A 230,686-nucleotide genomic window follows, 5' to 3' on the forward strand; every position below is an offset into this window, starting at 1 on the left:
ATTTGCCGTTTCGGTGAACGAAATAATATTTTAATGATAAATCTTCTGCTTTTACTTTTTTCGTCTTAACAGGAAATTCTGAGATTTTATTTAATGAAAAAGCCAGACAGTCTTCATGTAAAGGACATTCTCCGCAGAGAGGATTTTTCGGTTTGCAGATTTCGGAGCCCAAATCCATCATCGCCTGGTTGAAATCCCCAACATTATCGGGTAAAATCAAATGAGCCAGTTCAGAAAAATAATTGAAAGCCCTTGAATTTGAAATATCAAAATCATCTGCAAAAATTCTACTTAAAACACGGTAAAAATTACCGTCAACAGCCGGAATTTTTCCATCAAAACAAATACTTGAAACTGCCGCCGCTGTATATTTTCCGACACCTTTTAATTTTAAAATTTCTTCGTATTCGTGAGGAAAAGTGCCGTGATAATCGTTCATGATCTGCTGAGCCGCCCTATGAATATTAATCGCCCTGGAATAATATCCCAATCCTTTCCAATAGAGTAAAACTTCGTTTTCTTCGGCTTCGGCCAACGTTTTTACGTCCGGAAATCTTTTAATAAAATTATTGTAATGATTCAAACCCTGATTGATTCTCGTCTGCTGAAAAACAATCTCACAAATCCAAATCTTATAAGGATCTTTTGTCTGTCTGAAAGGCAGATCTCTAGCGTTTTTCTGATACCAGTTCAGGAGTTTGCTGCCGATATGTTTGAAGGTTGGGGTTGCTGTTTTTTCCAAAAAATGCTTTGCTTTAATTTTGAGAAATTATGTGTTCTCATTTTAAACCTTCAAGGTTTTAAAAACCTTGAAGGTTTAAATTTATGATAAATATCTGCAAAGATAAAATTTTATTTACCAGCTTTTACAGAATAAACCGGAGCTGCTTTCAGCCATTGGTATTTCAGATTCATTTCTTTGGCGATGAAACGATAGCCCTGTAATTTTTTAAGGTAAACATAAGATGTAGAATCTTTTTTAAACCTTAATTCCTGATTGGCAAGAAATTGAAACGGAAAACTCACCACAGAATCCCTGGTCGTTTTTAACACCTGCCCTGAATTAACCTTATAAATAAAAACCGATTTTCCGCGACCTAAGGACTTGTCAATCAATTTAATATTTGAAGTTGAAACCACCATATCGCTTTCGTCGAAACATTCCTGAGGTTTCATGATATAGGCCTTTCCTTCTTTCCTTTCGTTGGCAAAAAGGTCGATTTTATGATCGGTCTGTACTTTTTTGTCGTCGCAGCTTACAGCAAAGATCATGAGAAATATGGGCAAAAAGTGTTGTAACCCGCCTTTCATATTCATATTTTTAATGATTTGGTAGAAAAAAACCGATGAAAAAATTGCATCGGTTTTTATTATTAAAATTGATATTTTTTATTCCTGAGCGTATTCTGCATCCCATTCGTTACCGTCGTCTCCTTTATGTCCGTCTAGTTTAATAACGAAACTTTTTGTAGGGAAATAAGGCGTCAAACGAATATCCAGCCATACTCTGTCTTTGTTCACTCTATCCTGCTCGAAACGAACGATCTTGAACTTCTCGATCAATTTGTCCGGACCTTTGATGCTGTCTAAGAACTGAACAATCTGTCTTCTCAAATCATCCTCATTTTTTGCATTCCAGTTTTCGAAGGCTCTTCGGTTTAGGAAATCAAGCAAAACTTTTGTTACATAATCGAATACACGAACTACAGAATAGGTCTGAAGCCCGATATTGTCTCCCGTAAACAATGTTTTTGCAGAGAATGCCATGATTTTTCCGTATTCATTCACCATCGGAACCAATCCCATTTTTTCCAACTGAGAAATTTCACTTTTCTTCAATTCGAATTTTACGGCATCAACTTCGTTAATGTTACCATGCTTTTTACCGGCAGCAACCTGAGACATCAATGTTTTATGGATTTTTCCTGCCAATGAAGTGGAAGGCGGAAGTTCTACGTTTTCTTCTTCTCCTACTTCTTCAGCTTTTCCACGGCCAACTAGCCAGTTACACGTCATAATCACGTTACTTCTGTGTAATTCGCCACCCGTAAGATTCGCAGAATGGAATAAATCTACCACGTCGTCCGGCTTATCAAGATTAGCAAAATCCGTAACCATCATGACTTTGTTTTCGTTACAGATTTTAGCCCATTTTTCAATGACTTTGTTGGATCCAAGATATCCCGGAATCGCAAGAATCGAATAATTGTCCCTAAGATCTAAACGGTCGTAATAGTTTTTGAATTCTTCGGCAATTGCCTCGATAAAAATAGGATTGTCCAGGTCGGAAACCTGATCAATACTTGCATTCACAATACTTACATTGTCTACTTTATCGAGTTCGGTATTTTTGTAGAATTGAGCGACAGTTCTGTAGTTGGTTTCCATCTGGCGAACTGCGTCTAATGTATTTTTTAAGTTTTTCTTTAAATTTTCTTCAGCCTGCTGAGCTTTTGTTTTGCAGGTATCTGCCATTTTATCAGCAGATTCGTTTCCTTCCAGGAGATTCACCCAAAGGTTTATTTTCTGAAGAAGCTCTTTTCTTTCGTCGGTTTTATTGGCGTCGGTAAGGAAGATTTCCTTTCTGGCTTTTCTCGTTGGGTTCATGTTTGCGATACCGTCTACAACGGATTCTACAAAACCAAAACCACCAATTTTATTGAGTTCGGCAAGCGGATTCCCTTTCGGTTGCCCTGCATGTTGCTGTTGTCCCTGCTGTTGCTGGTTTTCAGCTGCCTGTAATTTACTATCCATGATTAATGTAAAGTCTTTAGATTATTTTTCAAGTTCTTGTGCCACTTCTTTCAATACTTCGATGAATGCAGCTCTCGTCTGATCATTCTCCAGCATATTACGCAGAATTTTATTCGTTTTCAGCTGACGGACAATTTTGTTGTATTGTTCCTGTTCCATACTAAGCTGCTGTAAATAATTTGATTTCTGAGTAAGACTTTTCGGAGTGAAGTCCGCAAGATTCTGAAAACGGAATTCCTCTTCTACTACGTTGCCATCTTCTGTTTCGTGCTGTACAGCTACAGAAGGCTGGAAATGTTTGAAGACGTCATCCACAGTCTTTAATCCTGTTACAATTTCAGGGACGTAAGATTCATCGGTTGTAAGCTGGCTCACAATCAGCGACTTATTTTCCTGTATGTCCTGAATAGCTTCATTAGCGTCTACTTTTACCTCGTTTCCGCCAACACCATAATTAAACATTGCCATATTATTGTTATTTTGAGATTTTCGATTTTGGTGTGAATTGTTTTTATCAGCATCAAATAACTGACCAATCCAATGTTTAAATTTAAAAAAAAACTGCAACATACAAAATTTTGTTAATGCTTTTATTGAAATATTTAATATAATTAAACCAAATATCAAATAAAACTTAAAATTTTTGATGTCACTAAACTATGAAAAATTAAATAAAAAAAACGCATCATTTCTGACGCGTTTTCTTTTCTAACAATTTTTGGCTGTTATTACCAAATCTTTATTCTGTCCTGAGGTGCTTTATACATTTTGTCTCCAGGCTTGATATCGAATGCTTTGATGAAAGAATCCTGATTCACCAAAGGACCAAATGCCCTGAAAACTCCCGGCGAGTGCGGATCTGTTTTCACCTGGTTCACCATATACTGATCTGTAGATTTCGTTCTCCAAACCGTAGCCCAGCTCATGAAAAATCTCTGATCCTGCGTGAAACCGCTGATTAATCCCGGGTTTCCATGATCTTTCAGGTACATTTGAAGGGCATCGTAAGCAACAGCTACTCCACCTAAGTCACCGATATTTTCACCGCTTGTGAATTTTCCGTTCACGAAACTTCCTTTTACAGGCTCATAACTGTTGTATTGAGCAGCCAACTGTCCCACTTTTGCGTCGAAATTTTTACGATCTGCATCTGTCCACCAGTTATTTAAGTTACCATCTCCGTCGAATCTTGAACCGCTGTCGTCGAATCCGTGAGAAATCTCATGACCGATAACCGCACCGATTCCCCCGAAATTCACCGCAGCATCCGCTTTAGGATTGTAGAAAGGAGGCTGAAGAATCGCAGCAGGGAACACGATCTCGTTGTTTGAACCGCTATAGTAAGCATTTACCGTCTGCGGAGTCATTCCCCATTCTGTTTTGTCAACAGGTTTCCCTACTTTGTCTAAGCTTCTCTGATATTGCCAAGCTGCAACGTTCTGAAGGTTAGAATATAATGTTGCACCCTGAGCCGGAGCATCCACTTTCAACTGGGTGTAGTCTTTCCATTTGTCGGGATATGCAATTTTCACCGTGAATTTTGATAATTTTTCCTGCGCTTTTACTTTCGTGGCAGGAGACATCCAATCCATATCGTTGATATGTTGTTTGAATGATTTTAATAAATAATCAATATAAGTTTCCATCTGCTGTTTTGCTTCCGGAGTGAAGTATTTTTCGACATACAATTTACCAAAAGCCTCACCCAGAACACCATTTACGAGAGAAAGACCTCTTTTATTCATCGGGCGCTGCTCTTTCTGACCCTGAAGATATTTAGAATAGAAATCAAATCTGATCTGTTCCAAGCCTTCATCCAGATTGCTTGCATTACCGTTGATTAAATGATATTTCAAATAATCTTTCAACAGCGGAAGGTTCTTTTGAGTAAGGAACGAATCCATATTCTGGTAATATTTAAGCTCTCCTACAATGACTCTGTCTGTATTTACGCCTGCATCTTTTAAGTATTTTGCAAGGTTTACATTTTTAACCAAACCAGATAATTCGGATACATTTTTTGGGTTGTATCGTAAATTAGCATCTCGGTTCTGCTCAAGAGTCAATAGATAATTGGCCAATTGTTTCTCGAAATCAACCACATTTTTTGCCGCCGCATCAGAATTTTTATAGCCTAAAACTCCGAATAACTTTCCAACATAAGTTTGGTATTCTGCCAATGTTTTGGTATTAGCTTCATTTACTTTTTGATAATAATCTCTTCCCAAACCAAGATCCGGACCGCCAAGATACACCGCATTCATGTTTGAGTTTTTCATATCTGCACCTACTCTCCATCCGTAGAAAGAGTTGTCTCCCAGTTTCGTTGCTTCCAACAAATAGTTTTGAAGATCATTAAGGTTTTTAATGGCATCTATTTTTGCTAAATCTCCTTTGATAGGCACTAAACCTTCTGCATTTCTTTTACTGGTATCCATAAAAGAGGCATACAGATTCTGGATTTTCTGTCCTTCCGAACCTGCAGGATATGTTTCAGATAAAATTTTGTTTAGAATATCCAAAGAAGCATCATCTACATTTTCTCTCAACGCATTGAAAGATCCCCAACTTGCTTTATCAGAAGGAATTTGAGTGATTTTCACCCAATTTCCGTTCACATAGCTAAAAAAATCATCCTGCGGACGAACACTTTTATCCATATAAGATAAATTGATCCCCTCTTCTTTCATTTCTTCTTTCGCTGGCTTTACCACAACGTCTTTCATTGTCTCGGGTTTTTGAGTATCAGCAGTTTTTGTTGTACCACATGAGTTTAAAAATACCAGCCCGGAAAAGGCAAGTATTCCGATATTTAGCTTTTTCATTAAAATAATTTTTGATTTTACACAAACTTATCAAATATACGAATTGTTTATAAATGATTGAGGGTTTAGGGATTAAAGTTTCGGGGTGCGGGTGTGAGTTTCGAGTTTTGAGTTTTGAGTTTTGAGTTTTGAGTTTAATGTTGATGGTTGCTAGTTGATGGTTGAAGTTTTAGTTTTGGTGAAGGTTTTGGTATTGATGTGGAATGGTTTATTTTAATTAAATGCTTTCTCTTTTTCTAAAGATATAATTTTTCTATTGCAAATCTAAAGGAGGTTCTCGAAGCATCTTTAATTATAATTTTAAAACAAAAAAACCGCTCATTACTGAACGGTTTTGCTATTTTTTGGTAATGATTACCAGATTTTAATTCTGTCTGCAGGAGCTTTGTATAATTTATCTCCCTGTTTCACGTCGAATGCTTTGTAGAAGGCATCAACATTGATGATAGGTCCAAAACTTCTGAAATATCCAGGAGAGTGCGGGTCTGTTTTCACTTGGTTTACCATGTATTTTTCACTTGATAAGGTTCTCCAAACTGTTGCCCAGCTTAGGAAGAATCTCTGATCCTGCGTGTAACCGCTGATAGATCCCGGGTTTCCTTTATCTTTCAAATACATTTGAAGGGCGTCGTAAGCGATGTTTACACCACCTAAGTCAGCAATATTTTCACCGTTTGTGAACGTTCCGTTTACGAAAGTTCCTTTTACTGGTTCGTACTTATCATACTGAGCAGCAAGAGCTTTTGTTGCTTTTTCGAAGTTTGCTTTATCTTCCGGAGTCCACCAGTCTACCAAGTTACCGTCTGCATCGAACTGTGCACCAGAATCATCAAATCCGTGGCTCATTTCGTGACCGATAACTGCACCGATTCCACCGAAATTCACCGCAGCATCAGCTTTAGGATTGAAGAAAGGCGGCTGAAGGATCGCAGCAGGGAAAACGATTTCGTTGTTTACCGGGTTGTAATAAGCATTTACCGTTTGTGGAGTCATTCCCCACTCCGTTTTATCCACCGGTTTTCCGATTTTAGCTAAATCTTTGTTGTACTGCCATTCTGTGATATTCTGAAGGTTTGAATATAGATTTCCACCTTTAGATTCTGGAACGATCGTTAATTTAGAATAATCTTTCCATTTGTCCGGATAGGCAACTTTTACAGTGAATTTGTTTAATTTCTGCATTGCTTTTTCCTTCGTTGTAGAAGACATCCACGCTAAATTGTTGATGTGAACTGCAAAGCTTTTCTTTAAATAATCAATTAACTCAACCATTTGAGCTTTAGCTTCTGCAGGGAAATATTTTTCAACATATAATTTTCCGAAAGCCTCACCCAAAGTCCCGTTGATCAACTCAAAACCTCTTTTGTTCAGGGCTCTTTGTTCTTGCTGACCTCTCAAGTATTTACCATAGAAAGCAAACTTCATGTCACCCAATTTTTCGCTTAGGTAAGAAGCACTTCCGTGGATCATGTGGAATTTTAGATAATCCTTGATTACAGGAAGATTCTGAGCACTGATGAATTTATCTAAATTTTTGTAATATCCGATTTCTCCGATGATTACTTTATCTGTATTTACTCCAACAGCTTTAAGATAAGCAGGAAGATTTACATTTTTCACTAAACCTGAAAGTTCAGTCATTGTTTTTGGGCTGTACTGAAGCGTATTGTCACGGCTCTGCTCGTTTGTAAGATACGTCTGAGCGATGCTTTTTTCGTAATCTACGATACCCTTTGCCGCTGCATCAGCGTTTTTGTACCCTAATTCTTTCAACATAGAAGCCACATATTTTGTATATTCTGCAAGAGCTTCCGTGTTTTTTTCGTTTACTTTCTGATAATAATCTCTTCCTAAACCAAGTGATGCATTACCCAGATAAACAGCGTTCATTTTAGAATCTTTCAAATCTGCATCTACACCCCATCCGTAGAACGTATTTTCACCTTCTTTCGTTACAGAAGTCAGATAATTCTGAAGATCCGTAAGGTTTTTAATAGCATCGATTTTACTGATATTTGCCTGAATAGGCTTGATTCCGTCAGCATCTCTCTTCTTCATATCCATGTACGTCGCGTACAGATCCTGAATTTTTTTCCCTTCCGTTCCGTCTGCAAATTTATCTTTCAAAAGAGAGTTCAGAATCGTCATTGAATTATTGTCTGTATCTTCAGCCAATTTGTTGAAACTTCCCCAAGTTGGTTTATCAGAAGGAATTTTGGCAGTTTTCATCCATGTTCCACTTACATAGTTATAAAAATCATCCTGCGGACGAACTGATTTATCCATCAGGCTAAGGTCTAAACCTTTATCTGTATTTGCTGCGGTTTTCACAGCACTAGCCTGGGCGTTCACTGTTTGCGAACAAATTCCTGCTAATAAAAATAGAGAAAGCGTTAATTTTTTCATTATAATTACAATTTATACAATAAGTATATTTTTTCTAAACTTTGTTACTTGAGTTTTAATTAATTTTTAAAAATAAGATTATTTCGGCTTATCAATAAAATTTTAAGATTAAATTAATGAATCGACATTTTAAACACTGGTTCTCTTTACTTTAATTTAATTTCAACCTAATTTTTGGGTCAATAAAATCCTGATTTTTAAACATAAAACTACTCCGAAATCAAGACTCCAACCAAGTCCTGAATGATTTTCTGCGAAACGAAATACATAAAATCCAGCCTGTCCAAATGTGGCATATACAGTTTTGAAGTGACCACCTTGTCATTGACTCTGATGGTATAAAAAACCGTTCCCACCTCTTTTCCATCCTCCCCTTTTTCGGGACCGGCAACGCCTGTTGTAGATAGTGAAATATGGGTATCAAATAATTTCTGACAACCTTCCGCCATTTCGGACGCCACCTGCTCACTTACCACTGTAAATTCATCTACGGTTTCTTTTTTTACCTTTAAAATTTCAATTTTCTTTTCGGTTGCATAGGCTATAATTCCGCCTACAAAATATTTTGAACTTCCGGAATTTGAGGTGATCATTTTTGCCAATTCTCCACCGGTACAGCTTTCTGCCGTGGAAATCGTCATATTTCTTTCCATTAAAAGTTCAGCAAGAATTTTTTCAATTTTGTCTTCAGAAGTTGCGATGACATTATCTTTAATTAAAGGCAATAATTTTTGGATTTCCTCTTCCAGTTGCTGCTGTAAAACGGCTTCATTTTCGCCGGTTGCCGTCAATCTCAACTTCACGCGGGTTCCAACCGGAAGATATGACAAAGCTAAATTTTGAGGCAAAGCCAATTCCCAGTTTTCAATGGTATCCGCCAGAATGCTTTCGGGAATTCCTACAACGGAAACTATTCTTGTTGAAATATAATTTAGATTAAATTTTTCCTGTAAATACGGAATAATCTGATCTTTTATCAATGGTTTCACTTCATAAGGAACACCAGGAAGACTGAACAGCAATTTTCCGTCCTGCTCCATCATCATACAGGGAGCCGTTCCGTAATGGTTTTGAAAAACGGTTGATTTCGTAGGCACAAAGGCCTGTTCGCGGTTTCTTTCAAGGATTTCCAGGCGGCCGCGTTTTTCCATATAGGCTTTCAGATGATTAAAAGTAACCTCATCCAAAGCAATTTCATCATTAAAGAATTCTGCGATGGCTTTTTTGGTTTTATCATCTCTAGTAGGGCCTAATCCACCTGTTGTGATGATTAAATCTCCGGTTTCAAATGCGGATGTTAAAGTATTTTTGATGGTTTCAATTTCGTCAGAAATCGTGAAGATCTGTGAAACTCTTATCCCAATATTTTTAAGTTCGGCAGCGATGAAATTCGAATTGGTATCTACGGTATTTCCGGAAAGTATTTCATCCCCAATAGTAATCAGAACAGCTTTTTCCATATATTTATTTTCGAAAAAATTCTCCTGCAAATGACGTGAAATTCTGCATCACGGGCAATATAAATTGATTTTTTCTATTCCTTACTCGGAAGAGTGGTTTTAAAAGTTTAAATTATTGATTATGCTTCACCCAGATCAGCTCATCTGTATTGTAGCCGATTTTTTTAGCTTTTTCAAGGAATCTTGTTCGTATACTTTCAGGGATTTCGGTGGTTCTGGACAGAATCCAAAGATATTTTAAACTACTTCCTGCAACCAAAGCGTACTGATAGTTATCGTCAATATCGATTACATTATAGCCCGCCCAAATAGGTTTGAAAAATGAAACTTTTAAACGCGCTTCCGTTTTTTCCTTAACAAATTTCGCTTCCCCTACCGATTGTTTCCACTCTTTTTTTACGTAATTATATCCTTTGTTATCTACACGAATTGTCCCGTCCGGATTTTGAGAATAAGTGGCCATCACATTATCCATATTTCTTTCGAATTTATAGTCGAAACGTGCGATTTCATACCATTTTCCGAGGTATTTCTGAGCATTAAAATTACGAACTGCCGCCGCACCATTCGGGATTCCGACCGAACATGAATTGAGAATAATTAATCCTAAAACACCCAGAGAAACGGGTATAACTATTTTTTGAAACGTCTTCATAATAATATTAGTTAAGTTTGTGGTTATGATGAAAAACTTCAAAAATAATGCCTGAATTACATTAAACCTTCAAGGTTTTTGAAACCTTGAAGGTTATTAATCCTTTATGAAAAAACTTTAAGAAAATTATCCTTAAAACTTCCTGAAACTTCAATTTCCGTATCATCAGAAAGGGTTGCGGTTCCGCTTTTATGATAAGACTTCACAAAATTGGTGTTGATAATATGTGAACGGTGAACCCTCACAAAAGGATTTTCCAACAGGTCATCGAAATGTTTTAAAAATCTGCAAACCATCTTCTTAGAACCATCCGTAAGATAAACCTGGGTGAAATTCCCATCCGCCTGAAGTCTGACGATATCTTCCGTTTTCACCACATCAAAACCTTGTAAAGTGGGAAGGATAAGCTGTTGTTTTTCAGGCTTTAATTTTAAATTTTCAAGGAGAATTTTATTCCTGTTAAGTTCTTCCTTTTTTTCAAGACTTTCCGCCACCTTGTTTACCGCCAAAATAAGCTCCTGAATATCAATTGGTTTTAAAATATAATAACTCGCAGATTTGTTCAAAGCCTGAAGAGAATATTGCGAAAATGCCGTAATGAAAATCGTTTCGTAAGAAAATTCCTTTGTGGCTTCCAATACGTCAAATGCGTTTCCAAAAGGCATTTCAACATCCAGAAAAACCAGTTGAGGCCGGTGTTCGGCGATCAATGGAACGGCTTCTTTAATATTTTCCGCTTCTCCAAGAATTTCAATTTGCGGACAATATTTTGTGAGATAATTCCTTAAAACATCTCTTGCAATAATTTCGTCGTCTACAATTACGGATTTTATTTTCATTTTGGGTGCGGGTTACGGGTTTCGGGGTTTGAGATTCGGGTTACGAGGTTCGGGGTTTGAGTTTGGGGTTTGGGGTTTGGGGTTAAAATTGACAATTCACTTATTCACTAACTTATAGCTGATTTCTACAAAAACGCCTTCACCATTTTTCTTGTCTGTGATTTTACATTGGATATCCTGACCGTACAAATCATTCAATAGCGTGATTCTTTCGAGGGTATTTTTCATTCCGCGGCCTTCACGGGTTTTTTGATGCTGCGTTTTTTGTTTTTTGCTTTCTTCAATTCCGATTCCGTTGTCTTCAATGGTGATTTTTAAATGCTGATTTTCTTTTTCAAAATTTAATTTTAAAAAACCTTTTGTTGACCTGTAACGAAGTCCATGCCAGACTGCATTTTCCAGAAACGGCTGTATAAGCATTCCGGGAACTTTCAGGCTTTGGGTATTCAGGCTTTCGTCTACTTCAATTTCGTAATCAAACTTATCTGCAAAACGTGTTTTTTCTAAAGCTAAATAATTTTGCAGCAAATCCAGTTCCTGCTGAAAAGGAATGAAATCTTCCGTAGAATTTTCCATGACGCCGCGCATGAGCTTTGAAAATTTGGTTAAATACTGATTGGCTTCCAGTTCGTTATTCGTCGCGATAAAATGATTGACACTGTTTAAACTGTTAAAAATAAAATGCGGATTCATCTCCCTGCGAAGCGATTGTAAGGCAATTTTTTTGTTTTTGGTCTGCACTTTTTTCAGGGTTCTGAAGATGAAAATAATTAGTGCCGTCAATACAATCAAAGCTCCGATCAAACCGTAATTGAAAACATTTTTTTTGCGAATCAACTCATCCTTCAATTCTTTTTCCTTTTCAAGCTGAGAAATTCTTTGTTCTGTATCTTCCAGAATTTTCTGATCTACCAAACTTTTATCTTTCGAAACCAAATCGGGCAATTTTCCCAGAAAATCCCTGTACAGCAGCACCGAAGCATCCGTATTTTGTGAAATAGCGTACAAACTGTCCAATTTTTTTACACTTTTCTGTGCTTCCAAGGTGTGTCCTTTTTCAAGCGAAATTTTATAGGCATTTTTTAATAAAGTAATGGCTTCTTCAGCATCGTTTTTTTTGATATAAATATCCGCGAGCTCCTGAATCTGATTGACTTTTTCCTGCGAATTGTCTTTCACAAAATTTTCTTTTAAAACTTTCTTTTTAGCTTCAATTGCTTTGTCAAAGTTTTTATTTTCGACGTAAAAATCGGTTAGTTTCTGGTTGATTTCCAGTGCCTGTTGCGGTGCCTGTTGTTTGGATAATTTATAGGCATTATTCAAGTTTTCTTCCGCTTTCGGAATATTATTTTGTTGAATATTCACATCTGCCATTTGGCTGTAACTTGCTGCCAGATTGCCTTTATCCTTACTTTTCTGACTGATTTCAATATTACTTTGAATCGCCTCAGCCTTCAGTTCGGGCGAAGCATTGGAAAGTCGTGCTGCATCATTAGAATTGACGGTTTTATTTTTTTCGGTGTAGCTCACCTCTGCAGCGCGGCTGTAATTGCTGATTGCAGGAGTAATTTTATTCTGTTTTTCCTGTGACTGTGCCAGCTTTCTTGTTACGGATTCAAGATTTTTTTTATCATTTAAATTCTGATAAATATTTCGTGCTTTTATAAAGTACTCTTCACTTTTAGCGTAATTGCCCTGGTTGTAATAATTATTTGCAAGACCTACATAGGTATCTGCGACGCCTTTCGGATCATTATTATCAACTGCTTTTTGAAGTTTTCTGGCAGATTTTAAAACATTGGAAACACGTGCGGAATCCTGGGCAAAAGAAAAATTTCCCTGTGCCAGAACGAATATCAGTATTATTTTAAAAAGTAATTTCACTTTGTTTCAAATCTATAATGCAAAGTAAGTAAAACTTTATATATAGTTTTTAATTCCTCACCAAGTCAAAACCCAATTTCACCAAGTCTGCAAATTTCCGGTTTAGAATCCGGGTAATTTTACTCTAGAATTTAAAATTAAAACAAGAAATTATGAAATTGAAACATTTTTTACTGATCGGATTATTAACAGCAGGAAGTCTGATCAATGCACAGGAAATTAAGAAAAATGCGATTGAAGTAACAGGTGTTGCCGAAATGGAAGTAGAACCGGATGAGATCATCTTCAACGTCGGAATAAAAGGTGACAACAAAAACCAACTCGCCGACAATGAAAAACTTTTGTTTGAAACCCTGAAAAATAACGGTGTAAAAAATGAAGACATCAAATTCAAATCGATGTATCAAAACATTTATGCTAAAACAAAAACTTTCACGAAAAATTTTCAGTTTAAAATCAACAAAAAAACAGAAATGGGAAATCTGTTTGAAAGCCTGAATCAAAAATGGGTAACGAACATCAACATCGCAGAAATCAAGAATACAAAAATTGCTGATTTCAGAAAAACCGTTAAGATCAATGCTTTAAAAGCTGCAAAAGAAAAAGCCGAATATCTGTTGGAAAGTCTCGGTAAAAAAATCGGAAACCCGATTGAAATCGTAGAAATTGAGGACTATACAAGTGATATGATCGTTCCTGCCGCTTATAAAAGCAGAGCCGCCAATGTTCAACTGGAAGCCGCGGATGCCGGGGTAGATTATTCTTTCGAAAATATCGAAAACATCAGGCTGAAATACAGCATTAAAACAAGATACGAAATCCTTTAAAGATAAAGATCATGACAACTATTAAAACTTTAACATTAGCCATGGGAGCTGCGGCTTTTTTAGGCGCACAGAATTCCCCGAAATTTGAGTGTAAAGAACCTACGGTTCAGAGAACAATCGTTCAGAATGATCATCAGCCAGCCGGAACTTTAGGTAAAGAAAATAAAATTCAGGTTGCTTTGCTTCTGGACACGTCCAACAGTATGGACGGTTTGATCGATCAGGCAAAATCCAGACTCTGGAATATCGTGAATACCCTGACAACTTTGAAATATGACGGACAAGCCCCACAAGTGGAAATTGCCCTTTACGAATACGGAAACGACGGGTTGAGAGATGAAAATTACATCCGGCAGGTGACTCCGCTTACCCAGGATCTGGATCTGGTTTCCGAGAAACTGTTTGCCTTAAGAACCAACGGAGGAAGCGAATATTGCGGCGCCGTAATCCGCGATGCATCGATGAATCTGAACTGGGACGGAAATGAGAAAAGCATGAAACTGATTTATATCGCAGGAAATGAACCTTTTGATCAGGGGAAAATCAATTATAAGGAGGTAATTTCGACTGCAAAGAGGAAAAATATTTATACCAATACTATTTTCTGTGGCAGCAGAGACGAGGGAATTCAAACATTCTGGCAAAACGGAGCAACCATCGGTGACGGAAAATATTTCAATATCGACAGTGACAGAAAGGTAATTTATATCGAAACGCCTTATGATGTGAGGATTTCACAATGCAACGCAAAACTGAATGACACCTATATCTATTATGGAAGCCACGGTTCGGAATACAAAACCAAACAAATTGCACAGGACAGAAACGCCGAAGTGCAGTCTGTTTCCAACGCCGTTGAAAGAACGGTAGCCAAAGCCAAGAAAAATGCCTACAAAAATGACCACTGGGATTTGGTAGATAAAGCCGAAAAAGATAAGGCCTATATTTCCAATCTTAAACAGGAAGAACTTCCTTCCGAATTAAAAGGGAAAAGCAGCACTGAAATTCAGAAAATTGTGGCTCAGAAGTCGTCTGAAAGGGATAAAATTCAAAAAGAAATTGAAGAATTATCTAAAAAACGTCAGGATTTCATCGATGCAGAAATGAAAAAGAAAGGAAGTGCAGATTCAGATGATCTTGGAAAAGCCATTGAAAAATCTATCCTTGAGCTGGCTAAGAAAAACGGATACAGTTCGTAACATTTGTTGACCGAGGTTTTCATAACCAATATTTTTAAATATCTAAAGTGATGACTATTAAAGATAATCAAAACCCTTTTTAATAGTTGCAGAACGGCAGTTTCGATTCTCGAGCTGCCGTTTTTGGTTGGGATTTTGAGGGCTCGTCTTCGACGAGCCCTCAAAATCCCAACCAAAAACCTATCTTCCGAATTTAAAATATCTAGAAAGAGGATGTTTTTTACCTTTCATAAATAATGAAGCCATCTCCATCCCCGTCACGGAAAAAGTGATTCCGTTTCCGCCGAAGCCTAGCACAAAATAAGAATTTTTAAAATTTTCATGTTCCCCGATATATGGCAGTCCGTCCTTCGTTTTCCCGAAAGTTCCGGCCCACACAAAATCTGTGTAGAAATGATAATCAGGTTTTATTTTTTGTAAATTTCTTAGAATTTCTTTCTCTTTTTTATCAAGAATAGCATCACGTTTTTTAGCATCATAAAAATCTTCATCACCTCCGCCGATCAATACCCTGCCGTCGTCGATTGTTCTCATGTAGATGTAGGGTTTATCGGTATTCCAAACCAATGTATTCGTGATATTTCTAAATTTTTTCTTATCAATTTCTGAAACGATGGCATAAGTACTTTTTAAATCAACAAACTTTTCTTTAATTAAATTTTTACTCTCGTATCCGATACAATAAATAATTTTTTTAGCTTTAATTTGATATCCGGAATCAACCGTTATTAAATTATAACCTTTAAAATATTCCACTTTTACCATTTCGGTTTTATCGAAAATTTTTAAGCCCTCTTTTATATTAAGTTTAAATAATTCATGGGCAAATTTAAAAGCATCGATACTCGCTCCCTGTTTTGATAAAATTGCGCCATACGTATTTTCAAATTCAAATCTTTTTGTGACCTCATCAGTTTCCAGCCATTTAACATCAAAACCTGCATTTTTCCTGGTTTTGAATTCTTTTTTTAACCAAGAAACATCTTTCTTTTTTGCAGCAAAATACAATGATTTTTTCCTTTTAAAACCCGAACTTGATTTAATTTCTTCAGAAAGCTTTTCAATCTTATCTATGGCGTCTGAGCAGGCCTTGTAACTCATGACTGCTCCTTTTTCACCAATTTTTTCAATAAGTTCAAAAAGAGGAACATCTATTTCGTATTGCAGCATCGATGTGGTGGCAGAAGTGCTTCCGTTACAGAGTTCGCGTTTATCAATAAGAATTGTTTTATAGCCTTCGGTAACCATTTGATGGGCAATTAAGCTTCCTGTAATTCCGCCGCCTATGATCAGTACATCACAATCTTCATCGGATTTCAGGGATGGATATGAAGCTATCAATCCGTTTTTTAAAAGCCAGAAAGGTTCATTCGATTTAAGATCCATAGTAATATTTTACTATAAACAAACAATAATTAAGCCTTTTCAACCAAAAAAAGTTAAATAATGGTTTAATTTTTGCAGTTTCCCTACAACTCAAACCACATTAAATATAAAAAATATGATAACGATTATTCCAGAAGCTCCGGAAAATGTTGCTGCTTTCAACGCAACGGGAGAAGTAACGAAAGAAGATTTTGAAAACCTTGTAATTCCCAGAGTAAAGGAAAAAATAGATCAGTTCAATGAGCTGAATTATCTGCTGTATCTCGATACCGATCTGGATCAATTTACGATGGGCGCATGGCTGGAGGATTTGCTTTTAGGATTAAAAAACTTAACAAAGTGGAACAGAACCGCTATTGTTACAGACAAAGAAGGGGTACAGAAATTTACTGATATTTTCAGTGTTCTGATGCCCGGAGAATTCAAATCATTTCCGAAAGAAAATCTTTATAATGCACTGTATTGGTGCGAAAACGGAAATGAAGTGGAAGCTTAATCAATTCACAACAATGTACTAAAGACTGTCTCTAAGGCAGTCTTTTTATTTTTACTTAATTAAATATCAACACATTACGTATAAACACCTAACAGAAAAATTGGTATTTTACACTGTATTTATTTCCCATAATGGTGATTACATTTGTATTGTTAACCAACTAAAAATTTAACACCATGTCAACATTCAAAATTAACATCATTGCGGGACCACTTTGGAGCAATGACGAGGCACAAAAATTAGGCGGACGTATCGCTGCCGCACACTTAGGAAAATTCACAGGACAATGGAGCACCATTGTAGAAGGAGAAATGAGCGTCATCGAAGTTGAGCTGAATACTCAGCCGACAGGAAGCTCAGAGTATACTTTAAACGTTTTGGCCGGTCCGATCTGGAGCGACGAAGACGCAAAAGCTGTTTGCCCTTCTATCTGTGCATCTTACGGAGGTACTTGGAACGGACAATGGACAACAGTAGTAGAAGGCAAAATGAGCGTTTGCGGCTGTGTCTTTAAATTTTAAATGAAAGAATTAAGAGTAGCGGCGGGTTCGAATGAACCCGCCGCTTTTTTATTGGTCACAAGAAACACATTCTGTTGCAATTTCTTCTTTATCAATCGTTTGCGAACCGTATAAATATTTATATCTCACGGCAATAACAAGACCTATGGAAGTCATTCCCACTCCTACAAGCGATGGATAATTAAATGAGAATCCGTGTTCCAAAGGAATTCCGCCTAAGAAAGCTCCCATCGCATTGGCAATATTAAAAGCCGCCTGCATAAACGCCGCTGCCATCATTTCACTTTTCGGTGCCGCTTTCATCATCATAATATTGATTGGTGCCGCCACAGACATCGATAATGCCCCGCAAATGAAGGTAAGAGCCAACGCAATATTTTGATATTCGGAAAGGAAAAATACTCCTGCCAAAGAAATCATCATTAAAAAAAGCAATAAAGCACACGTTTTTTCAGGGCTTAAACGATCTGATAAATATCCTCCGACCAGATTTCCCACCACCATTCCGCCTCCTGCAAGAATCATTACATAAGCCATCTGACTTTCTTTAATTCCTGAAATCACCGTCATTAAAGGGGTAATGTAACTGAACCATGTGAAAAGTCCACCGAAACCAATTGCCGTAATCATCAGAACCAGCCAGGCTTGTTTTCTCTTCAGAAATTTCAATTCTTCCATAAAATGGGTGTCCTGATTGGTTTCCAACACCGGAAGCCAGAGTTTTAAAAACAATAAAGCCAATAATCCGATCACCGCAACAATTACAAAATACCATCGCCAGTGAAAAGTATGCCCAATATATGTCACCAAAGGAACCATCGCCAGATTAGCGATTGTAAGTCCGGTGAACATCAGTGAAATATAAAATGCTTCCTTCCCTTTTCCGGCCATTCTCGCCGCTACTACAGTTCCTACTCCGAAAAAAGCTCCGTGAGGAAGCCCGGAAAGAAATCTGATAATCAGCATGGTTGTATAATCCGGTGCAACAGCTGATAATGCATTAAACAATGTAAAAATCATCATCAATGCCATCAAAACTTTTTTCGGTGGAAACTTCACAGAATATCCAATAAGAATTGGCGCTCCGATCACTACACCTAAAGCATACGCAGAAATCAAATGCCCCGCTTCGGGAATCGAAATCTGCAGAGATCTTGCCACATCCGGCAATAATCCCATCACTGTAAACTCTGTCGTCCCTATTCCCAAACCGCCTATCGCCAACGGTATAATTCGTTTATCTATCCCCATTTTAAAGTTCCGTTATTTGTTTCTTCTTTTAAAAGGCAAATTTCGATAGAAATTGTCATTTATACTTTAACTTTAATGATCTATTTTTGCTCTATATTAACCTTTTTAATTAATTTTGAACTAAATTTCAATCAAAACAGAACCTAATGAAAATCCAGAAAGAAATCATTGAATTTGAAGAAGACAAATCTTTCAAACTGTTTTCTCCTTCCCTGAAAAATTGTTTTTTCTGGCATTATCACCCTGAAATTGAACTCGTTTATGTAGAAGCGTCCAATGGAATCCGGCATGTTGGGAAGAATATATCCGATTTTAAGGAAAGTGATCTGTTGTTAATCGGTTCTAATGTTCCTCATCTTAATTTCGATTACAAAATTCAAACGGAATGCAGACAATTGGTTCTGCAAATGCGCGAAAACTTCCTGCAGGATCTTATCTTTCCTATTCCTGAATTTGAAAATATTAAAAAACTTCTGGACCGTTCTTATCTCGGACTGTCATTTTCGGGTGAAACGAAAAAACTTGTAGTTGAAAAACTTCATCATATAAAAGATGAAAATTCCTTCAAATCTTTTATCGGTTTAATTGAAATTTTACAGATTCTTGCCCATTCCACTGAAGTGAAAGAATTAAACAATGAAGACACCAGAATCAAATGGTTCCTGAATGATAAAATCCGGATGGGAACGATCTACGACTACATTCACGAAAATTATGATAAAAAAACAAACGTAAACGAAATTGCTGAAATGGTAAGTCTAAGCACTCCTGCTTTTTGCAGGTATTTCAAGAAACAAACCAATATGACCTTCACCGATTTTGTAAATACTTACAGAATTAATCAGGCAAAATTATTGCTTTTACAGAATTCCTGCGTGACGGAGGTTTGCTTTCAGGTGGGTTTTGACAGCCTTTCTTATTTTAATAAATTGTTTAAAAAATATATTGGAGAGACGCCTTCTGCATTTAAGAAAAAGCATTTGAGTAAGGTTAAATAGTTTATTTCTTTCGCAGAATTTCTCTCGCAGATGTTTGCGTTATCTTTTAAAAATAAATTAAAAATCTGCTAAATCTGCAAGAATACTTCGTTGCTTCACTCTTCCCAATGACAAAAAAAATCGCTTCAAAAATTGAAGCGATTTATATTTTAATGAATATGTTTTTCTGCGTGGTAAGAACTTCTCACCAAAGGCGAACTTTCAACATGTCTGAAGCCTAAGCTTCTTGCAAAATCCCCGAATTCATCGAACTCTTCCGGCGTGATGAATTTTTTCACAGGTAAATGCTTTTTGGTTGGCTGTAAATATTGACCTAAAGTGATCACATCTACATTCGCATTTCTGATGTCTTCAATCGTCTGGAAAACTTCATCTTTATTTTCACCCAAACCAAGCATTACTCCGGTTTTTGTTCTTCTTTGTCCGGCTTCTTTCAGGTATCTCAACACCTCAAGGCTTCTTTCGTATTTTGCCTGGATTCTCACTTCTCTTGTCAAGCGTTTTACCGTTTCCATATTGTGGGAAATCACTTCCGGAGCTACTTCTACCAATCTGTCAAGATGTTTTGTAATTCCCTGGAAATCCGGAATCAAAGTTTCCATGGTAGTTCCCGGAGAAATTCTTCTTACGGCATTTACCGTTTCGCCCCAAAGGATGGAACCCATGTCTTTCAAATCATCACGGTCTACCGATGTAAGAACCGCGTGTTTGATTTTCATTAATTTGATCGAGCGTGCCACTTTTTCAGGTTCATCCCAGTTGACATCAAGCGGCTTTCCGGTTTTTACCCCACAAAATCCACAGCTTCTTGTACAGATATTTCCTAAAATCATGAAAGTTGCTGTTCCCTCTCCCCAACATTCGCCCATATTCGGGCAGCTTCCGCTTTGGCAAATTGTATTTAATTTATATTTATCAACCAAAGATCTTAATTCTCTGTAATTCTTTCCGGTAGGAAGTTTTACACGAATCCATTTTGGTTTTTGAACGGTAGTATCTTGAACTAGATTTTCCATTTATTTCTCAAATTGAGGTTCAAAGTTAGTGATTTTTTTATCGAAACAATCAAAGACAGACATTGATGAAACATATAATTTTGTAATTTTAAACCACAATAATTTCTCATGAAGACGATATTCTGCTTTCTATCTATTATTTTCAGTACATTTTGTTTTGCACAAAAAGAATTTCAGCCGGCAGGTTCAACAATAATAGAATCTGTTGACGGTGATTTGGATGGCGATAAAATTCCTGAAAAAGTTATCATTTATAATACAAAAGATACGACCGATTTTGGAAACATCCGCGAAATTCAGATTCTGAAAAATTTTAATGGAAAATGGAAAATTTTAGAAAAATCCAGAAACACTATCCTTGAAAGCAACAGCGGCGGAATGATGGGCGATCCTTATGGTGATACGAAAATCGAAAAAGGAATTTTAATCATTTCACAATACGGCGGAAGCAGCTGGAAATGGGGATATACGGATAAATATAGGTTTCAGAACGGGCATTTTGAATTAATTGGTTATGATTCCACTTACGGAAAGCCAGAAGAATATTTTTCAAGTGTAGAATTTAATCTTTCAACAGGACAGCTTAATTTTGAAAAAGAAGTGGAAAATACCGCTGAATACGGGAAATCTAAAAAGGAAACTTACATTAAAAAAGGGCTGAAAATTGATCTTCAAAACAGAAATCAGAAGGAGCAAAGAAAAATTACGCTTCCGAAGACGAAGGAGGATGTTTATTTGTGACTTGAACAATTTGTTTTAAAATATATTGTTGAGATTCTTACGAAAAGACAAAATTTCGTTTATAAAATCTACATTTGGATGACATTCTTATGAAAGAAGAATGTAAACTAATAAGCTATTGAAACTCTGTTGACATCCTTTCAGGATGACAAACAGTGCATTTAAAATTGTTTGTAAAAGAAAAAATTAATTGTCCTCAAACTCATTATTTTTCAACAATTCAGCTAAGACTTTTTTGGCTCGCATTACCCGAACTTTGGTATTGGCAACGGAAATTCCGAGTTCTTCGGCGATTTCTTTGATGCTCTTTTCCTCAAAAAATCTTAATTTGATAATATCCTGATAATTAGCGTCTAAAGATTCGATGGTTTTGATGATTTTCTTTTGTTCTTCCGCGGAAATCATTAATTCTTCCGGAGATTTTGCAAACTGATTTTTTACTTCATCCAAGTTTTCTGTAGGATCCTGATTTTCACGGCTTTTTCTTCTCCAAAAATCGATAATGGTATTTTGGGCAATCGTTAAAACCCAGGTTTTAAATTGGAAATGAGGATCATACATATCCAGTTTCGACAAGACTTTTGAAAAAACATTCACTGTAATTTCATCTGCATCATTTTCATCCTTCACTTTTTTCATGACAAAAGAAAAAACATCAACCCAAAAGATGTTGATGAGCTTGGTCTGAGCTTTCTGGTCTTTTTCCTTTGCTTTGCCGATGAGCAGGAATAGTTGTTCGTCGTTCATGTATAACAAATATAGTTGATTTTGGGCGAAAAGACAAGATGTGGGTTTATTTTAACGCAAAGAGTACAAAGGTTTTTGTTACAATTGTTGTGCCTATTTTTCGTTCGCAAAGGCGGTTCACTCAGCAAAGAAATAGCAGTTCGTTTGTCATCCTGAAACCATTAGTCAAAGGATCTAAACTTCATTAAAATTTGGTAATTATACCGTCATCAATATAGACTAAGCTCAATCGGATTATAATTTTTTTCTGCTTTTATAGCATTTTGTTTCATATATTCACGATCTTCTGCATTTTCTATAAACTGCTCATTTAATCTTAATTTTCCAGCAAGTCTATTTTTAAAAATTTCTGCCACTTTTTCTTTTGTTAAATTTTTCACATTGGTTGCATTGTTAGCAGATTTGCAAGTATACTTTCTTTTTCTAAAGGCGTAAAGTGTGTAATGATAATCATCTTTAGTATCATACACTTCAGCAATTAAACCCGGCAAACCGTTGAATTTATATGGTCCAAATTGAAATGGAATCTCAGAAGCAAACCAAGCTATCCAAGTTCTTCCATATTTAGTGGCTTCTGCTCTTTGGCATTTATATCCTGCTATCGTTTTAAATTCATTTTTAATTTTCCAATTAATATTATTTGGTTCTTCATAACCAAAATAAGCATAATTAATTTCATCGGTTACATACAATTTTGCTGATGTAGTCCCAATATAACCACGAAAATCTGTGTTATATTTCATAGCTTCCTCAAGTGTATTAAGTTTTTTTTCAACCAAGAGAGAATCTGATATGTATCTATGTAAATCTTTAAAAAAAGAAGATTTTTCATTAATAAGTAGCGCGAAAGTTGTTTCTTTTTTATAGTTATTGGCATTAGAAAGTTTATAATTGAGCTTATAATCTGCTTCATACACCACATCAAATTTTTTCTGAGAAAAAATGATTGCTACGATTAATAAGTGAAATAAAATAATGATTTTTTTCATTTTAATATTTTATTGGTAAAATAAAAAAGACCGCCAATACTTGACGGTCAACATTTTTTAATGGTAGTAGATGTGAATAACAACCGCACCTGCATTAGGGCAATTTTCGCCATTAACATCAGCTAGAAAATTAGAAAGCTGATCCAAAGACATATTATCCGCAATTGTTTGACTTACCTGAACAACTTTTCCACAAGAAGTTCTGAATGGGAATGCACTAACAATACCAGCAACTAATAAAGCGCCGAGTAATAAACTTTTTTTCATAATTGTTTTTTTAATTTGTTTCTATTGCAAATATATACAATTAGGGATTGAATACTTCAATCAAAAGTGAATAAAATTCATTCAATTTTGAACAAATTTCAAAAGCATCAAACTTTTTAAATGAGATAAAAAACTATATTTGTAATAAAAAAATAATGAACCTTTCAGATAAATTATTTACGACCCGCACCGCAAAAAAACTTTCTAAGCAGGAAGTTGCCGATCTATTGGGAATGGATGTTACCACGTATGGAAGAGTGGAAGCCGGAAAAAGAAATCTTGAAATCGATAAGCTGAAACTTTTACCCGAAACTTTAGGCATTAAAGCGGAAGAAATATTAGACTTACTGGAAATTGATAAGGGAACAACTTTCAATATAACCAATAGTGAAAATGCAACCAGTAATGGAATTGGAAATATTGAAAACTTTTATAATGAAAATAAGGATGCATTGGCTGAAATAAAAAAACTTTATACCGAACTTCTACAACAGAAAGACAGTATGATCGACTATCTGAAAAAGGAAAACGAAGAGCTAAAAAATCTTCTTAAAAAATAAACAAAGCGGTTATTCTATACCGTATTCAAACCTTATAGGTTTTTGAAATCTATAAGGTTTAGACCATCAGTCTATATTCAGAAAGACAAACTTTAGCATTAAGAATTCCCTTTTGTGCTTTTCCACTCTTTATAACCCCGAATTTCTTATCTTTGCACATTAAATTTTAAAGCAGAAAATAATGAACTCTTTTATTGAAGAACTGAAATGGCGCGGGCTTTTTGCCGACATGATGCCCGGAACGGACGAACAACTGGATAAGGAAATGACGACTGCCTATATCGGTTTCGACCCAACTGCAGATTCTTTACATATCGGAAGTCTTATTCAGATAAAAATTTTGGCTCACTTTCAACAGCACGGTCATAAGCCAATCGCGTTGGTGGGCGGTGCTACAGGAATGATCGGTGATCCGTCGGGAAAATCTGCCGAGAGAAATCTTTTGGACGAAGAAACGCTTTTACATTATGTTGACTGTTTAAAAAACCAACTTTCAAGATTTTTGGATTTTTCCGGAAATGAGCCCAACAAGGCTGAATTGGTGAACAATTACGACTGGATGAAAAATATTTCTTTCCTTGATTTTGCTAAAAATGTAGGGAAAAATATTACTGTCAATTATATGATGGCGAAAGATTCTGTGAAGAAAAGACTTTCAGGTGAAGCGGGTGTTGACGGGATGAGCTTTACGGAATTTACCTATCAGTTAATCCAAGGGTACGATTTTTTACATCTATACCAAAATAATAATGTAAGGCTTCAGATGGGAGGTTCTGACCAGTGGGGAAATATCACGACCGGAACAGAACTGATCCGTAGAAAAGCTCAGGGAGAGGCATTTGCATTGACCGTTCCTTTGATCACAAAAGCTGACGGCTCGAAATTCGGGAAGTCTGAAAGTGGGGAAAATTACTGGCTCGACAAAAAGAAAACTTCACCTTATAAATTTTACCAATTCTGGCGAAACGCTAAAGATGAAGATGCTGAAAGATTTATTAAATTCTATACATTTTTAAGTAAAGAAGAAATCGAAACTTTAGTTGCTGAGCATAAAACAGCTGAACATGAATGGAAACTTCAAAAAAGACTGGCTGAAGAAATTACAGTTTGGGTTCATGGAAGAGAAGAATATGAAAAGGCATTAAAGGCTTCGGAAATTCTTTTCGGACGCTCTACAGCAGAGGATTTGGTAAGTCTTGATGAGGAAACTTTCCTGGATGTTTTTGACGGAGTTTCTCAAAAAGAAGTGGCAAAAGCAGAGGTTATAGGAGCCAATATTGTGGATCTTCTTGTTGAAAAATCCGGATTTTTAAAATCTAAAAGTGAGGCGCAAAGAGAACTGAAAGGAAATTCAATCTCTGTAAACAAAGAAAAGGTAAATGATACTTTTGTCGCTACTGAAAATGATTTGATTAATGATAAATTTTTGGTGCTTCAAAAAGGGAAAAAGAATTACTTTATTGTTAGAGTTGTTTAGTAAAACTTTAAACAAAAATTTTAAATAAATAAAAACCGTCCGGGAAATCCTGACGGTTTTTTTGATGAGATAAGATTTGTATCAACACTTGTTAAACATTCATTAAAAAAATATTTTTATATAAATATGGTTTCCTTACTTTGAACAATAGTATTAGTATTTTTTTTCATCATTGTTATAAGTCTGTCCGTTTCAGGAAACCTGATTGTAATACAGATGTTTGATTATTAATACTGCTTTATTAATACGTACCAACTCTTTCTAAAACTGCCGAGTATCCTCTGTTTACGTTTCCGTTATTAACAACATTGAGTTGGTAAGTCCCACCGCCGGAAGCCACAATATACATCGTAAAATCAAGATTCGCCGTATTTCCTCCATCTCCACAGCCAGGTACGCCAGACCAGCTTACTCCTGTAGATGTCTGCGTTTCTGAAAAAGTAGGGGGAGCTACACCATTTAAAGACATAAAACCGTCTCTGCCTTGTATGGCTGTTCCACCACTACTATTGGCGGCTACCCAAAATTCTGCAACTGCATGATGGGTACATGCATTAGCAACTGTAACGGTGAGCCTGTAGTAAGTGCCATCCGGAATATTACCGATAATAAGGGTGGATGCTCCCGGAGCTCCCGTAATAATTCCTGACATCACATTTCCGTGGCCAGGAGGTGCTGTTTTCACTACATTACCATTAGCATCATGATAGACAGGAATGGCTATACTTGCTCCGTTTCCGGCAGCCAGCATGGGTGTATTTCGAATTCTGGCCGTACCATTGACATCCATGTTTGCAGTAGGGTTTGTAGCGCCAATATTGATTCCCAACTGACCTGTGGAATGCAGTACCATATCAGGAGCAGTAGCAGAAGTTGGTGATGCGGTATGGAAATGCAATAATCCGCCGCTTAAACCAAAACCATAGAAATCTCCTCCTGCCGTATCATTATACACTGCGAGCTTTGTACTCGACACAAGAGGTCCCAGATCAAGATGAGAATTGGGAGTAGTTGTTCCTATTCCTACGTTTCCGGTAGGAGTAATACGCATCTGTTCTGCATTATTGGTACGGAGAGCTAATCCCTGATTATCTGTAGTTCCTAAGAAATTGGTTGTGGGGTTTGTCCCAGAATTTCCTAGTGTATTCCATGGGATGCTTGTAGCAGTAGCACCTGCCCCATTGTTGGTAGCCCTCCAGTTTCCGTTACTGTAAGCAAATTCCATTGCCTGTCCGTTGGTAATCGTAAAGCCGTTGAGACTGGCTCCGAAACCACCTCCGGTATTGTTGTAGATGATAAGTCTCTGTCCTGCATTAGGCGCGGCAGGCGCGGTGATGGCAATAGTAGCCGTAGCAGAACCTGTAAGCTGTATCTGAGTAACATTGGCAGGAATGGTCGCTGCATTACTTGCTACAGCCACTGCCGTTTCACGGTTGGTGATCGCACCGTTTACGTCCAAGGTTGTTCCGGGAGTAACGGTATTGATCCCTACTCCGGTCTGGGCCTGCATTGCTGTACTCATTACCAGCAATATCCCACTTAGTACTAATAGATCTTTTTTCATAATAATTTTTTTGTGAATTGTAAGGTTTATTTTAGTTCGACTGTTAGTTTTTATTAACTCACATAAATATGATTAATGTAAAATTCTTCCCTCCTGTATCTCTTATTCATATTTCTAAGAGTACATTTTCCTTCTTTTGAACTCAATCAACCTTGTTGTGTTTTATTTTATCCTTTATGCATTTTAGATTTCTTGGAATTAATAAAATCAATTATTTCCTAATTCCTACCTAAACATTTCTTATTAAAATTAATTATCATTAAAAATTTTTAAATCTAATTAAATCTAAGAATGAAATATGATAAAAGCTTTTGGCTAAAGACCGACATCTGTAAGGGTAAAGGTTGTATATCCATTATTTATTTTCATGATAAATATTGATATCAATCTTTGAATGATGTCTCAGCAATACAGTATCTAAGAAATACTGACATTGGATTTTTTTTCATAATCATAGGCATAAATTATTTTTATAATTGTTAAATAATTCCTGATCAATCAATCCCTAATTAATCAGAATAAAGTGTGTGCCTAAAATTGTGTTTTATGTTTACATGACAAATATAGTTTCAAAAAAATAAAAAATCAACTTTTTTATTAAAAATTTACAAATAAATTATCAATTCGATAATACAGCCCGCATGAATACGCGATTTTAATAATGAAAAATTGATGACAAATAATGTTCTTTTTACAAAAAGAATGAAAAAATTAAGTATAAAATATATCCCAACCTAATCTTTTTTCATTGAAAATTTTAATGAAAATAAAAAAACCATCCGGAAATCCGAACGGTTCTTAGATGAGATATTTCTTAAGATTTGTATCAACACTTGTTAAACATTTAAAAAATATTGTTTATTACATAATCCTTGTTTCCGTAGTATAGCTTTTTTTAATAAACTCTTTTTCATCTTTGAATAAATATTTTGTTGCTATTCTCAGGAAACCAGGATTATTGTAATGATTGAGGTTAAAAATTGATATAATTATTTATTATTAATAAGTTCCAATTCTTTCTAAGACTGCCGCATACGTTCTGGCTACGTTTCCGTTATTAACAACATTAAGCTGATAATTCCCACCACCGGAAGCTACAATAAACATAGTATAATTAAGGTTTGCTGTATTTCCTCCATCTGCACAGCCAGGTAAGCCAGACCAACTTACACCTGTAGAAGTTTGTGTTTCTGAAAAGGTAGGAGGGTTTACACCACTTAGAGATACAAAACCGTCTCTGCCTTGTATGGCTGTTCCACCCGTACTATTGGCGGCTACCCAAAATTCTGCAACCGCATGATGGGTACATCCATTAGCAACTGTAACGGTAAGCCTGTGGAAACTACCATCCGGAATATTACCGACAAGAAGCGTGGATGCTCCCGGAGCAGCAGTGATAGTCCCTGACATCACATTTCCGTGGCCAGCAGGTGCTGTTTTCACCACATTACCATTAGCATCATGATAGATAGGAATGGCAATTGATGCACCATTTCCAGCAGCCAGCATAGGTGTATTTCGAATTCTGGCAGTACCGTTGACATCCACATTAGCAGTAGGGTTTGTTGCCCCAATATTGATACCTAACTGACCTGTGGAATGCAACACCATATCCGGAGCCGTCGTAGGTGTCGCTGAAGCTGTATGGAAATGCAGCAATCCGCCACTTAAACCAAAACCATAGAAGTCGTTTCCTGCGGCTGCATTGTATACCGCCAGCTTAGCACTGGAAACATCGGTACCCAAATCGAGTTTAGAATTGGGAGCAGTAGTACCAATCCCAACATTACCGGTAGGCGTAACACGTACTTTTTCTGTATTGTTGGTACGCAATGCCAATCCCTGATTATCGGTAGTTCCTACAAAATTGTTTGCAGGGTCTGTTCCTGCATTTCCTAGTGTATTCCATGGGATGGTGTTGGGCAAAGCACCTGTTCCGTTATTCATTGCTCTCCAGCCACCGTTACTGTATGCAAATTCCATAGCCTGACCATTGTTGATGGTAAAACCATTAATGGTAGCTCCAAAACCACCGCCTGTATTATTATAGATTACAAGTCTTTGTCCTGCATTGGGAGCTGCAGGTGCTGTGATGGCAATAGTAGCTGTAGCAGAACCTGTAAGCTGTATCTGAGTGACATTAGCAGGAATCGTAGCTGCATTGGCTGCAACTGCTACTGCTGTTTCACGGTTGGTGATGGCACCGTTTACATCTAATGTTGTACCGGGAGTCGTCGTATTAATCCCTACGTTTCCCGCTTGTGCCTGCATTGCTGTACTTATGAACAGTAATACTCCACTTAATAGTAATAGATCTTTTTTCATAATTGTTGTAAGTTATCTTATCATATTTAGCTTTATTAATTCTTTTAGTGTGTGCTTAGATATTTGAATTAATAAACAGTTTTAATCATTTTTCGAATTGTACCAATTTCAACTTTTGCGTTTTGTAATATTGTATCAATTTTTTTATTTAATATTTTATTTATATTAATTAAAAGGATAACGTGTAAGTCTTATTGTATAAGGTTTTGCGGTATTCGCATTATTGGTAATACGAATATTATGAGGAGCAAGGTTATCTATAGCCACTGTAAAATTGAATGCAGTACTGTTACTGCCATCCGCACATCCCGGAACTCCAGAAAAAGTTACAGCAGAAGAGGTTTGCGTTTCCGTAAACGTTGGTGGGCTTACTCCATTATTACTTGTAGATCCTGAGATCCCCTGTATTGAGCTTTGATTATTAGTTGCAAGTGCAAAGACCCAAAATTCTGTAACAGCCGCATATGAACAGGCATTATAGGTAGTCACAACCATTTTATAAACACCTCCGTCAGGAATTTGTCCTACAACCCCTGTAGTTCCCGGGGAGAGTGTAGGAGTATGGGCATAATAATTTTCGTTGTTTCCATTCCCTTGTGATTTTCCTATATTTCCATTAGCATCCATGTATACAGGGATTTGACCTGTTGTTGCAATAACCGGTGTACTACGTACTCTTGCCGTACCGTTTACGTCTAGTTTTGCGGTAGGAGCAGCTGTAGGGTCTGTACCAATTCCCACATTTCCAGCGGCGTGAATTACCATTTCCGGTGCATCAGCATTAAGAGCAGATGAATAAAAAGCTAAATGTCCCGGTACAATACCCAAACCATAAAAATCAGTTCCGGAAGCATTGTTATAAACCGCCAGTTTTTTTCCCGCAACATCTGTAGGAGTAGTTCCAAAAGTAGTTCCCAAGTCAAGTTTACTATTAGGAGCAGTAGTACCAATCCCAACATTACCGGTAGGCGTAACACGTACTTTTTCTGTATTGTTGGTACGCAATGCCAATCCCTGATTATCGGTAGTTCCAAGAAAATTCGTAGTTGGGTTTGTTCCTGTATTTCCTAGTGTATTCCATGGGATGGTGTTGGGCAAAGCACCTGTTCCGTTATTCATTGCTCTCCAGTTTCCGTTACTGTATGCAAATTCCATAGCCTGACCGTTGTTGATGGTAAACCCATTAATGGTGGCTCCAAAACCGCCGCCTGTATTGTTGTAGATTACAAGTCTTTGTCCTGCATTGGGAGCTGCAGGTGCTGTGATGGCAATAGTAGCCGTAGCAGAGCCTGTAAGCTGTATCTGAGTGACATTAGCAGGAATCGTAGCTGCATTGGCTGTAACTGCTACTGCTGTTTCACGGTTGGTGATGGCACCGTTTACATCTAATGTTGTACCGGGAGTCGTCGTATTGATCCCTACGTTTCCCGCTTGACCTTGCATTGTTGCACATACCAACAGCAATGTTCCACTCAATAGTAATAATTTTTTTTTCATAATTGTTGTAAGTTATTTTATCATATTTAGCTTTATTAATTCTTTTGGTGTGTGATTAGATATTTGAATTAATAAACAGTTTTAATCATTTTTCAAATTGTACCAATTTCAACTTGCGTTTGTATTGTTTAGTTTCGTTCTTTCATACCAATCCCAACTTTTGCTTTTATATAAAATATGTTAGCATTGTGGCTGAAAATTTTTTCAGTAATTTCCCTTTACTGCTGCCATCGTTTGGTAACTTGGTTACTCATATCCTAAAGATTCATCAATCCCTACTTACTTATCTCTTGGTAATGGAAATATTCTGCTCAGGTTTTTTGATATTCAAAAGCTGTCTGAATCTACCAATACCTACTTACACAGCTGTTCTTTCAAGACGAAAGACAGGTTATGTATGTACGATGAATTTAATATTAATCAAAATGTGTGAAAAGCATTTAGCTATAGGGCTCCTTTGACATGTGAAATGTGAGAATTGATCTCAATCTCCGCTTGTGTCACTGCAATGTTGTATCTAAGAAATACTGAACATTCAATAAAGTTTTTTTTTCCATAATCATAGGCAATAAATTATTTTTTCTAATAGTTACAATCCCTAATTAAACAATTAAAGTTCGGGTGCCTGAAAAATTTGTGTTTTACGTTTTATATCGCAAATATACTTTCAAAAAATCAAATAATTATCATATTTTTTAGTTTTTTTTGAAAAAAAATCAACTATTCCTATCAAATTGATTAATAAAACCCCGACATAAGAATTATACTACTAATTAGAAATACTATGAATAAAGGCTTTATCGGAGCAAAATATTTCAACATTAAATGAATTTTTATGAACACTTTTTTCAAAAAAAATTTTAACTATAAGCCATTTTTAAATCCATTTGGTTGAAAAAAAGACAATTTTTATGTAGAATAATGTAGTATGTATTGGAAGATTTATTCCATCATAACCTTCACAAAATCACAGTCTAATCAGTGAGTAATAGAATCTTTTGTATAAAGAATTTAATATGATTATTTCGCTTGAATACTGCTGTGAACTTCCCTACTCTAGCGATGTTCAAAAAATACTTACAGATAGGGCACAAAAAAAACCGCTACGAAAGCGGTTTATGTATTGTAATATATTTTCTTCTTCTACAATTCTAAGAAACTGTGAGCTACAGCTGCACTTTTAGTTCCGGATCCTATCACCGTATCTGATTTTGCAACCTCACCGTCTACCCAGATATTCACGATTAATTTTGAGTCAGCGTTCGGAAGAACAGCGTTTGCTGCAAGATTCAACTGAGATTGGCTGGAGCTTACAAACTGCTCACCACTCGCCCAGTTAGTTCCTGTCGGATCAAAGATCGTGTTCTGGCTGGTTCCTACCTGAGTTACAATAGTTTTAAAAGTACCTGTACCACTACCTGTACCGTTTACTATTTTTGATTCAAACTGAATAATGTGATCTTCATATTCATCCTTGTCATCATCCTTACAAGAATTAACAACAGAAATTACTGAAAATAATACGGCGAATAAAAAAGAAAGTCTAAGTAAATTTGATTTGTAAAATTGCTTCATTTCTCCAAATAGATTTTTAATGTTTCAAATATAGGTTTTTTATCAATATAAAAATAACTTTTATGAAAAATTTCCAACAATGAATTCTAAATACTGTCAAATTAATAAAATATTTATGAGATGCGGGCTGCAGAGGTTCGGGTTTGAAAATAAGGGTTTTAGAGATGTTAAAAATTTTAATCAATTCATCATCAAGTTCATTTAAAATTCTCCTGTACCCAAATTAAAATACATCATTATTAATTATCTTTGCCTCATGAATTTAGATTACATCGTAAGAGAACCGGAAAATATAACTTCAGATACCACCATACTTTTTATGCTTCACGGCTACGGAAGCAACGAGCAAGACCTTTTCAGCTTCAGGGAAACCCTTCCGAAAGACTGGATTATCGTAAGCTTCAGAGCACCGAGAGCCACCCAGTTTGAAGGATTTTCATGGTATGATATAGACTTCAACAATCCCGAAAATTTTGTTGATGTACCGCAGGCCACAGAATCTCTGAACAGTGTTTTGGAAAGTATTTTAAAAATCGTAAATCATTACGGAATCACGGAGGGGAAAACTCACCTTTGCGGCTTCAGTCAGGGCGGAATTTTATGCTATGCGCTGGCTTTGAAATATCCTGAAATGTTCAATTATGTAGCTTGTCTGAGCAGTTATCCTGAAGAAAAACTATTGAAAGATATCGTAAAAGACAAAAAGAAACTGGAAAAACTTCGCTTCTTCATCTCCCACGGAACCGATGATGCAGTGATTCCTTTGGATTGGGGCAGAAAAGCGGCAGATTTGCTGTATGACCTGGGCTGTTATTTTACGTTCAGAGAGTACATGAACGGACATGGCGTGAACCAGAAGAATTATATGGATCTTATGGATTTCTTTGCGAAATAGTTTTTTTAATTAAAACTTCCTGAAAATTTTAGTTGAAATGAAATAATTAATAATAAATAGATCCTTCGGCTGCTTCGCGCTCAAGACGACACCGCTAATACTAGCTGCTAAAAATATGCAGTGTGATATCTCAGTGTCATCTTGAGCGCGCAGCAGTCGAAGGATTTTTCAATAAATTCCAGACTAATGAATTTATAAATATTTAAACATTATTTCAATTCATTACAAAATACACAAGCATTCTCAACTTTGAGGATGTTTTTTGTTTTTGATAAGAATAATTTCACTAAATTCAGTAAATGAAATTAAAATATTTTTTCTGGTTTGTTTTCTTAAGTATTTTCTTAAATGCTCAGGAACAAAATTCATTTGAATTACAAAACGAGAAAAAAACCGTTATTCCTTTTAAATTAATCAATAACTTAATATTCATTCCCGTAAATGTCAACGGTGCAGAACTTACCTTTCTGCTGGACACAGGCGTTGCGGAGACTTCCATTTTCAGCCTTGAAAATCAGGAATTAAAATTAGCCAGCCTTGAAAAAATAAAATTCTCCGGACTGGGCGGAAATGCCAGTATCGACGGCTTCCGGTCTGATAATAATATTGCCAGAATCGGAAAAGATTTTGTAAACTATACCCTTACCCTTTTCATCATTATCGATCAGGATTTTAATATTTCGTCCCACGTAGGAATCCCTGTGAACGGAATCATGGGCTATCATTTTTTTAAAAATCATCCTGTGCTCATCGATTATACTTCAAAAAAAATAACGATTTATAATGATAAAGAATTATTCAAAAAAAAGGTAAAAAAATTCGACGAACTGCCCATTTCCATTGAAAAAAATAAACCTTACATTTTCGCTGATGTAGAAATGACCCGCGAGAAGAAAAGTTCAAAACTACTCATCGATCTCGGAAACAGCGATCCTATCTGGCTCTTCCCTACCCTCATCAAAGACTTTGTCTACAACCGTCCCAATATCGATGATTTTCTGGGAAGAGGTTTCAACGGTGATGTCTATGGCAAACGAAGCAGAATTCATAATTTTTATCTGGGAAATTATAGATTTGAAAAACCGCTTACCGCCATGCCCGATGAATATTCTATCCAGCACGTGAATCTCGTGGAAAACAGGAAAGGCTCTATTGGTGGGGATATTATGAGACGTTTTACGGTGGGTTTCGATTATACCAATAAAAAATTATATTTAAGAAAAAACAGGAACTTCGACGACCCTTTTCATTTTAACATGAGCGGACTTGATTTCAGGCAAGACGGCATGGAATGGACGAAAGACATGGTAAACCTCCCCACAAAAAACAACAATAATGCCTCCAGCGGAATTGAAGTCATCAACAACAGCCTGCAATATAATTTTGTTTTAAAACCTATATTTTCCATTGCCGGAGTACGGAAAGATTCTCCCGCAGACAAGGCAGGATTGAAAAAAGATGATAAATTAATCAGTATCAACGGGAAAAAAACGACAGACATGACGATGGAAAAAATTATGGAAATGATGAAATCTGAGCAGGGAAAAACCATTAATATGGTGATTCAAAGAAAAAATCAGGAAATGACATTAAGCTTCACCCTGGAAGACCCGATCCCATACCAAGAACAAGAATAATATGAATACCGAAGAAACCACTCTAGACAAGATCAGAAGCCGGCCGAGGTTTAAAATGTTTACCCACCTTACCAAAGAAGAATATGCAGAAAACCTGAAAAAATACCTCAGCGAGCATAAAGATGAGTTTTCCGGAAACATTAATAAAGAAGTCGCCACCATCTGTGTAGAAACGGAATACGACAGCTACTGGAAACCCAGATTGTCATTAAGAATCGAAATAGAAGACGAAAAAACTGCGATACGAGGCGTTTTCGGTCCCAGTTCCGCAGTGTGGACGTTCTTTATGTTTCTTTATTTTTCCTTTTCTATTCTCTGGATGACCTTTTTCTCGATGTACTATGTAGAAAAACAGATCAAAAGCCAGGAATTTCCGTGGGCGCTCAATGCCTCATTTCTGATGTTGTTTTTCATTGCCCTTACCTATGCAGCCGCAAGATTCGGGCAACATAAAGGAAAAGCTGAAATGCTTAAGCTAAGAAGATTTGCCGAAGAATCTACATTGCAGTTTGAAAAAAAAGATGATTAAGGAGCTTGTGTTTTAGGATCTTCCGGCATTTGTTCCAAAATCGCTTTGGCCGCTTTTATAGAATCCACCACTTTTTCCCTGTTGTCCTGTTCTTTCAATATTTTTTCGATATTCGGTTCGATCATTTTGGTCATTTCTTCTACAGAAACGCTGTTGGCATTAGGATCGTTCAATAGTTTTCTCCAAGGTTTTCTTTTTCCCCAACCATAATCTCCATACACCAAAACTGCCGTTCCTTTGGCTTTTGTAGTGGCACCACCGGGATTCAGAACCCATGTATCTGCATAGCCGTACAGCCATTGCGCATCTTTCAACAGCAATCTCAAGCATGAGTGCGAAGCCGGATACCCCGGAAGGTCGTATTGATGCCATCCAATCCCGTCTGTATTGAAAATATTAAAATTATAGGGTAATTTCCATTCGCTGCTTACGGTGGATATGGCTAATTTCTTTTTCCAGTTGGCAAAAGTAAGACCCGTTTTTGTCTTGGCTGCTTTTTTACCCATACTTGTCGGTCCCCATTTTACCAAAGTTCCGTTTGAGTAGACTCCATATGCCTGAATCGGGTAGGAAAACACCACGAATTTCTTCACCGGGCTCAATACATCAAGCTGCATCGGGAATGGTGAGTATTCCATTAAAGTTGTATCGATTTTTGCAGGAACAACCAATGTATCTGCATTCCATTTGTTTTTGGCATCCAGCCTGTTGAGAGCGTAGATCGCGTAACGTTCTTTTTCTGTATATTTTTTATTGAAAATTCCGAATAAGGAATCTTTCAGTTTTTTATCTTTCGGAAAAATAAAAGCATTGTAGAAACCATCTTCCTGCATCGCGGGCGGCATAGACTCTTTCTGAATAACAGAATCCTTCTTCACCGAATCTTTTTCAGCTTCCTCTGTTTCTGTAATGGATGAAGTGGTATCTTTGATCGTATCGCTTATTTTTTCAATTTCTTTTTTACATGAAACCAGCATGAAAACGATGAAAATGGTATATAAGAATGACTTTTTCACAAATATGTTTTTCATAAATAAAATTGGCCTTTTTAGTTTTGCAATTCTATACAAATATCAGACCTAAAATTGAATAATAAAAGTGATTGATAAAAATACCGTAAAAAAACGGATAGTATTATTTTAAAAAGCAAATTAAGGGAATTGTAAACCAATAAAAAATAACCCAACAATGATATGTTATATTATCCTGCTTTGATGTTTTGTATCTGAGCAACCGAAAAGCTATGAACCAATTCAGTAAAGTTTGAATTATCAACACTATAATGACAAAAGGTCTTGTAAAACCTTCAGAAATCCCTGTCTGACTGAGAATGATGCTACTATAAAGTAAAGGTGATATGAAAAATAAGATAAGAGCTTGGTAAAGTCTTGCCTTTTTGTCCCCGTATAATAAAGGCAATGTCTTTCTTCCAATATTTTTATCTCCTTCCTGATCTCTGAAATCCTGAAGATTCATACTTAAAGCACACCAAGTAGAAAGTAATATATAGAAGACCCAAACCTTTGGTTCTAAAGGAGTAACGATTTCCCATGCACTAGCATGTAATACAATAGCTCCTAATGGCATAATAACAATATTCTTAGTAAACCAATGGTGATTAAAACTAAATCGTTCGTGTAAATAAACGAGTACTAACCAACCAATGCTAATGTACAGTATTCCCAAATAAAGTGATATCAACAAATAAATGATAGAATAAATAATCATTCTTTTGAAAACTTGTTTTTGGTTGAGCTGACCTGAAGGGATTAATCGATAAGGTTTATTAAGTTTATCTTCATCAATAGAATTGAGCTGATTAGCTGTTGTGAATGTAGTAATGTATAAAAAACTAAATATGACGCTCCAAAACAATGTTGGAATAAAGCTATCCCAGCTCGATTCGTTATAAAACCAAGCTGTTAAAGAAGTAGTTATTATTAATAATATCGCATCAAAAATATTGGTATTACTAAATTTCCAGATAATATACAGCTCACGGGATAGCAGTGAGCTAGATTTGTAATATAGAGCTTTCATTAAATTATTGTTTTTCACTAAGTTAAGAAGAATTTCAATTCCTATTTGAACTTTTTTACAAATAATCTACTACCCTTGAAGTATATTTTTTCTGAAATAATATAAAAACAAACGGGCAACCCATATGGATTACCCGTTTTCAATTACAGTTACCTAACTCTATTTTATTTTTGCAGCCAGGCTTTTGACCAAGGCTTCCAATTCTGCAATTTTTGTGTTTTGAGATTCGATTTTGGCATCCTGCTCCTGCACCGCTCTTACCAATAACGGGATAAAATCGTTATAACGGATGGCAAGATATCCATTGGTGTCTTTGGTTAAAAATCCCTGGTCTTTCCAACCGAATTTTTGGATAAGCTCTTCGACTTCCTGAGCGACAAACCCCATTTCTTTATTAGGATTTTCTTTATCATTAATTCTATGATAGGCTACAGGTTTCAGCTCTTTTACAAAATCTAAACCGTAGGGAATGCGGGTAATATTTTCCTTCCATCTTTTGTCTGAAGTGATCGTCCAGGCGACCTGAACTCTTGCGGAAGTAACATTGAAGTTACCCATTTGAATTTGATTAGAGCCATCCAGTACTCCTACCATTGAATCCGTTCCGAAGGAAATATTATTGCTACCGGCACCTATGTTTGTTCCTGCATTATCGCCTATTGTAATATTGAGAGTCCCTGAGGTTACCTTCATTGTAGTGTTACTTCCCTTACCAATAAAAATATTATTACCTCCTGTAAACGAACCACTTGTTTGTCCCGAGGTAATACCAATACCAATATTACCACTACCGGTTGTGTTATCTGTAAGTGCCGCTTCACCTATGGCAATGTTACGCAAACCTGTAGTATTGTTCTGGAGCGAGATACGTCCAATTGCTGTATTAAAACCTCCTGTGGTATTATTTAACATAGCCTGATGACCCAATACGGTATTACGTGCACCGGTTGTATTAGCAAGTAATGCATTGCCTCCTACAACAGTATTAAAACTACCTGTAGTATTACTGTTTAAAGCTGAATTTCCCACTACTGTATTAGTGGCTACCTGACCGCCTCCTAAACCTACCGTGATGGAATTAATGCTTGCATCCCCGTTTCCAACTGTAAGTTTTGCTAGCTTTTTCTCTGCAGTCGAGCCGCTCGTTGGTGAAGATACTGTAGCTGCAGTAGTGGTTCCCACCGCCAAATGGGTTGCATTATTGGCAGCATCCCAAATTACTCTTAATGCTTCGATTCCGTTGGCTTTGGTGACAAAATCTGTGGCGTCGGCAGTTCCTATAAAGTTGGTTCCTGCTGTGGTTCCTGTATTTCCTGCGAGAGACCAATTGGTTGCCGCAACGTTATTCCCCATGCTGATCTTTTGCCAGACGTTACCATCAAAATAATAATAGCCGACAGCCGTTATATTAACTCTTTGAGCTAAAACATCCCCTCCGGAAATATCCGTGATGTAGATCATAGCTCCCGTCTGATCGGCTCCGTACAGCGTATCCCCTTTATCCGTAAGCTGTGAACGGGTAAGGCGGGGCGCCTGCAACCCTGTAATGTCGGTGGATAGTAAATTTCCTAACGTATCAGTTTTACCGGATACATCCAGAGAACTTTTAGGAGTTGTGGTATGAATACCCACTTGTGCGTAGACAGAAGAACTCAATGCTACCAATACCAATAAGAAAATAGGTCTTTTTTTCATTTTTAATTTTAATTATTCAGTTATTATTTAAGTATATGATTATTGCTATAGGGCGGTTTTTTAAAAGAGTAACAATGAGAAATATCGACGTTGATAAAATATTACCTTACCTGAAGATTTACTAAAAAGGCAGAGGAGGGAACTCTGCCTTCGGTTTGTGTTTTTAGAACCTGATCACCTTTTGTATATATAATTATAATCTACTGATATTCAATTTTCTTGTATAAAATAATGTATAATCTGAACCACATCCGTAGCATGGTGTTGCTGAAATACTTATCACATCTCCTTTCATTAGATTTAATTTTTGGCTTCCTGTACCACTACCTGCTATATAATTTACGGTATATCCGGGGGTAAAAATTGCAATCAGCTTTTGTTGTATTGCTCCGTTTTTTACTAATATTAATGCAGTATGTGTACTGTAAACTGTTGATGATGTAACTTCTGCATACACTTCTAAGTTGTACCATCCTGATTGAGGACACGTCCATGAGCTTGTGGCAGGATCAAAATCTCCTCCTCCATTGGTGCTGTATTCTACATTGGAGAATGTAAGCTGGGTTGCTGATCCCTGAGCAACATATTGTGTAGCATCTCCATTAATAGTATACATATAAGGTTGCTGGGATTGTGCAAGAGACAACACCCGATAAGTAATTCCTGTAGCTGTATTGATGTTGGTTTTGGTAAGCAGAACAGATTCTCCGGGTTGGATGACGGTGTTTAAATCTTTATCAATAAGTTCAGATCCATTGCCTTCAATGGTAAGGTTGTAAGCCGTGGAAGCATTTTTAAAAAAATACAGCCTTCCCGTACGATCCGGAGAAGTGGGTGAGGCAGGAAGCGTAATCGTGCCATTGGCTGTACCGTCCCACATGATGGAAAAATCGTTTTCCCCGGCGTTATAGGTATTTGCTGTTACTGAGGTATACGCTGCGGCGAAAGATCCATTGACAGTAAGTTTGGAACCTGGATTGGCAGTACCAATTCCTACATTGCCTGTCTGGGCTTTTACAGAACAGGTTAAAATTGTAAATACAATAAATAAAATACATTTTTTTTTCATATGTGTAAGTTTTAAATGATTATTTTAAGAATACTGAATGTATAACATCAAATATCAGTTTGTTGTACAAAATTATATCCTTTCATCGATCATTTTAAAAAATGCTTGTGTGATTATGCCGAGACACTTGTAGAAATAATACTACGGGAATATCCAATTATTATGTTAATTTTGTTAAACTAATAACTGATGATTGATTTAAAATATATTGCATGAGCAGGTTTCTGATTACTATTTTTCTATTTGTAATCTTTCAGGCAGAAGGGCAGATTGCATCCTCATGGTATGATATGGATAGCGGCCTTCCCCAAAATAGCATTAAGGACATTATTAAAGACAAATACGGCTTTATCTGGCTTTCCACAGATGACGGTATTGTAAGGTATGACGGTTTATCCTTTACCCCATACAATAATTTAGCGGTAACCAATCTGCATTTTGAAGATTTTCACGGGAATATCTCTCACGATAGTATCATGATAGGCAATAACAATGAAGAGAACAAAATCCTGATCACCAAAAGAAATGTTTATAAAATCCCTCAAAAAAATCTGAACAAGGTTGAGAGTATTCTTCTAAAAGAAAAAAATGGGTTTAAAAAAAGGCTGGTAAAAAACATAGGTTTAGAATATTATCCCGGTTTGCAATATTTTATCAAAACTAAATCCGGAGATTATTTTTTCAGGAAAAACGAAATTTTATATCTCGAAAAAAAAAAGGTAAAGCAAAAGATTTCTATTCCTTTTTCTAATCCCGATTTATCTCATGTCTTCGTTTATAATGAAGTTCTTTATGTTACAGATCCCATAAAAAGGCACACATACCGCATCGATAAAGGGAAATTATCCATTCTAAAAGAACCTACCATTCTTAATGACCCCTCTACCAGAATATTCTGGCAGCAGATTTCCGATCAGACCTTTATCCTTAATAATGATGAAATTTCTCTGCTCCAACATGATAAAAATGGACTTCAACTAAAATTTCTGGTGAAGTATAAAGATTTCGGAAGACAGCGTTTTAATTGCATCTTTTATGATCAGCATTTTAACAAATTGTATTTAGGAAGCCTTACCAAAGGATTAAATATCATTTATTTAGGAAATTTTTTCACCGCTCAGAAAAAGATTCCATTTGTGGAAGAAGTGGCGCGTGCTTCATTACCGTTTACCAGGAATACGATTATTGATGTTTCAGGGTACGAATTAAATAAATATGGACTTGTAAAAAATCATTATTTTGATTCTGATAATAAATACTTTATGCAGTATGATGATTCAAAAAACATTTTGTTTACAAAAGATTCTGTCTTAGTGAGAATGCGAAAATCTTCTCAGTATAAAGTAAGAGATACCGTTTCTTTTATAAAAACATTTTGCGGAATTTATGAAAAAGATTCATTAAGAGCTGTTAGTATAACGTATGACTTAAAATACTCCTACTTATATATTTATAAAAACAAACATATAAAAAAAGCAGATTGTATTTTTAAATTCAAAGGATCGGTGAGTTCATTTTTAAAATACGGAAATGACTTATTGGTTGGGCATAATAATGGGCTGTATAGAATCTCGCTCAGCCACAATACAATTTCTCAGCTTGCCAGCGGAATCAGCGTAAAAAGTATTATCCAGACTCCGGATAAAATGGTTTGGGTAACAACCAATAAACATGGATTTTTTTTGTTGAAGGATAAGAAATTATTTAAAATTCCTTTGGATCAAAATGCCTATTTAAGTTCTGCCCATTATATTCTTGCGGATCCGTATGGTTATTACTGGATATCTTCCAACAACGGGTTATTTAAAGCCTCAAAAAACCTATTGCTACAGTCTGTCAAAAGCAAAAGTCCTGTATTTTATTACCGATTTTCTAAAAGTGAAGGATTATTGACCAATGAGTTTAATGGAGCAACACTACCCAATGCTTATTCTTTAGACAATGGAGAATTTGTATTTCCTTCAATGGACGGATTTGTTTTTTTTAATCCGAAATCGATTGCAACTTATTATCCCGACAAGAAAAATATATTTATTGAAAGAGCGAGAATTAACAATTCAAAAATCATTAATTTCAAAAATCATCTTGTCCTGGAAAACAACTATAAGCAAGCTGATATATTCATTGATATCCCGTATTATTCTAATTCATATAATTTAAGAATTGAGGCAAAAATAGAAGGTGAAGATAAAGACTGGCAGCAAATTCCCATCAAAGATGAACGGAAATACACGATAAAAAGTCTTGAAACGGGCACCTATACCTTGCTGCTTAGAATCTTGGTTTCACCAGACGGATCTTATGAATACAAAACCATATCTTTTGAAATAAAGCCTCTTTTTTATCAGACGACTGCTTTTAAAATAAGTCTGGGTCTTTTGTTATTATTGATTATCATCTACATAGGTCAAAAGCGTACAAAATTTTTACGTAAAAAAAATACGACCTTAAAAACGAAGGTGAATCACATGGCTAATGAATTAAAAGAAACTTCAAAACACCTGGAAACCGTAAAAAATGACATGCAGAAAGAATCTGAGTACAGGACACGGCTTGTAGAAGCCATCAGCCATGATATTGCTACGCCTGTAAAATACATCGCCCTGTTGTCTCAGAAACTGAATGAAGAAAAAGATACTGATATTCAGAAAGAATATTTTGATACCATTCATCAGTCGTCTGCACAGCTGTATTCTTTCACCCTTCAACTGAAGGAATACACTGATCTTTACAGGACGGAAAATATCTTTCAGACGGAAAAATATCCAATCAATGAGATATTAATCACGAAAAAAAGACTGTTTGACGATATCGCAAAATCTAAAAAAAATAGTATTATTATTGACGATAAAAACGAAGCTTATTCTTTCATTAATAAAAATATAATTGCGTGCATTATTCATAATCTTCTTGACAATGCAGTAAAATATACAGATGGAGGTACTATACATCTCAGCGCAGAAGAAGGTAGTGATTTTACCTCTATAAACATATCCGACACAGGCTACGGAATGTCGGATGAACAAATGATTTACTATAAACAAGTCTTTGAACATGCGAATGAAGATGATATAGTACAATTTAAAAATTACGGGCTTGGTCTTCACATGGTCATTCATTTAATTAAAAAAATTAATTCCGTAATAACATTTAATAAAAATATTCCACACGGAACGATTATAAAAATCATCCTAAAAAATACATATGAATAACCGAATTTTAATTGCTGATGATCATCTTGTAGTGTCGATTGGCATTGTTTCAATTTTAAGGTCTGCTTATCCAAACATGGTGATAGACATTGCTAAAAGTTACCCGGAAGCAAAAAATTGCTTACTGGCTCACAAATATGATGTCATCATGCTGGACATCCACATGCCCGGAACCCAGTATACACAAATGATCCCGGAAATTAAAGAGCTGCAGAATGACATAAAGATCCTGATTTTCTCATCTTTTGACCAGAATATTGCCTTACAATACATTCGCAAAGGTGCCGAAGGATATCTGAATAAGCAATGCAGCGAAGACGACGTTAAAAATGCCATAAATACCATTCTTGAAACGGGATTCTACTATCCCCCGGAGCTTATTCCTATTATAATGAAAGGCACTAAAGAAACCACCGAAGTAAAGAATCTCACCACCAGAGAATTTGAGGTTTTTGAATTGCTGGCTAAAGGAAACGGCAACCTTGAAATTTCTTCCTATCTTAATGTACAAGTATCGACTGTAAGTACTTTTAAGAAAAGAATTTTTGAGAAATTAAAGATTACTAATATTGCGGAACTTATAGAAATATATAAGTGTTTGCATTGAAAACATTTTGATATTTTCACATTTATAGATAGAAGATCCGTGTTAGCTATGCGGATTTTTAGTTTTTTTAAACAAAATTCTACTCATGTATAAGTTTCTCAATAGAAACCCTATTCAGCTTTTTCAACCTCTTTTCCTCTATTAAAGCTAAAGTTTTAGATTCAAAACTTTGGACATACACAATCTTCCAATCCTCCGTCCCTGAAGTATATTTTCCTTTCGAATTAATATGATAAGTTAAACGCTTTTCCACATCCTCGGAAAAACCTTTATAATAAACATCTCTACTCAGAGAATATAGAATATAAACGTAATACATTTTAAAAATAAAAAAATCCTACAACTATTTGTAGGATTCTATTTTGCGATCCGGACGGAACTCGAACCCGTCTCGTCTTAGGACGAGATGACAGGGCGGCATTCTACTGTTTTATGAGTTTCTCAATAGAAACCCTATTCAGCTTTTTCAACCTCTTTTCCTCTATTAAAGCTAAAGTTTTAGATTCAAAACTTTGGACATACACAATCTTCCAATCCTCCGTCCCTGAAGTATATTTTCCTTTTGAATTAATATGATAAGTTAAGCGCTTTTCCACATCCTCGGAAAAACCTTTATAATAAATATCTCTGCTCAGAGAATATAGAATATAAACGTAATACATTTTAAAAATAAAAAAATCCTACAACTATTTGTAGGATTCTATTTTGCGATCCGGACGGGACTCGAACCCGCGACCTCCGCCGTGACAGGGCGGCATTCTAACCAGCTGAACTACCGGATCAATTTTTTTTAAAGAAATTGAGAAAACTTCTGCGATCCGGACGGGACTCGAACCCGCGACCTCCGCCGTGACAGGGCGGCATTCTAACCAGCTGAACTACCGGATCAATTTTTTAAAGAAACTGATGAAAACTTCTGCGATCCGGACGGGACTCGAACCCGCGACCTCCGCCGTGACAGGGCGGCATTCTAACCAACTGAACTACCGGATCAATTTTTTAAAAGAAACTGATGAAAACTCTGCAATCCGACTGGAGACTCAACCCGTCTCGTTTACAACGAGATGACAGGGCGGCATTCTAACCAACTGAACTACCGGATCAATTTTTTTAAAAGAAACTGATGAAAACTCTGCAATCCGACTGGAGACTCAACCCGTCTCGTTTATAACGAGATGACAGGGCGGCATTCTAACCAACTGAACTACCGGATCAATTTTTTAAAGAAACTGATGAAAACTCTGCAATCCGATTGGAGACTCAACCCGTCTCGTCTTAGGACGAGATGACAGGGCGGCATTCTAACCAACTGAACTACCGGATCAATTTTTTAAAGAAACTGATGAAAACTCTGCAATCCGACTGGAGACTCAACCCGTCTCGTTTACAACGAGATGACAGGGCGGCATTCTAACCAATTGAACTTACAAATCAAATTTCTTAAAGAACTTCGTTTCTTTTTTGTGATTGCAAAACTACAACTTTTTTCCTTACCTGCAAATTATTTTTCAAAAAAAAGCCTTCCAAAAGCGGAAGGCATTCATTATCAAAGTTATTTTTTTACAAGTGTGCGCTTAGTTTTTCAGCGATCACCTCTTTCGGAGCTACACCAACTAATTTGTCAACCACTTCACCGTTCTTAAAAATTAGAACTGTAGGGATATTTCTGATACCATATTGCATAGAAATCTCCTGGTTGTTGTCTACATCTACTTTTCCTACTACTGCTTTTCCTTCAAAATCATGTGCAACCTCTTCAATGATTGGTCCCAACGTTCTACAAGGTCCACACCATACTGCCCAAAAGTCTACTAATACCGGCTTATCTGATTTTAAAACCGTGTCCTGAAATGAGCTATCTGTAATTTCTAAAGCCATTTTGTTTCTTTTATTTAAATTAATATTATATTCTTATTCTAATCCTTAATTAGATACCCAAAATTACGCCATTTGAGTAATATTGTTATCTATGCTCAACATTTGTATTTTCTATAACAAAGTCTTTTGAAATTTCTTTCAAAGCATTAACTAAAGCATCGATGTCTTCTTTAGTTGTCATGTGGCTAAATGAAATACGTAAAGGGGTACAATGATCCATCTCATCCTCAGATAAAACCATCATCATAACCATTGAAGGCTTTGAAGCTCCCGAAGAACATGCACTTCCCTGAGAAATTGCAATGCCTTTCATATCCAGCTGAAGCCCGATCAAAGGATTTTTATAAGGTAACAAAGCGCTTAAAACCGTGTAAAGACTATTTTCTTTCTCTGCACTTCTTCCATTGAATTTAATGCCTGGAATCTCTGCGGAAAGCCTTTCAATCGCATAGGTTTTGATATCCTGCATATGGTTTGTGTAGGCTTCCATATTTTTTAAAGATAATTCCAAAGCTTTTCCTAATCCTACAATTCCTGCAACATTTTCAGTTCCGGCTCTCAAACTTCTCTCCTGTGGTCCTCCTGTAATAATTCCTTTTAATCCGCTTGATTTTCTGATGAAAGCAAAACCAACACCTTTCGGCCCGTGGAATTTATGAGCACTGCAAGACGCAAAATCAACATGGATATCCGAGAAATCCAAATCCATATGAGCCATTGTCTGTACCGTATCAGAATGGAAAAGCGCATTATTTGCCTTGCACAATTCTGCTATTTTTTTAATATCATAAATATTTCCGATCTCATTATTGACATGCATTAAGCTTACCAATGTTTTCTTATCGGAAGCTTTTAATAATTCTTCCAGTTTATTAAGGTCGATATCTCCTTTTTCATTTGGACGGATGTAGCTTACTTCTACTCCTTTTCTGTTTTTCATGTCCAAAATACTCTCGGAAACACATTTGTGCTCCAAAGGAGAACTGATGATTCTTTCAACTCCAAGATGCTCTACACAAGATTTGATGATCATGTTGTTTGATTCTGTACCGCAAGACGTGAAGATAATCTCAGCGGGTGTCACGTGAAGATAATCTGCAATCTGCCTTCTTACATTTTCGATAAGAATTTTTGCTTCCTGCCCGAAGCTGTGCGTTGAAGAAGGATTTCCGAAATTCATCTTCATGGTTCCAACCATTGCATCAATTACTTCTTCTGAAAGAGGTGTTGTTGCAGCGTTATCTAAATATACTTTATTCATTTTAGTTTGAATATTTTAATTGTACGGAGGTGAACTGATACTCTGAAGGGACAGTAAAGATAAACCACGGATTTGACATCACGGAAATCTCCATTCCACCCGATTGATACTGGGGGACTTCAACATACAATACGTTATCTTTTACTGAAATATTTTTGATTTTAGTAATTTTATGATCCCCGGAAGTGAAGCTTCCCAAGTTGTATAAAATCACTTTTTTGTCTTTTGGAAATTGAGGGTAAACAGGTGCTTTATCAAGATCAATTACAGCTGTATTTCCTTTGATAGCTTTCTGAAGTTCCTGTTCATTTTTAATAATAACAAAATTAGCCTCATTGCCTCCACCATATGATTCCGAAACAAGAATTTCAGCATTTTTATTGGTGGCGGATGATTTCTGGGACGGTGTACTTGTACAACTCATAATGAATCCAAGACACAAAATAAGCATTTTCTTCATTCTTATATTTTATCACCCAAAATTAGTGAAAAAATTGGTAATGACCTTCATTTGCCCATTTCAGCATTGGCTTATCTCCGGAAGTATCACCGAATGCAATGATTTTGTCGTATTTCTGGCCGTCTATTTCAGTTTTTATTCTGGCTAATTTTTCCTTGCCGTTGCAGTTTTTACCGATGAAATTTCCTGTGAAAACACCGTTCCTGAACTCTGCTTTTGTCGAAACCAGCTGCATCTGAAAAGCATCAGCAAAAGGTTTAGCCCAGATATCCAGAGAAGCCGTTACCAATAGGCTTTGTGTATTTGAACGATCAATATTTTGAATAAAGTCTAAGGCATTTTCTCTGACAATTTTGGGATAATGCTCTTCAAAGAACTGTCGGGATTTTTTTTCAATTTTTTCCTGAGTCTGCCCTTTAAGAATAGCACCGATAAAGCTTTTCTTTACTTTTTCAGTTTCAGCCAATTTCAATTTTAAAAGGATAAAAAGCGGAACATGTTTCAAAAACTGCAATCTGAATTTTGTGGGATCGTAAAATTTAAGATACATAAACATCGTATCCTTGTAAGTCAGAGTTCCGTCAAAATCAAAACAATACAGTTTTTTCATTGGTGTTTTTTGTCTTATTTAAAATTTATTATAATGTATTTTAACGCTAAGATTGTCAGGATATTTTAAGTCCTTCTCATTTTTCATTTAAAAACTTAGCAACCTCCGCATTTAACTTTCTATTAAATTAAAGAAATTATTTTAAAGTTTTAATTTTTTAAAAATAAATTCAGGAATATTTCTGATAATCAACATAATAATTCCCCAAATCGGTAAAACATACGCTACATTTTTCTGCTTTTTGTAAGCTTTAAATATGCAATCTGCTGCCTGTTTCGGAGTTGCCGTCAGTTTCGGATTCAAAGGAAGTCCTTCTGTCATTTTGGTAGCCATAAATCCCGGTTTTACGGTCATTACATGAACTTTTTTATCAAACAGATAATTTCTGAGTCCGCTTAAATAGGCCGTAAAAGCTGCTTTTGCACTTCCATAAATAAAATTACTCTGTCTTCCGCGATCGCCTGCTACAGAGGACAAACCAATAATCGTCCCTGATCTTCTGCTTTCGAATTTCTGGGCAAAATAATTCATCACAGGAACTAATTTTGAGTAATTAATATCAATAATTTTCTCCGTATTCTTATTGTCGTACAAGCCTTCTTCGGTTCCTTCGCCCAAATAACCCGTTGCACAAAATAATAGATTTGAATTGATATTTTCAAATTGTGTAAAATCTATTTCTTTCGTTAAATCAAGCTCGATAACTTCCGCCTGCTGAAAAAATTTCACATCAATATGCCTTGCAAATCTTTCGGTAGTTTCTTTGCTGGAGGTAAAAAGATAGATTTTCTCAAATTTCTCACCTTCCTGCAAAGCCTTTTCCACAAAGGCCTGAGCAACTTCCGATGTACTTCCTAAAACGATCATTTGGTTTAATTATTATTTATGATTCTTTTGTGCTGCAAAGACACAAATTTTGAACTCTGCGTATTTTTAAGATAATTGGTAAGAGACGATCTGCTCATGCTGTCTTTCGTAAGATAAATTCTTCCGCCAAACTCCTGAACGATCTGATCCAGCTGATCTACAAGCTTTTTCAGTTTTGAATTTACTTTAAAATCAAGCGCTAAAGTATACCCTTCCACCGGAAAAGAATTGTACGCTTCAGGATTATTTTTCCCGAAAAGCTTCAATACAGCCAGGAATGAACCATTTCCGCTATTTGCGATGGTTTCAAGAATTCTTTTCATTCCTTCTTTACCCGTTTCCTTCGGGATTACCATCTGATACTGGATAAATCCTGATTTTCCGTAGATCCTGTTCCATTCATGAATTGCATCCAACGGATAGAAAAATGTTTCGTAATCGATGAAGTTTTTAATTTCTTTTGACCTTTGTTTATTAAAGTACAGCAGATTAAAAATTTTCACCGTTAAAGCATTTAAAACAAATCCGGGAAAGTAGAAAGGAACTGTAGGTTCAAATTTTTTCTTTAACCTTAAAGGTTTATCTTTTAAATTGGAAGGAAGCTCATGCTGAAAAGCGTGTTCACCTCTCATGAGAATACTTCTTCCTATGTTTTTTCCTTTTTGAAGACAGTCGATCCAAGCCACGGTGTAGGTCCAGCTTTCACTTTCCTCAAAAAGTCTGAAAATTTCATCAAGATTTTCCGCTTTGATGCTTTCCTGACGAATGTATGCCGATTCTATATTTTTAAGCTTAAATTTAGCTGTCAAAATAATTCCTGTCAACCCCATTCCGCCAATGGTAGCCCAGAATTTGTCTGCGTTTTCTTCTCTTGAACAGGTGATGATCTCCCCGTTTTCGATCATTAATTTAAATTCAATCACATATTCTGAGAAACAGCCTTCTGCGTGGTGATTTTTACCATGAACATCAGATGCAATCGCACCTCCGACGGAAACAAATTTCGTTCCTGGTGTTACATATAAAAAATATCCCTGCGGAACAGCAATTTCCAGCACATCTGAAAGTAAAACTCCCGATTCGCATTCAATAATCCCGTTCAGACGATCAAAACTGATGAATTTATTTAATTTTTTAGTTGAAAATATATGCTCGCCCAAAGAAGCATCACCATAGCATCTTCCATTGCCCCTTGCGATCACTTCATTATTACTAAGAATAAATTCTTTTATTTTTTTGAAGCTGTCATCAGACTTCATTTCTTTTTCCACTATGGGAAAATTACCCCAGTTTGTAACTTTTTGTATAAAATCCGGCTTCATTTTTTAAAGTAAATTTGAATTAAAAATGCAGCAACCCATAACAATAAGGTAACCTGTATGTATCTGTCTCTGTAAACGATCTTGGTAGGAGATTCTGTTCTGTTGTACACCAACGTCTGCTGCAGATACCTTAAAAAAGCAAATACAACAAAAATCACGGTATAAAACACCCTTTCGTGGAATCTTGCCTGCACTTCCGGTGACAAGGTAAACATTAAGTAACAAATAATCGCCAATGTTACGGAAATGGAAAGTGCAATGTCTGCAAACTGTACGTTGTAGCCGTCTAAAGCACGTCTTGTTTTCCCTGAAACCTGAGCATTGATCAATTCTCCTCTTCTTTTTCCGATCGCTAAAACTAGTGCTAAAACGAAGGTCAATAAGATTGCCCATTGAGAAATACTGATTCCCGTAATGTAACCACCTGCCAAAACTCTTAAAACAAATCCTACTGCAATGATGGAAATATCAATGATAGGAACGTGTTTTAGTTTAAATGTATACGCCAGATTCATCACAAAATAGAATCCTATAATGGTCGCAAACTTCCACAGGCTCTGGTGAAAATACGCTTCCGCAAATAAAACCAGCGCGATATCTGTTGCAATAAGACCGATAAAAATCCCAATCGCCTGAGATTTTGAAATAGCGCCACTCGCTAAAGGCCGTCTTCTTTTTTCGGGATGCTGTCTATCTGCCTCGATGTCGTTGTAATCGTTTAGAATATAAACTATACTCGCAGCCAATGAGAAGATAATAAAAGCAAAAATACTTTTGGTAAGCAAATCCAGGTTTTTGATATTACCTGAAAAAAATAGAGGAACAAATACAAAGAGGTTTTTCACCCATTGCTCTACACGGAGCAGCTTAAAATATTTTTTCATTTATGTCGTTTCGAATGCAAAAATAATAATTTCAAAATATCCACGATAAAAATACAAAAATAACCGCCAAAAGCGGTTATTTACGAAAATATTTATATGTTAATTAATTATTGCCCTTGCTGAGCATCGTTAATCATTTTTTCATTTGCAGTGATGGCAAATTCTACTCTTCTGTTTTTAGCTCTACCTTCTTCAGTATCGTTTGTAGCTACCGGCATGCTTTCTCCCTCACCCAGTGCAAATAGTCTGTTTGAAGAAATTCCCTTTCCGGCAAGATAAGCTTTTACAGAGTTGGCTCTTCTTTCAGAAAGCCCCATGTTGTATTCGTCTGTCCCTTTATTATCGGTATGTCCGTAGATATTGATGTTTGTATCAGGGTTGTTTGTTAGTACCTGAGCCAATTTATCCAAGTTTGTTTTTGCAGTACTTGTTAATGCAGAAGAATTAAAATCAAAGTTTACGATACTTTCGTTCAATGTAATTTTAATACCATCTCCTACTCTTTCCACTTGGGCACCAGGTAGAGTTTCTTTAATTTCTCTGGCCTGCTTATCCATTTTAGATCCGATCACGTTACCTGCAACCCCACCAATGATACCTCCTAATACTGCTCCTAACGCTGCATTTTTACCTTTTCCTACATTATTTCCCAAAATACCTCCCAATACTGCTCCTGATGCAACACCTACTGCGGTACCTCTTTGCTGATGGTTAGAATTTTGAACTGCTTCACAACTTGTAAGTAATAATGCAGATGATAAGAAAAGGGCTCCGATATATGTTTTTGTAAATTTCATTTTGTATGTATTTAAGTTAAATTATTTCATTCCTGCTCTTTCAAAGTTGTAAACAACTCTTACATTTTCTCCGTCGAAAGGAATGTTTTGTTCAAGCGAGAACTGGTCTGTAGTTTGGTTAGTCAGTGTTAAAGTATATCCTGCTGTATTTTGTTTGGCTTTTGTACCTGCCATTATTTTTTTGAAATTAAAGGTATTGCCGCTTACCACGTCAATTTTAATAGGTTGAGTATATCCTGCTCCACATGTTCCGCCTCCACTCAAAGTATAAGCTCCGGTCCAGTTATTTGGAATTAATCTCCAATGACTTCCCACAAAACACTGTGCATCTACTCCGTCATCGAAAGGTTTTACTTTGAATTGTTTGTCATAATCGATGCTTACGATCTGCCAATCACCTTTCATTTTCAGGAATTCTGATCTTTGATTTTGGGCTGTTTTTGCGTTATTAACGCTGGAACAAGACACTGCAAAAAGTGATGTTCCCAACATCCCTGCAAGTAGTAACTTTTTCATTTTGTTGTTTATTATTTTGTTATGATTAAAGTTACAAAAAACTATGCCAAATTGAAAAATATAAACAAAAAAAGTCCGAAAATTTCGGACTTTATATGTTTCAACCTTAAATACAGGAAGATATACTATTTTTTAACAGCCTTTTTTACGGATTTTTCAGCCTTTTTTACAGCACCTGATTTTCCGTTGTAAAAGTTGGCGTAAGCGTATTCCGCCGCTTTTTCCAAATCAATCACTCCGCCTGCTTGTGAGAAGTCACCAAACTGGTTGGTGGTACTTGCATTGCTTGATTTTACTAAAGATTCAATGATCTGAGCCGGAGTCAAATTAGGCATATACGCCAATAAAACCGCCGCAGCACCTGCTACAACCGGAGAAGCCATTGAAGTTCCCTGTAAATATTTATACTCATTATGAGGAACTGTAGAATAAATTTCTTCACCCGGAGCAAAAACATTTACCATTTTCTTATTGAAATTGGAGAAGCTTGCTCTTAATGCATCATTTTTATTTGTACTTGCTCCTACTACCAAAACATTGTTTACAAACGGTTTTTCATCGGTAACATTTTTGAAGTTGGTAGGATAAGCAATGTGTTCTGCAACATCTTCATTTTCGTTACCAGCCGCTTTTACCAAAAGAACTCCTTTATCCTGAGCATATTTGAAGGCATCCCAAACTACATTTTTACCAGGAGAAACAGGTTTACCAAAGCTCATATTCAATACTTTAGCCCCGTTGTCTACTGCATATCTGATCGCATTGGCAACGTCTTTATCTCTTTCGTCCCCATTTGGAACTGTTCTTACAGACATGATTTTTGCTACTCTAGAAGCTACACCATACTGAATTTCTTTACCTTGAGGAAGACCTGCGATGATTCCGGCAACGTGTGTACCATGCTCTGCATCAGGACCTTCGTAGTGATTGTTTCCATAATTTTTCTGAGAATAATCATCATAGTTGTCTCCTACGATTTCTTTTCTCGGATCATAATCCAGATTGTATTGCTTTTCCTGAGGTCCGAAATAATCCAAAGCTTCTTTCATCTGCTCTTTCATCGTTTTTTCGAATTCTGCAGCTGATTTACCTTTAAATTCCGGGCTTTGAGCAACCTGAGACAAAACCTGAACCGCCATTGCATCTTTTTGCTCTGTTGGCTTTATGGCTGCAACATTTTCAGGAGTAAGCGCTTTACCATTCAATAGTCTTACCATTGTAGGAATAGCATCATTAATCATTGTATATGTTTGAAAACCTTGTCTTGCTTCAACACTTTTCTTAGAGAAAATGTCTTTGGCTTTCATATACATGGCAAATTCTTCAGGCATTTTTGTCTGATTTGCCTTGTTTTTAGCAGAATCATCACCTTCGAAAACAGGCTTGTATTTAGCAACTACTCTTGTCACTTCCATGTTGTCGATATCGATGTCTCCGTTTTTTCCACCAATGAAATTCCATCCGTGGATATCATCGATATATCCGTTTCCATCATCATCTTTCCCGTTGTTTGGAACTTCATTTGGGTTTGACCAAACATTTTTAACCAATCCCGGGTGATCTACCTGAACTCCACTATCCAAAACTCCAACTACAACAGTTTTCGGCTTAAGACCTTTAGATTCTAAAAATTTATATGCGTTTTCCGTATTTACACCATATACTTTTGAAGTACCAAAATCTTTATGATACCAAGTCATAAGATCTTTATCTTCCTTCGGATCAACACCCGCTTTCGCTTCCTGAGCGTACGAGAAACCAAATCCCGCTAAAAAGACAGCAGCTAATAATACCTTTTTCATGTTAGTATGATTGTTTAATATTTTTAATATAAGTCAACGATTCCTGTCCTTTGTTACAAATTAAATCCAAAATCGATAAATCATTTAAAAATCCCAGCTTATCCGAGAATGTCTGATAATATTCCTCCATTTCAAATTCTGATGGAAGTTTTGCAGAAAATTTCTCCCTAAAATTGATTTCTTCAGGATTTTTGATATATTCTACATTCAAAGAGTGTGCCTTTTCCGTTTTAAGAATCTGCTGAATAATTTCAAGTCCTTTCAAATTAAAATCTAATAAATATTTTTCTTTTAAATCAAATATTTTTCTGAATTTATCCTCATAGAACTCGAAATACGGAGAGCTTTGATATGCTGTTTTTATAGACTTCCAATGTAGATTTCTCCAGTCTTCGCGGTGAGAAATTTCAATTTCTTTCAGTTCTCTTTTACCATTATGCTGGATCGGGATAATTAATGATAATTTTCCGTTTGCTCCATAGATGTTCGTTCGGTTTCTGTAGGTCTGTTTCGGGAAACTTTCAAACTGCTCGAAAACAATTTCATTCTCAGGGTTTAAAAACACTGAAAACCATGAAATTGGCGGTAAATAAAATACCGGTAATAATACATTATTCATATTCATTAATGCAAAATGAAGTATTTTTTCAAATACTTCATTCCTATTTATAATTTATTTTTTTGCTTTTGTCAACTGAATTTATTTTTAAACTTTGTCAAAGATGTAAACTTTAACAAAGTGGCTATATATCGTCTTCTGTCTTTTTCTTTCCGAATAACTTCATGAAATACTCCCATCCGAAGAACAAAATAAGAATCATGGCAGCGATCCACCAGTAAGAAGTCTTGTTAGCTTCACCTGTATTGGTTGCTTTAAACATTCTGTCCCAACGGATTCTCCAACCATCTGCTTGATAGGAAGATCCTGAATCTTTAAATGCTCCTTCAATACTCATCCAAGTAAACATCGGCTTTCCGACAATATTTTCTTCAGGAACAAAACCAAAAAATCTCGCGTCCAAAGAAGCATCTCTGTTGTCTCCGATCATCATATAATAGTCCTGTTTGATCGTGTATTGATTGGTTTCTTTTCCGTTGATGAAAATTTTCCCGTTTTTATTTTCTAAACTGTTATGCTCATATTCAGAAATAATCCACTGATATTCCGGTAAAGTTTCCTGATTGATGGTCACAACATCTCCTTTTTTAGGAATTTTAAGAGGGCCATACCAATCCTGGTTCCAAGGTTTGTTGATCGGGAAGATAGATTGAGTCGTGTCAATACTCTTCGTATAAGCTGTTTTATCAGCATTTAATTTATATGAAACCGTAGCAGAATCTTTAGGAAAAATATTTTCTTCCATATCGATTACATTCGGTAAAGCTTTAATCTCTTTTGCTGTTTTGTCTGTAAGCCCCTGGAACATATAGGTAAAACCACCTTTATCATTCTGCATTTCTCTTACAGGCAAGAATCCGTAAATATTGTATAAACCTGGAATATCAAGTTGAGCCCCTGTATTTACAGTATAAGCGTGCTGTATTTCCTGATCTCCCAAAATCGTTTCAGGTTTACCGTTTACAAAAAGTCTTCCGGCTCTCATTTCGAAAGTGTCACCAGCGACAGCCACACATCTTTTTACATAAGGATCTTTTCTGTCAATCGCTGTATGCACAGAATCCTGAGGATAATTGAAAACAACCACATCATGTTTCTGAGGTTTGTTGAATTGCAAAATTCTTTCATAAGGCAATTTTATACCATCAACATAAGATTTCGGGTCATCTTTCGGATTCCCTTTTTCACCGGAATCAAAAATAGTCCCCTGTAGGAAAGGTATTGCAAGAGGACGCATCGGAAGTCTGTATCCGTAGCTCCATTTGTTTACGAAAAGGAAATCACCCACCAACAACGTTCTTTCCATAGATCCTGTAGGAATCCCGAAAGGCTGTGTTACAAAAACGTGAATAATTGTTGCAAAAACTACCGCAAAAGTCACTGATCCCAAGAAAGAATCTTTCTTTTTTGCATTTTTTTCTTCATCAGTAAGGAATAATTCATTTTCATCTTCCAACTCAACATCTTTTCCATAATTCACTGTTGCCATGTAAATAAAAGGAAGAAGAACGGTAAGAAGCTGGTCTTTGAAAAGAGTTTTGCCGAATTTTTTCATTAAATACAAATGAAAAACAGACATCATAATCGGTCCCACGATCGGCAGATATGATAAAATTGCCCACCATTTAGGATGTTTTGTTTCTTTTAAAATAATGAAATAATTGTAGAAAGGGATAAAAGCAAAAAGCGGACTATACCCCAGTTTCTTGAACAGCTTCCACGTGGAAATTCCCATCAATACTGATAAAATGAGAACATAAACTGTATAAGTTAAAAAATAATTCATAAATTTTTTGTGCCTAATCTATAATATAATTGATGAATGATGACAAATTCACAATTGACGATTCACCATTCACTCTATTAGTTTGCAATGTAGGAATTTTGTTACAAATTAAAGTCCCAAAACGTCTTTCATTGCGAAATTTCCTTTTTTATCTTTGATCCATTCTGCAGCTACGACAGCACCCAGTGCAAAACCGTTTCTGTTGAATGCAGTGTGTTTGATTTCAATTTCATCCACTTCGCTTCTGTAAAAAACACTGTGCGTTCCCGGAACCTCATCTTCACGGATCGCAAAGATACCCAATTGATTATCCTGGGTTTCTTCTAATTTCCAAGCGTCAAATTTCGGATTGTGTTTAAAGATCCCTTCTGCAATGGAAATCGCCGTTCCACTCGGGGCATCTAGTTTATGGATGTGGTGAATTTCCTCTAATTGACAAGAATATTCATCGACATTTTTCATTAAATCGGCCAACTTTTCGTTTAAAGCAAAAAATAAATTAACGCCTAAACTAAAATTTGAACCATATAAGAACGCTGTCTCATTTTCAACAGCCAATTTTTCAATTTCAGGTTTCTTTTCCAGCCAGCCTGTTGTTCCGCAGATTACGGGAATTTTGTTTTCAAGACAGGCTTTGATGTTGTCAAAAGCTACTTCCGGCAAGGAAAATTCGATAACAACATCCGGATTATTAAGATTTTCAACAGTTGGGGTTTCTTTTAATCGGGCTACTACTTCATGACCTCTCTTCGTGGCAATTTCGTCGATGATTTTGCCCATTTTACCGTATCCAACTAATGCTATTCTCATGTACTTCTTTATTTAATTTTATAATTTAACGCAAAAAACTTCGCATTTTTATTTGACACATTAAGAACATTTAAGAAGTTAAGTTGTAAGAAAATCAAATTGATTTTTAAGGCTTAAAGCAACGCTAAACTTAATATTCTTAACTCCTTAACAAAAATCTTAATGGTTAAAAATAATATTATTTTAAAATCTATAACTTAAACTTAAACCCGTTTTTGGAGGGGTAAATCCATATTGATCCTGGATCACTGTAGGATTGAATGACAAATCCGGATCATGACGACTTTCATATAAATGCGCGTCTACAACTGCATCCACGATGTTTAAAATGTAAATTAATCCCGTGATGGCAATTGCGTAATCCCTTTGTCTTTTGGATCTGTCCTGTGCATTTCCCAATGCTACTTTATCCAGCCACGGATGGCTGTCTACAAATTCATTCGGGGTTCCGTTGAGCTTTGCGATATAGTATTCCCTATATTTTCTGTATTGTTTATCATTCCAGACCGCAATACCGACTCCGGTTCCTACCGCTCCCCAAACAATAGGGATTTTCCAGTATTTTTTGTTGTAAAACTGACCCAATCCCGGAAGAACAGCAGAATACAGTCCTGCTTTTGTAGGATTAAGTTTTAAGGTTTTCTTTGTCGGCCCGTTTGCTTTCTCAAGATCCGAAACAATTTTTGCTTCGGTCTTGGTGTTGTTTTTTTCCACCGATACGCTGTCTTTCGGGTGATGTTCTACCCGGATCGTATCATTAGGATTCACTTGCGAATAGGCAATCGCAAACAGACACAAGAAAAATGTGAAAAATATTTTCTTCATTTATTTAATATGAGATAAAATATATTCCAGCTCATCTTCATTCTTGAAGTCCAGAACAATTTTACCTTTTTTACCGTTTCCGGAGGTTTTGATCTCCACTTTTACATCTAATATATCGGCAATCGTTTTCTGAGCTCTCTTATAATTGTTGGAAAGTTCTGCTTTTGCTTTTTTTGCTGCCGGTGATTTTGGATTTTTCAATGCTGTAGCAGCTTGTTCTGCCTGACGGACATTCAGTTTTTCTTTAATGATTAAATCAAATAAAATCTGCTGATGTTCTTCATTTTCAAGGCTAATGATGGCTCTACCGTGTCCTGCAGAAATCTCGCCGCTTCTGATCGCATTCTGAATATCCGGATTCAGCCTCAACAATCTGATAGAGTTGGTGATCGTACTTCTGTCCTTTCCTACTCTCTGGCTGAGATTTTCCTGTGTAAGACCGATTTCTTCCATCAATCTCTGATACGTTAATGCAATCTCGATCGCATCAAGATCTTCCCTTTGGATGTTTTCCACAAGAGCCATCTCAAGAAGCTCCTGGTCATTTACCAAACGGATATACGCCGGAATAGACTCCAAACCTGCAATTTTACTCGCTCTGTAACGTCTTTCCCCGGATATGATTTCGAACTTTTCGCCATCTTTTCTTAAAGTAATCGGTTGGATTACGCCTAAGTTTTTGATGGATTGTGCAAGCTCGTTTAATGCTTTTTCGTCAAAATAAGTTCTTGGCTGGGTTGGATTGGGATAAATATCTTCTATCGCAATTTCCACGATATTCCCTACAAACTTGTCTGCTCCTTCATCAGTAGCAGAATTGATCGTTGCTTTGGATTCCGCACTTAGAATAGCGCCCAAACCACGTCCCATCGCTCTTTTTTTGTCCTTCATATTATGCTTTAAGCTTAAGTTTTGACTTTAAGCCTTTTAATTTTTTACTAAATTTTCGTTATTTAACAAAACTTCTTCCGCTAATTGAATGTATTGAATGGCTCCTTTACTTTCAGCATCGTAGTTTAAAATACTTTCTCCGAAACTTGGTGCTTCGCTCAATCTTACGTTTCTGCTGATAATAGTTTCAAAAACCATTTCCGGGAAGTGAGCATTCACCTCTTCCACTACCTGATTAGACAATCTCAATCTGCTGTCATACATCGTAAGCAATAATCCTTCGATATCCAGATCTTTGTTGTGGATTTTCTGAACATTTTTAATGGTATTCAACAATTTTCCAAGACCTTCCAATGCAAAATATTCGCACTGGATCGGAATAATCACAGAATCTGCGGCTGTAAGCGCGTTTACAGTGATCAAACCTAAACTCGGTGCACAGTCGATAATGATAAAATCATAGTCGTCTCTTACGGTCTGCAAGGCTTTTTTCAGCATGTATTCACGGTCTTCCTTGTCTACCAATTCGATCTCCGCCGCTACTAAGTCGATGTGAGAAGGAACGATATCCAGATTCGGTGTAGCCGTTTTCTTGATACAGCTTTTGGTGTCAATGCTGTGCTCCAGCAAATTGTATGTAGAATACTGTACGTCGTCAACTCCTAAACCTGAAGTCGCATTAGCCTGAGGATCAGCATCAATGATTAATATTTTTTTCTCCAATACCCCTAATGCTGCGGCTAAATTAACAGCTGTTGTAGTTTTTCCAACTCCTCCTTTTTGATTAGCGATACCTATGATTTTTGCCATTATTAGAACTTTAAGCCTCAAAAATACACATTTTTCCTTGCTCTAAGTGAATCGATAAAACGAAAATTGAGTTAAAATATTGTTAATAAGCCTTTTAACAATAAAAAAAATTATCCACAAAAAAAATTCTTTGTGGATAACTGTTCAAGATTTGTTATAAACATTAATTATCAAACTTCATGGATATTGGAAATTTGAAGTAACTTCTTACTATTTCACCTTGTTTATTTTTCGCAGGAGCCCATTTTCCTCTGATTGACTTAATCGTTCTGATGGCTTCATTATTAAAATCAGCATCATTACCGTTAGCTTTAATACCAGAAATAGTTCCGTCTTTTTCTACAATGAAAGTGATTGTAGTTTTCATAACATCCCCAGAATCAAATCCGGAGCCGTCAAAATTATTCATTACTTTATTTCTGAATGAATCAATTCCCCCATCGAAAATAGCTTCCTTTCCCAGATCTTTAGCATCAACAATTTTATTTGGGTCTTCTTTAGGTACAACTGTTGGAGGTGCAGTATTAATTACAGGACCTGTTCCAATAGTTGGAGTTGTCGGTACATAAGTTGGTGTAGTAATTTCTTTTCCAGCTGATGTTTGAGTACTTGCCACGGCATTTAACTTCTCTTCAGGAGTAACATTTTTTTCATTAGTTACGATCTTTCTAGGCTCCGGTAATCTGTCATCATAAGTTTTTACATCCGGAGCAGGCTGTGGTTTTACTTGTGCAGGCGGATCTTTTTCAGGTGTAGTAACATCCACAGGCGGCGGTAAAATAAATACAGTACCTGTTTCTGGTATTTCTGTAGATTTAAAAGCATTAATAATTACTGGTGTTACAGAAATTGCAGCCAATAAACTTACCCCTATAAAAAGTGCTTTGGTTAAAATTTTATCTGATTCGTTTCTTAAAACGTATGCGCCGTATTCTTTGTTACGGTGTTCGAAAAGGACTTCATTGAAGCGAAATTCTTGGTTTTGATGTATGTGCTTCATCACTATAAATATTTAAACTGTTAAAAATTGTGATTATTAGTTTTTATAGTTCTTATCGATAAGTATTGATTCAATATCAAAACATTTGCCAAAATTTTGTTAAAATCTCAACATTTTAAAAATTTTTATAACAATCTTAAAAATTAACTATGCTAAAAATAGTAAAAGCCTATTTATAAGCATGATACGGCTTATTTATTTTCAAAAATATTTTCATATGAATTTAAAATATTCAACAAAAATTAAAATATCGTAAAAACCACACCCCAAAATCGGAAAATCACTGAGGAATTTATTGTGAGACTGATAGATATTTGTACCATACAAAATCGGGGAACGCTGAAAACCGAAAAGAGTAAGCAAGAAAAAATTTTAAAAAACTTATATCATGCCAACAACAACATTAACTCAACAAGCAAGATCAAACTCATTAATGAGTATGCTTTTAAAACAAGTTTACGATTCTATCACAAACGGAGGTGATCCGGATTCTATCGGTCCTAATGACTTTATCGCATTCGACCCGATCGGACTTACATTAACGGAAGACACTTTCGATTATGCATTAAACGGACTTTTCGGAAACGCTCCGGCTCCAAAACCAATGCTGGACGGACAGGGAAAACCTATCCTTGACGCCAACGGAAATCCTAAAACCAATATGGAGGAATTTCAAAATGCGATGAAAGAAAGCAAATTCCGTAAATACCTTCAAATGGAGCAGTTTTCTGCCATGGTAGATGCCATTCCTTCTAATTTACCACCCCTTACAGACAATGGAAACGGAAGACAGATCACTATTTTTAATGATTCTTCAAAAAGAGTTTCTAAAGTATACGAAGATCTAATGCAATGGTCTGTGGTGGTAGACACACCTGTGGATCCGAAAGTTGAAAAAAATCTTGAGAAATTAAGAAACAAGCTTTTCAAAGTAAAAGTGGTGAAAAATCCAGATTTCGATGAAAATGCTCCGGTAGATGACCTAAACAAACCTGAACTTCATCAAACTTTCGTTGCCCCGATGTATTCTAAATATATCGAATATCAAATGAAATATTATGATATCGTGGATGCCAACAACTCCATCAGAACAGATGCAGACAACGGAGATCCGGATGCAATGGCAAAATTATCGATCGACGGTAAAAACATGAAAAAAAGAGAAGATGCAGCATTGAAAGCTTGGCAATCTTTAGGATACAAGGAAGCCGTTGAAAGAATTCAGAATTATTTGAGCGAAATTGAAGAAAAACATATGCTTGTCATTAAAAAACGTCTTCAGTCTGAGTTCAGAAACAGCCAGAGAACAAGAGTGGTAGATTATACCAATTATTCACCATCCATTCCGATTTCAGCCAATGCATTGAAAGAATCTAAAGGTTGGCCGACAATCTCTATGTACGAAGGTGAAGCCAACAGAGATTATTCTAAAACCATTCATAACTGGAGTGCAGGTGCAGGATTCAGCCTTGGAATATTCAGTATCGGAGCTACTAATAGCGGAAGTACGGAAAGACAATCATTGAATACAGATTTCAGCAACATCAGAATTTCATTCAAACTAGGAAAAGTAAGAGTAGAAAGAGGATGGTTCAGCGAAGAATTCGTAGAATCTAAATACTGGAAACTTCATGAAAATTCTCCTCAGACATTAAACGGAGACATCATCAGTGATGGTAAAGGAAAAGGATTAATGCCAATGATCATCACAGAATTAATCATTGCAAAAGATGTAATGCTGGATTTCAGTGAAAACAGCACAGCTTTCAAAGCGGCAAGCACAAAAGTGAATTCTGGAGCAGCCGTAGGAATCGGGCCATTCGTATTCGGAGGAAGCCACAGCTACCAAAACCAAAACTCACAGAGCAATGCAAAATGGAGTGGTAAAAAACTTCAGTCAGACGGAATTTACATCATCGGGTACAAATGCCACGTGATTCCAAAATCTCCAAATCCAAATCCGGAAATTAAAGTTTGGACACACGGAAAATCATAACATTCTTATCATAATCAGGGGTTAACCGGTGGATATTTTTTCCGCCGGTTATTTCCAAAAACTTTTGAGTTGATATTTTAGTTTCAAACACAAAGATCGCAAGGATTTTTTTTTGAAAACATTGCTGTTGATTTTTCGTTCGCAAAGGCGTTTCACTCAGCAAAAAACTTAATTGCTGGAACAAAAAGACTCAAAACCAGCAACCAGCAATAATCAACCAAAAACAATTAACCAAAAAAACGAATAGCCATGAAATATTTTGTTGCCGTTTACCAGAAATTGAGAAACATTTACATGTCTCAAAGTTCTATGGAAAATGATCTGCCGATGATATGCCCTTCTCTGAGAGTATATGAAAACGAGGAACTTGAATTATTAAAACCTCAAAGCCTTCTTAATGATGATCAGAAAAAAGCGCTTTCCATCATCAAAAAACAAAATGTGGCTTATGAACTCAACTCTGTTCCGATCTCGCCGAATTTTTGGGATCTTAATCCTAATAATGCATTATTTGATATCTACAGGGATATTCTTGAGAAGAACAGTTTAAAAAATTTAGAAGAAAATCTGGATAAAGCAGCCACCAGCCAAAGCACCATTTTATTTGATGCAAAAGGCGGTGACACCAAAGAATTGAAAGCCTATAAAAAATATCAGACCGCTTACGAAACAACCGCTAATAATATTGCAGCCCATCTGGAATTATTTGATGCGCTGGACACTGACGAAGAAAAAACCAACTGGAATGACAAGCTCATCACCCTCAACAACCTGAAAGCTCTGGCTTTTTCGGAGTGGAAAGTGAAAGGGAGCAAAGATATCATTGAAAAAGAACTTGCAAGAATTAATAAAAATTCTGACGCCGATCTGTATCTCGCCATGGCTCAAAATGCAAAAAACACTTTTGAAGCGGCCGAAAAAACAGATGTCATCAACAATTCTTCGATTCATGATATTAATTTTATTCCGTATGATTTTATGGAAAATGAATCGGGGTGGAACAGCATCAGACTTGAAAAATCTGAACTGGAAGCTTTACACACCGAAGCAAAAAACTCCAACGAAAACCTGCCTTCCGAGATTCTTTCCATTGATTATGATGAAAGCGTGATTCAGGCAGTGGAATTCGATTATTCATTTGTGCATCTGAAGAGAAATTGGTTTAATAAAAACTTTATGCTCTCCGAAATATTCGAATGGAAGGAACCTAAAAAAATATCCGACGGACAGACGATTTCGAGTGAGTTTAAATTACCTGCCATCACAAAAACCATGATGCTTGCCAAAAATTTAAAAATCATTTTAGACCCGTCCATTACCAATGATACGGTGAACAACCCGAATCAGCTGATTTATTTCGGTCCGTTGATTATGAAACAACAGCTTTTTGTGAATAAAAGCAACAACCAGAAATTCCTGAAAGCCGTAACGAACGTAAGAACGATAAAATCTGACCAATTGAATACCTTAACCAGAAAAACAATAACGGCAGAATCTGTAAAAATACCGACACCCGATGTTGCTCCAAAACCTGTTGCCCAACCCGTAACAGAAACTCCAAAGGTAAATCCTGTTTTTGCTAATAAAATCAATATGAGCGTTTTAGGAAGTGTGAGAAATTTGCGACCTGTAGCAACAGCTCCACACCCTGCAACACCGGTTCAGCCTCAACCAGCTCCCGTAAAACCAGTAACTCCCGTGGTGGGCACTCCGATACGGGTTCCCGGAATTTTTGTTCCGATCAGGGTTCCTGTCGTAGTACAGCCTACTGCAGCCAATGTAGAGTTTAAAGTTTTCGACAAAATAAATAACGATCCTATTTATAAATGTGCGATTTCCATCAAAGGAACAAACAACAACAGGATCTTCGAGATAGAAACCAACGAAATCGGAATGATCAGCCAGATGATTCCGGTCGGAGAATACAGCATCGAACTGCGAGTGGATGATTACGCAATATTAAACCAAAAATTCAGCGTTACCAATACCAATCCTCTGAATCTGGAGTATAAACTTCAAAGAGAGGAAGTGAAGTTCAAATCATTCTTTTTGATTGGAATGATTTGTGAGAGAATGCCGAAAATACCAATTAATTAATTTTTTTTAAACATAAGTTTTTAATGTAATAATTAAATCCTTCGACTCCGCTCAGGATGACGCTGGTAAATAAATTACCAGACATTATAAACGGTTAGTATTAGCGTTGTCATCCTGAGGCTCTCGAAGGATCCCACGCAAACCAAACAACTTTAAAAAATTATGATTTAAATAAGCCTAATTAAATTTAAAATATCTAAAAAACTAACAGCCATGAAACTTTTAAAATATTACACAAAATCACCGGAAGTCACTACCCTTTGTGAGCTTCTTTACAAACAAGGATACAACATCAAAATTTCAGATTCTTTTTCTCTGGAAGTGGATGCAGCCGTAAAAGATTTTCAACGAAAAAATTCTTTAGTCGTAGACGGAATCGTCGGAATGAAAACCTGGACTGTCTTATTACAGAAAAACTCTGCTCCGGCTCCAAGCAATACTGCCGATAAATTCCTGAAAGAAAGCGATCTTATCAGCTTTGCCGATCAGTACGGATTGGAACTTGCCGCCGTAAAAGCAGTCAACGAAATTGAAAGCAGTGGAAAAGGATTTTTATTAAACAATAAACCTAAAATTTTGTTTGAAGGACATATTTTCTGGAGCGAACTGAAGAAAAGAGGAATTGACCCAAATTCTTATTACAACGCCAATCACAAGGATGTTCTGTATCCAAAATGGACGAAAATCTATTATCAGGGTGGCGTGAAAGAATATGACAGACTGAATGAAGCCATGACTTTGGGAGCAGATCCGAAATTCAAAGATGCGGCATTGTCTTCTGCTTCGTGGGGAAGTTTCCAGATTATGGGATTTCATGCAAAACCACTTGGATATTCTGATGTGACAGATTTTGTATCCAAAATGGAGCTTAATGAAGGTGAACATCTGAAAGCTTTCGGAAGATTTTTGGAAGTGAATAGAATTTTGGTTCATTTAAAGAACAAAAACTGGGCAAGTTTTGCAAAAGCCTACAACGGAAGCGGCTACAAGCTCAATAAATATGATGAAAAATTAGCAAAAGCATATGCTAAGTATTCTAAAAACTGATTAACCAATTTATATTTTCAGCGCATTGATCTTTAAAGTTCCCTTTGCGTTGAAGCCAATCTTTAATCTCCTGCATTTTTTGTGGGAGATTTTTTTTGTTTAAACACAAAAGAGACCATCAATACGACAGCCTTTTTTAATTTATTTGAAATATTCTTAGAATAATTTTTTCTGGGGATTTTTTTTGCTTAAACACAAATAGCACGAATGCCTTCACAAATTACACAAATAATTTTACATTAAAATATTATAATTTATTGATCTGATTTTGTGTTCACTTGTGTAAAAATTTGTATGATTTGTGTTTAAAAAACAAAAGAGACCATCAATACGACAACCTTTTTTAATTTATTTGAAATATTCTTAGAATAATTTTTTCTGGGGATTTTTTTTGCTTAAACACAAATAGCACAAATGCCTTCACAAATTACACGAATAATTTCATATTAAATTAAAACATTATAATTCATTGATCTGATTTTGTGTTCACTTGTGTAAAAATTTGTGTGATTTGTGTTTAAAAAACAAAAGAGACCATCAAAACGACAGTCTCTTTTATTTATTTAAAAATATTCCTTAGAATAATTCTTTTCTGATGATGTTCTGGCTTCTTTCTGGCCCTACAGAAACCAAGTAAACGTTGATTCCTAAATACTTTTCGATAAACTCGATGTATTTCTGAGCGTTATCCGGAAGTTCGTCGTAGCTTCTTACTTTTGTAAGATCTTCGTTCCAACCCGGTAAATCCTGGTAGATTGGCTCATAGTTGTATAATTTTTCTGTTGAAGAAGTGAAATAATCGATGATTTTTCCGTCTTCAGTTTTGTAATGTGTAACGATTTTTAACGTTTCAATTCCTGTAAGAACATCTAACTTTGTAATTACTAAGTTATTAATACCGTTGATCATACAAGCATGCTTCAAAGAAACAAGGTCTAACCAACCTGTTCTTCTTGGTCTTCCTGTCGTAGCTCCGAATTCACCTCCGATCTGTCTGATGCTTTCTCCTAATTCGTTGTCTAATTCAGAAGGGAAAGGTCCGTTTCCTACTCTTGTGCAGTATGCTTTTGCAACACCAATAAGGTTTTGAAGCGATGTTGGCGGAACACCCGCTCCCGTACAAACACCTCCCGTTGACGGTGAAGATGAAGTTACGTATGGATACGTTCCGAAGTCGATATCAAGCATCAACGCCTGAGCTCCTTCGAATAAAACGTTTTTACCATCCTGGATCGCTTCGTTGAGTTCCAGTTCCGTATCAACGATTCTGTCCTGAAGCTGTTTTCCGATCTCTAAAAATTCGTTGTAAATTTCTTCAACATCCAATGTTGGTTTTCCGTAATATTTTTCAAAAAGAGAATTCTTAATTTTTAAGTTCTTCTCGATTTTGTCTCTTAAAATCTCAGGATTCAGAAGGTCGATCATTCTGATACCTACTCTTGCAATTTTGTCTTCATAGCAAGGTCCGATACCTTTTTTAGTTGTTCCGATCTGTGTTCCTCCGTGCTCTTCTTCACGGTATGTATCCAAAAGAATGTGGTAAGGCATGATCACATGTGCTCTTCTGCTGATAAAAATGTGGTCTGTTCTAAGGCCTTTGCTTTCAATTTGATTGACTTCTTTAATGAAAGATTTAGGATTTACCACTACCCCATTTGCAATGATACACTTCCCTTTGCACTGAAGAACTCCCGATGGAAGAAGGTGTAAAACAAATTTTTCATCGCCTACATAAACCGTGTGACCCGCGTTGTCTCCACCCTGGAAACGAACAACGTAATCCGATTTTGCCGATAAAACATCCGTGATTTTTCCTTTACCTTCATCTCCGTACTGAAGACCTACAACTACGTAAGTTGACATATTTTACTTTTGTTTTTAGATTCATGCAAAATTACTTTTAAAAAATTGGGTGAGCAAATTTGTAGTGGATTTTATTTTTTGGGTGGGTGGAAATTGTGTGGTTGAAAAATAATTGCATTACATTTTCATCTTAACTATATTTGGTTCTTTACTATTAAAACCTATGAACCAATCTCAAAAACATCACTCCTTACCAGTATTTTACCTTAAAGGATTTACAGAAAAGAATGGACAGTTTAAAATATTTAATGTTCAAAGAAAAGAGTTCAAGCAAAAAGGAAAATATTTTTCTCCTTCTACTCATTTTTATATTTTAAAGGACAACACTATTACAACTGATTTTGGAGAAGATGACTTTATGGAAAAATTATATGAAAAAATTGATAATAATTTTGCAAAAATTCTTCAGATAATCAATGCCAATAATTATGAAAATAAGTTTGGTGTTAATGAAAATGATATGCCTTATATTAATAATTTCGTTAGTCAAATTTATTGGAGGTCACCATTTAATAAAAATATAATTCAGGATTACATTAAAAAATACAAATTAAAAGAATTAGGTCTTAAAATCGTTGATAACCAAGGTAATCACAATGAAGAATTAAGTGAAAGGTTTAAAAATGAACCTGAATTTTATAAAACATACAAACTTTATAATTCTTTATTAGATTCAATTCGCGGATCTAATTGTAGGACACAGTATCATATATTTGGTAGACCAAAAGAGTTGCCTTCAATTTGCTCAGACTTTCCAATAATTTTTAATAAAAATAGTGCTATTAAAGTATATGAAGATGACTACATATTCCCTCTCTCTCAAAATAGAATTTTTGTGAAAAGAAATTTAACTCAAAAATTTAATCATCAATTACATTATCTTATAGATCTAATTTCACTAAAACAATCTATCAACTATGTAGCAACGAGTGATGAAAGTTATATAGACTTTTTAATAAAACTTGATAAGGAAAATAATTGTACAATAGAAGAGATCTATTTAACGAACTTATATAAAATACTAATTCAATTTTGAATAAATACCAAGAATTGGTATCTTTGATTAAAATTAAAGCGATGGCAAAAAACACATCCATATTATTAGGCGATTATTTTGATAATTTTATTAATCAACAAATTAAATCTGGCAAATATTCTTCTGCAAGTGAAGTTATAAGAACAGCTTTGAGAATGTTTGAACATGAAGAATCTAAAAAATCAGAATTAATTAATGAATTAAAAAAAGGGGAAAAATCTGGTTTTGCTGAAAATTTTGACCGTAAAGAATTCTTAAAAAATCTTCATCAAAAACATTCTGCTGAGTAAAATGAAATACAAAATCAGCAAAGAAGCATCAAATGATTTAGAAAAAATTTGGCTCTATACTTTTGAAATCTGGTCAAAAGAACAAGCAGACCATTATTTTGACTTACTTATGGATGAAATTGAATATTTATCTGAAAATCCTAAATCCGGAAAAGACTATAGTGAAATTAGAAAAGGATATTTCCGTTCAAGAGTAAAATCACATTTCATCTTTTACAAAATCAATATCAAAAATGAGGAAATTGAAATCATCAGAATTCTTCATCAGCAAATGGATATTTCATCGAGATTGGATGAATAAAATATAAACCTAACAGGTTTTTGAAACCTGTTAGGTTTATATTTTATTCTAACAAAAACTTCCTCTCCATCCCAATCTCCACCAAAAACACCCCATCATGCGAAATCACCACCAAAGTTCCATGATAATCCTTAATAGAATTCGTCAGAATTTCCACGTTTTGAAGGTCTAAATTATTCGTCGGTTCATTAAGTTTCAAGTAATTCATTTTGAAGAAATACCAAGAATTGATACATTTGATTTAAAATTAAATAATGGCAAAAAATACATCCATATTATTGTCCATTATTTCGATAACTTTATCAATCAACACATTAAATCAGGAAGACTTTTTACTGCAAGTAAAGTTGTAATATTTCATCGAGGTTAGATGAATAATAAAGCTCACAACACAATATGATTAACGAGGAAATAATTCAACGAATTGAAATAAACATACAAAATTTTAAAGATAACTTTAAAAATGATTATAAATTATTGTCTGTAGCCAGTCCAAAATCGATAGAAAATTTTGAAAGCAAATTTGCCGTTAAAATTCCTGATGATTTTAAATGGTTCCTGTTAAATATTTCCAATGGAATTGTGAATACTGAGCAATATGGCTTTAATTTAATTGATAGAATAGATTTTTCAGATTACTATTATTTGCCCGATGAATTCAACCCTTCATTACCTTTTAAATTAAATGATGATTTTGACTTTGAAACTGATGAATATGATGATTTTATCAATGGAACCATTCATTTAGCAGGATATGGCTGTGGTTGTTATTCATTTATAGTTGTAAATGGCGAGGAATATGGAAATGTCTGGATTGATAATTATGCTTCTAACTCTGAGGTGAGTCCTATAAAAAGTGAACTAAAAAACAGGCTCAATTTTCACGAATGGTTAGACGAAAAAATAAATTCCATGATTTCTCAAAAAAATGAAAAAGAAAATTTTAGACAGAAACAGCTTCAGGAAGAAAAAAAGCAAGTACATCAGCACTATGAAAAATTGAAATCAGACTTTAATGGTAAAGCTTCAAATGTTCGCTTATCCATTTTTGAAAAAATTAAACAAATTTTTAAATAACAAATACTACAGATTAATCTGAAAGATTTTTTCTTTTGAGATTACTCTGACAATTATTAAATAAATTATGAACAAACAATTAAAAACACTTATCCTCCTTTTATTACCATTTTTCTTTTTAAATGCTCAAAATAAAATAACAGAATATTTAAATATTCCGGGGCCTATTATGCTTGATTCCAAAACATATCAATTAGTGTGGAGCTCACATCCAAATGAAAATTATTTTAAACAGGAATATCTGAGTTCAAATGAAAATCTTCAAAAGTACAATACGATGGTTTTGATCGATTTTGTAAAGGGAAATTTTGAGATCAAAGATGCAATTAATCAAAAAGTGACCGAACTTGAGGAAATAAAAAAGACCAATCCTGTAGTAAACTATCAGGTATTTGAAAATAATGGAGAATACATTCTGGATTTTCTAATAACTGAAAATTCTAAAGACGGAAAAGAAATATTGATAGCAGAAAGAAATGTTTACCGTTACAAGCTTATTAATGAAAACAATAATAAAGGAGTTATGCTATTTGCAGTAAGTGAAAGGGGCTACAAAGAAAATATGGAGGCTTTTTTTAACAATCTCAAAGAGAATTCTACCAAGCTAGTAGAAATTGTAGGAAATTACAAACTCCCTGATATTAAAATAAAATAGTGAATTACCATTCTGCAAAAACCTTCAACTATCTTAGTTTTCTGCAGGCTGACAATAACATGAAACAAACCTAACAGGCTTTAAAAACCTGTTAGGTTTAGAGTTTGCAAAGACATATTTTTAATCCAAAGAGACTTCACCACTCACCCCAATCTCCTCCAAAAACACCCCATCATGCGAAATCACCACCAAAGTTCCATGATAATCCTTAATAGAATTCGTCAAAATTTCCACGTTTTGAAGGTCTAAATTATTCGTCGGTTCATCGAGAATAATCATATCGGGAGCTTTATTACTGATGGAAAGTCCGCACAGAAGGAGTCGCAGACGTTCTCCGCCGCTCAGAACACCGCATTTTTTGTCCCAGGTTTCCTTTCCGAATAAAAATCTTGACAGTAAGGTTTTCACTTCCGATTCCTGCATCGCATTGTCATTGAACTGTTGGGCAAAATCATACACCGTCGCATTTTTATCAATCAAAGAATACTCCTGATCAATATAAATCATCTGAAAATCCGACTTTGAAATCATCCCGACAGAAGGTTGTAAATCTCCCAACAAGAGCTTTATCAACGTCGTTTTCCCCGAACCGTTCGAACCTTTGATGGAAATCCTGTCACCGCTTCGGATTTCAAGATTGAGGTTTTCTTTCCAAAGATTTTTTTCATTATATTTAAAATTAATTTCCTCCGCTGAAATCAAAATTTTCCCCGAATGCAGATTCGAATCATTAAAATTAACCTTCATCTGATCCGAATTTCTCACCGACGAACGCAAGTCCCGCAAGTCACCCGAAATATCATTAATTTTCTCGGCATGAATGGATTTTAATTTTGAAGAATTTTTCTCTGCATTATTTCGCAGCGTATTCATCATAATTCTCGCCACACCCGATTTCTCCTGCTTTCCTTTTCCTCGTGCATCGAGTTTTTGCTTTCGTTCCAAGGTTTCGCGTTCCTTTTCTTTTGCCTTTTTCAATGCCCTTTCTTTGGAATGAATATCGTTTTGCAAGGCTTCATTTTCAATTTCTTTTTGTTCGGCATAAAAATCATAATTTCCGCCATAGATCGAAATTCCCTGATTGCTCAGTTCAAAAATGGTATCAACTAAATTCAGCAAAGTCCGGTCATGACTGACAATCACAACCGTTGAGCTTGTTTTTTCAATAAAATCATACAACAGATTCCGCCCTTCCAAATCTAGGTGATTCGTTGGCTCATCCAGCAAAATGATTTCAGGTTGGTTGATTTGAATTCCCGCAAGAAAGACCTTTGTTTTTTGTCCGCCACTCAGACTTTCCAGCTTTTGGTTTAATTTTAAGTTTTCTAATTTCCAGTATTGCAAAGCATTTTGGCAGCGTTCTTCGATATCCCAATCGTCATTCAGTGTTTCAAAATAGACTTCATCCACTTCCCCACTCGTAATTTTTTGAAGAGCTTCCAGTTTTTTATCGATTTTTAAACATTCCGCAACCGTCAAATCATTAAAATTCCCAAACATCTGCGGAACATAGAAAATGTCACCCTGAATATGGATGTTTCCTTCCAAAGGTTCAATTTCATTCGCAATGATTTTCAGCAGGGTAGATTTTCCCATGCCGTTGCTTCCGACCAAAGCCGATTTCGTATGCGTTTGTATCGTTAAGTTGATAGAATTAAATAGCAGATTTCCCGCCGGAAACCCAAAGGATATATTTTGTAGAAAAAGCATGATTTCTTTCTTAATTAAGGTTAAACTTCAATAACATTTTCGTTATTGTTCAATTAAATCTGAAAGAAATTATATCCTACATTATCGTTTTTGGGCTTTGTGAGTGGCAAAGATAATAATTTTTTAAATATTCTTCATTTTGAAACAAATCACATTACGTTTGTCATTCATCTCAACAGTTTTATTATTCATTATCTATTGCTTATTACTTATTTTTTTCAGGAGCTATTTCCCGCTTTCCGTTACAATCTTTTTTTTCAAAAAAGGATTTCCACTGCAATCGGGGCTAGGGTTTTTGTCGTTTCTTCAATGTATGACAATCAATTCAACATCCCTTTGTCATCCTGAAAGGATCTCAACAACGCAATTCAAAAACTTTGTATAGATCCTTTCAGGATAACAAACTGTGTGGAAATAAGATGTAAAATAGATTCTTTACTCCGCTTCCGCTCCGTTCTGAATGACACAACCCCACATTAAACCCATTTACCCTAAAACTCTAAAACACTCTTACCCTGAAACCTTAAAAAACTTTCATCAAAATTCCGTAACTTTGCCGCCTACTAAAAATTTTATGGAAAGTATTAAAGTTCACGACAAAACTTTCGTTCCTTATTTGCAGGATGCCGAAATTCAGGAGATCGTAAAGGAAACGGCTTTAAAAATTTATGAAGATTACAAGGATGAAGTTCCTGTTTTCATTGGGGTTTTGAATGGAGTGATCATGTTCTTCTCAGACCTTTTGAAACATTATCCGGGAAATTGCGAGATCGCTTTTATCCAGATGAGTTCTTATGCGGGAACTGAATCTACGGGGATTGTTTACCAGAAAATGGAACTTACGAAAGACGTAAAAGACCGTCACATCATCTTGGTAGAAGATATTGTGGATACGGGAAATACGGTTGAAAGTCTTTTCAAATATTTTAATGAAACGCAGCGTCCGAAGTCTGTAAAAATCGCTTCTTTTTTACTGAAACCGGAGGTGTATAAGAAAGATTTCAAGCTGGATTATATCGGAAAGGAAATTCCAAATAAATTTGTTCTTGGATACGGACTGGATTATGATGAATTGGGAAGAAATTTACCGAATCTGTATCAGCTAGCAGAAGGACAAATCAATCATTAAAAAATTGCTATGAGCTTTTAGCTTCTGGCTATTAGCTTTAAAAATAGATCTAAGTAAAAGTAAAATATTAACTAAAAAAGCTAAAAGGCCTAAAGCATATTGCCTACAGCCTAAGGCATCATCAACATTATGATAAACATTGTTCTGTTCGGCCCTCCAGGAAGTGGAAAAGGAACTCAGGCTCAAAATCTGATCGAGAAATTTAATTTAAAGCAAATCTCAACAGGTGACCTTTTCAGATTTAATATGAAAAATGATACCGAACTTGGGAGACTGGCAAAATCATACATCGATAAAGGAGAATTGGTTCCTGATCAGGTAACAACAGATATGCTGATTGATGAGATCAGAAAACCTACCGACGCGGCAGGATTTATTTTCGACGGATATCCAAGAACCGCTGTACAGACAGAAGCATTGGAAAAAATCGTAAAAGAAGAACTGAATGACGAGATCGACGTTTGTCTTTCTTTGGTAGTGGAAGATAAAATTTTGGTTGAAAGATTGCTGAAAAGAGGCGAAATAAGCGGAAGATCAGACGACAGCAATGTTGAGATCATTGAAAACAGAATAAAAGAATACTACGCAAAAACAGCTGAAGTAGCCGAACTGTACAAACAACAAGGTAAGTATGTAGAGATCAATGGTGTAGGAGATATCAACGAAATTTCCGAAAAACTTTTCGCTGAAGTAGAAAAAGTAAAATAATCGGGATTCGGGGGACGGGATTCGAGTTTCCTATCCCGTAACTCGCAACTCGCAACAAATAATATATGTCTAATTTTGTAGATTACGTAAAGATTCATTGTAAAAGCGGTCACGGAGGTGCAGGTTCTGCCCATCTTCGCCGTGAAAAGTATATCCCAAAAGGTGGTCCTGATGGTGGAGACGGAGGTCGTGGAGGTCACGTGATCATGAAAGGAAATGCCAATGAATGGACTTTACTTCCCCTTCGATACACCCGTCACGTAAAAGCTGAACGTGGTGAAAACGGAGGAAAAAACCAGTTAACCGGAGCTTATGGAGCAGATGTCTATATTGAAGTTCCGATCGGAACCATCGCTAAAAATGAAGAAGGTGAAATTATCGGTGAAATCCTTGAAGACGGCCAGGAAATCATCCTGATGGAAGGAGGAATGGGAGGAAAAGGAAATGAGCATTTCAAATCCTCTACCAATCAGACTCCCAGATTCGCCCAACCGGGAATGGATGGCCAGGAAGGTTATGTTGTTTTCGAGCTTAAAATTTTAGCTGATGTAGGTTTGGTAGGTTTCCCGAATGCGGGAAAATCTACTCTTTTAGCATCTGTTTCTGCTGCAAAACCTAAAATTGCAGATTATGCGTTCACAACATTAACACCGAATTTGGGTATCGTTGATTACAGAAATTATAAATCTTTTGTAATGGCCGATATTCCTGGAATTATTGAAGGAGCTGCAGAAGGTAAGGGGTTAGGACACAGATTCTTAAGACATATCGAAAGAAATTCAATCCTTTTGTTTTTGATTCCTGCTGATTCTGAAAATCATTTTCAGGAGTTTAAAATTCTGGAAAATGAATTGAAAGAATATAATCCGGAACTTCTGGATAAAGATTTCATCATTTCCATTTCAAAATCCGATTTGCTGGATGATGAACTGAAAAAAGAAATCGCTGCCGAATTCCCTGAAAATAAACAGCCTTTGTTTTTCTCAGGCGTTACAGGTGAAGGTCTTGTAGAATTGAAAGATGCGATCTGGAAACAGCTTCACGGATAAAAATTAAGTAATTTATAAAACATAATAAAGTACACTTTCGGGTGTACTTTTTTTATTTCATTTAATTTAATAAAATCGTTAAACCCTCCTATTTAAAAGTATTTTATAAACTTAACATTAATTTTCATTTAAAAATATCTTTTGGAACAATTATTGAAAGAACCCAATCCAAATTTAAACTATGAAATATTTACTTAGTCTTTGTGCATTTATATTATTTTTTTCATGCACTTCTCAAAAATCAACTTCAAAATATTCTAAAATCGAATATGAAGCAACGCCTTGTTTTGGATTTTGTCCTGTTTTTAAAATGACCATCAATCCGGACAGAACGGCAGTTTTTGAAGCAGAGCATTTTAATTTTAATGATAAACCATCAAAAGACGAATTTTCTAAACCTCGCGAAGGAACTTTTAAAGGAACCATCAAACAAGAAGATTATAACAAACTGGTTGCTTTATTGGACGGTTTAGATGTGAAAAATTTAAATGATAAATACGGAGAAAAAAACGTTACAGACCTTCCGTCTTCACATTTAAGAATTAATTTCGCCGACGGAACTTCAAAACATGTTGAAGATTATGGAAAGCACGGAAGTGAAAAACTATCCGAAGTGTATAAGTTTTTCGAAGATTTGAGAAAAAACCAACAATGGACAAAAGTGAAATAATTCACTTTAAAATAATTAAACTACCTTTGCAAAATATAATTCCTTCTTTTTGAAGGAATTTTTATTTTAATTAAAAACAATTCATTTGAATTTTACAGACCTACAATTAATAGAACCTATTGCAAAAGCAATTCATGAGCAGGGATATGTGAATCCTACTCCTATTCAGGAAAAATCGATTCCTGAGATCTTGAAAGGTAAAGATTTTTTAGGATGCGCACAGACAGGAACAGGAAAAACTGCTGCTTTTGCTATTCCCATTTTACAGAATCTTACAAAAAATAAAACTCCAAACAAAAATATTAAGGCTTTAATTTTAACGCCGACGAGAGAATTGGCGATACAAATTGAAGAAAATATTAAAGCTTACGGAAAATATTTACCTTTAAAACATCTTGTTATTTTCGGAGGAGTAAAACAAGGAAACCAGGAAGCTGCCCTGAAAAAAGGGGTTGATATTCTGGTGGCGACTCCCGGAAGATTGCTGGACTTTATTTCCCAAGGAATTATCAGTCTTAAAAACCTTGAAATTTTTGTCCTTGACGAAGCAGACAGAATGCTAGACATGGGTTTTGTACACGATGTAAAAAGAATTATTAAACTTTTACCTCAAAAAAGACAGACCCTGTTTTTCTCGGCTACAATGCCTGCAGAAATCCAAAAACTGGCAGATTCTATATTAAACAATCCCGTAAAAGTGGAGGTGACACCCGTTTCTTCAACGGCGGAAACCATTAAACAATCTGTTTATATGGTGGAAAGGGAAGATAAAATAAATCTGCTTGTTCATATTCTTAAAAATGATATTTCAGATTCTGTTTTGGTATTTTCGAGAACGAAGCATGGAGCCAATAAAATTGCGCAGAAACTTCAGAAAAGTAATATTTCGACAGAAGCCATTCATGGGGATAAATCGCAGAATGCGAGACAGAATGCCCTTAATAATTTTAAATCCGGGAAAACAAGGATTCTTGTTGCCACAGACATCGCAGCGAGGGGAATTGATATCGATGAGCTGAAATATGTGATCAATTTTGAGCTTTCTGATGTTTCTGAGACGTATGTTCACAGGATCGGAAGAACGGGAAGAGCTGGTGCAGAGGGAACTTCCATTTCATTCGTAGACGGACTTGATCTACTGAATCTGAAAAACACCGAAAAGCTGATCGGGATGAAAATTCCTGTGGTGAAAAATCACCCGTTTCACACTGACGATCTGGTTGCACAGAAAAGAGATTCGAATAACAAACCTACAGCTGCAGGCAGTGGAAGAACTCCATCATCAAATGCCCCAAGACCTCAGAAAAATAAGAAAAAACCTGGAGCATCAACTCCGGCGGTTGGTTTTAAAAAGCCGAAAAATAAGAATTTTACTAGAAAAAAATAAAATGAAAGCCTTCCGGATTGGGAGGCTTATTTTTTCTTTAATATCCAGATATCCTGTTCGGGTTTTCCATTATTATTGATAAAAGAATCTGTATGTTCCAGAATTTCGTAGTCGGAGAACAGCTTTTTCACAAAATTTTCAGGATGAAAAGCCGAATATGTTCTATGTCCTTCTTTTACATTTCCTCTGACAACCAAATTTCCATTTTCAAAATCCCTGATTTCATTGTCTGTAAGAATAGTTTTAAACAGATTTCCTTGCAACGACAAGAGAAGAATACCATCTTTTTTCAGCACTCTGGTCAATTCATTTTTCCATTCGTAGTGCAGCTGTTCGGAAAGATCGGTGAAAATTGAAATTCCGTAAATAAAATCAAAAAAACTGTCTTCATAAGGCAGATCTGCTTGTAAGCCATTTAAATTGAAATCAACATCTGCAATATTTTTTTTGTTCCATTCTATTGAATTTTGGTTGTAATCTGTCCCGTAAACAGATCCATTCGGTACGATTCCCGGAATATGTCTTACCACCCTTGCAGGCCCACATCCCCAATCCAAAACTTTAACATTTTCTGCCGAATTGTATTTTCTAAAGCTTTTAATAAACCTTTCTGCAGCAGCCTTACCACTTTTGTAATAGCTTTCGTAGCTGATGTTAAAAGACTCATACATCAAATAATCGGGAGGGAACACAAATTCTTTATGACTTGACTGAAAGGACTTGTTTTTAGCCTGATTCTTATATTTTTGAATATAAAATCTTAATTTATCCGCTAAAAATAATAGCCTGGTTTGTCTTAAAATTTTGGAAATTGTCGCTTTCATCATTTATTATTAAACATATTTTTGGCATTCTCAGTTGTAATCCTATCAATTTCCGAAAAATCTTTACCATAAATATTCACCAGCTTTCCGGCAACCAGATCAAGATACGAGCTTTCATTCCGCTTTCCGCGGTGTGGAACCGGAGCCAGATAAGGAGAATCAGTTTCCAGGACGATTTTTTCAAGAGGAATTTCATGCAGAAACTGATCGATTTTACCGTTTTTGAAGGTCACTACCCCACCAATTCCTAAGATAAAATTGAGATCAATCGCATGTTTTGCCTGTTCCAGATTTCCTGAAAAACAGTGGAAAATCCCGCGAAGCTTCGGATGTTTTTTCCTTTCCAATACTTCAAAAGTTTCATCAAAACTTTCCCTTGTATGAATAACGATCGGTAAATCTTTCTCAATCGCCCAATCAATCTGCTGTTCGAAAGCTTTTACCTGAATATCTAAAGTCGTTTTATCCCAATACAAATCAATTCCGATTTCTCCGATGGCCGGAAAAGCTCTTTGATCGAGGTAATCTTTTACGATTTCCAATTCTTTTTCCCATGTTTCAGGCTTTACATAACAAGGGTGAAGGCCCATCATCGAGAAAATCTGATTCGGATATTCGGCTTCCAGCTGCAGCATTTTTTCGTGCGATTCTGAGTCGATGGCAGGCAGATAAAATTCTGTAATTCCCTTATCTACCGCTCTTTGAATCATTTCTTTTCTGTCTTCATCAAATTCTTCTGCGTATAAATGTGTATGTGTATCGATCATTTCAGTTTCGAGTTTCGAGTTATGTATTTCGAGTTAAAAATTTATACTCATAATTCATAACTATTAAATATTTTATGTTTTACTTTTTGTCGCTGAGCTTCAATTCTTTGGTTTAATTTTTCCTTAAACTCAATATACTTAGGATCTTTTTCGTCGTCGGATCTGTGAGCCAAAGCTTTATTAATTTTAAAATTTTCTTTAATAAAATCTTTTGTTTCCTCAGAAAAGTAAGCATTTCCAAATGTATCAAAAATATAATTAACCGCCTGATTATTAGGATGAATCATATCTTCTTTATAAAAACGGTAATCCCGCAGATCATCCATCAAAATCTCATAAACCGGAAGGTAATGACAGTTTTCAAATTGTGAAATAATGTCATGAACCGCCGTGATTAATTTTGACTTACTTAATTGATTTTCAACCATTCCATCCTTTGTATGACGAACCGGTGAAACCGTAAACAAGATCTGTACATCGTCTTTACAGATATCTTTTAAGTTTAGAATCGTATCATAGATAGAATCCGTAAGTTCCTGTTGCGATAACAATCTCTTCTCAAAAAATTTCTGTGGAATTTTATGACAGTTAGCGACCAGCTTTTGTTTGGGAATAAATTCATAAATAAATGAAGTTCCGTACGTTACAATCACCCAGTTGGCATCCTGAAGAAAATGATTTCCCTCCACAATATTAGCATTAATTTTATTTAATGTCTGATGAATGTATCGTGTATCAAAACTTGTGTGGTGATCCAGCGAAATGTATTCATCACTAAAAGCAATCAGATCTTCTTCTTTATAAAACTCGGAATCATGAAGCTTTTTAATGGAATTATTAATCGAAAAAGGATTAAAAATTGTTCCAAAAGGATTATTCACCGTCTGCAGCTGCCCTTGTTGAAACAGATCCGACATCTCAGAGGCGAAGCACGAACCTATTGAAAATATTTTATCTTCAACTTCAATTTTCTTCTTCGATTCTTTAATCTCAACTTCCGTCCTGAATTTCACGTTTTTAGCTTTCTCTTCTCAATAAATAATTTGCCAGTTCTGCGAATGGTTTTTTCTTTTCTTCCGGAATATCAATTTTTTGAAGGTAGCTTTGGCCGATTTCGTTGTGTTTTTCAATTAATCTCAACGCTTTTTCGTCCACTTTTGTTCTTCTGAAAATCTTTTCTACGCCGTAAACCTTATCGATATTGTCTGTTTTTTTAGAATACCAGTAATCAAGCTCTTTTCTTTCCTCTTCCGTGGCGTGTTCTCTGGCCATAAGATAAAGAACCGTCTTTTTATTTTCGTAAATATCACCGGCATGTTTCTTCCCAAATTGTGCCTGATCTCCGAAGACATCAAGATAATCATCCATAATCTGGAAGGCAATTCCGATATGTTTTCCGAAGTTGAAAATGGCTTTTGCGTCCTTGAAATTCGCCTTTGCAATTAATGCTCCGATTTCGAATGAAGATGCACTTAAAACCCCTGTTTTATAGGTAATCATTCTGATATAATCATCAAAAGTTACATCTTCCTGAGTTTCAAAATTGATGTCATACTGCTGACCTTCACATAAAAGCAGACCTGTATGCGTGAAAATCCTGATACACGCCTTGAAAATTTCAGGCTCCAGATCTTCGAAAAATTTGTAGGCTTTCAACATCAGTCCGTCTCCTGAAAGAATTCCTACGTTGATTCCGTGTAAAGTGTGAATTGTAGGCTTATTTCTTCTCAAAGGAGCTTCATCCATAATATCGTCGTGGATGAGGGTGAAGTTATGGAAAAATTCGATTGCCAGAGCAGGTTTAATGGCCTCTTTCAAATCGCCGCCGAATAAATCGCAAGCCATCAAAACCATGATCGGACGAAGACGTTTTCCTCCATGAGAAATAATGTAGTTCATCGGCTCGTATAACTCTGCCGGCTTGTCTTTGAAAGTATATTTGCCAATGGCATCAGCAACAATCTGTTGGTATCTGTCTAAAAATTCCATAAGTTCTAATAGTTTGAACAAAAATACAATTTTTCAGGGCTTTATAAAACAAAAAACTTTGCCCAATTGAGCAAAGTTTATTTTCAAATTATTTTAGTCGAGATAATTATTTACGCGTTTGGCATTGCTGTTAATCCTGGCAATATCGACAGGTTTTAAAGTAATTCCAGTTTGATTGGAAAGCACACCTGCAGCATTATCTATACTATTTTGTCTTGCTTTATAAAACGTGGAGTATTTTGTCGCGAATACATCTTTCATTAAGGTCATTGGTTTTACAACTTTTTTAAAGCTTATCATGGTAAAATGAATATTATCATTCGGATCATAAACTTCAAGCACCAATCCAGGTAACCCTTTAAAAACATAAGGACCATCCGGAATAGGAATCGATTCTGTAAACCATGCAATATAATGTCTGCCTTTATATTTTCCTGTAGCTTTTTTGCAGAGATATGACTCGATCATTTTTGTTTCACTTCCTACTTTCCATTGTATAGGATCTTCCAAAGGAAATGAAAATTTGTTTCTCATCAATTCTTTGTAAATGGTTTGTTTTCCATTGTCAGAGAAAACTTCCGATTTGAAATAAGTTCTTGGAACATTTCTCATGTCCACCACAACTTTCCCATTTATTGCATTTTCAACACTTTTTTTTCCTATTGACATTGCAATAGAATCGCTGATTGCCTTTTGTGTACTTCTGAATAAGGATTTTTGATCTTTGATTAATAAAGACAAATTTTCTTCTACTGCATTATTTTTTGATAAAGTATCATCAAAACTTTTAATTCTATAGATGGCCTCATACTGTGATTTTAAAGTATTCGATTGAGAATAAAGAATATTGTTTACTACTAAAAAAAGCAGAGTTCCTAACTTAATTTTCATGGTTTAATAATCAATATTAACTAAGCATTAAACTTAATTTTCAACAATATAGTATCCTTAAAACAAAAAAAACTTTGCCCAATTGAGCAAAGTTTTATATACTATTTTAAATTTCTGTTTACGTTAAAAATGTTACCAAAAGATAAGTCACTCCTGCAACAATTGCTGAAATCGGAATCGTAAGAACCCAAGCCCAAAGTAAGCTTACGGTGATTCCCCATCTTACGGCAGAGATTCTTTTCGTCAAACCAACCCCGATGATAGAACCTGTAATCGTATGTGTTGTAGAAACAGGAATACCAAAGTGATCTGTAATGAATAGAGTAATTGCTCCTGCAGTTTCGGCGCTTACCCCTTCCAGTGAAGTTACTTTCGTGATTTTAGTACCCATTGTTTTGATGATTTTCCAACCACCACTCATGGTTCCCAAACCAATCGCTAAAAACGATACCAAAGGAACCCAAAGATAATGTTCTGCGAAATAATCGAAGCGTCCTGCAGCAGGAATATCCAGATAAATCGGGTCGTGAAGCATTTCAACGTGATAATAAATTAATGCTGCACCGATGATCCCCATTACTTTCTGAGCATCATTCAGACCGTGTCCTAAACTGAACAACGCTGAAGAAACCAGCTGCAATCTTTTGAAAGACTTGTCTGCTTTATGCGGGTTTGATTTTTTATATAGGTGAACAATAATTAATGTAATAATGATCGAAATAATCATCCCTATGATCGGAGCCAGGAAAATGAATAAGAAAATAGGAATTACTTTTTCAAATTTCACAACGCTCTGATGCGTCACCTGATTGAATGCTTCCTTGCAAGTATCCCAGAACCCTAAAGCTGGCTGAGCCGCAGCTACATCGTGATAATCCATCATGAAAGCATGCATAAGAGCCGCTCCCAAAAAACCTCCGATCAACGTGTGGGAAGACGAAGAAGGAATACCAAACCACCATGTTAAAAGATTCCATAAAATGGCAGCGACAAGCCCGGAGAATATTACTTCAAGGGTGATAAAATTTTCATTCACTGTCTTGGCAATCGTGTTACCAATTTTAAATTCTCCAATCACATAAGCCGCTAAAAAGAAAGCCGCGAAGTTCCAAAGTGCTGCCCAAAGTACAGCCTGGAATGGAGTTAAAACTTTTGTAGAAACTATAGTCGCAATTGAGTTGGCTGCATCATGAAAACCATTGATATAGTCGAAGATCAGCGCCAGTGCAATAATAACTATAAGTAAAACCGGAAATTCCATTGTTAATTATAATTATTAATTAAGCGTATTTAATCATGATGTTCTCAATCGTGTTGGCAACATCCTCTGCTTTGTCAGTTACTACTTCAAGATAATTAAGTACAGATGAAACTTTGATGATATTGATAGCGTCGTTGGTTTCGAATAATTCTACCATTGAGTTCGAAAGCAAATCGTCGGCAATATTTTCAATAGAATTTACTTTAATACAAGCTTCTTTTACCTGCTCCATGTTTTTGAAACCTTTCAGGTTTTTCATGGCATTCTGAATTTCAAGACATGCCTTGTGAATCAGTAATGAGAAATCCGAATAAGCCTTCATTTCAGGCGATTTGTATAAGAAAATGTATTTTGTAGAAGCGTAGATATAATCTGCGATATCGTCTAATCCTGTTGCTAACGTGTGGATATCTTCTCTGTCGAAAGGAGTAATGAAGTTTTTCCCCAGTTCTACGAAGATCTCGTGTGTTAATTCATCATTTTTGTGTTCGTAATCGCTCATCTTTTTCAACATAGAATCGTCGTTTAGATCGAAATCTTTGATTCCGTGGTTGAACTCCTCAGACATTGCTACAAGGTTTTCTGTTACTTTCTCGAACAGTACAAAGAAGATTTTATCTTTCGGTTGAAAAGCGTGGAAAATATTACCAATTCCCATTTTTAAGTTTTTATAATTCGTGTGCAAATTTCCTAAAAAAGGATCTTACCTGAAAACATACAACATTAATTTTTGTTAACATTGCCTTAACAGCTGATTATCAAACAAAAAAACCGACTTTTCAGCCGGTTGATTTTATAAGTATAAGAGTTTTAGTTTGCCACTTCGGCTCTCATTTCCTTTCCTTTGAATTTCATCGATCCAATATTACTTAAAACATTGTCTTTGAAAGATTTTTCAACTTCGAAGAAAGAGAATTTCTCTAAGATCTCGATATCTCCGATTTCGGCTCTTTTTTTGCCTTTTCCGGATGTTGCTTTATTGATAATATCTAAAACATCAAGCTTTTTCAATTGATCTTTTTTACCAAGGTTGAAGAAAAATCTTACCATGTTTTCGTTTCTTCTTCTCGGTTTTGCACTACGGTCTCTGTCTCCTCCTCTCTCACGGTCGCGATCTCTTCCTCTGTCACGATCTCTTCTGTCTCTTCTCGGGTCATCATCTCTCGTGCTCAGTTTCTGCTCGATAAGATCATGTCTGTCTTTGTAGTACAGCGCAAGATCTTTCAATTGGAACTGAAGAAGTTTGTGAACCAATTCTTCTTTTGAGAAAGCTGACAAATCAGGAATTAAAGAATCATCAAATTCAAAGAAATCTTCGTGTACTTCGAAAAGACTTTCAAAAACACCGCCAACTTGAGCTTTAATAATTTCTTCTCCCGAAGGAATAATATTTTCAACAATATCAATTTTCGTTGAAAACTTGATTTGCTTTAATTTTCTGCTTTCTTCAGGCTTTATCAATGCCATTGAAATACCGTCTTTTCCTGCTCTACCCGTTCTACCACTTCTGTGAACGAATACTTCAGGATCATCAGGTAAAGAATAATGGATAACGTGAGTCAGAGAGTTTACATCAAGACCTCTCGCTGCAACGTCTGTTGCGACAAGAATATCGATATTCTTCAATCTGAACTTCTTCATTACCGTGTCTCTCTGCGCCTGAGAAAGGTCACCATGAAGGGCATCAGCGGCGTAACCGTTCTGCATCAGATAATCTGCCACCTCCTGAGTTTCCATTCTGGTTCTGCAGAAAATAATCGAATACTGATTCGGGTTTGCGTCGATCAATCGCTTAAGAGCTTCTTTTTTCTGACGGTATCCTACTACGTAATATTCGTGCTTAATATTCTTTTTAACCTCGTTGATAGAACCTACAGAAATTCTGTGCGGTTTTGTCAGATAGTTTTTAGAAATTCTTTCCACCTCTTTATTCATCGTAGCCGAGAACAAGAAAGTCTGTTTTGTTTCAGGAGTTTCACTCAGAATTGTTTCCAATTCGTCTTTGAAGCCCATTGAAAGCATCTCATCAGCTTCGTCTAATACCAGCCAGTGAATCGCTGAAAAATCTAAAGCTTTTCTGTTGATTAAATCAATCACTCTACCCGGAGTTCCCACGATGATCTGTGGTTTATCCTTCAAAGATCTCATTTGTTCCATAATACTGCTTCCACCATAAACTGCAGTAGTTTTGATGTCTTTCATGTATTTAGAATAATTTTTTATGTCTTTAGCAATCTGAAGACATAATTCTCGTGTCGGACAAAGCACCAATAATTGGATTTTGCGACTCGTATCGTCAATCATATCCAAAATCGGAAGCGAAAACGCTGCAGTTTTGCCTGTCCCAGTCTGCGCAAGTGCGATCAAGTCGCGAATATCTGAAAGAATAAAAGGGATAGTCTGTTTTTGGATTTCTGTCGGGCTTTCGTAGCCCAGTTCGCCAATTGCCTTAAGAATGTCAGGACTTAAATTGGTTTCCGTAAATAAATTCATTAAATATTTTAAAATTTTTGCAAAGATACAATTAATATTTGAATTACATTTAAAGTATTATTACGGAAACAATAATTTAACATTCAAAACATGCAATCCTTTTGTAATTTCCGCAGAAAAAACATATTTTTTTTATTTTTAATTTAATAATTGTCCTCATTTTTAAACTTTACTAAGTTTTCATTTCTGATTATGAGATTGGATTGAGTAAAAATTGGGTTGCATGAAACTTTTAATTATTTTTGAATTAAAATAAAAAAATATGCAGGCAATACTTTCTCCAAAAGTTTTCGAGTTTTTAAAGAAATTAACTAAAAATAATAACCGCGAGTGGTTTACAGAAAATAAAAATCTTTATACGGAATCTCAGGAAAATATAGTTTCGTTCCTTGAAGACCTGATCAGAGAAATGTCTGAATTTGATGAAGAACTGGGAAAAATAGACGCTAAAAAATCACTGTTCAGAATCTATCGTGACACAAGATTCTCGAAGGATAAAATTCCTTATAAAACCAATTTTGGCGCGTCTTTGGGAATGGGAAAAGGCAGCCAGAAAGGCGGATATTACCTTCATCTGGAACCCGGAAAATCTTTCATCGCCGGAGGAATCTATATGCCGGAATCTTCCGTCTTAAAAGAAATAAGAAAGGAAATTTCGTTGTATGGAGAAGAATTTCTTGCTATTCTAAACAATAAAGATTTCAAAAAACATTTTCCCGAGCTGGATCAGGATGACAAACTGAAAAAAGTTCCGATGGGTTTTGAAAAAGAAGATCCGATGGGTGAATATCTTAAACTGAAGAATTTCATTGTGGTGTATTCGCTAAAAGACGAGGAAGTTTTAGACAAAAATGCCGTAAAAAACCTGGCAAAAGTTTTCAAGCTGATGAAGCCTTTGAATGATTTTTTGAATGCTCCTTTTTTGTAAGGGAAATCAATAATTAACTTTAAAAATATAATCCTGGAAAGATCTCGACATTCAAATTAAATTGAGTTTAGATCTTTTCAGGATGACAAACTTTGTGGATTCAAACCTAACAGGTTTTGATTCGCAGAACTTTATCCCTAGCCCCGATAGGAACGACATCCTTTTTGGTTCGGGCGGAGCGAAGCGGAGCCCGTAACCAAAAAGATACAGTGGATAGCGGGAAATAGCTCCTAAAAATAAAATGAGCGCAAAAGATTAAATTAATTTAACAACTGATAATCAATCGATTACAAATTAAAAATTTTAACATTAGTTTAACATTTTTGCTTATATTTGCTGTTCGTCAAAAAGCTAACAATGTCCTTATACCGAAGAATTGCAGAAACACTACAATATATCAGTCCGAGTTTTTATAAAAAGAGATATTTTAAGAAATTAAACAACCTTAATAAAGACAACTTTTCGGCTAAAAATGTAGAACCGGAATTGGTCTGGATCAAAGAATATCTGCCTAAAAATGCTGTGATTCTGGATATTGGCGCCAACGTGGGAACGTTTTTATACCAGTTGGAAAACAAGCTGAATCATGAGCACATCTACGGTTTTGAACCCAACCAAAAGCTTTACAGACGACTAAAAAGATTATTTCCAAAAATGAGAATTCTTCCGCTGGCGTTGTCTGACGAGAATACCACTGCGGAATTCAAAGTTCCCGTGATCAACGGAAAAATAATTGCATCGCGAGGAACGCTGAACACGTCCTACAAAGAAAAAGGCGAAGAAATGAGCCATACCGAAAAGGTAAAAGTAATAAAACTCGACGACTGGGCTGCGATAGAACATTTCAAAAGACTGGATTTCATTAAGATAGACGTCGAAGGCAACGAGATGAAAACGTTGTTCGGAGCCAGAAAAGTCATCGAACAATTTGCCCCGACTTTAATGGTCGAAATGGAACAGAGACACCACGAAACCCCGATCTGGAACGAAATTTCGGAAGTGGAATCCTGGGGTTATGAAGCAAAATACCTCAACAGAAACACTTTTGAACTAGAGAAAATAACGGAAGAAATTCTTCTAAAAAACATAAATGACGAAAAAAATAAGCAAGAATACATCAACAATATAATTTTTATCCCTAAAAACCATTAAAACGCCATGAGTGTAGTAGCAAGACAAGGATTCAAATACTCCATTATTGGTTATGTGGGTTTTTTGTTGGGTACCATTTCCGCGATTTTCATTTTCCCGAACGATTTTGAATTTTACGGAAAACTGCGCTACATCCTTCCCAGCGCGGAATTTTTGGTTCCGTTTGTGGTGATGGGAATTTCGTATTCTAATGTGAAATTTTTTCATACTGTGGAGAAAGACGGCAAAGAACAGAATATGCTTTCTTTATCATTGCTTGTGATTTTTGTTAACTTTCTCATTTTTTTGTTAATATTTTTTCTTCTCCCTTATTTTTATCCAAAATTCAGGTATTCAGAGGCATGGAAGGCCAAAGAAATCATTTTACCGATGGTTCTGATTCTTTCATTCTGTGCCATTTTCAATAAATATACTTCCAATTACAAAAGAATAGTTGTCTCTAATATTTTTGACAATCTTTTCCCTAAAATAGCTAATCTTGGGGCTTTTTGCCTGTTTTTCTATTTTGCTTTGTCTCAAAATATTGCCTTTGCATTTTTCTTCGGAATGTTTGCGTTGATGCTTTTCGGATACATTTATTATACCAATACCCTGAAAAAAATAAACCTGGATTTCAGTACAGATTACTTCAAGAAAGATGGCTTCTGGAAGGAGTTTTTTAATTACAGCTTTTTCGGTTTTTTAGGAACTTTTGGAAATTATCTGGCGATCAACAGTTTGATGATCGGGGAATTTATGGGAATGGAGGAAAATGGGATTTATGCTGTTTTATATGCTTTGATTTCTTTAATTTCTATCCCGCAGCTTGGTTTATTCAATGTTTCAGCTCCGATTATCAGTAAAAATCTTGCAGACGGAGACATGGAAGGACTTGATAAATTTCATAAAAAAACATCTTTAACTTTATATTTTCTAGGTGCCGTTTTGTTTTCGTGCATTATGGTAGGATTTCCTTTTTTGACGCAATTTATGCCTAAAAACGGCGTGATGCTGAGAGAATATGAGCCGGTGGTGTGGATTTGGGGATCGGCGGTTTTGGTAGATTTGGCAACGGGATTCAACGGGAATATTATTTCTCTGTCAAAATATTACAAGTTCAATATTGTGGTGATGCTTTTGCTGGCCGGATTAACCATCAGCCTGAATCTTTATTTCATCAAAAATACAGATCTGAAATTGATCGGAATCGCTTTGTCTACGGCGATTTCTTTAACAACTTATAACGTCATTAAAATCATTTTCAATTACGTTATGTTCAAAGTTTCGCCATTAACTATTGAGATGATTTTTGTATCTATTATCTGTACTCTGGCGATTACGGTGGCCATTGTTCTGCCTAATTTCACCAATAATTTCATCAATTTGATTTACAAGCCAGCCGTTGTATTGCTGTTGATTTTTATCGGGAATTATTTCACCAAAGTCTTTCCTATCGAGGATTATCTGAACAAGAATTTTATTAAAAGTATTCTTAAATTTAAATAGAAATCAGGCTGTTTAAAACCTTTTCTAAATTTTCACGAACTGTATTTTTATTGTATTTCAGCTGAAAATCAAAATCTTTGTTTTTAAGCTCTTGAAATTGCTTTAAAATATCTTGCTTTTCGGGAATAATGAAATCTAATTGACAGGGATAATTTTCAGGGAAAACGGCTAATTTTCCGTATTTGATAGCATCCCCTAAATTTCCGGTCATTTTTGATTTTCCATAAATTTCTTTTTGGCTAAAAAACTCAGTTTCAGGTTGGATCGGACACCACAAAACATTAGCTTTACGCATCCAGAAGTCAAAATCTTTTTGTGAAACTCTTTCGGAAAAATACGTAACATCCACATTTGAAGGTAATTGTATAGCTATTTTTTCAAGTTTTTTCAATTCATGATCTTTTGCCTTGCCTAAGAATATGAACTCATACTTTTCGTCGGTTTTAAGGTTTTGTATCATATTAAAAATATGATCATAATCCCTTCTTTTCTGAGAAACCCCACCCGGAATTACCACAACAAAATTCTGATTTTCAGATCTTTCAAAATTTTGAGTATAAAAAATCGGTAAAAATTTGAATCTTTCTGAAGATAATGCTTCATCCAAAACCAAAACATTTTTTGTTTCCTGATAAATCTTTGATGCGTTGAAAAGTCCTTCTTTCCACCATAATTTTAGCCGGTAAATGATATCTGCTTTAAAAATATTTTTAACCAACCTCAACCCTGATGTACGGGTAAAATTAAGATTATGAACAATAACTGCAGTATTGTATTTTTGTGTAATAACCTGAAAAGTATTGAAATAACGATGAAGAGTTCCGATAATCACCAAATCGTAAGCCTTATTTTTCAGCTGATCCAGAATCATCGAACTGTCCGACAGAAAAATATTCTCCCCGTCATTCACCTGATTTCTGATCTTTTCCGAAAGATAAAAATCAACAAAAAACTTCTGCGAATCCTGCATGATATCCATGAAAGACTGGGCAATCTCGGCGTGAGTGTCGATTTCTATGTAGGCTATTTTTTTCAAATTTTTAAGTTTTGGCTAAAGCCGAATTATTGATCTGTTTTTTTTAAACTAAAGCCTGTTCCTATTGAATATTTAAAGCAAAAATAAGTATTATCACATCTTCAACCATTTCTTTTTCAGCATATTCCAACGTTGGTTGTTTATTACTTCCTGCTCTTCTTTTGAGATTTTTAATTCTAATTTTTGAGATCGGCAGTTTTCGTACGATGTAATGATTGTAAAGAAAAACGAAACAGATTTGCTCTTCATGGCTTCTTTGGAAGCAGCGATGTAGGCCAGAAAACGGTTTAATCCCAAAAAATAAAAATATTTCCCATAATATTCTGCCGGTCTTATCGTATAATCTGCGCCTTTTACCTTGATTAATTTTACGTGCAATTCAGGGAGAACAACTTCCTTCCAACCCAGATTTTCAAGCAGAATAGAATCAATATTATCCCAGCCTAATGTTTCCCGTAACCCTCCCATTTGGAGAAAACTTTCCTTTCTATACGCTTTCATCGGGCCCCGGACATGGTGTTTATTAGAGTTTCCTTCGTATACCCAATCTCCATTTTTTTCAATATATAATAGTCCGCCAACCAAACCGTAATTTGAATTGCTTTTAAAAGACTTTTCAAGAATTTCAAGGTAATTTTCGGGTAGAATGATATCTGCATCAAATTTACAAATGATTTCAAACTCATCCATATTCTGCGTATTCAAGCCGTTTTTGAAAGCATTAACAACTTTTGAGCCCGGCTGATGTGCAGATTTTTCAAGATTAATGGTTTCAAAACGCGTATCGTTATCAATATATTTCTTAATAACTTCTGCTGTTTTGTCCGTAGACCCGTCGTTGACAACCACTATTTTAAAATCCTTAAAACTTTGCTGTTGTAAAGAATTGAGAGTAAACGGAAGATTATTTTCCTCGTTATGCGCAGGAATGATGATTAAAAACCTCAAGTTTGAATTATATTAATTAAAATAATCAAGCGATAAACAATAAATACAAAATTATCAATTATCGTTTACCGCTCATCATTTATCTTATTTGTTTGCGGTTTCAGCATGTTTTTAGGATCAAGGATTTCATCTAGTTTTTCCTGAGAAAGAATGCCTTTTTCCAATACCAGATTATACACGCTTTTCCCTGTTTCCAGCGCTTCTTTTGCAATCTGAGTCGATTGTTTGTAGCCGATGTATGGGTTGAGTGCCGTTACAATTCCGATGCTGTGTTTTACCATATTTAAACAAACATCTTTGTTCGCCGTGATTCCTTTAATACATTTTTCGCGAAGCGTATCCAAAGCATTTCCAAGGAAATGAATATTTTCCATGATAGCGTGGGAAAGTACCGGCTCCATTACATTTAACTGTAACTGCCCCGCTTCTGCTGCGAACGTCACCGTAAGATCGTTTCCGAAAACTTTAAAACAAACCTGATTAACCACTTCCGGAATTACAGGATTTACTTTTCCGGGCATAATAGATGATCCCGGCTGCATCGGAGGTAAATTGATTTCGGAAAGTCCCGCTCTCGGCCCTGAAGACAATAATCTTAAATCATTGCAAATTTTCGACAATTTCACGGCAAGGCGCTTCATTGCTGAAGAATAAATGACATAAGACCCTGTATCCGGCGTGGCTTCTACCAAATCCGGTGCGGAAATAACAGGAAAGCCTGTTAATTGTGCCAAATTTTTCGCACAAAGCGTCGCATAGCCCACCGGTGCGTTGATTCCGGTTCCGATTGCTGTTGCGCCCATGTTGACTTCCACAAAAAGATTAGCGTTGTTATTTAATTTAGAAATATCTTCTTCCAACGTTGCTGCAAAGGCTTCAAATTCCTGCCCCAACGTCATCGGAACAGCGTCCTGAAGCTGCGTTCTTCCCATTTTGATCACATCCTGAAACTCCTTCCCTTTCTCCCGGAAAGCATCAACAATTTTTTCCAATTTTTCAACCAATGAGGTATTCATCTGAAGAAGCCCCATTTTAATGGCCGTTGGATAAGCATCGTTTGTAGATTGTGAAAGATTAATATGATCATTTGGCGAACAAAATTCGTATTCCCCTTTATTTTTACCTAATTTTTCTAAAACTCTGTTGGCAATTACCTCATTCGCATTCATATTGATCGAAGTTCCTGCCCCTCCCTGAATCATGTCTACGGGAAACTGCTCGTGAAGCTGTCCGGCGATAATTTCGTCGCAAACTTCTGCAATTTTAAAATATAGATTTTCATCAAGCAGTCCCAGTTCATAATTTGTTTTTGCTGCTGCTTTTTTCACGAAAGCCAACCCTTTGATGAATTCAGGATAAGAAGATAAAAGCTGTCCGGAAATTTTAAAATTGTTGATCGCTCTTTGCGTCTGTACTCCATAATAAGCATTCATCGGAACATCCAATTCGCCCAATAAATCGCTCTCTTTTCTGAAATTTTCCATAATTTACGTTATAAATTAATGTAACAATTTAACCATGTACCAATTTAACAATAAAATTATATATTGCTACACTGCTAGATTTTTATATTGTTACATTCTACTTCACCGGATATTTTTGTATTAAAGCCTGTAATATTGAGAATGTCTCAGCATCCATAATTCCGTCGTAATTCTGCGGACGGAAGTGATACTGGAAGGCTTCTATCGTTTTCTTTGTAGAATCATCCCATTTCCCGCTCAGGTCCAGGGCATAACCGAATTTCTGCAGTTGAGTCTGGACATTGAAAATAAATGAAGGATCGTTGTATTTCAACTGAAAATCGGTAGAAGTTGCCAAATCATAAAAACTTTGTTTAACCGCTTCATCATACCACATCCCAATCTGGTATTCATCGTATAATTTCTTCCATGGAAACATTGGTCCAGGATCCTGTTTTCTTGTAGGAGCAATGTCTGAGTGCGCCAAAACATTCGTCGGCGGAATCTGATATCTTGTAATAATATCTTTTGCCAAAGCTGCTACTTTTTTCACCTGAGCATCATTGAAAGGAACAAAAACCCTTTTCCCTATGGAGTCTGCGGTATAGCCCATATTTACAATTTCAATTCCGATAGATGTGTCGTTAAGATTTTTATCGGCTCTCCAGGCGCTCACTCCGGCGTGGTAAGAACGTTTGTTTTCATCAACCAGCTGATAGATTTCATTATCCCCAGTGTTGTTTACCAGATAGTGCGCGCTTACCGCCTGCTGCGTAAGAACAGTGATGGATTTATCATCCGGAAGCGCCGTATAATGCAAAATCAGATATTTTTGTCTGAAATTCTGCGCAATAGCAGGAAAATACGTTTTCACTACCTTGTATCCGGCCGGTTTTGCAGAAACGATAGAACCATAACTTACCGTATTGTCATTTTTTGTAGGATCTGCAATATTGGTGGTAAAAAATTCTACGCCGTGATCGTTGGTAATTTGTGGTTTTGGCTTCTCTGTAGTTGTTGTTTTCACTGCAGTTTTTGGCTTCACCACAGGGGTTCTCGGGATATATTGTCTTTTTTTAGAATTTTGCTGTGATGTACACGAAAAAACCAAAGCACTTAATCCGATGATATATAATGTTTTACGCATTTGCCTATTTTTTTAATCATTTATTAGCTCAAAAATACACAAATTTTTCTTGAAAAATATTTGGTAAATAAAGAAATCTGTTCTATATTTGCACTCGCAATAAAGGAACAACGATCATTAAAAAACGAAGATAAACAGGAGGGTTGCCGGAGTGGTTAACGGAGCAGTTTGCTAAACTGTCGACGCGAAAGTGTCGCAAGGGTTCGAATCCCTTACCCTCCGCTTTCTTATATATCTTTTTCGGGGCGTAGCGTAGTCCGGTCATCGCGCCTGGTTTGGGACCAGGAGGTCGCAGGTTCGAATCCTGCCGCCCCGACTTTAAAGCTTTTTATTTTTATAATAACTAAGCGAGAATCAAAACTTTTTTAGGGTGCGTAGCTCAGCTGGATAGAGCATCTGCCTTCTAAGCAGACGGTCAAAGGTTCGAATCCTTTCGCGCTCACTTAATGACACCATTATGACAATTTAGGCCAAATGGTGTCATTTTATTTATAAATACTTGTAATTCAGCCTATTTAAAGTATTTTTCACTCTTTTACCTTGTTTTCTAAAGCAAAAATTTTTTCCTAAAAACCCAATATTTTATCTTTTTTAGACGATTTTTCGATTAAAGCTCCTTATTATTGCCACGAATTAAATAGTTCACAAACTCTTGCGATACATCCACATACCGTTCTTTTACATGATTAAACCTTCTTGCACCATTCCTTCTTCTGCGAATCGGAAATATTCTGTAACCAATATTCCATCTTTGAAGTGAGTAATAATACTTCGATGCCCTTCTCTCCCCCAGTGAATTCCCCAATCACGATTTTTCATATATGTATTGAGATAATCAGGTTTAACCAATAAACTATAAATACCTGACTTCACACTCTCACCTTCCCATTATGTCGTATACAACATAATGGGAATAATGTTGGCAATTTAGTTTATGTTGACTAATACCTGAAAATATTCTTGAAGGTCATTTAAATAATTTCATCACAACATTTTTATCCATTTGCATATTTTTTGCTTTTAGTATGTGAGGGTATCTGCAAAAAAGTTTAGGTCATGTTTAATTATATATAAGGATTCTTGCACCATAAAAATCCATCAGGAAGCACCTTTATATTGGGAAAGGATTAATTTTTTCAAACCTCTATTAGATAAGTAATACACAGCAAAGTCGTTGCAGACTGTGGAGAATCCATAAACATTCATGACATTAATCATCCGTATTATCCATTTATGGATTATAGTCTGAAACTCTAATAATATGCATATTCAGTAGTCCCGTATTTCCAATTGCTAATTCTTCTGTTGAGATCCAATAACCACTGGTATTTATTTCAGGTACAAATTCTACTACATTATCCTGTTTTACAATGATATTACCTACTGCAATTCCACTTAATCTGAACAGACCCGAACCTTGTCTAACCCCATTATAATCAACATTATGAGTGATATTGGTTGTATAAGCAGATGTAGGGGACGCTAAAAAATTCGGAATAAGCTGATAGGTAACCTGGCTTCCTAATCTATCCGTAAGCGCTGGATCGTTGGCTCCGTCTCCGGTAACATCTCTTTTATAAACAAAAGAGAACTGAAGGGTTACATTATAAATACCAGATTTCAGGAAACGGATCCCCCTGTTGTTGTCAGCTGTTCTCACAGCTATGTATGAAGTTGAATTAAATGGAATTTCAGTACCATTAACAAAACGAAGGCTTGATACTTGGCCGGAATTATAGTCGGTTGCACCACTTCCTCCGGAATAGGCAGAGATCGACATTGTCGAATTTCTATATGTTGTGGAAAATAAAGAGCTTGGGGAAATGACCTGATTTACATTGCGCCATTTGTCTTCAGCTGAATAATAATAGTACAGACCCGATTCTGTAATTAAGCTTGTTCTAGGTATGGGGGAGGTGGGAACAGATGTTGCAAATACAAACATCCCATTTTGTCCTGCTCCTACGGTCATTTGTTGTATTTCATCTCCGGTTAGTTTAGGAAATATTATTCCTTGGGCAGTAGTAGGTTTTGATGCTATATAGGCAACATCCAACGATCCTTGAGGAACTGCTGTGTTTATACCTATCTGTGCTGAAATTTCAGTTAAACCTATCACTAAAATTAACATGCTGATGACCTTTTTTTTCATATTCTAGTTATTATAATTGTTCTTAAAATTTGGTAAAAATGATACCAGTTACAGCAACGGCAAATGTTGCTGCGTGAGCAGTTGAAAGTCATTATTGAAAAATTAACAAGCTTCAAAAAAAATTATTCTTAAAAAAATAAATACCTTGCCCTCAATAAGATCAGACTCTTTTTAAGTTATATTACCATTATTGTTGCTCAGGCTTTGCATCTATTATATCTACGAGGAACAGTTCAATAAACACAAAACCTACAAGCAACAAGACAATAAATTTTTTTTCAACAAAGTTGTTTCAATCTATTCAAAAGTATTGATTAATAATTTTTTCTAAGAATTCAGCTTGTACGAAAATTACTACATATGCGTACTAAAACCACTACACACTTTGTCTAAAAAAATAAGACAAATTGTATTGGATCTTGACTCTAAGTTTTACAAATTTTAAAGAGATAACTCAAATTAATCTTGAAGAAGAAAATTTACAAGGGAATAATACCTATTATAATAAATAAAGAAATAGTAATAATTAGTTATGGCCTAACATTTAAATATTTTAATACACTGTTTTATTTATTGCTGAGATTATCACCATTCAACCATAAATATTATTACTATGATTATAAGTGAAGATCTATTAATAGCAAATGGAGCGATGCCCGAAAGCTATTTGGCTCATGAAGTAATTTTCAAGGAAGGAACTATGCCCGGTCTTACTTTCAGATTGTAAAAAGAACTGTTGCACTAAATAATTATTAGCGTCCAAATCTGGGAAAGGAGGTTTCTTCGGCTGTTGTGGGTGTAAATGAAATTTAACAGGTTCGTTTCATCAACTTCTATTTTTCTTTTGAGATATATAAATTTAAATTAGAGTAGATATTTTGCTTTGATTATTGTTTCAATCTGGTTCATTTTCTTTCATTTCAACATTATTGTAGAATATTAAGCACGATTTTTATTGTCCATTTTTTGTCTTATTCCATTTAAGAAAGTCATTACATTGCTTTCATTCAATCTATCAATTTACTGTTCGAATCAGGTTCACTAAGAGCTATAGCAGCGGTCTTTCTTTTAATCCTGATATTGGCTTGCTGAAGTAGCGCATCGGTCATTGTCAGATAGGCAGATGTAAAACGATGAAGAACCCATGGTTAGGGTTCTTCATCGTACACCAGCTTCTTCAAGTCGTGCAGAAAGTGATTCGAAAATTGTACCGACAGGGTCACAAAGAACTCATAACTTTTGTTGTGAGATTTTTGGTTTTATATTATTTCACTAATTGTTTTTAAAAATCTTTATTTAAATATATCTTCCTATTTATAGAATATATTTCCACTGGTTTTATATAAATAAATGATTAAAAGAGAAAAAATTTTATTCACTGTTAAGATAAGATAACTTAATGATTACTAACCTTGTAAAATTCAAGAAAAACAAACTTAAGAATTTTCAAAATAATTATTTGATGTTTTATTTTCATAATTAAAAAAAACTCTATATATTTGCACCCACAAAAAACAAGGTAATATACGTTGTTTAGATGACCTTAATCGGGGCGTAGCGTAGTCCGGTCATCGCGCCTGGTTTGGGACCAGGAGGTCGCAGGTTCGAATCCTGCCGCCCCGACTTATTAATCGAAAAAACTTTTAGGGTGCGTAGCTCAGCTGGATAGAGCATCTGCCTTCTAAGCAGACGGTCAAAGGTTCGAATCCTTTCGCGCTCACTTATTGAAAATCAAGTCTTTACAGTAATGTAGAGACTTTTTTATTTTGCTCAGGTCAGGTTTAGGGTCAGGTATTTTAGTTAACAGTAGTAAAAAGAATCTAAAATTATCTAATAAAAATTAAACTCTCCTACCCTTTCTACAAACACATCGAGCAAAATTTACTTTTATAAAAAATCTTTAAAATTCCAAAATTAGTTTTCTGCTACAAATCGTAGAAAAAGTCTGATTTGAAAAAGAGGGGTATTGCCCAAACTGAAACAAAGGGGAAGGGCTTGTTGCTCATATAGGTAGTTAAACTACATATAAAAAGCTGGTTCAATTGTTAAAATGAGTCTTCACATTCTGGATAAAACCAGAGTTCCAAACATATATTTTTAATAATAAATTTAAATCAAATTTTGATGTGACACGTTTTGTCGTTACCCTATCTTTGACTTAAAATGCAAGAATAGTAAAATAGTATTTAAACTTGTGGCATCATAAAATTTTTTGTTATTTTTGTGCAATAAATCACTATTAAATGAATCAAATAGATAAAAATTACTTTAAATTCATCCTGATAGCTTCAATACTATTACTTATTATTTCAATCATAATTGAATTAAATATTTTTGTAATAACATCACTTATTTTAACAACTATATTATCATCTATTTTAACTTTTAAAAAAAATTAAAAAATTTTATGAAAAATTTATTTAAACTACACGGAGGATTTTATTTACTTTTAATTGCATTATGTTTCACTGTTGTGCAGTCTTGTAGTACAGATGAAAATGAAAATAACAACTCAGGTAGTATTGGAAAAACTCAAACTACACAATCTAGTAAAATTGGAGGTAGAGTTTTTGATTTGACATTTAGCATAGTAGAAAAGGATAATGTTATAAATTATGCTAATAATATGTCTGAAGAAGAAAAATTAGAATTTATTAAAGAATCAGAAAACTCAGGCTATAAATTAACTGCTAATGATGAATTTGTAGTTAATAGATTTGCTGAATACTACGTTAAGGATGATTTTGATACAGCTATCAAAAAATTACAAGAAGATATTTTAACTCTTGACTTAGATGATGCTGAATTTGCAAGATATAATCAATTTGTTAATGTAATGATTATAATGGAGCAACATGAAGTTGAAAAATCCACAACTGGAAAAATAAATAAAAGAGCTATTGGCTGTGCTGTAGCAGTGGCTGCAAATGCTGTTTCCACATTAGGTCTTTATGCTTGTGCTGTCCCAACTCCTGCACTACCAGCGGGATGTGGTGTAGCAATTGCGGGTAAGCTATTAAGCTATGCAGGGATGTTACTTTGCTAAAAACATTAATAAAAAAAAATTAATTTAAATAAGTGAGTAACGGTTGTTTCTTTTGAAGCAACCGTTTTTTAATTATTGAAACGTTTATATCTCTAAAAAAACAGCTAAATCTGAATCTATTTTTCAATCTTAATAAATCACTGAAAACCAATATTTTAACATGTACAATAACATTAATTTCATGTGTTACTGCAATATTCTGTTGATGAATAATACTTTAATGTATTTTAAAATAAACCATCTGAAATCCACTTATTAATTTAAATTTTACATATAATGGATATTTCAAAAGAAAAAGCCGTCCTTAATTGAACGGCTGTAAAGTGTTTTTAGAATCGTAACCTATTTAATAAATCCAAAAAGGAAATTATAAGCTTGAATGAGGATTAATAGTTTATTATCGCTGTCCTGTATCAGGAACCCAGACTATGTCTCCGGATGGGAATAGTTTTAAAAGCCAGTAGTCACCTGATCCCGCTGCATGGTTCAGATCGGTGACATCGCCATTGTTAGATGATCCCGAATCACTTAATAAAAGGTAACTGTTTTCACTGGATAATGGTAAAAGATAGGCGCCTGTCGTACCTTCGTTACCGTTACCTCCGTAAAGTTTTTGCTGAACTAAGTTTAATGAAGAATCAAGGTTAAAAACCCAGCTGTCATTACCGCCGTGGGAAATTACGCCTGTCAATGTTCCTGTATTGGATGATGCAGATCCTCCTGAAACAATGTATCCTCCATCTGAAGTCTGGTAAATCGAAGAAGGTGTATCAGAGCCCGTTCCTCCAAATACTTTTTGTGTGATCAGATTTCCGGTTGCATCCACCTTCATGATCCAAAAATCATTACCTCCAAAACCTACTATTCCTGTTAAAGAGCCTGTGTTTGAGCCAGCAGTTCTGATGGCCAGAATATATCCGTCATCGGAAGTTTGACGAGTATCCAAAATATAAGGATTGGCAGCCGCAGAAACTCCGAAACGTTTTATCCAAATCCTGTTTCCTAAAGCATCTGTTTTCATGATAAACGGATTAGGTCCCGCAAAGACCGGCAATCCCGTAAAATCGCCAACGGCTCCTGAGCTGGTGGTACCTGTCACTAAGTAACCGCCGTCATTTGTAGCAATAATACCTCCAAAAGAATCTTCATCTGTTCCGCCATATCTTTTTTGCCAGTTTATGGTTCCGTCTGTATTTAGTTTTACCAGCCATGCATCAGTTCCGAAAGCTCCACCTGTATATTTTGGGATTCCTGTAAGATCACCGTCAACTGAATACGAAACACCAGCAATAATATATCCGCCATCTGAAGCTATCGCAACTTTACTGGGTTCATCATTTCCTGAGCCGCCAACTAACCTTTGCCATTGGATATTTCCGGAAGCGTCCAATTTAGCAGCTAACAAATCTGTCTGTCCTCCATGAAAGGTAGTCCCCGGAATATTGGTAGATCCGGATCTGGTTACAACGATGCATCCTCCGTCTGGTGTTGCGGTGATGCTGGTTCCTAATTCGATCCCATTTCCGCCGACAAGTCTCTGCCAAGCTATTTTTCCTGTTGTGTCCCATTTTATGACCCAGTTATCCCTGTTACCACCATTAACCCCTGTAACATCTCCTGAAGCGGATGATTGAGAATCTCCTACTCCAAAATATCCTCCGTCAGCAGCCAGAGACAGGGCATGAGTTCTCGGGCTATCTATGCTGGCTCCCCCGTACAGAAAGCTAAAAGGGATATCAATCATAGGAATATAAGGTGTGCCTGCAGCCTGACCTTTGGCGTGTGCTGCCATTGCTCCCAGTAAAAATACAGGAAGAATTTTTTTTATATAAGCATTCATTTTTTTAACTATTTAAATTAAAATTAAACAGCTGTTGCTATATAAACATAAATCACCGTGCCTATCACTACAAGAGTATACAGTGTGTGGGTATTGGCTACTGTTGTTCGGTTATTTATATATCTTACGGTAAATCCGGTTGCTGTAAAAGTAGAAGTTCCGGCTGTTGCACCCCGTACTGATAATGTGTAAGTACCGCCATCTTTTACGTTTTGAAGCGTAAATGCTCCAGGATTAGCCGTCGTGTAGGCTAAATTACTCCTGGAAAAATCGATCGTTGTTGCCGCTGCAGCATTATAAGATACAGCATTGGTAGAGCTTCCGTTGACTTCCAGTTTTGATACGGGAGCTGCCACAGATCCTATACCTACATTTCCGGTTCCGCTTACGATAAGATTATTTCCGGCGGTTGCAATATCAGTCGCCTGAGAAAGTGTACCGCCCAAGCGAACATCAGTTCCTACGGCATTTAGGCCATTACTCGCCGTTGTTAGCGGAAAGGCGCTAGATCTGAAGCCTGAAAGTTCCCATGCTGATACAGCTCCCGTTAAACCCGTACTGATCAATTCTACACTTTGACCTGCCGGTACCGTTATACCGGCACTTCCGTTGATGGTTTCCGGAGCCGCAGAGTTGATGGTAACGGTAAAGGCTGTGTTATTTTTAACCGTATACATTCTCCCTTTAAAATTTCCTACTCCTGCTATTGCTGTGGGTAAGGTAAAAACAGAATTTGTGGTTCCGGTATAGGCAATATAAAAGTCAGAACTTGTCATCGCATAGGTGGAAGCTGAAACTGTTTTGTACTGTGCTGCCAACGAACCGTTGATGTCTAATGTTGAACCCGGGTTGGCAGTATTAAGACCGATGTTACCAGATTGCGCGCTAACAATTCCGAAGAAGGGCAATGTAAGGGTGAGTAAGAATTTTCTCATAGTAAAATTTTTAAGAGTTTAGTTATTTAATTTAGATGTTGGTTATTAATTAATATTTCATATTTATTTTCTTAATTAAAATTAAATGTGAAATAGCGGGGTATAGTCTTATAAACCTTATTGTTATTGGAAATTTAAGATTAAGTACAAAACCATCCTGGGCGTAAGGAGAAACTCAGTGCATAAATAAGAAATAAATGTTCTTTTCATTATGAATTATCCGGGTTATTATTTATTAAGTGTATTGGTTAATTATAAAAAGATGAGCAAAACAATCTTGTTGATTTTTTTCTTCTTGAATCACCATATAAACTAAAAAATCTTTCAATCAAATATCTAATTTGAGAAAAAGAAATCTATAATAGCACGTGTGTAAAAGTATTGTTTAATTCCTTTTATATCGTAAAAATTTTGTACAAAAAAACGTACCACTTTGTAGAAAAAAAACTACAAAAATTTATCCGTAATTAAATATTTTAGATTAGGGAAGAAGCGAATATTTTGAAGATGTGTTGATGACAATTGGACAAAAAAATAAGCCTTCTAAAACAGAGGCTTAAATATTATACGTATAAGATTAATTGGATAATTAATATTTATAATTCAATTTAAATCAGAATATTACATCTTTTTATTCACTTAAAAGTTCCAACCATATTTTAATTAACAGCTTCTTTACCAAACTTTTTCAGGGTTATAAAATGCGAGCGCAAAGCAGATAAAAAGCTTTTATTTTCAATATAAGGCAAATTGAACTCCATCGCAGTCTTCTTAACGATGACGGAAATCTTCCCATAATGTATGTGACAGACTTTAGGAAACAGGTGATGCTCGATCTGCCTGTTCAACCCACCAAGGAAAAATGCTGCGAGCTTATTGTGCGTGGCAAAATTCGCTGTTGTATGCATCTGATGCTCTGCCCAGGCTTCTTCTATCTGCCCGGATTCGTTAGGCACCGGAAAATTAGTTCCTTCCACAACGTGAGCCAGCTGAAAGACCAGTCCCATCGTCAAACCTTCAGCAATATGTAAAAGCAGAAAGCCTATCAGAAACTGCCACCAGCTTACATCAAGGATTAATAAAGGCAATACAATAAACAGAAAATAATACAGTCCTTTATAGGCGAATAAATTGAAATACTCCAACTTAGGATGTTTGCTCTGATGTGCCCCAATTTTTTTCTGGAAAAACTTCACATAATCCTTACGAAACACCCATGACAGGGAAGCCAGGCTATAAAGCGGGAAAGCATACCAATGCTGGTATCGTTGAATACGATTTACATGGTCTTCTTCAGCAATTCGAATCAATCCCGGCGCTACCTCAATATCCTCATCATGTCCGGGGATATTGGTATAGGTATGGTGAACCACATTGTGGGTGATGCTCCAAACGTATGGATTGGCACCGATCAGATTAAAAACAAATCCGAACACTTTATTCACTTTTTTATTTCCAGAAAGCGAGCCGTGTATAGCATCGTGACAAACATTGAACCCTACAAAAGCACTAAACATGCCCAATAACGCCGCAAGTGGCAAAAGCATCCAGGTAGGCAACAGCCCTGAAATGATTATAAGATAAATTCCGGTGAACCCTGTAAGGAAAAATATGGTCTTGCCCCACATATGAGCATTGGCATGCTGACTTAACTGATGCTGACTGAAAAACTGATCTACTCTACTCCTGACGGTTGCATAAAAATGAGACCCGGAAACTGATGAAAATTTTACTTTTTGTGACATAATATCATGTTTGATCTACCTGACGCGAACAAACAGATATACTAAAATCGGTGTTGGAATAAGGGAGAATATTTAGGTTTCCGGCACATTACCGGAATGTATATCAATATAACGAATTAATTCTTAATTTATTACATTTTATATAATATGAAGCAAAAAATATGCCAGTGAACCAGTACACTGAAATATGAAAAATATAATAACAAGATTTTCAATGAATATTTCATGCTTTATATTTATTTCAAAATTACAACCGGAGAATAATTGGAGTTAAATTTTTCGGTTAATGAATGTAAGACTCTTTTTTTCGCAGGAACAACCTAGGCGAAGTTAACATTTTGTAGATCTTTTTATTAAAGGTAATTGCCCTCAAAATACATTTATCATTTTCATAGACAAAATAAAAACCACCATAAATATACAATGGTTTACAAATTTATCTTAAAAAAAATTATTTTAATTGGTAAGAATTTCCATTCCAAAGATAGGTCTTCGAGGCACTTTTTTTCTTTTCCTTATCATTTTCATCCTTTTCCATTTCTTCCATTTTAAAAATAAAAGCATTCGGAATTCCACCTTTGTCATTGGGGAAAATAAATTCTTCGGTATGATAATAGACGTCAGCATCACCGACATTCATCAATTGAGGAAGCGCGATCAGTTTTTTATCTTTAAACAAAACATATTGATCATACCCTGCAACACCACAAGCTTCTCCTGAAACCGCTGCTTTTAAAGTAAATTCAACATTTTTAAGCTTATGATTACTCTCGATTGTAAATGACCCGAAATTCAAACTTTCGCCTGAACCCGTATCAAAAGAAACCTCATCAATCAACTTATTCCCTTCAACAACTTTTATGCTTGCTACATTTTGCCTAACATTCTGGTTAAACTGTTTATCCTTTCGGTCAACCGTTTTTGTTAATCCGAAAAGAAAATCATAGCCGTTTTTATTCCTGTAGCCTATCGCAAGATTTCCGCCCCAAACATAACCTTCGGATGTTTTATCACCTTTTTGATAGGATATTTTGTACCAATTGGCACTTCTTTCACCCAATTGTAAAACTTTTTCCTCTTTTTTAAGAATAAGAATCTGCTGATTGGTCTGCAAAGAATCCTGAATCGTAGAATTGATGTTCGGTTCTTGTCTTACTCTCGTCCAATCTGTGAAAATTTTCTGAGCTTTATTTTCTTCAAAATTAAAAATGCCATTAGCATATACCTCTTCCTGAGCAGAAAAAATCTGAATTATTAATAAAAATACAATCGTGAATAAGGATTTCATAGTATTATTTCTCAAGCAATAAGCTTACCCATTCTTCGCGTTGAAGCTGTTTTTTCAGTTCAAGTCCGTTTTCTTTGCAAACTTCTAAAATATCGTCTACATCAAAGAAACACAATCCTGAAAGCAGTAATTTTCCGCCTTCATTCAACACAGAAACATAGGTTGGGATGTCTGAAATCAGGATATTTCGGTTGATATTCGCTAAAATAATATCGTAATTTTCTTTTCCTAAGTTTTCTGCAGTTCCCAATTCGATATCTAATTCAACACTATTCCTTGTAGCATTTTCTTTTGAATTTTCAACTGACCATTCGTCAATGTCGATCGCTTTTGTATCTCCGGCTCCGATTTGTTTTGCATAAATTGCCAAAACTGAAGTTCCGCAACCCATATCCAAAACTTTTTTACCGTTGAAATCGATATCCATCATCTGCTGGATCATCAAATGCGTCGTCGGGTGATGCCCCGTTCCGAATGACATTTTTGGCTGAATGATAATTTCATGCATTCCCGGAACAGATTCATGGAATTCTGCTCTGATCAAAACTTTATCATCGATATTGATGGGTTCAAAATTCTTTTCCCATTCTTCGTTCCAGTTGATATTCGGCATTTCCTGAAAAGTGTATTCAATTTTTACTTCTTCATTCTGAAAAAGCGGAAGCGCCTTTAATTCTTCTTCATTAAATAAATCTTTCTGAATATATCCTAAAATACCTTCCAACTCTTCCGTGAAGCTGTCAAAACCTATCTCTATAAGCTCTGCCATCAATATATCACTCCAAGGCTGAAGCGGAGAAATTTTGAAATCGAATTCTAAATAATTTTGCATGTGAATAATTTGTTGCAAAAATAACGAATTAACATCACAATCTTATTAGTTAGTATTAGAGATGTCACATTGAGCGAAGTCGAAATGTTTTTTAGACGCAAAGGACACAAAGATTTATTAAAATTGACATACATATTTTCGTCCGCAAAGGCGTTCACATAACAAAGATTATACACAAAGTTTGTCATTGCGAGCAAAGCGAAGCAATCTCAAAACAAGCGAAAAATCTGTTAAATATTGCTGTAAGACTTTGTTTAGATGCTTTTAACATGACAAACCTTGCGTTTAATTGTCTAATATGCGAGATTGCTTCGTCGCTCCGCTCTTCGCAATGACAAACTAAAAAAGCGGGCTAAAGCCCGCTCCTATTGATGTTTGATGTTCTTAATTATAATCTGTTTGTATTACTTTATTAACTACCCCGTCTTTTTGTTTCACAAAAATCCACCCCTTCAAAGAAGGGGAATTTTAACGGCTCTAATACTAACTTCTAATTTCTAACTTCTTCTTTTACGGATTTGTAGAGAAAATAGAACCATTGGCAATTAATGCTCTTCTGTTCATTTTCAGAATATCCCTTACCCATTCTGCGAAATCTTCCGGTTGGAGTACTGTTTCGGGATTTCCGTCCGTCAAACCGCCTTGAATAGACATATCGGAAGCGATAGTACTTGGTGTCAAAGTAATAACACGGATGTTTTGCTTTCTCCATTCTGCCATCATCGATTGTGATAACGAAACGACCGCTGCTTTTGATGCGGCATACGCAGACATATTCGGCCCCCCTTTCAAACCGGCTGTTGATGCTACGTTGACGATATCTCCCTCCCCTTTTGCTTTCATGAAAGGATGAACAGCTTTTGCTGCGTAATACACCCCGAAAAGATTGGTTTTAATGACCTGTTCCCAAGTTTCAGAAGGCATTTCTTCGATGCTTCCGAAGTCGCCGATTCCTGCGTTGTTGATCAGGATATCAATTCCTCCCAATTGTTCTGCCAACGATTCGATTCCTGCTTTTACATGAATTTCATTATCCATACTGAAAACGGCATAAAATGCATTTACGCCAAGATCTTTGATTTCCTCAACCGTCATTTTAAGGTTTTCCTCGTTTCTGCCGGTGATTCCAATATTTACTCCTTCATTTGCCAACGCTAGAGCTACTGCTTTACCAAGACCTCTTCCTCCACCTGTAATGATGGCGTTTTTTCCGTTTATGTTCATTTTAATAGTATTTTTTACTTTGAACAAATTTACGAAAGGGATTTTTGATTAAACACTAATGGACACAAATGTTTTCACGAATAAACACAATTTTTAGATCTATCTTGTTTTAAGTTTTGGCTAAAGCCCTAATTGTGTATTTTGAATGAAAAGCGGGCTAAAGCCCACTCCTATTGATGATTTTTAAAAATGTTACAGATGCTTCTACAGGCTCAGCATGACAGCGTTGAGAGTAACAGGTAGCATTAGGAATGTCACACTGAGCCTGTCGAAGTGTTTTGCGCCTTAAAAATTATTAAAATTAAAAGCCTTTGTGCCTTTGCGATTTCCAACAAATAATATTAAAAATAGAAAAAAGTTTATTTAAATTAAAAAAATGAGCAACAAAAAGTCACATTCGGAGAAGTCATCATGCAACTTTCAGCATGACAGCGCTAATACTACCTATTTCTAATTGGTTTAAAATTCATTAGTGTAATTCGTGAAAACATTTGTGTCCATTAGTGTTTAGAAAAAATTTAGAAAAAAATAAAACCGACTCCTAAAGGAATCGGTTTCTTTGAAAGTATAGTAAAAAATGAAAAACTAAGGAATAAGAACCGGGTTTTGAACCTCGAATTCTTCTGATGTTGAGAACTGATTTCCATACATATCCGTCGCTCTTACCTCAACCTTATGTTTTCCTAAAGAAATTTTTCTTGGGAACGCGCCTGTCCAGGTGTGTTTCGACATTTCCGGGTTTGAAGGTCTTCTTCCAGGGAAAAGGTTTGGAGTAACATCCCATTTGAATACTGACATTACAAAATTTGGATCCAACGTTTCGTCGTATTCCATTGCTTCCCACTGACCGCCGTCTATGCTGTATTCTACCTTATCTTTTTTGCTTCCCATGAAGAAATTAGCTAAGATTTTTGCAGAAGTTCTTCCCGGAATTGCTTTAGGAACAAATAAACCGATCTGATAATCTTCCGGTTTTCCGGCTGTTTTGTATTTAACTTTATATTGATTATCATTAAAACTGATGAAAGAATATCCTTTTGCCGTACCGTCTCTCATGGTAGAAGTCGGTAATCCCGCATCATCTGCTGTTCCAGACCACCAGTCACCGCAAGTTGTTCCTGCATTAAATTCGTGAAGATCTTTCGAACCGTTCCAACCTGCCTGTTTTCCGTAGAAAATCTGTTGTTGGATGTGGGTGTGAGCCGATAAAATCAAAGCATTCTGGAAAGGAGTTAAATAATCAAATAACTTCTGACGGTCTGCATTTCTGAAATTATCTTCATTTTTATGTTCCAAAGGAATATGGAAAGACACGACAACCAATTTGCTTTTATCAACCAATTTCAAGTCATTTTCCACGAATTTCAACTGATCTTCACGGAATCCACCCCAGTATCCTTTTCCATCTCTCGGATCCGGATACAAAATATCATCCAAAATAATGAAGTGAACATTTCCGTAATTAAAAGAATAGTTTGCAGGTCCGAAATTGGATTCAAACGTTTCGTCTGAGAACAAATCTTCCTTTGCATCATAGTTCATATCGTGGTTACCCATGACGTTGTACCAAGGTAAACCAACTTCTTTCATTACATCTATATAAGGCTTTTGTAAACTTAAATTGTCACCAACCAAATCTCCCAAACTGATTCCCAGTACTGCATTTTTCTTGGTATTTTTAACCTCATTTACGATAGATCTTTTGAAATAATCCAATTCCTTTTCTGTGTAAGGTTGCGGATCTCCGAAAACCAAAATATCGAAGTTTTTGCTTTCGTTTTGCTTATTTAAGGCAAAATTTAATTCTTTCGGAAGTTCACCCGTTGGTGCTGTTCCTTTGTATTTAAAATCTGCAGGCGAACCTTTTGGTTTGTATTGATAATAATATTGAGGAAGGTTATTTCCATTTACGGGAGTCATATAACCTGAAGGCTTGATGACAAAAACCGTCTGATTTTCCTGGATTGGCAGGCTGTATCTTCCGCTTTTATCCGTTAAAACTACCTGTACTCCATTGGAAACGGCTACTCCTTCGATTCCTTTTTCGCGGTTTTCTTTCTTCTGATTTTTGTTGCTGTCTTCATACACATACCCTGAAACAGAAGCCTGTGAAAATGCCATCGCCGAAATTAACAGACACGGCATTAAAAATTTTATATTCATTTTGATTTATTATTTATTAAAAAATTAAGAGATTTAGAAATTCAGAAATTAGCTGGTTTGAACCTGAAAACAATCAATTTACAGTTAGTCTGTCATCCTGAAAGGATCTGAACTTTTTTAAATCTTTTTAATTTTAATATTATTGTTAAGATCCTTTCAGGATGACAGACTTGCGTATTAATTTCGTTTAAATTTCAGCTAAAGCCTGCTTTCCTCTTCGATCCTATTGATGAATTTTATGGTTTATTCCACCAAACTTTTACATTGATATCATCCCCACCCATTTGCTGAACTACCGTCTGATAATTTGACGTATTTAAAACTCTTGGATTCGGTGGATACATTAATCTTGATGGTAGATTTCCGTTGTTCAGAAGACCTCCGTTATTGGGAAGTACCGGGAAACCTGTTCTTCTTTTTTCAAACCACTGCTGCTGATCTACAAAGAATAAAGCCACATATTTCTGAAGCATGATTCTCTCTAAAGTCCCGTTGTAAGCCACATTTGCATTTGAAAAATAATTGGCAGGCATTGTAGCTCCCCATTGTTCGATCGTAGCTTTTACTCCGTTTTCGTAGTAAGTCTGGGCGCTTCCGGAAATAATTCCTTTGAAGGCTAATTCTGATAGGGTGAACTGAAGCTCAGCATAAGGATAAATTAAAATATTTAAAGGAGCTTTTGCCAAATTCTGGTTCATGTTGGAAGGCTGATAAGTAAATACCATTCCCGGATTGTATCCTGACGGAGCGCCTTTGTAACCGATATTTGTATTGGTTGCCAAATCTTTTGCCTGGCTAAAGAACATCGACATTCTAGGATCATTATTCGATTTCATTGTTTCAACTAAAAACGATGAAGCTGCCCTACTTGTCGTGAAATCCTGCGGTCTTGCGATCGGTGGAAGAAGAGGTGAAACCCCGGTAATATTTATTTTTGTGGTTTCTGCATTACTCTGGAAAATAGGGAAAGTTGTAGGGTTATTTACGATCTCCTGGATTCTTTCATTTACATTAATCTCTCCGTTTTTGCTTAAAATCCTTGTTAATAACCTTAATGAAAGTGAATTACAGAATTTTTTCCAGTTGGTAATTCCATTGGTATCGGTACCTGCATTGTAGAAAAGATCGGTTCCTGTTAACGGTTTTGTGGTAACGAAAAGAGAATTTGCTCTTTTCAGATCGTCCAATAACTGTACATAAATATCTTTCTGCTTATCAAATTTTGGCTGAGAAATCCCTTCATCCAATCTTGAAGCTTCAGTAAGCGGAATATCTCCGAAAGTATCTGTAAGATTTGAAGCAATCCATGCATTCATTACCAATGCGATGGCTTCGTAGTTTTTATCATTGCTTTTTACGGCCGCTCTTTTTAGATCGTAGATCTGTTTCAGCCATTTGTAATTGTTATTCCAAAAACCTGCACCTGTATTTTCTGTGATGTAATAGCGGCTTAATGAATTTCCTTCATTCGGAAAATCCAGAGAAACCTGCATGATATCGAAGGTGAAGTCATTTGCTCTCATATAGTTTACAGAAGCCATATTGTACTGAGCCGGAGCCAGAAAGCTTGAAACCTCAGGATCAAGGATTCTGCTGTTGTCTACATTCACCTCATCCATTGTTCTGTCGCAAGAAACGGAAGCAATCCCTAAACCTGCCAGAAGAAAATATTTTACTATTGATTTTTTCATGTCTTAAATAATTAGAATTTTACATTAAGTTGGAATCCTACAGTTCTTGCTGTCGGCAATTGTCCCATTTCCACACCTGGAGTGATGGTAGCATTATCTAAAGTCGCAGCTTCCGGATCAAACAATGGGAATTTCGTCCACATCCAAAGATTTTTTCCGAAAATTGCCAGCGTAAGATCTGTGATTTTTAATGGCTGCGTAACTGATTTAGGGAAAGAATAAGCGATTCTTGCATCTCTAAGCTTGACGAAAGAAGTATCGAAAGTATTCGTTTCAACGTTTGCTCTTCTCCAGTAATCTGCGTAATACGTAGGTACTGCAACCCCTTTGGTATTTGTAGAATATGACCCGTCTGCGTTTTGAACAACCCCCTGACCAACGATTAAACCATCCGGATTATCTCTACCGACTAAAGTATGTTCTAATTTTCCTTGCTCCGTCATTTTGTGATGAGACTGGGAATACGCCATACCTTTGTACTGACCGTCGAAAGAGAAGCTTACTGTTACGTTTTTAATTTTAAATTCGTTCTGAATTCCCGCTCTCCATTTCGGGAATGCATTTCCTACTTTCTTCATTGTGGTAGGTTTTGCCGTTAATCCATCCGATCCGAAAACAACCTGTCCGTCCGGAGAATACATCAATCCGTATCCGTACATATCACCGATTGATCCTCCCACCACTGCATTATAATATACAACTCCACCTACACTTGCCATTGTATACGGCTCACCGTGGAATTCTTCAGGAAGAGAAAGAATTTTATTCCTGTTCATCGACCAATTGGCAGAGACATTCCATGAGAAGTTTTTGTTTTTGATAGGATAAGCGTTCATCATCAATTCAACTCCTCTGTTTCTTACCTCTCCTGAGTTGATAACCCTTAAAGAATATCCTGTTTCCCACAATACAGGTACATTTCGAATAATCTGATCTACCGAATTACTTTGATAAACGGTTGCATTGAAAGTCAATCTGTTTTTAAATAAACTGAAATCCATCCCTCCTTCAATATTGGTAATCATCTCAGGTCTCAGATTCGGGTTGGCATATAAACTTGGCAGTTCTACAGATCCAGGGAATGAACTTACACTGTAATAATTTTCCAACTGGTAAGGTGCCGTATCATTTCCAATTCTCGACCATGATGCTCTCAGCTTCCACATATTCAGCTTATTGCTTTTAAGTCCGAAAATATCAGAAAGGATAAAAGATGAAGCGACTGATGGATAGAAATAAGAACGGTTCGCCTTTGGAAGCGTACTGCTCCAGTCGTTACGTGCTGTAAAATCTAAGAATATTTTTTCTTTATAATTTAAAGTTAATAAAGCATACAAACTGTTTACATATCTGTCATAAGGTTTCGGAATTTTGAAATCCTGAGCGACAGCATTCGTAAGGCTGTATACTCCCGGATTTTTAAGCCCGATGGCAAAATAATCCTGGGTTTTCTGTTCTTCATACTGAGAACTCGCTCCTCCAGTCGCCGTAAGGTTAATGCTACCGATTGCAGTTTTATAATTGACCATTAAATCATTATTAAAATTAAATCCGTCAATATATTGCTCACGATAATATCCCTTTAAATAATTGGCAGAGCTCCAAGGTCTTTTCTGGGTACGCAATTCGTCATTCCAAACCATTCCTGATCTTAGTAAAACATCAAAATGTTTATCGATCTGGTAATTTAAGCTTACATTTCCCGTGATGTTTTTCTTGTTTAAACTATTGGTCATTTCATAGGCAATCAGATAAGGATTATCGATATACGAACTGAATGGGTGAATCTGATCCACCTGCTCCTGCCCCGGCTTCCAGATCGGTCTGTACCACTCCAAATCTACGTTCGGATTCTGGAAAATCATGAAATAGGAAATAGACTGGTTGTTGTATCCCGTTGCCGGAAGATTGTCACTTTTTGTCTGGCTGTATGATAATTTTACGTTTGCCTTTAATTTTGAACTCAATTTATGGTCTACCGATACTGCTGCGTTCCATCTTTCCAGTCCTGTATTTGGCATCATCCATTCGTTGTTCAGATAGGTAAGAGATGTTCTGTATGATGTTTTATCGTTAGAACCCTCGATAGAGATATTGTTGGAATAAGTCGATCCTGTCTGCCAGAAATCTTTAATATTGTTTTTGTAAGGTCTCCAAAGCTGTCTTTCTTTACTCTGTCCGTTTACCGTAGGATCGTATTGATAATAATACTGCCCGTCAAACTTCGGCCCGAAAGCACTACTCGTTCCTCCCGTACTTACACCGTCTACCGAAGCTCCGTAAGAATAGTAGTAATTCCCGTTTTTGTCTTTGGTCATTGTTCCCTGTCCGTATTGGTACTGCCAATCCGGCCATTTTAATACAGAATCGAAACTTGTGTAAGAATTGAGTGAAACCTGAAGCTTACCATCTTTATTCTTCCCGGATTTTGTAGTGATCATTACTGCTCCCTTAGCTCCTCTGGAACCGTATAAAGCCGCTGCAGTAGGTCCTTTAAGAACTGTGATGCTTTCAATATCATCCGGGTTGATGCTGTTCAGATCATTCCCGTAATCAATCGGAACGTCACCTCCGGAACCCGCTCCATAAGCCGGTGTTCCTGATCCTACGGTTCTTCCGTTCATCGGTACGCCGTCTACTACAATAAGAGCCTGGTCTTCGAAACCGTTCATTGATACATCTCCTCTCAGAGTAATTCTGGCACTGGCCAACGGTCCTGCTCCAGCAGTCTGAATTTTCAATCCCGCTACTTTACCTTCCAGAGCACCTGTCCAGTTATTGTTTTGGGTTCTGAGAAGCTGTTCAGAATCGATTGTTTCAGTAGAGTATCCCAACGCTTTATTTTGCCTTTTGATTCCTAGCGCCGTTACTACTACCTCGTCGATGTTTTTGATGGTGTCTTTTTTAGCTTTCTGCTGAGCCGTCAGATTGACACTGACTAATCCTAACAGTGACAAAACCAACAACTTTTGTGTCTCTTTACGCATATCCTTTTTTGTTTGCGCAAAATTAAAACTACATTATGGCTACGGCTTTAACAACGTTTTAACATTTATTAAATAATTATTAAACACTATATGAATTAAATTTTAACAAAAATGTATACAGTTTTGGTTAACAGCAGGTTAAAAAAATTAAGGATTATTAATATGTAAGCTTAAATTTATTTACCTAACTTTATTGTCTTTTCCTGATAAAATAAAAATATTCCGGCTTATAGAGCAGTTTTTCAATGGCTTAAAAATTTTAATTCTCTTTAAGCAATGGTTAAACAAAACAGTCCGCCTCAGAAAGAGACAGACTGTATGATAAGGTTAATATTGATGTAAAAATTACTTATTCTTAAGCTGATCCGGAATATTGGTTGTAATAAATCCGATCCCTTGATTTTTCAGCTCTTCATAGATGGCTACGTCATTTACCGTCCATGCATTTGTGATTAATCCCAAAGCTTTTGCATCGGCAATCCAGGTTGGATTTTTCTGGAAAATGCTGTAATGATAGTCGATACCGTCTAATCCTTCATCCTTGATCTGCTGAGGAGATAACTCCCCTTTCAAATACTGAACTTTGTAAGTAGGCTCCAGCTTTTTGATTTCCTTGCAGATATTTAAGCTGAAAGAAATGAATTCACATTGAGACTCCAGCTTCATGTCTTTAATCATTTTGATCGTTTTTGCCGTCAGCTCATCTTCTTTTTCTTTGGTTTTATCAGGCTTTATTTCAACAATCAGTTTTAATGATTTGTCTTTTTTTCCTTGTTTTAAATAATCTTTCAGTGTCGGAAAATCTTCACCGTTTGGTAATTTTACTTTTTTCAGCTCTTTAAAGTCTGTTTCAGCAATTTCCATTTTTGCGTGATGTTCATCGTGATTCACGACCAACACCCCGTCTTTTGTCATTCTGACATCAAATTCAGAACCGTAAATTTTCAAATTCTGAGCATTTTCCAATGATTTCAGAGAGTTTTCCGTAGTCGGAGGTTGAGACTGAAAATAGCCTCTGTGCGCGATAATCTGGGTTTGTGCCTTCATTAAAACTGTACTTAAAACTGCTAACCCTAAGATAAAATTTTTCATAATATGAATGTATTATTTATTAAAAGTAATTAAATTAATGTAAATGGTCAATTTTGCTTTGCAAGTCAATTGTCAATAAAATGCTTAACAGCAAAATAAATTCATCATTGACCATTCACATTTCATATTTTTTTAGAACGAATATTTTGCTCCGATTTGAATCTGGTAAGGATTTCCGGATAGTGGTTCCAGTCCGCTTGTATTTAAGCTATATTTAAGCTGTTTCGTCACCGGGTCGAATCCTGTGATTCTGTAAAGGGATGTATTTCCGTAAGATTTGTTGATTCCTTTTTCTTTGTTAAGCAAATTCGCTACGTTAAAAATATCAACCGAAAGTTCAAAAGCACCGATTTTTTCAAATTTGATTTTTTTCGCAACACGTACATCCCAAACTCCGTAGAATCCGTTTTTCCCGCCATTTCTTTCCGCAATTTGGTTGTTGTAGTCTGTAATATAGCTTTTTAATGCTTTTCCTACTTCAGGATTGTCAATTAAAGTTTGGGTAAGATTCGGGAAAATATACGCCAGATCGTTTGTATCGACGAAATCTCCGTTTACGTTTCCACCGGCAGTCACAGAGAAACGTGTTCCTCCGATTCCCGCATATCTGATCCCTAAAGTAAATCCGGCAATCGTCGGTGAGTTCCCATAGATAACCACTTTATTTCTAAATTGATTATCAGAATATGACATCCTCAAATCTCTCGGATCACTTGCCACCATCGTCGACAATGTCGCAGAATTGGCTACGTTTCCGTTGTATGACGTGTTATCTTTGATATCTGACCATGTATAACTCGCTGTGATCTCCCCATCTTTCCAGTAACGGTAACTTGTATCGACTACGAATGAGAACTGATTCACCTTTCCATCGCTCACCAGCTCTAAAACTCTTCCGAAATTCTGGTTAATTCTTCCGTCTTTCCAGTTCATGGTTCCGTTGGCTGTCACCGAAGTGATTGGAACGAAAACTCCTCTTCCTCCTTCATTATCCAATGTGAAATAAGGATTTGCGACCATGTTTCTGTCGTAATAGAAATAATTGTTTCTACCCAAAGCCATATATCCCGCAATTCCCGCTCTGAATCTCTCGTTGAAGAAATGAGTATAAGAAATATTCGCTTTATAAACGATAGGAATTTTAGCATCTTTTCCTGTATAATTGATGGTCGGAAGCTGATATTGAGGCAATGTAGGAACCGTTCCGTAATCGTTTCTATAACTGATAAAATCCGGAGTAAGACCGATTTGTGAAGGATTCACGTCTACGGTAGCCAAGTGTCTTCCGTCAAACACCAAATTATTGATAATCATATAATTGTTGATATCAGAAGAGAAAATACCCGCCCCGAATTTCAGGAAGTCTTTATTTCCTTCATTAATATTCCAATCAAACTGGAATCTCGGCTGGATGATAAACGATTTGATCTGATTATCTGTTCGGATTCCCATTTCATCAAATAATTTCTGATTAAACTCAGCTTTAGGATACCCTCCGTAGTCTAGCCTTAAACCAGCCATTAAATCAAGACCTTTGGCAATTTTTGTCTGGATCTGCCCGTAAACACCGATATTCCAGATATTGGATTTCACAGAAGGATCATCCATCAATGGAACTTCCCTGTAAAATCTGTACGCCGTCATATTATTAAAGTTATACAAATTATCCGGGTTTGAAGCCGCCTCTTTGAAATGGAATCTCCCGTTCACCTCACTTCCGTACACAGATCTCGCTTTTGTATACATCAAATCTGCCCCGAAAGTATATTTAATTTTATCTGTGTTGTAATATAAATTATCAACGATCTGGAAAACATTATTCCTGAAGTTTTCCTGCCCAAAACGGTGTCCTCCGATCTGGATGTTTGTAGCCTTATCCTTCCCGTCAATATTTGTTAAAACATTTTCAACAATCGCTCTTGGAACCGCGTGTCCCAACTCATCATTCTGGTAGCTATCCTGGAAAGTGTATAAATATTGAGCTTTCAGCTCGTTGGTCATATTAGGCTTTAAGTTGGATCTTAACGTTAATAGCAAACTGTTATCCAGGTTCTTATCATTTCCGAAAGATTCGTAGAAATTAATGGCCGTGTTGTCTGCTAATCCGTTTTTATTAAAATCATTCGTAAAGTTGTCTCTTAATGTCAATAAGTTTTTATCATTGATCTGCCAGTCTAAACGTAAAAATCCTGCATCAGAATTTCTCACTTTGTCGAAACTTCCGAACTGTGGCGTATTTCCGACTCCGTACTTTGCTCTTGCGATGTCTAAAAATTTGTTAAGCGTTGCGGTTGATGTATTCAGCCTCAACTCATCTTCATGCGATTTGATATCCGCGATCTGCAATGGTCTTGAATCCAGCTGATGATCCCAGGCTACGAAAAAGTGTAATTTATTTTTAATAATAGGCCCTCCCAATGAAAAACCGAACTGAGAAGTCGAGAAATCATTCTCTCTTTTATTTCCTCTGATGTCATACGGACTTGAAAGCCAATCTGTTCTCAGATATTCCCAAGCACTTCCTGAAAATTTGTTTGTTCCGGATTTTGTAACGGCACTTACCGTACCTCCACCGCTTCTTCCCAAAGTCACGTCATATTGGTTGGTCGTAATTTTAAACTCACGAACCGCTTCAATCGAGATAGAAAAAGGCGCACCGCTTCGGCTTGTTGTAGAACCTGCAGAAGTCGGGTTTTTCGCGGTCATCCCATCAATTGTAAAGTTTGTAGAAGAACCCAGCTGTCCCGACAAATTTCCTCCTTTTCCACTAAGAGGAGAAAGCTCTGTAAGGCTGGTAAAATTTCTTCCGTTTACCGGCAAAATTCCGATGTTTTTAGCTGTAATGGCTGTTGCAGCACCAAGATTTCCGATTTTATTTTTCAGATTTCCGGCGATTACAACTTCTTCGATGCTTTTTTCAGCACCGCTCATGTCGACGTTTACCGTTACCTGATCTCCGAAGTTTACATTATAACCTTCCTTTTTTTCATCATTTACGATCACGGTGTAAGGTCCGCCAAGAGGAATTTCCTTGAAAATATACTCCCCTTTTGAATTGGTTTCCGTTTCCGTTCTGAAACCTGTTGATTCATTAACGATGGTTACCTTCACTTTTTCCTGAGCCGCATTTCCTGCGCCGGTTACTTTTCCTACAATCGAAGCCTGTGTAGTCTGTGCATAAGCCAGTGTCCCAAAGCTTAAGAACAATAATCCCAATACAATCTTTACTTTTTTCATTTTGTCAAATTAGCTAGGCGCAAAGGTATCGCGACTTCCTCCCGCCTTTGTTTACGCCAGTTTTAACAATTTTTAAATTATATCAAAACATTATGTTAAATTAGTTTAAACACGAAATTTATTCCATAGACAACCAGTTTGTTGGAATATATTAAGTAATTTTAATTTTATCAGAATATTTGATTCCCTTATTTTCTAAATTGGAATTACTTTAATTATTTTTGCTAAAAAGATAGAAACCCAATGTCCGAAAACATTCAACAAAAAATAGAACAGCTCCGTAAAGAGCTTCATCAGCATAACGAAAATTATTATCTTCATGACACTCCTACGATATCGGATTTCGATTTTGATATGCTGCTCGAAGAACTTCGTGACCTGGAAGCAAAATATCCGGAATTTTATGACGAAAACTCACCTACTGTGCGTGTCGGAGGTGCAATTACAAAGGTTTTCCCGACAATTCAGCATAAATTCAGAATGTATTCTCTGGACAATTCTTATGATTTTGACGATCTTGAGGACTGGGAAAAAAGAATCATTAAAACCATTGATGATCCTGTAGAATTTGTCGCTGAATTAAAATACGACGGCGCATCCATTTCCATTCTGTACGAAAACGGAAAACTGGCTCAGGCAGTGACTCGTGGAGATGGTTTTCAGGGAGATGAAATTACCGGAAATGTACGGACAATTTCAGATATTCCTTTAAAACTGAAAGGGGATTTTCCGGAACATTTCTTTATGCGGGGTGAAATTTATTTAACAAGAAAAAATTTCGATAAAATTAATAAACTGCGTGAGGAAGAAGGTCTTGACCCGTTTATGAACCCCCGAAACACAGCCAGCGGAAGCCTTAAAATGCAGGACAGCGGTGAAGTAAGAAAACGCGGACTTTCATCTGTTCTGTATCAGTTTATTTCGGAAGAAATTCCTGCCAAAACCCATTGGGAACTGCTTGAAAATGCAAAATCATGGGGCTTCAAAACTTCTCAGCAGGCAAAATTGTGTACCACTTTAGATGAAGTAAAAGAATTCATTAATTTTTGGGATGTAGAACGACATAATTTACCTTTTGAGATTGATGGTATCGTTTTAAAAGTCAATTCTTTACAACAGCAAAGACAGCTTGGATATACGGCAAAATCTCCGCGTTGGGCGATGGCTTATAAATTTAAAGCAGAAAAAGTAGAAACCGAATTACAAAGCGTTTCTTACCAGGTTGGAAGAACCGGTGCGATCACTCCTGTTGCAAATCTGAAACCGGTTTTATTAGCAGGAACCATTGTAAAAAGGGCATCTCTGCATAATGAAGATATTATTAAAAAACTGGATCTGCATGAGCATGATTTCGTTTATGTAGAAAAAGGCGGTGAAATTATCCCGAAAATCGTCGGTGTAAATACTGAAAAAAGAACTGAGAAAAGCAAAGAAATCGAATACATCAAGTATTGCCCTGAATGTGGAACGGAGCTTGTAAAAATTGAAGATCAGGCGATCCATTTCTGCCCGAATGAACTGCATTGTCCGCCGCAGGTTGTAGGGAGAATGATTCATTATGTATCCAGAAAAGCTTTAAATATAGAAAATCTGGGAAGCGAAACCATCGAACAGCTTTACAGAGAAAAACTGATCGAAAATCCTGCTGATTTCTATACTTTAACGAAAGAACAGCTTCTTCCGCTGGAAAGAATGGCAGAAAAATCGGCACAAAATATCATTTCGGGAATTGAAAAATCGAAGGAAATTCCGTTTGAAAAAGTGTTGTACGGAATCGGTATAAAACACGTCGGAGAAACGGTTGCCAAGAAATTAGTGAAAAATTTCCCTACCATCGAAGAACTGAAAAATGCCACGGTGGAAGAACTTTGCCAGGTGGAAGATATCGGAACAAAAATCGCAGTGAGCATTGTTGATTTCTTTGCAAATCCTGAAAACGTTTTAATGCTGGAAAGATTGAAATCTTACGGTGTTCAGTTGGAAAAAGGTGAAAGTACAAACGAAGTTTTATCGAATGTTCTGGAAGGAAAAACGTTCCTTTTTACCGGAAAATTGTCTTTATTCACAAGAGAAGCTGCCGAAGAAATGGTAGAAAAACACGGCGGAAAAAATATTTCAGCGGTTTCAAAAAACCTTAATTACCTGGTAGTCGGCGAAAAAGCCGGAAGTAAGCTGAAAAAAGCCCAGGACATCGGAACGATCGGAATTCTGGATGAACAGCAGTTTTTGGATCTGATCGAGAATCAGTAAGTTCTAAAAAATATTAACATAATGAACCATTGAAATCCCCTTTCAATGGTTTATTTTTGCGTTTAAATTAAAAAATAATAAACTAAGTAATAACCATGAGAAAAATTTACTTAATCATCTTCTTGATTATGTTTGCTGTGTCTCAGGCACAGATTGTAAATATTCCCGATGCAAATTTTAAGGCAAAATTGCTTGCTGCAGACGTTACAAACAGCATTGCCTCTACAGGTTCCGGCAATTTTAATATGAAAATTGACACCAATAACAATGGCGAAATTGAAGTATCGGAAGCATTACAAGTCGGAACTCTAAGATTGTACGGAGGAGGAATATCCGACATCACAGGAATTGCTGCTTTTGCAAATTTAGGAGCACTGGAAATATCAGGAAACAGTGTAACTTCAGTAAACTTAAGCTCCAATACTAATCTGGGGCAAATCAGTTTCGATGCTGCACCTTCCATAAGCTCCCTTAATATTACCAATTGCAATAACTTGAACAGGGTTTACCTTAGCAACACATCTATTACTTCATTGGACTTGCAGAACAGGCCTAATTTAAAATACTTATATGTATTTAATACTCCTCTTACAAGCTTAAATGTTTCCGGATCTACTCAGATTATTGAACTGGATGTGGAAAATACTCAGCTTACATCATTTGATGCATCTAATCTGCAGAATGTTTTTGCTTTCTACCTTAGAAAAAACCCTCTATTGTCTAGTATTAATTTCACTAATGCCAATATCGAATTAATAGATATCAACAAGAATAATTTGTCAACTGTCAATATTCAGAACCAGAGCAAACTTCGTATGATAGACTGCGGGGAAAACCATCTGACAAGTCTGTATGCTCCGGGATGTCCGGATATGAGAATCATTTATTGTGATTATAATTTACTTACAAGCCTGAATACCTCGATATATCCTCTTTTAAACTCATTATATTGTAATAATAATTCTATTCAGTCTCTGGATCTTTCCCAAAATCCTGAATTTAATACAATAAATTGTACCACCAACGGAATGAGTTTTCTAAACCTGAAAAATGGAAAAAATCAACTCAACAATTCAACAGGCATTACTTATAACCCCAACCTTGTAATCTGCTGTGATGAAAGTGAATTGGCCATGATTCAGAATATGATCAATAGTGCTCCTGTCTTTTTCTCTACCTATCAGGCCACTACTTATTGTTCATTTACCCCGGGTGGAACCTTCTATACTGTTCTGGGAAATACAAAATATGATAGCAATAATAACGGCTGCGATGTTAATGATCTCAGCAAAGCATTCCAAAAATTCGATATTACCAGTGGAACGACTTCCGGGAGTGTGATAGCCAATAACTCAGGAAATTATTCCATTCCGTTGCAAGCTGGAAATCATACTATTACTCCATTTTTTGAAAACCCGGGATACTTTACTGCTTCACCGGCAAGTTTAGCTGTTAATTTTCCTTCGCAAGCAAGCCCTTTAACGCAAAACTTCTGTCTCACAGCAAACGGCACCCACAATGATCTGGAAGTGGCCATTATTCCAGTGACAAATGCAAGACCTGGTTTTGAAGCAAAATATAAAATCATTTACAAAAACAAAGGAACGGGAACACAATCCGGAACATTTTCATTTGATTACAACGATAATTTGATGAACTATGTTACCTCAACAACAGGTCCGGCTTCACAATCAACCGGTATTTTAAACTGGAATTTTACCCATCTTCTTCCATTTGAAACAAGAGAGATTACTGTAACGTTTATCTTAAATACACCAACACAAACTCCGGCATTAAACGGCGGCGACATTCTTCACTACACCGCACAAGTGAACGGAGCTACGGATGACACACCGTTGGATAATACATTTACTTTAAACCAAACTGTTGTCAACTCTTTCGATCCGAACGACAAAACCTGTCTGGAAGGAACAACAATTGCACAAGCAAAGGTTGGAGATTACGTTCATTATCTGATCAGATTTGAAAATACAGGGACGGCAAATGCCCAGAATATTGTTGTAAAAGATATTATTGACACCTCAAAATATGATGTATCAAGCTTAATAGCGATGAACGGAAGCCACAATTTTGTAACTCGGGTTACAGCGCCAAACGTTGTGGAATTCATTTTTGAAAATATTCAGCTTCCTTTTGATGATGCGAATAATGACGGATATGTTTCATTTAAAATTAAAACAAAATCTACATTAAATCTTGGGGACAGCTTCAGCAATACTGCAAAAATCTACTTCGATTATAACGCTCCGATCGTTACAAATACCTATACAACAACTGTTCAGAATCTGCTTGCAACCTCGGAAACTGGTAAAGAAAACGGTGATATCAGCATTTATCCTAATCCGGTAAAAGATGTTTTGAATATCCAGTCAAAAACGGAAATTTTAAAAGCGGAAATCTACGATGCAACAGGAAGAATTTTATATTCATCTTCTGTAAAAGGAAATTATATCAATGTTTCTGAACTTACAAAAGGAAATTATATCATCAGATTATTTACAAAAGATAAAATATTCACTCATAAATTTATCAAAAATTAATTTGAATTTAAAATCAGAATTAAAGGCTGTCTTTCGGGCAGTCTTTTTTATTTTAATATCACCTGAATCATCTTCTGCAATAAGATTTTATTCGTAATTTTATCTAAGAAGTTTAAAACTTTTTATTATGGAATTTTTAAAGGATCATTCTATTCAAAATGAACTGCTGCTGATTTTCATCTCCGTCATCCTGGGAATCCTGATCGGGGCAGAACGCGAGTACAGGAACAAGTCGGCGGGTTTGCGTACTTTTATTTTGATATGTTTCGGGTCCTGCCTGTTTACCATTCTTTCCATAAAAATAGGTGTTGCAGATCCCGACCGTATTGCCGCCAATATCATCACGGGAATCGGTTTTTTGGGTGCAGGTGTTATTTTCAAGGGCGATAATAAAATTGATGGAATCACCACTGCGACAACCATTTGGGCAACAGCTTCCATCGGAATGGCCGTCGGTTCCGGGTATGTTTATCTGGCTGCTTTGGGGACAGTTCTTGTTTTGTTGATTTTAAGTTCGCTCACTTCTTTTGAAAAAATTATCGACAAAGAACATAGAATCCGGGAATATAAAATTGCTGTTGTCAATTATCATGACATTGCTTATTGTGAAGAAATTTTTAAGAGACACCATTTAAAATTCACGATTTCGAAACAACAATACACTCAGGGAAATCTTGCCACTTCATGGATCATTACAGGCAAAAGTGTTAATCATGAAGCATTAATGAAAGCCCTCATGGAGGATGAAAAAATTCTTGCTTATCAGTTTTGAGGTTCGGGGTTCGGGATACGGGTTGCGGGTTTTGAGGTTTGAGTTGCGGGATTTGAGTTGTGGGTTTGTCTGTAAGGATCTTAATAATGATTGACAATAGTTTTAAAATGTCAACGATTAAAATTCTTTCAAAACACTAAAAATCCGGAAAAACTTTCAACGGTGACCTCAAAAACTCAAATCCCGCATCCCGCAACTTAAACCTCAAAACCCGGAACCCGAATCTCAAATCTCACATTTTCTTTGTAAATTAGGGCAAAATTTTGATTATGACAAAAAAGATACTTCTATCTGTATTTCTTTTGCCGGCTGTGATGACATTTGCACAGCAATACGGAGGAATGTGGATTCCCACAGAGCTGAATGAAAAGGAAATGAAAGATCTGGGCATGAAAATCTCTGCGAAAGAAATCTTCAATCCTCAAAAAGCAAGTATAAAAGATGCTGTAGTACAGTTCAACGGAGGATGTACTGCGGAAATCATTTCTCCAAAAGGCTTATTGTTGACCAATCACCACTGTGGATATGGACAGATTCAGGCGCACTCAACTGTTCAAAATGACCTTTTATCCAATGGTTTCTGGGCCAAAAATCCTGAAGGAGAACTTCCGAATCCGGGGGTAACGGTAGACTTTATTGTTGATATTAAAGACGTATCCAATCAAATTTTAGAAGGAACCGACAATCTTGCTGAGCCAGAACTTTCAAAACAGATTGCTAAAAATATTGAGATTTACAAAAACTCTCAGAAAACTGAACCATATCAGTCAATTTCCGTTAAATCAATGTATTACGGAAACAAATATTACGCTTACACCATCGAAACGTACAAAGACATTCGTTTGGTAGGCGCTCCGCCGCAAAGCATCGGAAAATTCGGTTCTGATACCGACAACTGGGTTTGGCCGAGACATACGGGAGACTTCTCAATGTTCAGAATTTATGCCGATAAAAACAACAAACCTGCGGAATATTCCAAAGACAATGTTCCGTATGTTCCGAAGCATTATCTTCCTGTTTCCATCAAGGATAAAAATGAAAATGACTTCACTTTCGTATTCGGATTCCCTGGAAGAACTACAGAATATCTTCCTGCCATCGCGGTTGAAAAGATCATGAAAGAGATTGATCCTGCGAGAATTGCAGTGAGAGATGTTGCCTTAAAAACTTTGGACGAAAAGATGCGTACCGACGATGCAACCCGTATCAAATATGCTTCAAAATACGCTTCCGTAGCCAATTATTGGAAAAAATGGATCGGTGAAGTAGAAGGTCTGAAAAAATCAAACGCGGTTGAGAAAAAAGTAATGTATGAAGGCTCTTTGGTGGCTAAAAATCATGAAATTAAATCAACTTTAGATCAATTAAACAAACTATATAACGACCAGGCTCCTTTTGCTTTAAATAATGCTTATTATTCTGAAACCATTAAAAATGCTGAAACATTAGCATTGGCCAATCTTTACTACACTTACATCACAGCGGTAGAAGCAGGAAGAATGGATGAAAAAGGAACGATCGCTTTAAAGAAGAAACTGACTGCATTCTATAAGGACTACAGCGCGGAACTGGACGCTAAAGTTACCGCAAAATTGCTGGCTCTTTATGCCAATAAAACTGCTCCTCAATTCTTACCGGCAGGATTTGAAAAGTATAAAAATGAAGCCCAAAACATCCAGTCTTTTGAAGAAATTTCTAAAAACTCGATCATCACAGGAAGATCTGAAGTCAACGGGGCTTCTTTAGCTCAGGATATTGACAAGGCATTTTCTAATCAGGATAAATTAATCAAAGCATTGAAAAAAGATCCTGTTTATCAGCCTTTCACATCCATAAGAGATACTTATATGACCAAAGCAGATCCTCAGTTTACATCGCTTCAGATGAAAATTGATGCATTGCAAAAAACATATATGGCTCAGCAAATGGCAACGGATAAAGACAGAAAATTCTTCCCGGATGCCAATTCTACGCTTCGTGTAACGTACGGAAAAGTGAAAGGTTCTTCACCAAGAGACGCGGTTTCATACAACTACCAGACGCATTTGGCGGGGGTGATGGAAAAATACGTTCCGGGAGATTATGAGTTTGATGTTCCTAAAAAGCTGATCGATCTTTACAACAAAAAAGATTTCGGAAATTATAAGGATAAAACCGGTGATGTTCCTGTAGGATTCACTGCTACCAACCATACAACGGGTGGAAATTCGGGAAGTCCGGCTTTGGATGCGAATGGAAATTTAGTTGGATTAAACTTCGACAGACAATGGGAAGGAACGATGAGCGACATCAATTATGACCCGCGTTTCAGCCGAAATATCATGGTTGATACCAAGTATATTCTTTTCATTATTGATAAATATGCCGATTCAAAATGGCTGATTGATGAAATGAAAATCGTAAAATAATTTACATTAAATCATATAAAACCCCGAAAGAAAAACTTTCGGGGTTTTTGTTTTTTTATTCTTTAGATGCTTCGAGAACCTCAGCATGACAGCGCGCTAATACTAACTGATTTATTAACAATAACTTGCAAATGACATTATGCTAATATTATACTTTTTTGAATATTCATTTCCAAACCTGCATGCTAAGAATGGTACTGCTTAATTGTCTTAAACCCAATGAATTAAACAGCTAGTATTAGCGCACTGTCATGCTGAGGCTCTCGAAGCATCTCAATATTATTTTAATTAAAATTTTAATGTCCAAAAATATCTTTTAAACTTACCTCTTTAAACGCTCCCATTTGGTTCACAGCTTCCATATTCAGGTTTTCTTTTTTCCCGATAATGGCTGTATTGAAGTGAATAGGCTTGATATCTGTCTGATAAAATTGCTTTAAATCATTCAATGTCAGACTTTCGATCTGCTTGTAAATATCTTTTCTAAAATCGTGGTATATGTTTAATTTTTTTAACCTTAATGTATTAAAGAAAATATTCGTTCTGGTAATTCTTGTGGATGCAATTTGTTTTAAAGCTGCATTTTTAGCATTTTCAAACTGAATCGGAACTTCCGGAAGTTCATCCATCAGTTCGGTCATGGTATCGACGGCGATCTGCAATTTGTCAGGCTGCGTCCCGATGTAAGTCGTGATATAATCCGGATGATTCAACTCTGAATTGGCCGCGTAAGAAACATACGCTGAATACGCCAGACTCTTACTCTCACGGATTTCCTGAAAAACAATAGATGACAATCCACGTCCGAAATATTCATTAAAAACATTGATCTTTCCGAAATTTTCAGGGTTTACATCGTGCCCTTTTCCAACTTTGCTCATTTCCATCTGCACCATGTCGTAGTCGGTAAAATAAACCTTTCCGCTGGTTTCCGGTTCAGGATATTTTTTAGGCTCAGGGATCTGGAAGCTTTCATTTTCAACGTAATTTCCAATATATCCTTTAAAATTTTCAAAATCCTTACCGTAGAAAAATATTTGATACGGAAATTTGAATAATTTTTTCATTCTGTCTGTGAAAACCTCAACTTTACTGCTCTCCAACTCTTCTTTCGAAATAATATCCGTAAAGCGGGAGAATTCACCTAATTTCGTATAGTTTGTCAAGGCCGTCATGATACGTCCTTTATCCTTCTTCACTGCGGCTCGGTTTTCTAAAACAGTATTTACAAACTGGTTGTAAATATCCTGATCGGGTTTTACGTCATACATCCAGTGCTGAAGCAGCTCGATACCTTTTTCGATGTTTTCTTCCAGACCGTTTAAAGATATAGTAAGCTGATCATTTGTCGTTTTAAAATCATTCGTAACGCCGATTTTAAAGAATTCTTTTTTGAGATCTTCCGGTGAAAATTTTTCCGTTCCCAAATATTGAAGAACCTGCGTAGAAATTCCCAAATCGCGGTCATTATCACTTCCAAACGGGAAAATGAAATGAACCTGTGCAATCTCGTTATATTTATTTTTAACGAAATTGAGCTTTTTATCTTTAACTAAATCTGTTTTAATTTCTTTCTGATAATCAATAAATTCCGGCTGAATATCTTCCGTTTTCTCTGCTAAAATTTCCTGCAAAAACTCCGATTGAGCTTCACGATTGATTTTTATGGGTGTGATCCCAGGATTTTCAACACGTATTAATTTATCATTGACTCCTTTTTCCTTGTAAACAATTACATAATTTTCTTTGAAAAACTCGTTGGCAAAAGCTACAACGTCTTCTTTGGTAAAGGCGGCATATTCATCCATTTCATTCAATTCCTCTTCCCAGGTTCTGCCTTTGATATAGGTGTCGTAAAGGTTGGTAGCCAATCCGTCTGCAGTTTCCAGCGTTTTCATTCTCTGCACTTTGAAATCGTTGATGATCGCAGGAAGCATCCAATCCGGGAATTCACCCTTTTTCATCAATTCTACCTGTTCCAATACCAGATTTTTCGCTTCATCCAACGTCTGTGTTTCTTTCGGAACGGCAACTATTGAGAAATATCCGTACTGTCTTAAACCCACCGAAAAAGCCTGTCCCCAAAGCAATTTCTGGGTTTGATTGATATTTAAATCCAACAATCCCGCTTCTCCTCTATTGCTTAAAATGTTCACCACAATATCTGCAAGCATGGCTTCCCTTGTTCCATAGCTTTCGGTTCTCCAGGCTAATTGAACTCTAGGTGTTGTCGGGCTTTTTACCGTTCTTTTTATAATTTCAGTGATCGGTTTTTCGATGATCGGTGTCTTTTTCGGCAATTCCCTGTAAGGAATCGCTCCAAAATACTGATCTATAAGTTGAATTGTTTCTTCAAAATCGAAATCTCCCACCAAAACCATCGCATAATTATTAGGAACATAATATTCATCAAAATATTTATGAATCGCCTTCATAGAAGGATTTTTCAAATGTTCTGCCTTACCTAAGGTCGTTTGCTGACCGTTCGGATGTGTTGGGAAAAGAGCATCCATCAGTTCATACTGTACCAATCGCGTGTCATTATCCTGCGCTCTGTTGAATTCCTCGTACACCGACTCCAATTCTGTGTGGAAAAGTCTTAAAACTAATTCTGAAAATCTTTCTTTTTCGACTTTCAGCCATTTTTCAAGCTCGTTGTTGGGGATATTATTTTTGTAAACCGTTTCGTCAAACCAAGTGTGGGCATTTGTTCCGGTTGCCCCTAACGAAGAAATGGCTTTGTCATATTCATTTGCAATCGCATACTGACTGGCTTCCTGAGAAACTTCGTCGATTTTTCTGTAAATTTCTTTCTTTTTATCAGGATCGTTTTCAGCTTTATGATTTTCATATAAATCTGAAATCTGGTTTAATAATTCACTTTCCTTCTCCCAGTTCTGACTTCCTAATTTTGAAGTTCCTTTGAACATCATATGCTCAAGATAATGCGCCAAACCGGTGTTATCAGCAGGATCATTATTGCTTCCCGTCCGTACCGGAATGTAAGTCTGAATTCTCGGAGCATCAAAATTCTGGGAAAGAAAAACTTTCAATCCATTTTTTAAAGTATAAATTCTTACTTTATTTTCGTCGTGAGAAATGGTGATGTATTCGTAATTATTTTTATCTGTATGTATCGTTTCCTGGTATCTTTTTTCCGTCATATATAAACTCATTTTCATCCTGAAAGATCAGAATGCATACAAATGTAAGGAATCAAAAAAGAACGGCTCAAAATTTTCTTACTAATAAATCTATAGCTCTAGTTGAAAGATTGAATTATTAATTCCAAAATAAAAAAAATACTGCAAAAATTGCAGTATTTAAAGTTAAAATTAATTATGTTTAGCTCTGTAAATAGTCCTGTCTAGCTGTCGGTCTTCCCTGGCAACAACTGCTCTTTCTCTCGGTGTTACTACTCCATCTGCTTTTGCAATTCTTTTAGCTTGTTTTACATCTTTAGCCTGGTTATGAATTACGGCAGCTTCTCTTCTGTTTATCTCACCGGATCTCACTCCCTGAACTACTCTTTTTCTTTCTCCTCTTAAATTAATATCTTCTCTCTGTTGAGCGAAACTTAAACCTGATGCTAGAATCATGATTCCTAAAAGTAAATTTTTCATTTTTTTTTCAATTTTAATATTCTATTGGTATGATTGCAATATTAACCGGAAGTTAAATTCAATAGTATTTTTTCTTTGGGAATCAGTTTTGGCAAGATTTAAAACCGTGACAAGACCTCCGAAAATCACCAATCTATCATTACCTTCTCAGTTTTCTTTGCTTTATCCAAAATAAATTCAATAAGTTTGCATTAGTTTTCCAAAAATAACCACCATGTCCGGAAACATTCTGATCATCGATGATGAGATCAAGCTCCTGAAATTATTAGGAATGATCCTTTCTCAAGAAAATTTTAACGTAAAAGAAGCCTCAACAGCGCGTTCGGCAATGACAATGCTTGAGCAGTACGATTTTGATGTTGTTTTAAGTGATGTCCGGCTTCCCGACGCTTTCGGGATCGATCTGGTGAAATCTATTAAGACAAAATATCCCCATCAGGAAATTATACTTATGACGGCTTTCGGAAATATTACGGATGCGGTTCAGGCGATGAAAAACGGAGCGTATGATTATCTGGTGAAAGGTGATGATAATGAGAAAATTATCCCATTGGTTTACAAAGCTTTAGAAAAAGTAAAAGATAATAAATCTAAAATTGTTCAGAAAAATACGGCTCAAAAAGGGTTTAGTCAGATTATCGGAAATTCACCTTTGATTCTTCAGGCAAAGAAGTTGGCTGAAAAAGTGGCCTTAACGGATGCAACTGTCCTGTTGACCGGCGAAACAGGAACCGGAAAAGAGGTTTTTGCGAACGCCATTCATGAAGGGAGTGACAGAAAGAAAAATAATTTTGTGGCGATCAACTGCTCCGCATTCAGTAAAGAAATCCTGGAAAGCGAACTTTTCGGGCACAAAGCAGGAGCTTTTACTGGAGCCATAAAAGACAAAAAAGGTCTTGTAGAAGAAGCTAACGCCGGTACTTTGTTCCTCGACGAAATCGGCGAAATGCCTATCGAACTTCAGGCAAAATTACTCCGCGTTCTGGAAACCAAAGAGTTTATCAAAATGGGGGAAACCAAAGTCTCAAGATCTGATTTCAGGCTGATAGCCGCAACCAACCGTGATTTGGAAGAAGAAATTAAGCAGGCACATTTTCGCGAAGATTTATATTTCAGGTTAAATGTTTTTGAAATTACCCTTCCTCCCCTTCGTGAAAGAAAAGAAGATCTAAAAGCTTTGGCTAAAAATTTTGTGAATGTTTTCTCTCAAAAGCTGCATATTTCCAATGTTCAGGTCACTCCGGAATATTACAAAACCTTAGAAAAAAACGATTGGAAAGGTAATATCCGCGAACTCCGGAATACCGTTGAGAGAAGTTTAATCTTAATGAATGACCATATTCTAGATGCAGAAAGTCTTCCTCATTATTCTGAAAAAATTTCTACAGAAAAAGATTCTCTAAGTATAAGATCTTTAGAAAAAGAACATATTTTAAAAGTTTTACAATATACCAAAGGCAACAAAGCGGAAGCGGCAAGATTGCTGGAAATCGGGATTGCAACGTTGTACCGTAAGCTAGAAGAATATAATTTGAGATAAATTTTAATTGAACCATTAAATTTTATTCAAGAAGTTTAGTTTTATTAAGTTTTGGCTAAAGCCAATTGAAATTTCACTTATAGAAAAACGGGCTAAAGCCCGTTCCTATTGATCTCTGCATAATAGTTCAGCTTAAAACGAAGCTCATCTTAAATATTCTAAACTCTTTAAATAAAACTTAATGGTTAAAAAATTATAAACCTATCATTTTAATAACGAGCCTATCATTTTGATAGGCTTTTTCATTTTCCGGCATCACCACAAAAACCCGCAACATACTACTAGCAAACGATTTACCTCGAATCTCAACAGATTGGACTTTCTTTTGGCATTATAGTTTAGAATAAAATATTTAAAAAATGACAATTTCAAGAAAAACGTTCAAAAAACGGGAGCACTCAAAACTGAGCTTGCTGATGGTATCGTATGTAGTTTTTACTTTATTAACCTTAATTGTAGCGATATGATGCTGTTGAGTTTAATTGTACTATGTGTTGTACTGTTTTGGATGTTGTACAAATCCGTTGAATTTTTTGATAAAATATAAAATTATGTGGAGTTTATTTTTCCTTTCGATACTCGCCTTTGTGTACATCTGTTATGTCTTAATGAAACCTGAAAAATTTTAACCAAAAATCATGAATACAGAAATTTTAGGCATTATCGCAATGTTCGCAATCACATTAGTTATCGGTATTTTCTTAGGAAAGTACATTGCTGATGTTTATGGATATAAAAAGACTTTTTTAGATAAAATTTTCCAGCCTTTTGAAAATTTAATTTATAAAATTTCAGGTATTAATCCGAATAAGCAAATGACCTGGAAACAGAATATGTTTGCCATGTTGACCATTAATCTGGTTTGGTTTATCATCGGATTTTTTATCTTATTAAATCAATCCTGGCTTCCTCTCAATCCTGATGGAAACCCGGATATGTCTCCTGATCTCGCCTTCAATACGGCAATTTCGTTCTTAGTGAATTGTAATCTACAGCATTATTCGGGAGAAACGGGAGTCAGTTATTTGAGTCAGCTTTATTTAATGTTTCTGCAGTTTGTAACGGCAGCGACAGGTATGGCTGCAATGGCAGTGCTTTTCAAAGCATTTAAAGATAAAACAACAACGGAATTGGGTAATTTCTACGATTTTTTCACCAAATCCATCATCAGAATATTGATCCCTATCAGCATTGTGGTTGCATTTATCCTTTCAGCCAATGGAACTCCGATGACTTTCGAAGGCAAAGATCATATTACCACATTGGAAGGTCAGAAAGTAGATGTTTCCAGAGGTCCTGCTGCCGCTTTTGTGGCGATCAAACATTTAGGAACGAATGGTGGTGGATTTTTCGGGGCAAACTCGGCACATCCGCTTGAAAATCCGAATTACCTGACCAATATGACCGAAATGGTAACACAGATGATTATCCCGTTTGCTTTGGTTTTTGCACTTGGATTTTATTTAAAAAAGAGAAAACTCTCATGGACGATTTTTACCGTTATGACGATTGGATTTCTGGCACTTACAGTTCCCAATATCATTAACGAAACCAATGGAAATCCATTAATTACCCAAATGGGAACCGATCCTCACCTCGGAGCGATGGAAGGCAAGGAAATCCGCTTCGGAAGTGCCGCTTCAGCGTATTGGAGTATTGCGACAACGGTAATTTCAACCGGTTCGGTAAATGCCATGCACGACAGCACAATGCCGCTTTCAGGAATGAATGAGCTTCTGGCCATGATGATCAACTGCTTCTACGGAGGTTGCGGCGTTGGGATTCTGAACTACTTCATTTTCATCATTCTGGCTGTATTCATCAGTGGTCTGATGGTTGGAAGGACGCCTGAATTTTTAGGTAAAAAAATTGAAGCCAAAGAAATGAAAATTGCAATGATCGTAGCTTTGTTTCACCCGTTTTTAATTTTGGTCGGAACAGCTTTAACGGCCTATTTACCGGAATTCGGAACAAAAACATTGAACAATCCCGGCTTTCACGGATTCAGTGAGATGTTGTACGAATTCACCTCTTCTTCCGCCAACAACGGTTCCGGATTTGAAGGATTGGGCGACAATACCCCTTGGTGGAATATCTCCACAGGAATTATTTTGCTGTTATCAAGATTTATCCCCATCATCGGTCCAATCGCGATTGCAGGATTATTGGCTCAGAAAAAATACATCCCTGAAAGTTCGGGAACTTTAAAGACGGATACTGCAACTTTCGGATTTATGACATTAGCCGTGATTCTTCTGATTGCCGCCTTGTCATTCTTCCCTGCCCTTACGCTGGGACCGATAGCAGAACAGCTTCAATATTTTTCAAAATAAAAATTAAATAATTAAACCATTAAGGAAATTTAAGAAGTTAAGAATATTAAGCGAATCAAATCATTAAGCTTAAAAATATTCAAAGAATATTTCTTAATTAAACTTAACTCCTTAAATAAATCTTAATGGTTTAAAAAAGAAAAATTTTCTCAATAATTAAAAATCAATAATAAACCATTAAGTATATCAAATCATTAAAGAAAACTAGTCTCACTTTTCATACACTCTGAAAAATATTATCCATTTTAATCTTTTTTATTGATTTGTCTTAATGGTTCATATTGGTTTACAATGATATAACTCTTTCAAAAAAAATGAAAAATCAATCACAAACATTGTTTCAAAAAGATTTGGTCAGCGAAGCAATCAGACAGTCTTTCGTAAAACTGAATCCGAAAATCATGTTTAAAAATCCTGTTATGTTTCTGGTGGAAATCGGAACAGTGGTCATGTTCATCGTAAGCTTATTTAGCTTAACGGGTGACAAATCACAAGGCAGTTTTAGCTATAATTTTTTAGTATTTATCATCTTATTTTTCACCGTTTTATTTGCCAATTTCGCCGAAGCCATCGCCGAAGCAAGAGGAAAAGCTCAGGCAGACACCTTAAGAAAAACCCGTGAAGAAACTCCTGCTAAAGTGGTGGTTGACAACAAACAGGGATTTCAGGTGGAAACCGTTTTAAAAAAATCTGCCGATATGAAACTCGGAGATATTTTCCTTTGCGAAGCAGGTGACCAAATTCCGATGGATGGAGAAATTATTGAAGGTTTGGCAACCATTGACGAATCTGCCATCACCGGAGAAAGCGCACCTGTAATCCGTGAAGCGGGAGGTGATAAAAGTTCCGTAACAGGCGGTACAAAAGTACTTTCTGACCGAATCAAAGTGAAAGTAACCACCAAACCGGGAGAATCTTTCCTTGATAAAATGATTGCCCTTGTAGAAGGTGCTTCAAGACAAAAAACACCCAACGAAATCGCATTAACGATACTCTTAGCAGGATTTACCCTGACATTCATAATTGTTACAGTGACTTTAAAACCTTTTGCAGACTATGCGCAGACACCAATCACCATTGCGGCATTTATTTCACTTTTCGTTTGTTTGATTCCCACAACGATTGGCGGTCTGCTTTCTGCAATCGGAATCGCGGGAATGGACAGAGCACTGAGAGCCAACGTCATCACAAAAAGCGGTAAAGCCGTTGAAACTGCAGGAGACATTGATGTTTTACTTTTGGATAAAACAGGAACAATTACGATTGGAAACCGTAAGGCGACACAATTTCATCCTTCTAATAATATTCAGCTTGATGAATTTATTAAAGCTTCAGCATTAAGTTCTGTTGCTGATGAGACACCTGAAGGAAAATCAATTATAGAATTAAGCCAGTTAAAATCGGAAGATTTACTTGTTCCAAATCCAACTTACATCGATTTTACGGCCGAAACCAGAACTTCAGGGATCGATTTTGAAAATACAAGAATCCGAAAAGGAGCATACGATACAATAAAAAAGCTAACAGAAAAAGCCGGGAATATTTTCCCGCAGGAAACTCAGGAAGCCGTGACTAAAATTGCTGAAAACGGAGGAACTCCTTTGGTGGTTTCCGTGAATGAAAAGGTTTGGGGCGTGATTGAACTTCAGGACATCATCAAAACCGGAATTCAGGAACGTTTCCAACGATTGAGAAAAATGGGAGTGAAAACCGTAATGGTAACGGGCGACAATCCTTTAACCGCTAAATTTATTGCTGAAAAAGCCGGAGTGGATGATTTTATCGCAGAAGCCAAACCTGAAGACAAGATGAATTACATCAAAAAAGAACAGCAGGAAGGAAAACTGGTAGCGATGATGGGAGATGGAACGAATGATGCTCCCGCTCTGGCTCAAGCCGATGTCGGCGTTGCAATGAACAGCGGAACTCAGGCTGCCAAAGAAGCCGGAAATATGGTGGATCTGGATAATGACCCGACAAAACTGATTGAAATCGTAGAAATCGGAAAACAATTATTAATGACCCGCGGAACGCTGACCACCTTCAGTATTGCGAATGATGTTGCTAAATATTTTGCCATTATTCCGGCATTGTTTATCACATTCATTCCGGCGCTTCAAAAGCTGAATATTATGCATCTTCACAGTCCGGAATCAGCGATTTTATCGGCGATCATTTTTAATGCGATCATTATTCCTTTCCTGATTCCATTGGCTTTGAAAGGGGTTGCCTACAAACCGATCGGTGCAAGTGCATTGCTGAGAAGAAACCTTTTAATCTATGGTTTGGGCGGAATTATCGTGCCGTTCATCGGGATAAAATTAATTGATTTAGTAGTTAGTTTATTCTTTTAATCATTGGGCTGGAAGCTGATGGAAGTGAAAAATATATCGTTTTAACTTCCCTCTCCCATCTTCCATTCATTAAACATAAAATTCAAACAAAATGAAAATTTATCTTATTTCAGCATTGAGACTATCTCTTGTGATGCTGGTTGTGGTAGCTCTATATCTAATCTTCGTTTTTGCAGGTTCTAAAATTTTACCGACACAGGGAAACGCAGAGATTATCAATTATAACGGTCAGAAGTTTTACGCCAATATTGGTCAGAACTTTACCTCTCCTGAATATTTTCACGGCCGTCCGTCCGCAGTTGATTACAATGCAGCAGGAAGCGCGGGAAGCAATAAAGGGCCAACCAACGAAGAATATCTGCAAACGGTTCAGAAAAGAATTGATACTCTGAAAATACAAAACCCGGAAATGGAAAACGTAAAAGTTCCTGTAGAACTGGTAACGGCAAGCGGAAGCGGTCTTGATCCTGATATCTCTCCGGAAGGAGCTCTTTATCAAGCCAAAAGAATTGCCAAAGAAAGAAATCTTTCTCTTGAAAAAATTGAAAACCTTATTAAAAATCAAACGGAAAAACCACTTTTCGGCCCAGCTAAAGTCAATGTTTTGAAGTTGAATATTGTTTTAAATCAAATTCATTAATCTTTCTTTTGTCTTAAAAACAAAGGAAACAAAAGTTCAAGACTGGGTTGGTCGTTTAAATTACTCTTTAAAATTAATTATACATAACACATTGTTATCAATATTTATATAATGAAATCAAAAACTATTCAAGCTGTTTTTTTATTAGGACTATTTGCTTTAAGTCCGATGAATGCACAGGAAATCAAACAGGACTCAATTTCGGTTCAGCCTAAAGATTCCTTAACTACAGAATCAAAAATCCCTTTTGACGGGTATGATTTGACATGGATTAACGGGCAAAACAGACAGACTGATTTTCCTTTAACCCTAAAAGACAAAAACGGCGAAACCATTTTAACGGGAGTTACCTACGTAGATGCTTATTATAACTACGATTTCCGTCGTCCAAAAGATAATACTCATACGATTTCCGCTGCTATCGGCCGTTCCAACGAATTTACCATCAACATGGCAAGTATCGGTCTGGAAACGAATTATAAAAATGTGATCGGCCGTTTATGGCTGCAGTTCGGACAGATGGGTTCTATTATTCAGGATCTTGACGGAACGGTAAATCATGGTAAAAACACCAGTATAGGAAATTTAAAATACATCAGAGAAGCCGCAGCAGGTTATCATTTTGATGTCATGCACGGTTTGAATGTTGAAGCAGGGATTTTCATGAGCTACATCGGTCTGGAAAGTTATGTTTTAAGTGAAAACTGGAACTATCAGAGAAGTTTGGTATGTGATTTTACGCCTTTCTATTTTCAGGGAGCGAGAGTTCAGGCCTATCCTTCCAAAAAATACAAAGTTGAACTTTGGGTACTGAACGGATGGCAGACCTACAACTCATGGAATACAGGTCTCGGATTGGGAGTTTCCAACTATTACCGCCCGAATGAAAATCTGCAATTGGTTGCTAATTTTTATTTAAACGGAAAAGACACCAGAAACAACCCAGGCGTTCGCCGTTTCCACCATGACCACAGTATCGTTGCGAGATATTATAAAAACAAGGAAAGCAAAGGACTTTCGCAGGCCGGTTTCAGCATCAACAACCATTACGGATTCCAGACAGGAGGCGGTTTGAAGGCAAAAGACAACTATATGATAGGAACTTCCATTGCCAACAGACTTTGGTTTTATAACAACAAAATCGGGCTGACTTTAAGAGCGGATGCTGTTTCCAATCCGGGAGCTTATCTGGCGTTCTCCCCTTCTCCGGTTACGAATAATGATTTTAATGATGCGATTGCCAACGGAGAAAAACTAAAAATGTTTCAGGGAACAGCAACGATTGATATTATGCCGAACCAATTTTTCACTTTCAGACTCGAATATGGATTCAGAAAAAGCAATATCCCGTATTTCGCAGGAAGAGATGGAACGACAAGCCCGGACGGATGGATCGACACGCCTGTTGAATCATGGAGACCGGATCTGAAAAAATCTGACAGCAGAATTACTTTAGGAGTAATTTTCAGATTATAAAAAATTTGATTAAATTTTGATACTTTAAATAAGCCCGGGATCATTGCAATGTTAATTATCTCGGGCTATCAAAACGACCAGCAGTCACAAAATAATTGTAAAATGAAAAAAGCTATTGTCATAGGAATCATGTTAGGGATAATTTTTCCGAAGGCTCAATCTTCGGACTCGTTGAAAAGTGGCAATAAACTTACTGTTTCTGCCTATGCAGAACTTTTTTACACTTATGATTTCAATCGACCGGAAGGCAGCCACCGTCAGGATTTTTTATATTCCTACAACCGTCACAACGAACTTAATCTGAATCTTGGTTTAATAAAAGGGTCCTATCAAAATGATAATTTCCGTGCAAATCTGGCTTTAATGGCGGGAGTTTATGCTGAGGACAACCTTTCTGCGGAAGAAGAAATTTTGCAGTATGTAAACGAAGCCAATGTCGGAATTAAAATTTCAAAAACAAAAAACTTATGGATCGATGCCGGAATCATGCCTTCTCATATCGGTTGGGAAAGTGCTATTGGAAAGGATAATATTAACCTTACAAGAAGTCTTGCAGCAGATAATTCGCCTTATTTTGAAACCGGTGCAAAAATTTCCTACACTTCCGACAACGGAAAATGGTTTGTAAGCGGATTGATTTTAAACGGATGGCAGAGAATCATACAGGCAGAAGGCAATCAAAGCCTTTCTTTCGGGCACCAGATTATCTACAAACCGAATGAAAAAATCACTTTAAACAGCAGTTCGTTCATTGGAAACGACAAAGCAAAAGAAGAGAAAAAAATGCGATATTTTCATGATTTATATGGAAATTTTCAACTGACCAAGCAGTTTTCAGCGACACTTGGTTTCGATATCGGAGCCGAACAAAAAGAAAAAGGAAGTAAAAGTTACAACCTTTGGTACACCCCAAATATTTTGATGAAATATCAACTTACTGATCAATGGGCTTTTGGGGGAAGATTGGAATATTATAATGATAAAAACGGAGTCATCATCAATACCGGAACAGAAAACGGATTTCAGACTTTCGGATATTCTTTTAATTTGGATTATCTGATTTTTAAGAAAGTAATGCTCCGAACCGAAGCCAGAGGATTTACCTCTAAAGATGCTGTTTTTATGAAAAATAATGGATTGAAAACAGGAAATTTCTTCATTACAACGAGTCTTTCGGCTTGGTTTTAATAAGATGGAAGCGGGGTGTTGGATGCAGGAAGTAAAAGCAATTAGTTATTAACTTCCAACCTCCAGCTTCAGACTTCCAGCAATAATTATGTTTCAAAAAATAAAATTAAAAAGAATAAAATCAATGTCATCAGCAAAAGATTTTTTAGAACTGATTCAAAAATCCCGAAAAGGGAAATTTAAGATCTACATCGGGATGAGCGCGGGTGTCGGGAAAACTTTCCGGATGCTTCAGGAAGCCCATTCCCTTTTGCGAAATGGCATCGATGTGAAAATAGGATACATCGAAACTCACGGCAGAGAAGAAACTCAAGCTCTGGTGGATGGACTTCCGGAAATCCCAAGAAAATCTGTTTTTTATAAAGGTAAAAACCTTGAGGAAATGGATGTTCAGGCGATTATCAATGAACATCCTGAAGTAGTTTTGGTTGACGAATTGGCGCATACCAATGTGGAAGGTTCGAAGAATAAAAAAAGATGGCAGGACGTGCTGGAGATTTTAGAAAGCGGAATTAACGTCATCAGCGCGATGAATATTCAGCATATTGAAAGTTTGAATGAAGAGGTAAAAAAAATCACCGGGATTGAAGTGGCAGAGCGGGTTCCCGATAAAATTTTAGCGTTGGCTGATGAAGTTGTGAATATTGATTTAACGGCTGATGAGCTCTTAACCAGACTCAAAGAAGGGAAAATTTATAAAAAAGAAAAAATACAGACTGCTTTAAATAATTTTTTTCAAAGCGGACATATTTTGCAGCTCCGCGAGCTGGCCTTGAAAGAAGTGGCTACCCACGTTGAGAAAAAGGTAGAAACAGAAATCAAAACTGAAAATTTTAAACCTATAAAATTTCTCGCCTGTATAAGCAGTAATGAAAAAATAGCGAAAAATATTATCCGTAAAACTTCAAGACTGGCAAGTTATTACAACAGCCCGTGGACGGTTTTATACATTCAAAGACCCGCTGAAAATCCTGAAAAAATAGCTCTTGACAAGCAGCGTTATTTGATTAATAATTTTAATTTAGCACAAGAATTGGGAGCGAAAGTGATGCGCGTGAAGGAAAACAGCGTCCACAAAGGTATTCTGGATTATGTCATAGAACACAATATCACAACGGTCTGCATTGGAAAACCTCATGCCCATTTTTTGCAGAGAATCTTCGGCTACAGCTGGATTTATACACTGATGAACCGATTGAACGAAAGGCAGATCGACATTATTATTTTATCTTAAAAAGTGATGAAACTAAAAACGAAACTTACCCTGGGCGTTGGCCTTTTATTCTTCCTGATCGTTCTGCTTTCGGTGATGGGCTCTGTATATATCAACAAATTAAAATCTGACACGGAAAAAATTCTTATCGCCAACTACAACAGTATAGAATTCTCCAAAAACATGCTTTTGGCTTTAGATAAAATAAAATCAGACAGCTTAATTGCCATTAAAGATTTTCAGAAAAACAGTGCTTTACAGGAAAAAAATTTAACAGAGTTTGGTGAAAAAGAAGCGACCCAGAATCTTAATTTACATTTTAAAAATTACCTGCAGCAACCCAGTGACGATAAGGAAAAACTTATTCGTGAAGATCTGGTCACCATCATGTCACTGAATATGAAAGGCATTGAAAGAAAGAGTGATATCGCGATCATCACAGCAGAAAATGCTACTTTTTGGATTGTAAGTCTGGGAACGGTTTGCTTTTTAATTGCTTTTATTTTGCTTTTTAATCTTCCACAGACTATTGCGGAACCTATCAATCAGCTGACCTTCAGTATACGGCAGATTGCGAATAAAAATTATAATGAAAGAGTGCATTTCAAAGGCAGTGAAGAGTTCAACGATCTTGCTAACTCCTTCAATATCATGGCAGAAAAGCTTCAGGAATATGAAAGCAGCACCCTCTCGAAACAGCTGATGGATAAAAAACGTATCGAAACTTTGGTGAACAATATGCATGATGCCGTGATTGGTCTAGATGAAAATCATTTCATCTACATGATTAATGATGAAGCCTTGAAAATCACCAATTTAAATAAAGAAGAAATCATCGGAAAAACAGTTCATGAAGTTGCTGTAAATAATGATCTGGTAAGAGAATTACTCAAAAATATGGATCATCCGGTGAAAGAACCGATTAAAATCGTTACAGATAATAAAGAAAATTATTTCGAACAGGATATCATTCCGATTAATATTGTAAAGACCGGAGAGAAAGAAAAAAAATACATCGGAAGGGTAATTTTACTAAGAAATATTACACCTTTCAAAGAACTTGATTTTGCAAAAACCAATTTTATTGCAACGATTTCCCATGAATTAAAAACTCCTATTTCTGCTATAAAAATGGGTGTTCAGCTTTTAGGAAACCAGAAATTCGGAGAACTGAATGACCAGCAAAAAGAATTATTGAAAAGCATTAACGAAGACGGACAGCGCTTGCTCGACATTACGGGTGAACTATTAAACTTATCTCAAGTTGAAACCGGAAATATTCGCCTGAATATTGAAAATTGTTCGCCAAAAGAAATTGTTCACGCCGCTATAAAAAATGTTGAAAAATTAGCCGAACAGAAAAATATTTCAATCAATTCTCAATTTTCAATTAATGATAATGATTTTGTTTCTGCGGATTTTGACAAAACCGTTTGGGTCATGAATAATTTTCTAAGTAATGCCATAAAACATTCTTTTCAGGATGAAAATATCCATATTTTAGTTGAAAAAATTGATTCAAACATCAAATTCAGCATTACGGATACTGGGAAAGGGATTGATGAAAAATACCATCGTCAAATCTTTGACCGTTATTTTCAGGTTCCCGGCGAACATCAGAACGGAACAGGGCTCGGACTGGCCATTTCTAAAAACTTTATCGAAAAACAACATGGAGAAATTGGGGTAAACAGCTCTCTGAATCAGGGAAGTACTTTTTATTTTTCTTTACCTTTGGCTTAAATAAAATTTTCTAAATTTGAAATAATTCTTCTTTCTATCTAGGACTGAAGGCAAAACGGAGATTCCATAAAACTTATCCACCAAATATCACATATGAAAAATTTAAAAACTATTTTAATCATTTTATTAACATCGCTTATTAATTTTCACATTTTCGGACAAACTTTTACCATCGGTGAACTTGAAAAATTTAACAAGATGGATATGTCTTCATTTAAAAATGAAATCAAAAAACTGAATTATTCATTTTATGATAAGACTGAAAGCCCATACTTTGTCCTGGTAGAATATGACAGCCCCGATTATCAGTATAAAATAGGAAAATTTGAATATGTAACAGACAAAACTGGTGACAGAATTGAGTTTCAGTTCAAGGGAAAAGAGAATTATTCAAAGTATGAAAAGCTGATTCAAAGCTTAGGATATAAGAAAACAGAAACCGGTAAAATTCCGGGAGGAGAAGCTTATGTAGATTATTTCAAAAACAAAGCTCAAATCCGTCTGGTGTCTCCAAGAGAAGAATTGGAAAATGAATTTTTTACTATTTTAGTTTTTAAATAATTAATACCATAAGATTTTATTATTTTTTACTGAATAAAAGAAAGACTGAAAAAATTTTTAGTTCGAGATCATAACAACAATTTAAAATGCCGGATACAATATTTCTTTATTTCCTGATAGCTTCTATTCTCCTTCAGACAATTCTCGGAGTATTTTTTTTCAATCAAAAAAAGAAAATAATATCAGAATTTAAACAAACAGATTCAATAGAATTAGAAAATATAAACGGGGTAATTATTACAGAGAATGGATATTTTCGGAAAAATTTCAAATGGTGTAAATTCGACTTAATGATCAATCAAAATTCAATTTTCCTATTTCCAAAAAACTTTTATTTTATCCCCAATCGTGCGATTAATCTATTATTTTCCTATTCCGACAAAAAAAATACAAAACGTCCTGAACTTTTGAGAGAGTTTAACATTGGAAAACATAGTATTGAACTGGTGTACTACCGTAGATTTTTCTTAGCAGAATATAAAAAAATTTATTTAAAAAACTTAAACCCAGAACAACTTTCCATTTTAGAAAATTCACTAAATGGTAAGAGCAGAAGATTTTATTAATATGAAAATAGAGCTTATCCCCGTTATAGAAATTACAAATTACGATCAGGATATGCCTAAGTTTTGGGGCGGGAGCTTTGCTCCCGCCCCAAAACTTTTTATAAATAACCATTCAGAACAGAATAACAAACTTTGCAATCAAACATTTTAAAATGTATATTTGCAAAAGGGGGGATGAAATAATATTTCATCCCCCCTTTTTTTATTTAATTTAACACAATACGATTTGACATGAAAAACACAATTTCTAATTTTCTTAACCTGCATACAGGAGAAGAAAGTCCTACCCTTGTCCTTGAAAATGTGACGAGTAACGTTTCCTTCCGAGGCGCTAACCTTTGGATTCTGGCATGTGCAATTTTAATCGCTTCAGTAGGTCTTAATGTAAATTCTACAGCGGTAATTATTGGAGCCATGCTTATTTCTCCGTTGATGGGACCTATTGTTGGGGCAGGTTTTGCATTGGCAACATTCAATTTCAGTTTATTAAAAAAATCAATTAAAAACTTAATTATAGCGACAATTGTAAGTCTGGCGGTATCTTCTTTGTATTTTTATCTCAGTCCGTTCAAAGAAGCGCAATCTGAACTTTTGGCAAGAACTTCTCCCAATATTTATGACGTACTTATCGCTTTCTTTGGCGGAGTTGTAGGCGCGATATCCATTACCCGAATCGAAAAAGGAAATCCTATTCCTGGTGTCGCCATTGCTACGGCTCTCATGCCGCCACTTTGTACCGCGGGATTTGGGATTGCGACGGGCAATTTTGCGTTTGTTGCAGGCGCATTTTACCTGTATACGATCAATTGTTTTTTTATTTGTATTTCGACTTTTTTAATTATAAAATTTTTAAAATATCCATCGATACAATCCACCAATAAAGTCTATGAAAAAAGAATCCGATACGGAATTTCGGTATTGATTATTATCATGATCGTTCCAAGCTGTTATCTGGCTTACAATCTCCTTACCGAGAAAAAATACACCCAAAATGTAGAAAAGTTCATCAACAATGAATTTACAAAAAACGGATATACAGTCATTTACAAAAAAGTTGATTACCACACCAATCCAAAATCAATCGAGCTGGCATTTTTATCCAAAACATTCGACAGTGCAGAAATAAAAAAACTGAATACCACCTTAAAAGACTTCGGGATCAACAATACTCATCTGATTATCAAGCAAAATACAACAGATTTGAAAACCGAAATCCTTAATGAAATCAATCTTCAGAAAAACAATATTTCCGAAAAAGATGTTCAGATCAATGTTTTAAAAAATGAATTAAATCAATATAAAATGAATGATCCGGAATTGATCAAAGAGATCAAAATTTTATTCCCGGAAATCAACGAGATAGCTGTTGGAAAAGTTCAAAATTTCTACAAAAAGGATTCTACGGCAGTCGAAACCGCTTTACTTTACAATTCCAACTCTAAAATTGATGAACAAAAACTTCAATCCTGGCTGGAAAATAAATTGAAATCCAATAAAATTATTTTAGTAAATACTAATGTCCAATAGGTTTTTAGAAGAAAATACGGTAATTTAGATCAATAAAAATAAAATGGCCGCAACATTTTTCGCAACACCCCAAGAATTCCGGAAATGGCTGGAAAAACACCATACATCTGAAAAAGAATTATTGGTCGGATTCTACAAAGTCGGAACCAAAAAACCATCTATGACATGGTCTGAATCTGTAGATCAGGCTCTGTGTTTTGGCTGGATCGACGGGGTGAGAAAGTCTATCGATGAACATTCGTACAGCATTCGTTTTACACCAAGAAAACCGACAAGTATCTGGAGCGCCATTAATATTAAAAAAGTTGAAGAACTCACAAAAGCCAGGCTCATGACTCTGGAAGGGCAAAAAGCGTTTGACTTAAGAAAAGAAGAAAAATCTGCCATTTATTCCCACGAAAAAGAACCTGCAACCCTTGACCCTGACTATGAAAAACAGTTTAAAGCCAACAAAAAAGCATGGGAATTTTTTAATAATCAGGCTCCATCTTACAGGAAAGTGATGCTTCATTGGATCATGAGTGCGAAACAGGAAAAAACAAGGCTGTCGAGACTGGAAAAGACGATCAGGGAAAGTGAATTGGGGAAGAGAATATTATAAAAAATTAAAAATGAACAATGATTTACAAAATGAAATGAATTTACATTCAGCAGGAGCAACGGTAAGACATGCTTCTGTTTTTAATCATTTGGAAACTTATAAAAATCAATTTCAGCTAAGCCAGGAATTTATCAATAAATGGGTGCTTCCTTTATACATGAAGATCAGAAATCCTCACGATAATTCATGGATCGATTATATTAAACATCATAAAGATGAGATAACAGAAGAAGTTGTATTAGCACTTCTGGGAGATTTTAACTGGAGAACCAGAACCGTAGGAGCTTATTTTTCTGCAATAAAAAACTATGAGAATCAAATAGATATCATCGGAATTCATTTGCTTAAAAGTGAAGTATGCTACGCCGGAGATGTGTACGCAGTGGTACTTGCATTTTACAACACACCCAAAACCATTGAATATTTAAATCAATATCTGGAATATTATTTACAAAAACCTGAGCTATATTTTGATCAGGAAAGGGTTTTAGAAACCGTTGCATATCTTGATAGTGTAAACAAAACCAATCATCTTTCCAAACATTTGGATCAATGGAACACCATGCTGGAAAGCCGTGGTGAGATTTCCAAAATAAGAACTATTCAAATTGCTAAAATAATTGAAGAGCAGGAAGGTAAAACCAAGGCTCAAAATTTTTTAAATACATTAAATCACGTTATCATAAATCCTGAATTGAGTACTAAACATATTTCTGAACAAATTGTTCTTTTAAATAAATTGAGAGATTTCTTCGCTTAAAATATTGTCATACCTTTGATTTTTCAAGTAATTTTTAAATTTTAAAAAAAATAAATGAATACAGATACACTAGATTTCTGGGTAGGAAATTTCAACAGCGAGGAAGATTTTTATGAATTTGTGGAAGAAGATGAAAATTTCTACATGGAAGAAGAATCTGATGAAAAATATATTTCAAAATTTGCAGAATCGCAGGACACGATCTGGCTGGATCATGATTTTGTAGAATATGGTTTTGAAGACGGAAACAGAACGATCTACGAAAAATTTGCAGAATATTCTTTTGCAGAACAATGGCTTCCTATTTTAATCAACAGACTCAATGAGCTTAATCTTGATATGAATATCAATTCTATTATTTTTCTGAACAGAGGACAAATTCCTAAGCCTGTCTCTGTGGAAGATGATTTATTTTCTTTGGTTTATGTCGGCGGGATCGAATATAGTGCTTAAAATATTTTTAAAATTGTAAATAATAAATAATCAAAACTTCCGCATATAGCGGAAGTTTCTATCAAAAACCAATAACATCCCACTATAGAGGAATATACTCAAAATGTCAACCTTTTCGTTGGTTAACAGTAAAAATTACAAGTTATAACAATCGCAGACAACGCTGATAAGCAAAGCACAAGTAATAGTGCAATTTTCAGAAGTCTCATTTGTGTTGTTTTTTAAATTCGTACAAACATAATATTTTTTTTCAAAGCGACAAAAAATATTGAAAACGTGATCTTTATGATTAAAAATTATTTTTAATTAATATTCTTATTTTGAATAATTATTTTAATATTTAATGAATTATATTTTTATGAAAACAAAAAAAACCTTCACATGAAGTGAAAGTTTTTTATTTTTATTTTTTTTGTTAATATTCTGAATGTTATAAGATAATGGATGCTTCGACTCCGTTCAGCATGACACCGCTAATACTAACTGCTAAATCTATTGTTAAGAATTAATATACGAATTGAATTGCCAGTATCATGCTGAGCCTCTCGAAGCATCTATTGAATTTCTATAATATTTTACTACCCCCCCTATAAATTAATGCGCTTCCAGCCAGTTATTCCCTACTCCAACTTCCACCAATAACGGAACCTGCGTTTCAATTGCGCTTTCCATTTCGATTTTAATGATGTTTGAAGCGACTTCCACTTCTTCAATCGGGGCTTCAAAAATCAATTCGTCATGCACCTGAAGCAACATTTTTGTCTGCAGTTTTTCTTTTTCCAGTTCTTTCTGAATTTTAATCATCGCCATTTTCACAACATCTGCCGCACTTCCCTGAACAGGGGCATTGACAGCGTTTCTTTCGGCGTGACCTCTTACCACAAAATTATTGGAATTAATATCTTTTAAATGACGTTTTCTGCCTAAAATAGTCTCCACATAACCTATTTGACGAGCTTTATTTACCTGTTCCGCCATGTATTCCTTCAGTTTTGGATAGGTTTCAAAATAAGCTTCGATCATTTGTTTGGCTTCCGTTCTGGATAAACCGGTCTGCTCGGCCAAAGCAAAAGCTCCCTGACCATAAATAATTCCAAAGTTTACCGTTTTCGCCTGACTTCTCTGCGTTTTTGATACCTCTTCCAAAGGAATTTTAAATAATTTCGCCGCCGTAGAAGCGTGAATATCTTCCCCGTTCTGGAAGGCTTTAATCATATTATCTTCCCCGGAAATTTCAGCAATTAAGCGAAGTTCGATCTGCGAATAATCGGCAGAAATGATCTTTTTCCCTTCTGCAGAAACAAACGCCCCGCGAATCTGTTGCCCTCTCAATGTCCTGATCGGAATGTTCTGCAAATTCGGGTTTACACTCGCCAAACGACCTGTTGCAGCCGTAGTTTGGGAGAAATTGGTATGAACACGGTTGTCCGTTTTTTCAATCTGCGACGGCAAAGCATCGACGTAGGTTGATTTCAATTTCTGATACGTTCTGTATTCAAGAATATGCTTGATAATTTCGTGTTTTGAGGCTAATTTTTGAAGCACATCTTCCGAAGTGGCGTACTGACCTGTTTTTGTCTTTTTCGCTTTCGGGTCGAGCTGCATTTTTTCAAACAAGATTTCACCCAATTGTTTTGGAGAATTCATGTTGAATTCCTCTCCGGAAAGTTCAAAGATTTTCGATTCCAATTGCTTTAAATCATTCTCCAAATCGACACTTTCCTGAGCCAGCCACTTTTCATCAAGAGAAATTCCGGCCAATTCCATTTTAGCTAAAACTTCCATTAAAGGCATTTCTATGGTAAAGAATAAATCTTCTAAATTTTCCTTTTTTAATTGAGGGGCAAACAATTCGTACAACTGGAAGGTTACGTCTGCATCTTCCGCTGCGTAATCCGTTTGAGTCCTTAAATCCGCATCTCTGAAGTTGCCTTGTTTTTTTCCTTTCTTACCAATAATTGTTTCAATGGAAACCGGTTTATAATTAAGATAAATCTCTGAAAGATAATCCATTCCGTGTCTCCCGTCCGGATTTAAAAGGTAATGCGCGATCATCGTGTCAAACATTGCTCCTTTTACGGTGATGTCATACTGTTTCAGGATTTTATAATCGAATTTTAAATTATGAGCGACTTTTATCAAATCTTCCTTCTCGAAAAACGGTTTGAAAATTTCCAAAGTCTGCAACACTTCACCTTTATCCTCCGACAAAGGAATGTAGTACGCCAACCCTTTTTTATAGGAAAAACTCATTCCCACCAATTCTGCTTCAAGCTCATTCAGAGAGGTCGTTTCCGTATCAAAACAAACCACTTTTTGCTTTAATAAATTATCAACTAAAATTTTCTGAGCTTTCGGATTGTTGACGAACTGATACAAATGATCATTGTGCTCAATCGTTGATTTTGTGGAAGTTGCCTGCTCCAATTCCTCATAAGTCGCAAAAAGATCAAGCTGTCCGACCGCCTGAGCTACCTTCTGCTGCGGAGTCTGAGTCTCGGTAACCGTCACTTCAACTTCAGCGACCACAACTGTTCCTGTAGCAGCCGGAGCGAAAGCACGGTAAAGATTTTCGTACAATCTTCGGAATTCGATTTCATCAAAAACTTCTTTTACTTTCTCAAAATCAGGAATTTCCAGATCATATTGCTCCTGATGAAATTCAATCGGGGCATCACAGATAATCGTTGCCAGTTTTTTAGATAAAATTCCGCGTTCTGCCGAAGCTTCCACTTTTTCTTTAAGCTTACCTTTTAGTTGATCGGTATTAGCCAAAAGATTTTCGATGCTTCCGAATTCTTTCAGGAATTTCATGGCCGTTTTTTCGCCAACTCCCTCCAATCCTGGAATATTATCAACGGCATCTCCCATCATTGCTAAGAAATCGATAACCTGTTTTGGATCTTCAATTTCATATTTAGCCTTAACTTCTTCAACACCTAAAATTTCGATATCTCCGCCCTTTAAGCCCGGTTTATAAATTTTAATTTTATCGGTTACAAGCTGGGCAAAATCTTTATCCGGCGTCACCATGAACGTCGTATAGCCCTCCTTTTCAGCTTTGCAGGCGATGGTTCCGATCACGTCATCCGCTTCGTACCCTTCAACCCCTAAAATCGGGATATGCATCGCTTCCAAAATCCTATGAATATATGGAATGGCAACTTTAATAGCTTCTGGAGTTTCGCTTCGATTGGCTTTATAATCTGAGAAATCATCTGTTCTTACGCTCGCCTGTCCGACATCAAAAACCACCGCCAGATGGGTAGGTTTTTCCCTTCTGATCAATTCGATCAAAGAATTGGTAAACCCGAAGATCGCAGAAGTATCCACTCCTTTGCTGGTAAGCCTTGGATTCCTGATCAATGCATAATATCCCCTGAAAATCATCGCATAAGCATCGATGAGAAATAATCTTTTATCTTGTGTCGCGTCCATATTTTCCATAAAGAACAAATATAAGAAAAAGTGGTGTTTGTTTGGTGATGGTGGAAAAGTTTGGGGTTGGAGTGAGTTTTTTTAAGCATTAAAGCTTATTTAAATATATTGTTGAAATGTAATTTATTATCTGTCACGAATGAACGCTAGCATCAGCTTGAAGATGGTATTGAAATCAAAGTCTTTCAAATAGAAACTCGTTATACGTAGTTAGATGAGATGAAACTAAGATTTTAAAAATCATTCAAAAAATATATGCTAAGCAACAAGTTTAAAGGTTTTTTTTAATAAAAATGTGTCTGTGCTATAATACAAAACCCACCTCTTTGCGGTGGGTTTTGTTTATCTACCAATACAAGCGGAGCCAACCAGAGGAATATTAAAAGTTAATACAAAGCAAGAATTTCTTTAAGATATTCCTCAACAATACCCTCATTGTCTGCAAATATATAGGGTATATTTGATTCGCTTGATGGGTCATAAAGTGTTATTTCAGAAGACTTAACTCTAAATAAATACATCGGTTTTTTAGCAATTAATTTTTGTTTTAAAAACAAAGACATCATTTGTGTGTTCTTATCAATATACAATGAATCTACTTGTACTGGATCTTGATCCATAAAATATACATTTCGTACTTTATAGTTATAGCGAATCGAGTAATTGCCTATGCGAGTAGGATTATATTTGTTTTTCTTGAACCATGATAAAAACATTTGGTCGTTCTCTCCAACAAAATAGGTCATTTGTATGGTGTCATTTTTCATTGCTGTCAACCCTAACCCACTATAAGGAGCAATGGTAGCTTCTTCTTTAAGATTTCCTTTCGTATCAAAAAGCTGAATTGAAGGCGCTCCTTCATCAGTAGTAAATCTAACACGTACTATATCTGTTTTGCCCGCACTTATTTGATAAGAAAATCCGGTGCCTCCCAATTTATCGAAATCAGGATGTCCACATGCTATAATAGATAGCAATAATGGTAAAAGCAGACAGACATTTTTTATTTTCGATCTCCCCATATTATTTTGCTTTTTTTGATTATTCCTTCAGCTGTCGTTACATTTTCATAGCCCAAACGCTGAAATAAATTTGAATTAAAGTCTTCTCCATAAGTTGGAAAGCCTGCTTTTTGGGCTTCACTTTTCCAGTGTGAATTGTTAAATATAAGCCCCATTTTACTATTACCCGATATGTTAAACCCTCCTGCATTCAGCATGAAATCCATTTTATTTTGTCCTGTTATTGCAGCCGCTCTGCCTGCTGCAAAATTTCCAACATCTCTAGCTGAAACGTATACCCCGTCTGCTATTTGTGAACCGGCATATAACCCGCCACCATTTTGCGTCTTATAATCATATTTATCCCCATTTCCACCATTAAGAGCATAATTCTGTCTTGTAGCGAATCCTATCCCGAAATTGTTTTCAAGGTCTTTAGAAATTTCACTACTAAAGTTTTTCAGCCACTCTCTTGCTTGGTAAGAGCCAAAATTTATTTTACCTGCCGGTGCTCCATTCCCATCAAACTGAGTAAATGAATTCCAAACAAGTGTTCTTCCCATTCTTTCCCCACCTCCCGAAGTATTATCTTTTGAGTAGTTTTGATTAAGTTCCTGTTGGGTTTCTTTAGCATTACCATCATGACGATAAACCCCTAAATCTCCATCCTTATAAACTGCAACAACATTTCCAAATTTATCTGTATGGGTACTTTCGGTACCACGCCCATCTGGATCAATAAATCTCAAAGGATTGTCCATTACATAGTTATAAGGTGACCATTTTCTGTATTGCTCAGCCAGAGGATCCACAACACCCCACCTTCCAATGTCTGCCATGTAAAATCTCGCCCCATAATCATACATTCCAGTCTCTTGGAGTTCCTTGCCATTGTACTTATAGTTCTTATAACTTCCCGGGCCAAACATTGCACTTCCTGTTCCAAAATGATTCATTCCGAAAGGATAAAAATCATTATTGTCCATCACTTCCAATACTCCTGCATTGGTTCTTGTAAAGCTTACTCTTACATTTCCTAAGTGATCTTGATACTGGTAAATATACAGATCTTTTTTATAATCATAAAATCCTTCTGTCGTAGGGAAAAACTGCAGATCAGGTGTTTTGGCTCCTAAGGTTGTTAGTGTATTTGTCATATTTAAGTTTTCCACAGAATACGCCTGTATTTCCATTGCTCTTGAAGAGTTTTCAGAAAAACTACGCATCTCAGGATCTCCGCCACCCCCGGAGCCCGAGGTTACATTTGACAGATATTGGAAGCCGTCCAGATAATCTGTAACGTCTATAAAGGTATTACAGTTGATAATTCCACATTCTGTTCTTGGGGATTTCTTCTGAAGCTTAATTCCTCCCGCATTGTACAGATAATCGATGCCTATTGATGCTCCTGTATATTCTATTTTTTTAGGAAGATTCAGGAAGTTATAGGTGATTTTATTGATATTCTTATCGGGCATTATATCCATATTCCCGTTCACATCATAATGGATGGTACCGCCACCACCTTCATATCCTGAAGTATTCTGGGAATGATCATTGATCCTTGCTACTTGGTTTCCGGAATCATAAATATATTCCAGATTATCAATCATAGTGGCCGTTGTATTTCCAAATTCGGGAATAGAAGTTCTGTAAAGACTTGTTATATTTCCGTTCAAATCATAAGATAAAGACTCTGTACTTTCTTTATTGTATGGATTATTCGGATTTTGATAGTAGCCCGCGGTAAGTCTGTTCTGCTTATCATACACATAGCCGTATCTCTTCGGTGTCAATGAAGAATTGAATTCAGAAGTCCTCCAGTCTACCTCGGCTATATTCCCGTTGTATCTCGGAACAACATTTTTCCCTGGAAACTGTGCCGAATCCGGATTATCGATTCCATCTTTTTGGGTGTACTTGATTTTATAGGAGAACAACTTTCCTCCCAAATCAGACATACTCATCTGGTCTTTATTAATATCCGTCAGCCACCCACGAATATTATAATTGTAATCTATACTCTGAAGATTGTTTCCAACCTTTTTATTAGTTAGTTGCGACAATTCATTATAAGAATTCTCTGCCAGAAGCTCTTCCGGTTTACTATCTACCTGGTGATAATGCTGCAGCAACCTGTTCTGGGTATCATACACAAAACGTTCTTTTACAGTTACTCCAATTTCTCCTTGTTTTCTTAGATGATAAGTATTGGTGTTCAGCGGAACTCCGGCAAAATCCAGTTTAGATTCCGTTTTGGTATATCCACCCAAATGGTTGATGGAATATGTTCCGATAACTCTTCCTTTTTTGTCGTAATAGCTGTAGTTTTTTGTCCAGTTATCATCTTCAATGTTTTTAACCAAACTCATTACAGGAAGGCTTTTGGTACTTAATCCTTCCGTTGTGGGTGTTTCGGTCAATGTTGGTTCTCCTAAAATACTTGTAGGAAAAGTGGGATTAAAACTATATCCGGGATAAGAGTCATAATAGTTTAAGGACAATAAAGTGATCCAATTGGAAGAATTAGGATAACTTCCATCAGGATTATTATAATATACATCAATTCCCTGTCTGTTAAAAAAAGGAGTATTGATTCTGGTAACATTATTTGATCCAAAGCTGTCAACCGTAACCTGCTCCACACTTCTCTGGTATCCTGTTCCAATTCCCGTAATGGCAACTCTTCCAAACTGATCATACTTCGTATACAGCCACTGTCCTTTATTTTTCAATTCTGTATCCTGAGTAGCCACTAATCGATCCTGCTTGTCATACAGCATATATTCCCAGCCTTTACCGGGAAGCTTCTTTTCAACCAGCCTGTTTCTCCCGTCGTAACGGTACTGGTAGCATAATTCATCATGCTTTACAGTATTGGGAACAATATCTCCACGAATACTTGCCAATGGTGGAATGACAAATGCTAGTTGATCATATTCATTATAAACATAATAAGTATCGGCATTCTCCGTATCATTGACTACTTTCCGAACCATGACAACCTGACCTTTACCATTTTTAAATTCAATGGTTTTATTTCCGTCTTCATCGATTACCGTATTTTTGTACAATTGTGCATCTGTATATAGCCAGTTTTCTCCCAAAACAGATTTTGTTGCGCCATTTTCCCAAGTCGTAACAGTGGTAAATTTTCGTACATTATCTGCCACTGTATTGGCATCATATCCAAATTGAACGGGTTTATTCGACCAATCGTTTCCTACTTGTTTCTGGCTTAAAATACGATCCAGTGGAGAGTTTTCCAATAGTTTTTCCGCATAGATCTTTTCTGTTCCATAAGGTGTATTGGGTGCATTGGATAAGGGATTAGGAACAATAGCTCCGTTCAAGGTAGATGACTGGGGAACAGGAAGATAATCCTTTACCTGTCTCCCGAATCCGTCATATTCGATATGGGTTACCACATCCTTTCCTTGTGGGGATGCTTTGACATTGACTACCTGTTTAGGTCTTCCCAAACCATCAAAATATTGTACGGTTTCTGAAGTTTTAGGGTTTGAGAGTGTGGGGTCGGAGAGATATGTCTTTGTATAAACGTAATTTTCGGTCGGGCTTAATTGTGCTTGGACTAAACCTGCTACAAATAAAGCACTCACCGGGATAAGTATTTTTTTCATGATCTGTTTTTTATTTATCGTATTCAAAATTTAACGTTGTAGAACCTGAAGGATTACTACTGCTTGTAGACATTAGCGTTACACCTCCACTTGGTGATATTGATACATTCCACGAGCCATTGGTTGTGGATACACTAATGCTTTTGTAAGAATTAGGTCGACATAAGGTATCTAAAGTTCCGATTAAAACGCCATTAGACCAATTTGGAGCAGCCCCACCACTAGAGTTAGTTAATGGAAGACTCAAAATTGCCTTAATATGATTGGTTGAAATTTCCTGGAATGAAGAATAATATATGTCAGCAAGATATGTAGGCGTTATTGTACAAACGTATGGAGTACAATTAAAGTGTGAATTGACATAATTTTGACCATTAGTATTAATATCATTTTGAGCTTTCTGATCAGCATCTGCCTGACTTATTGTAGATGAGTATTTACCGATAGACACAGTATATGTACCTGATGCTGGAAGAGTTCCAGGAGCACAATTATTAGTCATAAAAGCTTGTTGTTTTTCATTATTGTAATAAATAACTGGGGCGTAATTATATTTATACTCTTTTACTGTTTTATTTTCAATATCTGAAACTTTTTCTAATCTGTTGGCTGTATCATATTTATAACCTTCCTTATTTCCCGATGCAGATGTAATGCTTTTAACACCAATAAGAGGAGTATGAGTGTATGTCGTTATAGTAAAATCTTTTAACGCTGGTTTATTTCTAAAATCGTTGAGTTTTGAAATTAGCTCAGACTCAGTAGTATCATCAAAATGTAAATCAGATTTCTTAACAATGTCTAAATCCAAGTAAGCATTATTATCATTTGTATTCAAACCAAAAGCCTGTATAATCTGAGTGTAATTAGCTCCTTCGATTTTTGCTATCGGCTGGCTTTGTCTGTACCCCCAAATAACCGTTACGGGGATATTATTTTTTGTTGTGTATTGTAATAAATTACCTTTAGAGTCATATTTATCATAAGTAACTTCTGTTCCCATTAAGTTTGTACTCAGGTCATATGACAACTCAGAACTTGGAAATATATTGGAAGTGTTCTCATATTTAACTTCTTGTTTGCTTAATGTCTTTCCATTCTTCTTCTTTTCTACTTCAACAGGTTTATCTAAAATATTAACATCAATTAATTTCTGTATAGATTTGTCTTTGGCATTTCTATAGTACTCTTCAGTGGTATCTCCGCTTGAGACAGTTTTTTTATAAGTTAATCTTGTATCATCATAACTGTAAAAATTTTCTTCCTTTATATTGTTGCCTGAAAAGAAATCTTCTTTGGTATTAGAGCTGGTGTTGTTAAAGTATCTCAATAAATAGTTTGAAGCGGTATAGTTATGTGTAGCATCGTGAGTATAGTTATCATAGGAGGTAAATACCTTTTGAACCTTTAAAGAATCTTTTACCTGATAATTGTATGAATATTTTATTTTTTTTATTGGATCAATAATACCTTCCTTGTAATAATTTTCAACTGTAGGTTTTCCTCTTCTTTCATCGAAAGACTGAACATATGAACTTGGAAATTTTAGGAATTTTAAAAAGTTTCTTGTTCCTTGATCAGTGAAGTTATAATCAGAGGTCATAAATTTGTCTGGATAATCATTGAAATTACTATACTTTCTTTCTACATAACCTTTCCCAGCAACCTCTTCAATAATTCTTGAATAACCTACAATGGCGTCAGTACTAAAACCTATTCCTGAAGAAATTTCAGTATGTGCTGAATTTGCAGGAGTTTTAATAAAATTAATTTGTCCTGACGATTTATTATCCTCGTTGACATATTTATAGTTAATTTCTTTGCTCACAATATTCTGTGAATCATATAATTTCATCTTGCTAATTCTAGTACTTCCAAGTATATACTTCTCTCCTTCATATATAAAATCATCATTTTCATAACTCAATTCTACAGAACCTCCAGTCGGATAAATCAATCTTTTTAGTAATCCTAGCTTGGAAATAGTTTTTGCGGATCTATCCACACCAGATGTCGTTGCATATGTTCCTTTATTTATTAATTGAAAAGGCAAAAGTTGATCCCTTACAAGATCTGGATAAAAATAAATTTTAGTTCCTGGATAATAATTGTACTGATCTTCATGAAAATTATCTTTTGAAAAGACAATATCTGAGTCATTGTTATTATAATATCCTAAAAAGTCAACTTTTGAAGAATTTCTAGGAGGAAAACTGTTGGCATCATAGTAGAATCTATAAGTTCCTAGACTAGAATCTGTAATCGAGTTTAATTTCAACCGTTTGCATTCATAATCCCCAGAAGAGCAATTTACAGAATTAAAATAATCGTAACTGAAATCCGTTTGTTTAATGATAGTACCATTTTTATTTTTTACCTGGATATTTGTCAATCCATTTCCTGGATAATCAATTCTGTTAAAAGAATATTGAAAGTCAACAACTTCTTCATCTGTTGTTATTTTTTTTATTCTTTTTGGATATAGTTGAGAGGTAGTAACTTTATTAAAAACAGCGGGATATACAAAATTAGAACCCATCCTTCCTAATTCATAATTATAGGACATAGGATAATTTCCAAAATTAACATCTCCTAAGGTCGTCAAAGATGGATGTTCATAATTATTTGTGTAACTTTCATATTCAAAATTCATTTCTCTTCCAGAATATGGATCTTTAATCTTTGTTAGGTACCAATTGTTTATCTGAAAAGCATCATGACTTATTATAGTTTGTGGATATTCTCTCAATCTAGCTGATTCAAAATCATTAAATGTATATATATATCCATTTTCACCTATAATTTCAAATTCATCAACTTGATAATAAACACCGGCTCTCCCTTTGTTACCAAAACCGGTACTCTCAAAGCCTGCACAATTTATTCTAGGTATAAGATTTAATGTATTATTAAGTTTGGCATTAGTAGAATTAAAAAAATTGGCCTTAAATTGCGTATCATTAATTTTTGTTAAATAAAATTTATCATTAAAACCAGGGGCATTAATATAATAAAAATCGGGTGCTGCATCTACAAAGAAATCATCATTTGCTCCAATTTTAGTGTTAATACAAAGTCCATAGTTATTATTATTTACTAGCATAGAATATTCCTTTGTCAAATATCCCTTTGATTGTCTATACCATTCTAGTGATAGTTCAGGTTCAAAAGTTGCAGTTGTGTAATAAGTATATGACTCCGTAAAGTCATTCATGTCATTGACTTTTACAGTAAGATTCCCGCCTGCATTTAAGCTCCAGCCTAAACCAACTGATGTTGCAATATCAGCAACTTTATTTCCTTTAGTATTATAAGAAAGCCCTAGAGGTAATTTAATTTTTCCGAAATTAATATTATATATCGGAATAGATATATCTGTCTTTCCTATATAACCCAATGATGGAAAATCACTATACTTCATTAAGCTTGCTACTTCCGGTGTAGCAACACTTTGCATTTGTTTATCAAGTAAATTTATCTGTCCCTTATATATTGTTCCTATCAATAAAGGCAAGAACAGAAACATTTTATATTTAATTCTCATTTTTGTATTCTATTTCTTTATAAGTTTAGCATTCGCCGTTTTATTTGTATCAGTTTTTATAGTGATGAGATAAGCTCCCTGAATCAAATTCTGAGTATTCATTTTCGTTACCTTATTCTTGGTTTTCAAACTTTGCAATTGTCTTCCCGACATATCATACATCAAAATATCAGCTTCTTTAAAATCAAATTCGATTTCCACATAAGCATAATCTGATACTGGATTCGGATAGATCTTAATATCCTGTTTTTCAATCAACTGATCAATCTGCTTATCTCCCAATTTTACAATCTTCCAGTTTTCTTTTCCTAATTCCTCTGCACTGGTTCCTGCAAGGATGATCGAACCGTCTCTGTTTAATTTTATATCAGACAATCTTTCCTCCTTCTTTCTCGATTCTCCCTTTACATGTTTTCTCCACTGCTCATTACCATTTTGATCAAGATATAACATCCAAAAAGTTTCATCGTCATTTTCAATCCTTCCTTCTGCCTGAGTATAGCCTCCTAACAAAATCCCTTTAGACTTCCCGCTTCCATCTTCCATCATCCCGCTTATCACACTCATTCCCATCAAAACATCCCTGTTTTTGAAATTGTAAGATTTCTGCCAGATTTCTTCTCCTCTTTCATCGAGGGAAATCAACCATAAGTCTGTTCCTTCTTCGATTCCTACAGATTTATTTCCAGACCTTTCCGATCTTGATTCTCCTCCGATTAAATATCCTGTTGATGTTAGAGCCAAGGTTCTCAAATGATCATCACCTTTTCCTCCAAAGTTCTTTTCCCATTCTACTTTTCCGTCTTTTGAAAGTTTAATGATCCAGTAATCGCCTTCACCGAAATTGTTGGTCGATTTTGGATAACGGGATGCGGGATTCGAGGTTTTACTGTCTGAACTTTGAACTTCTGAACCCGAACCACGAAACTCGGAACTCCTTGAATATATTCCCAATAAAGCGCCACCATCCTTTGTTGGAATCATTTTTTCAACTTCATCGAGTCCTTTTCCTCCTAAAACAAGTTGTGATAATTCTTTTCCGTTTTTATCAAGCCTTACAATGAGAACATCTTTCGATCCGTAACCCTTCATTTTAGAGTCCTGAGCGGAGACGAAGGATCCGGCCACAAAAAATCCGAAATCTGTGGTTTGAATAACAGCTCTTGCTTCTTCATCAGAAGCTCCGCCAATGGTTTTCTGCCACAATTCATCTCCAAATTCATTGAGTCTAATCAGCCAAAAGTCTGATCCTCCTTTGGATTCGTCTTTTTTATCCAATCCTTTTCCTGAATAAGAAGTTCCTGCCGCTAAAAATCCACCTTCCTGAGTAGCCACTGTTGCTGACAGGAAATCATGATTCTGCCCTGAGAAATATTTCTCCCAGACTTCTTCTCCTTGCTGGTTTAATTTTATAAAATGATAGTCATAACCGTTATTCTGCTTACTTCCAGCTCCCATCTTCTGGCCTCCAGCCTGAATCGAGCTTCCTGTAATGAGATATTGCTGATCGATGGTTGTGGTAACCTGACTTAAAAAATCTTGAGTCGAGGATTTAATGTCTTTCTGCCAGACTACTTCCTGAGCAGATGTACTCAGAATTGTGCACAAGAAAAGTGCACCTGTGTAGAATTTATTCATAACCCGTGTTTATTATGGTTAATAGTTTGTTTAAAATTTTTCGCAAAATTACCTTTTTTACTTCACTATAAAAAGATTTATTAATGACATTTAATGTGATAATTTGTCTTTTCTGTTAATGTAATGCAAAAATATAACTGCAAAGCGACAAAACTCGTCGTATTATTTTGTAAAAATCCTTCAATGAATTAATATGTAGGAAAGCCTTTTGGTAAAATGTTGTATTAAAATTTTCATCTTAAACTCTCAATTCAATACTATTACAAAAAAAAACTGGTGACCGAGAATTCGGTCACCAGTTTTTAATTATTTTAAAAAATTTTAATCCAATTCAGCTTTAGAAAATAAATCCTGGATCAGCATTTCGTCTTCACAAGCTTTTTTAAAGTCCAAGACAAACTCTTTCAGGCTTTCAGGATTTGAGGAATAGGCACAAAACATATCTGCTTCGGGATCGAATTTGATATCTCCTGACAAACCGGATTTTTTCTCGTTCAAAAAAACCTTTGCCAATGATGTCCAATCGTATCCGTTGCCTTCAAAACCTTCATTTTTTCGCCATTCGAAAATTTCGGGTTTGTAAGATCCTGCATTCAAACATACTGAAAAAGTTTTTTCTGAGGCTACCCAAAAAAAGGGTTTAATCGTTGTTTCAAAGTTGTAGGCTTCCATACTTTAATTGATTTTATTTTCCTTACTTAAAGATAATAAAATTCTTTTTTGGTCAACTTTTTATAACATATATTAACTTTTCCCTTCCGTTTTTTTAATCTACAAAGAGATCTTCAATTTCAAATTTTTCACTGATCTGGCAATAGATTTCCTTATCAGGATATTCTTTTTTAGCTTTAAAAACCAAAGAAATGACCGTCTCCGGAAGGAATCGGATTTCCGTAAGCTTCATTTGTTTTTCTAAATTTTTATAATCCTTTTCAACAGGTTGATAATTCGAATCCGTATAAGCTGAATCTATTAAATCTTTGGATATTTTGCTTTTTAACTCACCTAAGGTTTCGTTTGAAAATTTCCTGATCCATTTTTCAGAATCTGAGATCAATTCTGTAAAATCTTCCATCTGAGTGTATGAATCTTCAATATCAAATTCTACATTCACCCCGTTTTCGAGAAAATCATATTTCCCGATGACAACATTATATATTAATTTTAAATCTTTAAATGGTTTCAATCTATTCATTTTTTTCGTTCATCAGCATTTTATCTATAATTAATGATGAATGTGATTTTGGTATAAATTTTAAAGTAATCAAAAATGATTATTCTACAAATAAATCTTCTACCTGAAATTCATTATCAATCTGGCAATAAATATCCATATCGGGATATTCTTTTTTAGCCTTAAAAACTAAGGAAATAACCTGATCAGGGAAGAAACGAACATCAGTAAGTGTAAGTTCATTTTCCAGATCTTTGTAATCTTTTTCGGTTGGTTTGTAATCTGAGTCTGAATATGCCGAATCGGTAAGTTCTTTGGCTATTTTGGTTTTCAACTCATTCAGGTTTTCCTGTGTCAGGTTTTCGATCCAGTTGTTTGCATCTGAGATAAGTTCTGAAAAGTCGTCCATTTCAGTATCATCCTCTTCAAGGTCGAATTCTACATCCACTTCCCCATCGTAATAGTTGTATTTACCGGTTACTACATCGTCTTCCAGCTTTAAATTTTTGAATTTGTCCATTATTTATATTTTGTTCTTTTTCTTTTAAGAATATTGTATTTGTATGTTGTTGCATTACCTTTTGCATCAATTTCTGTCTGCAGTACAAACCTGTTGTCGAGCCTTTCCCATTTGTAGATTTTTCCTGTAGAAGAAGCCGTATACTCTGCCGTAACACCTTTTGCATGGACAAAATCACGGATCGCAGGCTGACAGCCGGGACGACATGGATTCAATTCTCCCGTCATTTTGAGGTGATCTCCGGGTTTTACCATTCCGTCTATATCTTTCAGGAATTTTCTTTCCGTATGGGTAAGCAAGGCTTCCTGCTGATTCAGTCTTCCGCCACCTTTTTCTCCTCCGCTGATATACTCATCCGAAAAAATAGTTTTTCCTCCTCTCACAAGTTCCGCATCCAGGTCATGATGCTCGAGCCCAAAAACGTCCGTATATTTATTAGGATCTACGACGTACCCGTAAAAATTCGGGAGACCGCCCTTCAAACCAATAGGATCCTGACTTATATAATTTCCGCTTTTAACGTCATAATATCTGAATCTGTTGTAGCAAAGCTCTGTTTCTTCATCATAATATTGTCCCTGGTAGCGGAAAGGCATAAAATTATTCTCTCCTTTTTCTTTTTTGATATCACCATAAATACTGAGCTCCCGTTCCCAGATCAACACCCCGTTTTCATCAAAACCCTGAATAGGATTTCCGATATAATCTGAGATGATCGTATATTTTTTATCATTAAAAATTTTAGCTCTTGGAACAAAAGAATCTGCCTCATACACCCATGTCACCACATTATCTGTGGGTTCTTTCTGAATAATCACTTTTCCTTCATCATCTACAAAAGTTTTTGGTTCTTCTTTAATATCATAACTCCATTCGTGTAAAAGAATATTTCCGTCCCAAATATAACGAGTTATTTTTTTGTTTCCAATTTTTGAAATTCGTCTGCCGATCGCATCATATTCAAAACTTATTTCTTTTCCGTCCGGTCGCTTTACTTTTGCAAGCATTCCGTTAGCATTCCAGAAATAAGCCCAGTCTCCGGATTCCCATTCCGGATCTTGAATTTCGGAAGGAGTATTTTCATAAACATCCGGCAAATGATCTACTTCCTGCAGTTTCGGCTTCATCAACCATTCAGCGGCAATGGATCTGTAATAAGGATGAGAATTGTTTTCTTCTTCTTTTTGATTTGGTTTAATATTATTAATCGATCTTTTGCTTTTTAACAATAAATTTCCTTCATTGTCGTAATGGTAGAACCAGTTTTTGTCACGCATCAGCTTTCCGCCTTTGTCGTAAACACGGTCGTTTTGTCTTGCACTTTCATACAAACAGCCTATTTCATCAGGATTTTTGTACTGAATTTCTCCATTGGAATATTCTGCAGCTACCAGGCTTCCAAAAGCATCATAATCAAATCTTGTCCTGCTGCCCATCACTCTGTCTAAAACCTGCAGCAACCGACTACCTGAAGCCCAATGATAGTCTTTATGGAAAGCTGTACCGGTTTTATTAACCATTACTTTCTGGCTGACCGGCATTCCGGTATGGTCGCACTCGAAAATACTTTCAATGCCACCTGTCATTTCACGGGAAAATAACTGTCCGTTTCTGCTGATATCAAGATTCATCTGCCAAGGCTGGTGAATTCCTTTTGTTATGGCTTTTACATAATTAAGCTGTCCAAGATCGTTGTAAGAATAGTCGATTTCTGCTCCCAAACTGCTTTTTAAACCTACAAGATTTCCTAAATCATCATATTCATAATTAATAGAATGATCGCCTTGCTTTTCAGCGGTTACAAACCCAGATTTATTTCTCTGGAAACTTACGCTGCTGATTTCATTATCAGCTTTAATGAGCATTCCGTAAGTATCATACTGATAGGCTTCCCAGGTTCCGTCCGGATAATGGGTCTGGGTAAGTCTTCCGGCAAGATCATATTCATAAAAGATATCTTTTCCATTCTGAGTACGGCTTTGGGTAACCATTCCGTCTTTATTTCTTACAAAAAACTTTTGCTGGCCATCAAATCCCGTTTCACCGATAATATTGCCATTATTATCTCTTTCAAAATAATAAATTTCTCCTTTTTGATTGGTAATACTCATCAGATTTTCATAAGCATCATACCCGAAAACCAGGGTTTCCTCTTTTTTATAAGTTAAGGCATTTCTCCGAACCTGGCGCTTCAGGCTTCCCATCGGGGTGTAGCTCATCAGCCATTCTGCTTTTCCATCGGTTGCATAAACCGGAAGGTCATAGGCGTCATAGCGAAGTTTCAATGGCAATTGTCCCTGTTCGTTTACTTCGGTTATTCTTCCCATTTTATCCCTGTTCCAGACTGTCCTGTTTAAAGGTTGCTTACTGAAAGCCAATAGTCTTCCGTAGTCATCGTATTTCCAGTACTGTTCGGTGCCGATACTGCTGGTCAGTTTTGTGATCTGTAACCTTTGATTATACTCATAATGTGTAGTAACATTCTGTTTTGAAGCACTTTTTGCAAGTCTTTCATTTTCATTATACTCGTAAGCTACCATTTCTCCGTTGGGATCGGTATAATTTGTAATTCTCCCCATTTCATCATAACTCCAGCTTTCCGAAGTTCCTGATGGTGAAAAACGGGCAATTATCTGCCCCAGCTCATTATGTTGATAATGATATTCTTCTCCGTCCGGGGTATGAAAAGTTTTAATATTTCCCATTTCATCATAAGTATAGCCCTGAACTCTTCCTTCCGGGGTTCCTATCATTTTCAATTCGTTGTGGGAAGTATAATCGAACCAGGTTTCACCGCCTTCGCCGTCAATTTGCTTATAAACCAAAAGATCTTCATCATAATAATATCTTTCGGTTTTATTATTTTGTTTCGGATAAATGACTTCAGTGTAGCCTTCCTCTTCATTATACTTTAAAAAACCTTCCATAAAGCCTTCCAGACCTTTGGTATGAACTACCCTGTCTTTTTTGTCATATTCCCAATGATAGCTCATTTCGTTTCTGTTGGTTCTTTTGATCACCCTGTTTTGATCATCATATTCAAAAACGATTGCTTTTTTGTGAATATCCCAGACATGAGTAAGATTTCCACGTTCATCATAATTGTAACGAACCTGAAGATCTCTTTTATTTTTATAGCAATAATATACTTCCGAAACTTTTTTAAGCTCAGGATGAAGCACGGTTTCTATGCTGAAACCACTTTTAACATCTTTAATATTTTTTAAAACAATATTTCGACCCTGATATTCGTATTCCCTGATCGTGCCGTCTCCGTATTCAATTTGAATTACTTTAAAAATACTGCCTTCCGTGATATGATGAAAACGCTTATAGGTATAAATATCCGTTCCTTTTCTGATGATCCAGATACTACTATTCGGACGATACTGCCAGATTTTCTGACTTCTGTAATAGGTTAACTCCTCACCAACCGGCGGAACGGGAATTGGCATCGGCTGCAACTCTTCAGGATGAACCCACACTGCCACCTCATCTTCCTCATCCGGAACGATATACAAATCGTGTGCATTGAAAATTCCGTTTCCTAACATTCCGTGCTGATAAGGCCTGTCGCTGTACCAAACATTTGTCCATTGAAGGGAAGTTCCGGCTTCAATCTCAAAATCGTCCCACTCAAACAACATGGCTCCGGAAGCGAAATTCACAGGTTCCAGACCCACTTTACATAAAACTCGTGAAACAGGATTCGTTTTCCCGAATTTTCCCTGTAAAAAGTGATTAAACTTTGTAACCCCTTTTCCTAAACTTTTCGTTAAGCCTCTCATTAAAGCCATTCCTGCAAAACGCATCAGCATTTCGCCCGGCGTGTACACGTGAGGAACAAAAGCTCCACCCACCAAAACAGGACCTCCCGTATTGATCTGAATATATAAACTTGAAAAATTATTATAAAAAGCAAAATAAGCCAACGGATTTTTCTTCGGTTTGTTTGGCATTGCAGGAAGCATGGTCATCCCAAAAGGCAGCCCCATACAAGTCAGAACCTGCTGTGGCTGATTTCCGCTCATTTTACTTCCCTGTCCCAAAACGGTTTGCGCACCATAATATACTTCGCCTTCATGTGGAGCTTCCTGTGGAAAAGGAATCATATAAACAGGAATCAAAGAAGTGACGTGCTTGAAAGGAATGACAACGCCCATCACACTTGTGGTAGTGGTCGCTTTATGTCTTCCGTGAACATATATTGAACCTCCCATCGGAATACTTTCCGGAAGGTCTGGTTTTAAATTTCTTATAAATTGCGGAACCGGAATGCTGAATTTGATATAATCCATCACATCAAAAACGATCCCGATAAAAGGGTGTGGCAACGGCAGCGGAATCAGCATAAATGACGGCGGCGGCGGAATCAGAGTCCAGTGGATATCGATCGCCAGTACAATATCAAAATGTTTGCTCGTATGCTGAATGGCGGTTGGAGAAATAGCCGGTGTATTAACCTTGATTAATTTAACCTTACTTTGCGGTGCCGTATTTTCTGCAGATACGGAAGTTCCGCCTCCACCTCCTCCGCTCGATTTTGATTCTCCGCCGTCTCCTCCAGCTACGGATTTTACCATTGAAACAGGATTTAGGGAGTCGAAATTATTTTTCATTCCGTTTTTCCAGCCTTGAGTTGTTTTTTCTTTACTGAACGAAGTAACATCCGCGGAAACACTCAGCGACCTGTCCGGATTCATATCTGGCTTTGCAACCTTTATTTTTTTTATTTTATTTTGATCTGCCATGATATTTTAGTTTGAGATTTGGTGTGTTACATTTTTAATGCAAATTTTCTTTGAACCATTAAGATTTTTCAGATTTAACTATATTTTGGCTTTTCAACACTTACTTTCCAGTCATCCCCAAAATAATTTTTCATTTCGTTATCTAATACTGTTTTTTTGTCGTTGTCTCCTTCATATTTAATAAAAAGCATGGATGCTACAAATTTCAGACTGCTTGATTCCCTTGTGGAAGGCTCCATTAGTTTTGCTATATCCATACATTTTTCGAAATACTCGATCATTTTATCTTTTGTAAGAACCGTATCATTCAATGTTCCGATAATTTTGTAACATTCGATGGCCATTGCATATTCTCCAATTTTCTGTGCAACTTCAGCCGCTTTTTCGAATGCTTTTTCCGCCCTTGATTTTTTTGAATTTCCTAATAAATAACTCCCGTAATTCATATACATCTGAACTTCCAACGGAGTATCCGGTTCTACCTCTTCAAATATGGTTCGATAGGTATCTTCTGCTCTTTCCTTCTTCTTATCGGCGATGTAAGCCTGCGTCAGCATGAAGTAGGCAGAGATTTCGCCTTGTTTGTTTTTTTGTTCTTTGGCTAATTTTACGGCCGTTTTTAAGGCAAATTCGGCTTCCTTGAACCTTCCTTTGCTTAAATGATTGCTTGCCGTAAGAATCTGCTGCTGAAAATCCGTATCTGCACTATTTTTCTTTCGATTCGTATGCGCAGCGGTGTTCTGCATCAGCTGATGAATATCCACTTCAACCCTGAAGCTGTGAGCCGAAGCATTTTCCGGTAAAGTTTTATAGCTATGATGCTCTGCCCAAACCAGTTTGATGTCCTGATTTCCTGATTTTTCGCAGATTTCGCACCATTCTTTTACCCAGATGGACAATTCTTTACTGTCATTAATTCTGACCGGAGCGATGTATAAAAAGATCTTCGAATTCTGAATATTAGGAAAATTCTTTTTTAATTCCAATAAAGGAAAAAATGCTTTGTAGGCATCTGTTTTAAACTTTTCATCGGAAATATTCAATTCCCATTGCGGAATATTTTTTTCGCTTTTTTCGAGCATTTCATAATATTCTTTCCATTCATCAAATAATGCCTGTCCGAAAGAATCCATCCCGTTAAATTCCTGATAATGAACTAAAAAAACATCCTCACCGTCGTAATCTTCAGACAATCTTGATTTTATAAATCCGTCAAAAAGATCGGTCTCATGCTTTTCTCCCAAACAGATCAACATCGGCTTTTCCCCGTTTTTGGAAACGACGTTCTGCCACTGTCTTTTTAATTTTACCAACTCCAGATCTACAGGATTCATCAGTTTTTTTTATGTTATTTTGAACCTTGGTTACTACTTATTTTTTAACACTAAGCTTCACGAAGATTTTTTTATTACTAACTCTTTTAGTCTCAAAAAGGTGCTCTGCTTAACAAAGACTATAAAGGTTTTTATTAAATATCAAATTATAGATAATTGGAAATTTAATTCAATTTCACGGTTCCGCTTACGATATTGGTTTCGCTTCCCCCTCCGATGTTAATTTTTGCACTGCTGAGATTTGCTTCGGTTTTGGCTCCCATTGAAAGTGTGGTTGTTCCGACATCCAAAGTCGTCGATTCAATACCGATTCCTGAGGTAGGATCTCCACCTTCCGGACCAACACCTATTCCTACACTGGCTGTACCGCCAACACCGATATTATCACCCTGAACCATGATTTCTTTACCTTTAATCACGATATTTCCATCTTTATCAAGGAAAATCGAGCTGCTTCCGCAAGTCAATGTGATTGAAATCTTACTGTCTACACTGATATTTCCGGCTCCGTCAAGAAAAACAGAATTTTGATCTTTATCTCTTACAGTCATTCCTCCACCGTCGTCGAGACTGATGGTATGACCGCTTTTGCTGCTTAAACTTTTAATATTATTTCCGGCTCCGCCGCCACCGCCAACACCGCCGTGGAACATACCTCCCATTACGAAAGGTCTGTCGGGATGCTGATGCGCGAAATTCACGACAACCTGGTCGCCAACTTCAGGAATCGCCATAAAACCACGATTTTTACTTACTTTTTCACTTCCACCGCCATCAGGAGTCATTACACGAATGTATTCCGTTGTGGTAGAACCGTTTTGCCAGTCAAACTGCACCTGAACTCTCCCCTGATTTAAAGGATCTGTGTTTGAAATTACCTTTGCAAACTGAGAATCTGCTTTCGGAGTCTGAAATTCAGGACGTGGGATGAAGCCCGTATCAGAAGCAATCGCATCAAAAGTCCCTGTATAATAACCTCTTGCATCCACCTCGTGATTCACTTCCGTGATCATTAATTTGGTAAAATATGACGTTTCATTACTGTCATTTTTTCGCATTTCGATATCTGCGATACAACCCGGATATAAAAACGGAACCGTCGTTGTTCCTGAAGTGACAAAAACATCAGAAGCCTTACTTCCGGCCGTTCCTTTCTGAGAAGTTTCCACATCCATGAAAGAGGCGGCTTTGATGGGTGCCACTCTCAGTGAAGGAGTTGTAAATGTTTTTTCTGAAATTTCATATGCCCGTTTTGCAATATCTGAAGTATGGGAAATTTTTGAACTTCCGGTGGTTAATTTTTCATTTTTACTGCTGTTGTAGCCGTAGAAACTTGGATTAACGTGTTGTGCTTTCATCCTGATTTTAACATCATTCACACTGCTTCCATAGGTTAGTTTCACAGGTTTTTCCTGAGGGGGAAGTTTCCCGAAATGCAGCACTTCACCGTCATAATAAAACTGTTCGCCATACGCTTCCGCCATTCTTGCCAGATAATTGTAATGCGTTTCTTCGTATTGAGAGCTGTAGGAAACATTTCCGTGCTGTGCATCGACCCTGAAATCGAATCTGCCTTGTCCGAGACCTTCTTTGATGACCTGATCTGCGATGCTGTTTAAGCTGATTTCCTGTCCGCCCCCAAAACTCTGAATATGCGGTGCGGCATCAAGGAGAACTGTCGGGCTCGATCCTGTAAGCACAATATTTCCAAGACTTCCTTTTTCCTGGCTGAAACCCACTTCTGTGATGACGCCCACGAAACTTCTTTCAGGGCCGTCTTCTACGTCTTTATATTTGAAAATAACCGTAATTCTTTTTCCCAGAAAGTTCTGTGCTTCCTCAAGGTTATGATTTTCCGCGCTTCCCAGGGTATCATGAGCCAACATCAGGCTGAATTCATGATGTCTGGTTGCACTTTGCTTTAACTGAAAATGTTTGAAATGCTTTACCGTTTTTCCTTCCACCACAATATCGAGCTTCACGACACGGTTGATGCCCTGAATCTGGCTTTCGGGAATTGCTTTTGCATTGTGTATTTTTGAAGTCGGCTGCTGTGACCAGACTTTGTCTTCTACCAAGGTGGGCGAATTGGGCTGTAATTTTTGATTCATCAGCATATTGGAAGCCCCCTGAACAACTCCGGTGTAAGCCTGAGCCTGAGCCAGTTTTTGAGTGGTCTTCTGAACAGTTCCCTTTGTTTTCTGCTGAATTTTTTCCGTCGCCTTGCCGAGCGCCTGATTTTTTGCCACCTCTTTCATTTCTCCCAATTGTTTTGTCATGGAAGGTTTTGCTGCTGAGGAAGGTATTTTTGGCGTATTGTCATCCTGAAACATAGCCTTAAGATTTTGGTTGGTTGGTGTGTTTTGTTTTTAAATGCTAAAATTTATTCGATAAAAAATCAAATAAATTCTCATTAATTCAATTTCAATAAAGTACTGGTTGCTCCTCCATTGAAGTGTCTGAAATAATTTAGTTTCAAAAAATGAAAAAAACAGAATAGCATTCTCTATGCGAGCGCACTATTCTGTAACCAATTTTATTTTTACTAAGATGATTGAATTTTAATTACTTAGCTCCCGGCCATAGACCTTCGTATTTCGAATTTCCGTAGTCGATTGTTTCTGCGCTTACGATGAAACTGATCAACATACTGTTTTCGTCTACCGCGTCAAAATCAACTTCGTGCTGGATTACATATCCGTTTTCCCATGTAAGGGTAATCAAAGTACCTTCTTCGTGAGATTTGTTGAAAGTGATTTCACCTGTTGTAGGCTTGTATTTTCCGTTTAGTAAGCTTTCAAGGATGTCAGATTTTTCAGTTGCTTCCACTGTAAGCTTAATGATTGCGTTGGAAGGGTCTGAAGCTACTCTACCAGAAACGTCCGTAGATCTTGAAACGCTGTAGTTTAGTTTTAATAATTTTTGAGCTTCGCCTCCGTTGAATTTTAAGATTCCTCTTGAATTTGCTGCCATGATTTGTAAATTTTAATCGTTAATATTTTGTGATTTGGTGTGATTTGTTGAGTCAAAGATAGACTACATATTTTTAACCTGAAAATTTTAAAATATCAATTTTAATTTTTGTCGTAATTCTACGATTTGATGTCGTAATTCTACGACAATGGAAATAAAACAATTCATAATTAATTAAAAACCAATACAATAAACTATAAATTAATAAAATAAAAATATTAATTTTTCACACTACAAAGGGAAATATTAAGAAAATTTAAGATATTTTTAATGATTGTTAACATTTATTAATTTTAATTTTTAAATGAAAAAAATCCGGGAAGATTTGTACTTTCCGGAATATTATTTTTTGTTAATTCACAATTTTTTTTTAACACATAAGTCACATGAGATTTAGATTTAAACTTAAAATATAAGATCACATGAGACGAAAATCGGAGATTTTTACAAATTTCTGTTTTCTTGTTTGGAGTTTAATAATAATGACCTTAAAATAATCGTGTTATTCTTTGTGCCTTTTATGGTTAAATTTTAAATTTCAATTATTTATAAGAATCATGAAACTCTCTTTCGGTTTTAAAAATCCTTGTGCTGTCAATTTTTATCGGATATCCTCCTACCAATACTTCGAAACTCTTATTATCAGGAGCGATTTTAAACTCAACATTGAAATTTTCGCCGGCATTTTCAAACTGGTCATCCGTTTCCAGCCAGTTGAAAAAAGCTCTTCCTATGTATTGTTCATCTTTTGCGGTTTCCCAGGTGAAATTCAATTCTTTCGGGATAGCTCTTTCTTTTATGGGAATTTTATCGATCCACGGGCGCAAAATGACCTCTTCTTCCCCGTTGTAATAGCTGATATTGGATTCGAATAATTTTAATGCTTTATTTTCAGAAGTAAACAATGGCTTCCATGAATATTTTCGCCTGTAATCGTCCCACTCTTTTGGTTTTACATCCATAAACCTGTTCTTCTTCATTTCTTCACGCGTAACAGATAATTTTGAGAAAAATTTTTGTTCTAATGCTTTATCATCTTTTATGACTTCAGCCTGAAATTTTCCCAACTCGATCTGAACGGCCCGAAACCTCAGCCAAACCACCACCATCCCTTTCGGAGCAAAACCGAAAACGAGCGTTGTAAAGCTATTGTAGGGATTTTCTGCATTGCTGTACCTTTCATTTCTTCCGAGGTTTTTATATTCTTCCAACGGTTTATCGTACAGAGAAGCTTCCCTCTGAGCGTAGGCACGCTGCATATATTCTTTAATTTTATCTACCGGAAAATCTGCTTTCAGGTGATAAAAAGTATCTTCATACCTCGAAAAATAGGTAATATCTGCACCAATGGGCGTTCCGTGCTGTTCGGTCCAGCCTTTGCCCGAAGTTCCCCATGTTCCCGATGAACTTCCGTAAGGCAGAGTTGCGGGAATGCCTTCCAATGTGATGATTTTGTCCTCGACAGGAGTAACGATCATATCATTGTTTGGGCTACTGATTTCTACATTGAATTCTGGCAGTTTTTCTTCTTTCATTTTCTGGCAACGTATATTCTGGAAAAGGAGTATAAAAAAAAATAATATTTTTATCGTTTTATCCATTCTGTATATTTCTTTTACGGTATTGGGCGGCAAGTGCGCCTCTTTTTTTCGGTGCATTGTCATTGGGCTTTGCATCGAGGCCGATCTGGTTGGCTTTTACCGACCAGTGGAGATATTGATTTCTTAATTTCTTTAAATCTTCTTCGCTAATATGTCCCAAATACGATATCGCCTTAATATCCTGCTTGTACTTCGCTGCAGACGGCTTTTTCCCTGCTTTAAAATCATCAACATATTTATTTCTAAGTTGATTGCAGGCATTCATATAAGAGGATAGCTGACTGTAGATTCCGCTTAAAAAAGGATCGTTTATTTTATGATTTTCATTAATTAAATCTTCCAGATACTTCACTTCATGCTGTTTTGAGTAGTGAAACATTTGGTTTAAAGGAATTTTATCATATTTATTGGAAAGTTTTCTTTTTCCTACAAGACCATAATATAGGGAAGTTTTGTTCCACCAGCGGTCATAATTAACATCTTTTTGAGTAAAATATTTGATTTCCAATTGATTTTCGTGATACCAACCTTCATCCACCACAATTTTTTTGAACGTTTCACATTCTTTGTGGGTATTTACATTGTCGTAAGGGTCGTAATAATCGCAATAAAGAACCGAAATTTCCTGATCGCCTTCACCGTAAGAACCGCCGATATCGGAATGTACTCCGGGAAGGGTGAATTCCAGGCCGTACAAGCCTGTACTGTCGATATTCGTTAAATCAAAATTATCCCTATATTCATCATCAGAAGCCAGCTGCAGCACAAAATTCACTTTTCCGCCTCCTACTGCATCGAGTCCCAATTGTTTGGTATCATTATCAATTCCGAAACCACCTCTGTGATTGAGTCCGTAAGACGCAACCGTATCGTACAATCCCGCAAAACGGAATTTGATCTCCTTCACCTCAAGATCCTGCGCCAGAAGGCAAGCCCCGAAATAACCATACCGCATGATAAACTGCAACTTAGAACCGTCTTTATCTTTAATGATCAGATTATCACTATTAATAAATTCAGGAGGAAAAACCTGTAAAATCTCTTTTCCCCGCGAATATGAAATCAATGCGGGAGAATTGGCAACGTGTATAAAATGCCTTGCTGCAGCGGCTCCACGACTGAAACCGAAAACGTTTACCGTAAGGACATTGATGGGTTTTAAATTATTTTTAAGCTTATCAACAATCGCTTCAGCGCCTTTTTTACAACCTTTGGCAACTTTCGCCACAACACCTGTACTTCCAATTCCCTGCGCAACACCTCCGATGACACTGTCACTTTTTCTGTCTTCCGTTCCGATGCCTTCAATATACCATGTTACCTGGTTTTGAGCGTTCGGATCTATCGTATCGTAACCACGGGCTACGTTGGTAAAATCGTTGTTGTAGCTATCGTCTTTATCGCTGCTGGCTTCTTCAAAACCACCGCCAAGCTGAGTGTTGGTTTTATTATTTTGTGTACCGTCGAAAAATAGATTTAAACTCACATCTATTGTATTGACGGGCTTATCATTAGGATTAATAGTTTGAGCCTTATTATAGCTCACTCCCGTATCTTTTCCTTTCTGTTCAACGGTTGCAGTACTGTTGTGACTGATGCCTTCTTTGGCAAAAGTCCTGTTATCTCCTCCCGTCTGCATGACTGCTTTTCCTTCTACAAAATACTCGATGCTCATTGTTAGTGATTTTTAGATTTCTCGCCACTATTATTCTGAACTTCTTTTTCTGCGTGATGTTCCACCTTTCCCTGGCTGCTTACTTCGACCCCTTTAAGGCTGGTTAATTTATGTTCCTTTTCACCATACACTTCCATATCTCCTTTTACGTAATGGCTCATTTTTCCGACAACATTGGTCATGAAATCTGCACCTGTCGTTAAATATTTCATTGAACCTACACTTTCCGTATGATTGGCCATAATGGTGTCTGCTTTATTCATTCCGACATTGGTGGTCATGTTTTCACCAACGTTGATATTCATATTTTTGCAGTTTAAAGTCATGGTTTCCGGGGCGGTAATTGTAATATTGCTTCCGGTTGTATCCAAATGAATTTCGTTTCCTGATTTATCGGTGATGATGATGCTTTCATCTTCTGTAAACACCACTCTGTGACCGCTTCTTGTCTGAATAGATTTCACCCTGTTATCCACTCCGCCGCCAAGTCCGACTCCGCCATGAAACATTCCTCCCATTACAAAAGGTCTGTCGGGATGGCTGTGAACAAAATTCACCATCACCTGATCTCCCACTTCCGGAATCGCCACATATCCTCTGTTTTGAGTGATCTGATCGGTTCCTCCCGCATCGGGACTCATCATTCTGATGAAATGTGTTGTATCATTGGTCTGCCAGTCGAATCTTACCTGTACTCTTCCCTGACCTTCCGGATCTGTATTGGAAATTACCGTTGCAATCTGCGGTTCAGCTTTAGGAGTTTTAAATTCAGGTTTCGGCAAAAATCCGGTGTCTGAAGCAATACCTTCAAAACTTCCGGTGTAATGGCCGATCGTATCAATTTCATGGGTCGATTCCGTTACCATGATTCTTGTGAAATAAGAAGATTCATTCGTATCCGGTTTACGCATCTGAACATCTACCACGCAACCCGGATGTAAAAACGGAACCGTGGTATTTCCCGATAAAGAAAATACATTGACAGCCTGACTTCCAGACGTGCTTTTTTGAGAATATTCTACATCGAGATGGGTTGATGCTTTAATCGGAGCTACCTGTAAAGCCGGTGTTTTATAAATTTTTTCGTTGTGTGCATATGCTGTTTTGGCCAGATCGCTCACATGCTGAACAGGAGTTTCACCGGATGTCAGCTTTTCATTTTTACTGCTGTTGTAGCCGTAAAACTGAGGTTTTGTGTGAACAGCTTTTAATTCAACCTTAATATCATTGGCGCTGCTTCCGTAGGTTAATTTTATCGGTTTATTCTGAGGCGGAAGCTTTCCGAAATGTAAGACTTCACCGTCATAATAAAACTGTTCGCCATACGCTTCAGCCATTCTTGCCAAATAATTGTAATGCGTCTCGTCGTACTGACTGCTATAAATAATCTGGGAATAATCGTTGGTATCAACTCTTACATCAAAACGGCTGGAATCAATGCCTTGTTTAATGACTTCATTGGCGATAATTCCCATATTCACCGGTGATCCACCCCCGAAACTCTGAACGTGCGGTGCCCCATCCAATAAAATTGTCGGGCTGTAACCTGTTAAAACAATATTCCCAAGGCTCATCTTTTCCTGGCTGAATCCTACGCCTGTGATGACTCCCACAAAAGTTCTTTCGGGACTATTTTCGATGTCTTTATATGAAATGACCGCCGTAAGACGTTTTCCGAGAAACTTATTGGCTTCTTCCAGCGTGTGGGTTTGCCGGTCTCCCAATGCATCATGAGCTAACGTAACGCTGAATTCATGATGTCGTCTTGAGCTTTGTGTCAGCTTAAAATGTTTGTAATACTTGATTACTTTACCTTCGATCACCAAAGAAAGTTTCACGAGTCTGTTGATTCCCGTATGATGGTTCTCCGAAATTCCGTCGGCATTCTGAGCGGGACGGAACGAAGGGTTTTTCAGTATATTTTGTGATTCTGTTTTCATATTACCTGTGATTTGGATCTGTTAAACATTATCGCTTAGTGTCGTTATTGTTTGGTAGTTAAAGTGTTTCCTTCTTTTATTGATCTTGAAAGTATTTTGTTTTTCCTTAATAAAAAATCAGGCATTAAATCTGTCGGAAGATATAATGTACTTTCCCCTTTCTGCTGAAGCTCTTCGGTAATTCCGGGATTCCAGGAGAGCAGCTTGTCGACTTCCACGTCGAGTTCGTCTGCAATGATATTTAAATTAAAACCTGCATTGATATCCGTCTCTGCCAATTGCTCGTTATTCTTTTTGCTTCCACCATTCACAAAGAAAACAGTGTTCATCCTCGAAGAATTGTAGTTGCTTAAAACATTTTGCAGTTCTCCCGTTGCATAGCAGGCGTTAAGATATTTTTTAACATGATTAATCGTTTCTGTCGGAAGATATTTATAAAAAACATGATATTGTGAAGAACCCGCTGCCTGCATTGCTTTGGCGATATTTCCTTCCCCGCAGTTATAGGCTGCCACTACCGTTACCCAATTGTTGTATTTTTTGTAAAGATTGGTTAAGGAAGTTACGGCCGTTTTGGTACTTTTATATAAATCCGTTCTGTTTTGTTCCGTGAGTCCGTATTGATTGGCATGAGCAGTCATAAACTGCCAAACACCTACAGCTCCGGCTCCGGAAGTAATGTTTCTGTCAAAATGAGATTCTATAAGCGCCAGATTTCTCAGATGTCTCGGTAATCCTTTTTCGGCTAAAGAATACTCAATAAAATCAACAATATCTTTATTGGCATTAATAATATTTTTGTATTTCTTCACACTGCTTCCCGAAGTATCGGAGGCAGAAAGAAATTGTGCATTCATTACATTTGAAAACAAAAACACGACCAATACCTGTAAAATATTCTTGTAATTTGGTTTCATTGTTAATATTTTTTAGATAAAATGTCAAAAAAAAGCAAAAGGAAATTGAAATTATCCCTTTGCAATTTATTTTTTAATCTACTTTCCAGCTTAGTTTTTCTTCTTCTGCATTCCAGTCTACATGAATCGTCTGTCCGGCTTTCACTTCCTCTCTTACAATCATTTTAGAGATCGGTCTTGCCAGCTGAGATCGGATCACTCCGGAAATCTGTCTTGCTCCGTATTTGCTGCTGAATCCTCCCAAAGCCAGGTTTTTCACCGCTTCATCACTGATTTCCAAGGTCATTCCTAATCTTATCAATGAAGTATGAAGAGATTTTAACTGAATATTAAAAATTCTCTCTGCAATAGATTCCGTGATCGGTGCAAAAGGAATAATTTCCGTAATTCTCGCCAAAAACTCCGGTCTGAAACGCCCTGAATTGGACATAATCTGCATTAATGAATTCGATTCCGGTATTTTTCCTTCCTCAAACTGCTTTACGATTTCCTCGCTTCCTATGTTTGAAGTAAATAAAATTAAGGCATTGCTGAAATCTCCTTCTTTTCCAAGCTTATCATGAACCTTTCCTTCGTCCATGATTTGTAAAAATACATCAAAAACAGAGTGATGCGCTTTTTCAATTTCATCAAACAACACCACCGTATACGGCTGTTGTCTGATTTTATTCACCAACATACCCCCTTCCTCGTATCCTACATATCCCGGAGGCGCACCATATAAAAGTGCCGCTGAATGTTCTTCTTTAAACTCGGACATATCGAAACGAACCATCGCTTTTTCGTCATTGAAAAGCAGTTCTGCCATAGATTTTGCCAATTCCGTTTTCCCTGTTCCGGTAGGACCTAAAAGGAAGAACGAACCGATTGGCTGTCCGGGTTTATTTAATCCGCTTCGGTTTTCAACGATTGCATCTGAAAGGATTTTCAAGGCATGATCCTGCCCTACAACCCTGTTCATCAACAGGCCTTCCATATTCAGTAATTTTTCTTTTTCCTGAGCCTGGATCTTACCAATCGGGATGCTTGTTTTGGCGGCCATTACCGCTGCCAGTTCCAAACGATCTACCTTTTCTCTCTTTACTGATGCGTGTTGTAAAAGTTCAGCGTATGTATCTTCAATGATTTTCTGAATCTGCTCAACCGGCATAGAATTGTCAATTTGCGGCTGCTCACTGAGAGAACCCCACAAAATCGGACTGATTTTATCTCTCAGTAAATTATACGTCCAGATCAATTCATCCGCTTTATCTTTTTCGTCTAAAAATTCTTCCTGTAGAATTTCGTCATATCTTGTTTTCCAGCTTTCCAGTTCTTTTTCCGAAAGCTCGTCCAGCATTTTGATTGCGGCCATTGTTCTGTCCAGCAAATCGATCGCTGCATCCGGCAATTTTTTACCTTTCGCATATCTTTTTGCCAAACGTACACATTCCGGAAGAGCCGTTTTTTCTACTTCAATTCCGTGGTGTTTTTTGTAACCTTCCAGCAAAACGTCGATCATTTTAACACAAGTTTTTTCATCCGGTTCGTTTACTGTCAACACTTCAAAACGACGATTGAAAGCCTGTTCCGGCTCGATGATCTTTCTGTATTCTTCCTGAGTTGTGGCTCCGATTACGGTGATCTCACCTCTTGCCAATTCAGGTTTCAAAAGATTGGCAACGTTTCCAATGCTTCCTTTCGGATCGAGAAGGGTGTGAATTTCATCAATAAAAAGAATCGCTTTTTCGATCTTTTTACATTCATTGATTACTTTTTTAAGACGATCTTCAATTTCACCTTTATAAGAAGTTCCGGCCAGTAAAGCTCCTGTATCCAGCTCTAAAAGTGTTCCGTTTTTCAACATATCAGGAACGTTTCCTTTGGTAATTTCGATGGCAAAACCTTCTACCAAAGCCGTTTTTCCAACTCCGGGTTCTCCGATGATAATAACGTTCGGCTTACTTCTTCGGCAAAGAATTTCAACCAGCATTCTTAGTTCCTTATCTCTTCCGATAATGTTTTCCAGCTCGCCTTTTCTTGCCTGAGCCGTCCTGTCTACACAATAATTTTTAATAGAAGGAAAAGAATTATCAGAATACTCTGAGCCGTTTGAAAAAATTGAAGAAAATTCTCCGTTTCCCGAAATTTCGTACGGAGTATCTTTCCTGTATAAATTGAAAATCTCATGTTCTCTAAGAGGCAGAGATTTAAGCTGTTGTAATGTAAAAGCAACCTGAGGCTTTACAATTGCCGTTAAGACACAAACAGGAGTAATTTCGTCTAAACCTAATTTTAAACGAATATCATCCGCTTCTTCTATGATATTATCTACGAACTCATCTTCTCCTACCTCATCCGGAAGATGCGTGGTTTTCGGATAATCTTCAATACGCACATCTGCCCATTCGTAAAAATAGCCCGGATCTTTGTCGATGCTTTTTAAAAATTCATTAAGGCCAATATCTTTATGCATTAAAGCCCGCAAAATGTGCGGTGCGCCGTATGTCGCATTGTAATTTTCCCTCGCAATCGACTGTGCAATATGAAAAAGCTGCTTTACTGTCTCGTTGGTTACTAGTACTCCCATCTTGTATTTTTATCAAAAATTAATATTATATCCGATTTGGTGGTAATCACCGATCATATTTTCGCTAAACCTCAGCAAAAATTAATCCATAATTGACTGAATTTTTATCATTTACTAAGATATTGGTTTTTTTCCAGAACATAAAATATGTCTAATAAAAGTGAGATATATAATTCTATTTAAAGCATAATAAAAATTTTAATCAGATATATTGATAACGGTAAAAAAAGACCGCCTTATGGGGACAGTCTTCTTTCTTCTTATGAATTTTAATTACGTGATTTTATTAACTTGAAGGCCATAGACCTGCATACTTCGAATTTCCGTAGTCGATTGTTTCTGCGCTTACGATGAAGCTGATCAACATACTGTTTTCGTCTACCGCGTCAAAATCAACTTCGTGCTGAATTACATATCCGTTTTCCCATGTAAGGGTAATCAAAGTACCTTCTTCGTGAGATTTGTTGAAAGTGATTTCGCCTGTTGTAGGCTTGTATTTTCCGTTTAGTAAGCTTTCTAAGATATCAGATTTTTCAGTAGCTTCTATAGTAACTTTTATAAGCGCATTGGATGGGTCTGAAGCCACTCTTCCGGAAACGTCCGTAGATCTTGATACGCTATAATTCAGCTTTAATAATTTCTGGCCTTCGCCTCCATTGAATTTTAAGATTCCTCTTGAATTTCCTGCCATGATTGGTAAATTTTAATCGTTAATAATATTTTGTGATTCAGTGATTGTCTTGCAAAGATAGGTGGCCTGGTTTCCTCCCGAAAGCTTTTGAAGAGCAATCTCATATTTTGTAGTAGTTCTACGATTTGATGTCGTAATTCTACGACAAATGATTTAACATTTATTTAACAAACCTTTATTTATCGTGCTTTATGACAACTCCTTTACCGAAAAAAAATTGGTACTTTTTACACCATATTGAGAAATAAAATACTTGATTTCTATATTTTTAACCATCCCGGTTTCCGTTGAGACAACATATTTCCCATGAAAATCAATTCCGGGTTGAGGCTGAATATTGTGCTGAAGTGTAATTTCGTTGGTATACTTTTCATCTTCCACTCTCTGTATTACCTCAATTGGAATATTATCTTCTCCTATTGTTTGTTTAATGAATGATTTTCCGTTTTTAAATTCATTTCGCAAAGAAGAGAAATACGTTTTGATAAAAATATCCTCTTTCATTCTCTGATCAAATAATTTCTTATCCAGAACAGCAAATTCAAATTCATCAAGGTAAATTTTGGCATATTTATCCGGAAAAAGATCAGACAAATTTTCCCTGATACTGCCAAAGCTGGCAATGGTTTCTTCTTTCAAACCCACATTCATGACCTCTCCTTTTTCATTGGTTTTGACGACGATCGGGTTCAGGGCTCGGATTGATGCTGCGGCAATATCATTCATCATACTTCCATGTTCAGTCGAAAAATTATTTTTAAAAAGATGAAATACATGAAAGTTTTCCTCTTTTGCTACCCATTTTAGCGAAACCGTGTACAACAGAATATTGTTTTTCTTATCCAATTCAGTTTCTTCAATTTCGGTATTCGTTACTGAAAATATCTGACTGAAATTTTCAGGTTTGAAAGGCAGTTCAGGATTCAGCTTGGGATCTTTGAAAGGCGCATCATTTCTGCTGTTGTATTCTTTGATTGTTTTACTATCCGGAATCAGAAGTTTTTTTCTTGGAATAAGCCTATCATGAATAATATCTTCTTTCGCACAATGCAAATTGTGAAATTCTTTAAGGTATTTGGGATTTTCAAGATGAATTTCTTCAGATATACTTTCCAGTGTTTCTCCGGAAAGAATAAAATGAACGATCATATATTTTTGTTTTTTGGATCAAACCAAATTAATCTAAAATTTTTACTTTACAAAATAGTTTTATGTGTATTTAATGCTGAAATATTAACAATTGATAAAAAATTTTTAATATTAATTTCAAAGGTTTTTAATTTTAATCATAAAAAAATCAGCACCCGTTTTCTGGATGCTGATTGTATGTTTTGTCATTTATTTTTGCTTGGTAAATTCCAAATATTTATCGCCGCACTGTATAAAATGCTCAAATTCGTTCATCGAATTGCCATAATTCTGGATAGTAATTTTGTCCCCATCATACAATCCGCCGATTTCACCCATTGAGATGGTAATCCCTTCCATCGCTTCCTCTTCTACTGAAGCATTTCCTGAGGCAATGATCTTAGATTGATCCAAAATTTTAAAGCTTGGTTTATCATTTACATTTTTGATTTCAATTGAAAATATTCCGCCATCACATGTTTTTGCAACATATTTTCCTTCAATAGCGTTTTTCAAATTAACATCCTTTGGATTTTTTTCACCCGTCTGATTTTCGTTGGCAGAATCTTTTTCTACAGGATTTGTTTTTTGAATTGATTTTGCACTGTCATCAACGGTTTGAGAGACCACAGCAGAATCTTTTACATTTTTCTGATTTTTGTGTTGATCTTTTTTACAAGAAAGTACAGAAAGTCCCGCCAAAAGGCAAAGACCGATAATATTACTTTTGATCATAAGGTTTTTCCTTTTTTAATGTAATTGCTTTTATCAAGAGCAATGCCAAATTTTATCAACTAAAAATACCATAATTTTTTAATCAAAAAATATTTTCTGTAAAATTAATTTCAAAAAAATAAAAAGAGGCTGTGTATGAAAACACAACCCATTAATTTTAAATATTACTGCAATAAATTAAGGATAATAAACTTTCACAACTTTCCCTAATTTGTAAACTTCAATTTTATCAACAGGTCCTTCAGGGGAATAATTCCATTCGCCGTCTTTCAAGCCATTGACGTAATTTCCGTCTTCAATAATGTTTTTATTATAATCGATTGAATATTTTTTCTCGATCCAGTATCCGTTTTTCACATGATTATTTGTGCTTCCTTTCAACTGATATGCAAAATCTTTTGCTTCTTTGCCCCATTTTTTATCAACTGTCGGTGTATCAAAATAGTCTAAAAAAGTTCCGTCTTTCACCTGAAATTGCAGATTTTTCAAGTCCTGTCCTTTCAAAACCACCTGAACTTTGTCGCCTTTCACTTCAGCATATCTCTGATAATTTTCTTCAGATTTCAGATCTTCAAAAACGATCATGCTGTTGTAAGGTTCGGTTGAAGTTTCATTAACTAATAATATACATTGATAATTGCCGTCTTCATAATTTATTTTCGTGTAATAAGATTTAAACGGAACATTATTAATCATGAAATTTTTATAAGGATAGAACTGTAATAAAGTATCATTGGAACCCACAAAAATATCCCACATATAAGGCCTTTCCACCTCTCTCTGAAAAGAATTTTTTAAGATCTTTTTTAATGATTTTATGGTTTCTTTGTCTTCAATCTTCTTCCCAACAGCATTTTGATCTACAGAATTAATGATATAAGAATCCGGTGTTTTTTCCACAACCTTTACTGCCGCAATACCTTCATTTTTTGAAGGAGCGGGTGTTTCCGACTTACAGTTTTTAACTTGAAATAAAAAAAGCAGGCAAAAAATAAACTTCATTTTAAATTTCTTTTAAAGTTGGTGCAAACCCTTGAATATGCAAGTGGTCGTTGTGATTTTTATCTTTGTCGTGGGTACAGTGATTCAGGATTTTTTCACTTTTTTCACCATAATTCTGGGACAGCATACTCTTCCAGCCAAACTTATACAAAGCATCGTTGAAGGTATTCTGTCTCGTCTCGTCCAGTCCTTTCCAGCCGGTGGCTTCATCATCGTTGAAAAGATCTGTCATTCCGCCTTTTTTATCGGTTCGAAGGTATCTTAAATCTCCATTCATCCCGTTTTTATGGGACTTACTACCACCTACAGATTCCCCTTTTTCATTACTGAAACCGTTGAATACGAAATCATCGTAGTTGCATTCTAATAACGCGCCAAACAACGCAGCCATCGTAACATCGTTCATATAATAACGAACCGTATTGATAGTCATTGTAAAGCCTATGGAGTCCTTTTTGTAGGTATGTTTTACGTTTCGGACATCAATTAAATAAATATTTTCGGTGTCTTTTCCGAGCTTGTCTTTGTAAACTCCGCCGTAATTTTCTTTTACTTTTACCAATTTATATTTACCCAAATCATGAACATTTCCGGCACTGTCGTGATAGAAATATGCCGCCGATTCTCTTTTTTCATTTTTATATTTATACTGGATCTCTCCCGTACTTTGGATATGATACTCCACATCGGCATCACCTATGTTGGTAGCCTGACATTCATCGGTTTTTAAAACTTCTTTTATTTTTGCTAAAATCGTTTCCCTTGCAGCAACGTCGTTGGTAGAGCCGTGTACAAGCCTTGTCACTTCTTTAAAATCACCTTTATCAGCCACCGTGTTCAGGTCTTTTTCGCTGCCGTCATTTAAGAGAACTCCGTGTTTCCAGTACCATCCTGCGGAACGTGTCGTAAGGTCAAGGTCGCTCAGCAACAGATCCGGATCGGCTACCAGGTCTTTTCCGGCATACTCCCTGAATCTTCTGTATCCTTTTTTTCTTGTGATCTGGATAAGGCCTCTTCCACGGTATTTATAACCGTCTCCACTGGCTTCATCTCCGTTTTCTGCGATATTTCTGTAGACATAATTTCCCAGTTTTTCAGGACTTTTAAAAAACTCGCTCGGATTAGAATATAATCTCGGATGGCTGTCCTTCGACCAAAAACTATGTAAAGCTGTTTCTGTCGTGTAATACAGGTTTTCATCGGCTCTGGAGAAATATCCCGTTTCTTTTGTAATCTGGGTTAAGAAAAATGCTTTTTTAACGCAGGTATTTATTTTAAATTCTTTTAAAGTTTTGTTTAAAGAAGTGAGAAAAGTTTCAATCGTCGGCGACCCGAAACTGTTGGTTCCTTTATCGAAAAGCTGGGCAACATCCGGATACATTTGCTTAAATTCTTCTGCCGTGATCGGAGCTTCACATCTCGGGCATTTCTTAGCAATCTCGAAATAAGAACCGTCTTTTTTCAGGAATTCTCCTTCATGTTTTTTGATATTTCCGGTACATTCGGCTTTTAACCAAAGGAATTCGGTCACTTTTTTGAAAACATCGAACGTCACTTCTTCATCTTTGTTGTAGACCTCTTTGGTCAATGCTTTTACGATCGCATCGGTTTTGGTGAATTTTTCCTGTTTGGCTAATTCATCTTTGATTTTATTGGCAATAACTCCCGCAATTCTTTTTTTCTCGTCTGCAGTGGCCGTTTTATTGGTTCCTCCGAATTTGTAGGTGTGGGTTCCGTCTTTTTTACCGCTGAGTTTTTCCCTCCATTCTTTTAATGTTTCATCTGATTTTGGACGGAGTTTTATTTTAATTTTTGCTAAACCATTTTGTGCAGTAGCCTTCAGCGTTGTGAGTTCGGCTCCGTTTTCTTTGGCTTCCAGAACGGGTAAACTAGCATCTTTCGCCAGTAAAAGTTCTTCTTTTTCTTTAATATTAATACTTACTTCTTTTCCATCCAGCAGCATTGTTTTTGCCACCACGAAAACTTCTTCTTCCAGCGGTGCACTGTTGATCGGCGTCATGACAGGACCCAATTTGTACAACGGAAAAGTAATGGATTCCCCTTTTTTATAAGAGGTTTTGGCAAGGGCATTTTTAATATCATCAAATTTCGCATACTTTTTATCCTTTTTCGCAGCGGGATTTACCTTGCCTTTGATAATGTTGGCAATATTATCTTTGTTGATGTTGTTATTGTCCTTTGCGAAAGTATATTTATGCTGCCCATCCGTTTCATCCGTCTCTTTGGTGAATTCTTCTTTTGCGAAAAAAGCATCCAGAAGAGACTCCGTTTTGGGTTCTTCTACCACGCTGGTTGTCTTTCCTTCAGGTTTCTGGGCGGTCGGCTTCTGTTCCGGCTCTACAGTTCCTTTGGTTTCCTGTACAGCTTCCGGTTTTTGCGAAGTATCTCCCACTCCTTTTTCTTCTTTTTTCGAAGCGGGCTGCTCATTATTGGTTTTTGCAGGTGTTGCCGTCTGTCCTGAATCTGAAGCAGGTGTCTTGGCATCAGACTTTGGCTGTGGCGCAGGTTCTTTATATTCAGGATTTTGAACTTCTACGTTATTCGTAGCATGTTTTCTGTCTTTGTAATATTCTACGGTCACATAAAATTCCAGTTTCTTGGGATCTTTCTCTCCGCCTGCTGCTTTTTGCATCAAAACTTTCGTTAAAGCAAATTCAGCGGTTGCCGTTCCTGTCCTATCAACCAAAACTTCCTTGCTGTCGACAAAAAGATTGGCATTATGATGACCATCTCCCGCCGCATCGTCTTCCCAGAGGGTGAACAGCAGTTTTTTTCCTGTAAGATTAATACATTGAGCTTTGGCTATTAATTTTTCATTATAACTAAAAACCGTTCCCTTCGAATCATCTGCATAGTGCAGCTCAACCTTATCAATTTTCGGAATTCCGGCGAGTTGAGGGGTAATATCGATGGTAGTAGAACCTTTTCCTTCCGGCTCGTGAAGATAGGCTTCGAGACGATAGGTGTTTTTTGCTGACACCTCACCGAAAGTGAAATTTCCGTCTCCTGTTTTCTTGATATTGGTAGTGGTAAAACTTCCGTTTGAGCGTTTTTTAAACAATTCCCAAGTAACCAGAGCCGGATTCTGCTCTGCTTTCGGGGTTCCGGGATACCATTCTTCGATCTTGTACAAAGTCTTTTCCCCAACCTTTGGAGAAGGATTTCCGGAAATTCTTGAAACTCCTTTTTTTACTGGCATAGAAAGTGTTTTTTAGATTTAAATTAATAAGCGTCAATTTCACTTTCCAGGACAGTCTCTTTGAAGTCCTGCATTTTCACCAGCGGATTGATGTGCTGTACCGTCTTGTTATCGGCATTTTTCACGTTCTGTTTGCTCATTTCTCCGCGCTGCCCGTGGTCTTTAATCGTAATTTTTCCTCCCACTACACATTGCAGCTCCGAAAGTTCGGTCACGATCTTTTTACCCATGATGGTCACTTTATCATAGGTTTTCTGCCATTTTCCGGCAGGCGCATAAGAACATGGTAAATATCCACCGGAAGTCGGCTTCAATTTACATTGCCCGAAGCTTGGTCCGGGAGGGTTGAACTGAAGGTCATTCTCCGTGACGCCGAGAAAATCTGTGTTTCCATCGGAATCATTCCAAAAGTGCTTCTGATGGGTTGTGACTTTATATTGAGGGAATTTATCACCCTGATTACACTGGGCTTTACCCTTTTGAACGACAAAGTATTTGCCATCATGAGGTGATGATTGCTGTGACATAATTATGTGATTTGGGTAACATCAAAGATAAAAATTTTACATTAAAAATGAAAAAAGCAGAAATAATTTTCTGCTTTTTAGTATTATAAATTATTAATGTTTAGTAAATTCCGGCTCTTCCGTCGGTAACATCGTTGGCATAAAGTACTCATTCAGCCAATAGAAAATCTGCCCGTTCTGCTCGATTTTCACGGCAGGATTGTTTCTGTGAGAAAGCATTCTGTCTGCCAGATCTTTGTAGTGACGGAAGTAGGTTCTTACCGTTTCATTCGTGATGATTTTCGATTTTCTCCAGCCTTTCAAATTGTATTTTGACATTAATTCTTCTTCAGAATTGTCGAAACCGGTACTGATTCCTACTGCGTAAGACATTGGCTGCTCGTAAAGATCACCTTTATCCAAGAATTTTACTGTCGGATTGTATTTTTTCAACAAGCTTACATATTCCTTGATCGCTCTGGACTGATTAAAATCTGCTCTTTCGGCTCCCGTTTTCTGATATACTTCTGTGTAGAAAAGCTTTAAATTATCGTATTCCGTCTCAGAAATCAGGATTCCTTTTTCCAATCCGGGCTTGTAGTCTTTCAATTCTTTCGGAATGTATCCTTTTACCAAAAACGGACTTCCGTAATTGATCAGCTGAGCGGCGATTCCTGCCGGAACAGGGTTTGTAAGACCCGGATACAGATATTTGTATTTCAGATCAACATCCGTTCTGCCCGCTCCCACCGAAGAATGGAAATAATCGTTCAACGATTTATCCAGCGTTTCATTATCCAAAGTTACCTGTGCAATTAAGCTGTCTACAGACTTTTTCAGATAACCCGGCGTTGCAATGTCCCCTTTTTTAGGGAAAATTACAAATCCCTGAGACATACTTTGCTTCGGATAAGCCAGTGAGAAAAAGCCTTCGTCACCTTCAATTAGGCTGAAATTATTTTTCGTTAAAACATCATTTTGATTAATGATTTTCTGCTTCTTTAATTCAGCGATATTTTTTGCAGTATTGGTTACCACGTTTTCTGCCATCAACACAAAATCATTGTAAGTATCTGAAGATCTTGCGCTTGTCTGGAACATAATCAATCTGGCCTGAGCTTGAGTTAAAGAATTGATCACTCCATACATATTTCCGCTCTGGTTGGCCGAAGTACCTACCGTTACGACGATATTCGTTTCGTCAGGAACGCTTGTCAAAAGATTTCCGGCAGCCATTAAACCTTCGTTTACAGGTTGATAACCACTATTGCTTGCACAATTCATCTCATTTGTTTTCTGATCGATGAAGGTGGTGATCTTGCTGTAATCGGTACTTAAATTTGAAACGGCCACATTATCTCCGCAAGAATTATTTTTATATAAAACCACCCCATATTTCACCTGATTGAAATAAGACGGTTTTTCGAATCTAAGTTGTAAATCCTGCAGCAAAGACTTTACAATCGGGGCGTAAGGTGCATTTGGCGCACTGATATCTAAGGCAAAAACAATGTTAATCCTTTTATTTCTCTCCGTAATTTCTCTGTAACGATCGAAATAAATCGGTTCCCCTAACACATTGAAAACATAATTTTTACTATAATCTAAAATATTCGTAAAATATTTCGTTTTCGAATCCGGAGTCGGTGTTTCATTTAATGATAAACTTACCGGATAAATATTTTCAAGCGGAGTTCTTTTATTAACATCCGTCAGAAGAATTGCGGTTCTGTTTTCCGTTTCATTTCCACCCGGAGAGCCTTCGTGAAGGCCTAAAGCCGTTTCCGTAACGCCAGTTGTATTTTTCATTTTAACGGCAGAACGTTCTCCCCACGCCGAAACTACGTTGGAACTTACCCAGCCGTACAAACTCGTGCCGATGCTATCAATATCGATGGTTGGCTTTTTCCCGACCAAAAATCTTTTGTTGTTTTCGGCCTGTTTGTAGACATAAACGATCTGTCCGTTCGGGATTTTTACGTTGGCCTGCTCGATCAAACTTGGTGAATTGAACACCATGATCGAATCGTTTTTATAGTATCTTTCTGAGCTTCTGATGACTTCGCTGTTGCTTGGTACAACGGCTACCCGTACAGGAAAACCTGTTTTTTCGTTTTTTAAAGAATTGCTCCAGAGAAGAAGATCAGATTCCGGAATCCAGCCGTAGGTTTTGATCTGTTTTGATGAAACTTTTTTCATTAATGCATCCGGAATATATTCTGCTACTTTCACCATTCCGTCGCGGTTTTTAAGCACCATTAACGGCTCTAAAAACTTAACTTCTTTATACGATTTTTCATCACTTTTATCTAAATACGCCGTATTTCTGGACCGGTCTGAAATCGCAATCCACGGAACTGATTTTTTAGGAAAACCATTTACGACAGATGCATTATCGATCTGCCCGTATTGTGACGGCTCCGGAGTTCTCTTTGAGGGTAATTTTACCTGACAGCTCGTCAGTAATACCGAAACTCCGATGTAATATGCTGCTAGAGGAAGTTTATTTTTCATCCTGATTTATTTAAATGATTGGTGCGTTCAAGAAAAAAATTCTGAACGAGAAATAATTATTTACTTTGGTTTATATCTATTTTGGTTACACAGTTTTGTGCATCATCGAAGTTTACTTTTACAGTCTGGATGACATTATTTTTGTCAAACTGAAGACCCGCACAGTACATGTAGAAATTGTTTACTTTGCTGTCGTTTACTTTTACCACTGTATTTTCGTTGTTGCACAGATAAGTTCTCAATAAATAATTGTAGTGCATATTGAAACTGTTTCCGTTGGCGATCTGCTGAAGATGGTATTTAAAATCATTATCAATTTTAGCATAAGCATCTTCCACGCTCACTTCTTCTTCCAGGGCATCATAGGCAGGAAGAATTTTGATCTGGTGCAAAATCGGCTCTTCGCTTTCGTCTGTGTAAAGCGTTACGATATAATCGCCCGGTTTTTTGTAGGAATAAATGGCCAGTTTGTCTTTAGAATCGATGTTTCCGGTCTCACCGAATTTCCAGGTGAACTGTTTGGCATCGGAAACGGCGCGAAACTGTACGTTTTCAAATTGCATGGCCTGAGTCTGGGCGTCGATCAAAGTTTTGTTTTTTGTAGTGTCTTTCGGCTTCGGAAGGCCTCTTGCGGAAACCATTACCGGAAAGGATTTGGAATATTTGTTATCGATAATCAACGTTACCTGATAATATCCCGGTTTATTGTAAAAGTGGATTCCACTGCTTTTATCAGAAGTTGTCCCGTCCCCAAAACTCCATCTCTTGGTTTTTGCAAACTGGGTTTTGTCTTCAAACAAAAGCGTATCTCCTACTGCAACAGACGACGGATAAACTACCCCGACAATATCATCGGCGGAGTGTATCACTTTCTTCTGCAACCACAATGCAACCAACGCAGCTATCAGCAAAGTCGCAATAACACCAATAATAATGTTCTTCTTGTTTTTTTGAAAGTAATTCATAGTTAATGATTGTGTGATGTGTGTGTGTTTTATTTTATGTATTTTCTTCCTTAGTTGAATATTTTAGCTTTACTGAGTTCTTGATTTTAGGGCTGTTTCGCGTTGGAAAAGCTGGTTTTTCTTTTCTTTAAACCCGATTGAGCATTCCTCAAACTGTTTTTGGAAACTTTTGATATTCTCAGTTTTGCTTGAAATAATTTTTTTATCGTCGAAGTACATTTTATAAAATTTCGCAATCTGCGGAAATGCATCTTTCCTGATGTCTGTCGTGTTATCATTGGCCAGCTGATTCGCTACATCATTGATTCCGTTCATGATATTATTCTCGGTAAAAGGCTGCGGAGGCTGGTCGGTAAGCCTGTTGATCTGCGAAAATGTACTGTCCATCAATTTGTAGGTGAATTTCTGTTCCTGGTCGAATTTTGTTTTTTCTTCAAGATTCCGGATCGAGATGATGTCTTCATCGGAAAACGGTGATTCAAAACCTTTTAAAAAGATAATTCCCAGAAAGATAAGTGCTGCCAAAAGCATTAAGATCAAATATAAAAACTGATAATGCCTTTCTTTTTTTGATAGTGTGATTTGTCCCTGCATGATTTTCGTTTTTATCTTCTACGTCTGCTTCCTGTGAATTTTCTGGTAGGATCTACCCTCAATTCGTTGTTCACAATTCCTACTTTTCCTCTGCATTCGGAAAGATCCCGAAGGGCAATCTGCTCGTCGTAGGAAACCTTTACAATCTGATTTTTCAGGGCCAGCATCGGCTCGATCTGCTTCATCAGAATGGAATAATGCTTGAAATTGTCTGCGCTGTCTTTACCCATGATGTTTTTCGCATCCTGTACGTTGTCCATGATATAGTTTTTCAGGATAATATCATTGTCCACCTTGTTGATATCAAGCTGATTCATCCTGTAATAAATACTATCTACATGAGTTCTGAGCAGATCGCTTCTGGTAAGTAATTCTCGGTAGTCATCAGCCTGCTTTTTGATTCCTTCTCTCTGCTGGTCGTAGCTCTTGAAAAAGAAAAAGACGCAGATGAAAGAAACAGCTGATAATGCGACAAATGATAGAACAAATTTCCAAATGCCTATCCTGACGTCTGACTTGTTTAATTTTTTCTCCCTGTTCGAAGACATATTTTGTGATTTGTTTGGGCCTGTGAAATTATAAAAAAATAATTTATTCACAAAATTTAACTTTTTCAGGGAAATAATGAAGAACATTTAATTAATTTAAGATTAATTTTCACTTTCGCTATATTTTCATAATTTAGCTCCCTGAATTTTAATTATCATCCACCAAATCGATATTAAAGTGAGTAAAATATTAACTAATACTGTGCGATTTTCTATAGCCGACAGTGATTTTTATTTTAAAAAAATAATGATCAAAACGCTGATGGAAAACCCGTTCTATATGCTTCTTAACGACTGCAACAACGGCCACGAGCTGATCAGCAGAAATTACAGAAGGCAGGAAGACGTATTTGTCGTAGAACTCTTCATGCCGGTATTAAGTGGGCTTGAGGCGATAAAATACATCCGAAAAAGCAACATCGAAACGCCGATCATCACTTACTCCGGGACTTACCAGGAGGATATGGCAGAAATTCTTTCAAAAATTCCGAATATTTTTTATTGCGAGAAAAAAAGCAATGTCATCAAAGATATTATCAAAGGAAAAATAGCTTCCAACAGCTTCGATTACGAGACCTATACCAAAGAATGGGAACAACAGCCATTGGCCGTAATGGAGTATATGGATCGCCAGAAAAAAAGCCAGGAAGAACTTTCTCCGACCGAAATACAGCTCATGAAATTCTGCTACGAGGGTTTCAGCAACAAGGAAATCGGAGAAAAACTGAACCTCAGCACGAGAACAATTGACACCTATATCAACCGCCTTACAGAAAAGCTCGGATTGAAGACAAAACTTCACCTGATCCGCTTCTGCGTGGAGAACGGCTACTACAATTCCAGCATGTAATGGTAATTTAACAGCTAATTAATATATACTAAACAGTAAAGTTTCAACCTTTTATCGAAAAATATTTTGCCACTAATTTGCTAATATTCAATTTTTTTAACTAAATTTGCACACCTAAAATTTAAAATTAAAAAAGGAAATGACAAAGGCAGAATTGGTAAATACCATCTCAAATAAGTTGGGAACAGAAAAGAATGAAACACAGAAAGTTGTAGAAGCTTTTATGCAAGAGATCAGGACTTCTATGTATAATGGAGATAACGTTTATTTAAGAGGTTTTGGTTCTTTTATCATCAAAACAAGAGCTGCTAAAACAGGAAGAAATATTTCTAAAAATACTGCAATTGAGATTCCTGCTCATAACATTCCTGCTTTCAAACCTTCAAAATCTTTTGTAGAGAAAGTAAAAACTAAAGTTGCAGTAAAATAAGACATTAACTGAATATTAACTAGTTACTAAAAAATTAAAATTATGCCAAGCGGAAAGAAAAGAAAAAGACACAAGGTTGCAACTCACAAAAGAAAGAAAAGAAGAAGAGCAAACAGACATAAGAAAAAATAATCTCTTTTTCTGAGATTTACAATATATAATATAGTTGGTGATTTTAAGTTTTAAAGGTTCACCGACTATATTTTGTTTTGCAACTATAAGATTCCGCAGAAATACATTGTGGTTTACTATTTTTTATGAAAAGTACTTTTCTTTCAATAGTAATTCTTAACTTAAGAACATTATAATTTGATGAAAAACCATGCCTATTTCTTACAATCTTAACAATTTTTATCTTACAACAAAATGAAGAAAGAACTTATAGTTTCGCATGAAGATGATCTTACAAAGATTGCACTGCTGGAAGACGGAAGACTATGTGAACTTCATGAGCAAGAGGACAAAAGCGATTTTATAGTTGGAGATTTGTTTATTGGAAAAGTAAAAAAACTGGCACCCAACCTGAATGCCGCATTCGTAAACATCGGGTACGAAAAGGATGCTTTCCTGCATTATCAGGATCTTGGGCCGCAATATCTTACTTATCGTAAATTTTTAAGAGATACGATTTCTAAAAAACAAAATGCTTCAAGTTTAAAAAATTTCGAAATACAACCCGAAATAGATAAAAACGGAACTGTAGACAAAGTAATCGCTAAAGATGACCTTGTTTTATTACAAATCACCAAAGAACCGATCTCTACAAAAGGACCCAGAATTTCTACTCAGGTTTCTTTAACAGGACGTTTTTTGGTTTTAATACCTTTCGATAACAAAGTTTCGATTTCCAAAAAAGTAAAAAGCTTTGAGGAAAAAGAAAGATTGAGAACATTAATCGAAAGCATTAAGCCCGAAGGTTTCGGAGTCATTATAAGAACCGTAGCCGAGGGTAAAAAGGTAGCAGACCTGCACAACGACATGAATCAGCTGATTCAGAAATGGGAAACTACTTTTAAAAATATACAGAAAAATAAAGTTCCGTCGAGAGTCTTAAGCGAAGATGACAAAGCTTCAGCTATTTTAAGAGACAATTTCAACCAGGATTTTGTAAGCATCACTTGTGATGACGAGCAGATGGTTGAGGAAATGAAAAACTATCTGGAAGTTATCGCTCCGGAAAGAAAGAATATTGTCCACTTTTATAATTCTCATATTCCTCTTCTGGAATATTATAATGTAGAAAAACAGCTCAAGCAAAGTTTCGGAAAACACGTCAATATCCCAAGCTCAAAAGGTGCATATCTTGTCATAGAACATACAGAAGCATTACACGTAATCGATGTAAATTCCGGAAATAATATCACCACCGGAGCCGCTGTCAACAAAGAACATGCACTGAAAGTAAACAAAATGGCAGCCACAGAAATCGCAAGACAGCTTCGTCTCCGCGATATGGGTGGGATCATCGTAATCGATTTTATCGATATGCAAAACCCGGATCACAGAAGAGATCTGTACGAACATCTGAAGGAAGAGATGAAGCGCGACAAAGCCCGCCACAAGATCCTTCCGCCAAGTAAATTCGGTCTGATACAAATCACGAGACAAAGAAACCGTCCGGAAAAACAGATCGACACCAAAGAAGAAAACCCGAACAAAGACGGAGAAATCGTAGCACCGATCGTCATTGTGGAAAGAATGGGTGAAACCCTTAGAACCATCATGCAAAAGGAAAAAGGAAAACTTTACCTGCATGTGCATCCATTCGTGGAAGCATACCTTACAAAAGGAATCAACAGCTTCCAGATGAAATGGTTTATGAAATACAAAAAATGGGTAACCGTCATCCCAAGGGATTCTTTTAAATATTTAGAATACAGGATTTATAATTCGAATAAAGAAGAATTGATAGGATATTCTAATTAATACAAAATTTTAAACCTCCAGTTTTTCTGGAGGTTTTTTTTGTTGATTTTCGGAAAGGGAATTTATTTTTCCCATTCATACTTCTGTTCTACAGTAAACCTCTGATTTGTTATTACTTTACTGGACTTCGGAAGATTTTCAGCAACTTTGGCAAAAATTTTATTCATATGAGCCTCTTTTGCTTCAACATAATCTTTTAAACTTATTTTTTCTTTATTTAAAAATTTTGGTTTGAAAGTGATTGTACTTTTATCATCAACATTTACAGATTCAGCTTTCCAAATGTCATGATCTTTATTTTCTGTACGGATATCCAGAATTAAACCCGGAAGACCATAAAACTTGAAAGGTCCCGCAGAATATGGAAGATCTTTTGTAAAGTAGGCAATAATCTTTGATCCTCTAAATGTTCCTGTAGCTTTATAGCATTTATATCCCGCAATTGTTTTAGTTTGATCTTCTTCTATTTTCCAAGTGGGCTTTGGAACTTTATCATAAATAAAAAAATCTCTGCTATCGACATTAGCAGTGAAAAAGAAATTCCTTTCAGAATCATCGTTTAAGTCAGAAACAAAATATTGTTTTGTTGGTTTTTTACCATTATCTAAATTAACAGCCATAGTCCAGTCTCCAGTCAATTTATTTTGTGTTACAATTGAATCCTGAATTGATATGGTCTGATTGTTTTTAATATAAAGGTCTTCATGAGATGTTGTAAAAGGTGACAAAACCCTAAGATACTTCACATGAATTTGTTGTGAGAAATAAAATCCGGAAATAAAAAGTAATGTTAATAAAATAATTTTTTTCATAAGAATGTGTTTGTAGACGATAACCCTTTCAGAGTTTAAAACTCTGAAAGGGTTGTTAAACTGTTTAAGTTAAATAAATTAAGTTAACCAAAATCCTGCAACTTGCAAAGCAACTTTTACTCCATTTTGCCAAGCTTGACAACTTGCTAAATTCGGTTGATCGGAGTAAACTGTTTCCTGACCTACTACTTGTCCTCCAGACCAGTAGGTAATTACAACACCACATTGTTGAACATCTGCTTTTTGTTCAGTTTTTTCTTTTTTTCCGGTTTCTTTGGCGACATTTCCATTGTCTTTGGCGCTAACAAGACCTGCAACTCCGAAAGCTGCTAGTAATAAAGTCTTTTTCATCATTTGAAATTTTAAATTAATAAATTATTTAATTCACTCCGCTAAGATATATATGATTCTTTCTTCTTACAACAACCAACAGTTATAAAATCAACAACCGTTGGTTATCATTTTAAAAAATATTACTTTAGCACTAAAATCTGAGATTTATGGGTTTAGATACAAAACTTCGCAAACTAAGAGAACAAAAAGGCTGGTCACAAATGGATGTAGCTCATCAGTTGGATATTTCTCAATCTGCTTATAACAAGTGGGAAGCCGGACAGGCAAAGCCAACTTTATTAAATTTACAAAAAATAGCTGAAATTTTCGAAGTTGACTTCTTCGATTTAATTCAAGAGCAAATTCCAAACTTAGATTTGTCTAATGCAAAATTTGAAAACTCTCCGTTTTTTGTGATAGAATCTACACACAATACAATTAGCTATGATTCACCCGAGCTAATTTCAAAAATTCTAGACAATCAAAATCAAATGGCAAAATTAATGGAAATGCAAAATAAATTGATTGAAAGTTTATTGAAGAAATAAAATATTCTACAATATTAATCAGAAGAACTTTCAACAAAAATGAAAAACCACCACTACAAAACCACCATCCAATGGACGGGCAATAGAGGAAGCGGAACCAGCAGCTATCGCGATTACGAAAGAAGCCATACCATTTCCGCAGAAAATAAACCTGTGATTGAAGCTTCTTCAGATCCCGCTTTCCGGGGTGATAAAACGAAGTATAACCCGGAAGAGATGCTTTTGTCTTCACTTTCTTCGTGTCACATGCTTTGGTATCTTCATTTTTGCTCGGAAGCCGGAATTATTGTGACAGATTATGTAGACCACGCTACCGGAATTATGGAAGAAACCAACAATGGAAGCGGTCATTTTGTAGAAGTTACTTTACATCCTACCGTTACTTTGCAAAACGAAGAGATGACAGAAAAAGCAAAAGAACTTCATCATAAGGCCAATGAATTTTGTTTCATCGCCAACTCAGTGAACTTTCCGGTAAAACATATCCCTACAGTGTTAGTTAAATAAAAATATTTTCATTTCAACACCTTTGAAACACTTATTAATATTAACTTTTTCAAACAATAAGTCTAAAATTTTTAATTAAAACTCCACTTTAAGGGAATTATTTATCAAATAATCATTAAAATTTAATATTATTTGCATATTTATTGATAATAAATGTGATTTTTTTGATTATTTTATGCAAAATGTGAAGTTTTTTTTATATTTTTATATAACTAAAACTGACCATGATGAAACCGAGATTAACCATCTTCGACGAGCCGCTGTTGTATACAGAAGGGCTCTCCAAACTGCTCGACCAGAGTGAAATTTTCACGAGTGTCCATATTTGTAATTGCCCACAGGCTCTTGCAATGATTCTTCAGGAAGATCCTCCGGAGTTTCTCATGATCAGCTCCAATATGCTGATCCTTACAGATCTCTACAAATCGATAGAGAATATTACTTCCAACAACAAAGGGATTAAGATTATCATTATCGGAAGCGATTATGATGTGATCGATATTCGAAAACTTTTCAACAAAGGCATCAAAAGTTATCTTGATAAAAACAGCCGCTACGATGAGTTCATCAAATCTATTCAGGCATTACTTCACAACGAGATCTATATCTGTGATCATGCAAAGGAAAGAATGCTCAATTTCATCAGCAGCGAGCAGGAACAAACCAGAGCTCACATGAGAGATCCTCTCACAAAACGTGAAATGGAAATCCTGAAACTGATCTGCGACGGTCTCAGCAGTAAAGACATCTCTGAAAAACTTTTCATCAGCATCAATACGGTAGAAACACACAGAAAAAGAATATTATTAAAACTTAATGTAAAGAACTCGGTAGGGGTCGTAAAATACGCAATTGAAAATCATATTATTGACTAGCAACCAACTAACTAACCATGAAAAATTCCAAACCCGCAGGTTTGGAATTTCTTTTATACCATGAAAAAAAATGTAAATGGTGAATGGTAAACAGTAAATCTTAAAAAATTCACGACTCACTTGCGCAAGCAAAATTCACCATTCACAATAATCTCTACTCATAGTCCGGCATTTCAGCGTTGTTGAAAAGAACAGCTCTTGTGAGATCAGTCATAGAGCTGTTCAGATTGATAACCATAACATTCTTCTGAGAGATGTTATCATTTGAAGTATTCATGAAGATTACTTGGGCATTATTGGGCGAAAATCTCGGATCGAGATCATTCGTACCCATGGCTTTTTCGCTTTCCGAAGAAATGTCGTACGTCGTGTCTGTCATTAAGTTATAAACAAAAATATGGGAATCGAGCTGTCGGTAATTTCCGGAGCTGTCTGTATATCCGGAAAGATCGCGTGTATAGACAAGCATTTGCCCGTCGACAGAAAAATTCAGTCCGCCACTTGCTCCGGTCGTGCCTGTGAGCACGGTTTCCAAAACATTTCCTGTCATATCTATCACATATATTTTTGTATTATATCCGCTAAAATCATTAGTTTTTATTGCAATTTTGCTTCCGTCATAGCTCCAGTCACATTCGGAGATCATGCTTCCGTCCGGTGTTGTGTAGACCAGATTCAGGCCGCTTCCGTCTTTATTAATTCTGTATAATTTGTTGAAATTAGCATACAAAAGCTCCTGTCCGTTGTTTCGCCATGCAAAATCAAGTTCATCATTTCTGAAACCCGCCACCGGAACGGTTGTTACCTTGAAAAGATTCGAGCCATCCGGATTTGCGGTGTAAATATGATTGCTTCCGCCTTCCGTTCTCAAAAATGCTATCAATCCGGAATTATTATTTTTCCGTGGTCTCCAGCTGTTGTAAGAAGAATTGGTAAACTGAAAATTCGTTCCCGTATCGTTGCTGGAAATAATCACAAAATTTCCGCCTTGTTTCTGAACATAATGATAGCGGTTCGTAGGAACAGTATTGGTCGTGAATTTACTGATCGGGCTCAGAACCGGAGGATGGATGCCGTCTGAAACAGAAACCTGCCAGAAATAGCTCACTCCGTAATTTAGATTATTGAGGGTATAATGGGTAGCCGTAAGATCATTTACCTGAACGACATTTGTATTAATATTATTTTTTATGGTTAAATTATATTTTAAAACATCAGTCGTATCAGGATCAGTTGAGCTCCAGGTCAGTTCGACACTCAAAGGCTGATCGGTTGCATTATCGATCGGGCTTAGCAGTTGCGGTGCGGTAGGCGGAGAATTCAGCGAGGTATCGTCGTCCATTTCAAAAACTACAGTTACTACCTGATTCTGATTCTGAATATTTACCCCCTGATAATTGGTAACATAGCCAGTAAGTTCCGCTTTTACGGAATAATTTCCGACCGGCATTCCTGTAATTTCAAAAGATCCGTCTGTTCCGGTAAAAACCGTCTGTGTAGAGGGCGAAGTGAAAATTTTCACATTGGCAATAGGCTGATTTGTCCCTCTCTTCACTACTTTTCCTTTCATACTTCCTGTCTGAGCCTGGTCTACAAGTTCTTCATCACAGGAAAACAAACATAAAGAAAGGATGAATATGCTGATAATTTTAATTAAAGTTTTCATAGTTCATGTTTTTATTTGTTACCAATGTAAAAATTGAGTCCCAGTGCAAATCGTAATGCCTGATCTTTTCTTTTGCCATTTACCAGACCTTCCCAATCGTCTTTGAAACCTACATCATACTGAGAAGAGGCTCGCAGCCCGATGTTTTTGGCCAGCATAAATTCCAGACCGCCGCCGAACTGCCCTTTGTATCTTGGTTTAATATTGGAATACATGATCCCTCCTCCACCGTAGATGTATGGACTGAACCGGTATTTCGGAAAAAGAAGATATTCGAGATTGACTTCAGGAACGAAGAAATTCCGTTTTACGATGTTTTCATTTTCGAGCGTGAAAATATTTGCATTAATTTCAACATTAAAATTAGGACTGAAAAAATATTTAAAACCTAATTTTCCTCCGATATTCATTTTGGGATTCACATAATCATCTTTAATTTTCTGTGCTTCCACATTTCCAAAGACGGCAAATTTTTGTCTGTAATTGTCCGGAAATTTATTTCCTATCAGTCTGTTTTTATTTACGTCCTGTTCACGTTCATATTCGTCAATCACAACTTGGTAATTACCTGTATTATCGACAGATTTGCCCCAGATTTTATCTTTAATTCCTTCTACAATTAAAGCTTTTACAGCTTTTTCGATGGCTTCGGTCACGGCAAGCTGTACCGGTTCGTTCTGTGTTAAACCTACCTCAGCTTCCAATAATCTTTCCGTATCGATATATCTGAAAAAACTTCCGTTGACACTTGTAGAAAGAATGGTTTTTGAAGTATAAACTGTTTTCAGGATTTCCCCGTTCAAAGTAGAAACGGCGCGAAGATAAATGGTAATCCGGTCCTGTCTGTACTGTGTAGAAGCTCCTATACCGAAATATCGTGCTCCCAATCCGCCTGTCATCACATTGCTGTCGTAGGAAATGACTCCCCCTTCCAGCAAAATTCCGGCATATAAAAGCGGCGGCAGAGACTGGCTGTTTTTGTCGGCATCTTTCAGATATTCCTGCCTTGTGGAACGGATGATCTGTCTTTCGTTGAGAAGATTGGCAATATTTTCCCTTTCGATAGGGATAAACCATCGGCTGTCTTCCAAAGCTTTGATTAAAATAGTGGTGGTACCCTGCGGCACGGCTGTGCTCCAGTTGTTCCCGTTTTCAGAGGGTTTGTACTGCCCTGTCTGATCCCTGAATTTGTAAACACCGATTACAATTTTTTCTTTGGGTAAAGGCATGTTTTTCAACTCTGTGGTGTAGATTGTGTTTTCGCCCAATGTAGATCTTTCAGGATTGGAGGGCAATCCGAGCAAAGAACTACAGGCCTGTGTGATGCACAGGAGTATAGTACAGAAAAAAATTCTGCTGTAAGTTTTGGCTCTCATGGTTATGGTTAATTAAATTAGTTTTTTAAATATTAATTATTTTGGAATAATCACTTCGGACTGATCTCCTGTAGCTGTGTCCAAAATATTAATCAGCAGTCCCTGAGCGGTAGTCGTGACCTGCAAATACATGGTTCCGAAAAGATAATTTCCGGGCTGTATGCTTCCCTCTCCGAACTGATCTTCAAACAATTTTCTGGATAATTCACTCAAAACCTGCCTGTTGAGACTATTGCTGAAACTGTCCAGAGAATTTAAATTATCAAGCAAACTGTCGTAATCATTTTTCTGATCAAACTGATTTTGCGCATTTGCAGAACTCAAAAGCCACTGATAATTGAAAGTATCCCCTCCGAATGCAGGGTTGAGCGGCTTATAAACGAGTTGCTGGGATTTTCCGAAGAACATTCCCGCGACAATGGTCAAAAAAATTACAAAAGTTTTCATGGCTGGCGTTTTTAGTAAATAAATTCATTTTTAATCAAGTTTTTCTTGGCGTTATAATCTTTGATATATTTTAAAGTATTGGTTAATTGTTCTTTCAGATAGTCTTCACTGGGATTGGTCATAAAGCTGTACACTACTTTGTCATCAATTTCGATATTGATCTGTCCGTTGGTACCGCGAACCGGAAGTTCGGAAATCGTAATGGCAGAATTATTCTTATCCTGACTCTGGCTGTATTGAATGTAAAAAAGGTCATAAAAATCTTTTCCTATCTTGCTTTTAGTTTCATCGATGGTTAGACCTTTCAGTTCATAAAAAACCTCTTCTTCTATTTTCGCTACTTTTTTCTTAAACAAATCACTGTTCAGCTCCAAACTGTCTTTTGCAATAAGTTTTTGAGTTTCTTCATCTTTTATATAAAGGAAAGCTTTTAAGGCATCTTTTTTTTCGAGGTTGACATTAATCTCCGATAAAACCTTCACTTCATTGGGATTCATTGAAAATTTTCCGCTCTGCTGATTGTTGGAAAGATTTCCGCTGCTGCCTTTTTTAATGGAAACTAAAAGATAATTAAGCTCTTTATAAATAGTAGTGCTGTTGCTTACAACCGCTTTTAATTTGATCTGATTTTCTACAAAACTGCTCTCGATCTTGGCTGTGACTTTTTTATCTTCTTGTGCATGCACCAGGGCCGACAAGAAGATAAAAAAAGTACACAAAATCAAAGAATATGAGTTTATCATAATGTTTTTTCAATAGTTTCTTACAAAAATGGTTTTATTATCACCTTTTACATGAATCTGCATTCCGTCTGAAATGCTGTTGCTTCCGGTGACATCGATAATATTGTTATTTCCCTGAGCAGAAATGGTGGTTTTGTTTTCCGTATCAGTAAATGAGTTGACAAAATAAAGCGTATTGTACTCTCCCAATTGTCTCACTGCAATATCAGTTTTGGCATTAATAGAAAGCTCCACACTGTTATTGTTCCCTATCTGAAGAATGTTGGGAGAAACAGACAGATCAGGATTTTGAACGGCAATAATATTCAGAATAGTATTACTGTTGATCTTTTCCCAATCAATCTGTTGTGCTTTCAAAGTGGTGAAAAGCAAAAGTGTAATGACACTCCATCCCAATTTAAACATGGTATTAATTTTTATTTAAAGTTAACTGATTGATGCACTGCATAAAACACGTTTAGCAGGTAGTGATAAAAAATCACTGTATTCAGGGATGCCTGAAAAAATAGCACTAAAGACAAAAAAGGAGAAGCAAAAGCCTCTCCTCCCTTCAAATTTCAGAAGTACTAATTTGATTGATTAACCATTAAAGAATTATTATTTCCAATTTGAGTTCCCACATGTACATGTGCGTCTCCACTTTGGCTTATTATTGCAATATTTCCGTCACCTACTTGGCTGTCTAATGCTGAGTTTCCGTCACCAATTTGTAATTGAACCAACAGGTTATCAGATCCTACCTGACCGCCTAAAGCTACGTTGTCATCACCCACCTGAACAGCAGCAGCAATATTATCATCTCCTACCTGAGCGTGTGTGGCACTGTTATCATTTCCTTGTTGGTATTGAACTAAAAGGTTATCATCTCCAATCTGCATTCCTACAGCATCATTTCTTCTGCCCAACTGAACCTGAGCTGAGGTATTGTCGTCACCCCATTGCAGAGAGGTAGCATTATTTCTTCTTCCATCCTGATATTGTACAGCAGTGTTGTCACTACCAAGCTGGATAGATAATACTTCGTTTCTTCTTCCCATTTGTGTTTGTTCTGTAGAGTTGAAAGCTCCGATCTGCCAAGTTGTAGCCTCATTTCTGTTTCCTTGTTGGCTTACTTCATTGGAGTTTCCGAGACCCAACTGATTGACATCTACCGAGTTTCTGTTTCCAATACTTTCAGCATCGTTGGTGTTCATAATACCGATCTGATCGATGTCTGCAGTGTTTCTGTTTCCGTCTTGTGTTAATTCATTAACATTCATAAGACCAGTCTGGTCTACAGTAGCGGTGTTCATGTTTCCAGTTTGAGTACTCATGTCGATATTTGCTTGCGCAAAAGTGAAACTCACGGCCATAAGTGTAAATACACTTGTAATAAAGTTTTTCATCTTAGTAAAAATTAATTGGTTAATAGTTGGACAAAGATAGAGGCAATATCAACTGTGCGAACCATGATAAAAGTGTAAATTTTCAAAATCACCAATTACAGTCTGAAATGTCACCATCTCCCGTTTTTGTGGTATCACCGGAATTGATTACGGGAAAGTACGGTAAGAGATGCGGGGTTCGGGGGTTGAGTTTCAGGGTCCGAGTTTCGAGTTTTGAGGGTCGGGGTTCGGGATTCGAGTTTAGAGTTTAGAGTTTAGAGTTTTTGACGTTAAGAGAATTATACTTTGTCATTTCTAATAAGAGTTTCAGAATATTCAACCAATAGTTTGTTTAAAATTTTATTGTTAAGATCTTTTCAAGATGACAAACTATGCAATCACTTATATTATTAATAAATAATTCATCTTAAAACTAAAAACTCTAAACAAGTAACATCTAGCAACTCGAAACTCAAAACTCTAAACTCTAAACTCGAATCCCGAACCCCGACCCTCAAAACCCAACCCTCGAATCTCAAAAGAAATTCTTAAATTTGAGATATGAGTTTTGGAAAAGATTTATTAAGGAAAATAAAAAGCGCCGAGTTACCCGGAGAAAATGCCCATGGAGTTTTTTCACCGCCGTATCGTCCCGTTTTTACGTATGAAGAAGCATTGGCTAATAATCCAAAATTTGCCGCTGTAAACATTATTTTATATTTAAAAAATGATGAATGGCATTTTCCATTAATTCAGAGGACAGTCAATGAGCACGACAGACATAGCGGACAAATCTCTTTACCCGGCGGAAAACGTGAAGAAATGGACAGAGATTTTGCTGAAACAGCCATTCGCGAAACTTCAGAAGAAATAGGAATCGAAAAACATTATGTGAGAATTATCAGGGAAATGTCTCCCATCTATATTCCGCCTAGTAATTTTTATGTGTATCCGTACATTTCATATACCAAGAAAAATCCACAGTTTATATTACAGCAGACCGAAGCCGTGGAAACTATAGAATTTCCGATCACCTGCTTTCTCAATCTGCCGGACAATCCCGAAATCATGGCTTTACCCAGCGCCGGAGGGAAAGAAGTGCCCGTTATCAATTTCAACGGATACATTATCTGGGGCGCTACAGCGATGATATTAAGCGAATTCAGCCAGTTGCTGAAAAAAATGTAACTTTGCACTATCGTGTTTAATTGAGAGATGGCGAAGAAAAATATTTTCACCGATGCATTCGGTACTCCTTATTTTTTAAAAAGGTTGATTATTTTTATTTTAGGAATTGTGTCTTACAGAAGATTCAATGGCTTTAATAAATTGAAAATAACCGGTACCGAACACCTTGTGGATCTTCCGGATTCCAATGTGCTGTTCGTATCAAACCATCAAACCTATTTTGCAGACGTGGCAGCAATGTACCATGCATTCTGTGCTGTAAACAACGGATATTTAAACACCATTAAAAACCCTATCTATCTGCTAAATCCCAAGATCGATTTTTATTACGTGGCAGCCGAAGAAACCATGAATAAAGGAATTCTTCCTAAAATTTTTAAAATTGCGGGCGCTGTAACGGTAAAAAGAACCTGGAGAGCTGAAGGCAAAAATGTCAACAGACTCGTAGATATGAGCGAGGTGGATAATATTATGAAAGCCTTAGACAACGGCTGGGTAGCGACTTTCCCTCAGGGTACTACTGCAGCATTTGCGCAAGGAAGAAGAGGCACGGCAAAATTAGTCAAAAACCAGCGCCCGATTGTGATTCCGATTAAAATCAACGGATTCCGAAGAGCGTTCGACAAAAAAGGCCTCCGTGTAAAGGTAACAGGCGTAAAACCTACCATGGAGTTTAAAGCACCTCTTGAGATAGATTATGACAAGGAAAATGCTCATGAAATCTTATTGAAAATCATGACTGCCATTGAGCAGACAGAAGATTTCAACCTACTACACAATTATGATGAAGAACTTAAAGCTAAAAAATTAGAACAAAAGGACTCCAATAATTAAAGTAGAATAAAATTATGAAAAGAATAATAGGGATCTTATTCGCAATCATAGTATTAGTTTCATGTAACAGCCAGAAAGTATATTCGGATTTTGAGATCAGCTATTCCAAAAGCGGAGGTTATGCTCCGGTCTATGAGAATTTGCTCATCAATGGCAACAATGCACACTATTCTTTCGAAGGGCAGGGAAAAAAATATAAGAAAGATTTTAAAATCTCAGAAGACGATCTTACAAAACTAAACAATACGCTTTCCCAGAACAATTTCAGGAAAATAGAGGAAGACCGTAAAAAATTGTACGACAATATTACTACTTCCATCAACATAAAAAAAGGTCCTAATGAAGGCAGTAAAACCGATGCCAGCTTGATTATGCCCAATTATAAAACAAACTGGGAAAACATCACCAAAGCCTTTCAGGAGATCATTAATAATAATGTAAAAAAATAACAGATAAGTTGAAGACCCATTTCATTGCTATCGGCGGAAGTGCCATGCATAATCTTGCCATTGCGTTAAAAGACAAAGGATATCAGGTGACAGGTTCGGATGATGCTATTTTCGAGCCATCAAAATCCAGGTTGGAAAATAAAGGAATTTTACCCGCAGAAATGGGTTGGTTCCCCGAAAAAATCACTTCGGATATTGATGCCGTCATTCTCGGAATGCACGCTCATCAGGACAATCCCGAGTTGGCAAGAGCAAAAGAATTGGGTTTAAAAATATATTCTTATCCCGAATTCTTATACGAGCAGTCTAAGGATAAAACAAGAGTCGTAATCGCCGGCTCACATGGGAAAACGACCATCACTTCCATGATTCTTCATGTCCTGAATTTTCATCAGAAAGATGTAGATTTTATGGTGGGCGCACAGCTGGAAGGTTTCGATTGTATGGTAAAACTTACTCAGGATAACGATTTTATGGTGTTGGAAGGTGACGAATATCTTTCCTCTCCTATCGACCTGCGTTCAAAATTTTTACTGTATCAGCCGAATATTGCTTTAATGAGCGGAATTGCCTGGGATCATATTAATGTTTTCAAAACTTTTGATGATTATGTAGAGCAGTTCAGAAAATTTGTGGCAAGCATTACTCCCGGCGGAATTTTGGTCTACAATGAAGAAGATGCAGAAGTGGTAAAAGTAGTGGAAGGAGCTGAAAATTATTTCAGAAAAATTCCTTACAAAACTCCAGAATATGAAATCATTAACGGAAAAGTTCACCTAAAAACAGAAATGGGCGATGTTCCGCTTTCGGTTTTCGGTGCGCACAACCTTTTGAATATGGAAGGTGCGAGACATATCTGCCATACCTTGGGAATTATGGATGAGGATTTCTATGAAGCGATCATGAGTTTTAAAGGTGCTTCAAAACGTCTTGAAAAAGTAGAGAGAGAAGATAAAGGAACGCTTTACAAAGATTTTGCTCACGCGCCAAGTAAGGTAAAAGCAACGGTAAAGGCTTTCCAGGAACAGTTTAAAAATGAAAAAAAATACGGTTTCCTTGAGCTTCACACCTATTCGAGCTTAAATCCTGTTTTCCTTGAACAATACGATCATGCGATGGACGGGCTGGATGAAGCTATCGTTTTCTATTCTGAAGATGCCTTGAAAATCAAAAGAATGGAGCCGATTTCTCCTGAACTGATCAAAGAAAAATTTAAAAATGAAAGTTTAAAAGTTTTTACCAGCGCTGAAGATCTTCACGCTTACTGGAATACGTTGGATAAAACTCAAGGGGTTTATCTGATGATGAGTTCCGGAAACTTTGGCGGGCTGGATTTAACGAAATAATTTTCAATCTATACAAAATAAAACTCCTTTCAGAACTGAAAGGAGCTTTTTATTTTTATTTCTCATCTTTATTATCATTCTCAGGTTGCTTATTTTCAAGCTGAGTCGGTGCCAATCTGACATTTCCGGGATTCAAAATTTTATCAATGTAAACGGTATCTGTAAGAGTATTTATACTGTAAATCTGCATAACACCTTGGTTCGCCGCTGCCTGTCCTAAGATATTCAGATTATTTTGATTACTCACTGAATTTTGGTACATAATCCCAGTGGAATGGGCAGCATTCTGATACAAAAGTGTCGTGGAATAGGCAGAAACTTCCATTATGGTATTTCCGCTTGACTGACCGGCTTGTTCTATTTGCTCGTTCGACGCTTCGGGTAAAGCATTTTCGGCTGGTTTTTTGTCTTTTTCTGAGTTCATGATTTTAGTTTTTTAGATTTAAATAAAGTTAAGGCATATTTTAATTAAAATCAATAAAGTCATAATTAAATTCCCGTTTCCTTAATTCTTTATAATTTTTTTTCATTTCCGTATCAAGCTTTTCTCTTGTGTAAGAAAATGTGCTTTAATTGTCATGAGATCATGGATTATTTTAAATATTAAAGGCTGAACCTAAATTCAACCTTTAAAATTAATTATTATTCGTAATTTTTTAATGTAGATAATAATTCTGATTTATGATTATATATATCATCTAAACTATTTAACAACTTTTTCTCTCCACTATCCTTCCCATTCTGAAATAATTCAATATACTTATTGGAAGAATTAAAATGTAATCGACAAATTGGCTTACGATTATTATCATCTAATAAAATTCCAAAATAAGATTGCGTGTCTCTAAAAGCAATTCTTGTTGCAGGTAAAACTTCTCTCAAAATAGCTTTTACAATCTGTGATCCTTCTATTTCTTCTTCTGTTGTAATAAATTTCGGAGTATCAACATTTTCATCAATAGCCGGAGCCTTATCTTTTTCTTTAGATGGAACAATATCATTCATATTTAAAGCATTCTTTAATCTAAAGCTAATAGATTCATTGATTGAATTTGAAAATGCCTTCTTAGTATACTCTCTGAAAGTAGCAAGCCTAATTGCAGTGATTGGTTTATCAAAAAATTTACTCACCAAAAGCTTTACCATCTCATCTGTAGGATTTTGTAATTCTTTTTCAAATTCACTACGAATAGCTTTTATATATTTTAAATCTTCGGCAGAATCTAAAATACTTTCTAAATTATAACCATTTTTTGTGAAATTTTCTAAAATCTTTAAACTTGAATCTTTTAAATTTGACAAATCTAAAGTAAAAAACGGTTTCTCATCCATGATGTTAGGCTTCTCCAGATCGGCATAAAAATTATATATATGACCATTTGTCAACACTCCAAAACGGGCTTTGGATACATGATAATATCTGTGAAGTTGTGAATTATGTGCATCGGCACTTTCTTTCCAGTGCTTACATTCAATAATTAAAATAGGCTCATTATCCTTTTTAATTACATAATCAACTTTTTCGCCTTTCTTAGTACCTATATCACAGATAAATTCTGGAATTACTTCAGTTGGGTTAAAAATATCATACCCTAAGATTTGTATGAAAGGCATTACAAAAGCATTTTTAGTAGCCTCTTCCGTATTAATTTGATCTTTTAAAGAATCTACACGCTGGTGTAATTGTTCTAGTTTTAATTTTAAATCTGTCTCCATGGTTATTGTATAAAGTTTTCAATGATTATTATCTGTACATCATAAAAATACAGTTTTTGGTTCTTAATATATATTTATTAGTTTTTTTAATAATTGTAAGTTAAATATCTGCAACAGAATTCAACATTTTCTGTTCCCAAGTCGGATCTTTCGGATCAAAAAACAGTCTTTTTCCTGTATCCAGAGAACGGACAACGTTCATTTCGTCTTCTGTTAATTCAAAATCAAAAACATTGAAATTTTCTTCAATTCTGGATGGCGTCACAGATTTTGGGATCACGCAGAATCCTTCCTGCAAATGCCATCTCAGAATCACCTGAGCAACAGTTTTGTTGTATTTGGAAGCAATTTCTTTTAATTTATCATTATCTAAAAGTCCGGTATTTCCGTTTCCAAGCGGGCTCCAAGGTTGCGTAACAATATTATTTTCCCTGTCGTACACCTGAAGTTCCTTTTGCTGGAAAATAGGATGCAGCTCAATCTGATTGATCACAGGCAAAACCTTTGAATTTTCCTTCAATTCTTCCATTTTTTCGATGGTAAAATTGCACACTCCGATTGCCTTGATTTTCCCTTCATGATACAATTCCTCCAATGCCTTCCACGCACCTAAAAAATCCCCGAAAGGCCAGTGAAGAAGGTACATGTCAAGATAATCCAGCTGCAGTCTGTCCAATGTTCTCTGGAAGGCACTTTTCGCTTTTTCATACCCGTGATCCTGAACCCACAGTTTTGAAGTAATGAACAGTTCTTCTCTGTCTACTCCGCTATTTTTCACCGCATTTCCAACTGCCGTTTCGTTGAGGTAAATAGAGGCCGTATCAATCATTCTGTATCCCACTTCAATGGCTTTGATTACTGCATTTTCACATTCCTGCAAATCTTCCATCTGCCAAACTCCGAAGCCCAACGCCGGAATATCTACTCCATTATTCAAACGGATTACAGGCTGTCCCGTATATGTTTTTTGTTGCATAGTTTTTATTTTATTTTTATAGTTAAACAAATTTCTGATAAAATTTTGAGATTTTCGGTTACCAATTTTACGGAATTTTAAAGTTTAAAGTAATATATTTAAGTTATTAACTACCCCGTCTTTTTGCTTCGCAAAAATCCACCCCTTCAGAGAAGGGGAATTACCGTATCTCTAATACTAACTTCTAACCTCTAACCTCTAACCTCTAACCTCTAATTTCTAACTTCTAACTTCTAATCTTTCTTTATTGCCCATCATTTTTCTGAACAAGCCTTTGATATGGTCGATTTCTTCATGATACATTGTATTTTTACGGCAACCGAAATACAATGTGTTTTCCAATTTCTTTTCACCTTCCCAGATCAGTTTTATTTCTCCGTTGTCAATTTCATTTTTGCATAAAAAATCAGGAACGACGGCTAATCCGGCTCCCCCTTTCAGGCAACGGATGATCGAATTTAAATTCGGAACGATATAATTCGGCCGGAAATTAGGTTTATGCCCAAAATTCAAAATCCAGAACTGGAAAAGATGCTCCATATCTCCCGTTGTTCCGTACCATTTTTCCTGTTTCAGCCATTCTTCAGCGTGTTCTATCCCTTTTGAATTCAGGGTTTCAAGAAAACTTCCCGTGTCAACATCTTTTCCGCCAACCAAAATAATCTGTTCGGATGAAAAAGCTTCATGTAAAATATTAGGTGAAGTGCCTTTTTTTGGTGTAATTATTAAATCTAAAATCCCTTTATCTAACTGATCCAGCATTTCGGGATATTCCCCAAAACTGATGATTAAATTAAAAGGAAGCGTTGAAACATACTGCTCCAAAGTCGTCTGAAAAGTTTCAAAACACATTCCCACACTGATCGTCGGTGTATGTTTTTCCGTAGATTTCTGAAAATTTTTCTCCACATCTTCCAACTTCGTCAACGGCTCGGAAATCGCATTGAATAACACTTTTCCTCTCTCCGTAGGAATCATTTTCCTTCCGGTTCTGTCGAATAGCTTGTACCCGACATAGGCTTCCAGAGAGCCCAAATGCAGACTCACGCCCGGCTGAGAAATAAACAAAGCATCCGCCGCTCCCGTTAACGTTCCGGTTTTATAAATAGCTTTAAAAGTACGGTACCATTCTAAATTAACCATAATTTGAAATTTTAATTTGTGAATTGTCAGTTTGCTTCGTAGTGAAAATTGACAAGTAAAACGAATTGACAATTCACCATTCACTTTTTAATCTATCACAATTCTGATACAAATGTATAAATTATATTATTTTAATTATACAAAAATCACACCTAACTTTGCAGAGTAAAATGTAAACAATCATAAAAACAATGAAAAAAGTATTAATCATCAACGGTGGACAAAACTTCGGACATTCCGGAGGAAAATATAATCAGACAATTGCTGAAAATACATTGGAAGTTTTAAAAGGCTTTGAGAATGTAGAAGTTAAAATCACAAATGTAGATAACGGCTACAACAGTAATGAAGAAGTTGAAAAGTTTGTCTGGGCAGATTATATCATTTACCACACACCAATCTGGTGGTTCCAATTGCCAAATGGTTTGAAAAAATATATCGATGAAGTTTTCACGGCGGGCCATGCAAAAGGAATTTATATGAGTGATGGCAGAACGGCAGAAAATCCTAAAATCAATTACGGAACCGGAGGAATGCTTGGCGGAAGAAAATATATGGTAACCACAAGCTGGAATGCACCGGAAACAGCATTTACCCTTCCGGGAGAATTCTTCATGGAAACAAGTGTAGATGATGGGCCATTATTTGGATTCCATAGAATGAACGCCTTTGTATCTTTAGAAAAAATGGAAAGTTTTCACTTTCATGATGTAGAAAAAAATGCGAATATTGAACGCGATATGAAACTCTACAGAGAACATCTTACTACAGTTTTTGAAAAAGAATTAAAACCACAATTAGCCTAATGAAAATTTATCTTACTGCCATCATCAACGCAAAAGAAGAGTACAGAAACGAAGTTTTGGAGGTTCTTCAAAATATGGTCAAAGAAACACGAAAAGAAGAAGCCTGCGAATTGTACACCCTCCACCAGGGAATCGAAAACAAAAACCAATTCGTTTTCTACGAAATCTGGAAAAGTGAAGAAGGTTTGGCGCAACACAACCAACAGCCCTATATTCAAGCTTTTGGAGCTTTGGTTGATGAAAAATTACAGGAAAAACCACAGATTTATTTAACTGAAATTATTTAATAATTAATAAATATTTTTTAACCACAAAAGAAGCAAAAGATTTCAATACTTTATAAGATCTTAAAAGCGGACAAAATTAAAATATAATATTTTATGTATTTTTAAAATCCTGTTTTAAGTCAATTCATTTGCTTCTTTTGTGGTTAAAAAAATAATATAACTCATTAAAATCATGAAAAAATTAGCACTTTTAATCCTTACTTTATTCACAATAGGATTCATTCAGGCTCAAACCAAAAAATCTAAAAATATGAAAAAGAAAATTTTATTTGTAGTCACCAGTCATGACAAAAAAGGTGATACGGGCGAAAGTACAGGATATTATCTCGGCGAAGTTTCGCATCCTTGGGAGGTTCTTCACAATGCAGGGTACGAAATCGATTTTGTAAGTCCGAAAGGCGGAACTCCTCCCGTTGACGGATTTGATTTGAAAGATCCCGTGAACAAAGAATTCTGGGAAAATACAGAATATAAAAATAAAATTGATAACTCCATGAAGCCGTCTCAGGTCAATCCCAATGACTATTCTACCATATTTTATGCAGGAGGTCACGGCGCGATGTGGGATCTGGCCGATAATACCGAATTGGCTTCCATCGCTTCAAAAATTTACGAAAACGGAGGAATTGTAGCCGGAGTTTGCCACGGACCTGCAGGTTTGGTGAATATTAAATTGAATAACGGGAAATATTTGGTTGACGGAAAAAAAATCAACGCATTTACCAATGAAGAAGAATCTGAAGTTAAATTAACGAATGTAGTTCCTTTCCTTTTGGAAGATAAACTGAAAGAAAGAGGGGCAAAATTTGAAAAATCAGGACTTTGGCAGAATCATGTGGTGAGTGATCAGCGAGTGATTACAGGTCAAAATCCTCAGTCTGCTAAAAGTGTCGGAGAAGCTATTTTGAAAGAATTAAATAAATAATAATTGATTAATCGCTGAATTGGTGTAAAAATTTCATTCTTAAAGCAAATACAGTTGTATGAATTTATTGAAAACATTCACTTTATTAATTACAATTTTTATGATGAATACTTTTTCAGCACAACAAAAAGACACTTGCCGCTATATCAAAACACCGACCGGGTATTTGATGGTGCTTCGACAAGGTGATGATGTCATTGCCCATCTGGAAAATATGGCAAAAACCGAAAATATGCCTTCTGCAAGTTTTTCAGGAATCGGCTTTGCATCGGACGTTACGTTTGGATTTTATGATTTTAATGCGAAAAAATTTAATCCAAAAACATTCAACAAAGTCGAAATGGGAAGCCTGACCGGATCAATTGCATGGAATGAAAAAGGTCCGTCAATTCATGTTCACGGCGTGGCGACAGATGATAAGTTCAATGCTTATGGCGGACATATTTTGGATCTTCATGTAGGAACCGGCTCGATGGAAATTTATGTAACGGTGCATGATCAAAAATTAGAACGAAAAGTCGAACAACCTTTAAATGCCAATGTTTTGCAGCTGAATTGTCTTAAATAAATTATTCATTAAAATTCAATTAATCATTAAAATTGTTTCATTACTATACTTACGATGACAATATAATAAAGCGCTTCTCAAAATCTGAGAAGCGCTCTTTGTAAATAACTTTAAAATAGATAGTTGAGTTTATTTTGCAATAGGCAAATGGGTACTCACGCCAATTCTGTTCCAGGCATTGATCGTGATAATGGCCATGATGATCTGTGCAATTTTCGCTTCGTCAAAAAGCTGTTTTGCTTTATAATACGTTTCGTCTGTTAGTCCTTTTTGGCTGATCAAAGTGATTTCTTCAGTCATTTGCAACAATACCTGTTCTTCTTCCGTGAAAAAATCTTTAGCTTCTCTCCATGCATTTAAAAGGAAAATTCTTTGAGGAGTTTCACCGTATTTCAAAGCATCCTTCGTGTGCATATCGATACAGAAGGCACATCCGTTGATCTGTGAGGCTCTGATTTTTATTAATTCTTTCTGAGTGTGGTTTAAAGAAGTCGTCTGAAGATATCCTTCCAATCCCAATAACGCTTTATAAGCTGCGGCATCCGTAGTTGCCATGTTGAATCTTGTGCTCATAATATTATAAATTTTTAGTTAAATTATCTATTGTTAATGAATATTTTTCCTGACTTGCCAATAAAAACGCCCCCGCACTTCCTATCCAAACCGAATAATCTAAAGGAGCTTTTATTCCTAATGAAAGGGTCATTGACAAGGCAAAAATCAACAGCAGGAAACCCGCTCCGTAGGCTGCCATTTTAGTTTTAAATCCAAAAATCAGCATCAAAGGAAAAAGTATTTCAAAAAAAGTTGCGAAATAAGCAGAAAGTGAGCTTAAAATATCCGGCAAAAAAGAGGTTATCTGTTTTGTATATTTTTCAAAATTTTCCCAGTTTCCCCAAGCCGAATTTTTGCCCCAAAATCCAAACCGATCCGCTACTGCAGAAAGCATGGTTACAGCAAGAGCCAGCCTTAAAAATAACTGCGGAAATTGTATGTCTTTTTTGTCTGCCATGTCATTTGTTTTTATTAACATGGCAAAGTTGCGACTTATGAATTGTAAAAATCTTAAACTGGTTTAAGAACGTAATTTTGCTCTTATTTCACTTAAATATTCAGGGGTGAAACCTAAAAAAGAAGCAATTAAATATTGTGGAATTCTCTGAATAAATCCCGGATACTGCGTGCTGAACTGCATATACAATTCTTCTCTGGAAAACTCGTATAAATAACGTATCCTTCTTTCCGAAGCGGCGTAAGCTCTCTGATAAATCATTCTGAAATATCGCTCCATCATAGGATGTTTTTCTAACAAAAGCTCCTGGGAATGAAAATCAATAACTAAAATAATAGAACGTTCAACAGCCTGAACACTGAAATTCGACTTGGTCTGTCTTTCGTAAGCAAAAGTATCTGTAATCCACCAATTTTCTATGGCAAAATCCGTTGTCTGCTCTACTCCTTTTTCGTTGATAAAAAATTTTCTGAGACAACCCTTCAGTACAAAAAACATTGATTTGCAGACTTCACCTTCAAGCATCAGATTCTGTTTTTTCTTTACTTCCATCACCTGAAAAAAAGAAAGGACAGAAGCCAATTCTTCGTCATTAATGCTGATAAATTTATCCAAATGTGCCTTGAAAGTTTCCATTTTTGAAATTGATTAACCAAACTTAACTTTATTTTTTTAGTTTTACAACGACAAAACATTAAATCATGGAAATCGTTGCAAAAATTTTGATCGCAGTTGTAGCTATTGAGCATATTTACATTCTCTGGATGGAAATGTTCGCATGGGAAACCAAAGGAAAGGAAGTTTTCAAATCGGCGCTGCCTGCGGAAATGTTTAAGCCAACAAAAGGTTTGGCGGCTAATCAAGGGCTTTACAATGGTTTTCTGGCTGCTGGATTGATCTGGTCTTTCTTCATTGAAGATCCGAAATGGCAGACCAATATCGCTTTGTTTTTCCTGATCTGTGTGGCTGTGGCGGGAATTTATGGCGCAGTTTCGGCAACTAAGAAAATATTTTTCGTTCAGGCTTTGCCGGCTATTTTAGCGATAATTGCAGTTATTTTAAGATAATTTATTAGAAGCTATTTCCCGCTTTCCACTGTATCTTTTGGGTTACGGTCTCCGCTTCACTCCGACCGCAACCAAAAAGGATGTCGTTCCAATCGGGGCTAGGGTTGCAGTCCACTATATAAGCATTTGAAATACTCCCTAAATTTCTTTTTCTAATTCGAATCTTTTCATGCTGTTTTCTCAATACTATCCTTGGATCCTTTCAGGATGACAAACTTTGTTGAAATAAACTAAAAGACTAAAGAAGTATTAAAAAGATCTGTATAATCCGCAAAATCTGCGAGAGAAAACAATCACAAAGCAGAAATCTCCTTCAATTTCTTCTTCATTTCATCAGGCTTAAACTTCCCCTCATGATAATAAACCAAATTCTGATCTTTATCTAAAATAATCCACAGCGGATAAATAGGCTGATTTTTATTCTTCGATAAAGCCAAAGCCAGCTCATGAATCCCGGAATTTCCATTAGGCAGATAACTAAAATCCTGCCCCTGAAAACTGATTTTTTCTTTTGTTTTCTCAGCTTCGAAATTGATCAGATAAAAGCTTTCATTAAGCATTTTCACCAGATCTTTATCTTTTTTTAATTGGAAAGATTCAATCTTGCAGACCGAACACCAGTCGGTAAAAATGTGAATAATTGTCGGTTTCGGATTTTCTTTCTGATAAGTTTCAATATCCGAAAAAGTGCCTGTTTTCATCTGTGAAAGACAAAAACAAGGCACCAACATTAAAAATAAAAATATCGTTAAAAGTCTCATTTTTTTAGATTTTATTTTATTGTTTCCGATTTTTTTAACGCAAAGTTTTAATTTATCTGAATTTATGAAAGTGTGCAAAGTTGAATCAACAAGTTGATTTGATGAAGCGGTCAATTCAAGCTTCGCGTAGCAAATTTATTTGCCTTTACCTTCTAAAAATTATCGTTTTTAATATAAATCTTTGCGTTAAAATATTTAAATCTATTATTTCAAAATATATTTCACACCCAGAAATCCTCTTATTTTCTGCATCGGAGCATATCCGTAAGTGGTATCAAAAGTATAATGATAAGGATTGCTGACAGGATCATCAACATACTTATCAAATGGGTCAAACGGTCGCATCAGGGGATCTTTCGGCGTGAAATTGAACAGATTTTTGATTCCGCAATACACCTCAAATCCCGATTTGAAACTCTTCGAAACCTGAATATTGGCTAATGAATAGAACGGAGAATATTCCGGTCGGTAATCATTCGGTAAAACAGGCAGTCGCATCGGGCCGTAAAACTGTCCCGTAAAATCTATGGCTAAATTATTCGGGAATTTATACGTCAAATTATACGTTCCGCTCCATTTCGGGGCATGAAGCTGCTGTGATTTTTCATTGGTTCCGTCAAATTTCTGATACACATCCAGATACGTTATTCCCAGATTGATGCTTAACGGAAAACTAAAATTATAATCCACATTCAATGAAGCACCCCTTGAAATTCCGTAGCCGTGAAGATTATCATAAATAATTTTCTCCGGATCGGTATCAAAATCACCGACAATTTTATTGCTGAAATACGTGTAAAAAGCAGACGCATCCAGATTAATCATCCTGTCTCCAACAGGAATTTTCCATACATAATTCAAATTTCCGTTGATGGATTTTTCCGGTTTTAAATTTGATTTAATCACCACCTCACGCGAACCAGTCAGTGCCGCATGATCTTCCGTAAACAGATTCACCACCCGGAAACCTGTTCCAAAATTAAATCGCAACGTATGATAAGGATTGGGAGAGAATTTCCATGCAAAACGCGGAGAATGTACGGAATGATGGATTTTATCATAATCAAATCTGTACCCCAGCAACAATGTATTTTTTTCGTTAATTTCCCATTGATCCTGAATAAATGCCCCAAAAATCGGCGACCTCATCGGTTCATTCGTGAAACCATCCGCAGACAAAGTTCCCGGTGTGTTGTCATCATAAAAGGTTTTTTTGAAAGTCAGCCCCAGTATCAGATCGTGGTTTCCCAGTTTTTTATCCCAATACGTCTGTGCAAAAGCCACTTTCTGCGTTGCCATAAAAGGATTACTCCCATAAAAAGAATTCTGATCATGAAAATTATAGGAAAACTGGGTGATGATATTTTCTTTCAAAGGCCATTGATATACCCCAAAAGCCTCTACTCTATTGGTATAAATGCTTTCTCCGTATACTTCATTGCTGCCGCGATAGGTTTTATTCCACTGCATTTCTCCGCCGAAACGGTCTTCATACAAATATCTTAAAGCAAAACTTGCCTGCCTGTTTTCTTTTCTTTGGAAATTCCATTTATTAAAAACTGAAATTCTGTTTTGTAATGCTGCATCGGTGAAATTGTCTTTATTAAAATCAAATTTCTTTTCAAAGCTGTAATAATTTAAGCTTAATAATGAAGCTGCATTTTTTCCCAGATTAAATTTCGTTGAAAGATCAACATTATTTTCGCTCCAGGTACTCGTCATGAGGTCAACGCTTAATTTTGGGGCAGTCAGGGCATTTTTAGTAATAATATTGATGACTCCACCCATCGCTTCAGAACCGTAAATGGAGGAAGCAGGCCCTTTCACTACTTCAATTCTGTCAACCAGACTATTTGGAATTCCGCTCAAACCGTACACCGTGGAAAGTGAGCTTACGATCGGCATCCCGTCAATCAAAATCATGGTGTAAGGCCCTTCCAGACCGTTGATGTGAATGTCTCCTGTGTTACAAACCGAGCAATTGAGTTGTGGTTTTACGCCATTGACCATCGAAATGGCTTCAAAAATATTGGGAGTCGGATTTTTCTGAAAAAATTTCTGACTGTATATTTCCACTGCAACCGGGCTTTTTGATTTGCTTATAGGCTTTATCGTTCCGGTAATGACAACATCATCGATAACTTTGGTTTTGATTTCTTTTTTGTCTGAAACGCTCACCGAATCAAGTTTTTTAGATTGATTTAAGCCTAAGCTGTCCGTTTCTTGTGAAAAACAGTAACCGAAAAAAAAGATTGCAGAAAGTAATATTCGCCTCATGAAATTAAAATTGTTAGACAAAACTAACATTTATTTTTAGAATAACAAAACCGGATGATAAATATTGTTAAAATGAATTCGTGAAAAATTATTAAATTTGAGAAACTTCATATCAAGTAAAATGAGATACCACCAGTCGGGAAATATCCCACAAAAAAGACATACGATTTTCAAATCTCCTGAAGATAAATTTTACTATGAACAGCTTTTCGGAACGGAAGGTTTTCATGGAATTTCTTCATTATTGTACCATATTCACCGCCCGACTCAGATCAAGTCAATCGGTGAACCGAAAGATGTAACACCGAAAATTGCGGTTGATAAAAACGTAACTCCAAGAATGTTTAAAGGAATGAATGTCACTCCTGAAGACGATTTTATGGACAGCCGTAAGTTTTTGATGGTAAACAATGATCTGAAAATGGGATTGTCGAAGCCTAGAAAATCTATGGACTATTTCTACAAAAATGCTGAATGTGACGAGCTTTTGTATGTTCATCAGGGAAGCGGGGTTTTAAAAACTTTTGTAGGAAATTTAGACTTTTTCATTGGTGATTATTTAATTATTCCGAGAGGAACTATTTACCAAGTTGAATTACATTCTGATGACACTGTTTTCTTCGTCCTGGAAAGCCACTCACCGATCTACACTCCAAAAAGATACAGAAACGAATTCGGACAATTGCTGGAACATTCGCCATTCTGCGAGAGAGACATCATTGCACCGACTTTCGTTGAGCCAAAAGACGAAAAAGGTGAATTTTTAATTAAAGTAAAAAAAGAAAATCAGATCACAGATTTCATCTACGCGACGCATCCATTCGATGTTGTAGGTTGGGACGGGTATTTTTATCCTTATAAATTTAATATCAAAAATTTCGAGCCGATTACAGGGAGAATTCACCAACCACCGCCGGTTCACCAGAATTTTGAAGGACACAATTTTGTGGTTTGCTCGTTCTGTGCAAGAATGTACGACTATCATCCGATGGCTATTCCTGCGCCTTACAATCACTCAAACATTGATTCTGATGAAGTTTTATTCTACACAGAAGGTGACTTTATGAGCCGTAATCATATTGATTTAATGGACTTTACGCTTCACCCGGGAGGAATCGTTCACGGACCTCATCCAGGTGCGATGGAAAGAAGTATCGGTAAAAAATTCACTGAGGAATATGCCGTAATGGTAGATCCTTTCCGTCCTTTGAAAATTACGGAAGAAGCTTTGAAAGTGGAAGATCCATCGTACAAAACTTCATGGCTGGAAGATCAGGATAAAACAATGGAAGACCGTTCACAGGAATAATTTTAAAATATAATTTTAAAAATATAAAGGCGTTTAATGTAAAATATTTAACCTAAGGTTTTTGAAAAATACAAAGAGGACTCAATGTACTGCATTCAGTCCTTTTTTTCTTGGAAATCATTAAAACATGACAAAAATAAGTTTGGATTTGAAGGAAATACAGGTAAGATGAATTATCTTTAAATCAGGGAAAATCATAAAAATATTTATAAAAAAGTTTGAATATGTATAATTATATCAGTGCAGAAGAAGCTATTTATACCATAAAAAGCGGAAACCGGGTTTTCTTTCACGGAAGCGCGTGTACTCCGAATTATTTAATTGATGAACTCGCGAGACAGTCTCACCGACTCGACCATATAGAAATGGTTTCCATTACCCAACAGGGAAATGTGGAAATTGCCAAACCGGAATACAAAGACAAGTTTTTTATAAACTCACTGTTTGTTTCAGGGCCGGTGCGCGATGCGGTAAACTCCGAAAGAGGAGATTTTGTTCCTGTATTTTTAAGTGAAATTCCGATTTTATTCAGAAAAAATATTTTGCCGCTTGATGTGGCTTTAATTACTGTTTCTCCGCCTGACAAACATGGTTTTTGTACATTAGGAACTTCTGTAGACGTAGCAAGGTCTGCCGTGGATACTGCAAAAATAATAGTCGCAATCGTGAATCCCCTGATGCCGAGAACTCATGGTGACGGAATGCTTCACATCAGCAAAATCCATAAGTTGGTTTGGCATGAAGAAGAGCTTCCGACCGTGGATTACGGTGCAAAAGTGGGTCCCGAAGAAATGGAAGTAGGCAAAAATGTAGCAGAACTTATCGAAGACAGATCCACTCTTCAGATGGGTATCGGGACAATTCCGGATGCAGTTTTAAAATGTCTCGGAAACCATAAAGACCTTGGTGTTCACACCGAAATGTTGAGCGACGGCGTGGTCGATTTGATTCAAAATGATGTCATCAATAATAAATACAAAGGCTATCACAACAATAAAACCATTACAAGTTTCTGTTTCGGAACCCGCAAACTCTATGATTATGTGGATGATAACACGGTTTTTGCCTTTAATGATGTAAGTGCGGTCAATTTTCCTATTAATATCATGAGGAACAAAAAAATGGTGGCCATCAATTCTGCCATTGAAATTGACCTTACAGGACAGGTTTGCGCAGATTCCATCGGAACCATGCAGTACAGCGGAATCGGCGGACAAATGGATTTCATGAGAGGAGCCGCATTGAGCGAAGATGGAAAACCCATTATTGCCATCACTTCCAGAACGAAAAAAGGCGTATCGAGAATCGTCCCTTTCCTGAAACAGGGGGCAGGAGTTGTCACGACCAGAGGGCACATTCATTATGTGGTTACGGAATACGGAACGGCTTATCTCTACGGTAAAAATCTGCGTCAGAGGGCACAGGAATTAATCAGTATTGCCCATCCCGACGACAGGGAAATGCTAGAAAGAGCCGCTTATGAAAGATTTAAACATTAATAGAGTTTGGCATTAAAGTTTTTCATTAATAATTTCTGTTTAATCTAAAAAAAACGTACTTTTAATTTAACATAAAGAAATAGTAAAAACCTCTCAAGCTTTTGGCAGTATATTTGATCAAGAGCTTTTTAAACATTGGAAATTGAAGACTATATATAATTCGATACGGGAAGAAGTTGTAAAACATTCTAAGGTGAAGAATTCGGTTTTGGGGAATGTGAATGAATGGAAAAGAAGTCATTATATTATTCTTTCCGAAATCATAAAAGAAGAATTATCTGAAGCTGAGGAACTAAAAGGCGGAAAAAAATTCGAGATAGGAAGTACTATTTCGCACGTCACGCTGCAACGTTTTTTTGAAAATGACTACCAGGACAAAACCCACAATGACCTACGTTTTTTAAAAACATTAGATAAAATCTGCATCTTTTTAGGGTATAAAGATTTAAATGCTTATATCCAGTTTGTAAAAGAAAAAAAACAGGATAACGAAAAGAGCAATAATGAAAAATTCCTGCAGATGGTCTACGACTATTGTGCAACGGTTTTCGAGTTTTACAAACAATTTCCCAATCATAAGACAGAGCTATTCAAAGATCTTGTTTTTGATGAGTCTCCTTTTCTGGAAAGGGCTTCACAGTTCAGTAAAGAATTGTGTGACAGAGACTTTCAGCTCGTGACGAAAAACAACAGATCCAACTACGAAGTTTTTGACATCAACATCGTAACGGATGAACCGGATAAAAAGATCCTCGAATCCCAGGAATTCTGGAATCTTCTATTCAAAGTGGGAGAAACTGGAGAAGAACATTTTGTGAATCAGCTCAACACCCAGATTTATTTCATCCGCAAGATAGATAATGTCTGGAAGATATGGGACAATTATAACCCTGATGCAGGGAGGTTAAACAATATAAAATAATTCACACAATAAGGAAAGCCGTAAAAAATTCTACGGCTTTCTTGTTTCGAAATATTTTTTTTTCACTTGTCTTGTAATACAAAAATATAAATCTTAGTCACAACATAATAAACTTAACCATACTTAAATGAACTTTTCTTTAAATCTATGTTAAACTTAGCTAACGATTGTTCGTGAATATTTTTCCTATTAGTAAGAAATTCGTAATTTGCATACCCATAAATATAAAAGTAAAAATAGAAAATATGTCAACACTTACATTTGCCGAAAAAATTGCTCAAGCAGAGAATTTTTTACCGATCAACGGTACAGATTATATTGAGTTTTATGTAGGAAATGCTAAACAGGCTGCTCATTACTACAAAACCGCTTTCGGTTTTCAGTCTGTGGCTTATGCCGGTCCGGAAACAGGAGTGAGAGATCGTGCATCTTATGTTCTTCAGCAGGGGAAAATAAGACTGGTTCTTACAACAGGACTAAAGTCTGATTCACCTATCAACGAACACGTAAAAAAACACGGTGACGGAGTGAAAATTTTGGCACTTTGGGTAGATGACGCATACAAAGCTTTCGAAGAAACTACAAAAAGAGGTGGAAAACCATATCTTGAACCTGTAACCCTGACTGACGAAAACGGTGAAGTAAGAATGTCCGGAATTTATACCTACGGAGAAACTGTTCACATGTTTGTAGAAAGAAAAAATTACACAGGACCTTTCATGCCTGGCTACGAAAAGTGGGAAAGCGATTACAAGCCTGAAGATGCAGGTCTTTTGTATGTAGACCATTGCGTAGGAAACGTAGACTGGAACAGAATGATTCCAACGGTAGAATGGTATGAAAAAGTAATGGGATTCGTAAATATCCTTTCATTCGACGACAAGCAGATCAACACAGAATATTCTGCTTTGATGTCTAAAGTAATGTCAAACGGAAACGGATACGCAAAATTTCCTATCAACGAGCCTGCAGAAGGTAAAAAGAAATCTCAGGTAGAAGAATATCTGGATTTCTACGAAGGTGAAGGTGTACAGCACATTGCAGTAGCTACAAAGGATATCATCCACACCGTAACAGAATTGAAAAAACGTGGTGTAGAATTCCTTTCTGCTCCGCCGGAAGCTTATTACGAAATGGTTCCTGAAAGAGTGGGCCACATCGATGAAGATATTAAAAAACTTCAGAGCTTAGGTATCCTTATCGATCACGATGAAGAAGGATATTTATTACAAATCTTTACAAAACCTGTAGAAGACCGTCCTACTCTATTCTTTGAAATCATTGAAAGACACGGGGCTCAGAGCTTCGGTGCAGGTAACTTTAAAGCGTTGTTCGAAGCATTGGAAAGAGAACAGGAAAAAAGAGGAAATCTTTAATTTTTTAACTATAATATAGAGTTTTGTCAGGATGAAATGTCTTGACAAAACTTTTTATAAAAACACATCAATATGAGAAAATTTTTAATTGGAATTTTATTTTTTGGAGCAACTTTTGGATTAAAAGCGCAATATGGTTCATTAAATGATATTCTTACCAGACTTGAAGAAAGAAAAGGAATCAATCAGCATCTGGAAACGGTAAATATCGACAACAAGAAATTTGTTTACATCAAAGATGAAGCAGATCACACAGAAAGGGATTTTATTGTAATTAAAGGAAACAAAGCGACTTACGTAGAAGTTTTCGATGATAAAGCAACCGGAGAAACCAGCTCAAATGTTTTTACCGGAGATATCGTAAGAAAGAAAAACATCGTTTCTTTAAGAGCAGATATGCTGGAAAACAAAAAAGTTCCGATCCCGGTTACCAAAACGCTGTTGCTAACAAGACAGGACGACATTCTGTACCTGATCGATGTGAATACAAAAGCCAGATGGATCGACGAAGAATCTTTTTCTAAAGCTAAGGCTAAATCTAAAAAATAAATATTCCGGATTTAAACACTAATAGCACTAATTTTCACACTAATAAACACGAATTAAAGATTGGTGGTATTTGTGAAAATATTTGTGCCTTTTGTATTTAAACCAAAAATATTTAAAATCAAAAATGTAACGGATTTTCATTAAGTCCAAATTAAATCTAAAATTATGAAATCATTTGTAGAGTATTCCTCAAATTCGGATTTTTCTATACATAATATTCCGTTCGGAGTAGCAGTTTTTAACAAAGAATATATCGGATGCTGCACAAGAATCGGAGATCAGGTCATTGATCTTGCGACACTTTATGATCTTGCTTACTTTGAAGATGTGGAAGGGCTAGATGATAACGTCTTCGAAGCTTACACTTTAAACGAATTCATCGAACTTGGAAAACCTGTTACCAATGCTGTTCGTCTTAAAATTCAGGAGTTATTACAGGAAGGTTCTACATTATCTAAAGACGAAAAAACCATCGAAGAAGCCTTCTACGATCTGGATAAAGTAAAAATGATGATGCCTGTTCACATTCCGAATTACACAGATTTTTATAGCAGTATCGAGCACGCTACCAATGTTGGAAAAATGTTCAGAGACCCTGCAAATGCTTTATTACCCAACTGGAAGCATTTACCTGTAGGCTATCACGGCAGAGCTTCATCTATTGTCGTTTCAGGAACGGAAATCAACCGTCCGAAAGGTCAGACAAAACCTGCAGATGTTGAAAAACCGATTTTCGGACCATCAAAACAATTGGATTTTGAATTGGAAATGGCTTTTATCATTAATAAAAATACAGAGATGGGCGAAAGTATTTCTACAAAAGACGCTGAAGACGCCATTTTCGGAATGGTAGTTTTCAACGACTGGTCTGCAAGAGATATCCAGGCTTGGGAATATGTTCCACTTGGGCCATTTTTAGCTAAAAATTTCGGTTCTTCAGTTTCTCCTTGGGTGGTTACTCTGGAAGCTTTAGAACCATTCAGAACGGCTTCTCCTAAACAGGATCCTGAAGTGTTGGATTACTTAAAATTTGAAGGAGATAAAAATTACGACATCAATCTTGAAGTCTATATCCAACCGGAAAATGGTGAACAAAACCTGATCTGCCAAAGCAACTACAAACACATGTACTGGAACATGACTCAGCAATTGGCTCATCACACAGTAAACGGCTGCAACGTGGAAGTCGGTGATTTATACGCGAGCGGAACCATTTCAGGAAGCGATCCAAAATCATTCGGCTCGATGCTTGAACTTACATGGAGAGGTCAAAACCCAATCCAACTAAGCAACGGACAGGAAAGAAAATTCATCGATGACAACGATACCGTAACAATGAAAGCATGGGCTGAAAAGGACGGTGTGAGAGTTGGTTTCGGTGAAGTGAGTGGTAAAATTATTCCTGCAATTTAAATTTTAAAAATATTTTTAACACATAAGTCACAAAGAAAATTCTTTTTTGTACGTCAACTAATATGTTCTATAATATTTTCAAAGTTTTAAATTTAAAACTTATGTGACTTATGTGACTTATGTGTTAAAAAAATAATCTAATAATGAAAACAGTAATCCCATCCGAAATATCCCCAGTACAACTACAACTTGTCATGCAAACTGCCGTTTCACCGCGTCCGATTGCATTGGCTTCGACTGTTGACCGTAATGGTAATAGTAATCTATCGCCGTTCAGTTTTTTTAATATGTTCAGTACCGTTCCTCCGATTTTGATTTTTTCACCATCGAGAAGAGTGCGTGACAATACGATTAAACATACACTGGAAAACGTTTTGGAAGTACCTGAAGTTGTTATTGGAACTGTAAATTTCCCAATTGTACAGCAGATTTCATTAGCTTCGACCGAATATGAGGGCGGAGTAAATGAATTCATTAAATCTGGCCTAACGATGAAAGACGCCGATTTGGTGAAGCCTAAATTAATTGAAGAATGCCCGGTGAATTTCGAGTGTAAGGTTCTAGAAGTAAAACATTTAGGAGATCAGGGTGGTGCCGGAAATCTGATTATTTGTGAGGTACAGAAAATTCACATCAGAGAAGAATATTTGGATGAGCAGGGAAATCTGGATCAAAGAAAACTCGATATGGTGGCTCGTTTGGGCGGAAACTGGTATTCGATAAGCAATGAAAACAGCCTTTTTGAAGTTCCGAAACCTTTGGTAACAAAAGGAATCGGTTTCGATCTTCTTCCCGATGAGATAAAACTCAGCAAAGTCTTTACTGGAAACGATTTGGGAATGCTTGCCAACGTTGAAGTTTTGCCTTCGGGAGCGTATCATTCAGAGGAAAATATTCATCAGGAAGCTCAGAAATTATTGCTGGAAAGCAGAATTGAAGAGGCCTGGAAGATGTTGATGAAATAAATTGGAGGGAAGTTAGAAGCTGGAGGCTGGAGGTTTTCAAACTGTGAAAACTAACTTTACAATTGTAACTTCTATTCTCCAACTCCCAACTTCCTTTCTTTATTCATTAACAATTTTTTCATTTATAAATTCGATACATTTTTCAGTAACAACGTTCAGGTCTTCGGGTAGATCACTTTCTTCCCACGGTTCTTTTGCCCCGAAAGTATGATTCGCATTTTCAATTAAAAGCAGCTCTGAAAGCGGATTTAGGATATGAAGATGTTCCGCATTTTTCATACTTACACTTTCATCATTTGTCCCGTGAATTATCAAAACATGGGCTTTTGCCATTTCAGCCGCTCTTTCGACATCAAATCGGTGATGATCTTTTTCAAAATCTTCATAAAACTGATAATAATGAGGCATTTCCTGTTTTGTCCTTCCGTTTAAAACATAATAGACACCGGCTTGTTGCCACTTTTCAAACGCATCGTTTTTGGGAAAACGGTCCAATGTATCCACACTGGCCAATGTTATCAACCCATTAATTCTTTCGTCTTCAAAAGTTTTAATCATAGAAATTCCCCCTCCCCGGCTGTGTCCGATCAAAACAATTTTCTGATCATCCACTTTAGGATCCTTCACAAAAAAATCAATCACAGCTCCTAAATCCGAAAGTTCTTTAGAATAATTATTATTTCCGAAAGCTTCCAGATCAGCAAAATTATGGGGATCTTCCACTGTTGTCCCGTTGTGTGAAAAATTAAATTTAACAAAGAAAAATCCGGCTTCCGCAAACTTTTCCGCTATTAGATTCCACGCTCCCCAGTCTTTGTATCCTTTGTACCCATGAACGAAAATAATCAACGGTAACTTTTCATTAGTTTCAGGATAAAATGCATCGGCCAGAAAATCTCTGGTTTCGGGGTTTGAGATGATGATATTTTGCTTTTTGGTGATATTCATATTTGGTTTGTTCTATTTACTTGTTGGTTAATCGCAAAGGCGCAAAGCTTTTATTTTAATTATGTTTTTAAGGCGCTAGAAAATCAGAGATTTTCGATAATTTACATTATGTAATTCTACACATAAGCTACTACACAATCAATTTTATCACAGATAAATTCCTTGCGTCTTAAAAAAGTTCATATAAAAATCATTTTGCGTCTTTGCGATTAACCAACAATTATAATTTCACTTAAAAATATTAAAAATAGAAATATACACAAAGTAAAAACCTTATTTTTGCTCTATGTTGGATTTAAGAACGGTAACCGTCATGCGTTACATTCTGCCGCTTCGTGAGGGAGGTTCGCTTCCGGCTTTGGCAGAGGCTGATGATGATTTTAAATATGTTTTAAAATTCCGTGGCGCCGGTCATGGAGTTAAAATGCTGATTTCCGAATTATTAGGTGGAAAAATAACTGAAGCATTAGGATTAAAAATTCCGGAACTTGTGTTTGTCAATCTTGATGTTGATTTCGGAAGAACCGAAGCCGATGAGGAAATTCAGGATCTTTTGAAATTTTCAGAAGGGCTGAACCTGGGTTTGCATTATCTTTCAGGCTCCATTGCTTACGATTCCAGTGTAAAGATTGATCCTCTTTTAGCTTCAAAAATTGTCTGGCTAGATGCATTTATCACCAATATCGACCGTACTTTTAAAAATACCAATCTTTTGATGTGGCATAAGGAACTGTGGGTGATCGACAATGGTGCCTCCTTTTATTTTCACCATTCGTGGCAGAATTTTGACACTGCTGCAAAAACTCCTTTCAAATATGTGAAAGACCATGTTTTGCTTCCACAGGCGAAAATGCTGGATGAAGCCGACCGATTTGCAAAAGAAGTTTTGAATGAAAGTGTTTTCAGGGAAATTGTCAACCTGATTCCTGAAGACTGGCTACATTGGAACGACGCCGATGAAACGCCGGAAGAAATCCGTGAAGTCTATTTCAACTTCCTGAAAACGCGATTAGAAAATTCTGAAATCTTTTTAAACGAAGCCAAAAATGCAAGAGGATAAAATATACGAATACGCCGTCATACGCTTGGTGCCAAAGGTTGAGAGAGAAGAGTTTTTCAACATAGGATTGGTAATGTTTTCTAAAAAAGAAAAATATATCCGTGTAGAATTTTATCTGTGTCCGGACAAATTCCGACTGATGCACAGCAAGCTGGATTATGACGACATCATTCAAAACCTGGAAAGTTTCCAGAAAATCGCCAATGGTGAAAAAGATGCAGGACCTATTGCACAACTCGACATACCGGAACGTTTCCGTTGGCTGACAGCCGTCCGAAGCTCTGTGGTACAGACTTCCAGACCTCATCCGGGAAAATCTAAGGATCTGGATAAGACTTTTGGTAAACTTTTTGAGGAGTTAGTAAAATAACGAACACCACAAAAATATTCTATGAAATCTATCAATAATAAAATAATTTACAGGTTTTCTATGAACCTGTTTTTCGTATTCTTTTTAAGTTTTTATACATTAGGATTTTCACAGAATCAGATCGAGCCGGAAACACAGAAAAGTTTTGTTCTTCCCGAAAAAACTTCCTTTTCCGAAAATATCGTTTACAAAAAAAGTAAAACCGGGAAATCAGTTTTCCTTGACATCTACCGTCCGAAAAATGTTTCTAATGCAAAAACTCCGGTTGTAATTTATGTTCATGGCGGTGGCTGGGTTGGCGGAGACAAGATTATCCGTGCCGACAGTTATATTGAAACTACGATTTTAAAATTGGTTGAAAAACAATATTCGGTCATAAGCATCGATTATACGTTGGTCAATAAAGACGTTCATTTTCCGCTTCCGTTGGAGGATACGAAAGATGCCATCCGATGGGTGAGAAAAAATGCAGACACCTACAATTTTGATGTGAATAATATAGGACTTTTCGGCGCTTCTGCAGGTTCGCATTTATCTATGCTTGCGGCTTATACGAAGGATAATGAATTTGTGGGAGATCCTGAACTTTCGTCTTATTCTGCGAAGGTGAAGTATGTGGTTAATAATTTCGGACCGACAGATTTAAACAAACTTTTACATACACGTGCAGGAAAAATCCCTGTTTTTTTCATTGGTTTATTGGCAAAAAATATTGTTGATTTAAGAGAAAAACTCGTTCTTGGGCTCTCGGGATATGACATTAAAAAAGACAAAAGAAAAGTCGTGGAATATTTAAAGACCATTTCACCCGTGACCTATGTTGATAACGGGATTCCTACTTTGATTTTACAGGGTGACAAGGACAAAATTGTACCCATTAATCAATCAAAAAAACTTCATAAGAAACTTAATAAAGAAGATATTGAGAATAAGCTGACAATCGTAGAAGACGGCAACCACGGCTTCAGAACAACGGATAAAGCTTACCTCGACCAGTTAACTGATGAAATGGTAAATTTTATTGTTGCGCAGAAAAAGTAGGTTTAGTTATATATTAAAATAAATGTGTTTTTAATTATTTTAAACTTAACCAATCCGGTTTTTATTTATCTAAAAATTATAATTTAAACTAATTTTTCATGA

General features: G+C 36.2%; 191 protein-coding genes and 8 tRNA genes (2 of these 199 cut by a window edge). 79 read left to right on the forward strand and 120 right to left on the reverse strand.

The window, feature by feature from the left end; all coding sequences use genetic code 11:
• From mutY to BMX24_RS17080, 10 genes are all read right to left on the reverse strand, one after another.
• Nucleotides 1-742 carry the 5' portion of an A/G-specific adenine glycosylase gene (mutY, locus tag BMX24_RS17035; protein WP_089794910.1) on the reverse strand. Its footprint begins 302 nt before the window's first position, so 742 of the gene's 1,044 nt are visible here — the first part of the coding sequence; the start codon lies at nucleotides 740-742; its stop codon lies beyond the left edge, outside the window.
• Between the two features lie 110 nt (nucleotides 743-852).
• On the reverse strand, nucleotides 853-1,311 hold the full coding sequence (locus BMX24_RS17040) for a hypothetical protein (RefSeq protein WP_139176878.1): 459 nt from the start codon (nucleotides 1,309-1,311) through the stop codon (nucleotides 853-855).
• 78 nt (nucleotides 1,312-1,389) lie between these two features.
• Nucleotides 1,390-2,754 carry a DUF5458 family protein gene (locus BMX24_RS17045; protein WP_089794915.1) on the reverse strand — a complete coding sequence of 455 codons (1,365 nt, stop codon included), beginning with the start codon at nucleotides 2,752-2,754 and terminating at the stop codon, nucleotides 1,390-1,392.
• A gap of 21 nt (nucleotides 2,755-2,775) precedes the next feature.
• Complete coding sequence (locus BMX24_RS17050; RefSeq protein WP_228404899.1) at nucleotides 2,776-3,222, reverse strand: type VI secretion system contractile sheath small subunit; 447 nt, start codon at nucleotides 3,220-3,222, stop codon at nucleotides 2,776-2,778.
• 260 nt (nucleotides 3,223-3,482) lie between these two features.
• Nucleotides 3,483-5,579: a M13 family metallopeptidase gene (locus BMX24_RS17055; RefSeq protein ID WP_089794919.1), complete on the reverse strand. Its 2,097-nt coding sequence runs from the start codon at nucleotides 5,577-5,579 to the stop codon at nucleotides 3,483-3,485.
• 354 nt (nucleotides 5,580-5,933) lie between these two features.
• Nucleotides 5,934-7,985: a M13 family metallopeptidase gene (locus tag BMX24_RS17060; RefSeq protein WP_089794921.1), complete on the reverse strand. Its 2,052-nt coding sequence runs from the start codon at nucleotides 7,983-7,985 to the stop codon at nucleotides 5,934-5,936.
• 209 nt (nucleotides 7,986-8,194) lie between these two features.
• Nucleotides 8,195-9,445, reverse strand: a complete 1,251-nt coding sequence (locus BMX24_RS17065) for a CinA family nicotinamide mononucleotide deamidase-related protein (RefSeq protein ID WP_089794923.1) — start codon at nucleotides 9,443-9,445, stop codon at nucleotides 8,195-8,197.
• 112 nt (nucleotides 9,446-9,557) lie between these two features.
• Entirely contained in the window at nucleotides 9,558-10,100 is a 543-nt protein-coding gene (locus BMX24_RS17070) for a lipocalin family protein (RefSeq protein ID WP_089794925.1), read from the reverse strand.
• A 104-nt stretch (nucleotides 10,101-10,204) separates the two neighbouring features.
• Entirely contained in the window at nucleotides 10,205-10,939 is a 735-nt protein-coding gene (locus BMX24_RS17075; RefSeq protein ID WP_089794926.1) for a LytR/AlgR family response regulator transcription factor, read from the reverse strand.
• 96 nt (nucleotides 10,940-11,035) lie between these two features.
• Nucleotides 11,036-12,823, reverse strand: coding sequence for a tetratricopeptide repeat-containing sensor histidine kinase (locus tag BMX24_RS17080; RefSeq protein ID WP_228404901.1), 1,788 nt, complete (start codon nucleotides 12,821-12,823; stop codon nucleotides 11,036-11,038).
• Between the two features lie 152 nt (nucleotides 12,824-12,975).
• Between BMX24_RS17080 and BMX24_RS17085 the strand changes: the two genes are divergently transcribed.
• Both BMX24_RS17085 and BMX24_RS17090 read left to right on the forward strand, forming a co-directional pair.
• On the forward strand, nucleotides 12,976-13,650 hold the full coding sequence (locus tag BMX24_RS17085) for an SIMPL domain-containing protein (protein WP_089794928.1): 675 nt from the start codon (nucleotides 12,976-12,978) through the stop codon (nucleotides 13,648-13,650).
• A gap of 11 nt (nucleotides 13,651-13,661) precedes the next feature.
• The gene (locus BMX24_RS17090) at nucleotides 13,662-14,849 is read left to right on the forward strand and encodes a vWA domain-containing protein (RefSeq protein ID WP_089794930.1); all 1,188 of its coding nucleotides are present in this window, start codon (nucleotides 13,662-13,664) and stop codon (nucleotides 14,847-14,849) included.
• A 180-nt stretch (nucleotides 14,850-15,029) separates the two neighbouring features.
• On the opposite strand, the gene BMX24_RS17095 is transcribed toward BMX24_RS17090, so the two are convergent.
• A complete protein-coding gene (locus tag BMX24_RS17095; RefSeq protein WP_089794932.1) occupies nucleotides 15,030-16,235 on the reverse strand; it encodes an NAD(P)/FAD-dependent oxidoreductase in 1,206 nt (401 codons plus the stop codon).
• 115 nt (nucleotides 16,236-16,350) lie between these two features.
• On the opposite strand from BMX24_RS17095, the gene BMX24_RS17100 reads away from it, so the two are divergent.
• Both BMX24_RS17100 and BMX24_RS17105 read left to right on the forward strand, forming a co-directional pair.
• Nucleotides 16,351-16,731: a SpoIIAA family protein gene (locus tag BMX24_RS17100; protein WP_089794934.1), complete on the forward strand. Its 381-nt coding sequence runs from the start codon at nucleotides 16,351-16,353 to the stop codon at nucleotides 16,729-16,731.
• A gap of 176 nt (nucleotides 16,732-16,907) precedes the next feature.
• Entirely contained in the window at nucleotides 16,908-17,252 is a 345-nt protein-coding gene (locus BMX24_RS17105) for a mannan-binding lectin (protein WP_089794936.1), read from the forward strand.
• 48 nt (nucleotides 17,253-17,300) lie between these two features.
• On the opposite strand, the gene BMX24_RS17110 is transcribed toward BMX24_RS17105, so the two are convergent.
• Nucleotides 17,301-18,503 carry an MFS transporter gene (locus tag BMX24_RS17110; RefSeq protein ID WP_170835741.1) on the reverse strand — a complete coding sequence of 401 codons (1,203 nt, stop codon included), beginning with the start codon at nucleotides 18,501-18,503 and terminating at the stop codon, nucleotides 17,301-17,303.
• 146 nt (nucleotides 18,504-18,649) lie between these two features.
• Here BMX24_RS17110 and BMX24_RS17115 point away from each other — a divergent pair, with 146 nt between their 5' ends.
• On the forward strand, nucleotides 18,650-19,501 hold the full coding sequence (locus BMX24_RS17115) for an AraC family transcriptional regulator (RefSeq protein WP_089794938.1): 852 nt from the start codon (nucleotides 18,650-18,652) through the stop codon (nucleotides 19,499-19,501).
• A gap of 149 nt (nucleotides 19,502-19,650) precedes the next feature.
• Here BMX24_RS17115 and lipA read toward each other — a convergent pair whose 3' ends face one another.
• Nucleotides 19,651-20,517, reverse strand: coding sequence for a lipoyl synthase (gene lipA / locus BMX24_RS17120; RefSeq protein WP_089794940.1), 867 nt, complete (start codon nucleotides 20,515-20,517; stop codon nucleotides 19,651-19,653).
• Between the two features lie 108 nt (nucleotides 20,518-20,625).
• On the opposite strand from lipA, the gene BMX24_RS17125 reads away from it, so the two are divergent.
• A complete protein-coding gene (locus BMX24_RS17125; protein ID WP_089794942.1) occupies nucleotides 20,626-21,258 on the forward strand; it encodes a hypothetical protein in 633 nt (210 codons plus the stop codon).
• Nucleotides 21,259-21,444: 186 nt separating this feature from the next.
• Here BMX24_RS17125 and BMX24_RS17130 read toward each other — a convergent pair whose 3' ends face one another.
• The 3 genes from BMX24_RS17130 to BMX24_RS17140 form a co-directional block, all read right to left on the reverse strand.
• Entirely contained in the window at nucleotides 21,445-22,005 is a 561-nt protein-coding gene (locus BMX24_RS17130; protein ID WP_089794944.1) for an RNA polymerase sigma factor, read from the reverse strand.
• A gap of 209 nt (nucleotides 22,006-22,214) precedes the next feature.
• Complete coding sequence (locus BMX24_RS17135) at nucleotides 22,215-22,994, reverse strand: GLPGLI family protein (RefSeq protein WP_089794946.1); 780 nt, start codon at nucleotides 22,992-22,994, stop codon at nucleotides 22,215-22,217.
• Between the two features lie 57 nt (nucleotides 22,995-23,051).
• Entirely contained in the window at nucleotides 23,052-23,261 is a 210-nt protein-coding gene (locus tag BMX24_RS17140; RefSeq protein ID WP_089794948.1) for a hypothetical protein, read from the reverse strand.
• A 155-nt stretch (nucleotides 23,262-23,416) separates the two neighbouring features.
• On the opposite strand from BMX24_RS17140, the gene BMX24_RS17145 reads away from it, so the two are divergent.
• On the forward strand, nucleotides 23,417-23,821 hold the full coding sequence (locus BMX24_RS17145) for a helix-turn-helix domain-containing protein (RefSeq protein WP_089794950.1): 405 nt from the start codon (nucleotides 23,417-23,419) through the stop codon (nucleotides 23,819-23,821).
• A gap of 181 nt (nucleotides 23,822-24,002) precedes the next feature.
• Nucleotides 24,003-25,298 carry a tyrosine--tRNA ligase gene (tyrS, locus tag BMX24_RS17150; protein ID WP_089794952.1) on the forward strand — a complete coding sequence of 432 codons (1,296 nt, stop codon included), beginning with the start codon at nucleotides 24,003-24,005 and terminating at the stop codon, nucleotides 25,296-25,298.
• A 241-nt stretch (nucleotides 25,299-25,539) separates the two neighbouring features.
• Here tyrS and BMX24_RS17155 read toward each other — a convergent pair whose 3' ends face one another.
• The 4 genes from BMX24_RS17155 to BMX24_RS17170 form a co-directional block, all read right to left on the reverse strand.
• A complete protein-coding gene (locus BMX24_RS17155; RefSeq protein WP_139176880.1) occupies nucleotides 25,540-26,862 on the reverse strand; it encodes a hypothetical protein in 1,323 nt (440 codons plus the stop codon).
• 999 nt (nucleotides 26,863-27,861) lie between these two features.
• Nucleotides 27,862-29,187, reverse strand: a complete 1,326-nt coding sequence (locus tag BMX24_RS17160) for a hypothetical protein (protein ID WP_139176882.1) — start codon at nucleotides 29,185-29,187, stop codon at nucleotides 27,862-27,864.
• Between the two features lie 165 nt (nucleotides 29,188-29,352).
• Nucleotides 29,353-30,684 carry a hypothetical protein gene (locus BMX24_RS17165; RefSeq protein WP_089794957.1) on the reverse strand — a complete coding sequence of 444 codons (1,332 nt, stop codon included), beginning with the start codon at nucleotides 30,682-30,684 and terminating at the stop codon, nucleotides 29,353-29,355.
• A 1,143-nt stretch (nucleotides 30,685-31,827) separates the two neighbouring features.
• On the reverse strand, nucleotides 31,828-32,259 hold the full coding sequence (locus tag BMX24_RS17170; RefSeq protein WP_089794959.1) for a hypothetical protein: 432 nt from the start codon (nucleotides 32,257-32,259) through the stop codon (nucleotides 31,828-31,830).
• Between the two features lie 256 nt (nucleotides 32,260-32,515).
• Between BMX24_RS17170 and BMX24_RS17175 the strand changes: the two genes are divergently transcribed.
• From BMX24_RS17175 to BMX24_RS17185, 3 genes are all read left to right on the forward strand, one after another.
• On the forward strand, nucleotides 32,516-33,154 hold the full coding sequence (locus BMX24_RS17175) for an alpha/beta hydrolase (protein WP_089794961.1): 639 nt from the start codon (nucleotides 32,516-32,518) through the stop codon (nucleotides 33,152-33,154).
• A gap of 299 nt (nucleotides 33,155-33,453) precedes the next feature.
• Nucleotides 33,454-34,791: a PDZ domain-containing protein gene (locus BMX24_RS17180; protein WP_089794964.1), complete on the forward strand. Its 1,338-nt coding sequence runs from the start codon at nucleotides 33,454-33,456 to the stop codon at nucleotides 34,789-34,791.
• Between the two features lies 1 nt (nucleotide 34,792).
• Complete coding sequence (locus tag BMX24_RS17185) at nucleotides 34,793-35,320, forward strand: hypothetical protein (protein WP_089794966.1); 528 nt, start codon at nucleotides 34,793-34,795, stop codon at nucleotides 35,318-35,320.
• On the opposite strand, the gene BMX24_RS17190 is transcribed toward BMX24_RS17185, so the two are convergent.
• The 4 genes from BMX24_RS17190 to BMX24_RS17205 all read right to left on the reverse strand — a co-directional run bounded on the left by BMX24_RS17190 (nucleotide 35,317) and on the right by BMX24_RS17205 (nucleotide 40,124).
• Nucleotides 35,317-36,351: a L,D-transpeptidase gene (locus BMX24_RS17190; RefSeq protein ID WP_089794968.1), complete on the reverse strand. Its 1,035-nt coding sequence runs from the start codon at nucleotides 36,349-36,351 to the stop codon at nucleotides 35,317-35,319. The two genes, BMX24_RS17185 and BMX24_RS17190, sit on opposite strands and share 4 nt — an antisense overlap.
• Before the next feature lie 103 nt (nucleotides 36,352-36,454).
• Entirely contained in the window at nucleotides 36,455-37,360 is a 906-nt protein-coding gene (locus tag BMX24_RS17195; protein WP_089794970.1) for a UbiA family prenyltransferase, read from the reverse strand.
• Between the two features lie 159 nt (nucleotides 37,361-37,519).
• On the reverse strand, nucleotides 37,520-39,055 hold the full coding sequence (locus tag BMX24_RS17200; RefSeq protein ID WP_089794972.1) for a tail fiber domain-containing protein: 1,536 nt from the start codon (nucleotides 39,053-39,055) through the stop codon (nucleotides 37,520-37,522).
• A gap of 193 nt (nucleotides 39,056-39,248) precedes the next feature.
• A complete protein-coding gene (locus BMX24_RS17205; protein ID WP_089794973.1) occupies nucleotides 39,249-40,124 on the reverse strand; it encodes a complement C1q domain-containing protein in 876 nt (291 codons plus the stop codon).
• Between the two features lie 212 nt (nucleotides 40,125-40,336).
• Between BMX24_RS17205 and BMX24_RS17210 the strand changes: the two genes are divergently transcribed.
• Complete coding sequence (locus BMX24_RS17210) at nucleotides 40,337-43,336, forward strand: sensor histidine kinase (protein ID WP_089794975.1); 3,000 nt, start codon at nucleotides 40,337-40,339, stop codon at nucleotides 43,334-43,336.
• On the forward strand, nucleotides 43,329-43,943 hold the full coding sequence (locus BMX24_RS17215; protein WP_089794977.1) for a response regulator transcription factor: 615 nt from the start codon (nucleotides 43,329-43,331) through the stop codon (nucleotides 43,941-43,943). Before BMX24_RS17210 ends, BMX24_RS17215 begins: the two co-directional genes overlap by 8 nt.
• Before the next feature lie 79 nt (nucleotides 43,944-44,022).
• Here BMX24_RS17215 and BMX24_RS17220 read toward each other — a convergent pair whose 3' ends face one another.
• From BMX24_RS17220 to BMX24_RS17325, 22 genes are all read right to left on the reverse strand, one after another.
• Nucleotides 44,023-44,262, reverse strand: coding sequence for a GIY-YIG nuclease family protein (locus BMX24_RS17220; protein ID WP_089794979.1), 240 nt, complete (start codon nucleotides 44,260-44,262; stop codon nucleotides 44,023-44,025).
• 103 nt (nucleotides 44,263-44,365) lie between these two features.
• Nucleotides 44,366-44,605, reverse strand: a complete 240-nt coding sequence (locus BMX24_RS17225) for a GIY-YIG nuclease family protein (protein WP_089794981.1) — start codon at nucleotides 44,603-44,605, stop codon at nucleotides 44,366-44,368.
• Nucleotides 44,606-44,651: 46 nt separating this feature from the next.
• A tRNA-Asp gene (locus BMX24_RS17230) sits at nucleotides 44,652-44,725 on the reverse strand.
• A gap of 32 nt (nucleotides 44,726-44,757) precedes the next feature.
• Nucleotides 44,758-44,831: transfer RNA gene (locus BMX24_RS17235), tRNA-Asp, on the reverse strand.
• Nucleotides 44,832-44,862: 31 nt separating this feature from the next.
• A tRNA-Asp gene (locus BMX24_RS17240) sits at nucleotides 44,863-44,936 on the reverse strand.
• Between the two features lie 567 nt (nucleotides 44,937-45,503).
• Nucleotides 45,504-45,821: a thioredoxin gene (gene trxA, locus BMX24_RS17245; RefSeq protein ID WP_089794983.1), complete on the reverse strand. Its 318-nt coding sequence runs from the start codon at nucleotides 45,819-45,821 to the stop codon at nucleotides 45,504-45,506.
• 85 nt (nucleotides 45,822-45,906) lie between these two features.
• Nucleotides 45,907-47,082, reverse strand: a complete 1,176-nt coding sequence (locus BMX24_RS17250; RefSeq protein WP_089794985.1) for a cysteine desulfurase family protein — start codon at nucleotides 47,080-47,082, stop codon at nucleotides 45,907-45,909.
• Nucleotide 47,083: 1 nt separating this feature from the next.
• A complete protein-coding gene (locus BMX24_RS17255) occupies nucleotides 47,084-47,542 on the reverse strand; it encodes a hypothetical protein (protein WP_089794987.1) in 459 nt (152 codons plus the stop codon).
• Nucleotides 47,543-47,564: 22 nt separating this feature from the next.
• Complete coding sequence (locus BMX24_RS17260) at nucleotides 47,565-48,152, reverse strand: HAD family hydrolase (RefSeq protein ID WP_089794989.1); 588 nt, start codon at nucleotides 48,150-48,152, stop codon at nucleotides 47,565-47,567.
• A 141-nt stretch (nucleotides 48,153-48,293) separates the two neighbouring features.
• On the reverse strand, nucleotides 48,294-49,019 hold the full coding sequence (locus BMX24_RS17265) for an SDR family NAD(P)-dependent oxidoreductase (protein WP_089794991.1): 726 nt from the start codon (nucleotides 49,017-49,019) through the stop codon (nucleotides 48,294-48,296).
• Nucleotides 49,020-49,024: 5 nt separating this feature from the next.
• Complete coding sequence (locus BMX24_RS17270) at nucleotides 49,025-50,341, reverse strand: FAD-binding oxidoreductase (RefSeq protein WP_089794994.1); 1,317 nt, start codon at nucleotides 50,339-50,341, stop codon at nucleotides 49,025-49,027.
• Entirely contained in the window at nucleotides 50,338-51,225 is an 888-nt protein-coding gene (locus tag BMX24_RS17275) for a decaprenyl-phosphate phosphoribosyltransferase (RefSeq protein ID WP_089794996.1), read from the reverse strand. The genes BMX24_RS17270 and BMX24_RS17275 overlap by 4 nt, the downstream gene beginning before the upstream one ends.
• 107 nt (nucleotides 51,226-51,332) lie before the next feature.
• Nucleotides 51,333-52,022, reverse strand: coding sequence for a YiaD family glycine zipper/OmpA-like lipoprotein (locus tag BMX24_RS17280; RefSeq protein ID WP_089794998.1), 690 nt, complete (start codon nucleotides 52,020-52,022; stop codon nucleotides 51,333-51,335).
• A gap of 21 nt (nucleotides 52,023-52,043) precedes the next feature.
• On the reverse strand, nucleotides 52,044-52,538 hold the full coding sequence (locus tag BMX24_RS17285) for a hypothetical protein (protein ID WP_089795000.1): 495 nt from the start codon (nucleotides 52,536-52,538) through the stop codon (nucleotides 52,044-52,046).
• Between the two features lie 125 nt (nucleotides 52,539-52,663).
• Nucleotides 52,664-54,340, reverse strand: a complete 1,677-nt coding sequence (locus BMX24_RS17290) for a S8 family serine peptidase (RefSeq protein ID WP_089795002.1) — start codon at nucleotides 54,338-54,340, stop codon at nucleotides 52,664-52,666.
• Between the two features lies 1 nt (nucleotide 54,341).
• Entirely contained in the window at nucleotides 54,342-54,965 is a 624-nt protein-coding gene (locus tag BMX24_RS17295) for a WbqC family protein (RefSeq protein ID WP_170835742.1), read from the reverse strand.
• 118 nt (nucleotides 54,966-55,083) lie between these two features.
• On the reverse strand, nucleotides 55,084-56,745 hold the full coding sequence (gene lepB, locus BMX24_RS17300; protein WP_089795004.1) for a signal peptidase I: 1,662 nt from the start codon (nucleotides 56,743-56,745) through the stop codon (nucleotides 55,084-55,086).
• Nucleotides 56,746-56,853: 108 nt separating this feature from the next.
• On the reverse strand, nucleotides 56,854-57,555 hold the full coding sequence (gene dapB / locus BMX24_RS17305; RefSeq protein WP_089795006.1) for a 4-hydroxy-tetrahydrodipicolinate reductase: 702 nt from the start codon (nucleotides 57,553-57,555) through the stop codon (nucleotides 56,854-56,856).
• A 183-nt stretch (nucleotides 57,556-57,738) separates the two neighbouring features.
• Nucleotides 57,739-58,380, reverse strand: a complete 642-nt coding sequence (locus BMX24_RS17310) for a DUF5683 domain-containing protein (RefSeq protein ID WP_089795008.1) — start codon at nucleotides 58,378-58,380, stop codon at nucleotides 57,739-57,741.
• A complete protein-coding gene (locus BMX24_RS17315; RefSeq protein ID WP_089795010.1) occupies nucleotides 58,381-59,271 on the reverse strand; it encodes a ParB/RepB/Spo0J family partition protein in 891 nt (296 codons plus the stop codon).
• A gap of 36 nt (nucleotides 59,272-59,307) precedes the next feature.
• Nucleotides 59,308-60,081 carry a ParA family protein gene (locus BMX24_RS17320; RefSeq protein ID WP_089795012.1) on the reverse strand — a complete coding sequence of 258 codons (774 nt, stop codon included), beginning with the start codon at nucleotides 60,079-60,081 and terminating at the stop codon, nucleotides 59,308-59,310.
• A 163-nt stretch (nucleotides 60,082-60,244) separates the two neighbouring features.
• On the reverse strand, nucleotides 60,245-61,081 hold the full coding sequence (locus BMX24_RS17325; protein ID WP_089795014.1) for an energy transducer TonB: 837 nt from the start codon (nucleotides 61,079-61,081) through the stop codon (nucleotides 60,245-60,247).
• 388 nt (nucleotides 61,082-61,469) lie between these two features.
• Between BMX24_RS17325 and BMX24_RS17330 the strand changes: the two genes are divergently transcribed.
• The 3 genes from BMX24_RS17330 (at nucleotide 61,470) to BMX24_RS17340 (ending at nucleotide 66,221) form a co-directional block, all read left to right on the forward strand.
• Complete coding sequence (locus BMX24_RS17330; RefSeq protein ID WP_089795016.1) at nucleotides 61,470-63,077, forward strand: hypothetical protein; 1,608 nt, start codon at nucleotides 61,470-61,472, stop codon at nucleotides 63,075-63,077.
• Nucleotides 63,078-63,326: 249 nt separating this feature from the next.
• Complete coding sequence (locus BMX24_RS17335) at nucleotides 63,327-65,174, forward strand: hypothetical protein (protein ID WP_139176884.1); 1,848 nt, start codon at nucleotides 63,327-63,329, stop codon at nucleotides 65,172-65,174.
• Between the two features lie 213 nt (nucleotides 65,175-65,387).
• Nucleotides 65,388-66,221, forward strand: coding sequence for an N-acetylmuramidase domain-containing protein (locus BMX24_RS17340; protein ID WP_089795019.1), 834 nt, complete (start codon nucleotides 65,388-65,390; stop codon nucleotides 66,219-66,221).
• Nucleotides 66,222-66,797: 576 nt separating this feature from the next.
• Here the strand turns inward: BMX24_RS17340 and BMX24_RS17345 are convergent.
• The gene (locus BMX24_RS17345) at nucleotides 66,798-68,084 is read right to left on the reverse strand and encodes an adenylosuccinate synthase (RefSeq protein WP_089795021.1); all 1,287 of its coding nucleotides are present in this window, start codon (nucleotides 68,082-68,084) and stop codon (nucleotides 66,798-66,800) included.
• Nucleotides 68,085-68,247: 163 nt separating this feature from the next.
• Between BMX24_RS17345 and BMX24_RS17350 the strand changes: the two genes are divergently transcribed.
• Genes BMX24_RS17350 through BMX24_RS17360 form a run of 3 tightly spaced genes read left to right on the forward strand, consistent with a single transcriptional unit; the run spans nucleotide 68,248 to nucleotide 69,711 of the window.
• The gene (locus BMX24_RS17350; RefSeq protein ID WP_089795023.1) at nucleotides 68,248-69,120 is read left to right on the forward strand and encodes a DUF4238 domain-containing protein; all 873 of its coding nucleotides are present in this window, start codon (nucleotides 68,248-68,250) and stop codon (nucleotides 69,118-69,120) included.
• 41 nt (nucleotides 69,121-69,161) lie between these two features.
• Nucleotides 69,162-69,410: a type II toxin-antitoxin system ParD family antitoxin gene (locus tag BMX24_RS17355; RefSeq protein ID WP_089795457.1), complete on the forward strand. Its 249-nt coding sequence runs from the start codon at nucleotides 69,162-69,164 to the stop codon at nucleotides 69,408-69,410.
• Between the two features lies 1 nt (nucleotide 69,411).
• Nucleotides 69,412-69,711, forward strand: a complete 300-nt coding sequence (locus BMX24_RS17360) for a type II toxin-antitoxin system RelE/ParE family toxin (RefSeq protein ID WP_089795025.1) — start codon at nucleotides 69,412-69,414, stop codon at nucleotides 69,709-69,711.
• Nucleotides 69,712-69,754: 43 nt separating this feature from the next.
• On the opposite strand, the gene BMX24_RS21245 is transcribed toward BMX24_RS17360, so the two are convergent.
• A complete protein-coding gene (locus BMX24_RS21245; RefSeq protein WP_170835743.1) occupies nucleotides 69,755-69,919 on the reverse strand; it encodes a hypothetical protein in 165 nt (54 codons plus the stop codon).
• Nucleotides 69,920-70,107: 188 nt separating this feature from the next.
• Here BMX24_RS21245 and BMX24_RS17365 point away from each other — a divergent pair, with 188 nt between their 5' ends.
• On the forward strand, nucleotides 70,108-70,788 hold the full coding sequence (locus tag BMX24_RS17365) for an SMI1/KNR4 family protein (protein ID WP_089795027.1): 681 nt from the start codon (nucleotides 70,108-70,110) through the stop codon (nucleotides 70,786-70,788).
• 67 nt (nucleotides 70,789-70,855) lie between these two features.
• The gene (locus BMX24_RS17370; RefSeq protein ID WP_089795029.1) at nucleotides 70,856-71,443 is read left to right on the forward strand and encodes a hypothetical protein; all 588 of its coding nucleotides are present in this window, start codon (nucleotides 70,856-70,858) and stop codon (nucleotides 71,441-71,443) included.
• 120 nt (nucleotides 71,444-71,563) lie between these two features.
• On the opposite strand, the gene abc-f is transcribed toward BMX24_RS17370, so the two are convergent.
• The gene (gene abc-f, locus BMX24_RS17375) at nucleotides 71,564-73,153 is read right to left on the reverse strand and encodes a ribosomal protection-like ABC-F family protein (RefSeq protein WP_089795031.1); all 1,590 of its coding nucleotides are present in this window, start codon (nucleotides 73,151-73,153) and stop codon (nucleotides 71,564-71,566) included.
• A 574-nt stretch (nucleotides 73,154-73,727) separates the two neighbouring features.
• Between abc-f and hpt the strand changes: the two genes are divergently transcribed.
• The 5 genes from hpt (at nucleotide 73,728) to BMX24_RS17400 (ending at nucleotide 78,096) form a co-directional block, all read left to right on the forward strand.
• The gene (gene hpt, locus BMX24_RS17380) at nucleotides 73,728-74,282 is read left to right on the forward strand and encodes a hypoxanthine phosphoribosyltransferase (protein ID WP_089795033.1); all 555 of its coding nucleotides are present in this window, start codon (nucleotides 73,728-73,730) and stop codon (nucleotides 74,280-74,282) included.
• A 129-nt stretch (nucleotides 74,283-74,411) separates the two neighbouring features.
• Nucleotides 74,412-74,990, forward strand: coding sequence for an adenylate kinase (locus BMX24_RS17385; RefSeq protein ID WP_089795035.1), 579 nt, complete (start codon nucleotides 74,412-74,414; stop codon nucleotides 74,988-74,990).
• A 65-nt stretch (nucleotides 74,991-75,055) separates the two neighbouring features.
• Entirely contained in the window at nucleotides 75,056-76,039 is a 984-nt protein-coding gene (gene obgE, locus BMX24_RS17390; protein ID WP_089795037.1) for a GTPase ObgE, read from the forward strand.
• Between the two features lie 181 nt (nucleotides 76,040-76,220).
• Nucleotides 76,221-76,709, forward strand: a complete 489-nt coding sequence (locus BMX24_RS17395; protein ID WP_089795039.1) for a DUF6438 domain-containing protein — start codon at nucleotides 76,221-76,223, stop codon at nucleotides 76,707-76,709.
• 85 nt (nucleotides 76,710-76,794) lie between these two features.
• Complete coding sequence (locus BMX24_RS17400) at nucleotides 76,795-78,096, forward strand: DEAD/DEAH box helicase (RefSeq protein ID WP_089795041.1); 1,302 nt, start codon at nucleotides 76,795-76,797, stop codon at nucleotides 78,094-78,096.
• A gap of 26 nt (nucleotides 78,097-78,122) precedes the next feature.
• Here BMX24_RS17400 and BMX24_RS17405 read toward each other — a convergent pair whose 3' ends face one another.
• The 8 genes from BMX24_RS17405 to BMX24_RS17440 all read right to left on the reverse strand — a co-directional run bounded on the left by BMX24_RS17405 (nucleotide 78,123) and on the right by BMX24_RS17440 (nucleotide 86,321).
• Nucleotides 78,123-78,923 (reverse strand): class I SAM-dependent methyltransferase, encoded by an 801-nt coding sequence (locus BMX24_RS17405; protein WP_089795043.1) that lies wholly within the window; start codon nucleotides 78,921-78,923, stop codon nucleotides 78,123-78,125.
• Nucleotides 78,920-79,687: a TatD family hydrolase gene (locus tag BMX24_RS17410; protein ID WP_089795044.1), complete on the reverse strand. Its 768-nt coding sequence runs from the start codon at nucleotides 79,685-79,687 to the stop codon at nucleotides 78,920-78,922. Before BMX24_RS17410 ends, BMX24_RS17405 begins: the two co-directional genes overlap by 4 nt.
• A 47-nt stretch (nucleotides 79,688-79,734) precedes the next feature.
• A complete protein-coding gene (locus tag BMX24_RS17415; protein WP_089795046.1) occupies nucleotides 79,735-80,700 on the reverse strand; it encodes a GSCFA domain-containing protein in 966 nt (321 codons plus the stop codon).
• Between the two features lie 4 nt (nucleotides 80,701-80,704).
• Nucleotides 80,705-81,676 (reverse strand): polyprenyl synthetase family protein, encoded by a 972-nt coding sequence (locus BMX24_RS17420; protein ID WP_089795047.1) that lies wholly within the window; start codon nucleotides 81,674-81,676, stop codon nucleotides 80,705-80,707.
• A 93-nt stretch (nucleotides 81,677-81,769) separates the two neighbouring features.
• A complete protein-coding gene (locus BMX24_RS17425; RefSeq protein WP_089795052.1) occupies nucleotides 81,770-82,567 on the reverse strand; it encodes a GLPGLI family protein in 798 nt (265 codons plus the stop codon).
• 118 nt (nucleotides 82,568-82,685) lie between these two features.
• A complete protein-coding gene (locus BMX24_RS17430) occupies nucleotides 82,686-83,828 on the reverse strand; it encodes an inorganic phosphate transporter (RefSeq protein ID WP_089795054.1) in 1,143 nt (380 codons plus the stop codon).
• Between the two features lie 19 nt (nucleotides 83,829-83,847).
• Nucleotides 83,848-84,486: a DUF47 domain-containing protein gene (locus tag BMX24_RS17435; protein ID WP_076392175.1), complete on the reverse strand. Its 639-nt coding sequence runs from the start codon at nucleotides 84,484-84,486 to the stop codon at nucleotides 83,848-83,850.
• Between the two features lie 152 nt (nucleotides 84,487-84,638).
• Nucleotides 84,639-86,321 carry a DEAD/DEAH box helicase gene (locus tag BMX24_RS17440; protein WP_089795056.1) on the reverse strand — a complete coding sequence of 561 codons (1,683 nt, stop codon included), beginning with the start codon at nucleotides 86,319-86,321 and terminating at the stop codon, nucleotides 84,639-84,641.
• A gap of 262 nt (nucleotides 86,322-86,583) precedes the next feature.
• Between BMX24_RS17440 and BMX24_RS17450 the strand changes: the two genes are divergently transcribed.
• The 3 genes from BMX24_RS17450 to BMX24_RS17460 all read left to right on the forward strand — a co-directional run bounded on the left by BMX24_RS17450 (nucleotide 86,584) and on the right by BMX24_RS17460 (nucleotide 89,886).
• Complete coding sequence (locus tag BMX24_RS17450) at nucleotides 86,584-87,249, forward strand: DUF2461 domain-containing protein (protein WP_089795060.1); 666 nt, start codon at nucleotides 86,584-86,586, stop codon at nucleotides 87,247-87,249.
• A 357-nt stretch (nucleotides 87,250-87,606) separates the two neighbouring features.
• The gene (locus BMX24_RS17455; protein WP_089795062.1) at nucleotides 87,607-88,401 is read left to right on the forward strand and encodes an FkbM family methyltransferase; all 795 of its coding nucleotides are present in this window, start codon (nucleotides 87,607-87,609) and stop codon (nucleotides 88,399-88,401) included.
• A 6-nt stretch (nucleotides 88,402-88,407) separates the two neighbouring features.
• Nucleotides 88,408-89,886: a lipopolysaccharide biosynthesis protein gene (locus tag BMX24_RS17460; protein ID WP_089795064.1), complete on the forward strand. Its 1,479-nt coding sequence runs from the start codon at nucleotides 88,408-88,410 to the stop codon at nucleotides 89,884-89,886.
• Here BMX24_RS17460 and BMX24_RS17465 read toward each other — a convergent pair.
• The 4 genes from BMX24_RS17465 to BMX24_RS17480 form a co-directional block, all read right to left on the reverse strand.
• Complete coding sequence (locus BMX24_RS17465; protein WP_089795066.1) at nucleotides 89,879-90,922, reverse strand: hypothetical protein; 1,044 nt, start codon at nucleotides 90,920-90,922, stop codon at nucleotides 89,879-89,881. The genes BMX24_RS17460 and BMX24_RS17465 overlap by 8 nt on opposite strands.
• A 93-nt stretch (nucleotides 90,923-91,015) precedes the next feature.
• Nucleotides 91,016-91,870, reverse strand: a complete 855-nt coding sequence (locus BMX24_RS17470) for a glycosyltransferase family 2 protein (protein WP_089795068.1) — start codon at nucleotides 91,868-91,870, stop codon at nucleotides 91,016-91,018.
• Nucleotides 91,871-91,935: 65 nt separating this feature from the next.
• On the reverse strand, nucleotides 91,936-93,354 hold the full coding sequence (gene aspA, locus BMX24_RS17475) for an aspartate ammonia-lyase (protein ID WP_089795070.1): 1,419 nt from the start codon (nucleotides 93,352-93,354) through the stop codon (nucleotides 91,936-91,938).
• A 97-nt stretch (nucleotides 93,355-93,451) separates the two neighbouring features.
• Complete coding sequence (locus tag BMX24_RS17480; protein ID WP_089795072.1) at nucleotides 93,452-94,480, reverse strand: N-acetylmuramoyl-L-alanine amidase; 1,029 nt, start codon at nucleotides 94,478-94,480, stop codon at nucleotides 93,452-93,454.
• Nucleotides 94,481-94,617: 137 nt separating this feature from the next.
• Between BMX24_RS17480 and BMX24_RS17485 the strand changes: the two genes are divergently transcribed.
• From BMX24_RS17485 to BMX24_RS17495, 3 genes are all read left to right on the forward strand, one after another.
• Nucleotides 94,618-94,702: transfer RNA gene (locus tag BMX24_RS17485), tRNA-Ser, on the forward strand.
• Between the two features lie 19 nt (nucleotides 94,703-94,721).
• A tRNA-Pro gene (locus BMX24_RS17490) sits at nucleotides 94,722-94,796 on the forward strand.
• A gap of 52 nt (nucleotides 94,797-94,848) precedes the next feature.
• A tRNA-Arg gene (locus tag BMX24_RS17495) sits at nucleotides 94,849-94,922 on the forward strand.
• A gap of 789 nt (nucleotides 94,923-95,711) precedes the next feature.
• On the opposite strand, the gene BMX24_RS17500 is transcribed toward BMX24_RS17495, so the two are convergent.
• Complete coding sequence (locus BMX24_RS17500; protein WP_089795074.1) at nucleotides 95,712-96,632, reverse strand: hypothetical protein; 921 nt, start codon at nucleotides 96,630-96,632, stop codon at nucleotides 95,712-95,714.
• Nucleotides 96,633-98,180: 1,548 nt separating this feature from the next.
• On the opposite strand from BMX24_RS17500, the gene BMX24_RS17505 reads away from it, so the two are divergent.
• From BMX24_RS17505 to BMX24_RS17515, 3 genes are all read left to right on the forward strand, one after another.
• Nucleotides 98,181-98,255, forward strand: a tRNA-Pro gene (locus BMX24_RS17505).
• A 23-nt stretch (nucleotides 98,256-98,278) separates the two neighbouring features.
• Nucleotides 98,279-98,352, forward strand: a tRNA-Arg gene (locus tag BMX24_RS17510).
• A 687-nt stretch (nucleotides 98,353-99,039) separates the two neighbouring features.
• Nucleotides 99,040-99,678, forward strand: a complete 639-nt coding sequence (locus BMX24_RS17515) for a hypothetical protein (protein ID WP_089795076.1) — start codon at nucleotides 99,040-99,042, stop codon at nucleotides 99,676-99,678.
• 397 nt (nucleotides 99,679-100,075) lie between these two features.
• Here the strand turns inward: BMX24_RS17515 and BMX24_RS17520 are convergent, their stop codons facing one another.
• From BMX24_RS17520 to BMX24_RS17570, 11 genes are all read right to left on the reverse strand, one after another.
• Entirely contained in the window at nucleotides 100,076-101,518 is a 1,443-nt protein-coding gene (locus BMX24_RS17520) for a hypothetical protein (protein WP_089795078.1), read from the reverse strand.
• Nucleotides 101,519-101,541: 23 nt separating this feature from the next.
• Nucleotides 101,542-102,453 carry a hypothetical protein gene (locus BMX24_RS17525; protein ID WP_089795080.1) on the reverse strand — a complete coding sequence of 304 codons (912 nt, stop codon included), beginning with the start codon at nucleotides 102,451-102,453 and terminating at the stop codon, nucleotides 101,542-101,544.
• A gap of 659 nt (nucleotides 102,454-103,112) precedes the next feature.
• The gene (locus BMX24_RS17530) at nucleotides 103,113-104,198 is read right to left on the reverse strand and encodes a fatty acid desaturase family protein (protein WP_089795082.1); all 1,086 of its coding nucleotides are present in this window, start codon (nucleotides 104,196-104,198) and stop codon (nucleotides 103,113-103,115) included.
• Nucleotides 104,199-104,649: 451 nt separating this feature from the next.
• The gene (locus tag BMX24_RS17535; protein WP_089795083.1) at nucleotides 104,650-105,486 is read right to left on the reverse strand and encodes an SH3 domain-containing protein; all 837 of its coding nucleotides are present in this window, start codon (nucleotides 105,484-105,486) and stop codon (nucleotides 104,650-104,652) included.
• Nucleotides 105,487-105,490: 4 nt separating this feature from the next.
• On the reverse strand, nucleotides 105,491-106,318 hold the full coding sequence (gene prmA / locus BMX24_RS17540) for a 50S ribosomal protein L11 methyltransferase (RefSeq protein ID WP_089795085.1): 828 nt from the start codon (nucleotides 106,316-106,318) through the stop codon (nucleotides 105,491-105,493).
• A gap of 510 nt (nucleotides 106,319-106,828) precedes the next feature.
• Nucleotides 106,829-107,542, reverse strand: coding sequence for a 3-ketoacyl-ACP reductase (locus tag BMX24_RS17545; RefSeq protein ID WP_089795087.1), 714 nt, complete (start codon nucleotides 107,540-107,542; stop codon nucleotides 106,829-106,831).
• Between the two features lie 585 nt (nucleotides 107,543-108,127).
• Nucleotides 108,128-109,705: a calcineurin-like phosphoesterase C-terminal domain-containing protein gene (locus tag BMX24_RS17550; RefSeq protein ID WP_089795089.1), complete on the reverse strand. Its 1,578-nt coding sequence runs from the start codon at nucleotides 109,703-109,705 to the stop codon at nucleotides 108,128-108,130.
• 236 nt (nucleotides 109,706-109,941) lie between these two features.
• Nucleotides 109,942-111,396 (reverse strand): SusD/RagB family nutrient-binding outer membrane lipoprotein, encoded by a 1,455-nt coding sequence (locus tag BMX24_RS17555; RefSeq protein WP_089795091.1) that lies wholly within the window; start codon nucleotides 111,394-111,396, stop codon nucleotides 109,942-109,944.
• Nucleotides 111,397-111,407: 11 nt separating this feature from the next.
• Nucleotides 111,408-114,383: a SusC/RagA family TonB-linked outer membrane protein gene (locus tag BMX24_RS17560; protein ID WP_089795093.1), complete on the reverse strand. Its 2,976-nt coding sequence runs from the start codon at nucleotides 114,381-114,383 to the stop codon at nucleotides 111,408-111,410.
• A gap of 345 nt (nucleotides 114,384-114,728) precedes the next feature.
• Nucleotides 114,729-115,475, reverse strand: a complete 747-nt coding sequence (locus BMX24_RS17565) for a glycerophosphodiester phosphodiesterase (protein ID WP_089795095.1) — start codon at nucleotides 115,473-115,475, stop codon at nucleotides 114,729-114,731.
• A gap of 132 nt (nucleotides 115,476-115,607) precedes the next feature.
• Nucleotides 115,608-118,712, reverse strand: coding sequence for a TonB-dependent receptor (locus BMX24_RS17570; RefSeq protein ID WP_089795097.1), 3,105 nt, complete (start codon nucleotides 118,710-118,712; stop codon nucleotides 115,608-115,610).
• A 243-nt stretch (nucleotides 118,713-118,955) separates the two neighbouring features.
• Between BMX24_RS17570 and ligA the strand changes: the two genes are divergently transcribed.
• The 4 genes from ligA to BMX24_RS17590 all read left to right on the forward strand — a co-directional run bounded on the left by ligA (nucleotide 118,956) and on the right by BMX24_RS17590 (nucleotide 126,703).
• Nucleotides 118,956-120,962 carry an NAD-dependent DNA ligase LigA gene (ligA, locus tag BMX24_RS17575; protein WP_089795099.1) on the forward strand — a complete coding sequence of 669 codons (2,007 nt, stop codon included), beginning with the start codon at nucleotides 118,956-118,958 and terminating at the stop codon, nucleotides 120,960-120,962.
• A gap of 95 nt (nucleotides 120,963-121,057) precedes the next feature.
• Nucleotides 121,058-123,523: a DUF7619 domain-containing protein gene (locus BMX24_RS17580; protein WP_089795101.1), complete on the forward strand. Its 2,466-nt coding sequence runs from the start codon at nucleotides 121,058-121,060 to the stop codon at nucleotides 123,521-123,523.
• Nucleotides 123,524-123,650: 127 nt separating this feature from the next.
• Nucleotides 123,651-124,295 carry an MgtC/SapB family protein gene (locus BMX24_RS17585; protein WP_089795103.1) on the forward strand — a complete coding sequence of 215 codons (645 nt, stop codon included), beginning with the start codon at nucleotides 123,651-123,653 and terminating at the stop codon, nucleotides 124,293-124,295.
• Nucleotides 124,296-124,564: 269 nt separating this feature from the next.
• On the forward strand, nucleotides 124,565-126,703 hold the full coding sequence (locus BMX24_RS17590; protein WP_089795107.1) for a S46 family peptidase: 2,139 nt from the start codon (nucleotides 124,565-124,567) through the stop codon (nucleotides 126,701-126,703).
• Between the two features lie 296 nt (nucleotides 126,704-126,999).
• On the opposite strand, the gene BMX24_RS17595 is transcribed toward BMX24_RS17590, so the two are convergent.
• Both BMX24_RS17595 and BMX24_RS17600 read right to left on the reverse strand, forming a co-directional pair.
• On the reverse strand, nucleotides 127,000-129,867 hold the full coding sequence (locus tag BMX24_RS17595; protein WP_089795459.1) for a M16 family metallopeptidase: 2,868 nt from the start codon (nucleotides 129,865-129,867) through the stop codon (nucleotides 127,000-127,002).
• A gap of 171 nt (nucleotides 129,868-130,038) precedes the next feature.
• Nucleotides 130,039-130,326, reverse strand: a complete 288-nt coding sequence (locus BMX24_RS17600; RefSeq protein WP_089795109.1) for a hypothetical protein — start codon at nucleotides 130,324-130,326, stop codon at nucleotides 130,039-130,041.
• Nucleotides 130,327-130,540: 214 nt separating this feature from the next.
• On the opposite strand from BMX24_RS17600, the gene BMX24_RS17610 reads away from it, so the two are divergent.
• The 14 genes from BMX24_RS17610 to BMX24_RS17675 all read left to right on the forward strand — a co-directional run bounded on the left by BMX24_RS17610 (nucleotide 130,541) and on the right by BMX24_RS17675 (nucleotide 147,281).
• Complete coding sequence (locus BMX24_RS17610) at nucleotides 130,541-131,866, forward strand: sigma-54-dependent transcriptional regulator (protein WP_089795113.1); 1,326 nt, start codon at nucleotides 130,541-130,543, stop codon at nucleotides 131,864-131,866.
• A gap of 638 nt (nucleotides 131,867-132,504) precedes the next feature.
• Nucleotides 132,505-134,199 carry a potassium-transporting ATPase subunit KdpA gene (gene kdpA / locus BMX24_RS17615; protein ID WP_089795115.1) on the forward strand — a complete coding sequence of 565 codons (1,695 nt, stop codon included), beginning with the start codon at nucleotides 132,505-132,507 and terminating at the stop codon, nucleotides 134,197-134,199.
• A 314-nt stretch (nucleotides 134,200-134,513) separates the two neighbouring features.
• The gene (gene kdpB / locus BMX24_RS17620) at nucleotides 134,514-136,553 is read left to right on the forward strand and encodes a potassium-transporting ATPase subunit KdpB (RefSeq protein ID WP_089795117.1); all 2,040 of its coding nucleotides are present in this window, start codon (nucleotides 134,514-134,516) and stop codon (nucleotides 136,551-136,553) included.
• A gap of 91 nt (nucleotides 136,554-136,644) precedes the next feature.
• Nucleotides 136,645-137,193, forward strand: a complete 549-nt coding sequence (locus BMX24_RS17625) for a potassium-transporting ATPase subunit C (protein WP_089795119.1) — start codon at nucleotides 136,645-136,647, stop codon at nucleotides 137,191-137,193.
• A 111-nt stretch (nucleotides 137,194-137,304) separates the two neighbouring features.
• Nucleotides 137,305-138,669 carry an outer membrane beta-barrel protein gene (locus BMX24_RS17630; protein WP_089795121.1) on the forward strand — a complete coding sequence of 455 codons (1,365 nt, stop codon included), beginning with the start codon at nucleotides 137,305-137,307 and terminating at the stop codon, nucleotides 138,667-138,669.
• 102 nt (nucleotides 138,670-138,771) lie between these two features.
• Nucleotides 138,772-139,857, forward strand: a complete 1,086-nt coding sequence (locus tag BMX24_RS17635; RefSeq protein ID WP_089795461.1) for a porin — start codon at nucleotides 138,772-138,774, stop codon at nucleotides 139,855-139,857.
• A 124-nt stretch (nucleotides 139,858-139,981) separates the two neighbouring features.
• Nucleotides 139,982-141,091 (forward strand): histidine kinase, encoded by a 1,110-nt coding sequence (locus BMX24_RS17640; RefSeq protein WP_089795463.1) that lies wholly within the window; start codon nucleotides 139,982-139,984, stop codon nucleotides 141,089-141,091.
• Nucleotides 141,092-141,097: 6 nt separating this feature from the next.
• The gene (locus BMX24_RS17645; RefSeq protein ID WP_089795123.1) at nucleotides 141,098-142,813 is read left to right on the forward strand and encodes an ATP-binding protein; all 1,716 of its coding nucleotides are present in this window, start codon (nucleotides 141,098-141,100) and stop codon (nucleotides 142,811-142,813) included.
• A 93-nt stretch (nucleotides 142,814-142,906) separates the two neighbouring features.
• Nucleotides 142,907-143,374: a hypothetical protein gene (locus BMX24_RS17650; RefSeq protein ID WP_089795125.1), complete on the forward strand. Its 468-nt coding sequence runs from the start codon at nucleotides 142,907-142,909 to the stop codon at nucleotides 143,372-143,374.
• An 86-nt stretch (nucleotides 143,375-143,460) separates the two neighbouring features.
• Entirely contained in the window at nucleotides 143,461-143,940 is a 480-nt protein-coding gene (locus BMX24_RS17655; protein WP_089795126.1) for a hypothetical protein, read from the forward strand.
• A 231-nt stretch (nucleotides 143,941-144,171) separates the two neighbouring features.
• The gene (locus BMX24_RS17660) at nucleotides 144,172-145,467 is read left to right on the forward strand and encodes a DUF389 domain-containing protein (protein WP_089795128.1); all 1,296 of its coding nucleotides are present in this window, start codon (nucleotides 144,172-144,174) and stop codon (nucleotides 145,465-145,467) included.
• A gap of 43 nt (nucleotides 145,468-145,510) precedes the next feature.
• A complete protein-coding gene (locus tag BMX24_RS17665) occupies nucleotides 145,511-146,068 on the forward strand; it encodes a YdeI/OmpD-associated family protein (protein WP_089795130.1) in 558 nt (185 codons plus the stop codon).
• Nucleotides 146,069-146,078: 10 nt separating this feature from the next.
• Nucleotides 146,079-146,828 carry a DUF6000 family protein gene (locus tag BMX24_RS17670; RefSeq protein WP_139176886.1) on the forward strand — a complete coding sequence of 250 codons (750 nt, stop codon included), beginning with the start codon at nucleotides 146,079-146,081 and terminating at the stop codon, nucleotides 146,826-146,828.
• Nucleotides 146,829-146,882: 54 nt separating this feature from the next.
• Nucleotides 146,883-147,281: an immunity 22 family protein gene (locus BMX24_RS17675; RefSeq protein WP_089795135.1), complete on the forward strand. Its 399-nt coding sequence runs from the start codon at nucleotides 146,883-146,885 to the stop codon at nucleotides 147,279-147,281.
• A 594-nt stretch (nucleotides 147,282-147,875) separates the two neighbouring features.
• On the opposite strand, the gene polA is transcribed toward BMX24_RS17675, so the two are convergent.
• The 27 genes from polA to tssO (BMX24_RS17810) all read right to left on the reverse strand — a co-directional run bounded on the left by polA (nucleotide 147,876) and on the right by tssO (BMX24_RS17810) (nucleotide 191,900).
• Nucleotides 147,876-150,719, reverse strand: coding sequence for a DNA polymerase I (gene polA, locus BMX24_RS17680; protein WP_089795465.1), 2,844 nt, complete (start codon nucleotides 150,717-150,719; stop codon nucleotides 147,876-147,878).
• Between the two features lie 386 nt (nucleotides 150,720-151,105).
• Nucleotides 151,106-151,741 (reverse strand): hypothetical protein, encoded by a 636-nt coding sequence (locus tag BMX24_RS17685; RefSeq protein WP_139176888.1) that lies wholly within the window; start codon nucleotides 151,739-151,741, stop codon nucleotides 151,106-151,108.
• The gene (locus BMX24_RS17690) at nucleotides 151,723-155,361 is read right to left on the reverse strand and encodes a DUF6443 domain-containing protein (RefSeq protein WP_089795139.1); all 3,639 of its coding nucleotides are present in this window, start codon (nucleotides 155,359-155,361) and stop codon (nucleotides 151,723-151,725) included. Before BMX24_RS17690 ends, BMX24_RS17685 begins: the two co-directional genes overlap by 19 nt.
• Nucleotides 155,362-155,371: 10 nt before the next feature.
• Nucleotides 155,372-158,905 carry a DUF5977 domain-containing protein gene (locus BMX24_RS17695; RefSeq protein ID WP_089795141.1) on the reverse strand — a complete coding sequence of 1,178 codons (3,534 nt, stop codon included), beginning with the start codon at nucleotides 158,903-158,905 and terminating at the stop codon, nucleotides 155,372-155,374.
• Between the two features lie 9 nt (nucleotides 158,906-158,914).
• Nucleotides 158,915-160,543, reverse strand: a complete 1,629-nt coding sequence (locus BMX24_RS17700; protein WP_089795143.1) for a T9SS type A sorting domain-containing protein — start codon at nucleotides 160,541-160,543, stop codon at nucleotides 158,915-158,917.
• Nucleotides 160,544-160,864: 321 nt separating this feature from the next.
• On the reverse strand, nucleotides 160,865-161,215 hold the full coding sequence (locus tag BMX24_RS17705; RefSeq protein WP_089795145.1) for an immunity 51 family protein: 351 nt from the start codon (nucleotides 161,213-161,215) through the stop codon (nucleotides 160,865-160,867).
• Nucleotides 161,216-161,309: 94 nt separating this feature from the next.
• Nucleotides 161,310-161,738, reverse strand: a complete 429-nt coding sequence (locus BMX24_RS17710; RefSeq protein WP_089795146.1) for a hypothetical protein — start codon at nucleotides 161,736-161,738, stop codon at nucleotides 161,310-161,312.
• 79 nt (nucleotides 161,739-161,817) lie between these two features.
• Nucleotides 161,818-162,237, reverse strand: a complete 420-nt coding sequence (locus BMX24_RS17715; RefSeq protein WP_089795148.1) for a hypothetical protein — start codon at nucleotides 162,235-162,237, stop codon at nucleotides 161,818-161,820.
• Nucleotides 162,237-166,988, reverse strand: a complete 4,752-nt coding sequence (locus BMX24_RS17720; RefSeq protein ID WP_139176890.1) for an RHS repeat-associated core domain-containing protein — start codon at nucleotides 166,986-166,988, stop codon at nucleotides 162,237-162,239. Before BMX24_RS17720 ends, BMX24_RS17715 begins: the two co-directional genes overlap by 1 nt.
• A 74-nt stretch (nucleotides 166,989-167,062) precedes the next feature.
• Nucleotides 167,063-168,322 (reverse strand): tetratricopeptide repeat protein, encoded by a 1,260-nt coding sequence (locus BMX24_RS17725; protein WP_089795150.1) that lies wholly within the window; start codon nucleotides 168,320-168,322, stop codon nucleotides 167,063-167,065.
• Nucleotides 168,323-168,486: 164 nt separating this feature from the next.
• Nucleotides 168,487-170,655 carry a type VI secretion system Vgr family protein gene (locus BMX24_RS17730; protein ID WP_089795152.1) on the reverse strand — a complete coding sequence of 723 codons (2,169 nt, stop codon included), beginning with the start codon at nucleotides 170,653-170,655 and terminating at the stop codon, nucleotides 168,487-168,489.
• Nucleotides 170,656-170,887: 232 nt separating this feature from the next.
• Nucleotides 170,888-171,295: a type VI secretion system tube protein TssD gene (gene tssD / locus BMX24_RS17735; protein WP_170835744.1), complete on the reverse strand. Its 408-nt coding sequence runs from the start codon at nucleotides 171,293-171,295 to the stop codon at nucleotides 170,888-170,890.
• Between the two features lie 542 nt (nucleotides 171,296-171,837).
• On the reverse strand, nucleotides 171,838-172,830 hold the full coding sequence (locus BMX24_RS17740; protein WP_228404903.1) for a DUF2931 family protein: 993 nt from the start codon (nucleotides 172,828-172,830) through the stop codon (nucleotides 171,838-171,840).
• Between the two features lie 58 nt (nucleotides 172,831-172,888).
• Nucleotides 172,889-174,571, reverse strand: coding sequence for a T6SS phospholipase effector Tle1-like catalytic domain-containing protein (locus tag BMX24_RS17745; protein WP_089795158.1), 1,683 nt, complete (start codon nucleotides 174,569-174,571; stop codon nucleotides 172,889-172,891).
• Between the two features lie 2 nt (nucleotides 174,572-174,573).
• The gene (locus BMX24_RS17750; RefSeq protein WP_089795160.1) at nucleotides 174,574-176,511 is read right to left on the reverse strand and encodes a type VI secretion system Vgr family protein; all 1,938 of its coding nucleotides are present in this window, start codon (nucleotides 176,509-176,511) and stop codon (nucleotides 174,574-174,576) included.
• 44 nt (nucleotides 176,512-176,555) lie between these two features.
• Entirely contained in the window at nucleotides 176,556-177,428 is an 873-nt protein-coding gene (locus tag BMX24_RS17755) for a lytic transglycosylase domain-containing protein (RefSeq protein WP_089795162.1), read from the reverse strand.
• A gap of 73 nt (nucleotides 177,429-177,501) precedes the next feature.
• The gene (locus BMX24_RS17760; RefSeq protein ID WP_089795164.1) at nucleotides 177,502-179,997 is read right to left on the reverse strand and encodes an ATP-dependent Clp protease ATP-binding subunit; all 2,496 of its coding nucleotides are present in this window, start codon (nucleotides 179,995-179,997) and stop codon (nucleotides 177,502-177,504) included.
• Between the two features lie 286 nt (nucleotides 179,998-180,283).
• Nucleotides 180,284-180,688, reverse strand: a complete 405-nt coding sequence (gene tssD, locus BMX24_RS17765) for a type VI secretion system tube protein TssD (RefSeq protein WP_170835745.1) — start codon at nucleotides 180,686-180,688, stop codon at nucleotides 180,284-180,286.
• Between the two features lie 189 nt (nucleotides 180,689-180,877).
• Nucleotides 180,878-181,837 (reverse strand): hypothetical protein, encoded by a 960-nt coding sequence (locus tag BMX24_RS17770; protein WP_089795169.1) that lies wholly within the window; start codon nucleotides 181,835-181,837, stop codon nucleotides 180,878-180,880.
• 189 nt (nucleotides 181,838-182,026) lie between these two features.
• Entirely contained in the window at nucleotides 182,027-182,551 is a 525-nt protein-coding gene (locus BMX24_RS17775) for a hypothetical protein (RefSeq protein ID WP_089795171.1), read from the reverse strand.
• Between the two features lie 177 nt (nucleotides 182,552-182,728).
• The gene (locus tag BMX24_RS17780; protein ID WP_089795174.1) at nucleotides 182,729-183,553 is read right to left on the reverse strand and encodes a hypothetical protein; all 825 of its coding nucleotides are present in this window, start codon (nucleotides 183,551-183,553) and stop codon (nucleotides 182,729-182,731) included.
• 1 nt (nucleotide 183,554) lies between these two features.
• A complete protein-coding gene (locus BMX24_RS21385; RefSeq protein WP_089795176.1) occupies nucleotides 183,555-186,773 on the reverse strand; it encodes a glycoside hydrolase family 19 protein in 3,219 nt (1,072 codons plus the stop codon).
• A gap of 23 nt (nucleotides 186,774-186,796) precedes the next feature.
• Entirely contained in the window at nucleotides 186,797-187,300 is a 504-nt protein-coding gene (locus tag BMX24_RS17790) for a DUF4280 domain-containing protein (protein ID WP_089795178.1), read from the reverse strand.
• A gap of 93 nt (nucleotides 187,301-187,393) precedes the next feature.
• A complete protein-coding gene (tssR, locus tag BMX24_RS17795; protein WP_089795180.1) occupies nucleotides 187,394-189,793 on the reverse strand; it encodes a type VI secretion system protein TssR domain-containing protein in 2,400 nt (799 codons plus the stop codon).
• 56 nt (nucleotides 189,794-189,849) lie between these two features.
• Nucleotides 189,850-190,758 carry a PKD domain-containing protein gene (locus BMX24_RS17800; protein WP_089795182.1) on the reverse strand — a complete coding sequence of 303 codons (909 nt, stop codon included), beginning with the start codon at nucleotides 190,756-190,758 and terminating at the stop codon, nucleotides 189,850-189,852.
• A gap of 69 nt (nucleotides 190,759-190,827) precedes the next feature.
• Nucleotides 190,828-191,352 carry a type VI secretion system TssO gene (tssO, locus tag BMX24_RS17805; RefSeq protein WP_089795184.1) on the reverse strand — a complete coding sequence of 175 codons (525 nt, stop codon included), beginning with the start codon at nucleotides 191,350-191,352 and terminating at the stop codon, nucleotides 190,828-190,830.
• An 11-nt stretch (nucleotides 191,353-191,363) separates the two neighbouring features.
• Nucleotides 191,364-191,900, reverse strand: a complete 537-nt coding sequence (gene tssO, locus BMX24_RS17810; RefSeq protein WP_089795467.1) for a type VI secretion system TssO — start codon at nucleotides 191,898-191,900, stop codon at nucleotides 191,364-191,366.
• Between the two features lie 247 nt (nucleotides 191,901-192,147).
• Here tssO (BMX24_RS17810) and BMX24_RS17815 point away from each other — a divergent pair, with 247 nt between their 5' ends.
• The 3 genes from BMX24_RS17815 (at nucleotide 192,148) to BMX24_RS17825 (ending at nucleotide 195,106) form a co-directional block, all read left to right on the forward strand.
• Entirely contained in the window at nucleotides 192,148-192,750 is a 603-nt protein-coding gene (locus BMX24_RS17815; RefSeq protein ID WP_228404906.1) for a response regulator transcription factor, read from the forward strand.
• Between the two features lie 139 nt (nucleotides 192,751-192,889).
• Nucleotides 192,890-193,180, forward strand: coding sequence for an HU family DNA-binding protein (locus tag BMX24_RS17820; protein WP_002984212.1), 291 nt, complete (start codon nucleotides 192,890-192,892; stop codon nucleotides 193,178-193,180).
• Nucleotides 193,181-193,546: 366 nt separating this feature from the next.
• Entirely contained in the window at nucleotides 193,547-195,106 is a 1,560-nt protein-coding gene (locus BMX24_RS17825; protein ID WP_089795188.1) for an Rne/Rng family ribonuclease, read from the forward strand.
• A 62-nt stretch (nucleotides 195,107-195,168) separates the two neighbouring features.
• Here the strand turns inward: BMX24_RS17825 and BMX24_RS17830 are convergent, their stop codons facing one another.
• Nucleotides 195,169-195,918, reverse strand: coding sequence for a GLPGLI family protein (locus BMX24_RS17830; protein WP_089795190.1), 750 nt, complete (start codon nucleotides 195,916-195,918; stop codon nucleotides 195,169-195,171).
• A gap of 78 nt (nucleotides 195,919-195,996) precedes the next feature.
• A complete protein-coding gene (locus BMX24_RS17835; RefSeq protein ID WP_089795191.1) occupies nucleotides 195,997-196,272 on the reverse strand; it encodes a hypothetical protein in 276 nt (91 codons plus the stop codon).
• Between the two features lie 146 nt (nucleotides 196,273-196,418).
• Between BMX24_RS17835 and BMX24_RS17840 the strand changes: the two genes are divergently transcribed.
• The 3 genes from BMX24_RS17840 to BMX24_RS17850 all read left to right on the forward strand — a co-directional run bounded on the left by BMX24_RS17840 (nucleotide 196,419) and on the right by BMX24_RS17850 (nucleotide 198,181).
• On the forward strand, nucleotides 196,419-196,799 hold the full coding sequence (locus tag BMX24_RS17840) for a helix-turn-helix domain-containing protein (protein ID WP_089795193.1): 381 nt from the start codon (nucleotides 196,419-196,421) through the stop codon (nucleotides 196,797-196,799).
• Nucleotides 196,800-196,838: 39 nt separating this feature from the next.
• The gene (locus BMX24_RS17845; protein ID WP_089795195.1) at nucleotides 196,839-197,306 is read left to right on the forward strand and encodes an OsmC family protein; all 468 of its coding nucleotides are present in this window, start codon (nucleotides 196,839-196,841) and stop codon (nucleotides 197,304-197,306) included.
• A 224-nt stretch (nucleotides 197,307-197,530) separates the two neighbouring features.
• Nucleotides 197,531-198,181, forward strand: a complete 651-nt coding sequence (locus tag BMX24_RS17850; RefSeq protein ID WP_228404908.1) for a response regulator transcription factor — start codon at nucleotides 197,531-197,533, stop codon at nucleotides 198,179-198,181.
• A gap of 154 nt (nucleotides 198,182-198,335) precedes the next feature.
• On the opposite strand, the gene BMX24_RS17855 is transcribed toward BMX24_RS17850, so the two are convergent.
• From BMX24_RS17855 to BMX24_RS17880, 6 genes are all read right to left on the reverse strand, one after another.
• Complete coding sequence (locus tag BMX24_RS17855; RefSeq protein WP_089795197.1) at nucleotides 198,336-199,847, reverse strand: carboxypeptidase-like regulatory domain-containing protein; 1,512 nt, start codon at nucleotides 199,845-199,847, stop codon at nucleotides 198,336-198,338.
• Between the two features lie 11 nt (nucleotides 199,848-199,858).
• On the reverse strand, nucleotides 199,859-201,223 hold the full coding sequence (locus BMX24_RS17860) for a CsgG/HfaB family protein (protein ID WP_089795199.1): 1,365 nt from the start codon (nucleotides 201,221-201,223) through the stop codon (nucleotides 199,859-199,861).
• A 36-nt stretch (nucleotides 201,224-201,259) separates the two neighbouring features.
• Nucleotides 201,260-201,670, reverse strand: coding sequence for a curli production assembly/transport component CsgF (locus BMX24_RS17865; RefSeq protein ID WP_089795201.1), 411 nt, complete (start codon nucleotides 201,668-201,670; stop codon nucleotides 201,260-201,262).
• Nucleotides 201,671-201,681: 11 nt separating this feature from the next.
• Nucleotides 201,682-202,413, reverse strand: coding sequence for a CsgE family curli-type amyloid fiber assembly protein (locus BMX24_RS17870; RefSeq protein WP_089795203.1), 732 nt, complete (start codon nucleotides 202,411-202,413; stop codon nucleotides 201,682-201,684).
• 9 nt (nucleotides 202,414-202,422) lie between these two features.
• Nucleotides 202,423-202,818 (reverse strand): hypothetical protein, encoded by a 396-nt coding sequence (locus tag BMX24_RS17875; protein WP_089795205.1) that lies wholly within the window; start codon nucleotides 202,816-202,818, stop codon nucleotides 202,423-202,425.
• A gap of 161 nt (nucleotides 202,819-202,979) precedes the next feature.
• Nucleotides 202,980-203,798 carry a hypothetical protein gene (locus tag BMX24_RS17880; RefSeq protein WP_089795207.1) on the reverse strand — a complete coding sequence of 273 codons (819 nt, stop codon included), beginning with the start codon at nucleotides 203,796-203,798 and terminating at the stop codon, nucleotides 202,980-202,982.
• A 540-nt stretch (nucleotides 203,799-204,338) separates the two neighbouring features.
• Here BMX24_RS17880 and BMX24_RS17885 point away from each other — a divergent pair.
• The 4 genes from BMX24_RS17885 to BMX24_RS17900 are packed head-to-tail and all read left to right on the forward strand — an operon-like array spanning nucleotide 204,339 to nucleotide 207,594.
• Nucleotides 204,339-204,965 carry an NUDIX hydrolase gene (locus tag BMX24_RS17885; RefSeq protein WP_089795209.1) on the forward strand — a complete coding sequence of 209 codons (627 nt, stop codon included), beginning with the start codon at nucleotides 204,339-204,341 and terminating at the stop codon, nucleotides 204,963-204,965.
• A gap of 27 nt (nucleotides 204,966-204,992) precedes the next feature.
• Nucleotides 204,993-205,799, forward strand: coding sequence for a lysophospholipid acyltransferase family protein (locus BMX24_RS17890; RefSeq protein WP_089795211.1), 807 nt, complete (start codon nucleotides 204,993-204,995; stop codon nucleotides 205,797-205,799).
• A gap of 14 nt (nucleotides 205,800-205,813) precedes the next feature.
• On the forward strand, nucleotides 205,814-206,248 hold the full coding sequence (locus BMX24_RS17895; protein ID WP_089795213.1) for a hypothetical protein: 435 nt from the start codon (nucleotides 205,814-205,816) through the stop codon (nucleotides 206,246-206,248).
• 8 nt (nucleotides 206,249-206,256) lie between these two features.
• A complete protein-coding gene (locus tag BMX24_RS17900) occupies nucleotides 206,257-207,594 on the forward strand; it encodes a UDP-N-acetylmuramate--L-alanine ligase (protein WP_089795215.1) in 1,338 nt (445 codons plus the stop codon).
• Between the two features lie 55 nt (nucleotides 207,595-207,649).
• On the opposite strand, the gene BMX24_RS17905 is transcribed toward BMX24_RS17900, so the two are convergent.
• From BMX24_RS17905 to BMX24_RS17920, 4 genes are all read right to left on the reverse strand, one after another.
• Nucleotides 207,650-208,018 (reverse strand): RebB family R body protein, encoded by a 369-nt coding sequence (locus tag BMX24_RS17905; RefSeq protein WP_228404910.1) that lies wholly within the window; start codon nucleotides 208,016-208,018, stop codon nucleotides 207,650-207,652.
• 218 nt (nucleotides 208,019-208,236) lie between these two features.
• The gene (locus BMX24_RS17910) at nucleotides 208,237-209,310 is read right to left on the reverse strand and encodes a type I restriction endonuclease (RefSeq protein ID WP_089795217.1); all 1,074 of its coding nucleotides are present in this window, start codon (nucleotides 209,308-209,310) and stop codon (nucleotides 208,237-208,239) included.
• 100 nt (nucleotides 209,311-209,410) lie between these two features.
• Nucleotides 209,411-210,286, reverse strand: a complete 876-nt coding sequence (locus tag BMX24_RS17915; protein WP_089795219.1) for an aldo/keto reductase — start codon at nucleotides 210,284-210,286, stop codon at nucleotides 209,411-209,413.
• Between the two features lie 219 nt (nucleotides 210,287-210,505).
• Entirely contained in the window at nucleotides 210,506-211,429 is a 924-nt protein-coding gene (locus tag BMX24_RS17920; protein ID WP_089795221.1) for a LysR family transcriptional regulator, read from the reverse strand.
• Nucleotides 211,430-211,620: 191 nt separating this feature from the next.
• On the opposite strand from BMX24_RS17920, the gene BMX24_RS17925 reads away from it, so the two are divergent.
• The 4 genes from BMX24_RS17925 to BMX24_RS17940 all read left to right on the forward strand — a co-directional run bounded on the left by BMX24_RS17925 (nucleotide 211,621) and on the right by BMX24_RS17940 (nucleotide 214,015).
• Complete coding sequence (locus BMX24_RS17925) at nucleotides 211,621-212,235, forward strand: NAD(P)H-dependent oxidoreductase (RefSeq protein WP_089795223.1); 615 nt, start codon at nucleotides 211,621-211,623, stop codon at nucleotides 212,233-212,235.
• On the forward strand, nucleotides 212,235-212,522 hold the full coding sequence (locus BMX24_RS17930) for a putative quinol monooxygenase (RefSeq protein ID WP_089795225.1): 288 nt from the start codon (nucleotides 212,235-212,237) through the stop codon (nucleotides 212,520-212,522). Before BMX24_RS17925 ends, BMX24_RS17930 begins: the two co-directional genes overlap by 1 nt.
• Nucleotides 212,523-212,694: 172 nt before the next feature.
• Nucleotides 212,695-213,447: a type 1 glutamine amidotransferase domain-containing protein gene (locus BMX24_RS17935; protein WP_228404912.1), complete on the forward strand. Its 753-nt coding sequence runs from the start codon at nucleotides 212,695-212,697 to the stop codon at nucleotides 213,445-213,447.
• Nucleotides 213,448-213,505: 58 nt separating this feature from the next.
• Entirely contained in the window at nucleotides 213,506-214,015 is a 510-nt protein-coding gene (locus tag BMX24_RS17940; RefSeq protein ID WP_228404914.1) for a PPC domain-containing DNA-binding protein, read from the forward strand.
• Between the two features lie 129 nt (nucleotides 214,016-214,144).
• On the opposite strand, the gene BMX24_RS17945 is transcribed toward BMX24_RS17940, so the two are convergent.
• The 3 genes from BMX24_RS17945 to BMX24_RS17955 form a co-directional block, all read right to left on the reverse strand.
• Nucleotides 214,145-214,588 carry a carboxymuconolactone decarboxylase family protein gene (locus BMX24_RS17945; protein ID WP_089795228.1) on the reverse strand — a complete coding sequence of 148 codons (444 nt, stop codon included), beginning with the start codon at nucleotides 214,586-214,588 and terminating at the stop codon, nucleotides 214,145-214,147.
• 4 nt (nucleotides 214,589-214,592) lie between these two features.
• On the reverse strand, nucleotides 214,593-215,027 hold the full coding sequence (locus BMX24_RS17950; protein WP_228404916.1) for a DoxX family protein: 435 nt from the start codon (nucleotides 215,025-215,027) through the stop codon (nucleotides 214,593-214,595).
• A 63-nt stretch (nucleotides 215,028-215,090) separates the two neighbouring features.
• A complete protein-coding gene (locus BMX24_RS17955) occupies nucleotides 215,091-215,663 on the reverse strand; it encodes a Crp/Fnr family transcriptional regulator (RefSeq protein ID WP_089795232.1) in 573 nt (190 codons plus the stop codon).
• A gap of 65 nt (nucleotides 215,664-215,728) precedes the next feature.
• On the opposite strand from BMX24_RS17955, the gene BMX24_RS17960 reads away from it, so the two are divergent.
• Entirely contained in the window at nucleotides 215,729-216,094 is a 366-nt protein-coding gene (locus BMX24_RS17960; RefSeq protein ID WP_089795234.1) for a DUF1304 domain-containing protein, read from the forward strand.
• 293 nt (nucleotides 216,095-216,387) lie between these two features.
• On the opposite strand, the gene BMX24_RS17965 is transcribed toward BMX24_RS17960, so the two are convergent.
• Together BMX24_RS17965 and BMX24_RS17970 are read right to left on the reverse strand one after the other, a co-directional pair.
• Nucleotides 216,388-216,855 (reverse strand): thioredoxin family protein, encoded by a 468-nt coding sequence (locus BMX24_RS17965; RefSeq protein ID WP_089795475.1) that lies wholly within the window; start codon nucleotides 216,853-216,855, stop codon nucleotides 216,388-216,390.
• Nucleotides 216,856-217,059: 204 nt separating this feature from the next.
• Nucleotides 217,060-219,132, reverse strand: a complete 2,073-nt coding sequence (locus tag BMX24_RS17970) for a TonB-dependent receptor plug domain-containing protein (RefSeq protein ID WP_089795235.1) — start codon at nucleotides 219,130-219,132, stop codon at nucleotides 217,060-217,062.
• Between the two features lie 121 nt (nucleotides 219,133-219,253).
• On the opposite strand from BMX24_RS17970, the gene BMX24_RS17975 reads away from it, so the two are divergent.
• The 7 genes from BMX24_RS17975 (at nucleotide 219,254) to BMX24_RS18005 (ending at nucleotide 227,165) form a co-directional block, all read left to right on the forward strand.
• Nucleotides 219,254-220,441: a homogentisate 1,2-dioxygenase gene (locus BMX24_RS17975; RefSeq protein ID WP_089795237.1), complete on the forward strand. Its 1,188-nt coding sequence runs from the start codon at nucleotides 219,254-219,256 to the stop codon at nucleotides 220,439-220,441.
• 224 nt (nucleotides 220,442-220,665) lie between these two features.
• Nucleotides 220,666-221,940: an acetyl-CoA hydrolase/transferase family protein gene (locus BMX24_RS17980; protein WP_089795239.1), complete on the forward strand. Its 1,275-nt coding sequence runs from the start codon at nucleotides 220,666-220,668 to the stop codon at nucleotides 221,938-221,940.
• Between the two features lie 142 nt (nucleotides 221,941-222,082).
• The gene (locus BMX24_RS17985) at nucleotides 222,083-222,862 is read left to right on the forward strand and encodes a hypothetical protein (RefSeq protein WP_089795240.1); all 780 of its coding nucleotides are present in this window, start codon (nucleotides 222,083-222,085) and stop codon (nucleotides 222,860-222,862) included.
• A 245-nt stretch (nucleotides 222,863-223,107) separates the two neighbouring features.
• The gene (gene hppD, locus BMX24_RS17990) at nucleotides 223,108-224,238 is read left to right on the forward strand and encodes a 4-hydroxyphenylpyruvate dioxygenase (RefSeq protein WP_089795242.1); all 1,131 of its coding nucleotides are present in this window, start codon (nucleotides 223,108-223,110) and stop codon (nucleotides 224,236-224,238) included.
• 72 nt (nucleotides 224,239-224,310) lie between these two features.
• Entirely contained in the window at nucleotides 224,311-224,787 is a 477-nt protein-coding gene (locus BMX24_RS17995) for a hypothetical protein (RefSeq protein ID WP_089795244.1), read from the forward strand.
• Nucleotides 224,788-224,952: 165 nt separating this feature from the next.
• Nucleotides 224,953-226,200, forward strand: a complete 1,248-nt coding sequence (gene fahA / locus BMX24_RS18000) for a fumarylacetoacetase (protein WP_089795246.1) — start codon at nucleotides 224,953-224,955, stop codon at nucleotides 226,198-226,200.
• Between the two features lie 143 nt (nucleotides 226,201-226,343).
• Nucleotides 226,344-227,165, forward strand: a complete 822-nt coding sequence (locus tag BMX24_RS18005) for a flavin reductase family protein (RefSeq protein WP_089795248.1) — start codon at nucleotides 226,344-226,346, stop codon at nucleotides 227,163-227,165.
• Between the two features lie 99 nt (nucleotides 227,166-227,264).
• Here BMX24_RS18005 and BMX24_RS18010 read toward each other — a convergent pair whose 3' ends face one another.
• Entirely contained in the window at nucleotides 227,265-228,113 is an 849-nt protein-coding gene (locus BMX24_RS18010; RefSeq protein ID WP_089795250.1) for an alpha/beta hydrolase family protein, read from the reverse strand.
• A 286-nt stretch (nucleotides 228,114-228,399) separates the two neighbouring features.
• Between BMX24_RS18010 and BMX24_RS18015 the strand changes: the two genes are divergently transcribed.
• The 4 genes from BMX24_RS18015 to BMX24_RS18030 all read left to right on the forward strand — a co-directional run.
• A complete protein-coding gene (locus tag BMX24_RS18015; protein ID WP_089795251.1) occupies nucleotides 228,400-229,173 on the forward strand; it encodes a HipA family kinase in 774 nt (257 codons plus the stop codon).
• Nucleotides 229,160-229,543 (forward strand): DUF3037 domain-containing protein, encoded by a 384-nt coding sequence (locus BMX24_RS18020; protein ID WP_089795252.1) that lies wholly within the window; start codon nucleotides 229,160-229,162, stop codon nucleotides 229,541-229,543. Before BMX24_RS18015 ends, BMX24_RS18020 begins: the two co-directional genes overlap by 14 nt.
• Nucleotides 229,544-229,564: 21 nt before the next feature.
• Nucleotides 229,565-230,584, forward strand: coding sequence for an alpha/beta hydrolase (locus tag BMX24_RS18025; RefSeq protein WP_089795254.1), 1,020 nt, complete (start codon nucleotides 229,565-229,567; stop codon nucleotides 230,582-230,584).
• 98 nt (nucleotides 230,585-230,682) lie between these two features.
• Nucleotides 230,683-230,686, forward strand: partial view of a serine hydrolase domain-containing protein gene (locus BMX24_RS18030; protein WP_089795256.1) — the 5' portion only. 1,085 nt of this gene lie beyond the right edge of the window; only the first 4 of its 1,089 coding nucleotides appear in the window; its start codon is at nucleotides 230,683-230,685; the stop codon falls past the right edge of the window.

This window comes from Chryseobacterium wanjuense (assembly GCF_900111495.1).
In the GTDB taxonomy this organism is placed as follows: domain Bacteria; phylum Bacteroidota; class Bacteroidia; order Flavobacteriales; family Weeksellaceae; genus Chryseobacterium; species Chryseobacterium wanjuense.

Excerpts from the sequence above, each read along its gene's own strand:
- BMX24_RS17070 (WP_089794925.1), bottom strand. The coding sequence starts at position 10,100 with ATGAAGACGTTTCAAAAAATAGTTATACCCGTTTCTCTGGGTGTTTTA.
- BMX24_RS17345 (WP_089795021.1), bottom strand. The coding sequence starts at position 68,084 with ATGTCAACTTACGTAGTTGTAGGTCTTCAGTACGGAGATGAAGGTAAA.
- BMX24_RS17790 (WP_089795178.1), bottom strand. The coding sequence starts at position 187,300 with ATGTCACAGCAATCATCACCTCATGATGGCAAATACTTTGTCGTTCAA.
- BMX24_RS17530 (WP_089795082.1), bottom strand. The coding sequence starts at position 104,198 with ATGTCACAAAAAGTAAAATTTTCATCAGTTTCCGGGTCTCATTTTTAT.
- BMX24_RS17585 (WP_089795103.1), top strand. The coding sequence starts at position 123,651 with ATGGAATTTTTAAAGGATCATTCTATTCAAAATGAACTGCTGCTGATT.
- BMX24_RS17355 (WP_089795457.1), top strand. The coding sequence starts at position 69,162 with ATGGCAAAAAACACATCCATATTATTAGGCGATTATTTTGATAATTTT.
- fahA (WP_089795246.1), top strand. The coding sequence starts at position 224,953 with ATGAAATCATTTGTAGAGTATTCCTCAAATTCGGATTTTTCTATACAT.
- BMX24_RS17200 (WP_089794972.1), bottom strand. The coding sequence starts at position 39,055 with ATGAAAAAAAGACCTATTTTCTTATTGGTATTGGTAGCATTGAGTTCT.
- BMX24_RS17270 (WP_089794994.1), bottom strand. The coding sequence starts at position 50,341 with ATGAAGCCGGATTTTATACAAAAAGTTACAAACTGGGGTAATTTTCCC.
- BMX24_RS17940 (WP_228404914.1), top strand. The coding sequence starts at position 213,506 with ATGAATTTATTGAAAACATTCACTTTATTAATTACAATTTTTATGATG.
- BMX24_RS17700 (WP_089795143.1), bottom strand. The coding sequence starts at position 160,543 with ATGAATAAATTCTACACAGGTGCACTTTTCTTGTGCACAATTCTGAGT.
- BMX24_RS17330 (WP_089795016.1), top strand. The coding sequence starts at position 61,470 with ATGCCAACAACAACATTAACTCAACAAGCAAGATCAAACTCATTAATG.
- BMX24_RS17910 (WP_089795217.1), bottom strand. The coding sequence starts at position 209,310 with ATGGAGACAGATTTAAAATTAAAACTAGAACAATTACACCAGCGTGTA.
- BMX24_RS17815 (WP_228404906.1), top strand. The coding sequence starts at position 192,148 with ATGATCAAAACGCTGATGGAAAACCCGTTCTATATGCTTCTTAACGAC.
- BMX24_RS17695 (WP_089795141.1), bottom strand. The coding sequence starts at position 158,905 with ATGAGAATTAAATATAAAATGTTTCTGTTCTTGCCTTTATTGATAGGA.
- tssD (WP_170835745.1), bottom strand. The coding sequence starts at position 180,688 with ATGGCAGGAAATTCAAGAGGAATCTTAAAATTCAATGGAGGCGAAGGC.
- BMX24_RS17365 (WP_089795027.1), top strand. The coding sequence starts at position 70,108 with ATGATTAACGAGGAAATAATTCAACGAATTGAAATAAACATACAAAAT.
- BMX24_RS17865 (WP_089795201.1), bottom strand. The coding sequence starts at position 201,670 with ATGAAAACTTTTGTAATTTTTTTGACCATTGTCGCGGGAATGTTCTTC.
- BMX24_RS17845 (WP_089795195.1), top strand. The coding sequence starts at position 196,839 with ATGAAAAACCACCACTACAAAACCACCATCCAATGGACGGGCAATAGA.
- BMX24_RS21245 (WP_170835743.1), bottom strand. The coding sequence starts at position 69,919 with ATGAATTACTTGAAACTTAATGAACCGACGAATAATTTAGACCTTCAA.
- BMX24_RS17655 (WP_089795126.1), top strand. The coding sequence starts at position 143,461 with ATGCCGGATACAATATTTCTTTATTTCCTGATAGCTTCTATTCTCCTT.
- BMX24_RS17130 (WP_089794944.1), bottom strand. The coding sequence starts at position 22,005 with ATGAACGACGAACAACTATTCCTGCTCATCGGCAAAGCAAAGGAAAAA.
- BMX24_RS17220 (WP_089794979.1), bottom strand. The coding sequence starts at position 44,262 with ATGTATTACGTTTATATTCTATATTCTCTGAGTAGAGATGTTTATTAT.
- BMX24_RS17165 (WP_089794957.1), bottom strand. The coding sequence starts at position 30,684 with ATGAAAAAAAAATTATTACTATTGAGTGGAACATTGCTGTTGGTATGT.
- BMX24_RS17600 (WP_089795109.1), bottom strand. The coding sequence starts at position 130,326 with ATGAAAAATTTACTTTTAGGAATCATGATTCTAGCATCAGGTTTAAGT.
- BMX24_RS17580 (WP_089795101.1), top strand. The coding sequence starts at position 121,058 with ATGAGAAAAATTTACTTAATCATCTTCTTGATTATGTTTGCTGTGTCT.
- BMX24_RS17315 (WP_089795010.1), bottom strand. The coding sequence starts at position 59,271 with ATGAAGGACAAAAAAAGAGCGATGGGACGTGGTTTGGGCGCTATTCTA.
- BMX24_RS17745 (WP_089795158.1), bottom strand. The coding sequence starts at position 174,571 with ATGAGCATCGAGTATTTTGTAGAAGGAAAAGCAGTCATGCAGACGGGA.
- BMX24_RS17250 (WP_089794985.1), bottom strand. The coding sequence starts at position 47,082 with ATGAATAAAGTATATTTAGATAACGCTGCAACAACACCTCTTTCAGAA.
- BMX24_RS17930 (WP_089795225.1), top strand. The coding sequence starts at position 212,235 with ATGAAAATTTATCTTACTGCCATCATCAACGCAAAAGAAGAGTACAGA.
- BMX24_RS17775 (WP_089795171.1), bottom strand. The coding sequence starts at position 182,551 with ATGATCAAAAGTAATATTATCGGTCTTTGCCTTTTGGCGGGACTTTCT.
- BMX24_RS17335 (WP_139176884.1), top strand. The coding sequence starts at position 63,327 with ATGAAATATTTTGTTGCCGTTTACCAGAAATTGAGAAACATTTACATG.
- BMX24_RS17945 (WP_089795228.1), bottom strand. The coding sequence starts at position 214,588 with ATGAGCACAAGATTCAACATGGCAACTACGGATGCCGCAGCTTATAAA.
- BMX24_RS18010 (WP_089795250.1), bottom strand. The coding sequence starts at position 228,113 with ATGAATATCACCAAAAAGCAAAATATCATCATCTCAAACCCCGAAACC.
- tssO (WP_089795467.1), bottom strand. The coding sequence starts at position 191,900 with ATGTCTTCGAACAGGGAGAAAAAATTAAACAAGTCAGACGTCAGGATA.
- BMX24_RS17090 (WP_089794930.1), top strand. The coding sequence starts at position 13,662 with ATGACAACTATTAAAACTTTAACATTAGCCATGGGAGCTGCGGCTTTT.
- BMX24_RS17545 (WP_089795087.1), bottom strand. The coding sequence starts at position 107,542 with ATGAACATAAACGGAAAAAACGCCATCATTACAGGTGGAGGAAGAGGT.
- BMX24_RS17040 (WP_139176878.1), bottom strand. The coding sequence starts at position 1,311 with ATGAAAGGCGGGTTACAACACTTTTTGCCCATATTTCTCATGATCTTT.
- tssD (WP_170835744.1), bottom strand. The coding sequence starts at position 171,295 with ATGGCAGCAAATTCAAGAGGAATCTTAAAATTCAACGGAGGCGAAGCT.
- BMX24_RS17135 (WP_089794946.1), bottom strand. The coding sequence starts at position 22,994 with ATGAAAAAAATCATTATTTTATTTCACTTATTAATCGTAGCAATCATT.
- BMX24_RS17690 (WP_089795139.1), bottom strand. The coding sequence starts at position 155,361 with ATGAAAAAAATACTTATCCCGGTGAGTGCTTTATTTGTAGCAGGTTTA.
- BMX24_RS17395 (WP_089795039.1), top strand. The coding sequence starts at position 76,221 with ATGAAATATTTACTTAGTCTTTGTGCATTTATATTATTTTTTTCATGC.
- BMX24_RS17665 (WP_089795130.1), top strand. The coding sequence starts at position 145,511 with ATGGCCGCAACATTTTTCGCAACACCCCAAGAATTCCGGAAATGGCTG.
- BMX24_RS17980 (WP_089795239.1), top strand. The coding sequence starts at position 220,666 with ATGTATAATTATATCAGTGCAGAAGAAGCTATTTATACCATAAAAAGC.
- BMX24_RS17880 (WP_089795207.1), bottom strand. The coding sequence starts at position 203,798 with ATGAAAAACTTTATTACAAGTGTATTTACACTTATGGCCGTGAGTTTC.
- BMX24_RS17570 (WP_089795097.1), bottom strand. The coding sequence starts at position 118,712 with ATGAAAAAAGTAAAGATTGTATTGGGATTATTGTTCTTAAGCTTTGGG.
- BMX24_RS17515 (WP_089795076.1), top strand. The coding sequence starts at position 99,040 with ATGAAAAATTTATTTAAACTACACGGAGGATTTTATTTACTTTTAATT.
- BMX24_RS21385 (WP_089795176.1), bottom strand. The coding sequence starts at position 186,773 with ATGCCAGTAAAAAAAGGAGTTTCAAGAATTTCCGGAAATCCTTCTCCA.
- BMX24_RS17970 (WP_089795235.1), bottom strand. The coding sequence starts at position 219,132 with ATGAGGCGAATATTACTTTCTGCAATCTTTTTTTTCGGTTACTGTTTT.
- hppD (WP_089795242.1), top strand. The coding sequence starts at position 223,108 with ATGTCAACACTTACATTTGCCGAAAAAATTGCTCAAGCAGAGAATTTT.
- BMX24_RS17925 (WP_089795223.1), top strand. The coding sequence starts at position 211,621 with ATGAAAAAAGTATTAATCATCAACGGTGGACAAAACTTCGGACATTCC.
- BMX24_RS17720 (WP_139176890.1), bottom strand. The coding sequence starts at position 166,988 with ATGGCAGATCAAAATAAAATAAAAAAAATAAAGGTTGCAAAGCCAGAT.
- BMX24_RS17555 (WP_089795091.1), bottom strand. The coding sequence starts at position 111,396 with ATGAAAAAATCAATAGTAAAATATTTTCTTCTGGCAGGTTTAGGGATT.
- hpt (WP_089795033.1), top strand. The coding sequence starts at position 73,728 with ATGGAAAGTATTAAAGTTCACGACAAAACTTTCGTTCCTTATTTGCAG.
- BMX24_RS17370 (WP_089795029.1), top strand. The coding sequence starts at position 70,856 with ATGAACAAACAATTAAAAACACTTATCCTCCTTTTATTACCATTTTTC.
- BMX24_RS17060 (WP_089794921.1), bottom strand. The coding sequence starts at position 7,985 with ATGAAAAAATTAACGCTTTCTCTATTTTTATTAGCAGGAATTTGTTCG.
- BMX24_RS17480 (WP_089795072.1), bottom strand. The coding sequence starts at position 94,480 with ATGCGTAAAACATTATATATCATCGGATTAAGTGCTTTGGTTTTTTCG.
- BMX24_RS17560 (WP_089795093.1), bottom strand. The coding sequence starts at position 114,383 with ATGCGTAAAGAGACACAAAAGTTGTTGGTTTTGTCACTGTTAGGATTA.
- BMX24_RS17225 (WP_089794981.1), bottom strand. The coding sequence starts at position 44,605 with ATGTATTACGTTTATATTCTATATTCTCTGAGCAGAGATATTTATTAT.
- BMX24_RS17610 (WP_089795113.1), top strand. The coding sequence starts at position 130,541 with ATGTCCGGAAACATTCTGATCATCGATGATGAGATCAAGCTCCTGAAA.
- BMX24_RS17920 (WP_089795221.1), bottom strand. The coding sequence starts at position 211,429 with ATGGTTAATTTAGAATGGTACCGTACTTTTAAAGCTATTTATAAAACC.
- BMX24_RS17500 (WP_089795074.1), bottom strand. The coding sequence starts at position 96,632 with ATGAAAAAAAAGGTCATCAGCATGTTAATTTTAGTGATAGGTTTAACT.
- BMX24_RS18015 (WP_089795251.1), top strand. The coding sequence starts at position 228,400 with ATGTTGGATTTAAGAACGGTAACCGTCATGCGTTACATTCTGCCGCTT.
- BMX24_RS17420 (WP_089795047.1), bottom strand. The coding sequence starts at position 81,676 with ATGGAATTTTTAGACAGATACCAACAGATTGTTGCTGATGCCATTGGC.
- BMX24_RS17100 (WP_089794934.1), top strand. The coding sequence starts at position 16,351 with ATGATAACGATTATTCCAGAAGCTCCGGAAAATGTTGCTGCTTTCAAC.
- BMX24_RS17180 (WP_089794964.1), top strand. The coding sequence starts at position 33,454 with ATGAAATTAAAATATTTTTTCTGGTTTGTTTTCTTAAGTATTTTCTTA.
- BMX24_RS17725 (WP_089795150.1), bottom strand. The coding sequence starts at position 168,322 with ATGAATCCTGTAGATCTGGAGTTGGTAAAATTAAAAAGACAGTGGCAG.
- tyrS (WP_089794952.1), top strand. The coding sequence starts at position 24,003 with ATGAACTCTTTTATTGAAGAACTGAAATGGCGCGGGCTTTTTGCCGAC.
- BMX24_RS17550 (WP_089795089.1), bottom strand. The coding sequence starts at position 109,705 with ATGAATATAAAATTTTTAATGCCGTGTCTGTTAATTTCGGCGATGGCA.
- tssO (WP_089795184.1), bottom strand. The coding sequence starts at position 191,352 with ATGCAGGGACAAATCACACTATCAAAAAAAGAAAGGCATTATCAGTTT.
- BMX24_RS17965 (WP_089795475.1), bottom strand. The coding sequence starts at position 216,855 with ATGAGACTTTTAACGATATTTTTATTTTTAATGTTGGTGCCTTGTTTT.
- BMX24_RS17855 (WP_089795197.1), bottom strand. The coding sequence starts at position 199,847 with ATGAAAACTTTAATTAAAATTATCAGCATATTCATCCTTTCTTTATGT.
- BMX24_RS18025 (WP_089795254.1), top strand. The coding sequence starts at position 229,565 with ATGAAATCTATCAATAATAAAATAATTTACAGGTTTTCTATGAACCTG.
- BMX24_RS17645 (WP_089795123.1), top strand. The coding sequence starts at position 141,098 with ATGAAACTAAAAACGAAACTTACCCTGGGCGTTGGCCTTTTATTCTTC.
- BMX24_RS17105 (WP_089794936.1), top strand. The coding sequence starts at position 16,908 with ATGTCAACATTCAAAATTAACATCATTGCGGGACCACTTTGGAGCAAT.
- BMX24_RS17050 (WP_228404899.1), bottom strand. The coding sequence starts at position 3,222 with ATGGCAATGTTTAATTATGGTGTTGGCGGAAACGAGGTAAAAGTAGAC.
- BMX24_RS17360 (WP_089795025.1), top strand. The coding sequence starts at position 69,412 with ATGAAATACAAAATCAGCAAAGAAGCATCAAATGATTTAGAAAAAATT.
- BMX24_RS17125 (WP_089794942.1), top strand. The coding sequence starts at position 20,626 with ATGAAGACGATATTCTGCTTTCTATCTATTATTTTCAGTACATTTTGT.
- BMX24_RS17175 (WP_089794961.1), top strand. The coding sequence starts at position 32,516 with ATGAATTTAGATTACATCGTAAGAGAACCGGAAAATATAACTTCAGAT.
- BMX24_RS17215 (WP_089794977.1), top strand. The coding sequence starts at position 43,329 with ATGAATAACCGAATTTTAATTGCTGATGATCATCTTGTAGTGTCGATT.
- BMX24_RS17715 (WP_089795148.1), bottom strand. The coding sequence starts at position 162,237 with ATGGACAAATTCAAAAATTTAAAGCTGGAAGACGATGTAGTAACCGGT.
- tssR (WP_089795180.1), bottom strand. The coding sequence starts at position 189,793 with ATGAAAAATAAACTTCCTCTAGCAGCATATTACATCGGAGTTTCGGTA.
- ligA (WP_089795099.1), top strand. The coding sequence starts at position 118,956 with ATGTCCGAAAACATTCAACAAAAAATAGAACAGCTCCGTAAAGAGCTT.
- BMX24_RS17890 (WP_089795211.1), top strand. The coding sequence starts at position 204,993 with ATGGCGAAGAAAAATATTTTCACCGATGCATTCGGTACTCCTTATTTT.
- BMX24_RS17110 (WP_170835741.1), bottom strand. The coding sequence starts at position 18,503 with ATGGGGATAGATAAACGAATTATACCGTTGGCGATAGGCGGTTTGGGA.
- BMX24_RS17870 (WP_089795203.1), bottom strand. The coding sequence starts at position 202,413 with ATGATAAACTCATATTCTTTGATTTTGTGTACTTTTTTTATCTTCTTG.
- kdpA (WP_089795115.1), top strand. The coding sequence starts at position 132,505 with ATGAATACAGAAATTTTAGGCATTATCGCAATGTTCGCAATCACATTA.
- BMX24_RS17650 (WP_089795125.1), top strand. The coding sequence starts at position 142,907 with ATGAAAAATTTAAAAACTATTTTAATCATTTTATTAACATCGCTTATT.
- BMX24_RS17455 (WP_089795062.1), top strand. The coding sequence starts at position 87,607 with ATGTCCTTATACCGAAGAATTGCAGAAACACTACAATATATCAGTCCG.
- BMX24_RS17755 (WP_089795162.1), bottom strand. The coding sequence starts at position 177,428 with ATGAAACCAAATTACAAGAATATTTTACAGGTATTGGTCGTGTTTTTG.
- BMX24_RS17140 (WP_089794948.1), bottom strand. The coding sequence starts at position 23,261 with ATGAAAAAAAGTTTATTACTCGGCGCTTTATTAGTTGCTGGTATTGTT.
- BMX24_RS17185 (WP_089794966.1), top strand. The coding sequence starts at position 34,793 with ATGAATACCGAAGAAACCACTCTAGACAAGATCAGAAGCCGGCCGAGG.
- BMX24_RS17290 (WP_089795002.1), bottom strand. The coding sequence starts at position 54,340 with ATGAAAAAGGTATTATTAGCTGCTGTCTTTTTAGCGGGATTTGGTTTC.
- BMX24_RS17055 (WP_089794919.1), bottom strand. The coding sequence starts at position 5,579 with ATGAAAAAGCTAAATATCGGAATACTTGCCTTTTCCGGGCTGGTATTT.
- BMX24_RS17145 (WP_089794950.1), top strand. The coding sequence starts at position 23,417 with ATGAACCTTTCAGATAAATTATTTACGACCCGCACCGCAAAAAAACTT.
- BMX24_RS17525 (WP_089795080.1), bottom strand. The coding sequence starts at position 102,453 with ATGAGAAAATTCTTACTCACCCTTACATTGCCCTTCTTCGGAATTGTT.
- BMX24_RS17960 (WP_089795234.1), top strand. The coding sequence starts at position 215,729 with ATGGAAATCGTTGCAAAAATTTTGATCGCAGTTGTAGCTATTGAGCAT.
- BMX24_RS17905 (WP_228404910.1), bottom strand. The coding sequence starts at position 208,018 with ATGAACTCAGAAAAAGACAAAAAACCAGCCGAAAATGCTTTACCCGAA.
- BMX24_RS17675 (WP_089795135.1), top strand. The coding sequence starts at position 146,883 with ATGAATACAGATACACTAGATTTCTGGGTAGGAAATTTCAACAGCGAG.
- BMX24_RS17825 (WP_089795188.1), top strand. The coding sequence starts at position 193,547 with ATGAAGAAAGAACTTATAGTTTCGCATGAAGATGATCTTACAAAGATT.
- BMX24_RS17660 (WP_089795128.1), top strand. The coding sequence starts at position 144,172 with ATGAAAAACACAATTTCTAATTTTCTTAACCTGCATACAGGAGAAGAA.
- BMX24_RS17635 (WP_089795461.1), top strand. The coding sequence starts at position 138,772 with ATGAAAAAAGCTATTGTCATAGGAATCATGTTAGGGATAATTTTTCCG.
- BMX24_RS17425 (WP_089795052.1), bottom strand. The coding sequence starts at position 82,567 with ATGAAAATTAAGTTAGGAACTCTGCTTTTTTTAGTAGTAAACAATATT.
- polA (WP_089795465.1), bottom strand. The coding sequence starts at position 150,719 with ATGGACGCGACACAAGATAAAAGATTATTTCTCATCGATGCTTATGCG.
- BMX24_RS17630 (WP_089795121.1), top strand. The coding sequence starts at position 137,305 with ATGAAATCAAAAACTATTCAAGCTGTTTTTTTATTAGGACTATTTGCT.
- lipA (WP_089794940.1), bottom strand. The coding sequence starts at position 20,517 with ATGGAAAATCTAGTTCAAGATACTACCGTTCAAAAACCAAAATGGATT.
- BMX24_RS17340 (WP_089795019.1), top strand. The coding sequence starts at position 65,388 with ATGAAACTTTTAAAATATTACACAAAATCACCGGAAGTCACTACCCTT.
- BMX24_RS17820 (WP_002984212.1), top strand. The coding sequence starts at position 192,890 with ATGACAAAGGCAGAATTGGTAAATACCATCTCAAATAAGTTGGGAACA.
- BMX24_RS17410 (WP_089795044.1), bottom strand. The coding sequence starts at position 79,687 with ATGATCGATACACATACACATTTATACGCAGAAGAATTTGATGAAGAC.
- BMX24_RS17730 (WP_089795152.1), bottom strand. The coding sequence starts at position 170,655 with ATGTTTCAGGATGACAATACGCCAAAAATACCTTCCTCAGCAGCAAAA.
- BMX24_RS17450 (WP_089795060.1), top strand. The coding sequence starts at position 86,584 with ATGCAGGCAATACTTTCTCCAAAAGTTTTCGAGTTTTTAAAGAAATTA.
- BMX24_RS17195 (WP_089794970.1), bottom strand. The coding sequence starts at position 37,360 with ATGAAAGCTCTATATTACAAATCTAGCTCACTGCTATCCCGTGAGCTG.
- BMX24_RS17160 (WP_139176882.1), bottom strand. The coding sequence starts at position 29,187 with ATGAAAAAAGATCTATTACTATTAAGTGGAGTATTACTGTTCATAAGT.
- BMX24_RS17430 (WP_089795054.1), bottom strand. The coding sequence starts at position 83,828 with ATGGAATTTCCGGTTTTACTTATAGTTATTATTGCACTGGCGCTGATC.
- BMX24_RS17840 (WP_089795193.1), top strand. The coding sequence starts at position 196,419 with ATGGGTTTAGATACAAAACTTCGCAAACTAAGAGAACAAAAAGGCTGG.
- trxA (WP_089794983.1), bottom strand. The coding sequence starts at position 45,821 with ATGGCTTTAGAAATTACAGATAGCTCATTTCAGGACACGGTTTTAAAA.
- BMX24_RS17085 (WP_089794928.1), top strand. The coding sequence starts at position 12,976 with ATGAAATTGAAACATTTTTTACTGATCGGATTATTAACAGCAGGAAGT.
- BMX24_RS17385 (WP_089795035.1), top strand. The coding sequence starts at position 74,412 with ATGATAAACATTGTTCTGTTCGGCCCTCCAGGAAGTGGAAAAGGAACT.
- BMX24_RS17895 (WP_089795213.1), top strand. The coding sequence starts at position 205,814 with ATGAAAAGAATAATAGGGATCTTATTCGCAATCATAGTATTAGTTTCA.
- BMX24_RS17705 (WP_089795145.1), bottom strand. The coding sequence starts at position 161,215 with ATGGAAGCCTACAACTTTGAAACAACGATTAAACCCTTTTTTTGGGTA.
- BMX24_RS17590 (WP_089795107.1), top strand. The coding sequence starts at position 124,565 with ATGACAAAAAAGATACTTCTATCTGTATTTCTTTTGCCGGCTGTGATG.
- kdpB (WP_089795117.1), top strand. The coding sequence starts at position 134,514 with ATGAAAAATCAATCACAAACATTGTTTCAAAAAGATTTGGTCAGCGAA.
- BMX24_RS17625 (WP_089795119.1), top strand. The coding sequence starts at position 136,645 with ATGAAAATTTATCTTATTTCAGCATTGAGACTATCTCTTGTGATGCTG.
- BMX24_RS17860 (WP_089795199.1), bottom strand. The coding sequence starts at position 201,223 with ATGAGAGCCAAAACTTACAGCAGAATTTTTTTCTGTACTATACTCCTG.
- BMX24_RS18005 (WP_089795248.1), top strand. The coding sequence starts at position 226,344 with ATGAAAACAGTAATCCCATCCGAAATATCCCCAGTACAACTACAACTT.
- BMX24_RS17520 (WP_089795078.1), bottom strand. The coding sequence starts at position 101,518 with ATGAATGCTTATATAAAAAAAATTCTTCCTGTATTTTTACTGGGAGCA.
- BMX24_RS17640 (WP_089795463.1), top strand. The coding sequence starts at position 139,982 with ATGTCATCAGCAAAAGATTTTTTAGAACTGATTCAAAAATCCCGAAAA.
- BMX24_RS17685 (WP_139176888.1), bottom strand. The coding sequence starts at position 151,741 with ATGGGGAGATCGAAAATAAAAAATGTCTGTCTGCTTTTACCATTATTG.
- BMX24_RS17170 (WP_089794959.1), bottom strand. The coding sequence starts at position 32,259 with ATGAAGCAATTTTACAAATCAAATTTACTTAGACTTTCTTTTTTATTC.
- BMX24_RS17875 (WP_089795205.1), bottom strand. The coding sequence starts at position 202,818 with ATGTTTAAATTGGGATGGAGTGTCATTACACTTTTGCTTTTCACCACT.
- BMX24_RS17115 (WP_089794938.1), top strand. The coding sequence starts at position 18,650 with ATGAAAATCCAGAAAGAAATCATTGAATTTGAAGAAGACAAATCTTTC.
- BMX24_RS17190 (WP_089794968.1), bottom strand. The coding sequence starts at position 36,351 with ATGAAAAACATATTTGTGAAAAAGTCATTCTTATATACCATTTTCATC.
- BMX24_RS17310 (WP_089795008.1), bottom strand. The coding sequence starts at position 58,380 with ATGAAGAAAATATTTTTCACATTTTTCTTGTGTCTGTTTGCGATTGCC.
- BMX24_RS17405 (WP_089795043.1), bottom strand. The coding sequence starts at position 78,923 with ATGATGAAAGCGACAATTTCCAAAATTTTAAGACAAACCAGGCTATTA.
- BMX24_RS17325 (WP_089795014.1), bottom strand. The coding sequence starts at position 61,081 with ATGAAGCACATACATCAAAACCAAGAATTTCGCTTCAATGAAGTCCTT.
- BMX24_RS17885 (WP_089795209.1), top strand. The coding sequence starts at position 204,339 with ATGAGTTTTGGAAAAGATTTATTAAGGAAAATAAAAAGCGCCGAGTTA.
- BMX24_RS17770 (WP_089795169.1), bottom strand. The coding sequence starts at position 181,837 with ATGATCGTTCATTTTATTCTTTCCGGAGAAACACTGGAAAGTATATCT.
- BMX24_RS18020 (WP_089795252.1), top strand. The coding sequence starts at position 229,160 with ATGCAAGAGGATAAAATATACGAATACGCCGTCATACGCTTGGTGCCA.
- BMX24_RS17275 (WP_089794996.1), bottom strand. The coding sequence starts at position 51,225 with ATGAAAAAATATTTTAAGCTGCTCCGTGTAGAGCAATGGGTGAAAAAC.
- BMX24_RS17210 (WP_089794975.1), top strand. The coding sequence starts at position 40,337 with ATGAGCAGGTTTCTGATTACTATTTTTCTATTTGTAATCTTTCAGGCA.
- BMX24_RS17280 (WP_089794998.1), bottom strand. The coding sequence starts at position 52,022 with ATGAAATTTACAAAAACATATATCGGAGCCCTTTTCTTATCATCTGCA.
- BMX24_RS17955 (WP_089795232.1), bottom strand. The coding sequence starts at position 215,663 with ATGGAAACTTTCAAGGCACATTTGGATAAATTTATCAGCATTAATGAC.
- BMX24_RS17750 (WP_089795160.1), bottom strand. The coding sequence starts at position 176,511 with ATGAAAACAGAATCACAAAATATACTGAAAAACCCTTCGTTCCGTCCC.
- BMX24_RS17565 (WP_089795095.1), bottom strand. The coding sequence starts at position 115,475 with ATGAAAAATTTTATCTTAGGGTTAGCAGTTTTAAGTACAGTTTTAATG.
- aspA (WP_089795070.1), bottom strand. The coding sequence starts at position 93,354 with ATGGAAAATTTCAGAAAAGAGAGCGATTTATTGGGCGAATTGGATGTT.
- BMX24_RS17595 (WP_089795459.1), bottom strand. The coding sequence starts at position 129,867 with ATGACGGAAAAAAGATACCAGGAAACGATACATACAGATAAAAATAAT.
- BMX24_RS17915 (WP_089795219.1), bottom strand. The coding sequence starts at position 210,286 with ATGCAACAAAAAACATATACGGGACAGCCTGTAATCCGTTTGAATAAT.
- BMX24_RS17740 (WP_228404903.1), bottom strand. The coding sequence starts at position 172,830 with ATGAAAGAAGAAAAACTGCCAGAATTCAATGTAGAAATCAGTAGCCCA.
- BMX24_RS17460 (WP_089795064.1), top strand. The coding sequence starts at position 88,408 with ATGAGTGTAGTAGCAAGACAAGGATTCAAATACTCCATTATTGGTTAT.
- BMX24_RS17205 (WP_089794973.1), bottom strand. The coding sequence starts at position 40,124 with ATGAAAAAAAAATGTATTTTATTTATTGTATTTACAATTTTAACCTGT.
- BMX24_RS17265 (WP_089794991.1), bottom strand. The coding sequence starts at position 49,019 with ATGATCGTTTTAGGAAGTACATCGGAAGTTGCTCAGGCCTTTGTGGAA.
- BMX24_RS17975 (WP_089795237.1), top strand. The coding sequence starts at position 219,254 with ATGAGATACCACCAGTCGGGAAATATCCCACAAAAAAGACATACGATT.
- BMX24_RS17065 (WP_089794923.1), bottom strand. The coding sequence starts at position 9,445 with ATGGAAAAAGCTGTTCTGATTACTATTGGGGATGAAATACTTTCCGGA.
- BMX24_RS17155 (WP_139176880.1), bottom strand. The coding sequence starts at position 26,862 with ATGAAAAAAGATCTATTAGTACTAAGTGGGATATTGCTGGTAATGAGT.
- BMX24_RS17780 (WP_089795174.1), bottom strand. The coding sequence starts at position 183,553 with ATGAAGTTTATTTTTTGCCTGCTTTTTTTATTTCAAGTTAAAAACTGT.
- BMX24_RS17295 (WP_170835742.1), bottom strand. The coding sequence starts at position 54,965 with ATGAATATGAATAATGTATTATTACCGGTATTTTATTTACCGCCAATT.
- BMX24_RS17950 (WP_228404916.1), bottom strand. The coding sequence starts at position 215,027 with ATGGCAGACAAAAAAGACATACAATTTCCGCAGTTATTTTTAAGGCTG.
- BMX24_RS17535 (WP_089795083.1), bottom strand. The coding sequence starts at position 105,486 with ATGAAATCCTTATTCACGATTGTATTTTTATTAATAATTCAGATTTTT.
- BMX24_RS17260 (WP_089794989.1), bottom strand. The coding sequence starts at position 48,152 with ATGAAAAAACTGTATTGTTTTGATTTTGACGGAACTCTGACTTACAAG.
- BMX24_RS17075 (WP_089794926.1), bottom strand. The coding sequence starts at position 10,939 with ATGAAAATAAAATCCGTAATTGTAGACGACGAAATTATTGCAAGAGAT.
- prmA (WP_089795085.1), bottom strand. The coding sequence starts at position 106,318 with ATGCAAAATTATTTAGAATTCGATTTCAAAATTTCTCCGCTTCAGCCT.
- BMX24_RS17095 (WP_089794932.1), bottom strand. The coding sequence starts at position 16,235 with ATGGATCTTAAATCGAATGAACCTTTCTGGCTTTTAAAAAACGGATTG.
- BMX24_RS17850 (WP_228404908.1), top strand. The coding sequence starts at position 197,531 with ATGATGAAACCGAGATTAACCATCTTCGACGAGCCGCTGTTGTATACA.
- BMX24_RS17440 (WP_089795056.1), bottom strand. The coding sequence starts at position 86,321 with ATGAATTTATTTACGGAAACCAATTTAAGTCCTGACATTCTTAAGGCA.
- BMX24_RS17710 (WP_089795146.1), bottom strand. The coding sequence starts at position 161,738 with ATGAATAGATTGAAACCATTTAAAGATTTAAAATTAATATATAATGTT.
- BMX24_RS17830 (WP_089795190.1), bottom strand. The coding sequence starts at position 195,918 with ATGAAAAAAATTATTTTATTAACATTACTTTTTATTTCCGGATTTTAT.
- lepB (WP_089795004.1), bottom strand. The coding sequence starts at position 56,745 with ATGAATTATTTTTTAACTTATACAGTTTATGTTCTCATTTTATCAGTA.
- BMX24_RS17435 (WP_076392175.1), bottom strand. The coding sequence starts at position 84,486 with ATGGGAATTGGTAATATTTTCCACGCTTTTCAACCGAAAGATAAAATC.
- BMX24_RS17935 (WP_228404912.1), top strand. The coding sequence starts at position 212,695 with ATGAAAAAATTAGCACTTTTAATCCTTACTTTATTCACAATAGGATTC.
- abc-f (WP_089795031.1), bottom strand. The coding sequence starts at position 73,153 with ATGCTTTTTCTACAAAATATATCCTTTGGGTTTCCGGCGGGAAATCTG.
- dapB (WP_089795006.1), bottom strand. The coding sequence starts at position 57,555 with ATGAGAATAGCATTAGTTGGATACGGTAAAATGGGCAAAATCATCGAC.
- BMX24_RS17045 (WP_089794915.1), bottom strand. The coding sequence starts at position 2,754 with ATGGATAGTAAATTACAGGCAGCTGAAAACCAGCAACAGCAGGGACAA.
- BMX24_RS17670 (WP_139176886.1), top strand. The coding sequence starts at position 146,079 with ATGAACAATGATTTACAAAATGAAATGAATTTACATTCAGCAGGAGCA.
- BMX24_RS17800 (WP_089795182.1), bottom strand. The coding sequence starts at position 190,758 with ATGAATTACTTTCAAAAAAACAAGAAGAACATTATTATTGGTGTTATT.
- BMX24_RS17995 (WP_089795244.1), top strand. The coding sequence starts at position 224,311 with ATGAGAAAATTTTTAATTGGAATTTTATTTTTTGGAGCAACTTTTGGA.
- BMX24_RS17285 (WP_089795000.1), bottom strand. The coding sequence starts at position 52,538 with ATGAAAAAGTTACTACTTGCAGGGATGTTGGGAACATCACTTTTTGCA.
- BMX24_RS17835 (WP_089795191.1), bottom strand. The coding sequence starts at position 196,272 with ATGATGAAAAAGACTTTATTACTAGCAGCTTTCGGAGTTGCAGGTCTT.
- BMX24_RS17350 (WP_089795023.1), top strand. The coding sequence starts at position 68,248 with ATGAACCAATCTCAAAAACATCACTCCTTACCAGTATTTTACCTTAAA.
- obgE (WP_089795037.1), top strand. The coding sequence starts at position 75,056 with ATGTCTAATTTTGTAGATTACGTAAAGATTCATTGTAAAAGCGGTCAC.
- BMX24_RS17255 (WP_089794987.1), bottom strand. The coding sequence starts at position 47,542 with ATGAAGAAAATGCTTATTTTGTGTCTTGGATTCATTATGAGTTGTACA.
- BMX24_RS17320 (WP_089795012.1), bottom strand. The coding sequence starts at position 60,081 with ATGGCAAAAATCATAGGTATCGCTAATCAAAAAGGAGGAGTTGGAAAA.
- BMX24_RS17760 (WP_089795164.1), bottom strand. The coding sequence starts at position 179,997 with ATGGGAGTACTAGTAACCAACGAGACAGTAAAGCAGCTTTTTCATATT.